At 43.5% G+C, this 222,582-nt stretch carries 222 protein-coding genes, 20 tRNA genes, 2 pseudogenes, 2 riboswitches and 3 other annotated features (1 of these 249 only partly in view); of the genes and pseudogenes, 48 read left to right on the top strand and 196 right to left on the bottom strand.

Annotated elements, in window-relative coordinates; translation table 11 throughout:
- Positions 1–245, bottom strand: partial view of a GntR family transcriptional regulator gene (locus tag ACYVRS_RS10950; protein ID WP_461198881.1) — the beginning only. 862 nt of this gene lie to the left of the window's left edge; 245 of the gene's 1,107 nt are visible here — the first part of the coding sequence; its start codon is at positions 243–245; its stop codon lies off the left edge, out of view.
- 163 nt (positions 246–408) lie between these two features.
- Here ACYVRS_RS10950 and ACYVRS_RS10955 point away from each other — a divergent pair, with 163 nt between their 5' ends.
- Both ACYVRS_RS10955 and ACYVRS_RS10960 read left to right on the top strand, forming a co-directional pair.
- Positions 409–1,239: a helix-turn-helix domain-containing protein gene (locus ACYVRS_RS10955; RefSeq protein WP_461198785.1), complete on the top strand. Its 831-nt coding sequence runs from the start codon at positions 409–411 to the stop codon at positions 1,237–1,239.
- Positions 1,240–1,346: 107 nt separating this feature from the next.
- Positions 1,347–2,456 (top strand): ABC transporter ATP-binding protein, encoded by a 1,110-nt coding sequence (locus tag ACYVRS_RS10960; protein ID WP_054115832.1) that lies wholly within the window; start codon positions 1,347–1,349, stop codon positions 2,454–2,456.
- A 328-nt stretch (positions 2,457–2,784) separates the two neighbouring features.
- Here the strand turns inward: ACYVRS_RS10960 and ACYVRS_RS10965 are convergent, their stop codons facing one another.
- Positions 2,785–4,857: a DNA topoisomerase III gene (locus tag ACYVRS_RS10965; protein WP_313510579.1), complete on the bottom strand. Its 2,073-nt coding sequence runs from the start codon at positions 4,855–4,857 to the stop codon at positions 2,785–2,787.
- Complete coding sequence (locus ACYVRS_RS10970; RefSeq protein WP_312499458.1) at positions 4,790–5,167, bottom strand: DUF1033 family protein; 378 nt, start codon at positions 5,165–5,167, stop codon at positions 4,790–4,792. The genes ACYVRS_RS10965 and ACYVRS_RS10970 overlap by 68 nt, the downstream gene beginning before the upstream one ends.
- Positions 5,168–5,478: 311 nt before the next feature.
- Between ACYVRS_RS10970 and ACYVRS_RS10975 the strand changes: the two genes are divergently transcribed.
- Positions 5,479–6,333 (top strand): AAA family ATPase, encoded by an 855-nt coding sequence (locus ACYVRS_RS10975; protein ID WP_054115829.1) that lies wholly within the window; start codon positions 5,479–5,481, stop codon positions 6,331–6,333.
- Between the two features lie 303 nt (positions 6,334–6,636).
- Here the strand turns inward: ACYVRS_RS10975 and ACYVRS_RS10980 are convergent.
- The 23 genes and pseudogenes from ACYVRS_RS10980 to ACYVRS_RS11090 all read right to left on the bottom strand — a co-directional run.
- Positions 6,637–7,168, bottom strand: a pseudogene (locus ACYVRS_RS10980) (PTS transporter subunit IIC); the annotation flags it as partial.
- A 182-nt stretch (positions 7,169–7,350) separates the two neighbouring features.
- A complete protein-coding gene (gene mnmA, locus ACYVRS_RS10985; RefSeq protein ID WP_461203367.1) occupies positions 7,351–8,469 on the bottom strand; it encodes a tRNA 2-thiouridine(34) synthase MnmA in 1,119 nt (372 codons plus the stop codon).
- A 223-nt stretch (positions 8,470–8,692) separates the two neighbouring features.
- Entirely contained in the window at positions 8,693–9,214 is a 522-nt protein-coding gene (locus ACYVRS_RS10990) for an Asp23/Gls24 family envelope stress response protein (RefSeq protein ID WP_054115827.1), read from the bottom strand.
- 50 nt (positions 9,215–9,264) lie between these two features.
- Positions 9,265–9,459 (bottom strand): DUF2273 domain-containing protein, encoded by a 195-nt coding sequence (locus tag ACYVRS_RS10995; RefSeq protein ID WP_054115826.1) that lies wholly within the window; start codon positions 9,457–9,459, stop codon positions 9,265–9,267.
- Between the two features lie 12 nt (positions 9,460–9,471).
- Entirely contained in the window at positions 9,472–10,035 is a 564-nt protein-coding gene (gene amaP / locus ACYVRS_RS11000; RefSeq protein WP_312499283.1) for an alkaline shock response membrane anchor protein AmaP, read from the bottom strand.
- A 206-nt stretch (positions 10,036–10,241) separates the two neighbouring features.
- Positions 10,242–10,847, bottom strand: coding sequence for a metallophosphoesterase (locus tag ACYVRS_RS11005; protein ID WP_312499281.1), 606 nt, complete (start codon positions 10,845–10,847; stop codon positions 10,242–10,244).
- A 13-nt stretch (positions 10,848–10,860) separates the two neighbouring features.
- On the bottom strand, positions 10,861–11,706 hold the full coding sequence (locus ACYVRS_RS11010) for an aldo/keto reductase (RefSeq protein WP_313537325.1): 846 nt from the start codon (positions 11,704–11,706) through the stop codon (positions 10,861–10,863).
- Between the two features lie 164 nt (positions 11,707–11,870).
- A complete protein-coding gene (locus ACYVRS_RS11015; RefSeq protein WP_054115822.1) occupies positions 11,871–12,212 on the bottom strand; it encodes a DUF1831 domain-containing protein in 342 nt (113 codons plus the stop codon).
- Positions 12,213–12,279: 67 nt separating this feature from the next.
- Entirely contained in the window at positions 12,280–13,419 is a 1,140-nt protein-coding gene (locus ACYVRS_RS11020) for a cysteine desulfurase family protein (protein ID WP_312499277.1), read from the bottom strand.
- A 151-nt stretch (positions 13,420–13,570) separates the two neighbouring features.
- The gene (gene manA / locus ACYVRS_RS11025) at positions 13,571–14,524 is read right to left on the bottom strand and encodes a mannose-6-phosphate isomerase, class I (protein WP_312499287.1); all 954 of its coding nucleotides are present in this window, start codon (positions 14,522–14,524) and stop codon (positions 13,571–13,573) included.
- Positions 14,525–14,569: 45 nt separating this feature from the next.
- The gene (locus ACYVRS_RS11030) at positions 14,570–15,574 is read right to left on the bottom strand and encodes a serine hydrolase domain-containing protein (RefSeq protein ID WP_461203368.1); all 1,005 of its coding nucleotides are present in this window, start codon (positions 15,572–15,574) and stop codon (positions 14,570–14,572) included.
- An 89-nt stretch (positions 15,575–15,663) separates the two neighbouring features.
- A complete protein-coding gene (locus ACYVRS_RS11035; protein WP_461203369.1) occupies positions 15,664–16,509 on the bottom strand; it encodes a VOC family protein in 846 nt (281 codons plus the stop codon).
- A 188-nt stretch (positions 16,510–16,697) separates the two neighbouring features.
- Complete coding sequence (gene argB / locus ACYVRS_RS11040) at positions 16,698–17,456, bottom strand: acetylglutamate kinase (protein ID WP_461203370.1); 759 nt, start codon at positions 17,454–17,456, stop codon at positions 16,698–16,700.
- A 33-nt stretch (positions 17,457–17,489) separates the two neighbouring features.
- Positions 17,490–18,680, bottom strand: a complete 1,191-nt coding sequence (argJ, locus tag ACYVRS_RS11045; protein WP_313537315.1) for a bifunctional glutamate N-acetyltransferase/amino-acid acetyltransferase ArgJ — start codon at positions 18,678–18,680, stop codon at positions 17,490–17,492.
- 53 nt (positions 18,681–18,733) lie between these two features.
- Positions 18,734–19,756, bottom strand: coding sequence for an N-acetyl-gamma-glutamyl-phosphate reductase (gene argC / locus ACYVRS_RS11050; RefSeq protein ID WP_461198773.1), 1,023 nt, complete (start codon positions 19,754–19,756; stop codon positions 18,734–18,736).
- Positions 19,757–19,910: 154 nt separating this feature from the next.
- Positions 19,911–21,050, bottom strand: coding sequence for an acetylornithine transaminase (gene argD, locus ACYVRS_RS11055; RefSeq protein WP_461203371.1), 1,140 nt, complete (start codon positions 21,048–21,050; stop codon positions 19,911–19,913).
- Positions 21,051–21,236: 186 nt separating this feature from the next.
- Positions 21,237–23,123, bottom strand: coding sequence for an ABC transporter ATP-binding protein (locus tag ACYVRS_RS11060; RefSeq protein WP_054115813.1), 1,887 nt, complete (start codon positions 23,121–23,123; stop codon positions 21,237–21,239).
- A complete protein-coding gene (locus ACYVRS_RS11065) occupies positions 23,120–24,847 on the bottom strand; it encodes an ABC transporter ATP-binding protein (RefSeq protein WP_312498348.1) in 1,728 nt (575 codons plus the stop codon). The genes ACYVRS_RS11060 and ACYVRS_RS11065 overlap by 4 nt, the downstream gene beginning before the upstream one ends.
- Positions 24,840–25,520 (bottom strand): TetR/AcrR family transcriptional regulator, encoded by a 681-nt coding sequence (locus tag ACYVRS_RS11070; RefSeq protein WP_054115811.1) that lies wholly within the window; start codon positions 25,518–25,520, stop codon positions 24,840–24,842. Before ACYVRS_RS11070 ends, ACYVRS_RS11065 begins: the two co-directional genes overlap by 8 nt.
- Before the next feature lie 272 nt (positions 25,521–25,792).
- Positions 25,793–26,800 (bottom strand): LPXTG cell wall anchor domain-containing protein, encoded by a 1,008-nt coding sequence (locus ACYVRS_RS11075; RefSeq protein ID WP_461203372.1) that lies wholly within the window; start codon positions 26,798–26,800, stop codon positions 25,793–25,795.
- Positions 26,801–26,923: 123 nt separating this feature from the next.
- Entirely contained in the window at positions 26,924–28,888 is a 1,965-nt protein-coding gene (locus ACYVRS_RS11080; RefSeq protein ID WP_461203373.1) for a glucose PTS transporter subunit IIA, read from the bottom strand.
- Entirely contained in the window at positions 28,888–29,796 is a 909-nt protein-coding gene (gene murQ / locus ACYVRS_RS11085; RefSeq protein ID WP_313538033.1) for an N-acetylmuramic acid 6-phosphate etherase, read from the bottom strand. Before murQ ends, ACYVRS_RS11080 begins: the two co-directional genes overlap by 1 nt.
- Entirely contained in the window at positions 29,789–30,853 is a 1,065-nt protein-coding gene (locus tag ACYVRS_RS11090) for a DUF871 domain-containing protein (RefSeq protein WP_461203374.1), read from the bottom strand. The genes murQ and ACYVRS_RS11090 overlap by 8 nt, the downstream gene beginning before the upstream one ends.
- A gap of 250 nt (positions 30,854–31,103) precedes the next feature.
- Between ACYVRS_RS11090 and def the strand changes: the two genes are divergently transcribed.
- Positions 31,104–31,667, top strand: a complete 564-nt coding sequence (def, locus tag ACYVRS_RS11095) for a peptide deformylase (protein ID WP_054115806.1) — start codon at positions 31,104–31,106, stop codon at positions 31,665–31,667.
- A 56-nt stretch (positions 31,668–31,723) separates the two neighbouring features.
- On the opposite strand, the gene ACYVRS_RS11100 is transcribed toward def, so the two are convergent.
- The 11 genes from ACYVRS_RS11100 to ACYVRS_RS11150 form a co-directional block, all read right to left on the bottom strand.
- Entirely contained in the window at positions 31,724–32,935 is a 1,212-nt protein-coding gene (locus ACYVRS_RS11100) for a M20 family metallopeptidase (RefSeq protein WP_312498359.1), read from the bottom strand.
- A gap of 52 nt (positions 32,936–32,987) precedes the next feature.
- Positions 32,988–33,830 carry a MetQ/NlpA family ABC transporter substrate-binding protein gene (locus ACYVRS_RS11105; protein WP_461203375.1) on the bottom strand — a complete coding sequence of 281 codons (843 nt, stop codon included), beginning with the start codon at positions 33,828–33,830 and terminating at the stop codon, positions 32,988–32,990.
- A 29-nt stretch (positions 33,831–33,859) separates the two neighbouring features.
- The gene (locus ACYVRS_RS11110; protein WP_461198767.1) at positions 33,860–34,540 is read right to left on the bottom strand and encodes a methionine ABC transporter permease; all 681 of its coding nucleotides are present in this window, start codon (positions 34,538–34,540) and stop codon (positions 33,860–33,862) included.
- Positions 34,541–35,617, bottom strand: coding sequence for a methionine ABC transporter ATP-binding protein (locus tag ACYVRS_RS11115; protein ID WP_313538039.1), 1,077 nt, complete (start codon positions 35,615–35,617; stop codon positions 34,541–34,543).
- A 352-nt stretch (positions 35,618–35,969) separates the two neighbouring features.
- Positions 35,970–36,206 (bottom strand) — a binding site (T-box leader).
- Between the two features lie 63 nt (positions 36,207–36,269).
- Complete coding sequence (locus ACYVRS_RS11120) at positions 36,270–36,773, bottom strand: cysteine hydrolase family protein (RefSeq protein ID WP_313538041.1); 504 nt, start codon at positions 36,771–36,773, stop codon at positions 36,270–36,272.
- 10 nt (positions 36,774–36,783) lie between these two features.
- On the bottom strand, positions 36,784–37,302 hold the full coding sequence (locus tag ACYVRS_RS11125; RefSeq protein ID WP_313538043.1) for a 3H domain-containing protein: 519 nt from the start codon (positions 37,300–37,302) through the stop codon (positions 36,784–36,786).
- 3 nt (positions 37,303–37,305) lie between these two features.
- Positions 37,306–38,151 carry a chorismate mutase gene (locus ACYVRS_RS11130; protein ID WP_313538045.1) on the bottom strand — a complete coding sequence of 282 codons (846 nt, stop codon included), beginning with the start codon at positions 38,149–38,151 and terminating at the stop codon, positions 37,306–37,308.
- A 58-nt stretch (positions 38,152–38,209) separates the two neighbouring features.
- Positions 38,210–38,896: an NAD-dependent protein deacylase gene (locus ACYVRS_RS11135; RefSeq protein WP_312498371.1), complete on the bottom strand. Its 687-nt coding sequence runs from the start codon at positions 38,894–38,896 to the stop codon at positions 38,210–38,212.
- A 215-nt stretch (positions 38,897–39,111) separates the two neighbouring features.
- Complete coding sequence (locus ACYVRS_RS11140; RefSeq protein ID WP_313538047.1) at positions 39,112–40,242, bottom strand: M20/M25/M40 family metallo-hydrolase; 1,131 nt, start codon at positions 40,240–40,242, stop codon at positions 39,112–39,114.
- Between the two features lie 36 nt (positions 40,243–40,278).
- Positions 40,279–40,731 carry a YjiG family protein gene (locus tag ACYVRS_RS11145; RefSeq protein WP_054115796.1) on the bottom strand — a complete coding sequence of 151 codons (453 nt, stop codon included), beginning with the start codon at positions 40,729–40,731 and terminating at the stop codon, positions 40,279–40,281.
- Complete coding sequence (locus ACYVRS_RS11150; RefSeq protein WP_461203376.1) at positions 40,728–41,393, bottom strand: nucleoside recognition domain-containing protein; 666 nt, start codon at positions 41,391–41,393, stop codon at positions 40,728–40,730. The genes ACYVRS_RS11145 and ACYVRS_RS11150 overlap by 4 nt, the downstream gene beginning before the upstream one ends.
- A 243-nt stretch (positions 41,394–41,636) precedes the next feature.
- On the opposite strand from ACYVRS_RS11150, the gene ACYVRS_RS11155 reads away from it, so the two are divergent.
- The 7 genes from ACYVRS_RS11155 (at position 41,637) to ACYVRS_RS11185 (ending at position 49,232) form a co-directional block, all read left to right on the top strand.
- Positions 41,637–41,939 carry a hypothetical protein gene (locus ACYVRS_RS11155; protein ID WP_054115795.1) on the top strand — a complete coding sequence of 101 codons (303 nt, stop codon included), beginning with the start codon at positions 41,637–41,639 and terminating at the stop codon, positions 41,937–41,939.
- 142 nt (positions 41,940–42,081) lie between these two features.
- Positions 42,082–42,254, top strand: a riboswitch (Lysine riboswitch).
- Between the two features lie 115 nt (positions 42,255–42,369).
- Complete coding sequence (locus ACYVRS_RS11160) at positions 42,370–43,959, top strand: ABC transporter permease subunit (protein ID WP_312542053.1); 1,590 nt, start codon at positions 42,370–42,372, stop codon at positions 43,957–43,959.
- 11 nt (positions 43,960–43,970) lie between these two features.
- Positions 43,971–44,705, top strand: coding sequence for an amino acid ABC transporter ATP-binding protein (locus tag ACYVRS_RS11165; RefSeq protein ID WP_312498376.1), 735 nt, complete (start codon positions 43,971–43,973; stop codon positions 44,703–44,705).
- Between the two features lie 204 nt (positions 44,706–44,909).
- A complete protein-coding gene (brnQ, locus tag ACYVRS_RS11170) occupies positions 44,910–46,259 on the top strand; it encodes a branched-chain amino acid transport system II carrier protein (RefSeq protein WP_313538050.1) in 1,350 nt (449 codons plus the stop codon).
- A gap of 122 nt (positions 46,260–46,381) precedes the next feature.
- The gene (locus ACYVRS_RS11175; RefSeq protein ID WP_313538052.1) at positions 46,382–47,887 is read left to right on the top strand and encodes a helix-turn-helix domain-containing protein; all 1,506 of its coding nucleotides are present in this window, start codon (positions 46,382–46,384) and stop codon (positions 47,885–47,887) included.
- Positions 47,888–48,042: 155 nt separating this feature from the next.
- On the top strand, positions 48,043–48,690 hold the full coding sequence (locus tag ACYVRS_RS11180) for a helix-turn-helix domain-containing protein (RefSeq protein WP_461203377.1): 648 nt from the start codon (positions 48,043–48,045) through the stop codon (positions 48,688–48,690).
- A 188-nt stretch (positions 48,691–48,878) separates the two neighbouring features.
- Positions 48,879–49,232 (top strand): iron chaperone, encoded by a 354-nt coding sequence (locus ACYVRS_RS11185; protein ID WP_313538054.1) that lies wholly within the window; start codon positions 48,879–48,881, stop codon positions 49,230–49,232.
- 20 nt (positions 49,233–49,252) lie between these two features.
- Here ACYVRS_RS11185 and ACYVRS_RS11190 read toward each other — a convergent pair whose 3' ends face one another.
- From ACYVRS_RS11190 to ACYVRS_RS11320, 27 genes are all read right to left on the bottom strand, one after another.
- Positions 49,253–49,645 carry a hypothetical protein gene (locus ACYVRS_RS11190; protein ID WP_054115789.1) on the bottom strand — a complete coding sequence of 131 codons (393 nt, stop codon included), beginning with the start codon at positions 49,643–49,645 and terminating at the stop codon, positions 49,253–49,255.
- 104 nt (positions 49,646–49,749) lie between these two features.
- Entirely contained in the window at positions 49,750–50,208 is a 459-nt protein-coding gene (locus ACYVRS_RS11195; RefSeq protein ID WP_054115788.1) for a low molecular weight protein-tyrosine-phosphatase, read from the bottom strand.
- A gap of 3 nt (positions 50,209–50,211) precedes the next feature.
- Complete coding sequence (locus ACYVRS_RS11200) at positions 50,212–50,781, bottom strand: TetR/AcrR family transcriptional regulator (RefSeq protein WP_312498383.1); 570 nt, start codon at positions 50,779–50,781, stop codon at positions 50,212–50,214.
- 135 nt (positions 50,782–50,916) lie between these two features.
- Positions 50,917–51,876 (bottom strand): LacI family DNA-binding transcriptional regulator, encoded by a 960-nt coding sequence (locus ACYVRS_RS11205; protein ID WP_312542048.1) that lies wholly within the window; start codon positions 51,874–51,876, stop codon positions 50,917–50,919.
- A gap of 12 nt (positions 51,877–51,888) precedes the next feature.
- The gene (locus ACYVRS_RS11210; RefSeq protein ID WP_461203431.1) at positions 51,889–55,179 is read right to left on the bottom strand and encodes a GH36-type glycosyl hydrolase domain-containing protein; all 3,291 of its coding nucleotides are present in this window, start codon (positions 55,177–55,179) and stop codon (positions 51,889–51,891) included.
- Between the two features lie 18 nt (positions 55,180–55,197).
- Positions 55,198–57,345 carry a beta-glucosidase BglX gene (gene bglX / locus ACYVRS_RS11215; protein ID WP_461203378.1) on the bottom strand — a complete coding sequence of 716 codons (2,148 nt, stop codon included), beginning with the start codon at positions 57,343–57,345 and terminating at the stop codon, positions 55,198–55,200.
- Positions 57,346–57,353: 8 nt separating this feature from the next.
- Complete coding sequence (locus tag ACYVRS_RS11220) at positions 57,354–58,124, bottom strand: endonuclease/exonuclease/phosphatase family protein (RefSeq protein ID WP_312499069.1); 771 nt, start codon at positions 58,122–58,124, stop codon at positions 57,354–57,356.
- Positions 58,125–58,131: 7 nt separating this feature from the next.
- The gene (locus tag ACYVRS_RS11225) at positions 58,132–59,052 is read right to left on the bottom strand and encodes an acetylxylan esterase (RefSeq protein WP_461203379.1); all 921 of its coding nucleotides are present in this window, start codon (positions 59,050–59,052) and stop codon (positions 58,132–58,134) included.
- Positions 59,033–59,644, bottom strand: a complete 612-nt coding sequence (locus ACYVRS_RS11230) for a DUF624 domain-containing protein (RefSeq protein ID WP_312499067.1) — start codon at positions 59,642–59,644, stop codon at positions 59,033–59,035. The genes ACYVRS_RS11225 and ACYVRS_RS11230 overlap by 20 nt, the downstream gene beginning before the upstream one ends.
- 98 nt (positions 59,645–59,742) lie before the next feature.
- The gene (locus ACYVRS_RS11235; RefSeq protein ID WP_054115781.1) at positions 59,743–61,344 is read right to left on the bottom strand and encodes a type 2 periplasmic-binding domain-containing protein; all 1,602 of its coding nucleotides are present in this window, start codon (positions 61,342–61,344) and stop codon (positions 59,743–59,745) included.
- A gap of 14 nt (positions 61,345–61,358) precedes the next feature.
- On the bottom strand, positions 61,359–62,240 hold the full coding sequence (locus tag ACYVRS_RS11240) for a carbohydrate ABC transporter permease (protein ID WP_461203380.1): 882 nt from the start codon (positions 62,238–62,240) through the stop codon (positions 61,359–61,361).
- Positions 62,241–62,251: 11 nt separating this feature from the next.
- Entirely contained in the window at positions 62,252–63,163 is a 912-nt protein-coding gene (locus tag ACYVRS_RS11245; RefSeq protein ID WP_054115977.1) for an ABC transporter permease, read from the bottom strand.
- Positions 63,164–63,519: 356 nt separating this feature from the next.
- On the bottom strand, positions 63,520–64,524 hold the full coding sequence (gene ruvB, locus ACYVRS_RS11250; protein WP_461203381.1) for a Holliday junction branch migration DNA helicase RuvB: 1,005 nt from the start codon (positions 64,522–64,524) through the stop codon (positions 63,520–63,522).
- Between the two features lie 12 nt (positions 64,525–64,536).
- The gene (gene ruvA / locus ACYVRS_RS11255; RefSeq protein ID WP_312499063.1) at positions 64,537–65,127 is read right to left on the bottom strand and encodes a Holliday junction branch migration protein RuvA; all 591 of its coding nucleotides are present in this window, start codon (positions 65,125–65,127) and stop codon (positions 64,537–64,539) included.
- Positions 65,128–65,222: 95 nt separating this feature from the next.
- The gene (gene msrB, locus ACYVRS_RS11260) at positions 65,223–65,660 is read right to left on the bottom strand and encodes a peptide-methionine (R)-S-oxide reductase MsrB (protein ID WP_054115976.1); all 438 of its coding nucleotides are present in this window, start codon (positions 65,658–65,660) and stop codon (positions 65,223–65,225) included.
- Positions 65,661–65,740: 80 nt separating this feature from the next.
- The gene (locus ACYVRS_RS11265; protein WP_313510545.1) at positions 65,741–66,301 is read right to left on the bottom strand and encodes a Maf family protein; all 561 of its coding nucleotides are present in this window, start codon (positions 66,299–66,301) and stop codon (positions 65,741–65,743) included.
- Positions 66,298–68,394 (bottom strand): DNA mismatch repair endonuclease MutL, encoded by a 2,097-nt coding sequence (gene mutL, locus ACYVRS_RS11270; RefSeq protein ID WP_461203382.1) that lies wholly within the window; start codon positions 68,392–68,394, stop codon positions 66,298–66,300. The genes ACYVRS_RS11265 and mutL overlap by 4 nt, the downstream gene beginning before the upstream one ends.
- A gap of 15 nt (positions 68,395–68,409) precedes the next feature.
- Entirely contained in the window at positions 68,410–70,962 is a 2,553-nt protein-coding gene (gene mutS, locus ACYVRS_RS11275; RefSeq protein WP_461203383.1) for a DNA mismatch repair protein MutS, read from the bottom strand.
- The gene (locus tag ACYVRS_RS11280; RefSeq protein ID WP_054115773.1) at positions 70,946–71,332 is read right to left on the bottom strand and encodes a YlbF family regulator; all 387 of its coding nucleotides are present in this window, start codon (positions 71,330–71,332) and stop codon (positions 70,946–70,948) included. The genes mutS and ACYVRS_RS11280 overlap by 17 nt, the downstream gene beginning before the upstream one ends.
- A 5-nt stretch (positions 71,333–71,337) precedes the next feature.
- Positions 71,338–72,135 carry a TIGR00282 family metallophosphoesterase gene (locus ACYVRS_RS11285; protein WP_313538075.1) on the bottom strand — a complete coding sequence of 266 codons (798 nt, stop codon included), beginning with the start codon at positions 72,133–72,135 and terminating at the stop codon, positions 71,338–71,340.
- Between the two features lie 164 nt (positions 72,136–72,299).
- Entirely contained in the window at positions 72,300–73,535 is a 1,236-nt protein-coding gene (pepT, locus tag ACYVRS_RS11290; protein WP_461203384.1) for a peptidase T, read from the bottom strand.
- Positions 73,536–73,582: 47 nt separating this feature from the next.
- Positions 73,583–74,005 (bottom strand): methylglyoxal synthase, encoded by a 423-nt coding sequence (locus ACYVRS_RS11295; RefSeq protein ID WP_461203385.1) that lies wholly within the window; start codon positions 74,003–74,005, stop codon positions 73,583–73,585.
- A gap of 104 nt (positions 74,006–74,109) precedes the next feature.
- On the bottom strand, positions 74,110–74,886 hold the full coding sequence (locus ACYVRS_RS11300; protein WP_312499742.1) for a Cof-type HAD-IIB family hydrolase: 777 nt from the start codon (positions 74,884–74,886) through the stop codon (positions 74,110–74,112).
- A gap of 226 nt (positions 74,887–75,112) precedes the next feature.
- Positions 75,113–75,979 carry a MetQ/NlpA family ABC transporter substrate-binding protein gene (locus ACYVRS_RS11305; RefSeq protein ID WP_313540611.1) on the bottom strand — a complete coding sequence of 289 codons (867 nt, stop codon included), beginning with the start codon at positions 75,977–75,979 and terminating at the stop codon, positions 75,113–75,115.
- 42 nt (positions 75,980–76,021) lie between these two features.
- Positions 76,022–76,792 (bottom strand): SDR family NAD(P)-dependent oxidoreductase, encoded by a 771-nt coding sequence (locus ACYVRS_RS11310; protein ID WP_313540613.1) that lies wholly within the window; start codon positions 76,790–76,792, stop codon positions 76,022–76,024.
- Between the two features lie 8 nt (positions 76,793–76,800).
- Positions 76,801–77,274, bottom strand: coding sequence for an S-ribosylhomocysteine lyase (locus tag ACYVRS_RS11315; protein ID WP_461198746.1), 474 nt, complete (start codon positions 77,272–77,274; stop codon positions 76,801–76,803).
- A 139-nt stretch (positions 77,275–77,413) separates the two neighbouring features.
- Positions 77,414–77,667: a binding site (T-box leader), on the bottom strand.
- An 88-nt stretch (positions 77,668–77,755) separates the two neighbouring features.
- Entirely contained in the window at positions 77,756–78,553 is a 798-nt protein-coding gene (locus ACYVRS_RS11320) for a formate/nitrite transporter family protein (RefSeq protein WP_430610855.1), read from the bottom strand.
- Positions 78,554–78,920: 367 nt separating this feature from the next.
- Here ACYVRS_RS11320 and rpsD point away from each other — a divergent pair, with 367 nt between their 5' ends.
- On the top strand, positions 78,921–79,532 hold the full coding sequence (rpsD, locus tag ACYVRS_RS11325; RefSeq protein WP_054115764.1) for a 30S ribosomal protein S4: 612 nt from the start codon (positions 78,921–78,923) through the stop codon (positions 79,530–79,532).
- Between the two features lie 78 nt (positions 79,533–79,610).
- On the opposite strand, the gene spx is transcribed toward rpsD, so the two are convergent.
- From spx to ACYVRS_RS11340, 3 genes are all read right to left on the bottom strand, one after another.
- On the bottom strand, positions 79,611–80,060 hold the full coding sequence (gene spx, locus ACYVRS_RS11330) for a transcriptional regulator Spx (protein WP_054115763.1): 450 nt from the start codon (positions 80,058–80,060) through the stop codon (positions 79,611–79,613).
- A gap of 18 nt (positions 80,061–80,078) precedes the next feature.
- Complete coding sequence (locus ACYVRS_RS11335) at positions 80,079–80,504, bottom strand: Asp23/Gls24 family envelope stress response protein (RefSeq protein WP_461203386.1); 426 nt, start codon at positions 80,502–80,504, stop codon at positions 80,079–80,081.
- 297 nt (positions 80,505–80,801) lie between these two features.
- Entirely contained in the window at positions 80,802–82,163 is a 1,362-nt protein-coding gene (locus ACYVRS_RS11340; protein ID WP_461203387.1) for a citrate/2-methylcitrate synthase, read from the bottom strand.
- 234 nt (positions 82,164–82,397) lie between these two features.
- Between ACYVRS_RS11340 and acnA the strand changes: the two genes are divergently transcribed.
- The 3 genes from acnA to ACYVRS_RS11355 all read left to right on the top strand — a co-directional run bounded on the left by acnA (position 82,398) and on the right by ACYVRS_RS11355 (position 87,039).
- Entirely contained in the window at positions 82,398–85,094 is a 2,697-nt protein-coding gene (acnA, locus tag ACYVRS_RS11345) for an aconitate hydratase AcnA (RefSeq protein WP_461203388.1), read from the top strand.
- Positions 85,087–86,334, top strand: coding sequence for an NADP-dependent isocitrate dehydrogenase (gene icd, locus ACYVRS_RS11350; RefSeq protein WP_313538563.1), 1,248 nt, complete (start codon positions 85,087–85,089; stop codon positions 86,332–86,334). The genes acnA and icd overlap by 8 nt, the downstream gene beginning before the upstream one ends.
- 165 nt (positions 86,335–86,499) lie before the next feature.
- Positions 86,500–87,039, top strand: a complete 540-nt coding sequence (locus tag ACYVRS_RS11355; protein ID WP_054115752.1) for a biotin transporter BioY — start codon at positions 86,500–86,502, stop codon at positions 87,037–87,039.
- 69 nt (positions 87,040–87,108) lie between these two features.
- On the opposite strand, the gene ACYVRS_RS11360 is transcribed toward ACYVRS_RS11355, so the two are convergent.
- From ACYVRS_RS11360 to ACYVRS_RS11380, 5 genes are read right to left on the bottom strand one after another with little or no spacing between them, the layout of a single operon-like run.
- Positions 87,109–87,858, bottom strand: a complete 750-nt coding sequence (locus ACYVRS_RS11360) for a 3-oxoacyl-ACP reductase (protein ID WP_313538566.1) — start codon at positions 87,856–87,858, stop codon at positions 87,109–87,111.
- A complete protein-coding gene (locus ACYVRS_RS11365) occupies positions 87,855–88,076 on the bottom strand; it encodes a DUF2829 domain-containing protein (protein ID WP_054115750.1) in 222 nt (73 codons plus the stop codon). Before ACYVRS_RS11365 ends, ACYVRS_RS11360 begins: the two co-directional genes overlap by 4 nt.
- A gap of 22 nt (positions 88,077–88,098) precedes the next feature.
- The gene (locus tag ACYVRS_RS11370) at positions 88,099–88,992 is read right to left on the bottom strand and encodes a metallophosphoesterase (RefSeq protein WP_313538568.1); all 894 of its coding nucleotides are present in this window, start codon (positions 88,990–88,992) and stop codon (positions 88,099–88,101) included.
- On the bottom strand, positions 88,980–89,369 hold the full coding sequence (locus tag ACYVRS_RS11375) for a hypothetical protein (RefSeq protein WP_312498686.1): 390 nt from the start codon (positions 89,367–89,369) through the stop codon (positions 88,980–88,982). Before ACYVRS_RS11375 ends, ACYVRS_RS11370 begins: the two co-directional genes overlap by 13 nt.
- 12 nt (positions 89,370–89,381) lie before the next feature.
- On the bottom strand, positions 89,382–89,951 hold the full coding sequence (locus ACYVRS_RS11380) for a GNAT family N-acetyltransferase (protein ID WP_313538570.1): 570 nt from the start codon (positions 89,949–89,951) through the stop codon (positions 89,382–89,384).
- 107 nt (positions 89,952–90,058) lie between these two features.
- On the opposite strand from ACYVRS_RS11380, the gene ACYVRS_RS11385 reads away from it, so the two are divergent.
- Both ACYVRS_RS11385 and ACYVRS_RS11390 read left to right on the top strand, forming a co-directional pair.
- Positions 90,059–90,505, top strand: a complete 447-nt coding sequence (locus tag ACYVRS_RS11385; RefSeq protein ID WP_313538572.1) for a YueI family protein — start codon at positions 90,059–90,061, stop codon at positions 90,503–90,505.
- Positions 90,506–90,516: 11 nt separating this feature from the next.
- A complete protein-coding gene (locus ACYVRS_RS11390; RefSeq protein WP_054115745.1) occupies positions 90,517–90,933 on the top strand; it encodes a hypothetical protein in 417 nt (138 codons plus the stop codon).
- 75 nt (positions 90,934–91,008) lie between these two features.
- Here the strand turns inward: ACYVRS_RS11390 and gshAB are convergent, their stop codons facing one another.
- Complete coding sequence (gshAB, locus tag ACYVRS_RS11395) at positions 91,009–93,279, bottom strand: bifunctional glutamate--cysteine ligase GshA/glutathione synthetase GshB (protein ID WP_461203389.1); 2,271 nt, start codon at positions 93,277–93,279, stop codon at positions 91,009–91,011.
- A gap of 244 nt (positions 93,280–93,523) precedes the next feature.
- On the opposite strand from gshAB, the gene ACYVRS_RS11400 reads away from it, so the two are divergent.
- The gene (locus tag ACYVRS_RS11400) at positions 93,524–93,892 is read left to right on the top strand and encodes a BlaI/MecI/CopY family transcriptional regulator (protein ID WP_054115744.1); all 369 of its coding nucleotides are present in this window, start codon (positions 93,524–93,526) and stop codon (positions 93,890–93,892) included.
- Between the two features lie 212 nt (positions 93,893–94,104).
- Here ACYVRS_RS11400 and ftsY read toward each other — a convergent pair whose 3' ends face one another.
- The 14 genes from ftsY to ACYVRS_RS11470 form a co-directional block, all read right to left on the bottom strand.
- On the bottom strand, positions 94,105–95,340 hold the full coding sequence (ftsY, locus tag ACYVRS_RS11405) for a signal recognition particle-docking protein FtsY (protein ID WP_461203390.1): 1,236 nt from the start codon (positions 95,338–95,340) through the stop codon (positions 94,105–94,107).
- A gap of 1 nt (position 95,341) precedes the next feature.
- Complete coding sequence (locus ACYVRS_RS11410) at positions 95,342–96,160, bottom strand: Cof-type HAD-IIB family hydrolase (protein WP_054115742.1); 819 nt, start codon at positions 96,158–96,160, stop codon at positions 95,342–95,344.
- Positions 96,161–96,173: 13 nt separating this feature from the next.
- Positions 96,174–99,752 carry a chromosome segregation protein SMC gene (gene smc, locus ACYVRS_RS11415; RefSeq protein ID WP_461198731.1) on the bottom strand — a complete coding sequence of 1,193 codons (3,579 nt, stop codon included), beginning with the start codon at positions 99,750–99,752 and terminating at the stop codon, positions 96,174–96,176.
- A gap of 15 nt (positions 99,753–99,767) precedes the next feature.
- A complete protein-coding gene (rnc, locus tag ACYVRS_RS11420) occupies positions 99,768–100,460 on the bottom strand; it encodes a ribonuclease III (RefSeq protein WP_054115740.1) in 693 nt (230 codons plus the stop codon).
- 202 nt (positions 100,461–100,662) lie between these two features.
- Positions 100,663–102,447, bottom strand: a complete 1,785-nt coding sequence (locus ACYVRS_RS11425) for an oligopeptide ABC transporter substrate-binding protein (RefSeq protein WP_461198730.1) — start codon at positions 102,445–102,447, stop codon at positions 100,663–100,665.
- Between the two features lie 17 nt (positions 102,448–102,464).
- The gene (locus ACYVRS_RS11430; protein WP_461198729.1) at positions 102,465–103,382 is read right to left on the bottom strand and encodes an ABC transporter permease; all 918 of its coding nucleotides are present in this window, start codon (positions 103,380–103,382) and stop codon (positions 102,465–102,467) included.
- Between the two features lie 15 nt (positions 103,383–103,397).
- A complete protein-coding gene (opp4B, locus tag ACYVRS_RS11435) occupies positions 103,398–104,354 on the bottom strand; it encodes an oligopeptide ABC transporter permease (protein WP_461198727.1) in 957 nt (318 codons plus the stop codon).
- A complete protein-coding gene (locus ACYVRS_RS11440; protein ID WP_054115727.1) occupies positions 104,354–105,298 on the bottom strand; it encodes an ABC transporter ATP-binding protein in 945 nt (314 codons plus the stop codon). Before ACYVRS_RS11440 ends, opp4B begins: the two co-directional genes overlap by 1 nt.
- Positions 105,299–106,306 (bottom strand): ABC transporter ATP-binding protein, encoded by a 1,008-nt coding sequence (locus ACYVRS_RS11445; protein WP_054115726.1) that lies wholly within the window; start codon positions 106,304–106,306, stop codon positions 105,299–105,301. It abuts the gene before it with no gap.
- 321 nt (positions 106,307–106,627) lie between these two features.
- Positions 106,628–106,870, bottom strand: coding sequence for an acyl carrier protein (gene acpP / locus ACYVRS_RS11450; protein WP_005227129.1), 243 nt, complete (start codon positions 106,868–106,870; stop codon positions 106,628–106,630).
- Positions 106,871–106,978: 108 nt separating this feature from the next.
- Entirely contained in the window at positions 106,979–107,998 is a 1,020-nt protein-coding gene (plsX, locus tag ACYVRS_RS11455; RefSeq protein ID WP_461198726.1) for a phosphate acyltransferase PlsX, read from the bottom strand.
- 46 nt (positions 107,999–108,044) lie between these two features.
- On the bottom strand, positions 108,045–110,075 hold the full coding sequence (gene recG / locus ACYVRS_RS11460) for an ATP-dependent DNA helicase RecG (RefSeq protein ID WP_313537620.1): 2,031 nt from the start codon (positions 110,073–110,075) through the stop codon (positions 108,045–108,047).
- 129 nt (positions 110,076–110,204) lie between these two features.
- The gene (locus tag ACYVRS_RS11465; protein WP_313537623.1) at positions 110,205–111,887 is read right to left on the bottom strand and encodes a DAK2 domain-containing protein; all 1,683 of its coding nucleotides are present in this window, start codon (positions 111,885–111,887) and stop codon (positions 110,205–110,207) included.
- Positions 111,888–111,933: 46 nt separating this feature from the next.
- Positions 111,934–112,296 carry an Asp23/Gls24 family envelope stress response protein gene (locus tag ACYVRS_RS11470; protein ID WP_054115722.1) on the bottom strand — a complete coding sequence of 121 codons (363 nt, stop codon included), beginning with the start codon at positions 112,294–112,296 and terminating at the stop codon, positions 111,934–111,936.
- 267 nt (positions 112,297–112,563) lie between these two features.
- Here ACYVRS_RS11470 and rpmB point away from each other — a divergent pair, with 267 nt between their 5' ends.
- On the top strand, positions 112,564–112,752 hold the full coding sequence (rpmB, locus tag ACYVRS_RS11475) for a 50S ribosomal protein L28 (protein ID WP_003128045.1): 189 nt from the start codon (positions 112,564–112,566) through the stop codon (positions 112,750–112,752).
- Positions 112,753–112,910: 158 nt separating this feature from the next.
- Positions 112,911–115,544 carry a YfhO family protein gene (locus ACYVRS_RS11480; protein WP_461198724.1) on the top strand — a complete coding sequence of 878 codons (2,634 nt, stop codon included), beginning with the start codon at positions 112,911–112,913 and terminating at the stop codon, positions 115,542–115,544.
- A gap of 51 nt (positions 115,545–115,595) precedes the next feature.
- Here ACYVRS_RS11480 and ACYVRS_RS11485 read toward each other — a convergent pair whose 3' ends face one another.
- Entirely contained in the window at positions 115,596–116,597 is a 1,002-nt protein-coding gene (locus tag ACYVRS_RS11485) for a helix-turn-helix domain-containing protein (RefSeq protein WP_461203391.1), read from the bottom strand.
- A 131-nt stretch (positions 116,598–116,728) separates the two neighbouring features.
- Here ACYVRS_RS11485 and ACYVRS_RS11490 point away from each other — a divergent pair, with 131 nt between their 5' ends.
- Complete coding sequence (locus ACYVRS_RS11490) at positions 116,729–117,982, top strand: MFS transporter (RefSeq protein WP_461198722.1); 1,254 nt, start codon at positions 116,729–116,731, stop codon at positions 117,980–117,982.
- 51 nt (positions 117,983–118,033) lie between these two features.
- Here the strand turns inward: ACYVRS_RS11490 and truA are convergent, their stop codons facing one another.
- The 35 genes from truA to thiD form a co-directional block, all read right to left on the bottom strand.
- A complete protein-coding gene (gene truA, locus ACYVRS_RS11495; protein WP_461203392.1) occupies positions 118,034–118,777 on the bottom strand; it encodes a tRNA pseudouridine(38-40) synthase TruA in 744 nt (247 codons plus the stop codon).
- 151 nt (positions 118,778–118,928) lie between these two features.
- The gene (locus tag ACYVRS_RS11500; RefSeq protein ID WP_054115717.1) at positions 118,929–119,726 is read right to left on the bottom strand and encodes an energy-coupling factor transporter transmembrane component T family protein; all 798 of its coding nucleotides are present in this window, start codon (positions 119,724–119,726) and stop codon (positions 118,929–118,931) included.
- Positions 119,716–120,582 (bottom strand): energy-coupling factor ABC transporter ATP-binding protein, encoded by an 867-nt coding sequence (locus ACYVRS_RS11505; protein ID WP_461198719.1) that lies wholly within the window; start codon positions 120,580–120,582, stop codon positions 119,716–119,718. The genes ACYVRS_RS11500 and ACYVRS_RS11505 overlap by 11 nt, the downstream gene beginning before the upstream one ends.
- On the bottom strand, positions 120,558–121,397 hold the full coding sequence (locus tag ACYVRS_RS11510) for an energy-coupling factor ABC transporter ATP-binding protein (RefSeq protein ID WP_312498078.1): 840 nt from the start codon (positions 121,395–121,397) through the stop codon (positions 120,558–120,560). The genes ACYVRS_RS11505 and ACYVRS_RS11510 overlap by 25 nt, the downstream gene beginning before the upstream one ends.
- Before the next feature lie 268 nt (positions 121,398–121,665).
- Positions 121,666–122,046, bottom strand: a complete 381-nt coding sequence (rplQ, locus tag ACYVRS_RS11515; protein ID WP_054115714.1) for a 50S ribosomal protein L17 — start codon at positions 122,044–122,046, stop codon at positions 121,666–121,668.
- Between the two features lie 71 nt (positions 122,047–122,117).
- Positions 122,118–123,056: a DNA-directed RNA polymerase subunit alpha gene (locus tag ACYVRS_RS11520; RefSeq protein ID WP_054115713.1), complete on the bottom strand. Its 939-nt coding sequence runs from the start codon at positions 123,054–123,056 to the stop codon at positions 122,118–122,120.
- 79 nt (positions 123,057–123,135) lie between these two features.
- Positions 123,136–123,525, bottom strand: coding sequence for a 30S ribosomal protein S11 (gene rpsK / locus ACYVRS_RS11525; RefSeq protein ID WP_054115712.1), 390 nt, complete (start codon positions 123,523–123,525; stop codon positions 123,136–123,138).
- 26 nt (positions 123,526–123,551) lie between these two features.
- Complete coding sequence (gene rpsM, locus ACYVRS_RS11530) at positions 123,552–123,917, bottom strand: 30S ribosomal protein S13 (RefSeq protein ID WP_054115711.1); 366 nt, start codon at positions 123,915–123,917, stop codon at positions 123,552–123,554.
- Positions 123,918–123,934: 17 nt separating this feature from the next.
- On the bottom strand, positions 123,935–124,051 hold the full coding sequence (gene rpmJ / locus ACYVRS_RS11535) for a 50S ribosomal protein L36 (protein ID WP_002288710.1): 117 nt from the start codon (positions 124,049–124,051) through the stop codon (positions 123,935–123,937).
- 32 nt (positions 124,052–124,083) lie between these two features.
- Complete coding sequence (gene infA / locus ACYVRS_RS11540) at positions 124,084–124,302, bottom strand: translation initiation factor IF-1 (protein ID WP_002288695.1); 219 nt, start codon at positions 124,300–124,302, stop codon at positions 124,084–124,086.
- A gap of 190 nt (positions 124,303–124,492) precedes the next feature.
- Positions 124,493–125,137 (bottom strand): adenylate kinase, encoded by a 645-nt coding sequence (locus ACYVRS_RS11545; RefSeq protein ID WP_054115710.1) that lies wholly within the window; start codon positions 125,135–125,137, stop codon positions 124,493–124,495.
- Positions 125,138–125,197: 60 nt separating this feature from the next.
- Entirely contained in the window at positions 125,198–126,493 is a 1,296-nt protein-coding gene (gene secY, locus ACYVRS_RS11550) for a preprotein translocase subunit SecY (protein WP_312498075.1), read from the bottom strand.
- A complete protein-coding gene (rplO, locus tag ACYVRS_RS11555; protein WP_003128016.1) occupies positions 126,493–126,933 on the bottom strand; it encodes a 50S ribosomal protein L15 in 441 nt (146 codons plus the stop codon). Before rplO ends, secY begins: the two co-directional genes overlap by 1 nt.
- Before the next feature lie 39 nt (positions 126,934–126,972).
- The gene (rpmD, locus tag ACYVRS_RS11560; protein WP_054115708.1) at positions 126,973–127,152 is read right to left on the bottom strand and encodes a 50S ribosomal protein L30; all 180 of its coding nucleotides are present in this window, start codon (positions 127,150–127,152) and stop codon (positions 126,973–126,975) included.
- A 13-nt stretch (positions 127,153–127,165) separates the two neighbouring features.
- Positions 127,166–127,666, bottom strand: a complete 501-nt coding sequence (gene rpsE / locus ACYVRS_RS11565) for a 30S ribosomal protein S5 (protein ID WP_003128014.1) — start codon at positions 127,664–127,666, stop codon at positions 127,166–127,168.
- 20 nt (positions 127,667–127,686) lie between these two features.
- Positions 127,687–128,043, bottom strand: coding sequence for a 50S ribosomal protein L18 (gene rplR, locus ACYVRS_RS11570; RefSeq protein WP_054115707.1), 357 nt, complete (start codon positions 128,041–128,043; stop codon positions 127,687–127,689).
- Between the two features lie 56 nt (positions 128,044–128,099).
- Positions 128,100–128,636, bottom strand: coding sequence for a 50S ribosomal protein L6 (rplF, locus tag ACYVRS_RS11575; RefSeq protein WP_054115706.1), 537 nt, complete (start codon positions 128,634–128,636; stop codon positions 128,100–128,102).
- Between the two features lie 31 nt (positions 128,637–128,667).
- Positions 128,668–129,066, bottom strand: a complete 399-nt coding sequence (gene rpsH, locus ACYVRS_RS11580) for a 30S ribosomal protein S8 (protein ID WP_005227093.1) — start codon at positions 129,064–129,066, stop codon at positions 128,668–128,670.
- A 32-nt stretch (positions 129,067–129,098) separates the two neighbouring features.
- Positions 129,099–129,284: a type Z 30S ribosomal protein S14 gene (locus ACYVRS_RS11585; protein WP_003128010.1), complete on the bottom strand. Its 186-nt coding sequence runs from the start codon at positions 129,282–129,284 to the stop codon at positions 129,099–129,101.
- An 18-nt stretch (positions 129,285–129,302) separates the two neighbouring features.
- A complete protein-coding gene (gene rplE, locus ACYVRS_RS11590) occupies positions 129,303–129,842 on the bottom strand; it encodes a 50S ribosomal protein L5 (protein WP_054115705.1) in 540 nt (179 codons plus the stop codon).
- A 27-nt stretch (positions 129,843–129,869) separates the two neighbouring features.
- Positions 129,870–130,181 carry a 50S ribosomal protein L24 gene (gene rplX, locus ACYVRS_RS11595; protein ID WP_054115704.1) on the bottom strand — a complete coding sequence of 104 codons (312 nt, stop codon included), beginning with the start codon at positions 130,179–130,181 and terminating at the stop codon, positions 129,870–129,872.
- Positions 130,182–130,216: 35 nt separating this feature from the next.
- Positions 130,217–130,585 (bottom strand): 50S ribosomal protein L14, encoded by a 369-nt coding sequence (rplN, locus tag ACYVRS_RS11600; RefSeq protein ID WP_003128006.1) that lies wholly within the window; start codon positions 130,583–130,585, stop codon positions 130,217–130,219.
- Between the two features lie 60 nt (positions 130,586–130,645).
- The gene (gene rpsQ / locus ACYVRS_RS11605) at positions 130,646–130,912 is read right to left on the bottom strand and encodes a 30S ribosomal protein S17 (protein WP_054115703.1); all 267 of its coding nucleotides are present in this window, start codon (positions 130,910–130,912) and stop codon (positions 130,646–130,648) included.
- 24 nt (positions 130,913–130,936) lie between these two features.
- Positions 130,937–131,125 carry a 50S ribosomal protein L29 gene (rpmC, locus tag ACYVRS_RS11610; RefSeq protein WP_002288664.1) on the bottom strand — a complete coding sequence of 63 codons (189 nt, stop codon included), beginning with the start codon at positions 131,123–131,125 and terminating at the stop codon, positions 130,937–130,939.
- Positions 131,115–131,549: a 50S ribosomal protein L16 gene (rplP, locus tag ACYVRS_RS11615; RefSeq protein ID WP_054115702.1), complete on the bottom strand. Its 435-nt coding sequence runs from the start codon at positions 131,547–131,549 to the stop codon at positions 131,115–131,117. The genes rpmC and rplP overlap by 11 nt, the downstream gene beginning before the upstream one ends.
- Before the next feature lie 2 nt (positions 131,550–131,551).
- Complete coding sequence (gene rpsC / locus ACYVRS_RS11620) at positions 131,552–132,208, bottom strand: 30S ribosomal protein S3 (RefSeq protein WP_054115701.1); 657 nt, start codon at positions 132,206–132,208, stop codon at positions 131,552–131,554.
- A 13-nt stretch (positions 132,209–132,221) separates the two neighbouring features.
- Positions 132,222–132,569 carry a 50S ribosomal protein L22 gene (gene rplV / locus ACYVRS_RS11625; RefSeq protein ID WP_003127973.1) on the bottom strand — a complete coding sequence of 116 codons (348 nt, stop codon included), beginning with the start codon at positions 132,567–132,569 and terminating at the stop codon, positions 132,222–132,224.
- Between the two features lie 23 nt (positions 132,570–132,592).
- Complete coding sequence (gene rpsS / locus ACYVRS_RS11630; RefSeq protein WP_054115700.1) at positions 132,593–132,871, bottom strand: 30S ribosomal protein S19; 279 nt, start codon at positions 132,869–132,871, stop codon at positions 132,593–132,595.
- A gap of 42 nt (positions 132,872–132,913) precedes the next feature.
- On the bottom strand, positions 132,914–133,744 hold the full coding sequence (rplB, locus tag ACYVRS_RS11635) for a 50S ribosomal protein L2 (protein WP_054115699.1): 831 nt from the start codon (positions 133,742–133,744) through the stop codon (positions 132,914–132,916).
- 39 nt (positions 133,745–133,783) lie between these two features.
- A complete protein-coding gene (locus tag ACYVRS_RS11640) occupies positions 133,784–134,077 on the bottom strand; it encodes a 50S ribosomal protein L23 (protein WP_312498070.1) in 294 nt (97 codons plus the stop codon).
- The gene (gene rplD, locus ACYVRS_RS11645; protein WP_054115697.1) at positions 134,077–134,700 is read right to left on the bottom strand and encodes a 50S ribosomal protein L4; all 624 of its coding nucleotides are present in this window, start codon (positions 134,698–134,700) and stop codon (positions 134,077–134,079) included. Before rplD ends, ACYVRS_RS11640 begins: the two co-directional genes overlap by 1 nt.
- 29 nt (positions 134,701–134,729) lie before the next feature.
- On the bottom strand, positions 134,730–135,359 hold the full coding sequence (gene rplC / locus ACYVRS_RS11650) for a 50S ribosomal protein L3 (protein ID WP_054115696.1): 630 nt from the start codon (positions 135,357–135,359) through the stop codon (positions 134,730–134,732).
- Positions 135,360–135,378: 19 nt separating this feature from the next.
- On the bottom strand, positions 135,379–135,687 hold the full coding sequence (gene rpsJ, locus ACYVRS_RS11655; protein ID WP_003127966.1) for a 30S ribosomal protein S10: 309 nt from the start codon (positions 135,685–135,687) through the stop codon (positions 135,379–135,381).
- Positions 135,688–135,986: 299 nt separating this feature from the next.
- Entirely contained in the window at positions 135,987–136,535 is a 549-nt protein-coding gene (locus ACYVRS_RS11660; RefSeq protein WP_313537648.1) for an ECF transporter S component, read from the bottom strand.
- Positions 136,528–137,349: a bifunctional hydroxymethylpyrimidine kinase/phosphomethylpyrimidine kinase gene (gene thiD, locus ACYVRS_RS11665; protein WP_461203393.1), complete on the bottom strand. Its 822-nt coding sequence runs from the start codon at positions 137,347–137,349 to the stop codon at positions 136,528–136,530. The genes ACYVRS_RS11660 and thiD overlap by 8 nt, the downstream gene beginning before the upstream one ends.
- 101 nt (positions 137,350–137,450) lie before the next feature.
- Here thiD and ACYVRS_RS11670 point away from each other — a divergent pair, with 101 nt between their 5' ends.
- The gene (locus tag ACYVRS_RS11670; protein WP_313537653.1) at positions 137,451–138,893 is read left to right on the top strand and encodes an aminotransferase-like domain-containing protein; all 1,443 of its coding nucleotides are present in this window, start codon (positions 137,451–137,453) and stop codon (positions 138,891–138,893) included.
- On the top strand, positions 138,877–139,602 hold the full coding sequence (locus ACYVRS_RS11675; RefSeq protein WP_461203394.1) for a nitroreductase family protein: 726 nt from the start codon (positions 138,877–138,879) through the stop codon (positions 139,600–139,602). Before ACYVRS_RS11670 ends, ACYVRS_RS11675 begins: the two co-directional genes overlap by 17 nt.
- A gap of 48 nt (positions 139,603–139,650) precedes the next feature.
- On the opposite strand, the gene tuf is transcribed toward ACYVRS_RS11675, so the two are convergent.
- The 4 genes from tuf to rpsL all read right to left on the bottom strand — a co-directional run bounded on the left by tuf (position 139,651) and on the right by rpsL (position 144,107).
- Entirely contained in the window at positions 139,651–140,838 is a 1,188-nt protein-coding gene (gene tuf, locus ACYVRS_RS11680; RefSeq protein ID WP_312499775.1) for an elongation factor Tu, read from the bottom strand.
- A gap of 147 nt (positions 140,839–140,985) precedes the next feature.
- Positions 140,986–143,070 carry an elongation factor G gene (gene fusA, locus ACYVRS_RS11685; RefSeq protein WP_313511174.1) on the bottom strand — a complete coding sequence of 695 codons (2,085 nt, stop codon included), beginning with the start codon at positions 143,068–143,070 and terminating at the stop codon, positions 140,986–140,988.
- Positions 143,071–143,152: 82 nt separating this feature from the next.
- Positions 143,153–143,623: a 30S ribosomal protein S7 gene (gene rpsG / locus ACYVRS_RS11690; RefSeq protein ID WP_003127957.1), complete on the bottom strand. Its 471-nt coding sequence runs from the start codon at positions 143,621–143,623 to the stop codon at positions 143,153–143,155.
- 70 nt (positions 143,624–143,693) lie between these two features.
- A complete protein-coding gene (gene rpsL / locus ACYVRS_RS11695; RefSeq protein WP_003127956.1) occupies positions 143,694–144,107 on the bottom strand; it encodes a 30S ribosomal protein S12 in 414 nt (137 codons plus the stop codon).
- Positions 144,108–144,435: 328 nt separating this feature from the next.
- On the opposite strand from rpsL, the gene rpiA reads away from it, so the two are divergent.
- The 4 genes from rpiA (at position 144,436) to ACYVRS_RS11715 (ending at position 147,430) form a co-directional block, all read left to right on the top strand.
- On the top strand, positions 144,436–145,113 hold the full coding sequence (rpiA, locus tag ACYVRS_RS11700) for a ribose-5-phosphate isomerase RpiA (protein ID WP_461203395.1): 678 nt from the start codon (positions 144,436–144,438) through the stop codon (positions 145,111–145,113).
- 123 nt (positions 145,114–145,236) lie between these two features.
- Entirely contained in the window at positions 145,237–145,815 is a 579-nt protein-coding gene (locus tag ACYVRS_RS11705) for a recombinase family protein (protein WP_313537660.1), read from the top strand.
- Between the two features lie 168 nt (positions 145,816–145,983).
- Positions 145,984–146,670: a 2,3-diphosphoglycerate-dependent phosphoglycerate mutase gene (gpmA, locus tag ACYVRS_RS11710; protein ID WP_054115687.1), complete on the top strand. Its 687-nt coding sequence runs from the start codon at positions 145,984–145,986 to the stop codon at positions 146,668–146,670.
- Between the two features lie 115 nt (positions 146,671–146,785).
- A complete protein-coding gene (locus tag ACYVRS_RS11715; protein WP_313537661.1) occupies positions 146,786–147,430 on the top strand; it encodes an SGNH/GDSL hydrolase family protein in 645 nt (214 codons plus the stop codon).
- Positions 147,431–147,463: 33 nt separating this feature from the next.
- On the opposite strand, the gene ACYVRS_RS11720 is transcribed toward ACYVRS_RS11715, so the two are convergent.
- From ACYVRS_RS11720 to ACYVRS_RS11780, 13 genes are all read right to left on the bottom strand, one after another.
- Entirely contained in the window at positions 147,464–148,651 is a 1,188-nt protein-coding gene (locus tag ACYVRS_RS11720) for an iron-containing alcohol dehydrogenase (RefSeq protein WP_313537664.1), read from the bottom strand.
- 108 nt (positions 148,652–148,759) lie between these two features.
- Complete coding sequence (deoD, locus tag ACYVRS_RS11725; RefSeq protein WP_312541995.1) at positions 148,760–149,464, bottom strand: purine-nucleoside phosphorylase; 705 nt, start codon at positions 149,462–149,464, stop codon at positions 148,760–148,762.
- A 27-nt stretch (positions 149,465–149,491) separates the two neighbouring features.
- Positions 149,492–150,310, bottom strand: coding sequence for a purine-nucleoside phosphorylase (locus ACYVRS_RS11730; RefSeq protein ID WP_312499443.1), 819 nt, complete (start codon positions 150,308–150,310; stop codon positions 149,492–149,494).
- A gap of 10 nt (positions 150,311–150,320) precedes the next feature.
- Positions 150,321–151,487, bottom strand: a complete 1,167-nt coding sequence (gene deoB, locus ACYVRS_RS11735; RefSeq protein WP_054115682.1) for a phosphopentomutase — start codon at positions 151,485–151,487, stop codon at positions 150,321–150,323.
- A gap of 170 nt (positions 151,488–151,657) precedes the next feature.
- Positions 151,658–152,611: an ABC transporter permease gene (locus tag ACYVRS_RS11740; RefSeq protein WP_054115681.1), complete on the bottom strand. Its 954-nt coding sequence runs from the start codon at positions 152,609–152,611 to the stop codon at positions 151,658–151,660.
- The gene (locus ACYVRS_RS11745; RefSeq protein WP_313537691.1) at positions 152,611–153,762 is read right to left on the bottom strand and encodes an ABC transporter permease; all 1,152 of its coding nucleotides are present in this window, start codon (positions 153,760–153,762) and stop codon (positions 152,611–152,613) included. Before ACYVRS_RS11745 ends, ACYVRS_RS11740 begins: the two co-directional genes overlap by 1 nt.
- The gene (locus tag ACYVRS_RS11750) at positions 153,755–155,296 is read right to left on the bottom strand and encodes an ABC transporter ATP-binding protein (RefSeq protein ID WP_396170035.1); all 1,542 of its coding nucleotides are present in this window, start codon (positions 155,294–155,296) and stop codon (positions 153,755–153,757) included. The genes ACYVRS_RS11745 and ACYVRS_RS11750 overlap by 8 nt, the downstream gene beginning before the upstream one ends.
- 211 nt (positions 155,297–155,507) lie before the next feature.
- The gene (locus ACYVRS_RS11755; protein ID WP_312499449.1) at positions 155,508–156,626 is read right to left on the bottom strand and encodes a BMP family lipoprotein; all 1,119 of its coding nucleotides are present in this window, start codon (positions 156,624–156,626) and stop codon (positions 155,508–155,510) included.
- Positions 156,627–156,689: 63 nt separating this feature from the next.
- The gene (locus tag ACYVRS_RS11760) at positions 156,690–157,088 is read right to left on the bottom strand and encodes a cytidine deaminase (protein ID WP_054115678.1); all 399 of its coding nucleotides are present in this window, start codon (positions 157,086–157,088) and stop codon (positions 156,690–156,692) included.
- Positions 157,089–157,134: 46 nt separating this feature from the next.
- Positions 157,135–157,797, bottom strand: coding sequence for a deoxyribose-phosphate aldolase (gene deoC, locus ACYVRS_RS11765; protein ID WP_313537674.1), 663 nt, complete (start codon positions 157,795–157,797; stop codon positions 157,135–157,137).
- A gap of 14 nt (positions 157,798–157,811) precedes the next feature.
- The gene (locus ACYVRS_RS11770) at positions 157,812–159,113 is read right to left on the bottom strand and encodes a pyrimidine-nucleoside phosphorylase (RefSeq protein ID WP_461203396.1); all 1,302 of its coding nucleotides are present in this window, start codon (positions 159,111–159,113) and stop codon (positions 157,812–157,814) included.
- Positions 159,114–159,236: 123 nt separating this feature from the next.
- Positions 159,237–160,256: a LacI family DNA-binding transcriptional regulator gene (locus tag ACYVRS_RS11775; RefSeq protein ID WP_054115675.1), complete on the bottom strand. Its 1,020-nt coding sequence runs from the start codon at positions 160,254–160,256 to the stop codon at positions 159,237–159,239.
- A gap of 145 nt (positions 160,257–160,401) precedes the next feature.
- Positions 160,402–161,007: a class I SAM-dependent methyltransferase gene (locus ACYVRS_RS11780; protein WP_313537695.1), complete on the bottom strand. Its 606-nt coding sequence runs from the start codon at positions 161,005–161,007 to the stop codon at positions 160,402–160,404.
- A 198-nt stretch (positions 161,008–161,205) separates the two neighbouring features.
- Here ACYVRS_RS11780 and coaA point away from each other — a divergent pair, with 198 nt between their 5' ends.
- Both coaA and guaA read left to right on the top strand, forming a co-directional pair.
- A complete protein-coding gene (gene coaA / locus ACYVRS_RS11785; protein WP_313537677.1) occupies positions 161,206–162,129 on the top strand; it encodes a type I pantothenate kinase in 924 nt (307 codons plus the stop codon).
- Between the two features lie 76 nt (positions 162,130–162,205).
- Positions 162,206–163,771: a glutamine-hydrolyzing GMP synthase gene (gene guaA / locus ACYVRS_RS11790; RefSeq protein ID WP_461203397.1), complete on the top strand. Its 1,566-nt coding sequence runs from the start codon at positions 162,206–162,208 to the stop codon at positions 163,769–163,771.
- A gap of 88 nt (positions 163,772–163,859) precedes the next feature.
- Here the strand turns inward: guaA and ACYVRS_RS11795 are convergent, their stop codons facing one another.
- Positions 163,860–165,017, bottom strand: a complete 1,158-nt coding sequence (locus tag ACYVRS_RS11795) for a spr1629 family repressor/antitoxin (RefSeq protein WP_461203398.1) — start codon at positions 165,015–165,017, stop codon at positions 163,860–163,862.
- Positions 165,018–165,387: 370 nt separating this feature from the next.
- Here ACYVRS_RS11795 and ACYVRS_RS11800 point away from each other — a divergent pair, with 370 nt between their 5' ends.
- Positions 165,388–166,077 (top strand): aspartate/glutamate racemase family protein, encoded by a 690-nt coding sequence (locus ACYVRS_RS11800; RefSeq protein ID WP_461203399.1) that lies wholly within the window; start codon positions 165,388–165,390, stop codon positions 166,075–166,077.
- A gap of 398 nt (positions 166,078–166,475) precedes the next feature.
- Here ACYVRS_RS11800 and ACYVRS_RS11805 read toward each other — a convergent pair whose 3' ends face one another.
- The 5 genes from ACYVRS_RS11805 to ACYVRS_RS11825 all read right to left on the bottom strand — a co-directional run bounded on the left by ACYVRS_RS11805 (position 166,476) and on the right by ACYVRS_RS11825 (position 170,921).
- Positions 166,476–166,856, bottom strand: coding sequence for a DUF7006 family protein (locus ACYVRS_RS11805; protein WP_312499797.1), 381 nt, complete (start codon positions 166,854–166,856; stop codon positions 166,476–166,478).
- Between the two features lie 634 nt (positions 166,857–167,490).
- A complete protein-coding gene (locus tag ACYVRS_RS11810; RefSeq protein ID WP_461203400.1) occupies positions 167,491–168,783 on the bottom strand; it encodes an MFS transporter in 1,293 nt (430 codons plus the stop codon).
- A 158-nt stretch (positions 168,784–168,941) separates the two neighbouring features.
- Complete coding sequence (locus ACYVRS_RS11815; RefSeq protein WP_461203401.1) at positions 168,942–169,562, bottom strand: NAD(P)H-binding protein; 621 nt, start codon at positions 169,560–169,562, stop codon at positions 168,942–168,944.
- Complete coding sequence (locus ACYVRS_RS11820; RefSeq protein WP_313539478.1) at positions 169,559–170,425, bottom strand: aldo/keto reductase; 867 nt, start codon at positions 170,423–170,425, stop codon at positions 169,559–169,561. Before ACYVRS_RS11820 ends, ACYVRS_RS11815 begins: the two co-directional genes overlap by 4 nt.
- A gap of 76 nt (positions 170,426–170,501) precedes the next feature.
- Positions 170,502–170,921 (bottom strand): MerR family transcriptional regulator, encoded by a 420-nt coding sequence (locus ACYVRS_RS11825; protein ID WP_313539480.1) that lies wholly within the window; start codon positions 170,919–170,921, stop codon positions 170,502–170,504.
- 227 nt (positions 170,922–171,148) lie between these two features.
- Between ACYVRS_RS11825 and ACYVRS_RS11830 the strand changes: the two genes are divergently transcribed.
- A complete protein-coding gene (locus tag ACYVRS_RS11830) occupies positions 171,149–171,799 on the top strand; it encodes an SDR family oxidoreductase (protein WP_313539482.1) in 651 nt (216 codons plus the stop codon).
- Between the two features lie 256 nt (positions 171,800–172,055).
- On the opposite strand, the gene ACYVRS_RS11835 is transcribed toward ACYVRS_RS11830, so the two are convergent.
- The 14 genes from ACYVRS_RS11835 to ACYVRS_RS11900 all read right to left on the bottom strand — a co-directional run bounded on the left by ACYVRS_RS11835 (position 172,056) and on the right by ACYVRS_RS11900 (position 184,647).
- Entirely contained in the window at positions 172,056–172,322 is a 267-nt protein-coding gene (locus tag ACYVRS_RS11835) for a helix-turn-helix domain-containing protein (protein ID WP_054115659.1), read from the bottom strand.
- Positions 172,300–172,668: a type II toxin-antitoxin system RelE/ParE family toxin gene (locus ACYVRS_RS11840; RefSeq protein ID WP_313539487.1), complete on the bottom strand. Its 369-nt coding sequence runs from the start codon at positions 172,666–172,668 to the stop codon at positions 172,300–172,302. The genes ACYVRS_RS11835 and ACYVRS_RS11840 overlap by 23 nt, the downstream gene beginning before the upstream one ends.
- 79 nt (positions 172,669–172,747) lie before the next feature.
- A complete protein-coding gene (locus ACYVRS_RS11845) occupies positions 172,748–173,347 on the bottom strand; it encodes an alpha/beta hydrolase (protein ID WP_461203402.1) in 600 nt (199 codons plus the stop codon).
- 17 nt (positions 173,348–173,364) lie between these two features.
- The gene (locus ACYVRS_RS11850; RefSeq protein WP_461203403.1) at positions 173,365–173,967 is read right to left on the bottom strand and encodes a flavin reductase family protein; all 603 of its coding nucleotides are present in this window, start codon (positions 173,965–173,967) and stop codon (positions 173,365–173,367) included.
- 20 nt (positions 173,968–173,987) lie between these two features.
- Positions 173,988–174,884: a VOC family protein gene (locus ACYVRS_RS11855; protein WP_461203404.1), complete on the bottom strand. Its 897-nt coding sequence runs from the start codon at positions 174,882–174,884 to the stop codon at positions 173,988–173,990.
- Positions 174,885–174,894: 10 nt separating this feature from the next.
- Positions 174,895–175,857 carry a ring-cleaving dioxygenase gene (locus ACYVRS_RS11860; RefSeq protein WP_461203405.1) on the bottom strand — a complete coding sequence of 321 codons (963 nt, stop codon included), beginning with the start codon at positions 175,855–175,857 and terminating at the stop codon, positions 174,895–174,897.
- Between the two features lie 15 nt (positions 175,858–175,872).
- Positions 175,873–176,295, bottom strand: coding sequence for a MarR family winged helix-turn-helix transcriptional regulator (locus ACYVRS_RS11865; protein WP_461203406.1), 423 nt, complete (start codon positions 176,293–176,295; stop codon positions 175,873–175,875).
- A gap of 138 nt (positions 176,296–176,433) precedes the next feature.
- Positions 176,434–177,528, bottom strand: a complete 1,095-nt coding sequence (locus ACYVRS_RS11870) for a bifunctional transcriptional activator/DNA repair enzyme AdaA (protein ID WP_461203407.1) — start codon at positions 177,526–177,528, stop codon at positions 176,434–176,436.
- Between the two features lie 176 nt (positions 177,529–177,704).
- Positions 177,705–178,220, bottom strand: coding sequence for a glycosyl-4,4'-diaponeurosporenoate acyltransferase CrtO family protein (locus ACYVRS_RS11875; RefSeq protein WP_461203408.1), 516 nt, complete (start codon positions 178,218–178,220; stop codon positions 177,705–177,707).
- 12 nt (positions 178,221–178,232) lie between these two features.
- Entirely contained in the window at positions 178,233–179,309 is a 1,077-nt protein-coding gene (locus ACYVRS_RS11880; RefSeq protein WP_461203409.1) for a glycosyltransferase family 2 protein, read from the bottom strand.
- 41 nt (positions 179,310–179,350) lie between these two features.
- Positions 179,351–180,835 (bottom strand): phytoene desaturase family protein, encoded by a 1,485-nt coding sequence (locus ACYVRS_RS11885; RefSeq protein ID WP_461203410.1) that lies wholly within the window; start codon positions 180,833–180,835, stop codon positions 179,351–179,353.
- Between the two features lie 246 nt (positions 180,836–181,081).
- Positions 181,082–181,798, bottom strand: a complete 717-nt coding sequence (budA, locus tag ACYVRS_RS11890) for an acetolactate decarboxylase (RefSeq protein ID WP_461203411.1) — start codon at positions 181,796–181,798, stop codon at positions 181,082–181,084.
- Positions 181,799–181,815: 17 nt separating this feature from the next.
- Positions 181,816–183,468 (bottom strand): acetolactate synthase AlsS, encoded by a 1,653-nt coding sequence (gene alsS / locus ACYVRS_RS11895; RefSeq protein WP_461203412.1) that lies wholly within the window; start codon positions 183,466–183,468, stop codon positions 181,816–181,818.
- 216 nt (positions 183,469–183,684) lie between these two features.
- Complete coding sequence (locus tag ACYVRS_RS11900; protein WP_312499223.1) at positions 183,685–184,647, bottom strand: alpha/beta hydrolase; 963 nt, start codon at positions 184,645–184,647, stop codon at positions 183,685–183,687.
- 206 nt (positions 184,648–184,853) lie between these two features.
- On the opposite strand from ACYVRS_RS11900, the gene ACYVRS_RS11905 reads away from it, so the two are divergent.
- The 5 genes from ACYVRS_RS11905 (at position 184,854) to ACYVRS_RS11925 (ending at position 188,745) form a co-directional block, all read left to right on the top strand.
- Complete coding sequence (locus ACYVRS_RS11905; protein WP_461203413.1) at positions 184,854–185,765, top strand: methyl-accepting chemotaxis protein; 912 nt, start codon at positions 184,854–184,856, stop codon at positions 185,763–185,765.
- A 375-nt stretch (positions 185,766–186,140) separates the two neighbouring features.
- A complete protein-coding gene (locus ACYVRS_RS11910) occupies positions 186,141–187,439 on the top strand; it encodes a PTS sugar transporter subunit IIC (protein ID WP_313540916.1) in 1,299 nt (432 codons plus the stop codon).
- Between the two features lie 106 nt (positions 187,440–187,545).
- Entirely contained in the window at positions 187,546–188,031 is a 486-nt protein-coding gene (locus tag ACYVRS_RS11915) for a GNAT family N-acetyltransferase (RefSeq protein WP_461203414.1), read from the top strand.
- A 115-nt stretch (positions 188,032–188,146) separates the two neighbouring features.
- The gene (locus ACYVRS_RS11920) at positions 188,147–188,506 is read left to right on the top strand and encodes a helix-turn-helix domain-containing protein (protein WP_461198688.1); all 360 of its coding nucleotides are present in this window, start codon (positions 188,147–188,149) and stop codon (positions 188,504–188,506) included.
- Positions 188,398–188,745, top strand: a complete 348-nt coding sequence (locus ACYVRS_RS11925; RefSeq protein ID WP_461198889.1) for a hypothetical protein — start codon at positions 188,398–188,400, stop codon at positions 188,743–188,745. The genes ACYVRS_RS11920 and ACYVRS_RS11925 overlap by 109 nt, the downstream gene beginning before the upstream one ends.
- 72 nt (positions 188,746–188,817) lie before the next feature.
- On the opposite strand, the gene ACYVRS_RS11930 is transcribed toward ACYVRS_RS11925, so the two are convergent.
- Positions 188,818–189,813, bottom strand: a complete 996-nt coding sequence (locus tag ACYVRS_RS11930; RefSeq protein WP_461203415.1) for a YeiH family protein — start codon at positions 189,811–189,813, stop codon at positions 188,818–188,820.
- A gap of 244 nt (positions 189,814–190,057) precedes the next feature.
- Between ACYVRS_RS11930 and uvrC the strand changes: the two genes are divergently transcribed.
- Entirely contained in the window at positions 190,058–191,830 is a 1,773-nt protein-coding gene (gene uvrC / locus ACYVRS_RS11935) for an excinuclease ABC subunit UvrC (RefSeq protein WP_461203416.1), read from the top strand.
- Positions 191,831–191,882: 52 nt separating this feature from the next.
- On the opposite strand, the gene ACYVRS_RS11940 is transcribed toward uvrC, so the two are convergent.
- On the bottom strand, positions 191,883–192,404 hold the full coding sequence (locus tag ACYVRS_RS11940) for an NADPH-dependent FMN reductase (protein ID WP_054115642.1): 522 nt from the start codon (positions 192,402–192,404) through the stop codon (positions 191,883–191,885).
- Positions 192,405–192,417: 13 nt separating this feature from the next.
- Entirely contained in the window at positions 192,418–193,035 is a 618-nt protein-coding gene (locus ACYVRS_RS11945; RefSeq protein ID WP_461203417.1) for an NADPH-dependent FMN reductase, read from the bottom strand.
- A 194-nt stretch (positions 193,036–193,229) separates the two neighbouring features.
- On the opposite strand from ACYVRS_RS11945, the gene ACYVRS_RS11950 reads away from it, so the two are divergent.
- Positions 193,230–193,994 carry a MarR family winged helix-turn-helix transcriptional regulator gene (locus ACYVRS_RS11950; protein WP_461203418.1) on the top strand — a complete coding sequence of 255 codons (765 nt, stop codon included), beginning with the start codon at positions 193,230–193,232 and terminating at the stop codon, positions 193,992–193,994.
- Between the two features lie 62 nt (positions 193,995–194,056).
- A complete protein-coding gene (locus ACYVRS_RS11955) occupies positions 194,057–195,820 on the top strand; it encodes an ABC transporter ATP-binding protein (protein ID WP_461203419.1) in 1,764 nt (587 codons plus the stop codon).
- Between the two features lie 124 nt (positions 195,821–195,944).
- On the opposite strand, the gene ACYVRS_RS11960 is transcribed toward ACYVRS_RS11955, so the two are convergent.
- On the bottom strand, positions 195,945–196,286 hold the full coding sequence (locus ACYVRS_RS11960) for a hypothetical protein (RefSeq protein WP_313538774.1): 342 nt from the start codon (positions 196,284–196,286) through the stop codon (positions 195,945–195,947).
- Positions 196,287–196,450: 164 nt separating this feature from the next.
- On the opposite strand from ACYVRS_RS11960, the gene ACYVRS_RS11965 reads away from it, so the two are divergent.
- From ACYVRS_RS11965 to ACYVRS_RS11975, 3 genes are read left to right on the top strand one after another with little or no spacing between them, the layout of a single operon-like run.
- A complete protein-coding gene (locus ACYVRS_RS11965; RefSeq protein WP_054115637.1) occupies positions 196,451–196,792 on the top strand; it encodes a helix-turn-helix domain-containing protein in 342 nt (113 codons plus the stop codon).
- The gene (locus ACYVRS_RS11970) at positions 196,785–197,249 is read left to right on the top strand and encodes an ImmA/IrrE family metallo-endopeptidase (RefSeq protein WP_054115636.1); all 465 of its coding nucleotides are present in this window, start codon (positions 196,785–196,787) and stop codon (positions 197,247–197,249) included. The genes ACYVRS_RS11965 and ACYVRS_RS11970 overlap by 8 nt, the downstream gene beginning before the upstream one ends.
- A 31-nt stretch (positions 197,250–197,280) precedes the next feature.
- On the top strand, positions 197,281–197,733 hold the full coding sequence (locus tag ACYVRS_RS11975) for a GNAT family N-acetyltransferase (RefSeq protein ID WP_313538773.1): 453 nt from the start codon (positions 197,281–197,283) through the stop codon (positions 197,731–197,733).
- A 128-nt stretch (positions 197,734–197,861) separates the two neighbouring features.
- Here ACYVRS_RS11975 and ACYVRS_RS11980 read toward each other — a convergent pair whose 3' ends face one another.
- The 5 genes from ACYVRS_RS11980 to ACYVRS_RS12000 form a co-directional block, all read right to left on the bottom strand.
- Entirely contained in the window at positions 197,862–198,806 is a 945-nt protein-coding gene (locus ACYVRS_RS11980) for a 3'-5' exoribonuclease YhaM family protein (protein WP_312498163.1), read from the bottom strand.
- Positions 198,803–201,487 (bottom strand): ATP-binding protein, encoded by a 2,685-nt coding sequence (locus tag ACYVRS_RS11985; RefSeq protein ID WP_461203420.1) that lies wholly within the window; start codon positions 201,485–201,487, stop codon positions 198,803–198,805. Before ACYVRS_RS11985 ends, ACYVRS_RS11980 begins: the two co-directional genes overlap by 4 nt.
- Positions 201,474–202,676 carry a metallophosphoesterase family protein gene (locus ACYVRS_RS11990; protein WP_461203421.1) on the bottom strand — a complete coding sequence of 401 codons (1,203 nt, stop codon included), beginning with the start codon at positions 202,674–202,676 and terminating at the stop codon, positions 201,474–201,476. The genes ACYVRS_RS11985 and ACYVRS_RS11990 overlap by 14 nt, the downstream gene beginning before the upstream one ends.
- A gap of 130 nt (positions 202,677–202,806) precedes the next feature.
- Complete coding sequence (locus ACYVRS_RS11995) at positions 202,807–203,148, bottom strand: YlbF/YmcA family competence regulator (RefSeq protein WP_054115630.1); 342 nt, start codon at positions 203,146–203,148, stop codon at positions 202,807–202,809.
- A 73-nt stretch (positions 203,149–203,221) separates the two neighbouring features.
- Complete coding sequence (locus tag ACYVRS_RS12000; RefSeq protein ID WP_461203422.1) at positions 203,222–205,384, bottom strand: PBP1A family penicillin-binding protein; 2,163 nt, start codon at positions 205,382–205,384, stop codon at positions 203,222–203,224.
- A gap of 191 nt (positions 205,385–205,575) precedes the next feature.
- Between ACYVRS_RS12000 and ACYVRS_RS12005 the strand changes: the two genes are divergently transcribed.
- Complete coding sequence (locus ACYVRS_RS12005; protein ID WP_461198680.1) at positions 205,576–206,430, top strand: RluA family pseudouridine synthase; 855 nt, start codon at positions 205,576–205,578, stop codon at positions 206,428–206,430.
- 35 nt (positions 206,431–206,465) lie between these two features.
- Here ACYVRS_RS12005 and ACYVRS_RS12010 read toward each other — a convergent pair whose 3' ends face one another.
- Complete coding sequence (locus ACYVRS_RS12010) at positions 206,466–207,194, bottom strand: pseudouridine synthase (protein WP_313538769.1); 729 nt, start codon at positions 207,192–207,194, stop codon at positions 206,466–206,468.
- Positions 207,195–207,270: 76 nt separating this feature from the next.
- Positions 207,271–208,917: a putative polysaccharide biosynthesis protein gene (locus ACYVRS_RS12015; protein WP_461203423.1), complete on the bottom strand. Its 1,647-nt coding sequence runs from the start codon at positions 208,915–208,917 to the stop codon at positions 207,271–207,273.
- 199 nt (positions 208,918–209,116) lie between these two features.
- Here ACYVRS_RS12015 and murE point away from each other — a divergent pair, with 199 nt between their 5' ends.
- A complete protein-coding gene (gene murE / locus ACYVRS_RS12020; protein WP_461203424.1) occupies positions 209,117–210,640 on the top strand; it encodes a UDP-N-acetylmuramyl-tripeptide synthetase in 1,524 nt (507 codons plus the stop codon).
- 85 nt (positions 210,641–210,725) lie between these two features.
- On the opposite strand, the gene ACYVRS_RS12025 is transcribed toward murE, so the two are convergent.
- Positions 210,726–211,025 (bottom strand): DUF5960 family protein, encoded by a 300-nt coding sequence (locus ACYVRS_RS12025; RefSeq protein ID WP_054115624.1) that lies wholly within the window; start codon positions 211,023–211,025, stop codon positions 210,726–210,728.
- Between the two features lie 217 nt (positions 211,026–211,242).
- Between ACYVRS_RS12025 and ACYVRS_RS12030 the strand changes: the two genes are divergently transcribed.
- Positions 211,243–211,470, top strand: coding sequence for a hypothetical protein (locus ACYVRS_RS12030; RefSeq protein WP_054115623.1), 228 nt, complete (start codon positions 211,243–211,245; stop codon positions 211,468–211,470).
- Between the two features lie 93 nt (positions 211,471–211,563).
- Here ACYVRS_RS12030 and leuS read toward each other — a convergent pair whose 3' ends face one another.
- A complete protein-coding gene (gene leuS / locus ACYVRS_RS12035; RefSeq protein WP_461203425.1) occupies positions 211,564–213,978 on the bottom strand; it encodes a leucine--tRNA ligase in 2,415 nt (804 codons plus the stop codon).
- A gap of 89 nt (positions 213,979–214,067) precedes the next feature.
- Positions 214,068–214,281, bottom strand: a binding site (T-box leader).
- A gap of 47 nt (positions 214,282–214,328) precedes the next feature.
- Positions 214,329–215,822: pseudogene (locus ACYVRS_RS12040) on the bottom strand (LysM peptidoglycan-binding domain-containing protein); the annotation flags it as partial.
- Positions 215,823–216,095: 273 nt separating this feature from the next.
- Here ACYVRS_RS12040 and ACYVRS_RS12045 point away from each other — a divergent pair.
- The 3 genes from ACYVRS_RS12045 to mnmM are packed head-to-tail and all read left to right on the top strand — an operon-like array spanning position 216,096 to position 218,295.
- Positions 216,096–216,746: a phosphatase PAP2 family protein gene (locus tag ACYVRS_RS12045; RefSeq protein ID WP_054115620.1), complete on the top strand. Its 651-nt coding sequence runs from the start codon at positions 216,096–216,098 to the stop codon at positions 216,744–216,746.
- 18 nt (positions 216,747–216,764) lie between these two features.
- Entirely contained in the window at positions 216,765–217,748 is a 984-nt protein-coding gene (mnmL, locus tag ACYVRS_RS12050; protein ID WP_313540784.1) for a tRNA modification radical SAM protein MnmL/YtqA, read from the top strand.
- On the top strand, positions 217,723–218,295 hold the full coding sequence (gene mnmM, locus ACYVRS_RS12055; protein ID WP_461198673.1) for a tRNA 5-(aminomethyl)-2-thiouridylate-methyltransferase MnmM: 573 nt from the start codon (positions 217,723–217,725) through the stop codon (positions 218,293–218,295). The genes mnmL and mnmM overlap by 26 nt, the downstream gene beginning before the upstream one ends.
- Positions 218,296–218,317: 22 nt before the next feature.
- Here mnmM and ACYVRS_RS12060 read toward each other — a convergent pair whose 3' ends face one another.
- The 22 genes from ACYVRS_RS12060 to ACYVRS_RS12165 all read right to left on the bottom strand — a co-directional run bounded on the left by ACYVRS_RS12060 (position 218,318) and on the right by ACYVRS_RS12165 (position 222,545).
- Positions 218,318–219,097, bottom strand: a complete 780-nt coding sequence (locus ACYVRS_RS12060; RefSeq protein ID WP_313540780.1) for an alpha/beta hydrolase — start codon at positions 219,095–219,097, stop codon at positions 218,318–218,320.
- Positions 219,098–219,248: 151 nt separating this feature from the next.
- Positions 219,249–220,433 (bottom strand): methionine adenosyltransferase, encoded by a 1,185-nt coding sequence (gene metK / locus ACYVRS_RS12065; RefSeq protein ID WP_461203426.1) that lies wholly within the window; start codon positions 220,431–220,433, stop codon positions 219,249–219,251.
- A riboswitch (SMK box riboswitch) is annotated at positions 220,431–220,512 on the bottom strand. Its footprint overlaps the gene before it by 3 nt.
- 92 nt (positions 220,513–220,604) lie before the next feature.
- Positions 220,605–220,676, bottom strand: a tRNA-Glu gene (locus ACYVRS_RS12070).
- Positions 220,677–220,688: 12 nt separating this feature from the next.
- A tRNA-Ile gene (locus tag ACYVRS_RS12075) sits at positions 220,689–220,762 on the bottom strand.
- 17 nt (positions 220,763–220,779) lie between these two features.
- Positions 220,780–220,850, bottom strand: a tRNA-Gly gene (locus ACYVRS_RS12080).
- A 7-nt stretch (positions 220,851–220,857) separates the two neighbouring features.
- Positions 220,858–220,930, bottom strand: a tRNA-Phe gene (locus tag ACYVRS_RS12085).
- A 5-nt stretch (positions 220,931–220,935) separates the two neighbouring features.
- A tRNA-Asp gene (locus ACYVRS_RS12090) sits at positions 220,936–221,009 on the bottom strand.
- A gap of 34 nt (positions 221,010–221,043) precedes the next feature.
- Positions 221,044–221,117: transfer RNA gene (locus ACYVRS_RS12095), tRNA-Met, on the bottom strand.
- 71 nt (positions 221,118–221,188) lie between these two features.
- Positions 221,189–221,278: transfer RNA gene (locus ACYVRS_RS12100), tRNA-Ser, on the bottom strand.
- A 10-nt stretch (positions 221,279–221,288) separates the two neighbouring features.
- Positions 221,289–221,360: transfer RNA gene (locus tag ACYVRS_RS12105), tRNA-Glu, on the bottom strand.
- Between the two features lie 12 nt (positions 221,361–221,372).
- Positions 221,373–221,460, bottom strand: a tRNA-Ser gene (locus ACYVRS_RS12110).
- A gap of 21 nt (positions 221,461–221,481) precedes the next feature.
- Positions 221,482–221,555 (bottom strand) — tRNA-Ile (locus ACYVRS_RS12115).
- 15 nt (positions 221,556–221,570) lie between these two features.
- A tRNA-Gly gene (locus ACYVRS_RS12120) sits at positions 221,571–221,641 on the bottom strand.
- Position 221,642: 1 nt separating this feature from the next.
- A tRNA-Asp gene (locus ACYVRS_RS12125) sits at positions 221,643–221,719 on the bottom strand.
- Between the two features lie 38 nt (positions 221,720–221,757).
- Positions 221,758–221,831 (bottom strand) — tRNA-Met (locus ACYVRS_RS12130).
- Positions 221,832–221,903: 72 nt separating this feature from the next.
- A tRNA-Ser gene (locus tag ACYVRS_RS12135) sits at positions 221,904–221,993 on the bottom strand.
- 27 nt (positions 221,994–222,020) lie between these two features.
- A tRNA-Ile gene (locus ACYVRS_RS12140) sits at positions 222,021–222,094 on the bottom strand.
- Between the two features lie 12 nt (positions 222,095–222,106).
- A tRNA-Met gene (locus ACYVRS_RS12145) sits at positions 222,107–222,180 on the bottom strand.
- Positions 222,181–222,204: 24 nt separating this feature from the next.
- Positions 222,205–222,277: transfer RNA gene (locus tag ACYVRS_RS12150), tRNA-Ala, on the bottom strand.
- A gap of 13 nt (positions 222,278–222,290) precedes the next feature.
- A tRNA-Pro gene (locus tag ACYVRS_RS12155) sits at positions 222,291–222,364 on the bottom strand.
- A 9-nt stretch (positions 222,365–222,373) separates the two neighbouring features.
- Positions 222,374–222,447: transfer RNA gene (locus ACYVRS_RS12160), tRNA-Arg, on the bottom strand.
- A gap of 12 nt (positions 222,448–222,459) precedes the next feature.
- Positions 222,460–222,545: transfer RNA gene (locus ACYVRS_RS12165), tRNA-Leu, on the bottom strand.
- Between the last annotated feature and the right edge of the window lie 37 nt (positions 222,546–222,582).

Consider the following 222,582-nt stretch of genomic DNA (forward strand, 5'->3'; position numbering starts at 1 on the left):
ATAGGTATTGATACATATGTACCCGATCCTCGTTCTTTTCGTAAATAGCCCTCATTGACCAACACAGCAATTGCTTGCCGCACGGTGTGGCGGCTAAATTGAAACGCTTCTTGCAATGCAGCTTCAGTAGGGATTGCATCCCCTTCTTGATACGTGCCCAATCGAATCTGCTCTCGTAAAATATCCGCAAGTTGTTCGTACTTATTTGCCATAAATATCACATCTTTCAAAAGTTGTCCGTACATATACGATAACAAGAAGGCGCTTTCTTGTCAACCTTTATTTCTATAAATAGTTGTAAACTCAAGGGAAGAACATGCTATACTAGAATCAAATTCTGTTGACTAAAGGAGGTTTTCCACTATCAATTCATTTCAAGAAATCAAACATCACTTTCCAGAAGCCACGTTGCATCCATCTGCATCCAATGATCAAGGGCTACTGTCTGTCCCGTTTGGACGACAATTTATCTGGATTCCCAAGGAAACATTAACCAAGAAAGAGTTGCTTTTGTTTCAGATGCGAGAAGGTGACCGCCAAAAAAATATCGACCATCAAGCACATCCATGGTACCCGATTTTATTTGACCATCAGCCTGTCTCTTCACCAAATATGTATCGTTTTATCCACGTTCATTTCACCAAAATCATAGATGGGCTGCAGTCGGAATGGCTGGCGGAGATTCAACAAATGTTGCCCGATGTTGTTGATTTGTTCTTTATTTATGATAACCAAGCGGTCATTGTCGAGGCCCATAGCGGGGAAAATCTGCGTGTTGAAGATTTGGATGGTTTATTTGTCGCCCTAGATATGGATTTCGATTGCTATTCTCAATTGTTTGTAGGTCCGTTCCATCGTTCGGAACATGATTTTACGCAATTATGGGAAGAAGAAGCTACTTTTTACTATGAAGTCTTACAATTGCGTAAACATCAAAAGAGTTTGGACTTACCGACTGGGTTGTCCACACTATTCATTTCTGGGGCGAAGCCTTATCTCGCTTTGCTTCGAACGCTTTATTTAGATTGGTTCGAAGAAGAAACAGAAACGATTATTCGTGCATTATGGCAACATCAAGGAAATGCCAGCTCGACCGCCAAAGCGCTGTTTATGCATCGGAACTCCTTGCTTTATAAAATCGACAAATTTCAAACAGCTACAAATTTGAATCTTAAAATCATGGACGACCTGCTACTAGGCTATTTTTTATGCCAAACTTTTTCTACACACACAGACTAAACAAGATGCACAAGAAAACGCTTTTTTCTTGTGCATCTTTACGTTGTCCAATCGAAGCGTTTTCATTTATGATAAGCATGTAAACTAAATCGAAAGAGGTAATCCGAATGGTAGAAATGGCCTTAAAGAATATTCACAAAAAATATGACAACAATGATACCTATTCTGTAACAGATTTTAACTTAGATATCGCGGATCGCGAATTTATCGTCTTTGTTGGACCTTCCGGTTGTGGTAAATCAACAACACTTCGAATGATCGCCGGATTAGAAGATATTTCTGAAGGTGAATTAAGCATCGGCGGCAAAGTCATGAATGATGTAGCGCCTAAAGACCGCGACATTGCCATGGTATTCCAGAACTACGCGTTGTATCCCCACATGACTGTATTCAACAATATGGCCTTCGGTTTGAAATTGCGTAAATATGACAAAGAAGAAATCAAAAAACGTGTTGAAAATGCTGCTGAGATCTTAGGTTTGACTGAATACTTAGACCGCAAACCAGCTGCCCTTTCAGGTGGACAACGTCAGCGGGTCGCACTAGGTCGTGCAATCGTCCGTGATGCAAAAGTCTTCTTGATGGATGAGCCTTTATCTAACTTGGATGCAAAACTGCGTGTAGCCATGCGTGCTGAAATCGCTAAACTGCACCAACGTTTAGAAACAACAACGATCTACGTAACCCATGACCAAACAGAAGCCATGACCATGGCTGACCGGATCGTTATCATGAAAGACGGTTTTATCCAACAAATTGGTTCACCAAAAGAAGTTTACAACACACCAAAAAATATGTTTGTAGCCGGCTTTATCGGTTCACCTGCCATGAACTTCTTCAATGTAACATTGAAAAACGGCGTGATCTCAGATGGCCAAAGCTTGAACTTGCGCATTCCTGAAGGGAAAAACAAAGTACTCGTTGAAAAAGGCTACGAAGGCAAAGAATTGGTATTTGGTATTCGTCCCGAAGATATCCATAGCGAGCAAATCGCATTAGAAACTTCTCCAGAAGCAACTGTTCGTGCCGAAGTCGTTGTATCAGAATTACTTGGTGCTGAAACAATGCTTTATACAAGGGTTGGTGCCACTGAATTTATTTCCAAAGTAGATGCCCGGGATTTCCATCGCCCAGGAGAAACAGTTGATTTGGCTTTCAATATCAACAAAGCACATTTCTTTGACAAAGATTCAGAAAATGTCATCACTTTACCTTAACCTGTAGTTACCGTGCACTGTTCTCGGATTTGCCCCCTAGGCAGTCGCATTTAACTAATATCCACTTTTATTCCTTATTTGTATCCCCCAAAAAGAGACAGTCTGATGGCTGTCTCTTTTTGGGCACTTGTTTGATCATCTGATTTGAATCGCGACTATCTAAACAAAACAGCTGTGTACTCAAAAGAATCTTTCCAGCATAATGGAAACAATATGTTTCGGTACAAACAATCACTGGCTCTTTTCAAATTGCGGTTGCCTCCGCTATAAGCAAAAAAAACCTCAAAAACATTGTTTTTGAGGTTTTTAATGCCTTATGCATGAATCGCTATTTTTTCTCCATTGCCGCTTTCAATGCGGCTGCCAATGGACTTTCTTGCGGCTCATCTTGGTTGATTTTATTCATCAAACGCCGTTCTTCATGTTTAGTTATTTTTTTGCTGCGCTCTTTTTTGTCTGCCATTTTCTCTGTTGTTCCATCAAACTTGCAACGGAAATAAGCGCCTTTTTGTCCATCAATGATTTCCATCTTACGATGGCATTGCGGACAACGATGATTCGATACTTTCGGATCTTTCCGGCGCCGGTATTTGCACGTACTGCTTGAACAAACATAAATTTTCCCGTCACGGGTACTCTTCTCCCGCAATGGTTCGCCACATTCTGGACATTTTTTTTGGGTCAGAGAAAAGTCTTGGTATTTGCTTTCACTTTGTTTGATTTCTTTGACCAATTGTTTGGTGTCCGCTTCAATTTGGGCAAGGAAGGTCTGGGCGGAGTAACTGCCTTTCGCAATCGCCTCTAATTCTTTCTCCCATTTTTCTGTTAGTTCAGGGGTCACCAATGAAGGATTGACCAAAATCAACAATTGTTTGCCTTTAGGTGATACTTGCAATCCACTTGGTGTCCGTTCCATCAATTCTGATTTGATCAATTTTTCAATGATCTCAGCTCTCGTAGCTGGTGTGCCTAAACTATGTTTCTCCATCTTGCCAAGCAGTGTACCTTCATTTAATGGTTTTGGCGGTGTCGTCAGTTCTTTTTGAATCGTAAATACTGGTTTGACGGCACTATCCTTTTGCCAAGTCATTGCTTGCGTTTCATCATCGCCTGTTGTTTTCCAACCAGCCTCTATGATCGTATTGTGGGTAAAGACAAATTTTTCCTGACCAAAAGAAACGGTCACTTTCTGTTGTTGTTTCTTGTGGGGTTTAGCGAAGAGCATCAAGAAACGTGCCACGATCATTTGATAGATCCGTTGCTCGTCGTTAGATAGCTTTTCATAGCGTGCACGTTGTTCTGTCGGCAATAATGCATGGTGATCACTGACTTTTTTGTCATTGAAAACCGCTTGCTGCTGGACAACTGCCCCATTCTTGATATACCCTTTGACTTCTGGTGCAAAATCCGCCACAGCTTGCAGCCGTTCTTTCATCGTCGCTTTCATATCATTGGTTAAATATTTTGAATCTGTCCGAGGATATGTCACGATTTTGTGAACTTCATATAAGCTTTGAACCAAAGATAAGGTCTTTTTCGCAGAAAAATCGAACCGTTGGTTGGCTTCTCTCTGGATTTCTGTCAAATCATAGGGTAATGGTGCAGACTCTGTTTTGATTTTTTCTTCGATGGCTGTCACGCGACCGTTCTGCTGACTCATCGATTTGACCAATGCTTCCGCATCCGTCCGTTCTTTCAGTTGATATGGATTTTTTAAGTGCAGTTTTGCTTTCGCATCTCCTGCAGTCAAGGCAATCACATGGTAGGTTTGCGGACGGAACCCTTCAATGATCATTTCTTGATCCCGCACCAAAGCTAAGGTCGGTGTCTGGACACGACCTGCACTCAAATTGTCTTGGTATTTGACTGTTAAGGCTCTTGTCACGTTTAGACCTATCAACCAGTCCGCTTTTGCCCGTGCAAGTGCCGAATGGTAAAGATTATCATAGTTTCGGGCTGGCTGCAGCTTGGCAAAACCATCTTTGATTGCTTTGGGTGTCTGGGAAGAGATCCATAACCGCTTAACTGGTTTATCAAAACGTACCCATTCAAGGATCCAACGTGCCACCAACTCGCCTTCTCGACCAGCATCGGTGGCGATAACGACTTCTGATACGTCTTTACGCTGTGCCAGCTGTTTGATCGCTTTTAATTGCTGACCTGTCTTCGGCAACGGTTTGATGCCGATATTTTTGGGAATCATTGGCAAAGTCTCCAGCTGCCAGTTGGCCCAGTCTTTATTTAAATCTTCAGGCATTTTCAAGCCCAATAAATGACCAAGGGCCCAAGTGACAATTACCTTGGGTCCTTCGTAATAGTTTTTATGTTTTTGCTCACAGCCCAATACTTTGCTGAGGTCTTTGGCAACGCTTGGCTTTTCCGCTAGAATTAGTTGTTTCATAAAAATCTTTCTCGCTTTCGTCGACGACTTGTTGATATTCTTTGAGTAGTGCTAACCCAATGTATTGTTGAAGGTAATCGTCGCATTCTTCGCACCAGCGCTCATCTTCTTCATTCCAAAAAGCCGTCATAAAGTTTGATTTTGCATTTATGTAAGAATAATCATTTCTAACTTCTTGCCATTTATTTTCATAAAATGACTTGGCTTCGCTAAAGGTTGCAAATGTGAACGCCTCTTGAATATCTGACTGCCATCCCTCAAAAAACCACCACGGCTCATTGTCACCATACATGACTACAACTTGATACATTCCATTGCTCCTCTCACGATTCCTTACTCATATTAGTCACTTTTACCTAAACTTGCAAGAAATAAGTTTCAACAATTAAGCACTCTTTAAAACATTTATAAAATCATCGTTTTTTTTAATATAAAATGATTCGCTTAAGATTACAGTTATTTTCTTTCCTCTATAGTCTAGCATAGAAGAAAACGAATGTGAATATAACAGAAAAAGAATAAAAAAAAACCAAACAAGATTTATTTTAACTTCGCAAAAATTTTTATCTATGATGGATATGCTACAATAAAGGCAACCACGAAACTGCCAGGAGGTGCTCCATGTATCTCGAACAAATCACTTTTCCCGATCAAGAAGCCGAGTTTGATTTTTTCCTTTCCATTCAACGGACTGTCTATGATTCTTACTACCCTTTTCAGATTCTCAGTGCCCGCCGTTTTCAGCAGATTGATTTTGAACCAATCACGATTTTATATGGTGGCAATGGTTCTGGAAAAACCACTGCATTGAACGTAATTGCCGAAAAGATCCACGCGCAGCGCTTTGCTGCTTATAATCGGTCGAATTTTTTCGAGGACTACTTATCCTACTGTTCTACTCGTAGCAACGACGAACCGCAAGAAAAAGTGCTTTTGACCAGCGATGACGTCTTTGACTTCATGCTGGATATTCGAAACTTAAATCAAGGGATCGATCATCGCCGAGAAGAAGTATTTCAAGAATACTACCAAGCAAAGTATGCGGACTTTCGTTTCACAGGTTTTGACGATTACCATGAATTGAAGAAAATCAATCTCGCACGATCCAACACACAGTCCAAATTCACCCGCAAGCACTTGATCGACAACGTCCGAGAATATTCCAATGGTGAAAGTGCCTTTCGCTTCTTTCAAGAAAAGATTCGTCCCAACAGCCTTTACTTATTAGATGAACCAGAAAATTCCCTTTCTGCTGAGCGTCAGCTGGAACTGGTGCAGTTACTAGAAGATTTTGTTCGCTATGAGCAGTGCCAATTCATTATTGCTACTCATAGTCCTTTCGTTTTATCTTTAAAGGAAGCCAAAATCTATGACTTGGATCAAACGCCCGTCGATGTGCGGAAGTGGACCCAGTTAGCCAGTGTCCAGCAGTATTACCGCTTTTTTCAAGCACACCAAGTCGAATTTGATGATTAATCATGACCAAAGCAAACCATTTTCCGTCAAAGATTTCTTTTGGCGGCTTTTTTTCCGCCGCACTCACACAAAGACCAAAATCAAATTGATCAGCGTAACAAAGATGGCGACAACTCCCGCAATTTTGCCCCACTTGACTTCTGCTTGATTATACTGATCGGAATGCCCCGCAATCTGAGAGGACAAAAAGTAGAACTTTTTAAAACAATCAAATACCCTGCTAAACCAAATAGTACGGCTAAGGCAAGATGATTGATTTGACTTGAAACGACCTGAGTTTGATGAAGCGCTCCCTTACAACACTAACGACAAAACAGCATTTCCCGGTAAGATGATGGCATAGCCAATAAAGACAGGTACCAACCAGATAGCAGTGACCCAAATCTCAGAGCGACCAGCTAATACGGGCCAATCTAACCCCATATAAACTTCCCGATCTTTGAAGCGATTTTTCATCATTTCCAACATTGCAGCAGCAAGTGGTGAAAGGGACTGCATAAACATTTTTGAGCTCGTTGGGAACAACGCCATTGCAGTCGCGATTTGAATAGCTAAATCCAATGGATCTAACACCCCATAAGCTGTGGCTAATCCCAATCCCAAGCCAATGAGAAAGCCATCACTGAATTTTCAGAGAAGATACCGATGTTCTTTTTTAGGGCTTTGGTATCGGCACGTCGATTAAATCATCCATAATCACATTGATCGGCAATAAAAGCACTGCTGAAATATTCATCAAGTAGGTCACTATTACTAGAGAAATATCTGTCAAATCCTCAATGTGGCGTTAGAACATATCCCCCATCTTGAATTCCAAGATAACCTGTACGATTGCTCCTTCACAAGTCGCTACATTTAGCGAAAAGATCCAACTTTTCAAGATCAAAGAATAAACGGCTACCTATTTTCTTGGTTCTCTTGATTACGCAAAACATTCGTTGGTACAAATAAAAAAAGCCCTAGCTAAGCGCAACTGATTGGTTCAGTGTTCTTAGCTAGGGCTGATTTTGTTAGAGGTTAAACGTATTGCAATTCTTTGGCTGCTTGATAAGCGGCATCGATCAATCCGCCGCCTAAACATTCCATGTCATCATAAAAGACAACTGCTTGTCCAGGCGTGATTGCCCGTACAGGTTCGTCAAAAACAACTTCTGCACGATCGCCATCTAATAAATGGACCGTCACCGGTACATCTTGTTGACGATAGCGGAATTTCGCTGTACATTTGAACGTCGTGCCACGATCTTCATCTGTTGTGAAGTGGATTTGACTGGCTTCTAACCGATCAGCATACAATGCTGGATGGTGGAAACCTTGACCAACATACAATGTGTTGGTGGCTAAATCTTTGCCAACCACAAACCATGGTTCTTGGGTCGCACCGCCGCCACCGATTCCTAGACCTTGTCTTTGACCGATCGTATAATACATCAAGCCATCATGTTGGCCCTTGACTTCACCGTCTAAGGTCACCATATTGCCTTTTTTTGCAGGCAAATAGTTGCTTAAAAATTGTTTGAAATTCTTTTCGCCAATAAAACACACGCCAGTTGAATCTTTCTTCTTGGCAGTAGCCAAACCAGCACGTTCCGCAATTGCGCGGACTTCTGATTTTTCCATGCCGCCTAAAGGAAACATGGTTTTGCTTAATTGTGCTTGTGACAATTGACTTAAGAAATACGTTTGATCTTTGTTATTGTCAACGCCCCGCAACATATGCGTTGCGCCATCTGCATCAACCGTTACTTGTGCGTAGTGTCCAGTCGCCACGTAATCTGCACCCAAATCCATTGCATAATCCAAAAAGGCTTTGAATTTGATTTCTTTGTTACACATCACATCTGGATTGGGAGTCCGTCCTGCGCGATATTCTGCTAAGAAGTATTCAAACACGCGGTCCCAATATTCTTTTTCGAAATTGACGGAATAGTAAGGAATCCCAATTTGGGCAGCGACTTTCGCGACATCCTTATAATCTTCTGTTGCGGTACAAACGCCATTTTCATCGGTATCGTCCCAGTTTTTCATAAAGATCCCGACAACATCATACCCTTGTTCTTTCAGCAAAAGTGCTGTTACCGACGAGTCCACCCCGCCGCTCATTCCAACCACCACTCGGGTGTTTGCGTTAGACATGATTGAATCACCATCATTTCAATTATAGATTCTGAAATCATCTACGATTTGAAGGTCGCAACTTTTCAGTATCTTGCATTATACATCAAAATACCAAAAACTTCACGATAAGTTCTTTGATCTTTTTGATTCTTTAATGAATCTCTTAAATACCTGTGTCCAAGAAGCGCGTTAAATAAAAAAAACGACCCGTCTTGCGACTGGTCGTTCACGCTTCATAAAATTATTGAACCCGTGGTTCGTTGTTTTCTTGTATTTTAGTCGTTGTTTTGTTGAAGGCACCTTTGGCTTTGCGTCCTTGTTTTGAAGCAAAGTCGCCAGTTGTTTCAGCAGCACTGCTGACTTTATCTTGCACTGTTTCGGAATCTTTTTCGAATTGTTCACGGGTTTTGACATCCGCAACATTCACATTCACTTCAATGACATCTAAGTTCGTCATTTTATTGACTTGTGTTGATACAACATCTTTGATTTGATCATAGATCGTTGTCATGTCACTGCCATATTCAGCAATGATATCTAAATCAACAGCTACTTGTTTTTTCCCAACTTCAACGTTGATACCAGAAGTGACATCATCGGTATTCACTAATTTGCCAGCGATATTTGAGAAGAAACCACCATCTACTGTTAATAGACCCTCTACAGATTCTAGTGCAATGCCTACGATTTTTTGAATCACTTTATCTTCGTAAGTTAATTCTCCTTTAACACCTGTTGTTGTTGGTTTTGTTTGGTTTTCCATCGTACATTCCTCCTAATATCTTCTTTAAATTAATACAATAGTACCAAATTTTAGCGTTGCGGTCTTTGAAATTGCTCAAAGAAACCGACTTCTTTTAGATAAAATCCCAGATATGTGCCTAGTGCAGTGAATATCAATAGCAACAAGGTCTTCAAAAAGCCGATCGTGATCAAGAGAATCGCTAGAATCAAACCCAACACTGCAAAAATAGTTGGAATTTTATAATGACTGAACCATTCATTCATCTCATTTTCCTCCTATACCACACGTGGTTGTTGATGCGGTGTGGGTTTTATTTCAGCATCCTTCAAGATGACCTCTGTCTGGATGTTGCTTTCAATACCAAATAGCTGTTGTAAATTCGCACTGATAGCGGTCACTAAACGTTCTTGTTTTTGTGGTATATCAGCTGTCTGCTTCATTTCACCATCTAATTTGACAGATACTTTGTTTTTAACAATATTGATTTTCGCAGATGGTTGATGAATGAACGCCGTTTCTTCTGCTTGTTGAACAATAAAATGTTCCAAAGCTTTCTTTTGGATCACCAATTGACCATTTTTGTGCTTGATGACTAAGCGGTCTGAACGTTTTGGAAAAAAGATGACCACGATAATCGCTAAGAGTGCGAAACAAGCAAAGCCTGCTGACAGCCAAAAGATGAACATCTCCATGGAAGCGCCGATCCAAGGATATTCCGCTAGCGGTATCAGATAAAAGGGCAATTGAACTGCTTGTTGTGTGGCAACCATACCAAAGAAAAAGAGTAGCAATAACAATAACAATCCGACAACAAGAATCACTTTAGAAATCTTACGCATTGGCAACCTCCTTTGCTTCTTGCTACTTAAAGCATACACATTTCTCAAACAATCATCAAATAATAACTCCTGAAATTGATTATTTTTTGAGATACAGCTTTTTTCTGCAATAAAGCAATTATTTTTCATTGTCCTTGCTGTCAAAGAGTTCTTTTCCTATTCATTCCACCAACATCTGCGCCAAAAACGCAAATAAATTGTTATTCTCAGCGAGAAAGTTTCTCTAGTTCTTCTTTTTTCCGCTGATACATTTCCGCAAGATCATTTTCAGAAATCGGCTGCCCGAATGGCCGTGGGTGTGTCAGAAACGCGCGTTCGGGTGCATCGACACCGACATTCAGATTTTCTGCGATCGGTACGCTATGATGATGGATATGGCCATGCAAGTTACGGCTGTTTTTGGTGATCCCCAGCAACATTGGATAATGAGTCAGCAAAAACTGCTGATGATCGAACTTGATCAATGCACCGACATCTTCAAATGCAAATTTGGCTTGTCCTGATAAACCAGGATCATTGTTTTTTAAATAACGAAAAAATACACGGGTATCATGATTGCCTTTGATAAACACAATCTTCCCTTGCAATTGTTTGAGTACAGATAACACCTCAGGAAATCCTTTTTCATAAGCGGGATGCATCGCAACATCTCCCAAATGATACACAGTATCTTGTTCCCTCACCACCTGGTTCCAACTTGCCACCATCACTTGGTGCATTTGCGTCACAGTTGCAAATGGCCGCGGGGCAAAATCATTGTTTCCCAATAGTGCTTCATGAAAAAAATGTGTATCAGCTATAAAAAAATTCATCTGGTCTCCCTTCTCATATGACTTCTAATGGCTGTTTTTTTGTTGGCGGCAAAAACCTTGCGTCAATTTGTTCAAGCTCTGCAGCAGAAAATCGAATCTGCTTCGCTTCGATGTTCTGGATCATATGTTGGGCATCACTGGTTTGGGGAATCGCTAATGTCTGACCATTGCGAATCGTCCACGCCAATAATAATTGAAAGACAGAAATCCCCTTTTGTTCCGCCATCGACTTTAACAATGGATCGTTGCGGAAGTGGTTGCCTCGACTGTCGCCTTGTGCAATGGGCGAATACGCAATCAGCGGAATATCTGCTTCTTGCAACCATGGTATCAAGTCATATTCGATCCCGCGGGCACCTAAATTATATAACACTTGATTGGCAGCACAATGTGATCCATCTGGTACTTGCATCAGTGCCTGCATCTGTGGGACATCAAAATTTGAGACCCCCCAATTGCGGATTTTTCCAGCCGCTTTGGCAGCCTCCATTGCCGCAACTGTTTCTGCTAGTGGAATATCTCCTGGCCAATGCAATAGATAGAGATCTACATAATCCGTTCCCAATCGTTCCAGTGAACGATCCAGCGCTTGCGGCAATTCGGTTGTTGATGCGTGCCAAGGGTAGACTTTAGAAATCAGATACAGGTCGCTGCGGGTATAACCTGCGATGGCTTTGCCAACCAATGTTTCGGCGGCTCCTTCGCCATACATTTCTGCTGTATCGATCACAATGAGTCCACCATCGATCCCCGCTTTTAACGCTTCGATCTCTGCTTGTTCTTTGACTGGCTCATCTCCCATATGCCAAGTGCCCATCCCAATTGTTTCTTGTATGATACTTGTTTGATCGTCCTTCATTTGTCACCCTTCTTTCCAATCAAATCTTTTTTAAACGTACGACAATTGCTGGCACGTTATCGGTAGGTCTAGTATAAAAAGAAAACGCAAAAGATACAAAAAAAGCGCATCGCGCCCCATTCCATAGAATGCAGACGCTGATGCCCTTCAAGCTCATCGATTGTTTACACTTTTTCAAACAAACCACGGCTGATAAAGCCGTCCATTAAAAAGTAAAATTTTTCTTGGAGCATTTTTTGTTTTGGATCTTTAAAAATATTGACAGCCTTTAGCCCATTGGCTGTGGTGATCGACATTTTAAATGTCTGAATGTCTTTGGCCACCGTAATTTTCAGTTTAAATCCTTCTTTGCTTTGGGGTGTTGCTTCTAATCCACGGATCAGTTGGAAATTCCCGCCATTTGTTTCAGTGAAACCATTATCTCGTAATGTATAGCGTTTTGCTTCTGGCGCCAATCGATAGACCACTTCAGCACCTAGGACGGTCGCTTGTGTTTCAAATGCCATTTTTCCACCTCATTTAACTCATTTCTTCTATTATAAATAGTTTTGAAAAAGAAAGCTAGCGGAACTCTTATTTTTTGGAATTCAGCACGGTTTCAGCCAAAAGCTGCGCGAATTGGCGAACTTCCACCATCGTATTGCCCAAGCCAAAACTAATACGGACAGACTCTCGAATAGCTGGATGTTCCTTGCCCAGCATCGCTTCCAGCACATGAGAAGGCTCAACGTTCCCCGCCGTGCAAGCACTCCCCGTCGATATGGCTGCACCTTTCAGATCCAGCTTCATCAAAAGCAAGTCGCTGCTGACACCGGGAAAACGCAAATTAAGAATATGCGGCAATTTGCTTTTGGCGTTACCATTTAACTGATAGGACACGCCGTGTTTTTGCAGCGTGTCTAGCAAAGCTTCAGCAAACTGTTGATAGTGGGCTGTATTTTCTTGTTGGACTTGCTCCGTCAGCAACGAGGCCGCTTTGGCCATGCCCATGATTCCCACAAGGTTTTCTGTGCCGGCCCGTCGTTTTTCTTCTTGCTCGCCACCATGCAGATACGAAGGCAAAGAGATTCCGTCGCGTTTATACAGAAAGCCAACCCCTTTGGGTCCATTGATTTTATGGGCGGATATACTCAGCAAATCAATGCCATTCTCAACTATATTCAACGGTATTTTTCCATATGCTTGTACCGCATCTGTATGAAAAACAGCCTGATGCGTCCGTAAGACTGCCCCAATCTCTGCCATCGGCAAAATATTGCCAGTTTCATTGTTGGCACTCATGATCGATACTAGAATCGTATCTGACCGTAAAGCAGCTTCTAGATCTGCCACCGCTAATTGACCTGTTTGATCGACTGGCAAATAGGTCACTTCAAAGCCAAGTGTTTCTAAGTAATGCATGCTTTGAATGACAGCCGGATGTTCGATTTGCGTTGTGATGATATGTTTACCGAGGTTTTGTTGACAGATAGCTGTCCCAATGATCGCTGTATTATCGCTTTCTGTCCCTCCACTGTTAAAAATAATCTCATGTTCTTTGACACCTAACTGCGCCGCAATGGTTTGTCGGGCAGTTTCTAATTTGGTATGGGCATCCCGACCATAATGATGGATACTTGATGGATTACCAAAAATCGTTGCCATCGTTTCACTCATCACTTGGATCACATCAGGATGGATCGGCGTTGTCGCCGCGTGGTCTAAATACACCATTTTATTCACCTTTCCTTCATATGTGCCATTATAGCAGAACTTACGTATGCGTCTAATACAAACCACTGCGAAAAAATCTGTCCTACACAACCATTGTGGTTAGGACAGATACATGCATGCTATTTAGGCAGACACAATCAACGTAGATTGCTTACTCTTTGCCAGGTTCAGAAGCGATGACTGTTAATTCTCCCACCAATTCCCATTTTTTGATTGGGTTTGGCAAGATACAGCTTGTACCCATTTTCAACTCATAGGAATGACCATCGATCACCAAATGACCATAGCCTTGAATCACTGTCATCAATGTGTAGGCAGCTTGTTGCTGCAAGTTCAATTTACCACGCACTTCCCATTCATAGACGTTGAAAAACGGCGTTTCTAAATAGGTCACCACAGCAGAATTCCCTTGTTTGACTTCCTTGATGGACAATTCAGGGGTCCGGGCAGGAACCGTCGTCACATCAATAGATTGCTGGATATGCAATTCCCGTGTTTGTCCTTGATCATCGGTGCGGTCATAATCATAGACGCGATACGTCGTATCAGAACTTTGTTGGGTTTCAAGAATCATGATTCCTTTGCCGATCGCATGGATCGTGCCGCTTGGCACGTAGAAGAAATCCCCTTTTTTGACTGGTACTTTGGTCAAGAGGTCATCCCATCGGCCGTCCTTGATCATTTCTGCTAATTCTTCCTTGCTTTGTGCATGATGCCCATAAATGATTTCGGCACCCGGCTCAGCATCGATAATATACCAGCATTCTGTTTTTCCTAACTCGCCTTCGTGGGTCAAACCATAGGTATCATCTGGATGGACTTGAACAGACAAGTCATCTTCAGCATCCAAAATTTTGATCAGTAAAGGAAAAACGTCCTTATCTGAATGGCCAAACAGCTCTTGATGGTCGCGCCACAAATCGACCAAAGTTTTTCCTTTAAACGGGCCGTTTTCAATGACACTGACACCATGCGGATGCGCACTGATCGCCCAATCTTCGCCGATTTTGTCATTTGGCAAGTCAAAACCAAAGACTGAATGCAGTCGGCTGCCGCCCCAAATTTTTTCTTGAAAAACTGGTTTCATAAATAATGGTTCCATAATTGATCCCCTCTCTCATTGTTCGTGGATATTATAACATGAAACGGGTTACGTTTGAGGTTCTTTTAGGTAAGAAGCAACGATTTCGTCGCGATGCGTGATGTATGCTGCCCGATGATCCTGAGGATGCACACGATTTGACAAAAAAATAAAGGCCTGCTGTTCCTTCAAATCAACCAACATAAACGTACCGGTATACCCTGTATGAAACAATTGCTGGGTTGGACCTATGAGATCCCAACCATAGGTACGCAATCGATCACCTGTTGTTTGCGGCTGTTTCAATGCCTCGATGATCCTCTTTGAGAAGAAAGGCGATTCGTGCGATGCCGCCTCAAATAACGTCTGGACAAAAGCTGTTACATCATCCACTGTGGAGAATAATCCTGCATTGCCTGCATGAGGGCCTAAAATACGTGCTTTTGGGTCATGAGTAACGCCTCTTAGCACTTGTCCATTGGCTTGTTGTTGGGTAGGGGCGATCATGGAGGACTGCGCTTTTGAAAATGGCGGAAACCCGCTATTTGTCATGCCTAATGGCACGAGTACTTGTGCGCAAAAAATCTCGGTCAATGGTTTTTGAAACAGTTTCTCCAAAAGAAAACCTAATAGGATAAATCCTGTATCTGTATAGTGCACCCTTTGTCCGGCGGAACCATCACTGGCAAGGGTAAGATACGCTGCCTTCAGTTCTTCTGCAGATAACTGATCTCGATGAGGGATCCACGTATGGATAGCTGCAGTATGGGTCAACAAATGTTTGATTTTTACGCTTGGGTCTTTATATTCCGGCAGCCAGTACTGTAATGAATCGTCCATATCAATCATGCCTTGATCCCAACATTTCAATAGCACAGTCGTTGTACAGATCACTTTTGTTAGCGATGCTGTGTCAAATACATGTGTCGCAGTCATTTTTTCTTCCGTCGGCAGCATGGATGCCTGCCCAAAAACATACGTCTCCTGTGTCCCTTTCCTAAGGAAGCGCACGACTGCCCCAGGATAGACTTGCGGCATGTTCTTTTCTATCAGTTCCAATGTGTTTGCGTACATCATATTCCTCACTTCACCCTATTTCTATGCGTCAGCCACCACTCATCAAAAAAAGATACTATCCACAGTGGAGAGTATCTTCAACTGATTTATTTAGACTGACATGGAACGACATCTTTTTGAACGATGAACCACCATTCAATCCCAATGGTATCATAGGTCGTTAGTAATGTTCGTTTCTTGTTGATGAAGAATGCTTGCTGTTCGTTCGTTAAATGTTTTTCTAATGTATCAAGATCTTCTTGACTGATCGAGATTTTCAGGAAGTCAAGGCCTAGTACTTCGTGGGTTGGTAAATCGATCGTACCGCCTTGTGCTTGCGTCAAACCAACTTGAAAATCGCCATCATTCAAAAGAAACGCGTCTTCTTCAGATTCTTGGGTCTTCAGTCCCAGCACATTTTCTAAAAAGGCTTGTGCCTTCGCTAAATCGCTGACATGTAAATATAGTTTGCCAAAACGGACAGCTGCTGAAAGCGCTGCTGGCTTTTTAGGTACTGCATTGATCAAGTCCACTTCGTTGATCGGTACGGATTCATTGCCTTGCGCGGTATAACGCACTTCGATCAAATTGCCTTCTGGATCTGCCACTGTGAAGCCTAATTGATCGGTTTCAAAACGTGTGTCTTCAAATGTCAACGCACGTTGTTGGACATTTTTGGCAATCGTTGCGGCTTCAGCTAAAGTTGCCGTCTCCAAGACAATGCGCTGCATTTTCTTGATTTCACCGGTATGGTCCGTTGCGCGTGGGCTTTCTTCCAGCCATAGGATCTCTTTGGTATCCCCTTTATACCCAAAGATCGCCAATTCATTTTCTTCCCTTTTCAGTTCGAACCCTACCACATCTCGATAAAACACGATGGCTTGATCCCGGTCTTTGACACGAATCGCAACTGTCAATAACTTGCTGCTGCGCCCCAATAAGAAATCTGTCATTTTTTCTCCCCCTACATACATTTGTACCCATTGTACTGATAAAAATGCATTCTAGCAAATGAAATCCATGTCAAAAATACATTTTTTTTTGCATGAAAGAGGAAAAACTACATAAATAACAACCACCAAACCAAAGATGATGGATTCCATCGCGTAGCTTTGCTTCATTGCTCCGCTTTTCTGATTGACTAAATCACAACAGCCACTCGGTCAGCACCTAAAATCTGCGTTCCACCATAGTTGATCTGGTTGGTGATAGAAACCGAAGAAACCCCTGCAAGTAAAGCTTTTTGTGCACTTAACACCTTAGGCAGCATGCCGCCAGTCACCACGTTATCTGCAATCAATGTTTGCATTTCTGACAATGAAATTTTTTCCAACCACTTGTCTTCCTTCTTGATCCCTGGCACATCTGTCAAAAGAAATAACTTCTCTGCTTGCAGACTTGCTGCTATTTGACAAGCAACTTCGTCTGCATTGATATTCAGCCATTGGCCTGATGCTGTGATTCCTAAAGGTGCAATAATGGGGATATGCTGTTTTTGTGTCAGCAATTGCAGAAATGCTGTGTTGATCTGCGCCACATGTCCGACAAAGCCTAATTGAGCTTCATCGATCACAGCGCCAGTAATCAGTTGATCACAGCCAGCATTGAGTCCGACTGCCTGCATGCCTGCTTTTTGGAAGCGTGTGGTGATCATCGGTTGAACTTGTCCTAAAAGAACCATGCGGGTCACTTCTAACGTTTGCGGATCAGTTACCCGTAAACCGTCTTTGATAGTGACTGGCAGCGCCATTTTTTCCATCATTTCTGAAATATAATGACCGCCGCCATGAACGATCACGATTTTTTTCCCAGCGGCTTGCCAATCACTGACTTGCTGAAAGAATGTCGGTGTCAGATTATCTGAAGCGACGCCGCCAATTTTGATTACGATCGTTTCCATACACAATGCTCCTTTTTATGTCCTTTTCTCTGATCAGGTGTGGTAAAGGGCGTTGATTTTGACATAATCATAGGTCAAATCACACCCCCATGCCATGCCTTGCCCTGAGCCTTCTGCCAATGCCACCTGAATCTCCACTTTGGATTGGGCTAACGCCTCCTGCATCATGTCTTCATCAAAATCAACAGGTTTTCCTGACTGGAAGACGACAGTACCAGCTAAGGAAATCGTTAATGCATTTGGATCGATTGGTTGTCCGCTGTAACCCACGGCACATAATATCCGACCCCAGTTGGGATCTTTGCCAAACAATGCGGTTTTGACCAGTGGCGAGCCAACGATCGTTTTACTGATCATCCGGGCTGCCTCATCTGTGACTGCCCCGATGGTGTTGGCTTCGATCAATTTGGTCGCCCCTTCACCATCTTGGGCAATTTCTTTGGCTAGTGCGGTCAACACAGCATGAAACATCTTTTTAAACAGGTCATAGTCGGCCGTATTTTCTTGGATCTCAGACGGCTGCGCCAGTCCATTGGCGAACACCAACACCATATCATTGGTAGAGGTATCTCCATCAACTGTAATTTGGTTAAAGGTGACCTCTGTCAGTTCTCGCAAAAGTTTTTGCAGCAATTCAGTTGAGATCGCTGCATCGGTGGTGACAAAAGCCAACATCGTGGCCATATTCGGATGAATCATTCCTGATCCTTTGGCACATCCCGCCATCGTCACGGTTTGGCCGCCAATCTGACTTTGGACCACGATACTTTTTTCTGTTAGATCCGTAGTAAGGATTGCCTTCTGGAATGCTTGCGGGTCACCTGCTTTTTTCAACTGAGAGATGCCAGTGGTAACTTTTGCCATCGGCATTTGTCGACCAATGATCCCTGTAGATGCGACAGCGATTTGATCTGGTGCCAGCCCGAGTGTATCGGCGGCAGCTATCGCCATGTGCTGTGCATCCTCATAGCCTTGTGCACCGGTACAAGCATTGGCATTGCCAGCATTGACGATCACCCCTTGCAGTTGACCTGATGCCATCTTTTCTTTGGTCACTTGGATCGGTGCTGCTTGCACCTGATTGGTCGTAAAAACAGCCGCCGCGTTGGCAGGTACTTCTGATACGATCCAGCCCAAATCAACTTTCGTTTTTTTCAATCCGCAATGGATCCCGTCAGCATAAAATCCTTTAGGTGACGCAATGGTTCCGGCAATGACTTCCATACTATTTTCCTCCTGCTTATCTCACACGCAATTTTTTCGTTTCTCTGATTTGTTTATGGGTAGACCGGCACTTGCAGCAAACCGGCTGTTTCGGAAAGGCCGGCCCAGCAATTAAAGTTTTGGATTGCTTGCCCTGCAGCACCTTTGCCTAAATTGTCGATGACCGCCACCACAGTCAAGATTTGTGTGTCTGGGTTCAAAGATAGGCCAATATCACAAAAATTAGTGGCGGTGACTTGTCGCAGCTCCGGCATCTTCCCCACCGGCTGTACTCTAACAAAAGCAGCATCTTCATAAGTAGCCAAAAATTGCTGATACAAGTCTGCTTCCGTGACCGCAACTTTGATTGGCGCGTACAGTGTCATGAAAATCCCTCGTTTCACAGGAATCAAGCTGGTTGAGAACTGAATATGCTGGATGGTTGGATCCCATTGCTGCAATTGCTGGACGATCTCTGGTATATGCTGATGCTGGTTCAATTTGTACATCGCCATGTTTTCTGAAGCATTGACATAATGGCTGCTATCAGTCAAAGACTTCCCCGCACCGGAAAGCCCTGATTTGCCGTCAAAAATCAACGTACCCGCTAGCCAACCTTGCTGAAGGATCGGTGCAGCCGCCAAAATCGCAGCCGTCGCATAGCAGCCTGGATTGGCAATCAGATGGCCATTGGCTGCGGTAAACTCTGGTACGACATATTCAGCTTGTGCCAACAATTCTGCATCAGCCGCTTCTTTCTGATACCATTTTTGATAGTCTAAAGGATTTTTTAAGCGCAGATCACCAGACAAATCGATAACAGGAAACCCATTCTTCGCAAAGTCAGCTGCCAACGTTCGACTAATACCTGCCGGCGTCGCAAAGAAGACCAACTCATTTGCTTGTTGAATGTACTGGGGATCATAAGGCAAAATCTCTTGATCCAAGAAACCAGTTAAATGAGGATACAATTTTTCTGCATGTTCATGCATCGAATGACTATGGATCGTTCCCACCTCCAACACGGGATGTTGTTGGATCAAACGAATCAACTCAACTCCGGTATATCCTGTAACACCAACGATTGCTGCCTTCAAACGCTTCTCCTCCTTGTGATAAATTACTTATGATTATAGGCAACTCACAATAAGATGTCAACGGTTATTTATAAAAATATTCAGAAAAAAGCAGAGAATATTCGTCATTGACGCAAATAGTTGTTTTTTTATACATTTATTTTCTGCATTGGACTTAGCCCAAAATGCTGCGAAGAATCGCAATACCTGCGGCTGTCTCTTCTTCGGTGATCGTTAAAGGCGGCAATAACCGTAAGACCTGTGTTCCTGCTTTCAGTGCCAACACATGTGCCTCTCTTAGTTGCTGCATGACTTGCTGCAACGTATCGGCATCTTTTAGAACCAAACCGATCATCAGTCCTGATCCTCGAACTGCTTGCACTGTGGGCAAATCTTTTAAGCCTGCCAATAATTGTGCGCTGCGCGCTTGAACATTACCCTGTAAAGAAGGCGCAGCAATTTGCTGACAAACAACGGCCGCAGCAGCCATCGCCAATTTATTGCCCCCAAATGTCGATCCGTGACTGCCTGGCCCAAAAGCCGATTTCAATGCTGCTTTTCCGACCAACGCCCCCACAGGGATGCCGTTGCCCAATCCTTTAGCCAGGGTAAACATATCTGGCTGAATATCATACTGTTCAAACGCATAAAAGGTGCCTGTACGCCCCATGCCAGTTTGAATCTCATCGATGATCAGCAGCGTACCATTTTCTTTACAGTGAGCAGCGACTGCCTTTACCCACTCTTTCTCAGCTGGGATCACGCCACCTTCTCCTTGGATCAATTCTAAGATCACTGCTGCCGTGTCTGCTGAGAGTGCTTGCGCCAAGGCTGCTTCATCGTTGTAAGTAAGATAGGTAAAGCCTGGTACCAAAGGGCCGAATCCATCTTGGATCGTTGCTTGACCAGTTGCGGACATGGCCCCAAATGTTCGGCCGTGGAAAGATTGCTGAAAACTGATGATTTGACTGCGTCCCGTCGCTTTACGTGCCAACTTTAAGGCAGCTTCGTTGGCTTCTGCGCCACTATTGCAAAAATAAACCGCATATTCTGAGGTGTGAGGTATCTGCTGCACCAATTGGGCAGCGACTGTTTCTTGCAATTGGCTCTCATACAAGTTGGGCATATGCCATAGTTTCTCGGCTTGTGCAAGCAATGCTTGCTGGACTTCTGGATGACCATAACCCAAATTGACTACACCGATGCCACTTGTCAAATCTAAGTATTCTTTGCCCTGCTGATCTTTCACATAGGCGCCTTGCCCCTCAACGATCTCAAAAGGGAGTTTATTATAGTTGGGAAATAAATGACTCATCCTATCACACACTTTCTTTTTTGTATTAATATACATAAAATAAGCGTAAATAGCAATAAATATTTATTTTTAGCGGAATTTATTCAAAAATAAACCGGGTATTAGATAAATATATACAAAAAAATCCAGCTAAATATTTCTTTAGCTGGATAATTTTCTATCGATTTATGTTGCTATGCTGAGTGCTTATGCAGCATCTTCTGAAAACTGACTGTTGTACAAGTCCGCATAGAAACCGTTTTGCGCCATCAATGAGTCATGGTTGCCAGTTTCAACGATGGATCCATGGTTCATCACAATGATATTATCTGCGTCACGAATCGTAGACAGACGGTGAGCCACTACGAAACTTGTCCGGTTTTCCAATAAACGACCCATGGCTTTTTGGATCAGAATTTCTGTCCGCGTATCAACACTCGATGTTGCTTCATCTAAAATCAAGACATCTGGATCCGCCAAGAATGCCCGAGCGATCGTGATCAATTGACGTTGACCTTGAGAAATATTGCTGGCTTCTTCATTCAAGACAGTATCATAACCTTCTGGCAACTTCCGAACAAAGTCGTCCACGTGGGCAGCTTTCGCTGCGGCAATCACTTGCTCTTTGGTTGCATGTTCATTGCCATAATGAATATTGTCATAAATCGATCCTGTAAACAACCACGTATCTTGCAAGACCATCGAGATATTGCTGCGCAATTCATCTCGTGTCAAATCACGGGTATCTTTGCCATCATAACGAATACTTCCGCCACTGACATCATAAAAGCGTTCAAGCAAGTTGATCAATGTGGTTTTACCCGCACCAGTTGGCCCAACGATGGCGACCATTTCTCCTGCTTTGACGTCTAAACTAAAGTCAGTCATCAATAGTTTTTCTGGACTGTATCCAAATTGAACATGATCGAAACGCACTTTATAATCCGTATTTTCAACTGGCAATCCAGAAGGTTCATCTGTCATTTCTGCCTCGTCTAATACTTCAAAGACCCGTTCAGCCGACGCAACTGTCGATTGGATCGTATTCAATAAACTAGCAATTTGTGTGATTGGTTGTGAAAACTGATTGGTATATTGTAAGAATGCTTGCACATCCCCTAGCGTCATATTCCCATTGGCTACTTTGATCCCACCAAGAACTGCCACAAAGACATACCCTAAGTTTTTGATGAAGTTCATCAAAGGCATAATGATGGCTGAGATAAACTGTGCCTTCCAGCCAGCAGCATACAAACGATCATTTTCTGCTTCAAACACGACTTGGTCAGCTGCTTCATGATTGAATGTTTTGACCACTGTATGACCGCCATAGGTTTCTTCTACTTGGTCATTCAGCAACCCTAAACTTTTTTGTTGTGCAGCAAAGAATTTTTGTGATTTTGGCGCCACGATCATGACAACGATCAGGCTTAGCGGTACCGTCGCCAATGCCACCAATGTCAGTTGCCAGCTGATAGTCAACATCATCCATAAAACACCAATGAAAGTCACGACACTGGTAATAAATTGAGTCAAATTTTGTTGTAGTGTGCTGGCGATATTATCCATATCATTGATCGCACGAGACATGATATCCCCATTGGAGTGAGTGTCATAATAAGAAATCGGCAATCGATTCATCTTTTCATCTAAGTCACGGCGCAATTCATAAACAGTGCGTTGAGACACACGGGTCATAATGAACTGTTGCATAAAGTTAAAGACCGCAGAGACCACGTACATGCCGATGGCAATCAAAATGATTTGACCGACTTTGTCAAAATCGATAGGAAATTCAGTCACAGTTTGACCTGCTTGTATTTGTTGCGCACCAATCATTACCCCTTTGAAGATTTCAGTGGTTGCTTCCCCCAAAATTTTTGGTGTTTGGATTTGGAAAATAACCGCTGCAATCGCTAAGACAAAGACAGCAATGATCGCTATTGACCGTTTTGACATATAGCCGAAGAGGCGTTTGACTGTACCCCAGAAATTTTTGGCTTTTGGTCCTTTGGCACCTATATTCCGGCCTGGGCCACCGCCCATAGGTCCACCGCGGTGTCCTTGGTTTGTATTGTTTTTGTTTTCACTCATGCAAGATCCTCCTCTCTCAATTGTGAAGAAACGATTTCTTGGTAGGTTTCATTTTCTGCTAACAGGGTTTCATGGTTGCCTTTACCCACCAATTGTCCTTCATCAAGAACGAGGATCGTATCGGCATCCATGACCGTGCTGACCCGTTGCGCGACAACCACCATGATACTATCTTGCATGTCACGTTTTAAAGCCGCACGCAGATTGGCATCGGTTTTAAAGTCTAACGCTGAGAAGGAATCATCAAAGACATAGACATCTGCTTGTTTGACTAATGCCCGGGCAATCGCTAACCGTTGTCGTTGCCCCCCAGAGAAGTTGCCGCCACCTTGTTCGACCCGACTTTCTAGTCCATCTTCAAGTTCTGATACAAAGTCTTTGGCTTGTGCGATCTCTAGCGCTTTCCATATTTCTTCTTCAGTGGCATCGGGTTTGCCATAAAGCATATTTTCTCTGATTGTACCTGAGAAAAGGACGGCTTTTTGCGGAACGAATCCCACAATTTCCCTTAAGTTATGTTGCGTTACTGCAGCAATGTTGGTGTCATTGATCTTGATTGCTCCACTTTCGACATCAAATAAACGAGGCAATAGATTGACCAACGTGGTTTTCCCAGACCCAGTGCCACCGATTATAGCGACAAAATCGCCAGATGCCGCTTGAAAGTCGATTGCTTCAAGGGCTGATTTTTCAGCACCAGGGTAACGGTAACTCACTTGATCAAATGCTAAAGTGGCAGCTTTGCCTTTTAGTGTTAATGTTTCTGGTGTCTGCGCATCTACAATTTCGTCTTCTTCATTCAATACTTCGTTGATCCGGTCTGCAGAGGCTTGCGCTCTTGGTACCATGACAAAAATCATGGATAACATCATGAAACTGATCAAAATTTGTGCTGCATACGTCATGAAGGCAATCAAATTCCCAACTTCTAACGTCATTTCTGCAATATAATGACCACCGAACCAAGTAATCGCAATGTTGGTTCCACTCATGATCAAGGTCATCAGCGGCATCATCAATGCCACGATCGTGTTCACTTTGATGGCTGTTTGGGTGTAATCTTTGTTGGCACCGTCGAAGCGATTGGCTTCATAGTCTGTTTTGTCAAAAGCGCGAATGACCCGGACACCAGTCAACCCTTCACGGAAAACCAAGTTCAGACGGTCGGTTTTCTTTTGCATGCTTTTGAACAGCGGCACAGCAAAATACATGATGCCGCCGACAAGAACCAGCATAATTGGAATGACCACCAAGAAAATCCGCGTCAATTGCGCATCTTTTTGGTAAGCTAAGAAGCTAGCACCGATAAGTGTGATTGGGGCATTGATCATCATACGCAAAAACATTTGTGTGACCATTTGGATTTGGTTGACGTCATTGGTCGTTCGCGTGATCAATGATGCCGTACCAAATTTATCAAAGGCTCGGGCAGAAAAATTTTCTACTTTTTGGTAAATATCCGAACGTAACTTTTGGCCTAATTTTTGGGATTCGCGGGTTGCGAAATAAGTGTTCCCTAATGCTGCTAAGATACTGATCATGGAAAAGCCGATCATATAAAACCCAGTTTTCCAAATATAGTCAATATCTCCGGTGGCGACCCCATTATTGATAATGTTGGAAGTCAATGTCGGCAAGTATAGATCCGCCACTACTTGGATCACCATAAACACGACTGCCATTATAATAGAAATGGACGATACGCGTTTGATCAATTTAGTCATGTGTTTCCCCTCTTTCTTTCTTTGCGCCTTCTCTTAACCAGCGAATTTTGCTATTGAAATCAGACATCGCCAATGATGGATCATAACTGTCGTCAGCTTGAATATGACGATATGCTTCGGTGATCGTAGAAAATACCGTATGCATCAATAATTGGATCAGCAATTTCAACTCATGATCGTCAGCAACCTTCAACAAGTCTTTGTCGATCTCAGCAAAAAACTCAGCTTCTTCTTTTTTCCGTGTTGCTTTGCGTTCTTCGTGATGGGCATGATGCATCTTTTTATGTATTTCTGGCATCACTTTATGGAAGGACCGGTAATCCATACTCAAGAACAAGTTGCGGTAAAAGTTGGCATTCTTTCCTTTTAAAACTTCCTCGATCATCCGAGAAAAATACCATTCAAATCCAGCAAACAAATCACCTTTTTCATGCTGGATCGATCGAATCAAATCCCTTTGACTATCGCTTTTTAATGTATGGAAATAGTAATAATACAAGTCTTCTTTATTTTCGAAATACTGGTAAAAACTGCCGCGAGGAATCTCCGCATCCTTGATGATCGTGGCGATGGAGGCATCTTTAAGGGGCAATCGGGAAAATTCTTTCTTGGCTGCATTCATTATGCGCTTTTGCTTTTCAGCTGGCAGATGAAAAAATGTTTCTGTTGGCAATCAAAAAATCTCCTTTCATGTTGGTTAAATAAATCACACTGTTCAAATATGACACATCGTCATATGACACTGTGTCATTATACACCCTCCACCACAGAAAGCAAGCAATTAAATTTGATTTTTTTATGAAGTTCTTTTTTATAACTTCATTATTAATGGGGGATAATTGAAATGAAAGGATATTTCATTTTCAAAAAACCTAAAAAAACTGTACAAGCATGCACGCCTGTACAGTATGGAAATCATACGTGATAGTTAGAAAAAAATAACAATCATTTCTTTTTTCTTCTCCAGATAATAATGCCTACGATTAGAATCAAAACCACACCCGCAATGCCTAATAATGGGCTTTTGGATTCGTTGGTTTTTGGCAACTGGTCATTGTCTTGCGCAGCGGTTTGTGTTGCTGAAGTGTCGCTTTGGTTCCCACTGCTTGCAACAGTTTCAACTGTAGTGTTCGTGGCTTGTTGACTGTCATCGGTTGTTTCAGTCGTTTCTGTTGGCAGATACATCGATTCGTTGACTGCATGAATGATCCAAGCGATCCTGCCTGGGAACAATGATTCACCATTTGTTTGGGCTTCAACGGTGTCCAGTTGTGTCAAGATAGATGCCAACCATTCGTCCGTCACAGATTGATTGAATGTCAGAAAAATTCCATTTGCTGGATATAAGGTTTTCAGGTAGGTTTGCAATTGATCAATATCAGGTATCATTGCAGAAAAGGTCGCATAACTGCTGGGATCAAATGCCAATTGCGGTTCGATCGCGGCCCATGACAATGTTTGATCAATAAATAAAGCCCGAACGATTTTTCCCAAAAAACCAATATCAAAGCCCATCGCATCACTAGAATAGCGCAAAGCCAGCTGATTCGCTTGGGCAAGTTGTTCGTCTGTCAGCTGATCTAGGTCCGATTTGGTCAAGGCAGTCACACTGCCTTCACTGATTCCTGTCTGCAGTCCTTGCCGCATGTCATTCGGTTGATCTTGTGCAGAAAAGTTCTGGATATCCGTTGACTCTCCGGTTTCTGATTGGATCGAATCGATCACATCCGCTGCGTCAATGGTTTCTGTCGTCGTATCAACCGTACTGCTTGTTGTCGTTGGATCCTCACTCGCTGATTGGCTCTCTTTTGTTGCTTCTGAACTAGATTCACTTGTCATTTCGAGACTCGAATCAAGGCTCTGAAATGTATCAACACTTGTCGATTCCTCTGCCAAAGTCGTCAACGGTGATAAGAAAAGGATAAAGCAACTTAGCCAAAAAACTTTTTTCATGATTCTTCTCCTCCAACTAGGTCCTATATTTGTAACAAAACTGTAACATAAGTCCAAATAATCAGCAATCGATTTACCTAAAACTTAAAAAATACCCCACCCTTTAAAAAAGATGGGGTATGATCATTTCACATTTAAAACCATTTCGCCAGCGTTCGTTTGCCCAGTTTTCAGCATACCTAATGTCGATACTGCATCCATATTGGTCACCAGTACCAGCATTTCAGCAGCTTTTTGATGAGCTTTCAATTGCGCCAAGTCTACTTGCGCCACTTGTGTGTCAGATGTAACTTCTTGTCCAACCTCAACGAACACATCAAAAGGCATTCCTTTCAGTTCTACTGTGTCGACACCCATATGCAAGAGTACCTCTAACCCAGAAGAAGTGGTAAAGCCAATCGCATGTTTTGTAGGAAAAACTGCGGTGACGGTTCCTGATACAGGTGCATAAACGGCCCCATTCTCCGGTAATACAAAGTAACCGTCTCCCATCATTTTTTGTCGAAAGACTGGATCACTTGATTCCGTCAATGCTTTCGTTTGACCATTTGCAACGGCATAGAACGTCGTTGTTGTGTCTTGTACGGACCGTTCATTTGTATTTTCTGCTGCTGTCGCTTGCGGTACAACAGTTTCTGTCCCTGCTTCTTTCACCGCTGCAAGCCGATCTTTGGGAATACCAAAGAAATAGGTCGCAACAAAACCACCTGCATAGCCTGCTAATAACCCAAAGATATACCCTAACCAATGGCCATTCGCAATCAATGGGATCAAGGCCATTCCGGATGGTCCAATGGCTGTAGCGCCAATATTAGAGAGGGCACCAATGACCGCACCACCTATCCCGCCACCTATACAAGCAGTGATAAAGGGCCGACCTAATGGCAATGTCACACCATAGATCAATGGTTCGCCAATCCCTAAAATACCAACCGGCAGCGCGCCTTTGATCATTTCTGTCAATTCTTTGTCTTTGCGCAGCCGCACCCATAATGCCAATGCAGCACCGACTTGACCGGCGCCTGCCATTGCAAGGATCGGCAGCAATTGCGTACTGCCAGTTGCTTCAATCATTTGAATATGGATAGGTGTCAGGATTTGATGCAGACCAAACATCACCATTGGTAGAAAGGCTGCGCCCAACACAAAGCCAGAAAATGCACCGCCAACATTCAAGACCCAGTTGATTGAGCCCACCAAGCTATCTGAGATTGCCCCTGCCAACGGCATGATCAAGAAAATTTCCGCTAACCCAATGATCAATAGACATAATGTCGGAGTCACAATGATATCAATTGCTTCAGGAATCACTTTGTGCAAAACAGCTTCTAGTTTTGCCAATAACCAGACCGCGAAAATCACCCCTAAGATCCCGCCTTGGTTGGCGACTAACGCTTCGCCAGTAAACAAGTTTTGGATCGGTGCATCTGGGTTCATCCCAGATAATAAGATCACAGAACCGATGACACCCCCTAATGTTGGGTTTGCTTTGAACACTTGTGCGGCATTGACCCCAGTGAAAATCGCTAGGTAAGTGAACATCCCATTTTTTAAGATATTCAGGATCATGACATAATAGTTCCACGTGTCCCCGTCTAATCTGCCCGCGGTGATCAAATTCGTTAAGACAGAAGCTATCCCTGCCACCAAACCCGCACCCACGAAGGCGGGAATCATCGGTACAAAAATATTTGAGATATCTTTCAACAATGATTTGAAGGGAGATTGTTTCTGTTTTGCCTTTTGCGCCGCCTTCATTTCAGCTGTCTTCGCACTTAAAGCGTCTTTGCCAGATAGCGTACTCTGCGGGATTTCTTGCCCAAGATCAACACCTGCTTGTGCCACCATCGCATTGGCCACTTTGTTGACTTTCCCAGGGCCGATAATCACTTGCAACTGTTCATCGTTGACTACACCCATGACACCTGGAATGTCTTTGAGACCTTGCTGATCCACCTTGTCATGATCGCGAACCGTCATGCGGACCCTAGTCATGCAGTGATTGACACTCTCTACATTGTCTATGCCACCAGAGGCAGCAAAGATTTTCGCTGCCAATTCTTCCACTGATAAAGCTTCTTTTGCCATTATCCTTCTCCCCCAATCGCCGCTTTAACAAAATCATGTCCGGCCGTTAGTTTATTTTGCGCTTCTTCCTTGTCACTATCAGTCAAGAGCATCACGATCGCCAGTTTGACATTTTGCTCAGCTGCTTCAAAAAACTTAGTAGCAGTCTGATAATCAGCTTCCGTAGCTTGCATGATAATGCGCTTGCTCCGCTCCACCAATTTATCATTGGTCGCTTTGACATCGACCATCAAATTATTATACACCTTGCCAATACCGACCATCGAAATCGTTGAGATCATATTCAAAATCAATTTCTGTGCTGTGCCTGATTTTAATCGCGTTGAACCTGTCAAAAACTCTGGCCCGCAATCCACTTCGATAGGCAAGCTTGCATGCGCCGAAATTTCCGCCTGCTTGTTGCAAGCAATCGTTGCTGTGGTGGCGCCGATTTGATTGGCATAGTCGAGCGCCCCAATCACGTAAGGTGTCCGGCCGCTGGCAGCAATCCCAACCACCATATCTTTATCTGATAGTGTCAAATCAAACAGATCTTGTTTCCCTAAGGTCATAGAATCTTCTGCCCCTTCGACTGCCACCGTCATGGCCTTTTCTCCGCCGGCAATCAATCCGACAACTAATTCTGGCGCTACACCAAAAGTCGGTACACATTCTGCAGCATCTAAAACGCCCAGACGACCGCTAGTGCCTGCCCCTAAGTAAATCAAGCGGCCACCTTTTTTTAGCGAGGCAATCGTCGCTTCAATGACCTTTTCGATACTTGGCAATTCTTTTTCTACTGCGGCGGCGACTTTCTGATCTTCTCGGTTCATCTTTTGACACGCTTCCGCAATCGTCATCTCATCTAAATTCGTTGTTTCATTGTTGCGTCTTTCTGTAGTCAAGTTGTCTAAATTGATTTTACTCATTGGAATCATCTCTTTCTATTTTGAATCGCATGCCTGCGCGTATATGTTGGATCAAAGGTAAATCTGCATCGATCACCTGTGCAGCTACATTGACCCGCGGATCCGATGGCAGTGGTTGTTTACATACTTGGATTTCTCCCATATATCGGGCATAGGCTTGATTATCGATCGTTACTGCCCCAATCGGTCGTTCTCGCGGGGCTTCTGTTTTGACTAAAGGAACTTCACCGAAACGAGCCTCGGCACTGCGCAAGACATCTCTCGCTTCATCTTGTCGATTTTGATGCACCCCCAGCACGTCATCTAGGTAAGCTGACCCGCACTCCTTGACTCTTAAGGGAACGACATCATATTGCGTATATTCATTGAACTGCTGGATACTTTGCTGCGTCAATCCTCCATCTCCGATATATATCGCATCCACCGTACCTGATTGCTGTAAGGCCAATGCAGCTGCAAATGGTGCCATGCCTCGATGTTCTTCTAATGTAGGTAAACCAGCATATAAAGGACCCCGCAATCGGTCATCCCCGGGCACAAAAGCTTGTACATAGAAGCCTTTGTCTTTCAACCAGCGATTTTTGTCTAGCACCCATTGTTCATCCAATCCTGTTTCCGGTCGCGGATAATAATTGTGCCAAGCTTCTAATTGCGTAAAGTCAGCGCCAAAGTCCTGCAGTTCTTGGACATCTTTTTCCGTCAACGTACTGGCATTCAATGCAATACGGAGGTGATGTGAAAATCGGGCGATTTGTTGATTGTCGATTGCGTAATCCATCCGCAACCCTGTAACACCTATAGCTGCCAATTCCTCCAAGCGATCGATAGAAAAGCCCGCATCAGTCAGCGCGTGACCCGAAATATCAACCATCAAAGACATATGATGGGTTTTGGCAAAGCCGCCAATTACCGCTAAACGCTCACGGTATTTGCTGCGATCATCTTCAGGAATATGCATCGATGTAAACATGCCTTTGAAAGAAATGGCCATTTCTTCCATTTGTGCCAGATCATCGGGTGTTAAATCTTGATTCATAAATACAGAAAAGCCAAACATCTTTTCTCCTCCTTGTTCAATATCTACAAGTGATACCGTTTTCTACAATTGCATTATAACTGACGGCGCTTTCTATTGCAACTATATTTCATAAAATATTTATTTAATTAGAAATATAGTTTCACATCATAAGAAATGTTTGCGCTGCTGAACATTCTTATGACGATAATTTAACAGTTGTGGTACACTTTATAAGGAATGAATATTTGATATTCGTATTTTTTACATAGTAGGAGGAGTCACATCATCAATGATTACAATGGATGATATCATTCGCGAAGGCAATCCGACTTTACGCGAAGTAGCCAAAGAAGTACCTTTTCCATTAAGCGATGAAGATATCGCATTAGGAAAAGACATGATGACATTTTTAGAGAACAGCCAAGATCCTGTCAAAGCAGAAGAACTTGAACTGCGAGGCGGCGTTGGGCTGGCTGCCCCACAGTTAGATATTTCAAAACGTATCACAGCAGTTTTGGTTCCTAGCAGTGATCCTGAGAACCCTGAGCCAGAGTTTAAAGATGTACTTTACAATCCTAAGATCTTGAGCCACTCGGTCCAAGAAGCTTGTTTAGGTGAAGGGGAAGGCTGTCTTTCAGTTGACCGCGAAGTGCCTGGCTATGTCGTGCGCCACGCACGCATCACCATTAGTTACTATGATATCAACGGTAAGAAGCAAAAAGTTCGCCTGAAGAACTATCCAGCCATTGTGATCCAACATGAAATCGATCATTTGAATGGCGTCATGTTCTACGATCATATCAACGAAAAGAATCCTTTCTCATTAAAAGAAGGTATCTTAGTGATTGATTAGCTGCAAGACAAAAAACCGCACCTTTGAGAAGGGTGCGGTTTTTTGTCTTGCTTATGTTAATTTCCTTTCGCTAAACGCACTTGATGGTCTGCTTTGATTTTGACCAATAATTCTGGCTGTTGGAATAAATCCAGTGCTGTCAGTGCCAACAATTCCGCGGCAATAGCAATCGATTGCAACCCTTTGTCGCTTTTGGCAGCTGCTTTGAATTCTTCTGAGTGGCCAGCAATATATGGGTCTGAGATCGAAACGGTGGGTTGGATCGTTGGGATCACTTGGCTGACATTGCCGACATCAGAAGAGCCTAAACTGGTTTTTGCTTCTGTGTCAATCTCATTTTCCGGTACTCCAGCGTCTGCGGCATGGGCAAAGAACAGCGCATCGAAGCTTGGGGTAACGATCACATCATCTACAGAATTTTGGAATAAGCCGAAATCATACGTTGCACCAGTAGCTAATGCTGCCCCTTTGACAATATTCTCAACTTTCTCATAGACGTCATTTAAGGTCGCACGGTTGCTGGCCCGCAAATAAAAGCGGCCCGCTGCATATTCAGGCACGACATTGGCTGCAACACCGCCATCGGTGATCACACCATGGATGTTGACATCCTTTGGCAAATGCAAGCGTAACCCATTGATTCCGTTGAAGACTTGGATCAGCGCTTCTAAAGCATTGATGCCTTTTTCTGGGGCTGCGGCGGCATGAGAAGCGCGGCCATAGAATTTGATATCAACAGGATCATTGGCTAAAGAAGCCGTTGTTGCGCCATAGCGGTGGGCGGGGTGTACGCACAATGCTGCATCTACATCATCAAAGAACCCTTCACGGACGAAGCTGCCTTTAGCTGAACCGTTCTCGCCACCTTCTTCACCTGGGGTACCATAGACGCGAATCTCGCCACCGATTTCAGCAACAAAAGATTGCAGTGCACTCGCCGCTAAGACAGAATACGTCCCGAATAAGTTATGACCGCACGCATGGCCGATACCAGGCAAGGCATCAAATTCAGCAAGAAACGCAATCACGGGGCCAGGTTTGCCGCTTTGATACCGCGCATCAAAACCTGTTCGATGGCCAGCGACATCTTTTTTGACATGGAAGCCTTCTTTTTCAAGTTGCGCGATCAAGGCATCTGATGAATAAAATTCATAGTTGCTGACTTCGGGATGGGCATGAATATCCAGCGCCAATGCTTGGTATTCAGGTAATCTTTCTTCAATAAATGCTTTGATGGTAGAATTTTTAGTTGTAGTTGCAGTCGTCATCTCTATTCTCTCCTCTACATGCTGATTGATTTTATTATAGTTTGTCAGTAGCCTATTTTGCACCAAACGTTTCCCATGCAGGAACACTTGACCCTTTCGATGTTTCTTCGATCACTTTCTTGGTTTCAACTGTTTGATAAGCGGCCACAACTTTTTGATAGATTTCGTTGTCTTCGTCTTCTTTGCGGGCAGCAATAATATTTACATAAGGACGAGCGGTTTCATCCACTGGTTCTAGGAAAATCGCGTCTTCTGTTGGTACAAAGCCCGCATCTACAGCCATTCCGCTATTGATCACAGAAATATCAACATCTGACAATGCTCTTGCGGTTTGCGCAGCATCTAATTCCGAAATATCCAATTGCAAGTCATTTTCAGTGATATCTGCCACTGTTGGTGTTTGTCCTGCGGCTTCATCGACTTTGATCAAACCTGCTGTTTGCAGCAGCAATAATGCCCGACCACCATTCGTGACATCATTAGGGATCGCAACTTTCGCCCCTTCCGCCAAATCTTTGACATCAGTGATTTTATCAGAGTAGATGCCTAAAGGCGCATTGACGGTATTCCCGATCGATACCAGATCAGTCCCAAACTCTTCGTTATAATTGTCTAAGAAAAACTGATGTTGGAACGCATTGATATCGATGGATCCATCCGCTAAAGCTTGATTCGGTTGGTTGTAATCCGAAAATTGGACATACTCTAAATTGATGCCTTCTTCTTTCAAGCGTTCTTTGACACTATCCCAAACGTCCGTATCCGCACCAATCAAGCCTAATTTAACAGTTACTTCTTCTTGTGAACTATCCGTTGAAGCGCTGCTGCTGTTACCGCACCCGCTAATCAATAATAATGCTGCCCCTAACACAACTGTTTGAATCCATTTTTTCATTTTTTATTCCTCCAAGTTTTCGCTATTTTTTAATGAGATACGCGTTTGACCAAAAGATTGCTGATAAATTGACTGATGAAGACCAAGACCAAGATAATCAATGTCGCCATAATGGTCACATCACTTTGGAATCGATTGTAGCCACGCGTGATGGCGAGATTGCCTAACCCGCCGGCACCCACAGCACCAGCCATTGCCGTCAAACCAATGACATTGATGATCGTCAGTGCAGAAACGCGAATGATGCCCGCCAATCCTTCTGGTAAATACACTCTAAATATAATGCCGATCGGACTCGTACCCATCGCTTCAGCTGCTTCAACAACGCCTGGATCGACTTCCAATAAAGAAATCTCGATCTGACGTGCAAAAAAGGGAATGATTCCAGCAATCAACGGCACTAACGCAGCTGTTTCACCTATCGTCGTCCCCACGATCAAACGGGTGAACGTACCCAATAATGCCAGTAATATGATAAATGGAATCGAACGTACGATGTTGATCACTTTATCCAAAAGTTCAAACAACCCACGATTTTCTAAAATACCGCCTGGTCTAGTCACCACTAAGACGATCCCCAATAAGATGCCCAGAATGCCGGCGATCAATGCTGTCCAAAACGTCATGTAGAGCGTCTGGATCGTGGCAGCGACAAACTCATCTGAAATGGCCACTACATTGGGAAAATATCGTTCAAATAAAGCCCCCATTTAAAACCCTCCCTCAATCACATTGTTTAATGGTTCTGCATGATTTTCTTTGATGATGTTGGTATACACACCATGTTCTTTCAAATAAGCCAATGCCCGTTTCCGTTGTTGATACTCTCCGGATAAGCTAACGATCAAACTGCCGATCGGCACCTCTTGTAAAATCTCGACGTTGCCATACAAGATATTGGTCGTCACTTTGTAACGGCTATACAGTTGCGCTATCAGCGGTTCGTTGGTCTGATCGCCAACATAAGAAAGCTCAACCAACCATTCATTTGGTGCCAACGCAGAAAATTTGGTGCTGCCTAAAATCGTTTCTAAGGCTTGATCAATATGTGTGGCTGTCCGAATAAAATCTTTGGTCAACGGTTTTTCCGGCTTGCTGAAGATTTGAATACTAGACCCTTGTTCGATGACCTCGCCATCTTCCATAACTGCGACTTTGTTGCAGATTTCTTTGACGACTTGCATTTCATGCGTGATGATCACGATCGTCAATCCTAACTTGCGATTCAGCTTTTTGAGCAAAGCTAAGATCTGCAAAGTGGTTTTGGGATCCAATGCGCTGGTAGCTTCATCACAGAGCAAAATCTGCGGATCGTTGGCTAATGCTCTCGCAATGGCGACCCGCTGTTTTTGCCCCCCAGATAATTGACTGGGAAACGCCTCGGCTTTTTCTTCCAACCCAACAAGCGCCAATAAATCTGTCACTTTTTGACGACGTTCCTGTTTGGATCTGCCCGCATATTTCAGGGAGAAATCCACGTTGTCAAAAACATTGCGACTGTTCATCAAGTTGAAGTGCTGAAAGATCATCCCGATCGTTTTTCTTTTCTCGCGTAAAGCTTTTGCCGACAATGCCGTCAAATCTGTGCCATCCACAACGACTTGCCCTTGCGTTGGGCGTTGCAAGAGATTGATCACCCGTACCAACGTACTTTTACCGGCCCCTGAATAACCAACAATGCCGTAGACATCTCCTTTATCGACTTCTAATGACACTTGTTTGACTGCTTGGATCGCAGTTTTTTTTGGTTGATTGAATGTGACTGATATATCTTTTAAAGAAATCATGTACTTCCTCCTTTATTTTCTTCAACTACGCAAAAAGCGTCCTCAAGCAAACCAATGATTGATTTGCTTGAGGACGCTTTTTGCGTGTTACCACCTCTGTTCAAGCCTTGCTCACACAAGACTCCTTTTCAAGTACCTACATACTCTAGCGAGATAACGGTCGCTGCCGTCGCTGCCTTGCAGGTATCTGCTCGGAACGAATCACTCCTTGGCCATTTTCTATCCGTGTTTTTTTGCTTCTTTTCAGCTGCCGAAGCTCTCTTTTGAAAAAAACTGCCGTATATACTTACCAATTCATCGTGTTTGATACTATTTTTATGTACAAAAAAATCCTTTTATCAGCCTAAGCTAATAAAAGGACGAAAGTTCGCGGTACCACCTTTTGTTCGGAAAGTTGCCTTTCCCTTGACCCAACATCTGTCTGCACAGAGATTGGCGCTCGCGGTATCGGTCGAGCAGTCCGTGATTGCCTACTTATCGACAATCAATCCTCCAAGGCCATTGTTCAACGCTTCTGACTTAACTCTTTCCACCAAACAGAGTCTCTCTTTAAAGTTTCGTCGTTTACTTTCCTTATCATCAGATCTATTTATTCTTGTTGTCATGTACTTTACTGGAAAATGCACTCCTTGTCAACACAAAAAATCATTTTTTATGGTTGCGGCAATATGCGGGCATAGCGTCCTTGCCAGATTCCTTCATACCAGTCGATGATTGCCGGTGCCGACAATCCATTGCTGGGATACGTACTCGTTGCATAGCTATACAGGCTGTTTTTATAACCCAAACCATGGGCAAACTTGATCGTTCCGTCCATACAATACTCTGTTTGCGCCCCTGCAAATTCAATCGACCCAACACCTAAATCAACCAAAATCGATTGTAGATTGGTTTGAAAAAAACTATTGGCATGTGTTTTCCGAACATATCTATCACTTTTTTCTTGATGCAGTTCAGGATACAATTGCCACGATGATTCTCCATAAATCAATGCCTCATCTTCGTGCTGTACAAATATAATGGGACGTGCAGCTGCCCGATACCTATCAATGCGCTGATTGGTAAAAGCAATCAGTTCTTCCAGATGATCAATCGTTGCGCCGTTTTCATTGCACACACCATTCTGCAGATCAATCACCAGTAATACATCTTCCATATGATCACTCCTAATTTTGATAGAGCATACCTTGTTCTGCCAATAATGCTTTGGCTTTGACCAAGTCCGCTGCATCTTGATAGCGCAGCGTATGCAGATGGATGCCATTGGTCAAGTCTGACAATAATCGCGCCTCAGCATGTTGACTCCTTGCCATAAAGTCCGCTACATCTTGCGCTGTTTGAATACGCAGACTCCCTGTCAATTCTCCATATATGTCGTGTTCTACCACCACATCTAACACTTCCAAGTGGCAAGCAACAAAAATATTCAGTTCCGCTTCTGTTTGTGCCGGTGTATGCTGAACGGCGATTTTGGTGACATTGCCCTCAGCAGCCATCAGTGCTTGCAGCCGATATCCTCTTGCAGTAGCGACGATTTCTTCTCCAGCCGCCCGCATCAAGGCAATATCCCCAACAATGATTTGTCGGCTCACACCTAGTGCATCTGCCAATTTGCTGGCACTGATTGCTTTATCTGCTGCTTGCAAAGCGGCTAAGATTTGGGTGCGTCTCGTTGTCCCATCCATTCCTTAATCCTCCAGTCGTTGATTTTGATACGCTCTTGAATGCGCCATGATCGATTCAAATGAAGCAACGATTGTTTCTTCAAAAGCTTTATTTGATACAGATTGACGGATATTGTCTAACACTTTGGCCTCACGATTTTCATCTAAGACCGGCATGTGGCTTGATTTTTTGACTTGGGCGATCTCATTGACCGTTGTCATGCGTTTTTCTAACAAGTGGGTGATCTGCCCATCGATTTGATCGATTTCTTCCCGTAAAGGCTGCAATGGATCTGCGGATTCTGCTTCATTCAAATCGATTGTTTTGATCACGCGGGCCGGATTGCCTGCGATCACCACATTGTCAGGAAATGATTTGGTGACAACACTTCCTGCCCCGACAACGACATTGTTGCCTAAGCGCACGCCAGGGACAATCGTTGCGGCCCCTCCGATCCAGACATTGTCGCCAATCACGATGGGTGCACCTAATTCAAGACCGCTATTGCGTTTGACCGGATGCAGTGGGTGGGTGGCAGTAAACAAACGGACATTGGGTGCCAACATACAATTATCGCCGATCGTGATTGGACAAACATCTAGCAAAATACAATCATAATTGGCATAAAAGTTTTTGCCAATAGAAATGTTATAGCCGTAATCGAAACGTACATTCGGTTCGATGTAAATCCGTCCGCTGACCGTACCAAAGGTTTCTTTCAATAGCTGTTCTTTGACTTTTTCATCGGTTTCTTGATTGATCAACGCCATTTGTTCCCGGGCATATTTTCGATCTGCAGTCAATTCTGGATCTGGTGCGAAATACAATTCACCAGCAATCATTTTTTCTTTTTCTGTCCGTTCTGTCATTGTTTTTCCTCCGTTATGTGCCGTATTCTTTTCATTAACGGCGCGTTATTCTTCATTTTTAAACTAATGCAAAGATGTCTTCGCCGCGCGCCAATACTTGCTCAGCTGCGATACCCGCAACTGGGGTTTGGTTGATCACCAACACTGACGGTGTTTGCTGGTACTGGATCAAACCGGCAAAGGGATACACTTGCAATGACGTACCTACGACAACCAGCAATTCGGCTTGCATTACAGCAGAAATCGCCGCTTCAATCTGAGCATCTGCGAACCCTTCTTCGTAAAGGACGATATCCGGGCGAATTTGCCCCCCGCACGCTAGATGATGCCAATCTGTCAAATAGGTTTCCCATGGAACAGTTTGGCCGCATTTCCGGCAATAACAATGGTAAAGACTGCCGTGAAAATCGATGCAATGATGGCTGCCAGCTTTTTTGTGGAGGCCATCAATGTTTTGCGATACCGTCCAGACAGGCCGTGACGTTTCAAGCGCTGCAATGGTTCGATGAATCACATTGGGCTTGGCATGAGGATGATACAAGTGTTGAACAAATTGATAAAAGGTATCCGGTTCATTGACCATACAGGTATGGCTCAATAAATACTCGGGTTGCTGAATCCCTTGATAAACCCCTTTTAACGAGCGATAATCAGGAATGCCAGAAGGCGTTGAAACCCCTGCACCAGTCAAAAAAGTACAGCTCTTGGCTTCTCGAATCAGTTTGGCAGCAGTTTGGCTATCCATGGTTTCCCTTCTTTCTTCCAATATTTTCAGGTTGGTTATGTATGGTATCTAGTATACCATTTTGCGCCGCATAATCACTAGCTTTTGCCAATTATCTAACGATGACTAGGACTGTATCCCGCAGTAGTTTTCCCTTACGATGCTGCACAAAAAAACGCCTCAGCAATCGACATTGCGGTCGTTGCTGAGGCGTAAAAAAATGTTTCGTACAACTATCAGATAGCAGTGTCGGTTTGGGCTGCTTCTTGGACAAGTGCAATCGTCATGGCCACCAATTGCTGCAATTCTTCGATTGGCATTTTTTCATTGACTGTGTGAATGTCTTCATAGCCGCAGGCAAGCACACCCATTTCAACACCTAAGCCATTGAAGATATTGGCATCGCTGCCGCCGCCAGCTGCAAATGATTGGTACGTCCGTCCTATTTTGGCAGCAGCAGCGGCGGCCATACGGACAGCTTTGCAGTCGTCAGAAAGTTGAATACTCGAAAAATTCACCTTGGCTTCTGCTTGGACTTTCCCACCCATGCTCGCAGCCGTTTCTTCCAAAATGGTCAACATCTCATCCACTTGGTGCGCCAATTTCTCTTGATCAAAAGAACGGACTTCTCCGATGATCTCTACATGATCTGCTACCACATTCGTCGGACCAGTAGCCATAAAGGTGCCGATGTTGGCGGTGGTTTCACCATCGATTCTTCCCAATGTCATTTTTGCCACCGCTTTAGCAGCTATTTCGATTGCTGATACACCTTTTTCCGGTGCGACACCGGCATGAGCTGTGATGCCATTCACCGTTGCTTTGATTTCTGCCGCGCCTGGTGCAGCGGTCTTCATCCCGCCAACAGCTCCGCCAGTATCTAATGCATAACCGATTTGCGCTCTGAGATGCGCTGGATCGATTGCTTTGGCCCCCAGCAAACCAACTTCTTCCCCAACGGTAAAGATTATTTGCAGATCCCCATGAGGGATCTTTTGTTCCTGAATCGTCCGTACTGTTTCTAAAATTGCGGCAACACCCGCTTTGTCGTCCGACCCAAGAATGGTTGCACCTTTTGACGAAATCACACCATCGATACATTGTGGTTGAATACTTTTTCCTGGGCTCACCGTGTCGATATGGGCATTCAGCAACAATGGTTCAGCATCGGGGATATTTCCCGGTAGAAAGGCCAGCAGATTGCCTGACCCTAACCCTGTGATTGGTTGACTATCATCTTCAAACACCTCGATCGCCAATTCTTTCAATGTGTGCAGCAGATAGTCGGCAACGTTTCTTTCTTGTCCTGATTCCGAATCGATTTGTACCAATGTGCAAAACGTGGTGAACAATCTTTCTTGATCCATGTCAAATCCTCCTTTTGTCTGGTCTATCACTAGATATTATACAAACAAGCGCATGGTCAGCATGGCCAACGCCGCGTTGATCAATGAAATCAAAAACATGTGGAGATTATACTTCGTTGGCAATGCTGCGGTACCTAGAATACGACCCAAATATTGGACTTGTGAGCCAATCAAATAGATCGCCGGCAACAAAATCGTCGCTTCCGCTCCCGTCAGTTCTCCGGCTGCAATCAGGCCAGCTGCAATCCCAACGCCGCCGCCCATGGACAACCAAGCACCCATCAAAACAGTTGCCGCCACCCCTGGTAAGCCAAATATCACCATCACAGGACGGAAAAGCTGCCCGATCAAAACCAATGCCCCAGTTAATTCCAGTACCTGAATCAACGCAAAAGCAAAAATAATATTCGGGATCGTCGAATGAACGGCAATCTGAAAACCATTCCGTGCGCCTTCGACAAATGCATCAATCACTGAACCTTTTTTCATATCTGCACCTCTCCTTCTGGCGATCCATTGATGGGAAATCTGTTCAGATACAAACGCATCAAATTAGCACCTAGAATTTTATAAAAGAAAATCACCAACAAAGGAACCAAAATCGGCACGTTCCCTAAAAAAGGAAACAGTGCTGCCCCACTTCCCAGAAAATTGGTCAGCGCGGCGCCAGCTGAAAACTGAAATGCGCAAAAAATGATTTTTTCCTTTGCATCTAAGCGATTCTCCTCAGATATTTGCTTCATCATCGAAGCACCCGCGTCGGCAGATTGCAGGCTTGCGACCAATGCAATCCCTGAAGAACCTGGGATACCTAACAATGGGCGTAACAAAGGACTCAATAAATGTTCTGCCGCATTCAATCCATCAAAGTGCTCCACGATTTTGATGATCCCAAGCGAGAACATGACTGCCGGTACCAACGATAAGGCAAAGAGAAAGCCATCTCGAACCCCCGTTCCATCGATGCCTCTGAATGAACTTGCAAGGACACCATCCCCTTCGCCTAAGTCCCCCAACACACCAAACTCACCGACAATATTGTTAAAATCCAACGCTTGTAGAGGACCTTCGCTTGCTGTAAAAAGTCCGGAAAAAAATAGAAAAATAAGAATGAGTGCTGCGTATCCTGTCCATCGTACTTTCGTTTCCAATTTGCGCCTCCAATAAATAACGTATTTTTATTCAATTGTTCAAAGTTATTTTAACATAATTGACCAATATATCAAAAATATTTTGGGGTGCTATTTTCATTCTTTCGTTTGACTGTTCGTTGCCATTGATTTTTTTATTGATCCGCTGCATGATGCAGTAAAACATTTTTCAAGTTGAATCTTTCATGACTTTTTTGCTAAAACATGGTAAACTATTCACGAATTAAAGTGAGGTGAAATACATTGGTAGCATTTCTTATTTATTGGGCAATGATCATCATTAGTTTTGGTTGGTTAGCAGTCAGCTTATACTTCTCTATTTTCTATTTGGCACGTAAAGAAAATGGAAATCTATGGGCCTTTGGTTTATTAAACGTCATTACAGCTATTATTCAAGCCATCGTGCTTGTGGTCTATCGTTCATTAGGCCAAGATTGGGGCGTCACACAATATTCAAGCTTGATTTACTTAGCGCTTGGTCTATTGTTGGGACTCACAGTGATCCAAGCTGTTTTGGGTCGTGAACCAAAAGCGAAAGTTGCATAATCGATGAATCGATACACACAAAGACGGCCCTACTTTCTGATTGAGAAAGATAATGGTCGTTTTTTTGTTAAAAAGAATTGACATTCGCTAGAAATTCTTCTAAACTCTGATAAGAATCAAATTAAATACGAGTCCCCTTTAACATTTAGGTAGAGGTCGCGAGGTTCATTAATCCTGCTGAGTGCAGCAACACGTTAACAGCAGAGCTAGGGAATATCGCCGAAACAAAGTTGGTTTTGCTAGAATCACTCTGTTGGGCCGCAAATGAATAATTTGCGGACTGTCTTAGCTTCGCTAAGTTGCGCTATGTTTTGTGAAAGGTTTGTCGACAAAAACCTGTCCACAGCCGTTTTCCAATCATGGAGTACGGCTGTTTTTTGTGCTTTTTCACCCATGCCTGCCTGTTTTGCTCGTGAAAGGAAAGAGAAAAATGAAAAAACATTATTGGATTTGGGCCTTATTCGCCCTCTGTTTGTCGTTCGGTCAATGGACTTCACCTGTGGCCGCGGATGAACAAACACCCCCTGATCAATTCCGGGTTGGCATGGAAGCTGGCTACGCCCCTTTCAACTGGACCCAAACGACGGATGCCAACGGTGCCGTACCTATCTCAGGAGAGGAAGGTTCAGCTTTTGCTGGCGGCTATGACGTCCAAATCGCCAAAAAGATCGCAGAGGGTCTAGGCAAAGAGTTGGTGATCGTCAAAACCCAATGGGATGGTTTGGCGCCAGCCTTGCAATCTGGAACGATCGATGCCGTGATCGCCGGGATGTCGCCCACAGCAGAACGTCGGGAACAAATCGACTTCACCGATCCTTACTATGAATCAGACCTAGTGGTCGTTGTACGTAAAGATGGTGACTTCGCAGATGCCAAAAGTTTGGCAGATTTATCTGGCGCGAAAATCACAGCGCAATTAAATACCTTCCATTATACCGTGATCGATCAGATCCCTGATGTCGACAAGGAACAAGCCATGCGTGATTTTTCTTCCATGCGGGTGGCATTGGCTTCTGGTATCATTGATGGGTATGTCAGTGAACGTCCAGAAGGTGTCACAGCTGTCGGTGCCAATCCAGATTTAGAGATGATCGAATTTGCAGATGGCGCAGGATTTGAAACCAATCCTGAAGACGTGCAAGTCGCTGTAGGTATGCGTAAAGGCGATAGCGACGTTGCCGCTGTCAATCAAATTTTAGCTGGTATCTCTCAAGAAGAACGGACCGATTTGATGGATCAAGCAATCATTCAACAACCAGCAGATGCCAGTGGCGAAACCGCTGATCAAGGACTGATCGCAGATTTCAAAAAAATCATTGATGATTATGGGCTGTTGTTCTTGCGCGGTGCCGGACTGACCTTGTTCATCGCCATCGTATCAACAGCCATTGGCTTGCTGATTGGTTTACTGGTCGGTGTCTTCCGTACATTGCCATTATCTGAAAACCCAGTCAGCCGTTTCTTCCAGCGTGTCGTCAATGGTTTATTGACGATTTATATCGAAGTCTTTCGCGGTACACCAATGATGGTGCAAGCGATGGTCATCTTCTATGGGACGGCATTGGCTTTCGGTGTATCGATGAATCGGACAATAGCAGCCTTATTGATCGTGTCGATCAATACTGGAGCCTATATGTCTGAAATTGTGCGCGGCGGGATCTTCGCCGTTGATGATGGCCAGTTTGAAGCGGCTCAAGCAATCGGAATGACCCACTGGCAAACCATGATCAAAGTCGTTTTACCGCAAGTCATGCGCAATATCTTGCCAGCGACAGGAAATGAAATCATCATCAATATCAAAGATACAGCTGTTTTGAGTGTCATTAGTGTAGCCGATCTGTTCTTCCAAGGAACCTCTGCTGCCGGAACGAACTTCCAATATTTCCAAACATTTGCGATCATCGGTGTCATCTATCTGGTCCTGACTGTCAGTGCGACACAGATTTTACGTTTTGTAGAGCGTAAAATGGATGGCCCTAGCGCTTATGTAAAATTGGAAGACATCAACCCAAATGAATAAGGAGGAAGAACATGTCAGCAATCATTGAAATCAACCGTTTGAAAAAAAGTTTTGGCGACAACGAAGTTCTAAAAGATATTAGTTTGTCTGTCAACAAAGGTGAAGTCGTGACGATCATTGGTTCTTCCGGCTCAGGAAAATCAACCTTGCTTCGCTGTATCAATTTATTAGAAAAGCCCACCAGTGGTGAAATTGTCTATCTCGGAGAAAATGTGTTGGAAAAAGGGTATGATCTGCCGAAATACCGCACCCATTTAGGGATGGTGTTCCAATCATTCAACCTATTCAATAATATGAATGTTTTAGAAAATTGTGTGACTGGTCAAATCACCGTCCTCAAACGTGACCGCAAAGAAGCCGAAGCGATTGCCAAAGAAAACCTTGAGAAAGTCGGCATGGCGCAATATAGCAACGCAAAACCTTCTCAACTGTCCGGCGGACAAAAACAACGGGTGGCCATTGCCAGAGCACTGTCGATGAATCCAGATGTCATGTTGTTTGATGAACCGACTTCAGCACTTGATCCCGAAATGGTCGGCGAAGTCTTGAAAACAATGAATACCTTGGCCCATACAGGACTGACGATGGTGATCGTGACCCACGAAATGGGCTTTGCCAAAGAGGTATCTGACCGTGTGATTTTCATGGATAAAGGGGTCATCGCAGAACAAGGCACACCAGAAGACATTTTTGTCCATCCGCAAGAACAACGTACCAAAGAGTTCCTTTCACGGGTACTTAATTAAAAGAGCAGCTTAAAGAACGCACACCGCTTGACTGGCCTTGTGATTGTATCCAACATGGGTTTTGAGCGGACACTGCGTTCTTTTTTTGTTTGCCGCTGTATAAAGCAAGCTGATTTTTAGGCATTTTTCACTAAAAACTATTGCATTTCATGTCATTTTTTGTTACTTTTTTTAAAACTATGGAATTATAGGAGTCTTTGATTTATGGAAAAGAAATTGCGTTTGAAAGATTATCTTTATGTTGGCTCAATGTTATTTGGGCTGTTTTTTGGTGCTGGAAATCTGATTTTCCCTGTTCATATGGGGCAAGAAGCTGGAGCAAATGTCGGATTGGCCAATCTCGGTTTTTTGGCCACCGGGATCGGATTACCTTTCTTAGGGGTCATCGCCATTGGACTTTCTCAAAGCAGCGGGGTCTTTGAATTGGCCGCCCGGGTCAATCGCCGGTATGCAATGATCTTCACCGTGTTGCTATATTTGGTGATCGGTCCATTTTTTGCATTGCCGCGTCTAGCCACCACTTCCTACGAGATTGGCTTAGCGCCTCATGTGTCTGACAGCCTGAACACACTGCTGCTCGCCTTATTTTCTTGTTTGTTTTTCGGCGCTGCTTGGTGGTTTTCACGTAAACCAAGCAAAATATTAGATTATGTCGGCAAGTTTTTGAACCCTCTGTTCTTGGTCTTGCTAGGGGTGCTGCTGTTGTTTGCTTTCTTGAATCCGCTGGGGGCAACCAGTGAGATTGCGGTGCAAGCCAATTATCAAAGTGATGCTTTCTTTACTGGGTTTACCAATGGATACAATACCCTGGACGCCCTCGCTTCTTTGGCATTCGGGATCATCATCGTCTCAACGATTCGCAATATGGGCATTGAAAAGCCTGCCACCGTCGCGAAAGATACCATTTTATCCGGATCAGTGAGTATCGTCTTGATGGGAATCATCTACACGCTGCTTTCATATATGGGGGCAATGAGTATCGGACAATTCCCTATCAGCGAAAACGGGGGGATCGCTTTAGCCCAGATCGCCAACCATTATCTCGGCACTTTAGGCAGCCTATTGTTGGCTTTGATCGTGATCTTAGCCTGTTTAAAAACAGCCATCGGCTTGATCACAGCATTCTCAGAAACCTTTGCCGGGCTGTTTCCCAATCAAAGCTACGCCTTCTTTATCGGATTGACGAGTATTTTGCCAGCGATCTTTGCCAATGTTGGCTTGACCAAAATCATTGAGTTTTCAACGCCTGTGTTGATGTTTATCTATCCCTTGGCGATCACATTGATCCTTTTGGCGATCATCAGCCCGTTGTTTGGTCATCGTGCCAGCGTGTATCGCATGACGACTTACTTCACACTGATCGCAGCGATCATCGACGGATTGAATGCTTGCCCAGCATTGATCAAAGACACTGCTTTCGTCCAAGCGATTCTGCGTTTCGCTGAAAACTATTTGCCATTTTTCCAAATTGGTATGGGTTGGGTCACTCCAGCAATCATCGGATTTATCATTGGTTTATGTTGGACATGGTTCAAAAAATACCCCGTCAAGTAAAAAATCAGCTAAAATATGCAAAAATATCCTACTTTTTCTTAAAAGGTAGGATACTTTTTTGCATAAAAGACTGACAGGTGGGAAAAAAAACGATACAATAGAGCCAATAAAGGAGGATACTTATGTTTTACGAAGAACTTATGATGGATCCGCAAACATTAATCAAATTTAAAATATTCCGGCGTATGCTGACTTTACAACACCCTAGCCACCCGATTGCCCAATTGGCGAAGGAAATGGAGTTGAGCTACCAACAAGCTTTCATCGAGTTGACTGAGATCGACCAAGATCTGAATGAGTTAACTCCAGATCACATGTCGATACTCGGCCGCGGTGGCAAACTGCAGCCCCAGAATATCGCGGTAACGATCGATGAGTATCGCTTCTATTTATTAAATAAAAGCGTGCCGTTTTTATACGTTCTTTATATGCTGAATGAAGAAGATCCTACGATCACTGATTTCTGCGAAAAATATGATGTCAGCCGCTCCACAGTTTCCCGAAAATTTGAAAAACTAAAAAATCATTTAAAACAATTCCAACTACGCTTTACCTATACCGAATCGAATTTGGTAGGGGATGAACGTTTGGTTCGTCTGTCATTGTTCAATATCATTTGGTTAGGTGTAAGAGGTATCGAATGGCCTTTTGCCCTTCCGGAAGCGGATGCCGAAGCGTTTGTGGATGAATTCAGTGAATATTTCCCAATGACGCATTCCTATTTGGGTCGTTTAGAATTAAAATATTTTGCTGCTTTGGTCTTATTGCGCATCAAAAAAGAAAATTATGCAAAATATGACAAACGCTATAACTTCTTGATGAAGAACAACCGCTATTTAGATTTCGACCGATTAAAAGCCTTTATCGGCGATCGTTTCGCGTTAACTGACAAACAACTTAAAGGCGAATCTGGATTTATTTATTTACTCGCGCAAATGTTTCCTTTCTATCTATCCACAGATGAGCCTGCTTTACAACAAACATTATACTTTTTTGCAGACAAGAAAAATCCTGTCTACCCATTAGTACAAGACTTATTAGCAGAGATGAAAGAAACTGTCTTTGCCTCTCAACCAAGCCTCTTGGATGAGCCATTGATCATCGGTAATCTGATCAACGTGACTTATGGCAATTATGTTTTCAGACAACCATTTCCAAATATCTATCGCTTGCTGAACCCGAGGATCAATCGTGGGGCTGCTGAAGCACAACTACAAGCCAAAATCAGCACTTTTTTGACCAACTATCGCGAAGATGCAACTGTTGATTATTTAAACGATGACAATCAAGAACAAATGGCGATCATGTATACCCATACGCTTCTGCCATTTTATGATCAAATTCGTTATGCTAATCACTTGTATGTGGGTATCGCGTTAGAAGATAACTTTTTATTGGTACAAGGCTTGTCGCAATTCTTGCACGACTTAACCTTTGTGGCTGCGGAACCTTATGACCAAAATCATCAAGCAAAATACGATGTTGTTGTCGGCTCAAGTCAATTATTGAAAAAATTGAACCCTGATACAGCAAGTTATTTATGGGATTATGCCTCTGATGATCGTCAGTATATCGATCTATATCGTTCATTGAAGAATCATTTCGATGAAAAAAATCTATCACTGTAACAGAACCGTCACAGGTTCTTAAGAACTTTCAAAGGGTTTTGTCACAAAATATTCATATTTAAGCCGTATACTTTATGTATACCAACAAACAACCCTAACTAACACTTTTTCATTTTTAACTCCTTCCCACCGGCCACCCACCGGTGGGTGTTTTTTTGTTTGAAACAGGATGTAAACAAGTATTGCAACGGATAGGTGCCCATTTGCAACAAAACTGCACTTGTGCGATACGACTATTTCTTTTATCATTGAAGGAAAAGCAACGGAGGTACGTCATGTTTTCTGAACGGCTAAAAGAACTGCGGAAAAAACAGGGACTTTCTCAATCAGTTCTTGCAGAATATCTCTCAATATCAAGGCAAGCTATCTCGCGCTATGAGAAAGGATCTGCGGAACCAGATCTAAAAAACTTGACACGTATTGCAAATTACTTCGACGTCTCTACAGACTATTTGTTGGGTAACGAAAATCAACCTGCTATAGTCCAAAGTTCTTTAGACCATATCTTTGTTACCAGTATCATCTCAGGGACTCTTTCAGCTTTCTACAAATTTACTTTGTCACCAGTTTTTGCAGCAAAAGCAGATGAACCTACCATTTTACTTTGCGGCATCGATAAACATACCTTTTGGGGCGAGCATTCGGTCCAACTAGCCTTTTATCCTTCCAAAGATGCTGCTGAAAAAGAAATAGAAGCTTTGTATCGTGCCATCTCTAACGGTCATCGAACCTATACACTGCAATTCTTCGTGCCTACAACCAATAAAGGGCGTTTTGGGATTAAAATACTGGATATCTCGTAAAAAAAATGATGATTCTTAAACACTTCCCAATCTTTTCTCCACAAAAAATTCACATTTTCTAGGTATATTATATACATACCAACAAACAACCCTAACTAACACTTTTCATTTTTACTCCTAGCCTGTCAGCCACCCACTGACAGGCTCCTTTTTTTGTCGTATACTTAAAATAAAAAAGAGGTACCGTTATGTCTACTGTAGATCAATATATCGCCAATGCCCCTACACAGCATCAGGCTGTTCTAATAAAAGTCCGACAAACGATTCTAGAGGCAGTGCCTCAAGCAATCGAGAAAATCAGCTATCAAATGCCTACTTACCATTACCATGAAAATCTTGTTCATTTCGCTTGTGCAAAAAAACATGTAGGTTTTTATCCTACACCTGATGCCATTCAGCATTTTTCAAAAGAGCTGGCACCTTATAAGACGAGCAAGGGTGCTGTTCAATTTCCTTTCGATCAAGAGATCCCTTATCCGTTGATCAAAGATATGGCAGCGTGGCGCCTCTCAGTGGTTCAATTGGCCCATGGGGAGAACTAAATACACAAAAGAAGAAGCGGTCATTCGTTGACCGCTTCTTCTTGCTTATCTATTCGTTTTTTCGCACTGGGCTTGGTGTTCAATGTACTGACCTTTAAAATTTGATGTAACGGAATGATCCGCAACTGCTGACGATTGTTTTGCAGCTTCAACACAACTTGTTCCTTCGCGACCGTCTTGCCTACGATCCATCCGGTAACGGTTTCAAATTCTCCTAATTTCTCTGCCTTGACTTGCAGCACCACCAGATACTTAGCAGTTGCTGCCTCTTGCAGCAGACGCCGTACTTCTCGTAATTTCTCTGTTTGGTTCTTCTTGTCTGCATCATCACTGAAAAACGTATCCAGTAAAGTGGTGGATGTCATCACAATGAGTTTACCTAATTTTTTGATAGGCGATGGTTTCTTTTCCATTGGACTTTCCTTTCTGCACGATACCGAGGCAAAAAGCCACACATACGTTCGCATCTCTTATCCTATTTTACCAAACTTACGCAAAAAAACAAGAGCGAACATCGCTATTTTTCTTCCCCGAATGCTGCGAACCAATAGGGCATGCCTAATTTGATCAAACGATAGGTTTCTTCAAAATCACCAGTATAATAAGGATCTGGAATCTCCGTCTCTTGCTGCTCAGGGACTACACTTAAATACGCATGAATCTTGTCTCTATATTGCTTTGGTGCTTGTTTTCGTAATGCTGCAACATTTTGGTCATCCATTCCGATGATCCAATCAAAGCGTTCAAAATCGGCCTCGGCCACCTGACGAGAAATCAACCCTTCACTGCTGAGGCCCTTTTGTGCCAACAAATGCCGCGTACCAGGATGGGCTGGGTTGCCCGCTTCCCACGAACTCGTTGCTGCAGAGTCCACTTGCCAGTCTAATCCTTGTGCTTTGATCTCTGCCTGGAATAAGGCTTCTGCCATTGGTGAGCGACAGATATTGCCTAAACAAACAAAAAGTATTTTGGTCATGGTTCACTGCTCCTCTTGTTCATAAATTTGGTAAGAAAAAAATTCAACATCTTTGGCTAAACGAAACAATTGCGTTGCAATTTCTAGCGGCGACTCTGGAAAATCATTCCGCAACCATGATTCTAGGATGCCGCCGCACCCATAGGAAAAGAAACGGCTATAAAAGCCAATATCTTTGGCCGTCAATTGCTGATCGGTGTCTACGCCTTGGAACAACCGTTGAAAAAGCGGTTCTGTGATCTCAAAAAAACTGCGCATCAAAATTTCTCGGTCATCGATCACTGATTTTCGATAAAAATCAGCAGAGGCTTTCATCGCTTTCAGCATACGCAATGCCGCCTCTTCCCAGTTATCCAAAGAAATATCTTCTGCGGTCAAAAAGACCAACGCATCATGATGATAGATCCACTGGATCAAGGCTTTTTTGTCTGGAAAATGATAGTAAAATGTTTGACGGTTGACATTGGCTGCCGCTGCAATCTCTTGGACGCTGATTTTATTGATTTCTTTGGTTTGGCAAAGTTGCACCAATGATTGGCCGATCATCGCTTTGGTTTGATTGCTTTCCCCCATTGTCCACCTCTTCTTGTATCTTGCTGTTTCTTCTATCATACCAAATTATGGGCAGAAATAGAATGGAAGTAAATAACTACTATGTACACAAAAAGACAGACCAAGCGGCCTGTCTTTTTGCTATCTCGCAGCCCATCAAATAAATGATTCACCATCCACATAGGTTGTGTAGATATGCTCATCCTCCACTGGATCCCCTTGGATCGCATGGATGATTTTTTCGGCAGCAACCATGCCCCACCGGTGTTTTGAGTAAGCGATCGTTGCTAAGCGCGGTTGGACAAATGCCCCCAGCTCCGTATTATCAAACCCGATGATTCGTATATCTTTCCCGATTTGATAGGCTGTCTCGCGGACATATTTATAGACCCCGATCGCCATTTCATCATTGAAAGCAAAGATATCGATCGGCCATTGCGTAGGATTGGCCAACAATTGTTTGGCTGCTTGATATCCTGAAGGTTCCGTAAAATCCCCAGGAATCACTTCGAATGGAATGCCAAAGCGCGTCAGCTCTTTGGTACTCGCTTCTAAACGTTCATAGCTGTCATACCCTGTTTCAGGTCCCGACAGCAAATAAACCTTTTCACTTTGTCCGGCAATCAACTGATCGATCGCCAAGGCAGCCCCGCCTTTGTTATCCAATAATACTTGATAAATATTGTCATGGGACATGACACGGTCTAAGACAACGATTTGATGGCCTCTTTGCGCATATTGCAAGATTTCCTCTTCAGGGAAAGTCCAATCCAAGATAATTGCGCCATCGATCATCCGTTCTGGAATGAATAAATGAGATTTTTTACCACTGCAAACGATCATTTCGTAGCCGAATAGTTCCAAGCCTTTCTTGATCCCATCAAGCAGTTCCCCGTAGAAACTACCGGCGTAGTCAGCCAAATAGACGCCAATGATATTGGTTTGTCGGCGTTTTAATGAGCGAGCCGCCATGTTCGGAACATAATTCAATTCCTTCGCGATCGCTTGGATGCGCGAACGGGTTTCCTCGGTTACTTTTGGACTGCCATTCAATGCATAGGATACGGTGGAAATGGAAACACCCGCTTGCTGGGCAATATCTTTGATTCCTACCATGGCTTCTCCTTTCTAACGATAAATATCGATTGTATTGTCGCTCTTGTTGAATAATTGGCAGATTTGTCCTTTTTCGAAACAGATTGCCCCTTGTCGATAACGGTTTTCGGCAAAGTGTAAAGGCATCTCTTGTCCATTGATAACGACTTTTGCCTCTGTCGCTTCATGAAAGACAATCTTGACTGGATGCGCATATATTTGATAGGTCAAAGTCAATCCATCAAGTTCAGCTGGCAACACTGGGTCCAACTCAAGATGATCCACATATTCACGAATCCCCAATACTTGACTGATCAATTGGTTGAGATAAATACCAGGTCCGCTGGAATAGATACGCCAGCCGCCTTTTACACCAACCGTTCCTTCTTTTAGTTTACCAAAATTCTCTTGTGCTTGATACCTTGTTTTGAAATCGCCATCAGAACTGCTAAAGTAGACATTCGCTTGCCGCAATTCGGCATTTGGCACGCGTTCTTTGATTTGGATCGGATTGATGACGCCTAATCCCTGCCACGTTTCTTGTTTATTGCCAAGTTTGGCCATTGCTTCTGTAAAACGGATGTGGGCATGAACATATTGCAAGCCAATCTCACGGCCGAAATTCGCTGCCTGTTCCGCTCGTTTGAAATTGGTACTGACGCCGCCTTGATACTGTGCTGGGCGATTCATCAGGCGGACGCCGTCTGGAAACTGCAAATGCGACTTGATGATCGCTAAGTGATGCTGAGCTTCCTCAGGTGACAATAGTTCCCCGATCATACTTTGCTGCATCGGCAACAAGCGGTATTGAATCCCCGTTTTTTTGTCCGTAGGATGAACCATCAGCTCCACATGGCTTTCATCTTCCATATAGACAAATCCTGGCAGCGTGCCGTCAGCCAGCATATAGGTTTCAAAATCCTTTTGCACACCAGCAGCCAGTGCTGAAAGATGTGCTGCGTATGCAGCGTCATAATCAGCCAGCTGCTGACCTAATTTTTTCAAGACTTCATAAGTCAGCGCGACGGTCCAGCTGCTGGCCATTTGTTTTTTCAATTTGCTGTTGTTCGGTTGCAAGGTATCATCCCAATCCCCATCGCCATAGCAAGACAAATAGGTACCAGGCAAGAAATTGGCCTCGATATAGGCAACTTCTTTTTTCAGATGGCTGAACAAACTTTCTGATGCGGTTTTTTCAAAGCTTTCTCGGTCAGTGTAAGCAATTTGTTTCTCCAAAATGGTATAATCTTTGGTCTTTTCTAAATAATCACTGACGACCTTCATTGGCCAAACGATGACATCGCCATGGCTTTCATCCGCTTTTTGTTTCTCATAACGATCAAACATAAACCATTGCGGCCAGTTGCCATCATCTTCAAATTGATTTTCAAACAAATGTTCTATGATCGAAGCAACCATTTCCGGACGATTCAAGGCCAAAAAGTATTCCGTCGGTCCTTGAGACACATCTCGCGTGCCCCAAGCAGCGCCGCCATATTGTTCCAAACCATGAGGAGATAAATAATGGACCAGCATATTGTGGGTATACCAACGGGCCAATAAGTTGAATGAGACAACATCTGCTTGGTCATGCTGCAATGAAAACTGGTGCAAGAGTGTATTGATAAAGTCCGTATACACTTGATCTTCTACTGCGTAGTCATTCACATTGGGCTGATAAGGTGCTTGGTCTAAAGTCCCTTGGATCACAAATGATACGTCTTTTTGCGCATCAAACTGCAACACTGTCAAGGCAGCTTCACCCTTGGTTCGGGACACATTGAATAAGGATTCATCTGTAACTGAAAAGGGTTGATCTGACGCTAAATAATACGTTAATGCTGGATATGCCTCGTGAATCGGTGAGTCTTGTGATCCTTTGATCGTCAGCAATTGATCCGATACATCAAGTGTGACCGTTGGCGCACTATCATCCACACCCATTACAAACTGATTGCTGATCGCCCAAGTATATGATCGTTGTTGTTCACTATGGATCGTGGTCGTCACCTGACGGCCCTCTAATTGCGTATAAGTAGTGACTTTAATGACATCATTTGCCAATTTATAGTACCAAGACGCTGCGTTCAAGCCCATCTCAAATGCAGAAGGCATCGTCAAGATCCGCCATTGGTCTGCTTCTTTCAGATAGATCCGCTGCCCTGATTGTTTGATCAGATTCAAGGCATTGCGGCTATTGCTCAACAACTTGTTCATGGATGTATTGCCCAAAACGATCTGGGAATTAAAGATTCCACTCATATAGACAGTCGTACTCATGATTGGTTGATCGACAGTCAGTGATTGCCCACTCAAAAGGATATGTCCATGACTGCGCTCCATCTCCGCTTCTTTATCCTTCAGTACCACATGATGGTAATTGTCAGTAAAGAAGGAGTACGTTTTGTCCCCCACTGTTTCAACTGCTTCTTGGTTGGGAAAACGCGCAGCGATCTCGGCTTCTGTAAATGTTTCGCCGACCACAACAGCCCCTAAATGTTTGCTAGGAACTTCTTGTCCGGTAAGGTCTTCAAATACCAATTGTGCGTATTGCGCCTCTATGTCAGCCACGGTAAATTGCGGTGCAGATACAGCGTCTGCTTGGGTTTCCTTGACAGCGGCATAAAAGACGACTTCTGTCGGTGTGTCGCTCAGTTCCAGCCATTGGCTTTGCAAGGCAATATAGGCAAATTCGTATTGATAGACTTCATTTGGCAATCTTTCTTGCTGCAACGCTTCTGGAAGATTGGTTGTTTTATAGCTACGGCCAAAAAACTGATAGCCATCGGTAGCATAGCCTTTCAGAGATTGGAAACTCCCTTGTTCAACCAGAGGGAAGCGACCACCTTGCGGTTGATTTTGTCGTGAAGAAACCGTGATCCTTCCTTCACTTTCTGTTACATGATGATCGATATACTGAGAAACATAGGCTTCATTCGATTGCACCGCACCTTTGGCGGCATTCCCTAAATCTTGTCCGTATACGATATCGGCTTTTCCACTGCCCTTCAAACGGACACGCCAAAACCAGACATTTTCTGCCAATTGAAAATCAACTTGATAGGTGATCGATTTGTACACACCAGACCACTGCAATTGATGTTCATTATAGGCAAACGTACTTTTCGCATTCGAGCCAATCAATGGGGTAAACGACACTTGTCCATCTTCTTTGATACGCAGATACAGTTGATTCAAGCTGCCATCTAATGGGTTCCCGTTTAATTGGTTGATCATTATATCATGGCTTTGGATCTCATATAAATCTCCTGTCGGTAAAAAGACAGCTGTCGTATCAGCATTGGCCACTTGAATTTTTTTCATCATAAAAACCATCCTATCTTAAACTAATCGCAGTGTTGTTTCCTGCAGGTCACGACTATTTGGTCCGACCATGATTTTGAATTCTCCAGTGTCACTTGCCCATTGCTGATTGCTGTGAACATACCGCAATTGGCTTTCATTGATTGTAAAGGTCACTTCTTTGGCTTCGCCTGCTGCCAAGACTACCTGTTGGAAGTCTTTCAACTCTTTCACTGGTCGAACGACTTCCCCGACCATATCACGCACATAGAGCTGAACCGTTTCGGTGACTGATTGTTTCCCTTCATTTTTGACGGTGATCGATACTGTCGCCGTTTGATGTGCATCGATTTGCGCTGTATCAATGTGCAAGTTGTCATAGGACACCGCACTGAAACTTAAACCGAACCCAAAAGGATATTTGGCATAATTCGATACATCCAAATATTTTGATACATATTTCTCTTCTGGTGCTTTTTCATAAGGTCGTCCTGTATTGTCTGTATTGTAGTAGATTGGCACTTGCCCAACCGTTTCTGGGAAAGACATACTCAAACGGCCACTAGGGTTATACTGTCCCCACAAGATTTCAGCCAGTGCACTTCCCCCTTCAGTCCCAGGAAACCATGCTTCAACAATCGCCTGTGCTTGATCAATCGCTTGCAGATCTAGAGGCCGGCCATTGAATAAGGTAACCACGATATTTTTGTTATGCTGAAGCAGCGTCTTGAATAATTGCTGTTGTGCTTCTGGCAAACGGATATCGCTGCGACTGGCAGCTTCTCCACTCATCCATTCTTGTTCACCTAAAGCAAAGACCACTTTATCAGCCTGTTTTACTAAATCAATGGCTTCTTGGATAGCTTCTTCACTTGGTTCGAAATAATCAAACGCTTCAGAACCAAAGATGATTTTTGCACCAATTGCTTCCGCGCCTTCTACCAGATTGACTACTTCTTCTTGTTTGCCTTGCCAAGACCATGCACCCAACAAATCTCTTGATTGGGCACCCGGGCCAACGATCGCTATTTTTTCCTGTTTCTTAAATGGCAAGATACCCTCATTCTTGAGGAGGACCATTGATTTTTTGGCAATATCTTTTGCGATCAGGCGATGATCATCAGAAAGGACTACCGCTGCCTCTTCTGCTTCATCCGCACCGCGATAAGGATTTTCAAACAATCCCAACTCATTTTTCAAGGTAAGGATGCGCAACACGGCTTCATCAAGCAACGCTTCATCGACAGTCCCTTCTTCAATCAGTTCTTGCAGATGGTCTGTATAGCAAGTAGTCATCATTTCAATATCCACACCTGCTTTGATGGCTAACTCAGCGGCTTGTTTTTCATTTTCAGCGGCACCGTGGGCAATAATTTCGATTATGGCGCCCCAGTCTGAGATAACGACACCTTCAAAGCCAAATTCTTTGCGCAATACATCTCTAAACAACCAACGATTGGCAGTGGCTGGAATACCATCCACTGTATTGAAGGAAGTCATCACTAATTTTGCCCCTGCATCAAGTGCGGCTTTATAGCCAGGCAAATAACTTTCCCGCAATTGCCGTTCTGACATATTGACTGTATTATAATCACGGCCGCCTATAGCAGCTCCGTATGCCGCAAAATGCTTCACGCACGCAGCCACACGATGGCGGTCATTGGTCAAGTCATCGCCTTGATACCCTTTAACAAATGCTTCGGCAAAGCGGCCATTTAAGTAGGCATCTTCTCCTGTTGATTCCATCACACGTCCCCAACGAGGGTCACGCACCAAATCCACCATTGGCGAAAAAGTCACATGTAAGCCTGAAACAGCTGCTTCTTTTGCTGAAACTTCTGCCATTTGCTCAGCCGCTTGGACATCCCAAGAGCTGCCCAAGGCAAGGGGAATCGGAAAAATCGTTCGAAATCCGTGAATGATATCGGCCATAAGGATCGTTGGGATATTCAAGCGATTATTCTTGATATAGTCATTCTGCACACGAATGGCTTCTCTGGCGCCAGAAACCCCTAATGTTGTTCCTGCATTATTGATATTCTCTTGCGTCAAACCTAAGTCGCTCATTGGGCCGGTTTTTTCCTCTGCTTTATCGGAATAGAATGCGGCTGCTAATTGTAAAAGCTGATCGATTTTTTCTTCGATTGTCATTTCTGAGAGTAATGCTGTCAGTTGTTGTTTTTCCATTTTTCCATTCACCCTTTTTCTTCTAATCGTATGTCTGCTTCTAACGGAAAGTGATCCGACGGAAAACGCCGGTCACAAGCATCGGTTAGGCAAGCGGTTTTTATTACTTCAAATCCCTTGGTGTAGATATAATCGATTTCTTCTAACGCTGCCCAAGGCATATCGTACGTAAAATTTTGGTAAGATCCTTTTGGTCCATAGTGAGGGTGCAAGCCGTTTTCTTTGGCATTCCTAAAAAACGCAGCTAAGTAATCATGAACAGCTTCCGTTCTTTCTGCATTCAAATCCCCCATCAGCAATACAGGATACGCACTGATTTTTTCCGCCAACCGGTTCAGGATCACTTTCATTCCTTCAAAACGAGCGGTTTCTGAAATATTATCCAAATGGGTCGAAATCACCAAAAATGGTGGCTGATCTTTCGGTGCTAAGATGGCCCAGACACATAATCTGCTATATGCTGCATCTGGATGGATACTTGGCTGATCTGGTGTCATGGATAACCAAAATGACCCTGAATCGACCAACGTATACATGCTGGGTTTGAAATATAAGCCAATCCCTTCACCTTGGCCATCACCCTCCCGCTCGGCAGTGATTCCTTGATATTGGGTCAGTTTTTTTAGATCCGCGATTTGCGTCGGACGTATTTCTTGTACCGCCAACAACGACCAATCATGATAGTTGATCAAGTCCAACACTTTGTCCGCCCGATAGCACCATTGCCAATCTTGGTCAAAATCCGTATCGACACGGAGATTATAAGTAGCTACTTTCATCTGTCTTTCATTCCTTCTGTTCATCTTTTGCCAATAATTTCTTGATTTGCTGCATCTCACGGCGAATCTGTTTGGCTTCTCCGCCGCCATGACCTTTATTCAAATAAATCATCAATTGCTTAGGTGCGAGAATCTTTTTATAGGAAACGAAGAAGTCTGTCATCGGGCAGATTGGATCTTTGCTGCCCACGGATGCAAAGACAGGACCAGTGATTTGGTGGGCCACATACTGCAAATCGTAATAGCCCATCACATCTTGGATCTGCGCAGCTTGTGTTGGGTGCTGTATGCAATAGTCTTGGACCACACTATAACTGCCGGTTTTTTGCACCATGCGATTCAAAATATTGGAATGGCTCGGTACATCCGCGAAGGTGGCAAAAATTGGACTTGCGGCCAATGCATTGACCCAGAGCGCCACTCCGCCGCCTTGGGAGCCTCCCCGCAAGATCACACGGTCTTGGTTGACTTCTGTCAATGCTTGAGCGACTTCTAGCGTTCGCAAACTATCTGCGATCAATCGCTTCATATAAAAATCTTCTTTCTTTAAGAGCCCTCTGCCAAAAGGCAGTTCATGCTGTGTTGTTTCATATGGCACATGGTCTTGCGTCTTTCCGCCTTGTCCGCGATTATCGATGACAAGACAGCCGCACCCGATCAACGGCCAATGGGCAAACTGAAAAGGTTCTTGCAAATAATTCATATACCCTAAAAATTCAATGACCAATGGACAGGCTTTCGTGGTTTGAGGCAGCAGCAAGAACCCATAGATTGTTTCGTTGCCCAAACTTTGAAAAGAAATCTGATAACAATCTATCCCATTCAACAAGGGAACTTTGCGTTCTTTTTTGAATGCGAGAGGAATGTCCCGCAGCTCTGCTTGCACTTGTGCCCAAAATCGGCTTCTTTTATTGGTTTCGCTTGTCATATACAGGCTCCTTCGCTAATACTTTGTTGAAAAAAAGGACTTGAAGGGATGCTGATCCTGAAATACCTAAACAAATAAATAAAAACAAATTGACTTTGCTGCAAAGAACAAATAACACGATCGGAATCACCAATAATATAATGGCGTTGGCGGTACTGCTTAATACTGCATATGCTGTTTCTTTCAGCGTTTCGTTTACGGATCGTTCGAATAGACTGAACAAGAGGATAAAGACCGTTAAAAACAACCCCGCCAAACTGACCAGAATCACCGACAAAACACCGAAGTAAGGCGTGATCGCCATCAAACTGTATATGATCAACGCTGCCGCAAGTACGTAGCCTAATACGATAGCTGTCAATTGAAACCCGCGGGTAAGATTGCCGCTAAACGCTTGTTGATACCTGCGCCACAATGGCAATTCCTTTTCATCCATCAACTGCCCCACCGTCTGATATAGCGCAATCAGGGCCGGCCCTGCAAAAATGATCGTCATTGCTGGCAGCATAAAGAGAAAACTAAGCATGATCATATCTGCTAAAAATGAAAATACGCGGTAATACCAGCCGTCAAAAGAAAATAATTGTTTCATGGTAAACCTCCAATCGTGGTTTGCTCCGCTTGCAATAACAAAAGAAAGGAAGGGAAAGGTCGGTTGTTGGCGTCGCTTTCCTCTTCCTTTCTATCGGTTTATTCTAGTTTTTCGCGGTTTTCAGCCATTTTTTCTGATTTGATGTCTTTGATTGCGTCCCAATTATTAGAATCTAGGAAACTTTCAAAGTCTGTCAATGTCGTGTCAAAGGCCGATTCATCTTTCGAACGAATCAATGAAATGATCGTGCTGTTGGTTTTGGTTTTGATCGCTGTATTTGAACGTGCTTCTGCAGTTCCCGCATCTGGGTCTGTGTTTTCAATGACAAAGTGCGGATATAGCTTGCCTTCGCCCCATTCTTGCATTTGTGTCAATGCATTCTCTGTTTTGACTTTCAAGGCATTGGCACGGTCATTATTGAAATAATTGAAACGACTGATACCATATTTTTTGTTGTATGCCTCATTGTCGCTTTGTTCCATTTCTTTGACTTCTGGCAAGTAATCAATCTTGCCTTCATCATTGTAGGCATAGGTCACATCTTCAACACCAAATTTAGTCAAAATTTGTCCTGGTTCATCGATCAAATACGTGAAGAGTTGGGTCACTTTAGCTGGATCAGCTGCATCTTTGGTGATGTAATTGATCAACCAGCCAGAAATCCCCGTTTGATTCAAGGTTGCTTCTCTGCCAGAGGTACTTGCAGGTCCATCGATCGCAATGTAACGTGTATCTGAATTGTTCATAAATTCAGTGAAATTGCCGCCTTGGCCGCTCGTTCCAGCTACTAAAATCGTTGCATAATCACCTTGTTTGACTTTTTCATCGTAGGTTGGGCCATCATCAGTAAAACTGTCATCACTGATATTGCCATCGCGATACACTTCATTGAACGCTTTTAACCATGTTACATATTCATCATCTAGATTACGGTCATAAAAATTGCCATCTTCATCTTCTAAAGGCACACCGAGGAAATCTTGCAGTTTATCAGAGAATGGTCCTGCTGTTTCGCCGATCGTAGTGAAGCCCATTGGCGTTAAATCAGGATATTTATCTGCGATTTCTTGCATGACTTTGACAAAGTTCTCTGGTGTGGATACATCAGGTTTGCCTAGCGCTTCATAGATGTCTTCACGAATCACAAAGTTATCGTTGACTGGAATATTGCCGCTTTCATAATCCGCTTCGGTATTAGAATAGTTCGGATAGCCGTAAGTTTTGCCATTGTCTAAAGAGAACCAATTGAAGGTATCTTCAGTAACGACATCTAACAAGTATGGGTCGTATTGTTCAGCTAAGTCGTTTAATGCATATGCCCAACTATCGGCCTTAACAGCTGCTTGACTGGTTTTGTCCATCAATGTCACGATATCTGGCATGTCTCCACTTGAAATCAACGCATTCAGTTTTGAATCATCCCCAGAAATAAATTCTATATCAATATTTAGATCCTTTTTGATTTGCGCAGTTGTGACATCCTCGCCAAACGGCAAACTTGTCCAATCTGAATTGATGTACCACGTAATTTTTGTTGTTTCTTCTTTCGTGTCTAATTTCCAAGCAGGTGTGCTTTCATCTAATTCATACCGATCTTTGATGGAAAAATCTGAACCACTCGCATCGTCTGAGCTGCCGCCACATGCTGCTAAGCTGAGCAATGCTGTTGTTGCCAATAAACCGCCTAATACTTTCTTCATGTCTATCCCTCTTTCTATTCTTTTACTGCACCGGCCATCATACCGCCGATAAAGTGTTTTTGAAGCAATGGATAAATAATTAAAATCGGCACAGTCGTGATCACGATCGTTGCCAATTGCACCCCACGGGTCGTTGCTTGGACAATAAAGTCTGTACTACCGCTTTCTGTCATCGAACTTAGATTAGATTGAACGATGATTTCATAGATTTTCATTTGCAATGGATAGAGATATTCTTTGGTGATATATAGTTTGGTCGTCATAAAGTCGTTCCATTGGCCTACCCCGTTAAACAAGATAATCGTTGCCAACGCCGGCTTCGTCAGTGGCAAGAAAATCTGGTAAAAGATTTTGAATTCACTAGCACCATCGATTTTCGCTGATTCTTCTAAAGAAGGTGGGATCTCACGGAAGAAGTTCATTAGAATCACCACATCATAGTAACTGAATAGGGCTGGAATAATGTACACCCAGAAAGAATCCAACAAACCGAGCGAGCGGATCAGCAAGTAAGTAGGGATCATTCCACCACTGAAATACATGGTGATCACGCCTAACGTGGTATAGATGTTGCGCCCAATCAAGCGAGATTTACTTAACCCATAAGCGACTACGGCACAAAACAATGTATGGGTTGCAGCACCGATCACTGTTTTTAAGACTGAGATCAAAAAGGCTCTTGGGATGCTGTCATCCGACAATACTTTACGATAATTTTCCCATGTGAACCCTTTAGGCCATAAAACTAAGCCATTCCCGGCTAAGCCTGAACCGGAAGATACCGAAGATATCAAAATATTCCAGACTGGCACAATGATCAGTAATGAAAACAGAATCAAAATCATTGTGTTAAAGAAATAAAACCAGCTGTTTTCTGTTTTTTTTCGTTTAATCATTTTTACGCCTCCTATAAGATGACTGAGTTGCCGTTATTCAATTTCCGTGTCACGCGGTCGGTGATCACTAGAAGAATCACTGAAATAATGGCTACGCCTAATCCGACTGCTGTTGCATAAGAGAAATCGCCTTGCGTCAGACCCATCTTATACACGAAGGAGTTGATGACTTCAGATTTGTTTTGGTTTTGAGAATTCATCAGAACCAATGTTTGATCTAAGTTCGAGCCTAAGATACCGCTCACATTCAAAATCAAGTTCAATGAAATGATCGGTGTCAGTAGTGGCAATGTGATCGAACGAATTTGCCGCAATTTGCTGGCACCATCGATTCTTGCCGCTTCATAAAACGTGGGGTCGATACGAGACATCCCTGCTAAGTAAAGAATCGTTCCCCAGCCAACTTCTTTCCATAAATCTGACAAAACAGCGATCCACCAATATTTATCGGGATCCAATAAATGGTTGACGCCTTTGTCCATCAAACCAACAGACATCAAGACTTGGTTAATAAATCCATTCGTAGATAACCATGAAATCATCATGCCCCCCAAAACGATCCATGAAAAGAAATGGGGAATGTATGAAACCGTTTGAATAATTTTCTTCAAGCGTCCATCTTGCATTTCAAAAATCATAATGGCTAAAATAATGGGGATCGCAAAGCCTAGTCCCAATTTCAGCATGCTGATAGCAAGGGTGTTGCGTACTGCTTCCCAGAAAAAACTATCACTCATGATGATGCGGAAATTATCTAACCCAACCCACGGTGCTGAAGAAATCGTATCAATAACTGTGTAATTTTTAAACGCGATGATAATGCCATAAATTGGAATATAATTAAACACGATCATAAAGGCCACACCTGGAAAAACCATCCAGTGCAATTGCCGCTGGCTATAAATCTTTTGCAATTTACTCATATCCATAATTCCTTTCTTTTGCCCTAAGAAATATCTGTCTATTTGGTGAAACGTTTCTACAAACAGAGTATAAGTGGTCACCAATCAAAATGCAAGCCTTTTCAATTATTTTTTTCAGATTTTTTTGTTTCTCGATTTATGCGTGTTTTTTTAATTCATGTAGCAATCATCACAATAAAAAAGCTGATATATCAGCTAAAAATAGAATGTTATGCCTCTATTTAACAAAAAGAATCACTTAATGCTTTATTTGTCACTGTTTTTTCAAAACCATTCGCTAGATAAATCTAAAAGAAACGTTTCACTAAACAAGAAAAAGCCACCATCGCTGGGGGCTTTTTTCTGACATCCAGTTGTTATCCTTCCAAAAATGGATAGCCAAAGTGGTCGTAGGCTAATTGTGTCGCGACGCGACCTCGCGGGGTCCGCTTGAGAAACCCTTTCTGTATCAAAAATGGTTCATACATATCTTCGACCGTTTCGGTCTCTTCACCAATATTGACGGCGATCGTACTTAGACCTACCGGTCCACCATGGTACAACTCGATCATCGTGCGAATCAGTTTTTGGTCGACATAATCTAACCCAGCATGATCTACAGCCAGCAATTGCAAGGCTTGATCAGCAATCCTTTGGTCAATCACGCCGTCTGCTTGAACTTGGGCATAATCACGTACACGCTTCAACAGACGATTGGCGATTCGCGGGGTGCCTCTAGAACGGCGGGCAATCTCGATCGCACCTTCCTCTACGATGGCAGTTTGGAAGATCGATGCGGTGCGCTGCACGATTTCTTTGAGGTCACCTTCTTCATAGTATTGCATATGAGAAATGATACCGAAGCGATCCCGCAATGGGGCAGATAACATGCCCGCACGGGTCGTTGCGCCTACTAAGGTAAAAGGTGGTAAGGGAAAATGAACCGGATGAGCGGTCGTTCCTTGACCAACCATGATATCGACATAAAAGTCTTCCATCGCCGAATACAGCATTTCCTCTGCCACACGGGGCAAGCGATGGATCTCATCGATAAACAAGACATCGCCTGGCTGCAATTCATTCAGAACAGCAATCAAATCCCCTGGTTTTTCGATTGCTGGACCACTAGTGGTCTTGATCTGCACGGCCATTTCATTGGCAATCACCATGGCCATCGTTGTCTTGCCTAATCCTGGCGGTCCATAAAGCAGGACATGATCTAGGGCTTCTTCGCGGTTTTTGGCAGCTTGGATATAAATGTTTAGTTCTTGTTTGACTTTATTTTGGCCAATATATTGCGCAAGGGATTGCGGGCGCAGCGATTTCTCGATGATTTCTTCTTGCTCATTGGATTCTGGTGAAACGATCCGTTCCTCTGTCACGCTGATCCCTCCCTATTTTTTCATCATCAAACGAAGTGCTTCACGCAAATATTCATCTGTGGATTTCGTTGTATTGGTTGCCAATTGTTTCTCGACTTTTTTGATTTCTTTGTCACTATACCCTAATGCCTTCAAAGCTTCTAAAGCTTCTTCAAGTGCTGTTGTTGCAACGGTCACTGGCAGAATAGCTGTTTCACCCACAAGTTCTGCTAATTTCCCTTTTAGATCCAGCACCATTTGCTGGGCTGTTTTTTTGCCGACACCAGGAAATTTGATCAGATAGGTGACATCTTCATTTTCGACTGCCGTGATCAAGCCGGCATGATCGTCATTGGCCATGATCGCCAATGCACTCTTGGGACCAATCCCAGACACACTGATCAGTTTAAGGAACAACTGCTTGCCTTCGATCGTAGAAAAGCCATAAAGACTATGGGCGTCTTCTCGAATGACTTGGTGCAGATAAATTTTGACTTCTTGGTTGAGTTTGCCGCTAAATGCATACGGATTTCCAAATGCAATCTGATAGCCGATGCCATAAGACTCGACCACGATATAGGCGGGGAAAATATCCGTTACTTTGCCGATAATATATTCGTACATGTGCTTTCCTTTCTGTACATACGTTCCCTTTATTGTAGCATAGACTGCGAGGCAAAAAAAGGACTGCCCGTAAAGACAGTCCTACAGCGATCTGATTATTCGACGACTGATTTATAGTCACCATAGCCTTTTTCATCCATTTCAGCTAGAGGAATGAATTTTAACGCTGCTGAATTGATGCAATAGCGCAAACCGCCTTTGTCTTGCGGTCCATCTGAAAAGACATGGCCCAGATGAGAATCTGCTTCTTTGCTGCGCACCTCTACCCGATGCATCCCATGGGAGAAATCAGCTTTTTCTTGAATATCTTGACGACTGATAGGTTTAGAAAAAGAGGGCCAGCCACAGCCTGCATCAAATTTATCCGTGGAGGCAAATAATGGATCGCCGCTGACGATATCCACGTAGATCCCTTTTTCGTAGAAGTCATCATACGTTCCCGTAAACGGTCGTTCTGTCGCATTTTCTTGTGTAACAGCATATTCGATCGGTGATAGGGTTTCTTTCAATGCTTCTTTATTTTCTTTTGTCATAGTGTCACCTGCTTTCAAATTTCGACGCTTCCTGTTGCATTTATTCTGCCTCTTTTGGACTGGATTGTAAACTGACTTGCTTAGAAGGGCGCAGAAAATGCAGTCAACATGCGGTGGACGGTATTGACAGGAAAACCAACGATGGCATAATAATCACCATTGATGGCTTCAACGAATACTTTTGCAGCCCCTTGAATACCATAAGCACCTGCCTTATCCGCATATTCTCCTAAATCAAGATAGCGGTGGATCATCTCATCTGTTAAAGGACTAAAGGTGACTTCAGCTGAAACGACTGCCTGACATTGCTGATCGCCTTTTTGCAAATAGACGGCTGTATGGACCCAATGCTTCTTGCCGCTCATCAAGCGCAACATGCGATAGGCATCTTGCCGATCGACGGGTTTACCTAATATTTCACCATTGATGGTGACCGTTGTATCGCTCGCAATCACTAAATCGTTAGGATGGTTTGGTAGGACCACAGCTGCTTTTTCAGCCGCCATCCGCGCAACGTAAGCAAGCGGTGCTTCTCCGATACGGACGCTTTCGTCGATATCAGCGGGTACAACAGTGAACGTTGGCACCAATTCCGCCAACAGTTCTTTTCTTCTAGGGGATTGTGAGGCTAAAATAATCATTCGATTGCACTCCTTGCGCCATGAGGATCTTGGATTCGTTTGAACATCCGCTCCATATCACTATTGGTAAAATGGATCAGCACAGGCCGTCCATGTGGACAATTGAAGGGATTTTCACATTGTGCCAAATCGATCAACAATTGCCGTGCTTGTGCTTCATTAAGATAATGATTGGCTTTGATCGACCGTTTGCAACTCATCATAATAGCAATCGCTTCGCGAAATTTTTTGACACTGACACTGCCAGTAGTCAATAGCATATCAATCATTTCCCGCACGATCGATTCTTCTTCCCCACTTGGATACCAAGTCGGATGTGCCCGCAAAATAAAACTATTGGCACCAAATGGTTCTAAATAAATCCCGACTTCCGCTAACTGCGGACTTTTTTCTTGAATTTGCAGGGCATCACTGTTGGGATAATCCAAAACGATCGGTACCAGCAACTCTTGCTGATCAGTAGTCACATCACCAATTTTTTCCCGAAAATATTCATATTTGATCCGTTCTTGCGCGGCATGTTGATCAATGATATACAGCCCTTGTTCACTTTGGGCAAATAAATAGGTGCCATGCATTTGGCCGAAATAAGCCAATTGCGGAAAACGCTCTTTGGTGGGGGATTCTTCCAATAAGCGGTCAACTGTTTTTAAGTAATTTTTGTCCCCACCATGTATTTCTGGATGCAAGTGAGACATTGTCTCTTGTTCAATAGCTGCTTCTTTTGGTGTCTCAGCAATTGGCATCTCATCCGCTTCGCTTCCATCAGGCTGCTTCGGAAACGCTTCTTCGATAAACGAGTGAATGGGTTTATTCGGTAAGGATGCCGCTAAATTTGTGAAAGCTTCAGGACTTTCCACGGGTCTTTCATTGGATCCATTCTCTGATTCTGGAAGTTTTCCACCTTCCTCCACAGGTTTTTCCACAGACTTATCCACAGTCTGTTGATAAGTCTGATTGGTTTCAAATTTGCCGGTTTGGCGATTAAAGTGCAAATCAGAAGAGCCTTGCGGGGTTTCTAATGCTAAGCCCATTTGTTCTGCTTTGGGCTGGTCTTTGACTTTCTTTTTGAAACGAAGATTATCGGCAGCATTCGGAATCAAATTGATTTCCCGCAACGCTTCATTGATTGCTGCACTGATCAGTTTCGTCAATTCCGTTTCTTTTGATAAGCGAACTTCTTGCTTGGTCGGATGAACATTGACATCTACAAGTAATGGGTCCATTTGGATCTCTAAGACCGCAAGTGGAAAGCGGCCAATCATCAATTTCGAGCCATAACCTGCAACAATGGCTTTATTCAAGGCAAAGTTGCGGATATAGCGGCCATTGATGATCGTGGATAAGTAATTCCTGCTGGCGCGGGTTACCTCTGGCAAGGAAACAAAACCCGTCACTTTAAAATCTAAATCCGATGTATCGATAGCGACCATTTTCTTGGCTGTCTCCACGCCATAAATACCAGCGATCGTTTGCTTCAACACCCCATTACCGGTGGTCCGCAGCATCGGGTTGCCTTCATGGATCAGTCGAAAGGCAATCTCTGGATGACTCAAAGCGATTCGATTAACGATATCCCCCACATTCGCCAACTCAGTTTGCAGCGTTTTGACATACTTCAAGCGAGCCGGTGTATTGTAAAAGAGATTTTCGACAGTGATTTTGGTTCCTTGCCTCAAATTGGCCGGTTTGTGTGCTTCAACCGCACCGCCTTTCAAACGGACATAGGTGCCTTGAGCTGCTTCATTGACAGCTGTTTCGATCGTTAAGACTGAAACAGAAGCGATACTTGGCAATGCTTCACCGCGAAAGCCCAGCGTACGGATGCGGAACAAGTCATCCCGATTATGGATTTTACTGGTGGCATGCCGTTTAAAAGCTGTCAACACATCTTCTTCAGCAATACCTTCGCCATTATCGATCACTTGGATCTTACGCAAGCCAGCTTCTTCAATAAAAATATCGATCTGTGTACTGCCGGCGTCGACAGCATTTTCAACTAATTCTTTGACCACAGAAGCCGGTCGTTCGACGACTTCTCCGGCAGCAATCTGGTTGGCAAGACGTTCAGACAATTCTTGGATCTTTCCCATCTGCTGACCTTCCTTCTAGATTCGTTTTTGCAATGCATACAACATATTCAAGGCGTCCATCGGTGTCATTTCTAATAAGTTTAATTTCTTCAGTTGATCGATGACCCCGATTTCTTCTGTTGAGATTTCACTAAATAAAGACAGTTGTTGATTTTCTTCGATTTGTGGTTTTGGTTGTACCGTTGGTTCATGTTCTTCTAATGCTTTCAAGATGGTGGCGGCTCTTTGGAGCAACGGGCTTGGCAGTCCTGCGATTTTGGCAACATGGATTCCATAGCTCTTGTCTGCGGGTCCCTCCATCATCTTGTGCAGGAACACAACTTCCCCTTCTTTTTCAACAGCACCTACATGGATGTTGCGTAGTTTGGCTAGTTCTTCATCCAACACGGTCAGCTCATGATAGTGGGTGGAGAATAGGGTCTTGGCCCGTACTTCTTTGTGGATATATTCAATGATTGCTTGCGCCAGAGCCATGCCGTCATATGTCGCAGTTCCTCTGCCTAGCTCATCAAACAAGATCAAGCTATTAGGTGTCGCATGACGGAGTGCTTGATTGGCTTCCATCATTTCCACCATGAAGGTACTTTGACCAGCAATCAAGTCATCACTGGCACCAATACGGGTAAAGATACGATCAAAAATCGGCATTTCTGCGGATTGCGCCGGAACGAAACAACCGATTTGCGCCATAATCACCAATAAGGCAAATTGACGCATATACGTACTCTTACCAGACATATTCGGCCCTGTGATCAGTAAGATTTCCGTATCCTCAGTCATCACAATACTGTTGGGAATATATTCTTGGTGGCCCAATACTTTTTCGACCACTGGATGTCGGCCATCAATGATCGATACGGCACGTTTTTGGGCAATCGTTGGCCGCACATACTGATACCGTTCTGAGATTGTCGCAAAGCTTTGCAACACATCCACTGCGCTGACTGCTTTGGCTAGTTTCTGCAACTGAGCAATCTTTGCTTTGACCGCTTCTCGAACCTCTAAAAACAAGCGATATTCTAAATCAACAGATTTTTCTTCAGCTTCTAAAATCAAGGTTTCCAACCGTTTCAATTCAGGGGAGATGAAACGTTCTGCATTGGCTAGGGTTTGTTTCCGTTCATAGCGAGAAGTATCCACATTGACCAAATTGGCTTTGGTGATCTCAATATAGTAACCAAATACACGGTTAAAGCCTACTTTCAATGTTTTGACACCAGTCGCTTGCCGCTCTTTGGCCTCCAGTTCGGCTAACCATTTTTTTCCATCCCGCATGGCTGTCCGATATTGATCCAATTGCGGATCAAAACCGTCTTTGATGATATTGCCTTCCGTGATCTGTAACGGTGCGTCTTCATCGATGGCCGCTTCGATCAGCGCAACTAGATCATCCATTGGATTTAGTTCCAACAATAGGTCGTTCCATTCGCCACGGTTGATGCCTTCCAGTAGATTGCCGATCAAGGGAACTTGCATCAAGGAAGATTTCAATTGCAATAAATCACGGCCATTGACATTGCCAAAAGCCACTCGGCCAACCAAACGTTCCATATCATAGACTTTTGTCAATGCTTCTTGCAGATCGCCTCGTTCAAAGAAACTATCCAGCAAAGATTGGACCATATCTTGACGGGCAGCGATTTTTTTCGGTTGGATCAATGGTCGATCCAACCATTGTTTCAATAGACGTCCACCCATCGCTGTTTTGGTTTCATCTAATAGCCACAATAAAGTGCCTTGTTTTTTCCCTGTACGAATCGACTGGCTTAATTCTAAATTAAATTTAGAATAATGATCCATTTTCAGGGCATGGTCTGGTTGATAAGCGACAGCTTGTTGAATATGGGCCAAACTGCGTTTTTGGGTGACTGAAAGATAGCTGAGTAATTTACCAGTCACTTCTTTGATCGTTGGCTCAGTCAGCTGGCTTGTCAAAAACTGAAATTCTGCATTGTCTTCATTCGTTTCTTGGTTAGAAAAAACCACTTCTAGACGGGTCGTCAATAAGGTTCTCAGTTCCTCAGAGATCTCACTGCACAAAACAACTTCCTTCGTTTGCAGCGCAGCAGCTTCATTGAGTACTGCTTCTTCATCTTCGATGACAGCTGCTTTCAATTCCCCTGTACTTAAATCAACATATGCAAAGCCAAATTGCTGATTTGCGTGCAAAACTGCCGTCAAAAAATTATTTTCTTTCGCCGTCAATCCCTTACTGTCCATGATCGTTCCTGGCGTGATCAACTGAACGACTTCACGTTTGACCATTCCTTTAGTGGTTTTAGGATCTTCTACTTGTTCGCAAATAGCGACTTTATACCCTTGCTCAATCAGGGTATCGATATAGTTGCTTGCTGCATGATACGGTACGCCGCACATTGGAATCGGATCTTCCGCATTTTTGTTGCGGCTGGTCAATGTCAGTTCTAAGATTTGCGCGGCTTTGATGGCATCTTCATTGAATAATTCATAGAAATCTCCTAAACGATAGAACAAAAAAGCATCTTGGTATTGGGCCTTGATGCTTAAATACTGTTCCATCATGGGAGTGTTTTTAGTCTTTTGAGGCATGTTGTTCCTCCTCCTGGATGGGTATATTCATTTGCTTTTGGATTTCATTGGTCACATAGTGCAATAATTCATCTGCTTCTTGTAATGCCTCCCGATAGGCAACCACGATCGGGTGGTGTTCATATTCATTTGTCAATGCTTCATATTTATTTTGCGCTGCTTGATACGCTTCAGGTTTATGGTAATACTCGTAGTGGACCATATCCTTTTGTGCCTGTTTGATTGCTTCCTCCAAAGATTGTAACTTGGGATTCGCTGCGGCCCGCTTTTGGATTGCTTGAAAATTCCGGACAACAGAATGATCTGCTAAAAGCTGTTTCAAACTGGCCACTTCACTGGCGATTTTTGGTTCTTTCTCTAGTTGATCCATCGTTCTTACTCCGTAAATGGGCGGTCTTCACTGATTTGGATTGGTTTGATTGATTTGGCTTTCCCAGATGTTTCGTCGATCTCGATCAGGCAGGCCGATAGGAGGCTGCGGCCTTTTTCGATGACTTCAAAACGTTGCGGCAAAGCGGTCAAAAATTTCTCGATCACTGGTTCGCGTTTCATACCCAAAATACCATCGTAGGGGCCTGTCATGCCAACATCAGATAAGTATGCCGTTCCTTGAGGCAAAACTCGCGCATCATTGGTCTGAACATGGGTATGGGTGCCGACAACAGCAGAAACACGGCCATCTAAATACCATCCCATTGCTTGCTTTTCACTCGTGGTTTCCCCATGGAAATCAACAAAAATAAAAGGGGTCCGTTTGCGTGCAACAGCCAGTAACTCTTCCATTTTGCGAAATGGGTCGTCTAGATCAACCATGAAGGAACGGGCTTGCATATTGATGACTGCCAATTCAATCGTATTGACTTTGACAAAAACCATCCCCACCCCCGGTGTCCCTTCTGGAAAATTAGCCGGTCTGATCATTTTTTTTGCATCGCCGATAAATTCAAAAATATCCCGATTGTCCCATGTATGATTGCCGAGTGTGACAACATCAACACCGTCTTGCAAAAATTTCTTATAGATTTTCCCTGTGATACCGCGACCAGCTGCCGCATTCTCGCCATTGGCGATCGTCACTTGCGGCCGATAGGCTTTCTTTAGTCTTGGCAAATACTCCGTGATCGTTTCTCTGCCTAATGAACCAACAACATCTCCAATAAATAATACCCGCACACGATTTCCTCTTCTCTTTTCACTTCTTTTCTATTATAAGGGTTTTGGTCAAGAAAAAAAAGGTGCATTCCTTGTTCAGATCTTGAATCACGCAGGCAAGATTCCCCATGTTTGGCAGCACAGCAAAAAAAACGCACCTTTTTCCAAAGTACGCGTTCTTGGCTTTAGTTCTGTGCATCCGCTTCAGTACCGACATGACGAACGATCGCCACGATCAAATCACGGGCTGTTTCCATCGCTTCGACTGTGATGAACTCATATTGTCCATGGAAGTTTTCCCCTCCGGTAAACAAGTTCGGTGTCGGGATGCCCTTATACGTGATTTTTGATCCGTCTGTGCCGCCACGAAAAGGTTCTTCAATTGGTGTGATCCCGATTGCTTTCATCGCTGCTCTAGCTGCTTCGATACTACGCGGGTCTTCTTTGATCAGGTCCCCCATGTTGTAATATTGATCATAAAGTGTGTAGGTGATCCGCTCTTGACCATACTGACTGTTCAACGCGGCAATGATCGCTACCATGTTTTCTTTACGCTGCTCAAACTGCTGATGGTCGTGGTCACGTATGATGTAGGATACTTCAGCTTGGCCAATATGCCCGCTCAAGTTGTGCAGCAGATAAAATCCTTGATAGTCTTTCGTCAACTCTGGCACCTCAGCTGCCGGCAAAGCAGCATCGATTTGATGGGCAATCTTCAAGGCATTGACCAAACGGCCATACGCCGTTCCCGGATGAACACTGGTGCCGTGGATGGTGATATCGATCCGCGCCGCATTGAAGGTCTCGAACTCCATATGTCCGATCCGACCGCTGTCCATTGTATAGGCAAAAGCAACTGGAAAATCTGCGGGATCAAAGCGATCTGCCCCAAGGCCGATCTCTTCATCTGGACCAAAAGCAACCCAGACATCCCCACGTTGTTGGGGATCTTGTTTTTGTAAGACGCGCACTGCATCAATGATCTCTGCGATTCCTGCCTTGTCATCCGCACCTAGTAATGTCGTGCCGTCAGTGGTGATCAATGTCTGACCAATGTAATCCGTCAAGTTAGGAAACTCAGCCACCCGCATCATCAATTGTTGTTCTTGATTGAGTACGACGTCTTGACCATCATAATTTTCGTGGATCTGGGGTTGGATATTTTCGGCTGCAAAATCCGCTGTATCGACATGGGCAATAAAGCCGATTGCTTCTTTTTCAGGATTCCCTGGCAAACGACCAATCACAAAACTATTTTTTTCGTGATAAACGACGTCTGACAGGTCCATTTCAGTTAGTTGGTCTTTCAACAACAAAGCAAGTTCGACTTGCCCTGGTGTTGTAGGAATCTGTTGGCTGGTTGCATCAGATCGGGTATTCATTTTGGCATAAGTGAGGAAATCCTTCAATATTTGTTTCATAGCGACACTTCTTTCTTGTTTATATCATTGTTATTTACTATATCATGTTAAAAAGACAAGGGACGATGATCGGTTTCATGGATCACCTCGCGAAAATCAGCAAAACCAGCAGCCAAACCTCTCAGCAAGATTTCTGCAGTACCCATATTGGTCGCGAGGGGAATCTCATAGACGTCTGACAATCGTATCAAAGCAGTGACATCTGGTTCATGGGGTTGCGCTGCCAAAGGATCCCGCAAAAAAATCACCATATCCAAATCATCTTGTGAAATCATCGCGCCGATTTGCTGATCTCCACCTAATGGGCCCGATTTATAGCAATGCACCGGCAGACCGGTTGCTTCTTGGATCCTCTTTCCTGTCGTCCCTGTTGCAAATAATTCATGTTGCACCAAAATCTCGCGATAGGCGGTCACCAGTTTGATCATGACCTCTTTCTTTCGATCATGGGCGATCAATGCAATTTTCATCTTGTCTTCCTCCTTTTTTCTCTATTGTACCAATCAACTAAGATATTGTATGAAAACCATAAAAAACATAGCGGCACGCAATTCAGCCCCGCTATGTTCGTCATTTAAATCAAATGCAGCTCTTTTAACGCCAACCAAATACCATCTTCATCATTGCTTGCAGTCACCATATCCGCCACTTGCTGGATCGCAGGTACAGCATTGCCCATGGCCACACCAATGCCAGCAGCTTCTAGCATTTCTCGGTCATTTTGGCCATCCCCAAAGCAGATCACATCAGCTTGCGAAATGCCTAATTGTTCTGCAACACACAAAATCGTTGCCGCTTTTGACCCTTCTTTAGGCACCACATCGACACTGTTTTCATGCCAACGAACAAAGCGTAGTTTGCTGTATTTGTCATCAAAATAATGCTCATATTCTTTTCCATAGAAAGCCAATGCTTGATAGACTTCTTTTTCTTCAGGAAAATCCATATCTAATTCTGGCAACTGTGCACCAAAGGAATGCATCGCAGCTTCCATCTTCTCAATATTTAAAGAAGAAGCTCGTTTGGCTGTATCCATCCCAACAAATGCGGTGTCTATCCCTAGGTCATGGGCTTCAGCCACAAAATTGTGCAATTGTTCCTCATCCAGCAAATGTTTGTACACTTGTTGATGGGCCAAAAAGGCTGCTGCTCCATTACAAAGGATATAGTTGTCAAAAGCAAGGGAACGAATCACGTCTTGTGCATGAAAACGACTGCGTCCAGTCGCCACTGTTACGAAGTGTCCCGCATCCCGCAAGCATTGCAATGCCTCGACTGTACTGTCTAAAGGCTGTTTGTTCGAGTCAAGCAGAGTTCCGTCAATATCAAAGGCAAAGAATTTCCGATTCATAAAAGGTTAAGGCTCTCTTTCTATAAGAAGTATCCATTTTTTAAGACGTACATCCTTGAACATTTTTTTCGTTCAAAGGAAATCTTACTTCCATTCTTACATAAAAATGCCGTCTTTTCAATGTTTCTGAGTCAATCCTTTCAACGAAAATCTTTTTCGTGTTTTCAAGCTGCGTAAACGAATCCTCCACTTTTCTCTCACATACCGCCCTCTACCTCGATGAAACTCATTGGACGTCTTGCCACAACGTAGTGATATCTTCCTGGACGTCCACTTTGGTTCCGCCAAAATTGTCTTCAATATAGTCCTTCACTTCATCACTATGATAAAGATCTGCCAATTTTTGCAATGCAGGGTCATCTGCGTTTTCTTCAGTGGTCACCAACACATTAATACTGGTTTTGGTATTTTGATCGATTTCTTCTTTATACAACGAATCCGTTAAGACATTCAACCCGCCCTCAAAAGCCACCGTATTACTGATCAATGCTAGATCGACATCTGGCAAGATTCTAGGTCCAGTCGTGTCATCAATCAGTTTGAAGGTCAAATCTTTTGGGTTGTCTACTATATCAGAAGGTGTCCCAGTTCCATTGTCAAAATCATCCGATAGCGTAATCAAGCCAGCTGCTTCTAATAAGCGCAACCCTCGTGCTGTATTCGCTGGATTATCTGCTAAAGCAACCACTGCTCCATCAGGAACATCCGCGATATCATCGATTGAATCGGAATAAATCCCCATTGGCTCCATATATGTCGTAGCGATGGGAACCAAATCTGTATCACTATCATGATTGAAGCTCAATAAATATCCTAGAGATTGAAACGCATTGACAGCTACTTCTCCCTCGACAGTGGCTGCATTCAACTGCGGACCGCTGTCAATTTCCTTGACTTCGATCGATAACCCTGCATCTTTGGTTTCATCAAGTCCAGCAATAAATGTCCAAATCTCGGCATCACTCCCGACAGAACCAATCACCACTTTTTCCGGCGCTGTTGAATCGCCACTCGCTGATGTATCAGCTTGTTGCCCACATCCCGCAAATACGAATGCCGAAAACAGTAAACTTACGCCCAAATATTTTTTCATCCTACATCCATCCTTTTTGTGTTTTAATTACCTATTATTCTATTAGTGCATCGTCATACCGCCAGTAACATTGATGGCTTGACCTGTCATATACGCTGCTAAGGGGCTTGCTAAGAATAAGACCACATTGGCCACATCTTGCGGCGTTCCTGTGCGGCCTAATGGCACTTGCGCTATATCTTCGGCAACGATATCTGCGACAGATAGTCCACGCAATCTTGCACCATCCACTCTTTCTCGCTGCTTCATCTTTGTTTCGATAATTCCAGGACAAACAGCATTCACCAGAATGTCGTCTGGGGCAACTTCTAATGCCAAATTTTTTGTTAACCCTATTAGGGCATGTTTTGAGGCTACATAGGCGCTCATGCCACGATACGGATTCTTCCCAGCCTGAGAAGCAAGCACGATCACTCGACCATGCTTTTGCCACCGCTTCATTTCTGCTGTGATTTTTCGCAATACGAGGTAGGCACCTCTCGTATTGACAGCAAAAACATGGTCGAAATCTGCTGTCTGACTTGTGAGAAATGGATCCATGATCGATAACCCAGCAACATGCACCAACACATCAGGAACCAACTGATGTATTTGGATCATTTCAACAAGCTGATCAATCGACGCTTCTTGTTGAATATCAACATGTATTTGATACGCACCATCTCCTGCTTGCGTCCAATCTTGTGTATATTGACGGTCTGCATCGATCACGATTGCCCCTTCAGACAAAAATGTTGTGCGGATCGCCGCACCAATCCCTTGTGCACCGCCAATCACCAATACGACCTTTTGCTGCAACTCAGAAAATACCATGTTCTCACCTACACAACGCGGCGGACAAAAGCATCACGACTAATTCCTTGATCCAACACTGATTTCGCCCATTCTTTCGCAGAAAACAAGGAGTGATCTTTATAATTCCCACAACTTTTGGCATCTGTCCCCTGAACATCAGACCATTCAATCTCATCAACGATTTGTGTCAAGGTATCTTTCAATGCTACGGCGACTTCTGCAGGCTCATATCTGTCCCATACGATCAAATGAAATCCAGTTCGGCAGCCAAATGGAGAAATATCGATGATTCCTTCCAATCGGTCTCTGAGCAACGCGGCCAGCAAATGTTCTAAAGTATGGATGGCGCCGGTAGGGATTTCTGCTTGATTGGGTTGGGCAAAGCGAAGATCATAATTGGTGATCGTATCGCCCTTCTTCCCAGTTTCCGTCGTGATGACGCGAACATAAGGTGCAATTACTTTATTGTGGTCAAGGGTAAAGCTTTCTACTTCTGCCATTTATTTTCCTACTTTCTATGATTGATTGTTTATCATTGCCGTAAAGGCATTGAAACCGAGAGAAATCACTTTCTACAATCAAGCTGTTTTTGGGTGCCCATTTTTTAGGGTAAAAAAAAATCCTTAAGAGAGTTATTCTCCTAAGGATGTAATCAACTTACATGGTACCACCTTTGTGCGCAAACTTCTTACGAAGCATGCCTCTGCTCCCATACGGCTTGCGCGATATAGGGATCCATGATAACGGGGACAGCCGTGTACCTCTAAAAATAAATTCTCGAAGTACCCACTCAAAAGCCATTTTCAGATTCATTTTCTTCCACCCATTTTCAGCATACAGGGCTCTCTGTCAGGAATATGACTAAATCTTACTTTCTTCATCAACGTGTTTGTTGCTTGATTTTTATCAAGAATAGCAGATGGGCAAATGGCTGTCAATCAAATTTTTCACAAAAAAAGAAGCATTGCTGCTTCTTTTTGATTAGTCTACATAAGTTGATTTAGAATTGTTCAACCAAGCATAGCCCAAGCCCATCACAAGTCCGCCACCGATATAATTACCGATAAAAGCAAAGACTAGGTTATGGATCACACTGCCGACAGTCATGCCAGCTAGGTGACCGCCTGAAGCCCAGAAAGCCAAAGTGAAGGCTGGGAAGTTGGCGATAACGTGTTCGAAGCCTAAGAAGGCAAAGATGAAAATGATGAAAATGATCGCTGCCACTTTACCAGCATCGTCTTTCATCCGCATGCTGACCAAAACAGCTGTATTCACGACAATATTGGCAAACATCGCTTCAACCAAAATTTGAAGTGTTGATTTATCCAATTTTGCAGTGATCGATGTCAACATGAAGTTATCTGCTGTCAAACCTTGGAAAGGACCTGTCAACGCAACGATCGAGCCGAAAATCACGCCACCGATCAAATTGAATAGGACACAGGTAAACAAAATCTTCAATGCCAAAGGAACGCTCAAACGTTTTCGATAGACCCCAACTGTCATATACAACATATTCGATGTACCAAGTTCCGCATTCATATACAAAATCATGACCAAAGACCAGCTGAACATAAAGGCATACAAAATTTTCCCAAGTCCATGGACCATGGATTCACCTTTCATGGCAATCGCAAAAGCAATTGCTGTACCAAGGGTCAAGAATAGGCAGGCCATCATTGCACGGACAGCGTAACGTAAATAACTACTTTTGATCAAATCGATTTTCTTTTCAATAGAGGAATCGATCTTCTCAAATAATGGGGATACTGGATTCATTTTTCTGCTCCTTTTTTGTTTATTATCTTTATTCGTTATAAATTGCACAATACTTCCATATTCTAATGACGAAACACTTTTTTGTAAAGGGATAATTGAAAATATAAGGAATTTATGAAAAATTTCATTCCCAGTTTTCATATAAGCAACCAGAAGTATATCTTGACTTATACAGCAATATTTCGTATACTATTCTTTGTGTAAAATAATGCAGCAGGGAAATAATAACTCGTCCCCAGTTCGTTGCCCGCAGGGTTCAATTGCGTAACCGCGGCTGCAAAGGTGAAGATTGAAGAATGAACTGTACGAATATGAATTTTTCAACGGATTATTTTACTCCAAACTAATTTATTGGAGGAACCAAATTATGTCACGTTATACTGGACCATCATGGAAAATCTCTCGTCGTTTAGGTATTTCATTATCAGAAACTGGAAAAGAATTGGCACGTCGCCCTTACGCTCCAGGTCAACACGGACCAAACAGCCGTGGAAAGAAATCTGAATACGGCATGCAATTAACTGAAAAACAAAAACTACGTCATATGTACGGCGTCAACGAACGTCAATTCCGTACATTGTTCGTTAAAGCTAGCAAAATCAAAGAAGGCAAACACGGTGTTAACTTCATGATCTTACTAGAACAACGCTTAGATAACGTTGTTTACCGTCTAGGTTTAGCAACTACACGTCGTCAAGCACGTCAATTGGTCAACCATGGCCACGTATTGGTAGACGGCAAACGTGTTGATATCCCTTCATACCATGTTGAAGTGGGTCAAGTGATCAGCGTTCGCGAAAAATCACAAAACATTTCTACAATCAAAGAAGCTGTTGAAGCAACAGCTGGCCGTTCTTCATTTGTCAGCTTTGACAGCGAAAAATTAGAAGGTTCATTGACTCGTTTACCTGAGCGCGATGAATTGACTGCAGAAGTTGACGAAGCATTGGTCGTTGAATTCTACAACCAAGTCCTTTAATTTTATCAAAGAACACGATCCGTTATCGGATCGTGTTTTTTTGTGTAAAAAAAGGAGAAGCACAATGCTTCTCCTTTTTCAGATAATATTCACAACAGATTTGCCTTCGGTCTTCTTTTGGCGGTAATTGAACATCAATAGTTCCCGCTGCCGTTTTTTAAAGATGATCTTTCGCAAATTTCGTGGTACAAACTTACGGATATCCTCTTCATTGTAGCCAACTTGCAGTTTATTTTGATCAATGATGATTGGGCGTTTTAATAAATTAGGGTAGGTTTCGATCAAGCTGAGGAGTTCTTCAAGTTTCAACTCATCCAAATCAATAGCCAATTTTTGATAGACTTTAGAACGGGTAGAAATAATATCTTCCGTACCATTTTTGGTCAAAGAAAGAATTTGTATTAATTCCTCACTATTTAATGGATCGCTAAACATGTTTCTTTCTTCAAAAGGCAACTCATTTTCGGTCAACCAAGCCCGCGCTTTGCGGCATGAAGTACAGCTTGGTGTTGTATATAGTGAGATCATTTGATCATTCTTCCTTTCTTACTGATTTTGATTTGTTTCTTGCTGTGAAGTGCCATCTTCCATCTTTTCAAAGGTTTCTTGCGTCACGACATCCGCAATACGAATATTGATTTCTTTGACAGTTAATGTGGTCAACCGGCTGACTTCTTGCAGCACGATTTCTTGAACCTGTCCAAATAATTTCGGCATATCTTTTCCATAAAGCACGACTACTTCTAAATCAACAGCGATTTCTTCTTTGCCAATCTCAACATTGATCCCAGAAGCGACTTGTTCCTGTTTTTCAAGGGCTTCTGTTTCGTCGGTAATGAATCGGCCATTCAAGCTGATCAACCCATCCACGGATGTCAATGCTGCAGCAATAATCGTTTCAATGACTTTCTCTTCAAAGGACAGTTCATTCGTTGGTTCTTGCTGATTTTCTGTTTGTTGATCGTATGTCATTTTTCACACTCCTTGGTTTGACGAATACAAATATGCCAACGCGCTCACCTGTTGCACAACTTTATTTCCTCAACTTTCAAACGCTAGGAAAATATCCTACCCTTTAAGCATAATTTTTTTTCGGTTTTTTTACAAAGAAAAACACTTGTTACCCGAAAAATAATCTATATTGAAACAAAATAGGTAGGTTAAAAAAACAGACCCCTCTATGCTTTACAGTACAAAAAAAGGCGTAGATTTCTCCACACCTTAAAAATTCTCATTTTTAGGATCATAGCCTAAGAATACTCCTGTTTTTTATCTTACATCCAAAGCAACGTACCCTCGATCCACCGATACCTCTTTATATGCCGGGCGCATGATCTTTTGTGCATTGACCAATTCTTCGATCCGATGGGCAGACCAGCCAACGATTCGGGCGATTGCAAACATCGGTGTATACAACTCCTCCGGCAAATCTAACATATTGTACACAAACCCACTGAAGAAATCGATATTGGCACTGACCCCTTTGTACATTTTGCGTTTTTCTTTGATGACTTCAGGCGCAATCCGTTCCACCATGGTGTACAGTTGATATTCTTCCCATGCCTGACTGCCTTTTTCTTGGGCCAATTTGGCGACATAGTTTTTGAAAATCGCTGCTCTTGGATCATTGTCACTGTATACGGCATGCCCCATGCCATAGATCAACCCTTTTTGGTCAAAGGCTTTCTTATCCAATACATTCTCCAAATACACGCGAATCGCTGATTCATCCAGAGTATCAGCAACTTGTTGTTTTAAATCTGCCATCATTTCTGTTACTTTGATATTCGCGCCACCATGCTTGGGACCTTTTAAGGAGCCTAGCGCTGCAGCAATCGTGGAATAAGTATCGGTGCCGCTGGAGGTGACGACTCGGGTCGTGAAGGTGGAATTATTCCCGCCGCCATGTTCCATGTGCAAGACCAATGCCATATCTAAGGTTTGTGCTTCTTGGAAAGAATATTCTTTGGTAGGGCGCAACATCGTCAAAATCGTTTCAGCAGTACTTAGATTCTCTGGCGGTCGGTGAATATACATACTTTCCCCTTGACTGTAATGATTATAGGCATGATAAGCATAGATGGCCAACAAGGGGAAGACACTGATCAACATCAAACTTTGTTCCAGCACATTTTCAATACTTATGTCATCTGACTTCGGATCATAACTTGCCAATGTCAGTATACTCCGAGATAAACTATTCATAAGATCAGAAGAAGATGCTTTCATAATGACATCCCGCACAAAATTTGTGGGCAATGTGCGTTTCTCTGCTAAAAGCACACGAAATTCGCCTAGTTCGTCTATGGTTGGCAATTCGCCAAAAAGTAATAAATATGCAATTTCCTCAAATCCGAATCGATCTTCATTGACAAAACCTGCAACCAACTCATTAATGTCAATCCCTCGATAACGCAACTCTCCACAAGCAGCGATTGGTTTTCCATCCACGATTTTCTCAGGATATATCGTGGATATCGTCGTCAATCCTGCTACAACACCAGTTCCATTAACATCTCTGAGTCCTCGTTTGACATCATATTCTGTATAAAGATTCACATCAATTTGATTGGTATCCTGACATCGTGATGCGAGAAATGATAGTTTCTTATCCATCTCTAATTTTCCCATAGCTATTTATCCTCCAATCCTATTCTTTATATTCAGATAAATTGTTATTTAATGCCTTGTTCAATCACCTATACAAGGTCCGGATTTTTTTGTTTGCTATTTTTCAAACTTTCACACATTATAGCACGATGATTTAAAAATGAAATATTTTTCATAATTTTAATTGATTTTTTAAATTAAAATCGTATAATTATTCCTAATAAGAACCAATATTTCGTTTTAAGGAGGATTCATATGAAGTGGCAAACCACATTAACGGTGGATGATACGGCATATACGTACATTGACCTCGTGAAGCTGACCGAACAATTTTCAGCGGATCTTCACCGATTGCCCTATGCGATCCGGGTTTTACTTGAAAGTGTTGCACGTCATCAAGACGATGAAATCACAGAGGCATATTTGCCTTTTCTCGCGCATTGGTCTCCTGCCCAACCTGAAGGCGTAGTGCCTTTTAAACCAGAACGTGTCGTGTTGCAAGATTTTACCGGTGTACCAGCAGTCGTTGATCTAGCGGCGATGAGAGATGCAATCGTTGCGTTAGGAGGCGATGCGGAGGCGATCAATCCAGAGATCCCTGTAACACTAGTCGTAGACCACTCTGTACAAGTTGATTGTGCCGGAACGTCTCAAGCGATTGCATTTAATACTGCCAGAGAGTTTGAGCGCAATCAGGAACGATATCAATTTTTAAAGTGGGCACAGCAATCTTTCGATAATTTTGAAGTAGTCCCGCCTGAAACTGGTATCATTCATCAAGTAAATATTGAATCGTTATCGGATGTGATTTTACAAAAGCAAATTGGTGCCAATACGTATCTATTCCCCGATACCTTGCAAGGAACCGATTCTCACACCACCATGATCAACGGATTAGGTGTACTGGGCTGGGGTGTTGGCGGGATCGAAGCAGAAGCGGCGATTTTAGGAGAGCCGTCATTCTCTCCTACGCCCGAAGTGATTGGTGTCCGTTTTATCAATGAAATGCCCGCTGGCACAACAGCCACTGACTTGGCATTAAAAGTGACTGAAGTGTTGCGGTTAGAAAAAGTTGTGGGTAAATTTGTTGAATATTTCGGTCCTGGCTACAGCAACTTATCTCTTGCCGATCGGGCGACCTTGGCGAACATGGCGCCAGAATATGGTGCAACGTGCGGCTTTTGTCCAATCGATCAAGAAACACTGAATTACTTAGCCACTACTGGACGACCATCTACATTGATCACTATGGTGGAAGCCTATGCGAAAGCCAATCATCTTTTTTATGATGCACAGCAAGACCCGGAATATACGAAGGTGATCCTTATCGATTTGGCGGAGATCCAACCAGCCTTAGCCGGGCCTAAAAGACCTCAAGACCGGATTTTACTTCCGGAGGTCGGTACGGACTTTGAACGCTCCGTCACCGCGGACGTTGGGCCGAAAGGCTTTGGCTTAACCCATGAGGAATGGAAAAAAGAAGCCCTTGTTGTGTGGCCAGAAACCACTGAACAGTTGACCACCGGCGACCTGGTACTGGCAGCTATCACAAGTTGTACCAATACCAGTAACCCTTTTGTGATGCTCTCTGCCGGTTTGTTGGCAAAGAATGCCGTAGAAAAAGGACTAGTGGTGCCAAAGTATGTCAAAACCTCTTTAGCTCCAGGTTCGCAGATCGTAACGACCTATCTGCAAAACAGTGGCTTGATGCCTTATTTAGAAAAACTAGGTTTTTACTTGGTCGGCTACGGCTGTACGACGTGTATCGGTAATTCAGGGCCTTTAGAAACCCCTGTTGCTGAAGCCATTGAAGCAGAGAACTTATTGGTCGCTTCGGTCTTATCAGGAAATCGCAATTTTGAAGGGCGGATCCATCCGCAAATCAAAGCCAACTATTTGGCCTCACCCCCATTGGTTGTAGCCTATGCAATTGCTGGAACGATTCGTAAAGATTTGACCAAAGAACCTTTGGCGATCATCCACGGCCAACCGGTTTTTCTTGCTGATATTTGGCCGACAAATGAAGAAGTCAACGCGTATGTCCAAAAATACGTTGGTCCAGAAGCCTTCCAAGCTGCCTATGCCCATTTGTTCGATGCAAACGAGCGATGGAATGCGATTGAAACCACAGCCAGCGCGGTCTACGGATGGCAAGAAGAATCGACATACATCGCACATCCGCCTTACTTCAGTGGATTGCGAAAAGATTTGCCGCAACAAGGGGCGCTGAACGACCTGAAAGTTTTGGCGAAGCTAGGCGACTCAGTTACAACAGACCACATCTCACCTGCTGGAAGCATTGGGCTAGATTCCTCTGCTGGCAAATTTTTGACGGACAAAGCTGTGCCCTATCGAGATTTTAATTCCTTTGGTTCTCGTCGTGGCAACCATCATGTGATGATGCGGGGAACATTCGGCAATATTCGCTTGCAGAACCAATTGGTGCCTGGCAGTACGGGAAGCGTCACCCACTATTTCCCAACCGGAGAAACACGTTCGATCTTCGATGCTTCTATGGCCTATCAAGAAGCCGGGTCTAGCTGCATCATATTGGCCGGGAAAGATTATGGAATGGGTTCTTCACGAGATTGGGCAGCCAAAGGGACACAATTGCTTGGCGTCAAAGTCGTATTAGCAGAAAGTTTTGAACGGATCCATCGCAGCAACTTGGTAATGATGGGGGTCATTCCTTTAGAGTATTTAGCAGGAGAGACAGCCGAAACCATTGGTTTAGATGGCAGCGAGTCCTTCTTTGTCGCTTTGCCTGAAGAGCCGCAAGTGGGCCAAACCATTGATGTAACCGCCAAAGGACAAGATGGATCAGCAATCACGTTTCAAACACGCTTGCGTTTTGATGCCCCGGCAGACATCCGCTATTGGAAACATCAAGGCATTCTGCCGATGGTCATCCGTAAAAAAGTCACTGAAACAGGAGGTGCTGTTCATGTCTAATCAGTTCCAAGAACAAGGGATCGTGACGGTACCCTACATCGCAGGAGATGGGATCGGCCCAGAAATTTGGCAAGCTGCCCGACCGGTGATCGATGCTGCATTAACCAAAGCTTACGGTCACACAAAAGCGATTGAATGGCTAGAGATTCTTGCTGGTGAAGCTGCTTACACTCAGACCGGCACTTGGCTGCCTGAGGAAACGATCTCAGCGATCAAAACCCACAATCTAGCCTTGAAAGGCCCATTGACCACGCCCATCGGTGAAGGCTTCCGTTCATTGAACGTCACACTGCGGCAAACATTAGATTTGTATGCTTGTGTCCGGCCTGTTCGTTATTTTTCAGGGGTTCCTTCTCCATTAAAGGAACCCGAAAAAACCGATATGGTGATTTTCCGTGAAAACACAGAAGATGTCTACGCTGGGATCGAGTTTGCCGTGGATGATCCGCAAACCAAATCCTTGGTCGCACTATTGACAGATCAATTTAATGTCCATACGATTCGTTTTCCAAAAGATACAGCTATAGGCATCAAACCTATGTCTGTCTCTGGCAGCCAGCGGTTGGTCAAAGCTGCGATCGATTATGCATTGGCTCATGGTCGACAGACGGTTACGTTAGTCCATAAAGGCAATATCATGAAGTTTACCGAAGGCGGCTTCAAGAATTGGGGCTATCAATTGGCAGAAACCGACTATCCTGATCAATGTTTTACCATGGCACAGTTTCGTCGCTTAACCCAGTCTGATGGTGAAATTGCAGCACAAGAAGCACTCACACAAGCCAAAGCGGATGGCAAACTGATCATCAATGATGTGATTGCTGATAACTTTTTACAGCAAATCTTGCTTTATCCCGAAAAATATGACGTCATTGCCACTTGTAATTTAAATGGCGACTATATCTCAGATGCGCTAGCGGCACAAGTTGGCGGCATCGGTATCGCCCCTGGGGCGAATATCAATTACCAGACTGGGGCTGCAATTTTCGAAGCAACCCATGGCACAGCCCCTGATATTGCCGGATTAGGCAAAGCCAACCCTTGCTCGCTACTCTTATCCGCTTGTATGCTCTTGGAATACCTTGGGTGGCAAGAAGCAGCTGATTTGATCACTTTAGCGATCGAATCAGCCATTGCAGACCAGCAAGTTACAGCCGATTTTGCCGGTTTGCTTCCCGGAGCAACTTGCCTATCGACGCAAGAATTTGGCCAACGATTGATTGACACCCTTTCACGCTAAACACGAAAAAAGCCTTCTTTGCGGCATATATGCGCAAAGGAGGTCTCTTTTATTCCAACTATATTCGTGTACGCTAAAAAAGAAGCTTTACTTTTCGTTTACCATGTTTTATACTTTCGTTAACCAATATAACAAAATAAAAGTTAACGAAAAGAGAGGGATTCGATGCGTTTAACATTACGTCAACAAATACAAGCAGCACTTTTTGCCATTATTATTGCCGGTTTATCTCAATTGACCATTCCATTAGGATTGGTTCCTTTGACAGGACAGACGTTTGCAATTGGTTTAGCAGTGACTTTCTTAGGAACCCGCACTGGTACGATGGCGATCCTGATTTATCTTTTGCTAGGCTTGATTGGGTTACCTGTTTTTGCTGGATTCAGCAGTGGTATCGGGGTCTTGTTTGGGCCAACTGGCGGGTATCTTGTCGGTTTTATCTTCAATGGTCTGGTGACTGGTTCTCTCTTGTCATTCAAGTCCAACAATTATTGGTGGGCGATCATTGCGAATATCGCAGGGGCGCTGGCTACACTGGCTTTTGGTACAATATGGCTGAAATGGAGTACAGGGATGGATTGGTCCGCAGCCTTTAGCGGCGGCTTCGTCTTATTCATCCTGCCAGGGATCATCAAAGCTGTAGCAGCAGCTGTGTTAGGGATTTTCTTACGCAATAGACTGGCCCATAAATTAGCCCTTAGATAGGTAGAAACAACCCAACAGCTTCGACATGCTTCGTCGGAACTGTTGGGTTGTTTGACTATTTTTAGTCTGTTATTTCAATGTCCAGCCACCATCGATCGGTACAACAGCACCTTGCAGATAGCTTGCTTGTGGACTGGCAAGAAAGAGCGTCAATTCTGCCACTTCTTCAGGTGACGCCCAGCGTTTGACCGGCGTTTCATCTGCGACCCATTGCGCCATGGCACCATCTCCAGCAAAATCTGCTTGGTTCATCGGTGTTTTGATTGCGCCCGGTGCGATTGCTTTGACTGAGATGCCTTGATCGGCATGGTCCAACGCCAATTGTTTGGTGAAGCCAATGATGGCGTGTTTTGTTGCTGTGTATGCAATACCTCCGCCTCCTGCAACCATTCCCGCAATTGAAGCCATATTGATGATCGTTCCGCTTTTTTCTGCGATCATGCCCGGCAAAATCGCTTTGACTAGGTAAAACATGCTCGACAGATTTGTGTCTAACAACTCGTGCCACAAGGTATTCTCTGTATCTAGAATTGTTTTATAACCGTCTAATTTGCCAGCCGTATTCAACAAAATATTGATTGCACCAAATTGCTTTTTGCACAAAGCCACTGCGTCTTCACAAGTCTGTACGTTAGAGATATCACCAACATACCCTGTAAAGAGCGTTTGGTTGGTCAATTTTTCCGGAAAAGGCTGCTGATCCACACCAAAAACCCGTGCACCCTGTTTAAGAAATAACTGTGCTTGCGCCAAACCAATTCCTGATGCTGCGCCCGTCAGAAAGACGCTTGTTTCTTTCGTGATCCAATCATGACTCATTCAACGATTTTCCAATCATCTGCTAAGATATCACAAACTGTCGGCGCAAAACTCGAGAAGCCTTCATCTGCTGTTTTGATCAAAAAATAAGGGGTGACTGGGCTGCCATCATATACTTCATCCGCAACAAGGGTCACATACAATTCATACCCGCCCCATCCTTCCCGAATGATTTTTGCGCCTGCTTTTAGTTCCGGTAAAATTGCTTCAAATGTCATATTCTTTCCTGCTTTCTTCAAATTAATAATCAATATAGGTGATACCTTGTTCCAGTTCTTCAATCAAATGCGCTTGCTTGTACGCCGCGAAATCATCGTCATGCTGCCGCAGCAAACCGCGGATTTTTGTCGGTTGAAAAGAATCAGTCAATTGCCTTTCCTTGACAAAACGCCGCGTCATCTCCCATTCATAGTAATAGCCAAAAGGACGGCAATGGTACCAGGCACCTGCGATACATTTTGGTGCAAAACGGCGGTGGGTGTGGCCAAAAACAACGTCTTGGACTTGTGGGAAGTCAGCAAGCACTGCGCCAAAATCAGGAGAGCCCAAAAAAGCATTCAAATGATTCCAACGGGCATATTTCCCCGTTTGGCGTACAATAAACACCGATTGAGGGACAAAATGCGTAGATAAGATCACCTGCTTATCTGTTGGTATAGTTGTCAATACTTCTCGCAGCCGCTGATTGATCTCATGACTGATTGCCGGATCTGTTCCTTGTCGATGGATCATGCGGTCATACCAAAAGAGCTGCTTTAATCGTAGAATGTCTTTTTCATTTGTTAAATCAGAATACTGGTAATCGTACCAACCATTGACACCCAATAATACACAGGTGTCAGATAGTGGATAGGTATGAAAATTAAGAAAAGAGGGATGCGTGAATCCTTCAATTTCATCTTCCGCTAAATCAATCATTTCGTGATTGCCCCAGTGGAACGTCACCGATAGTCCTTGATGCTGAAAAAAATCGATCACAGATAATGCCCGCTCTTTTTTGTTCGCGATATCCCCTGCCAGATGCAGGTGATCGACTTGTTGTTGTTTCAAATGATCGGCTATCTGCTGAAAATGAACGGGTGTCAAATGATTGATATCCATGTGCAAGTCGCTGATGATGGCTAGTCTTCCCATGATGCTGATCCTTTTGCTGTGTGCTGTTCGACCCGCAACAACTGCACCCCTTCGGTCATTTGATCTGCTGTCGTCAACTGTAAGCCACCATGGGCAGCTGCAAGGGTCAGCTGTATTGGTTCAGGATATGCTTGATTGATTTCTTCCGTTGTCCAAATCACACCAATCATTGTTTGGCACTTCACTGTATAAGGCGATTGTTTGGACAACGGATAGCGCTCAGGGGCTACGATCAATCGCAGGTCCACCTCCACCGATGCGGTGGTCGTCGCAGGAAAAGGATCCCACCACTCCTCTCCAACAAAATACAAGCGGTCATTGACGTGCATCACTGCCTTGATTTTTTCAGCAGCCTGTTGTGCGATCTCTATCTCCATTGGCTCACTCCTTTACATCACGCGCTTCATCCATTCATCTTTGGTGATTCCTCGCATCACTTCATCCACTACTTGTCCGCGTACACTGCGGGCAGATGGAATCGTGGCTTCGATTTTCATACCCGTTTTTTCCATAACGCGTCCAGATTTTTGATTCCGTACATCATGCAAGGCATAAATGCGAACCAAATCCAATGTGTCAAACCCGAAGTGCAGCAATGTCATCACTGCTTCTGGCATCATTCCTTGCCCCCAAAACAGCCGGCTGAGGGTATAGCCGATTTCTGCTGTTTCTTTCGCAGAATCCACACGCAAGTCAATCGTGCCGATCATTTTCCCAGATGACTTGTCTTGAATGGCAAATTTACCTAAAGGATCAGCTATGAAATAGGTCGCAATACTCAATTTTGTCTCCTCTAATGATTGATGCTGTGGAAAAACGAATCTCGTTGTTTCCTCATCGCTGGCATATGCATACATGTCTGTTGCATCTGCCAATGTCACTGGGCGCAATAGCAAACGCGGTGTATCGATCATTTGATGCATGGCAAGCAATAGCTGATGTTTTTCTTTTTTTTCCATGACTTTCCCTACTTTCTTTCCCTGAAATTACGCATTGACATACAGGTTCTTATGCAGCTCGCGCGTATGGTATAATAGTCTTAAAGAAAACGCTTAAGGAGGCTATTATGGCAGATGAACTAGAAAAACGCCTGGATACAGGCATGTACGGAACACCTCGGATCAACCCTGATGAGCAGCGCAAATACTTAGGCACATTTCGTGAACGATGTTATCTAAGTATGACAGTAGCAGAAATGAAGAAGAAGGACAACCAAGACACGTTGATTTCTGCATTACCGCATTTTCAACAACAATTGGTCTTGCTGAATGGCAAGTTGCCGGAATCGATCCAAACCACTTATATCACCTTACTAACAAAACAGCAGATGGATTTTCGCGTGGTTTCTGATGCCCAAGATGCGGCACCTGATAGTATCGGTCTGCTGGTTACCGCCAAAGAAGCGGTCAATGAGACAGTCATCGATATTGAACAAAAATATCCGTCCGCACCTGTCGAACCAAAGACTGAGGAAAAACACAAAACATCATTTTGGCACAATATTTTTCACTAGGAGGAACTATCATGTCTACGAATGAACCTGCTTTTGGCGAATTGAAACAAGAATTATTGATTGTACTGGATCGTCATATCGATATACTTAAAACCGTGACTTCCATTGAGATCGACCATTTAGACGGCGTGCTTTTTATGATGCGCAGTCTTGGTTTTATGCTGGACCGGGCACCTAAAGTCCTGGCTTCGGACGATTTGACTGAGATGCATTTTATGATGTTCCAATATTACAGTTTGCTGTCAGAACTAAAATACAATCTGGTGCTGAATTTCCCTTACGCTTCGTTAGAAGATGTCCCTTTATTAACGATCATCGAGACTTTCCCTACGTCTTACGAAACCGCCATGAAGCAATGGTGGGAAAATCGAACCGGACTTGTTGTGGAAGAAACAAAACAAACTATTGAAATTACGGCTTTCCAATAACTATACAACAAAATGACCAGCTGATCACGCAACCGTTGCGATCGATCAGTTGGTCTTTTGTCAGTTCATGTTCATTTAATTTGAAGCATCAAATACTTCTGGAAACAACAACCGCAAAACAGACATTGTCAGGCGTTGGCCAGCTCCGCTATAAGGATATACATGCATATGCATCGCTGGATTGAAATTGGCTTCTATGATCCCATACGCACCTTCGCTGTCAGCGGGTTTTGTCTTATCAGGAATGATCAGATCGATGCCGCAAATCGCTGCCCCTAATGCTGCCACTGCCGCTGCGGCAATCGCTTTATAATCCTCATTGAAATCATCCGTGACATCGATCGAATCGCCGCCGGTACTGATATTTGAATTTTCCCGCAAGTAAACGATTTGTCCTTCTGGCGGAACGGAGCCTATCGTATAGCCTTGTTCTTTGAGCATCAGCTGTTCCAGATTGCCTAGCTGGATCCATTCCAGCGGTGACCGGTGATGTGAACCACGTAAGGGATCAAGATTTTTTTCTTTGACCAATGCTTCGATCGTTTGTCGGCCATCTCCCACGACATTTGCAGGGATCCGCAACAAAATCGCATCGACCCGTCCATCGATAACAAAGAAGCGGTACTCCGTTCCAGCCAAAAATGATTCAACCAAAATCGATTGATCTTCTGCAAAAGCAATCGCCACAGCTTCCTGATAGTCAGCCAAAGAAGCCCCTTCTTTGAAAATTGAAATACCCAGTCCATAATTGGTGGTTTTAGGCTTGACAACAAAGCCGCTTTTCGCAATATGCGGGTAGTAATCGATTGCCGCCGCAGCCGTTGCAAATTCAGCACCGCTAGGAACGTGAAAGCCATGTTCTGCCAATACTTTCTTCGTCACCGTCTTATTGGCCATGATCAATGGGACGATATATTGATCCTTGCTTGTCATATTGGCGTTTTTGACATACTCAATATGATCCCCTGCTTGCAAGTGCAAAAATTGATCTGTTTCATCTAAAACTGTTACTTTGATTCCTTTTTGGATCGCATCAAACATCAAAATTTGCGTAGATAATTCTAGCGTGCGATAACCAGCTAATTGATACGGTCTGGCCCATGCAGATTGATGATATGTCACACCTAGTTCTCTTGCGACTGCCGCTTGACCGGCGGATTGACTTGCTTGAAAGAGCTTGCCGGCAAAAGTCAACGCAGGATTTTCCAGCATATCGCCTAATTGCGCCAAATAAGGCACTTCTGGCAATTGCAATTCAGCCGCAAAGCTGTGTAACTCTGCGACTATTTCTTTCGCTTCTTGCAGATAAGCTGTTTGAGCCAATGGATGTTCCAGCGCAACAGTATCATTCATTCGATCCCCTATCTTGACCCATTCGTCTAGATCAGCGCCTTCATCTTTGGTGCTTAAAAATAACAAAAAGAAGTGTAAAAAACGCACTTGTTCTTTCGAGATACCATAGGCAGCGTAAGGATCGATGTCAATATTGCGTATCTCAATGTATCGGATGCCCGCTTCAGCAAGGTCTGCAACGCGACGGCCGCCCCTTAAACGAACCGGCGCATAGAATTCTTTCTCTTCCGAGAGTTTGCCGGTTTCCACAAGCGCAGCTATATCCCCAAGATAGTTTTCTAGGGACCCATAAGATACCGTCACATCCGGATGATTGGTGTAGCCATAACGGCTGTTTCTGATACTGCGAACAGGCTCTGTCGGCCGCTGCTCATCTGTGAAATAGTTGGCTTCCGAGGTGGGGGTTGCCCCAAAGAAATAGGTCAAAAACCAACGATAATGCAAATAATTGCGGGTAACCTTCAAATACAATGCTGTCTTGAAGGATTGATAGTCTACTGCCTGATCACTTGCTTCATACAACTGTTGGAGGAAACGATCCGCAAACTCAAAATTAAAATGGATACCGCTGACCATTTGCTTACGTTTGCCATAGGTCTTCGCCAAATAGCGGCGATACAAGACATCCTCAAACTGGTCTAATTTAGCAATCACGATGCCTGCTTCTGCTTGGGGCAAAGCTGGCGGCATGCTTAATGGCCATAACATTTCTTCTGGCGCCATTGACCGATAGGCCACATCGTGGATCGCACCTAAATAGCGAAACAATTCATCTACCGTATCTGCTACAGGTGTGATCAGTTCTAATTGATTTTCGGCAAAATCCGTTTGAATATAGGGATGAAAACTGCGATTGCCTAACACTGCAGGATGATCGGTACCAGAAAAATCTCCTGCCAGCGTAACCCGCTGCGCCTCCCGTTCGATTCCATAACGGCCTTTTAGTAAATAAGGGAAAAGTGCTTTTTGTTTTAAAATGTTTTTTATCATCATGTAGGTATCCTCTAAATTTCTACTTGTTTTTAGTTTGATCATTCATATTCTCTTCTATTATAGACAAAAAATATGAAAATTAAACAAATTTGTTCCTCTTTTTTACATTAACTGTTAACAAAATTACCAAGAATTTATAAAATACTTGAATAAATTTGATATTTACCTACAAAATAAAGTATACTGATTATATAACAGTAAATTATTATGTCTATATTACTCTTTTTGAAAGGAAGAATAGTGAATGAAACCACTTAATCTTACCAAACGCGAACGCCAGATCATGAATATTTTTTGGAATGCAGAAAAACCCCTTTCTGCAAACGACATTGCTGTCCAGCAGCAAGACCTCAGCAAGAATACGATTCAAGCTGTTGTACGCAAATTAAAAAATCATGATTTATTGAAAGTAGCCGATATCGGTTATAGCGGCACCGTGTTGACGCGCCTGTACGCGCCAAATGTGACGCAAGAAGATTTTCTTGCTGCCGAATTGTCTGACCAATCGTTACTAAACTTGATCACCAACTTTATTGAGACCAATAAAGAGATCGACACGTTGAACGAACTAGAGAAATTGATCAAAGACCGCCAAGGAGAACTAACAAAGTAAGCCACTTGCCCTTGTCGTTACTTGCAATCTAAGTTTGTGAAAGACTGCTTCCCGAAATACTCGGTCTGCGTACACTTGATTGTGAGGCATCTTTTGTCTTTGCTGGAAAGGGTCTTGGCCTATATGACAGCATCTCTTCAATTGACCATCACAGGTTTATTAACAATAAAAAAGAGCCATGTATTGGGAATATCCCGACACATGGCTCTTTTTTAGTCTTTGATCAATCCTTTGAATAGACCTACGACAAACTCATTTGGATCAAACGGCTCTAAATCATCAATGCCTTCTCCTAGACCGACCAATTTGACTGGCAAACGCAACTCATTGCGGATCGCCAATACGATTCCGCCCTTGGCTGTACCATCTAACTTGGTCAAAACAAGACCAGACACATCCGTTGTTTCTTTGAACTGTTTGGCTTGATTCATGGCGTTTTGACCGGTTGTCGCATCCAATACAAGTAAAACCTCGTGAGGCGCACTTGGATCGACTCGGTGGATGATCCGCTTGATTTTTTCCAATTCATTCATCAGATTGACTTTATTTTGCAATCGTCCCGCTGTATCTACAAGTAAGACATCAGCATTTTCCGCTTTGGCCCGCGCCATCGCATCATATACCACCGCTGCTGGATCTCCGCCAGCATTGCCGCGAACCACTTCAACGCCTGCCCGTTCACCCCAGACGACCAATTGATCAATGGCCCCTGCACGAAAGGTATCTGCTGCGGCCAATAAGACTTTCTTGCCCTCAGCCTTGAATTGATGGGCCAATTTCCCAATACTGGTGGTCTTGCCTACGCCATTGACACCCACGAATAAGATGACCGTCAAATCAGGCTGCATATTCAATGTATTGACTTCATCGACACCTGCTTCACCATAAAGATCCACCAGCTTCTCAATGATCACATTTTGCACTTCTGCCGTTTTTTTGACATTTCGCAGTTTGACTTCTTGTCTTAATGCGTCAGCGATTTTCATCGCTGCATCGAACCCGACATCGGCACCAATCAATGTTTCTTCCACTTCTTCAAAGAAATCTTCATCGACAGTCCGAAAATTGGCAAACAGTTCATTCATCCGTTGGCCAAACGTTTTGCGTGACTTACTCAACCCTTTGGTGTATTTATCTTGCACAGTTTCTTTTTCAATCGTTTCAGGAATCGTTTCAGGCGTTGGTGTAACAGACTGTTGGGTCGTTATCGGTGCCTCAGCTGGTGGTTGCACAGTTGGTACTTCTTCTGGCGAGTCCGCAAGTGCATCTGCTTGATTTTCTTCATCACCAAGAACCTCTTCATCGGAAACTGGTGAATCAGGGGCTGGTTCACTCGCTTCATGGCTAGATGGTGCTGTTTCATTATCAGGCACAACAGGCTCAGCTATTTCTTCTGTATCTTTTGATTCTCCAACCAACGCTTTTTTGATTTTATCAAAAAATCCCATATCAAGCACCTCCTGTTAAGACATATTTTTCGATCACTTGCGCGACACCGTCGGCTTCATTCGAGGCTGTCACAACATCTGCGGCATCTTTGATCATCGGTACCGCATTGTCCATTGCTACCCCAATGCCGGCATAACGAATCATTGGTAAATCATTTTCTTCATCGCCGATCGCCATGACCTCAGATTGATCAATCCCTAAGTCCTGAGCCAATAAACTGATACCATAAGCTTTCGTGATACCTTTTGGCATAAATTCCAGTAAGTTGTGGCGGCTTTTGATGATTTCGAACTTTTCACTAACTTCTGCTGGGATCGCAGGTATTTTAGGATCCAATACTTCTTGGTGATAGGCAATCACGGCCTTGTTGTATAATTTGGTTTCATCTAAAGCATCAATGGCAAATGGACGGCAATCCAACAACGGATTCAACGAGCCATAGATCGACAAATGCTCAGCTGAGGTAGGCAAACTCAAGACGATCTCTTCTGATACGATGTCTAAAGGCAAATTCAACCCTTCAGCCACAGCGATCAATTCATGAACGTCGGCCAACTGCATCGCCGCTTTTTCAATAATTTCACCCGTTTCATTTTTTTGCACCAGTCCGCCATTGAAAGTGATACTGTAATCTCCGGCATCTTTTAGTGACAATTCATCTAAATACGGTCTAATTGCCCGCAATGGACGTCCCGTACAAATAACGACTTTGACCCCTTGGGCTTTGGCACGGGCCAGCGCTTGTTTGTTGCGGCTCGTGACTTCTTTTTTACTGTTTAATAATGTTCCATCTAAATCAATGGCAATCAATTTAATCATCACTTCTACTCCTCTACTCTTGCGCGGCTGCGAAACGTCCACCTTCACGAACCTCTTCTAACCGTACCGAAACGGTTTTGGAGACACCAGATTCTTGCATAGTCACGCCATATAGTACATCAGCAGCTTCCATAGTCCCTTTACGGTGGGTCACCACGATAAACTGCGTATCATTTTGGAAGGCGCTGAGATAATGACCAAATCTAGACACGTTGGCTTCATCCAATGCAGCTTCTACTTCATCTAATACACAAAATGGTACAGGGCGCACTTGAATGATCGAAAACAAAAGTGCAATAGCGGTCAAAGCTCGTTCTCCCCCTGAAAGCAGACTTAAGTTTTGCAGTTTTTTTCCTGGTGGTTGGGCTTCGATCTCAATTCCTGTGTTCAACAAATCAGTAGGATCTGTCAACACAAGTTCTGCGTGACCGCCGCCAAACATATTGGGAAAAACTTGTTTGAATTGTAAACGAATGGCATCAAACACTTCGCCAAAACGGGTCTTGACTTCTTCATCCATTTCGGACATCGTATCAAAAAGCTGTGCTTTAGCGGTCAATAAATCATCACGCTGCCCAGTCAAGAATACATGACGCTGATTGACTTGCTCAAATTGCTCGATCGCATTTAGATTGACTGGCCCTATCTCATCGATGGCAGTTTTTAATGTTTGGATTTCTTCTTTGGCTGCAACAGCATCTGTGATTGCCGCGAAATCTTGTGATGCTTTCTCATACGTCATGTTGTATTCTTCTTGCAGGTACAACAAGCGATTATCCATCACTAATTCGCTGCGATTTTTTTCGATCTCAACCGCCGTTTTTTGTGACAACTGCTCTTTTTGTTCTAAATTGGCACTGCTTAATGCTTCGTCCAAGGTGCCAATCTTCAGTTGCAGCGCTTGTCGCTTGGTGCGGATCATCCCCAATTCTTCCGTTAAGGTATCCTTGGCGACCGCATATTCCTTGATTTGCTGCAAAAGGGCTTCTTCTGAGAATCCATGGTCACTGGCGTTGCTGGAGAGTGCTTGTATTTGCCGTGTCAAGACCCGTTGCCGATCTTCATTTTCGGCAATGGCTTGCGCGTTAGCGGCTATTTTTTGCTGTAAATGCGCAGTTTGCTCCTTCTGAACCGCAAAATCTGCCTGCAAACGTGCCACATCTTCTGACAATTGTTGTCGTTTTTCTTCAATCAAGTCTTCTTCAACATTCATTTGACGTATATCTTGATCGATTTTTGTCAATTGGGCAGTAATATGCTGCTGTTGTTCTTCTAAGTCTTGTTTCTTCTCCGCATACTCTTCGAAGAAGGCTTGTACTTCCCGATGTTCAAAAGCAAAGACTTGCTGTTCTTTTTGCAGGCGGTCAAGTTCTTGTTGCAGATGATCCAACCGATTTTGCAGTTCATGTGCCGTCATGCGGGCTTCTTCACCTTGGGTGCGCAACGTATCTAGGGCTGCGCGCGCTTCTTTAGCGGCTGCTTCAAAATGCTGCACTTGTTTTTCAGTCGTTTGCAGCCGTTCGTCTAATTGTGCTGCTTGCGCAGTCAGTTGCTGCAATTCATTGCTCTGACTGAATAAGCTGCCCGCGTTCTTTTTGGTTGCGCCACCGGTCATCGAACCTCCGGCATTCATGACATCACCTTCTAGCGAAACGATCCGATAGCTGTAATTCAGCGCCCGGGCCAACGCATTGGCACTTTGTAAGTCCTCAGCAATCAAAATGCTGCCTAAAAGATTGTCTGTGATTGTCTGAATCGATGCCGGCGACTCAACCAGCTCACTAGCAACACCGATAAATCCATTCACTTGCTGTGCTTGGTTACGGGCATATTCAGGCAAATGGCGGGCTTTGATGGTCGTCAACGGTAAGAATGTTGCACGGCCGCCACGATTTTCTTTCAAGTAAGTGATGGCATTGCGGGCATCGCGTTCATTTTCCACGATCACATGTTGTGCCGAAGCGCCCAGTGCTGTTTCGATCGCAACCGTATAGTCTTGAGGGACATCGATCAGCTCTGCTACGGCTCCGACGATTCCTTCCAAGTGCTGTTTATTCTTTAATACCAAACGAACCCCTTGATAAAAACCGCTGTAGTTTTCTTGGATGTCTTGCAAACTACGCTGCTTTGCGCGAACTTGCTGCACTTGATTCATCAATGCATACATTTTCTTCTGGGCTTCTTCAAAACGTGCTTGATTATGCTGGGCTTTTTCTTGTACTTGGATGTATTGATTGCGCTGCGCATCAAGTGCAGTCTTTGCGGTCGTCAGCTGTTCAGTCACCAACGCGGCTTCGGTTTCTTTTTCTTGCAGCGTTGTGTTCATTTCTGTTTGCCTTGTCAGAGCAGATTGATTTTTAGCCGTTTCTTGCTGATATTGGCGAGCCAAATATTTCAATTCATTGCCAACCGTTGCTTGCTCTTGCATGGCTTCCACATATTGACTGCGCAATTCTTCGATGATTTCTTTGGCAGAACGTTGATACTTTGCTTGGTCTTTGCGGGTTGCCGCAATTTGGGCTTCCACTTCTTGGATGCTGCGGTTCTTTTGCGAGAGCGCCGCAATCAGTTCGCTTTTTTCCTCGTTTAGGAGATCGCTTCTTTCTATGACTTCATCCAAATTCTCTTGATACTCTTCGGCGCTCTTTTGGGTATGTTTCGAGCGTTCATCCAACAGTTCTTTTTGCCCTTCTGCTTGTGTCAAGCCCTCTGTAGCCGTAAGAAGCTGTTGATTGATTTTTTCGAGGGTTTCATCGAAAGCAGTTCGTTGTTGACGCAACTCATGCAATGAAAGTTCCCCTTGGTTGATTCGGGTGGCAATTTGTTCAAGCTGCAGATTACATGCAGCCAACTCCGTTTTCGCCAATTCCCATGCTGCTTTGGCTTCGGCAATCTCCATCACCGTATAGGCCACATCGATCGTCGTCAGTTGTTCTTTCAATGCCAAAAACTTTTTGGCTGCTTCGCTTTGCGCCGCCAACGGCAACAGCTGATCTTCCAATTCATAGATGATATCTTGTAAGCGGCTCAGGTTATCTTCAGTTTCAAATAATTTCTGCTCTGCTTTTTTCTTACGCTGTTTATATTTCAAAACACCTGCCGCTTCTTCAAAAATGCCGCGACGGTCTTCTGGCTTGCTGCTGAATATGGCCTCCACTTTCCCCTGAGAAATAATGGAAAAGGATTCTTTCCCCAATCCAGAGTCCATAAACAATTCTTGGATATCCTTCAAGCGACAGGATTGTTTGTTCAAAAAGAAGTCACTTTCACCCGTCCGTCTTAACCGACGCGACACACTGATCTCATTGTAATCCAATGGTAAATAGTGATCGCTGTTGTCCAAAATAATGGTTACTTCAGCTATATTTAGTGCTTTGCGAGAATCTGAACCCGCGAAAATGACATCAGGCATTTTACCGCCTCGTAAATTCTTGGCAGATTGTTCTCCTAAAACCCACCGAATCGCTTCGGTAATGTTGCTCTTGCCGCTGCCGTTTGGTCCGACAACAGCAGTCACTCGGTGTTCAAAATCGATGACTGTGCGGTCGGCAAAGGATTTAAAGCCGGCAATCTCTATTCGTTTTAAATACACTCCGCCATTCCTCTCTTATTGTTCCAGGGATGCGAGCGCATTGGCTGCTGCATCTTGTTCTGATAATTTTTTTGATTTCCCTTGTCCTTTACCGATCAACGTATCATCACAATAGACTTCTGTCCAAAAAATTCGTTCATGGGCAGGACCTGCTTCCTTGATCAAACGATAATTGATTGCGACATCGCCGCCTTTTTGCAAGACTTCTTGCAACCGTGTTTTATGATCCATCTCATGGGAAAAAGCACCTGCTTTGACTTTCGGAAAGACAACTTGTGTCAAGAAGCCATCCACACTTTCTAGTCCTTGATCTAAATACAATGCGCCCAGAAAGGCTTCAAATAGATCGCATAACAAAGAAGGACGTTTGCGTCCGCCGGAATTCTCTTCCCCTTTGCCTAGTCGGATCGACGCATCAAACCGACAATCTTTGGCAAACATCGACAAGCTGTCTTCTCTAACGATCGCTGCTCTCAATTTTGTTAATTTGCCTTCAGGCAGATCTGGTAATTCCCGATACAAATAGCGCGAAACGATCAACTCTAAGACAGCATCACCTAAGAATTCCAACCGTTCATTGTCTGACAAGTGTAAGTTGCGGTGCTCATTCACATAAGATGAATGGGTAAAAGCTTGTTCTAATAAATCAACATCATGGAACACAATACCAAACTTTTCTTTCAGTTCTTTCGTTAGCTGTGTATTCATCTGCCACATTCCTTTATTCTTTAGTTGACACTTCCTTATTATACTGGTTTTTGCTGAATTATGAAATGTTTCATCTAAAAACTTGCCTTGTATGTAAGAAAAATTTATGCAGCTATTCTGATAATAAAGATCCTTGTCCGATAAAGGGTCAACTCCCACAAAAAAAGACGCCCCCAAAGGAACGTCTTTCATCCATCAAAGATTAGCGAGATTCTGCAGTAACAGAAACAGTTGCCCATGGGTTATGGTCAACATCGTATGCCCAATCAAAATCTTTCACACGGTCTGAAATAGGTAATACCTGATTACGATAAAGTGTTGGGATAACGAATGCTTCGTCAAACGCATATTCTTGCCATGCATCAAATGCTTCTTTGCGTTTTGCATCATCAAATGAATCCGTTGAATCGATTGCTTCTAATAGCTTCGTGTTTTCATCTGAAGAGAAACGTGTGTAGTTATATGCTGCTGTCGCACCATACAAACCTGAAGGTGATGGATCTGAACCTGTACCCCAAGCGCCTTGGTATACATCGATTTCAGGATCATCATTTTCTAATTTGTCATAGAATGCTTGGAAGTCAATCAAACGACCAGTTGTATATTGTACATCTAGTCCGATTTCATTCCATTGTTGGATGTAGTAATCAGCCAATGGTTGCGCTGTTTCGCCACCTGACATTGACGCAAAGTTGATCGTTAATTTTTCACCATCTTTGTCTTCACGCATGCCATCGCCATCCACATCTTTGTAGCCTGCATCATCAAGCAATTGGTTTGCTTTGTCGATGTTGTACGTATAGCCTTCGATCTCTGTATCATGCAATGTACCAAATACTGGTGGGATCAAAGTCGTTGCGTTTGTACGCAAACCGTTATAGAAACGGCTGCCGACTGCATCATTGTCTAATGCATAGCCCATTGCTTGACGCAATGATTTGTCTGCCATTTTTGCATCTGGATCTGTTACAACTTCATTAGCATCAGAATCCCATGTACCTAATTTGAAACCAATATAAGTATATGCTTGTTCTGGGCGGCCTAAGATTTGATAACCATCAGTGTCTTTATATGTTGGATACGTATCTGTTGGCATTGACAAAGCTAGATCATATTGTTTCGCATTCAAACCTTCTACGATTGACGCAGATGGAACTGCTTTAAATGATAACTTATCTAGTTTTGGTGCACCACCATAGTAATATTCGTTTGGTGTGTATTCTACTGATTCACCTGCAACGATATTAGACATTACATAAGGACCAAATACTACTGGTGTTTTACGAACGGGATCACTTGATTCCATATCTTTGATTGCAATGCCATCAAACGTATGTTTTGGTAGTGCAGAAGCCCACACACCGCCACCAGCTTGTAACATACCTGGATGTACTTGTTTGTATTCAATTGTTACGACTTTGTCGCTTTCTTTTGTGATACCTGAGATCGTATCAGATTTACCATCATGGTAATCTTCCATGCCGATGATGTTTGTGAAGTTGCTGTCATAACGCACACCTGTGTAGTCTTTGTTACCAATCACTTCATAAGAGAAAATCACGTCATCTGCGGTTACATCTTCACCGTCAGACCATTTTAGATTGTCACGCAATGTGATTGTTGCTGTATTGTTGTCTTGATCGATTTCTAAATTTGCTGCGCCGCCATCCACGATTTTGAAGTCAGCATCTGTTAAAAACAGACTTTCATTACTTGGAGACATGAACTGAGCATCATACGCATCTTGATAGAATTCTGTTTGGAACAATCCTTGAAACTGTGTATCCATTACCACTGCAACGTCAAGTGTACCGCCGTCCACTGCATCTGCATCATTTGTAACTGATGTTGGGAAGTTGCTCACATCTTCTGTTTCAGTAGCTGAGTTGCTGCCGTCAGATGAATCTGTTCCACCACTATTACTGCCACAAGCTGCCAATGCTAACACTGACAAAAGAGTGACCATACCAAAAATATTTTTCTTCATCCTGTATCCTCCTTAGTTTATCCTAACCGTTGACGCGCATCTGCTGAACGCTTGAATGCTTGACCAACGTAATTTATACTCAACATCAAAACCAAAATCAGAATTGACGCGGGTAACCAAATCCACTGTCTATTGACCAGCACATCACCACTGCTGGCATACCCAATCAATGTCCCTAAACTTGGTACATTCGTTGGTAGACCAAAACCTAAGAATGTTAGTGTCGTTTCAATACCGATATTGGCTGCAAAGTTCATTGTTAAGTTGGTGATGATCAATGAGCTCAAGTTGGGCATGATTTCCCGGAACATAATGACAAAGTCATTGGTTCCTAATGTTTTCGACGCACTAACATAATCTCTACGGCCTTCTGACAAGGTTTTGCTTCGGAAAAGCCTTGCTTTCCCAACCCAGTAAAAGGCACTCATGACCCATATAAAGGTCCAAACATCATAACGAGGAACGATCGACACGATAACGATAATGATCAACATGATTGGCAAGATCATCACGAAATCAACGATACGCATCAAAATATTGTCGATCATGCCGCCATAGTAACCAGAGATGATCCCTAGGCCAACCCCTACGATCGAGGTAATGATCGTAATGGAAAAACCAATCAAAATCGAATTACGGGCACCAATGATCAATTGTCCCCAAACATCACGGCCACCTTCATCCGCCCCTAAAAGGTAGGTGCCGCCGTTTGGCGAAACAGCGCCAGGCACTGCATACTTATCAAGGATACTTACACGCATCACTTGCGTTTGATCGATCATCGCCGAACCAATAAACACGAATAGTAAAACTGCGACTAAAAATACCAAAGAAAAAATGGCAATTCTGTCTTTTAGAAATTCGCGAAAAATCATTTTTAATCCCATAGGCGGGATACTTTCTTGTTTTAAATCTTTTTCTTTCTTTTCAGACATGCTTATCCCCTCCTATTACTGGATTCTGATTCTTGGATCGACAATACTCATAATGATATCAGATAACAACGTACCGATCAGTGTAGCCAACCCTAAGATCAACGTCAACGATGTAATCACGGCGTAATCCCGCTGTACGATACTATCAATAAACAACTTACCTACACCTGGATAGGCGAAGATTTTTTCGATAACCACAGATCCAGCAATCAATGAAGTGATCTCATAGCCCATTTGTGAAGCAATCGGTAATGAGGCATTTCGGAAGACGTGGCGTGAAAATACTTTATTCGTTGGCACCCCTTTTGAACGTGCTGTACGAACGAAATCCAGTGATTTAGAATCGATGACTTCACTGCGCAGATATTGAATCGTGACAGCAGTCCCCAATAAAGCTGAGGTGATCGATGGCAAAATCAAATGATACAATCGACTCCAGAATTCATCCATCCCGCTGACACCAGGCACGACAGAGCCGCTCGTAGGGAACCAGCCCAAACGATACCCAAAAATGAAGAGTGCCAACAAAGCAAAGATAAACAATGGAACCGCAAAACTAAAGAAGTTATAGACAACAACTGCTTTATCGATCAAAGAGTCTTGGTAGCGCCCTGCCAACATCCCTAATGGAATGGCAATCAGATAGGTCAGAATCACTGTCAGCAAAGATAACCACAGTGTATTGCTGATCCGGCCTGATAGTAAGGTAGCTACAGGTAATTTATAGATAAAACTTTGTCCAAAATCACCTTGAACGGCATTACCGATCCAACGGAAATATTGAGTATACCAAGGATCATTCAACCCAGCAGCTTCCCGCATTTTTTCAATTACAGATGGATCTTGGTTTGGGTTGATCAACCCGGTAAACGGATCCCCTGGCATTGCTTGTGCAATCAAGAAAATCAAAATACTCAAAATAATGACTTGAGGGATCATCAACAACAAACGACGTAGAATTGTTTTCCACATTATTCAGCACCCCCATTTTTCAATGCGACTTGATGTGATGCGGTAATTGTCCGCAAATCATACACCCGACCCGTTTCATCATAATAATCTTTTTGATGCGTCACGTAATCTAATTCTACACGACGGCGGTTTTCTTTATGGGCCTCACGATTTTTTACATCAATTTGAGGAATAGCTGATAATAAGCGCTTGGTATAGATATGGCGTGGATCTTGATAAATATCTTCTCTTGATCCGATCTCAACAAAACGGCCTTTGTACATGATCGCGATATTGTCACACATATGTTTGACGACACCTAAGTCATGAGAGATAAACAAGAAACTTAAGCCGAATTCTTGTTGGATGCGTTTCATAAAGTTCAATACTTGCGCTTGAACCGATAGATCCAATGCAGATACAGGTTCATCTGCTACGATCAATTTAGGATTCGAAGCAACTGCTCGGGCAACACCCAAACGTTGTCTTTGACCACCAGAGAATTCATGGGGATATTTGTACAAAGCATCCTCAGGCATACCCACGATGTCTAACAAGCGTTTGACGCGTTGTTTTTCTTCTTGATCACTTAGACGTTCAAAGTTTCGTAATGGTTCCGCAATGATATCGATGACCCGTTTTTTGGGATTCAAACTCGACATGGAATCTTGGAAGATCATTTGCACATCTTTATTGTAGTTCATTTTTTTGCGCGCCGCACGTTTCGTCACGTCTTGCCCTTCATAAATGATTTCTCCGCTAGTGACTTTCTCTAAACCGACAATTGCTTTACCAGTCGTCGATTTACCTGAACCTGATTCCCCTACTAAACCATAGGTCTTGCCTTTTTCGATCACAAAGTCAACGCCATCTACAGCATAGACAAAATCCGTGACGCGATTGAAGAACCCGCTGCGAATTGGATAGTGGACTTTCAGATCTTTGATTGTAATTAATTCTGTCATCTACACTTCTCCTTCTTCGTCTCTAAAATGGAAATGCTTGTAGCACGTGCAACGGACTAGATGATCCGGTGCAACTTCATGCAATACCGGATTTTCTTCATGGTCGCTTGCAGGGATCCAAGGAATCCGTGCAGCGAAACGACAGCCTGTACGAGGCATGTTTTTCAAAGAAGGCACAACGCCTTCAATCACATGCAACTCATCATTTTGAGAATTTTCTTGTGGGATCGAGTTTAATAATGATTGTGTGTAAGGGTGTTGCGGGTTAGAAAACAATTCTTCTGCAGTAGCCACTTCAACGAATTGTCCACCATACATCACGGCTACCCGATCAGCCATTTCAGCCACGACACCTAAGTCATGCGTGATCAAAATAATCCCAGTTTGCGTTTCTTCTTGCAGATCTTTCAGCAAATCCAAAATTTGTGCTTGAATCGTTACATCAAGCGCTGTAGTTGGTTCATCCGCAATGATGATCGGCGGTTTGCATGCAATCGCTATAGCAATGATGACACGTTGCCGCATCCCCCCAGATAACTCATGGGGATATTGACGACCCACCCGCGGTGGATTTGGGATCCCAACTTGTTCTAATAATTCCAATGCCCGAGCTTGACGCTGTTCAGCTGACATATCGGTATGGTAAGATAAACCTTCTTTGATTTGATCTTCAATACGCATCAATGGGTTCAATGCTGACAATGGATCTTGGAAGATCATCCCGATATCGTTGCCGCGGATTTTGTTGTACAGGGTTTCATTTAAATTTGATAAATTTAAATCTTTATATAAGATTTCCCCCGTGATCTTGGTGTTGTTAGGATCATGCAATCCCATAATAGTGGTTGCTAATGTACTTTTTCCGCAGCCAGATTCTCCAACGATCGCTAATATCTCATTGCGGTCTAAGGTGAAAGAAATACCATCTACTGCATCATAGTAATCATCTTTAATACGGAAACCTGTATGAAGGTTTTGAACATCTAGTAACTGATTATCTCTGGACAATCGAATACCCCTCTCTACTTTCTAAAATGACGTGCACGTGCTAATAAAAAACTAGGAATAAACGAATGAATTCCGAAAGCTTTCTTAACAATGTATAATATATTCTTAATAATTATATAGAAATGATTCTAATAATGCAAGCCCTACAAAAATAAAAACACTGAATTTTCAGAATACTTACAATAGTCTTACATCATTGCCATGTCAACTTTTCAATCTCATCAATCAAGTCGTGAAACACTATAATAAAGGCTCCCTTATTGAAGAAAAAAGGATAAAGAAAGAGCCAAGTCATCTAGGACTTAGCTCTTTTAAACTGTCTTAAGCAAGATGGCTTGAAATATAATCAACCGCTCCACCGACTGTTTCGATCTGCTCGGCATCTTCATCTGAAATTTCGGTACCAAATTCATCTTCTAGTTCTAGGACGAATTCCATCACACTGATCGAATCAGCGTTCAAGTCGTCTTTAATGCTCATTGTATCCGTCACGTTCTCGGCATCAATCTCAAAATGATTGGCGATCACGACTGCTACTTTCTTGAATACTTCATCTCGTGTCAACTGGCTTCACCTCCACGCGTTTGCACAAAACATAGAATGGCTAAGAAACATTGTACTGCTTTCCCATGCATTTGTCTAGGCTTTTTTTGCAATTTTGTTACAACGATGTCATTCCGATTGCGAAGCTGACGTTGCTGTGTTTGATTCATAATGCGCCACCAATTGCGCAACGACATCTGTTGCAAGCATCGCATGGATTTGTTTGATGGTATACGCAACCGCTTCTGGCCCCGTAGAGCCGTGGGTCTTGATGACTGGGGCCTTTAACCCAAAGAGAACAGCACCGCCATGTTTGGCGTAATCCATCTCATTTTTGACATTTCGCAAGGCATCTTTCAATAATACAGCACCTACCTTACCTTTGATGCCAGCATCCATGATCGAAGATTTCAATAAGCCCATCAAATTCAAGGCTGTGCCTTCAATTGATTTTAAGACTGCATTCCCAGTGAAGCCATCCGTCACAACAACATCTGCTGCGCCATTCAGTAACTCTCTCGCCTCAACGTTGCCAATAAAATGGATCGACGGTTCTGCAGAAAGCAATTCAAAAGCTTTCTTCGTTAATTCACTGCCTTTGGTTTCTTCTGTCCCATTATTTAAAAGGCCTACACGCGGGGTATTGATGCCGCGCACTTTTTGTGCATAGAAAGAACCTAACACTGCATAGTTAACCAAATGTTCTGGTTTGTTGTCTGCATTCGCACCTAGATCCAGCATATCAAACCCGGCATCTTTACCAATCACAGGCATCGTTGACATCAATCCAGGTCGATCGATCCCTTTGATACGTCCAACGATGAACAGACCTGCTGCTAACAGCGCGCCGGTGTTGCCGGCAGAAAAAATCGCATCTGCTCGTCCTTCTTTGACTGCTTGTGCTGCTAGTACCATTGAAGCTGTTTTTTTCCGTCGAATCGCTTTGACGGGTTCATCATCGCTATTGATTTTTTCATCGGTATGAATAATTGTGATCTGACTTTCATCTGTCACATATTTTCTGATCTCATTTTCTTTTCCATATAATTGAAACGCAATATCTGGAAAGTCTTTTTTTGCCAGCATGACACCTTCCACGATGGCTTTTGGGGCGTTATCTCCACCCATTGCATCGACGGCAATTCGCATGTCGTTGCCACTCCCTTCATTTTCTTCATTAGTATAGCATAATTTATCAATCAAAAAATTGTTTATCGGCTTTTTGTGCAGCCAAATATGCAGCTAACGGCTGATATTCTGGCAATACTTGCCAATTCTTTTTTTGCCAAAGCGCAGTGGCTTCTACTTGGGCGACTTCTAAAATATGGGCATCCGCCACCAGATCCGCTGCAGCAAATTCTGGCAATCCTGACTGACGGTTTCCGAAGACTTCTCCCGGACCACGCAATGCCAAATCTTTTTCACTGACGATAAAGCCATTGGCGGTTTCAGTCATGATCGTCATTCTGGCCACCCCTGTTTCATTCTTAGGATTGGCGATCAAAATACAATAAGAGGCATCTGCCCCACGACCAACGCGCCCCCGCAGTTGATGCAACTGTGCCAAACCAAACCGATCGGCATCAATGATCAGCATCACTGTCGCATTTGGTACATTGACACCGACTTCGATGACGGTCGTGGACACCAAAATCTGCGTCTCATTTTCTTTGAAAGCAGCCATGATTGCATCTTTTTCGTCATTTTTCATTTTGCCATGCAGCATTCCCACTTGATAGGTCGGTGCATAGTAACTTTGCAATTGTTCATAAATTTCTGTCGCATTTTTGACGTCCAGCATTTCAGATTCTTCAATCAGCGGACAAATCACATACATCTGATGTCCTGCGGAAAGTTCTCTTTGTGCCCATTCTAAGATAGCGTCAAATTGAGGTGGTCTGATCCAGCGGGTTTCGACGGGTATTCGTCCAGCGGGCATTTCATCAATGATCGAAACATCCATTTCACCATAGGCAGTGATCGCTAATGTCCGCGGAATTGGGGTAGCGGTCATAAATAAAACATCTGGCGCATAGCCTTTCTCTCGCAAAACTTTTCGTTGATTGACACCGAATCGATGCTGTTCGTCTGTGATCACTAAACCCAAATGAGCAAAGTCAACGCCTTCTTGGATCAGCGCATGAGTGCCAACAACGATATCGATCTCGCCGGCTGCTAACGCAGCAAGGATCGCCCGTCGTTCTTTGGTCTTAGTCGATCCTGTCAACAGTGCTGTCCGAACTTCTAACGGATCGAACAACTGATTGAGGCTCTCCAGATGCTGTTGCGCCAAAATCTCGGTTGGCACCATCAATGCCCCTTGAAATCCAGCAGTCATCGTGGCGTATAAGGCGATCGCAGCAACGACGGTTTTGCCACTTCCTACATCGCCTTGCAATAAGCGCTGCATATGTTGCGGACTCTTCAAATCATGGCAGATTTCATTGGTGACTCGTTTTTGGGCATTTGTTAGTTCGAAAGGCAACTGGCGGGTAAATGTTTTGAGCCGTTGGACATCATAATCGATGACTACCCCATTCTTTGCATCTTTCTCACTGCGTTTCAAGCCTTGGATCTGCATTTGAAATAAGAAGAATTCTTCAAAAATGACTCTGCGCTTGGCTTGATGGCTGTCTTGGGGCTGCTTAGGAAAATGCATGGCAAACATGGCAGCGTCGCGACGCATCAAACGATACTTATCGATCAAAGTTTGCGGCAAGATTTCCGGGATTTGGTCGCCAAAGTCCGTAAATGCTTGCTTGATCAGTTCGATCAAGACGCTTTGGCGCACCGATTTATTGACATGATAAATTGGTGCAAACTCTTCACTGCTTTTGCTGCCAATGATTTTCATGCCAGTCAGCGCTTTGCGTTTGGCATCCCATTTGCCATATACCGCAATCTCTTCCGATAATTCTACTTTGTCTTTTAGATAAGGTTGATTAAAAAAAGAAACATTGAAGACATCGTGGTCTTGCATCATACGAAATTGCAGACGGCTCTTCTTATAGCCAAATCGATTGACTACGGGCGGGGAAACGACAATGCCTTTGATCGTTACTTTTTCTTGATCTTGGATTTCTGCCAATTGTCGCTCTTGAATATCTTCATAGCGAAAAGGATAATATTTCAGCAAGTCTTCGATGGTTTCAATGCCTAGACTAGCAAGATCCTGGGCGCGCTTTTCACCGACACCTTTCAGCACGGTCAATGGCTGCTTTAACATACGATTCTCCTTTCATGTGTTGTTCGTTGCCTTCATAGAGCACTTCGCTGATCGCGATTGATGCAATGATACGAAAAAGCGAGGACAAAAATCGTTTGTTCGATTTTTGCCCCCGCCTGCCTATTTTGATTATTCTGCTGAGAAGAGATACGGATAGACTGGTTGATCTCCTTGATGGATTTCCACTTCGATCTCTGGGTGTAATGCTAGAATCGCTTCTTCGATTTTGTTTGCTTCTTTGGCTTTGCCTTCTTCACCGATCATGATCGTCACGATTTCTGTGTCTTCTGTGATCATTTTTTGCAATGTCGTCATCGAAGCAGAGAAACGATCTGGTACGGATACAACGATCTTTCCGTCCACCATGCCTAAGAAGTCGCCTTCTGTGATCTCAATACCATCAATAGATGTATTGCGAATCGCATGGGTCACAGACCCGCTGGCTACACTTGCCAAAACATCTGTCATGGCTTGTTTGTTTTCCTCAAGACTTGCTTGCTCGTGGAAGGCCAACATCGCTGTCATTCCTTGAGAAATCGTCCGCGTCTCAACAACTGCGACAGGTACATCTGCCACTTCAGCTGCTTGTTGCGCAGCCATAAAGATGTTTTTGTTGTTTGGCAAGACGATGACTTGGTCCGCGTTGACTTCTTTGACAGCAGATAAAATATCTTCTGTACTTGGATTCATCGTTTGACCGCCGCTGATCACATAGGCAGCACCTAAGCTTGTAAACAATTGTTTCAATCCTTCGCCAGCTGCGATCGCGATGATTGCATAAGGTGTCCGAGGACGTGGTGCAGGCGTTGTATCGTTCGTTTGGTGGTCATGTTCTAGAATCGTTTCGTGTTGCACACGCATATTGTCGACTTTGATTTTCACCAATGAACCGAATTTTTGACCATAGTTCATGACTTCACCTGGATGTTCAGTATGCACATGGACTTTGATGATTTCGTCATCATTGACCACTAGCAGAGAATCACCTAGTTCGTTCAAATAATTACGGAATGTATCGTAATCAAAATCGCTGTCCACCGTAGGCCCTTCACCGATTTTGACCATGATTTCAGTACAATAACCAAAGGTAATATCTTCAGTCGCCATATGTCCTTGGACACTGCGGTGATGTTCCGCATTGACCATCTCATCCATTGCTGCAGGTGTCGGTTCAAATACTTCATCCGCTTGATATTCGCCGCTCAAAGCATTTAGGAATCCTTCATAAATAAACAGCAGTCCTTGACCGCCACTATCTACGACCCCAACTTCTTTTAAGACCGGCAATAAATCTGGGGTTTTTGCCAAAGCGCGTTTGGCACCGTGAACAACAGCTTTCATCACTTCCACGCAGTCATCGCTGGTTTGAGCTTTCTTTTCACCATATTCAGCTGCGATGCGCGCAACTGTCAGAATCGTTCCTTCGACAGGTTTCATGACTGCTTTATAGGCAGTTTCAACGCCATGCGTAAAGGCTTGTGCCAATTCTGGTGCAGTGACTGTATCCACTGTCGGGATCGCTTTTGAAAAGCCGCGAAATAGCTGTGACAAAATCACGCCGGAGTTTCCCCGCGCGCCCATCAATAATCCTTTTGACAGTGTTGCTGCCAATTCGCCAACTTTTTCAGATGTTGCATCGGATACTGCTTTGGCACCGCTTGTCATTGATAGGTTCATATTGGTTCCTGTGTCGCCATCAGGAACAGGAAAAACATTTAATGAGTTGACAAACTCTGCATTTACTTGTAGACGAGATGCGCCGGCCTGCACCATTTCTTGAAACTGACTTGCGCTGATATTCGTTACCTTCACTTAGATAGTCCTCCTTAAAATCATCCGCCGTGAACGGATCCCTTGCCTAATCTGGCAGTACACGTACGCCTTGAACAAATACATTGACCGAATTCGCGGATACACCTAGCATGGTTTCTAAGTTGTATTTCACTTTTTCCTGTACGTTGCGGGAAACTTCGGAAATTTTGGTTCCATAGCTGACGATTGTGTATACATCCACTGCAATGCCGTTTTCTTCTTGACGGATCACAACACCACGAGCATAATTTTCTTTACGTAAAATTTCATTGATGTTATCTTTGATTTGTTTCTTGCTGGCCATCCCAACGATACCAAATACATCTGTTGCTGCACCACCGACGACTGTCGCGATGACTTCATTGCTGATTTCAATAATACCTGCTGAGGTTTGAATTTTAACAGCCATTATATAGCCTCCTTAAAGGGGAAATTCCCATCTTTCTACTTAACATATTTTATCATAGCTGTACTGCAAATAAAAGGATGTGACTTACGAAAAGGGGCGTTATAGCAGAACTTTATCTATTCTGACCTTGTTTAATTTACAATGTTTACTGTGAAAAGTCAATGTTTCCTGGAAATTACACTTGCATTTTTTAGCATTCTATGATAAATTCAGATGGTATGAGCTGAAATAGCGCTCCAACATCAAGGCAAAGGAGGAAATAACCACATGGCTAAAGTTTGTTACTTTACTGGACGTAAAACTACAAGTGGAAACAATCGTTCTCACGCAATGAATGCGACAAAACGTACTGTGAAACCTAACTTGCAAAAAGTTCGCGTTATGATTGACGGAAAACCTAAAAAAGTTTGGGTGTCAACTCGTGCTTTGAAATCTGGAAAAGTTGAGCGCGTGTAACCACACCTTTTCAGGCCGTTCTAAGGAACGGTCTTTTTTTGTGCATTTTTTCTTTGGATGCACTTATGTTTTCATTAAAGTAAGCAGGCGATTGTTTTTTTAATCTATTTACTTGTGTTAAACTAAGAAAAAACTTCATAAGAAATAGGTGACTATTCGTGCAAACTATCAAAGCTTTTGTTAAAGAACATCGCCGCTATATGCTGGCTAGTTTTTTCTTGCCCTTTTTGATCATGGCGCTGATTTATTTAACGATTGGCATATATCCTGGGAGCAGCCGCAGCGTATTGGCTAGTGATGCCTTTTCGCAATTTTCAAATTTCCATGCAAGCTTTCGCAATATGCTTTTAGGTAAACAAAGTATTTTTTATACGTGGAATGCCTCATTGGGTCTGAATTATTTGGCACTGATATCTTATTATTTGGGCGGGATCTTCACGCCGCTGGTCTTGTTCTTTCCAAACCAGTTGATGCCAGATGCGCTGTATTTCCTAACCTTGATCAAGATTGGCAGTGCCGGACTAGCATTTTGGTTTTATGCGAGTCAAACTTTCAAAGTGCAGCGTTGGCAGCATGTCACTTTGTCCGTATGTTATGCGTTGATGTCTTTCATAACAGCCCACTCTGAATTGATCATGTGGTTGGATGCGATGATCTATTTGCCACTGGTCATTTTGGGTATTGATCGATTGATCCAAAAACGCAAACCGCTCCTCTTATTTGTCAGTTATCTGCTGCTATTTTTGTCTAGTTTTTATATGGGGTTCATGATTGGTGTTTTTTCCGTCCTATACTGTCTTGTACAGTTGGGACGCAATTGGACCCAAGCCAAAGGAGCCGTGATTCCATATAGCCTGACAGCACTCCTAGCTGGTGGTGCCTCAATGATCATCGTCTTACCAGCCATTATGGATTTGCACTCTAATGGTGAGGCCTTGACCACTGTGACAAAATTTAAAACTGAAGCGACCGATGTCTTGGATATCGTGATGAAGAACATGGTTGGCGTCTATGATACAACCAAGTACGGATCGATTCCTTTTATCTACATTGGTTTAGTACCATTGTTGTTCTGTATATTGTATTTCGTTTCAAGAAAAGTACCATTGAAAGACAAATTGCTTTATGGATGCTTATTCGGCATTTTGATTGCCAGTTTTTATATCGTACCGTTGAATTTGTTTTGGCATGGGATGCATGCGCCTAATATGTTTCTTTTTCGTTATGCCTATCTCTTTTCATTCTTGGTGATCATGCTTGCCGGTTATGGCTGGGAACAGTTGCAGCAAAAAGACCGCGGTCTATTTGTCATTATTGGATTATCGACGATTGTTGTCTTCGCACTGTCCTATGCCTTAAAAGGTGCAGACAGTTACGACTATGTCACGATCACTTCGTTTGCATTGACGATCGTTTTTCTGATTCTCTATCTTCTGTGTATCAGCTTTGGACAAGTAGGCTTACTCTCTCAGAAAAGAGTGTCCCTGTTGATGCTGGTCTTCGTCTGCGGCGAAATGGCGGTCAATACCAGCGGCATGCTACGGGGGATTTTGGATGATTGGAATTATGCCTCTCGTAGTCTGTACACAGAACCCTATGATGATATCCGCACACTTGTTACCCAAGCGAATGAAGCCAACGACACTTTTTTCCGTCTTGAGAACTTAGATCCAGTTTCTTCAAATGATAGTATCAATTATGGCTACAGCGGCGTCAGCATGTTTTCTTCAATCAGGAACCGCAATTCTTCCAGTTATCTAGACCAACTTGGGTTTCGGTCCCGTGGAACCAACTTGAACATACGTTATTTGAACAATACGTTGCTGATGGATGCATTTACAGGAATCAAATATAATATTTCAAAACAAAACCTGACAAAATATGGCTTTGAGCGTGTGAGTGAATCAGGTGCCTACAAGTTGTATGAAAACAAGAACGCTTTACCACTGGCTTTCTTAGCTGATCCGACAATCAAGGATATTGAACAACCCGCAAATGATAATTTGACTAGTCAAACCAATTTGATCAACGGTTTGGCAAACGCCAATTATACGTATTTTTCCTTTCAGCCTATCACTGTGATCCATACAGAAAATACGGATATCTCAGATGATGGCATGTATACAAAATTGACTGAACAAACATTTAATGAAGCCAAAGAAGTGACTTGGCAAGTAGAAGTCCCTGCCCATACACAAGCCTATCTCAGTTTGTACCCAGCGAACTTTGGCGAACTCGACAGTTCATCTGCTACTGTTACCGTCAATGGGATCAAACGAGAAACGCAAATCAGTATCAATGGACAATACTATGATTTAGGTACCTTTGATGAAGCAACGACAGTACAATTTACTGCAAGTTTTTACGGTACAGATGAGATTTCATTCCAGAATCCGCAAGTCGTGACCTTGGATACCCAAGCATACCAATCAGCCATCAACGCCATCCAAGAACGCGGCGTTGAGATGACAGTTGGCAAGCGCAGTGCGGAAGCTGAGATCACCACGGATACAGAACAACAATTGGTGACAACGATTCCTTACGATAAGGGCTGGTCAGCGACTTTAGATGGTGAATCGGTACCAATCACAGCCTTCCAAGATGGCTTTATCAGTATGACGATCCCTAGTGGGACGCATCAGCTGAAACTGACCTATTTGCCGCAAGGATTCTTACCAGGTGTTTGCTTGTTCTTTGTCTGCATCGCGTTGTTCATCTTGTTTCTTTGGTTATACCCAAAGTACTTGTCTCGACGCGCGCAAGCTGTAGAAATAGATGACTCAGAAAAATAGATTGAAGCATAAAGAACCACGGGCATGTTTAGGACATACCCGTGGTTTTCTCTATCTAAACACCAAATATCTGTTTGGATCCAACGCATTTTTCTTTACACTCTTCAACATCATTTCCCACAGACTGACCTGCTTGGGTTGTTTCAAAATCCGAAAAACAGATAACCCTTGGTCAAACTTTTGTATCCCCTTTTCTATATCACCCAAAATATACCAATACCACCCTTGATAACAAAGCAAATTGGCGCTATTCAGCAGGTCCCCTTGATCGAATAAGATTTCTTCTGCCAAATCCAATGCTTCTTTGGCCCACTCAAAATGGCGAAAGTTGATAAACGTACTAAAAGTGCTGAACAGCAAATCTAATTGTACTTCTCGCATCACAGCTAACCCAGATTCTTTTTGGGTTCGAGAAATCGCCGTTTTTAACAGACGATGGGATGTATCAATTGGAAATAAGAACTGAAAATAGCGAAACAGCAACACCTCATAGACACCCCAATCATCGACTTTCAATAGATATGAAACGACAGGGCGGGTACGAATCCGATAGGTCTCAAAAAAGTGCTCCCTTTGCGTCTGCGCCTCTGTCTGGGTCTGCGCAACATTTGCCTCAAGATTGACTTTAAAAGTATGCTGGATAAAGTCAGCATATAATAAGATGAAGGTGCTGCCTTGCTTGTCAGCGATCCCTTTTTTTAGCGCTGTGATTTGTCGTATCCCCCGCTGCATGGATTCAGCGCTCGAGTAGGCATCTTTATTGATAGCAAGTACTTGATCTAATTGTTCTATGAATACACTTGTCAGGTACATCGGTGTATAAAGCACGTGTTCAAAGTGGGCTGTTCCTTGATCCAAGGCACGCAAATACAAAAATTCCTCGAAGGAAACATTGATTTTTCCCAATAAATGTTCTAAGCGATGCAAACTAATATTTGATGCGCCAGTTTCAAACTTGCTGATAAAGGAGCGGCTATTCAGGTCATCCGACAAGTGGGCCAGTGTAAATCCCCGCGCTTGGCGTAACTGCTTAAACAATTTTCCTTCTTCCATGAGAAACTCCTTTTCTAAAATAAATAGACGATGCAGCGAAGATCATTCCACTATAGTGGAATGATTTACCTTCCTAGTATAAAGGAATCTATACTAACTATACAACTACTAGAAAGTGATGTGATGAATCAATGCAAGTCTATCTGCACAACAAAGGCTATCGTGCCCTCGTCAACGCTGCCCTCTTAACCGGGATCGGCATGAGCTTATTCAATATCGTTTTTGTGATCTATGCCAGTACACTTCCTTTCAACACACTAGCGGTATCACTGGCCTCAATGGCGATGCTGGTGCCTAACTTACTACAAATCGTTACTGGTCATTTGGCGGATCGCACGCAACGGAAAGTACGCTGGATGATGACAAGTCGGCTGTTTCAAGGTGTGCTGTTTTTACTCTTGGCTTGGTTGATCCAGTTGCCCCCAAGTTTGATTACATTTTTGCTCCTTTTAGCAATCAATATTTTATCCGATTGTCTTGGCGCTTATAGCGGCGGATTACAATTGCCTTATGTCAGACGTTTAGTTCCTGCAGCAGCATTGGATCAAGCAATGGGCTTTCAAATGGCTTGTCAAACAACGATTCAGATTATTTTCCAAGGGATCGGTGCCTGGGCAATCGTGTTCATGGACCACCAATTTGCTTTATTCGGTGCGATCAACGCTTTGACTTTCTTCTTGGCTGCTATTGTCATTTTTCTGCATCGTCCCTGTTTCATCGATCATACACCATCGAGCCAGAATCACGGGCGTATTTTTGCAAATACAACAAGTGCCTTTCATTTGGTCACTGCTGGTCCTTTCCTAAGACAAGTATTGTTCTTCGCTTTGATGATCAACACATTAGCCGCCAGTACCTCCGGGCTGATGAATATTGATTTATTGACTGCTGCAAATCTTTGGTTTGCCTCATACGGCAATACAGTGGCGATGACGGGAATCGCCACATCGATTGGCATGATTGCCGGTGCTCTATTCACCAATGATTGGTTTTCTAAAATGGGGTTGATTCAATTGATTGGTTATACCTCCGTCATGATGGCACTGGCGGCATTGAATTTCTTAGTGATTGGCAACCGCTGGTGGATGATGATCTCGCTCTTTGTTGTCGGTTATTTGATTGGTAAAATCAATCCGCGCCTTTCGGCCTATATCATTAGGGAAATCGATGAAAAACAACTAGCCCTCGTTAGCGGCTTTATCTCGACAGTGGTTATGTTAGGCGGGCCAATCGGTCAACTTGTCCTCTTAGGCATAGCGAACCGTTCATTGATCCTTTGGAGCTGGCTCCTATATATTGTTTTATCCATGACTGTTGCTGCTTTCGCTTACTATGCAGCATATAAAGCAAAAAGACCTGCAGAACGATCAAAAGTTGACATGTAACGATCACAAAAAGCGGCCATCCTTCATTGAAAGATGGCCGCTTTGTTTATGCTAATATGATACTTTCCACAGATATAACCCTTCAGGATGCGCTGTAGGTCCGGCAGCATTGCGGTCTTTTTGGGCAATGATCTCTGGCAAGCTGTCTGGCGCCATACGTCCGTTCCCGATTTTCAGCAACGTCCCTACCATGATCCGAATCATTTTATAGAGAAAGCCATCTCCGCGAAATGTAAATATCAATTCATCCCCAGCAGCATTGACCGCCATTGTTGCTTCATAGATTGTACGCGTCTTATCTTCCACAGAACCGCCTGTTGCACAAAAGCTGGTAAAATCATGGGTGCCTAGCAAATCTGGCAAGGCACGTTGGATTTTTTCTACATCCAATGGGTAAGGAAAATAGCTTGCATAATGCCGCCGAAACGGGCTGCGGGGCTTACCAATGTCGACGCGAAATTGATACGTCTTTTCCTGTACTAAATAGCGGGCATGGAACTGGTCATCAACGATTTCCACTTCTTTGACTGCTATATCCTCTGGTGTTTGGGTATCTAAACCGAAGCGCATTTTTTCGAGGACCCTCGTTTGGGGAAAATCGAAATGAATGACTTGGCCTTCTGCATGGACCCCTGCATCAGTTCGCCCTGACCCATGGATTTGGATAGGGTGACCATTGTTCATGCGGGTCAATGTTTTTTCAATTTCTTCTTGCACTGTCCGTCCGTTCGGCTGTCTTTGAAAGCCTTGGAAGTTGGTGCCGTCGTACGCAATCGTTGCTTTGTATCGTACCATGTCATTCACCTATTTCATTAAAAATAAAGAACCGTTGCTTAGACAATGCGCAGCGCTGAGGTCCTCGCCCACCCTTCATTCAACATGAACGGTGCCAGCAATTCATCAGACTTGTGCTATATTGTCTTCAGCCACGGTCCTTTTTTTGTTTTTAGCCTCTTAAAAAAATCAGTGCTATCGTAAAGCACGCATAGACGACTACAACCCATGTATCTCGTTGATGCCAATGCAAGACACGATATTTCGTTCGGCCTTCGCCACCTTGATAGCCACGGGCTTCCATCGCTGTAGCCAAATCTTCTGCTCGATTGAAACTGCTGACAAACAAGGGAATCAACAAAGGAACGATGGCTTTCATTTTTTGCAATAGTCCGCCTTCACCGAAGTCGACACCTCGGGCTCGTTGTGCATTCATGATTTTCTCAGTTTCATCCATCAATGTCGGAACAAAGCGCAATGCAATCGACAACATGAGAGAAATCTCGTGTACAGGAAAGCGAACAGCTTTTAGCGGCCGCAAAATATACTCGATCGCATCCGACAATTCTAACGGCTGTGTGGTCAGTGTCAATAATGTCGACATAAAGATAATCAAGACAAATCGACAGAAGATAAAGACCCCGTTTTGCAACCCATACTCTGTGATATTGAAGATCCACCATGACCAATACACTGTCCCGCCTGTCGTAAACAAAATCTGCAATGCGACAGTGAATAAGATCAGCCATAATAAAGGCCGTACGCCTCGGGCAAAGAAGCCAAAATCAATTTTAGAGAGCACAATACAACATACGGTAAACACGGCTGCCAGTAAATAACTCTGCCAGTTGTTGGCCAGAAAAATAATCGCGATGAAGTAAAAGCTCGCAATCAATTTGACCCTTGGGTCCAAGCGATGAATCAGAGAGTCACCAGGAATGTAACGGCCAAATATCAATTTATTCATCATTGGCTGCAACCTCCTTTGCGACTAGGACATCCGCCAATTCGTCTGCAGTCAGCGGCAAGCCGTCGAAAGAAATACCCTTGGCTTGCAACCGCGCCGCAAACGCAGTCGCGGTTGGAACACCTAACTGCTTTTCTTCCAGCCACTTGATATCTTGAAAGACAACTGCTGGGGTACCTTCTTTCACGATATGTCCTTTTTCTAAAACATAGACGTAATCCGCGTAATTGGCTACATCATCCATCAAATGGGTCACCAAAATGATGGTCATATTCTTTTCATTGTGGAGCCGTTCAAACATCTCCATCATATCTTTGCGACCTTGCGGGTCTAGCCCTGCTGTAGGTTCATCCAGCACGAGCACCTCAGGTTCCATCGCTAGGACACCTGCAATGGCCACTCGACGCATTTGACCACCTGACAAGTCAAATGGAGAGCGATCAAGGTAGCTTTCATCTAGTCCAACCAATTGAATATATTCTTTGGCTAATCGTTGCGCTTCTTCTTCCGTCACGCCGAAGTTTTTAGGACCAAATGCAATATCTCGAGCAACGGTTTCCTCAAAAAGCTGCGACTCAGGAAATTGAAAAACGATACCCACTTTTTTACGCAGCGGTTTTAAGTTCTTGTTGTCAGTATCTGGCTTGATCACGCGCTCACCAATCGTTACTTGACCACTGGTTGGTTTTAACAAAGCATTCAGATGTTGCAGCAAGGTCGATTTGCCACTGCCTGTATGGCCGACCAACGCCGTGTATGAACCTTCCTTGATCGTTAGATCAATATCAAAAAGAACCCGTTGTTCGAAGGGTGAATGCGGCTGATATGTGAAGCCTACTTGTTCAAAATGGATGTCCATAACCAATCCACCATCCCTTCTTCAGTCAAATAGTCCTTAGGCACACGGATCCCCCGCTGTGCCAATGCTGCTTTTAATTTTTCAGGAAAAGGCAGATCCAGCCCTAAGCCAATCAACTCTGGCCCAGCTGAGAAGATTTCTGCTGGTGTTCCCTCGCGAACCAATTCCCCTTCTCGCATCACCAACACGCGATTGGCATTGGCTGCTTCATCAATATCGTGGGTGATGGATAGGACAGTCAAGTTGTTTTGCTCTTTGATCTTTTTGATGGTAGAGATCACTTCTTCTCTTCCTTCAGGATCCAACATACTGGTTGCTTCGTCCAAAATAATGATATCAGGACGCAGGGCCACGACTCCGGCAATCGCCACCCGCTGCTTTTGACCGCCAGATAAACGTGCTGGTTCTCGCGTAGAAAATTCACTCATCCGTACTTGTTCCAAAGCGTCTTTGACACGTACCAGCATCTCTTCTCTCGGTATACCTTGGTTTTCTAAACCAAAAGCAACATCATCTTCAACAGTTGAACCGACAAATTGATTATCTGGGTTTTGAAAGACCATACCGACCATTTTGCGTATTTGCCAGATATTGGCTTCATCCAAAGGCCTACCGCCTACAGAAACGGATCCTTCCTGGGGCAAAATCAAGCCATTGATCGTTTTCGCCAATGTAGATTTCCCAGAACCATTATGACCGATCAACGCCACCCATTCTCCTTGATTGATAGAAAATGATACTTTATTTAAAGCGGCACGGTCTTCTTCTTCATGATAACGCACAGTAATCTCTTTTAATTCGATGATTGGCTTCATAATAGACTCCTTCAAATGCGATTGATTCTTTCTAACACTACCAAAAAAGAGGGTGATTTTCAATCATTCTCATTGATTTGTAGACAGTTCTTTTTTCCACTTGCCATGACCTGTCAAGACAGGTAATCGAAAGTAAAAAAAAAGCACTTTATGATGAGTGCGTACACCTCGAAAAATCGAGGTGTATGCGCTGAGCTAGACTCGGAAAGGATCTTCCAACATCATAACACTCTTAATAAACATCTATAAAGTGATGATAAGTGTGATTTTAAACAAGTTCTAGGATAACCATTGGTGCAGAATCTCCGCGTCTTGGTTCTGTCTTCAAGATGCGTGTGTATCCGCCTTGGCGATCTGTGTAACGAGGAGCGATATCATTGAATAGTTTTTGCAAAGCAGATTCAATGACTACTTCTTCGTTTTCTTCACGAACGCTAGCAACTTCATTACGTACGAATGCGGCTGCTTGACGACGTGCATGCAAATCACCACGTTTACCTAAAGTGATCATTTTTTCTGCAGTTGAACGAACTTCTTTCGCACGCGCTTCAGTCGTAACGATACGTTCGTTAATGAATAAATCAGTTGTCAAATCACGCAACATCGCTTTACGTTGGCTAGATGTGCGTCCTAGTTTACGATAACTCACGTGGTTTCCCTCCTTCACTTTCGAAATGTTGTTTCGGTTAAACGAACCGAACTAACGCAGTCGAAAACGGTTTAATCGTCTTTACGTAATCCTAACCCTAAATCATGTAATTTCACTTTGACTTCTTCTAGAGATTTACGGCCTAAGTTTCTTACTTTGATCATTTCAGGTTCAGATTTGTTAGTCAATTCTTGTACAGTATTGATTCCTGCACGTTTTAGACAGTTATATGAACGAACAGATAAATCTAATTCTTCAATCGTCATTTCCAACATTTTTTCTTTTTGTGTTTCTTCTTTTTCTACCATGATTTCAGCGTTTTTCGCTTCATCTGTTAGGTTGACAAAGATGTCTAAATGTTCGGTCATGATTTTTGCAGAAAGACTCATTGCTTCTAATGGCTCAATAGAACCATCTGTCCAAATTTCCATCGTTAATTTGTCGAAATCATCACGACGGCCTACACGTGTGTTTTCTACTTGGTAGTTGACACGACGTACTGGTGTATAGATAGAATCAACAGGAAGAACACCGATCGGCATATCTTCTTTTTTGTTTTCGTCCGCTTGAACATAGCCGCGACCAGGTTTCACTGTTAAGCGAGCATGGAAGTTGGCACCTTCAGAAACGGTACAAATATACATATCTTTGTTAAGGATTTCTACATCGCTGTCAACGATAATATCGCCAGCAGTTACTGTAGCAGGTCCAGAAATATCGATTTCCAGGGTTTTTTCTTCATCCCCGTACATTTTCAATGCAAGACCTTTAATATTCAAGATGATTTGAGCAACGTCTTCCCGAACGCCCTTAACAGTAGAGAATTCGTGTAAAACTCCATCGATTTGAATATTGGTGATTGCCGCACCAGGTAAAGAAGATAATAAAATACGACGTAGGGAATTCCCTAGTGTAGTTCCGTAGCCTCTTTCTAGAGGTTCAACGATGAACTTGCCATAATCTTTGTCTTCATCAATCTTTGCGATTCTTGGTTTTTCGAATTCAATCATTCTTATCTTTTACCCCTTTCAAAACGAAAAGTGTCTTGTTCAATGACGTTTTTGTTACACTCAAAATGAGCAGCACTCATTAAACACGACGGCGTTTTGGAGGGCGGCATCCATTATGAGGGACTGGCGTCACGTCACGGATTGCACTCACTTCCAAACCTGCTGCTTGTAATGAACGAATTGCTGCTTCACGTCCAGAACCAGGTCCTTTAACTGTTACTTCTACAGTTCTTAATCCGTGTTCCATTGCTGCTTTGGTAGCTGTTTCTGCTGCCATTTGAGCGGCAAAAGGCGTAGATTTTTTGCTTCCTTTGAAACCTAATGAACCAGCTGATGACCATGCTAACGCATTACCATGAGTATCAGTGATCATAATGATTGTATTATTGAATGTTGAGTGAATATGTGCAATACCCGCTTCAATATTCTTTTTCACACGGCGTTTACGACTCACTTTTTTTGCTGCCATGAAGTTTAACCTCCTTCACTTAGAAATTATTTTTTCTTGCCTGCGACTGTTTTAGACGGGCCTTTACGAGTACGTGCATTGTTTTTCGTGTTTTGTCCACGAGTTGGCAATCCACGACGATGACGGATCCCACGGTATGAACCAATTTCCATCAAGCGTTTGATGTTCAAGTTCACTTCGCGACGTAAGTCACCTTCAACTTTTAATTTATCGATTTCCGCACGGATAGCGTCTGTTTGTTCATTCGTTAAGTCACGAACGCGAACTTCTTCAGAAACACCTGCGTCTGCTAAAATTTGTTTTGCAGTCGTGTTACCAATACCATAGATATAAGTAAGTGAAACGACCACACGTTTATCACGAGGAATATCTACTCCTGCAATACGAGCCATATTTGTTACACCTCCAATTATCCTTGACGTTGTTTATGTTTTGGATTTGCTGGGCAAATCACCATAACGCGTCCTTTACGACGAATTACTTTACAATGTTCGCACATTGGTTTTACTGATGGTCTTACTTTCATGATAATACCTCCTGTGGTTTTACGGAGTACAATTATTTAAAGCGATAAGTAATGCGGCCACGGTTCAGATCATACGGTGATAATTCCACCGTTACTTTATCTCCAGGTAATATACGAATGTAGTGCATCCGGATTTTACCAGAAACGGTCGCTAGAACTTGGTGTCCGTTTTCCAATTCTACTTTAAACATTGCATTCGGCAAAGTTTCGACGACTGTACCTTCGACTTCAATCATATCTTCTTTTGCCACGCACAGTACCTCCTTGTACTTGTGATTTTCACACGATAAAATGGCGGAAACGCGGTTCCCACCTGATATTCTCAAACTATGCTCCCACCCTACAAAAAAGGTAGAAGTCGGACTGATATATTCTACCATATCCTGTCAAAGGTTTCAAGAGAAAGTTTTAAGCTGCAAGTTGGTCTCGGGCAATCTATGATTAGTCAATGATGTGTTGCACATCTTCGAAGACAGCATCGATGTCGCGATCCCCATCAATTGATTGCAATAACCCTTGGTCTTTATAATAAGACAAGATTGGTTGACTGCTTTCAATATTGACAGCTAGACGATTTTTGACCGTCTCAGGCTTATCATCTTCACGTTGGTAGAAGTCATGACTTCCACAACGATCACAAGTTCCTTCCACTTTTGGCGGATTGAACAATTTATGATAAGTTGCCCCACAATTGCGGCACATGAAGCGGCCGGCTAAACGTTCTACAAGAACTTCTTCAGGAACATGGATATCAATCACTGCATCGATCTTTTTGTTGAGGTCTTTCAACATCTCGTCCAAGGCTTTGGCTTGATCCAATGTCCGAGGAAAGCCATCTAATAAGAAGCCTTTCTCCGTATCGGGCTCTGCCAAACGTTCTTTGACGATACCGTTGGTTACCTCATCAGGAACCAATGCACCTTGGTCCATGTATGATTTTGCTTTAAGGCCTAGTTCTGTTTCGTTCGCCATAGCAGCCCGAAACATATCGCCTGTTGAAATATGAGGAAGACCGTATTCAGCAACGATACGTTCTGCCTGAGTACCTTTTCCGGCACCAGGTAATCCCATTAAAATGAGGTTCATTCTAATTCCTCCTGTAAGTTTTTGAATAGTGTTGAGGAAATCCTCAACACCTCAATAACTTTAATTGATAAAACCAGTATATTTCCGTTTCAGCATAAGTCCTTCTAACTGCTTGGCAGTATCCAGAGCTACACCGATAATGATCAATAGACTCGTTCCACCTAACCCGATCGATTGCGGTAAATTCCAAACCATTTGTGCAATGATTGGCAGCAATGCAACCAAGCCTAAGAACACTGAACCGACAGTACTTAATCGCATCAATAAGCGTGATACATATTCTTCAGTTCCTTTACCAGGACGCACACTTGGAATATAACTTCCTTGTTTTTGCAAGTTTTCCGCTAATTTCTCAGGGTTCACTTGGACAAATGCGTAGAAGAATGTAAATGCAACGATCAAGACCGTATATACGATCGCACCCGGTACGGTGTTATAACTAAAAATCATTTGAACAACGTCATACCATGTTTCGCCTTTGTACGAACTGCCTAATGCTTGAATGATCGCATTTGGTGTCGTGATCAAAGAACTGGCAAAGATAACTGGGATAACACCCGCAGCATTTACTTTCAATGGAAGGTAACTGCTTGTTGGTGCGCCTGCTACTCGTTTGGTATATTGGATCGGAATCTTGCGTTCCGCTTGTTGAACATACGTTACAAATGTAATGACGATCAAAACAGCAACAACAAGAATCAGCATAAAGATGGCATTTAGCCAGATATCAGATTTTTCCACGTTAATGAAATAATCTTCAACCAACTCTTTGATGCTTGCCGGCAAGCGTGAAATGATCCCTGCGAAGATGATCATGGACACACCATTTCCAATACCACGTTCCGTGATTTGTTCGCCTAACCAAGTCACTAACATCGTGCCTGCAGTCAGAATCAAACCAATAACGATAAACGTAGCCACGTTGGGGTTGTTTACGAAGCCCAGTTGTGTGTAGTAGTTAAATCCAGCGGTCAATGTCATTGATTGGACAAACGCCAAAACCAATGTCAAATAACGGGTTGCTTGATTCAATTTCTTACGACCGACTTCCCCTTGCTTAGACCATTCAACAAATTTTGGTACGATATCCATCTGCAGCAACTGGATCACAATTGAAGCAGTGATGTAAGGTGAGACCCCCATCGAGAAAATCGAAAATTGTTGCATGGCACCACCACTGACCAGATTCAACATGTTTAAGAATGGTAAATCGGCAATAGTAGCCAAGCGGCTTGCGTCTACGCCTGGCACAGTAATATGTGTTCCCAGACGAAAGACAAACAAGATAAACACGGTGAACAAAATTCTTGATCTAATATCTTTTACTTTAAAGGCATCCCTCAATAGTTTGATCATTAGATCACCTCGATTGATCCACCAGCAGCAACGATTGCTTCCTCAGCTGCTTTTGAAAATTTCGCTGCTTTCACAGTCAATTTCTTCGTTAATTCTCCGTTAGCTAATACTTTGATTCCTGCTTTTTCGTCTTTGACGATTCCAGCTTCGTGTAAAGCAACAGGTGTTACTTCAGCACCGTCTTCAAAGCGGTTTAAGACATCAAGATTGATGACTGCATATTCTTTGCGGTTTACATTGGTAAAGCCACGTTTTGGTAAACGACGGAACAATGGTGTTTGTCCACCTTCGAATCCTAGACGTACTCCGCCGCCTGAACGAGCTTTTTGACCTTTTTGTCCACGTCCAGCTGTTTTACCGTTACCAGATGAAGTTCCTCGTCCAACACGGTTACGTACTTGGCGTGAGCCTTCTGATGGTTTTAATTCATGAAGTTTCATAGGTTTGGCACCTCCTTATCAAACTAGATCTGCTGATCCTTAGACTTCTTCAACGTCCACTAAATGAGAAACAGTGTTGACCATGCCTTTGATTGCATCGTTAGCAGGTTTTACAACTGTTGAGTTCATTTTCGTTAGACCTAACGCTTTTACAGTATCGCGTTGGTTTTGAGGACGTCCGATAATACTGCGTTTTAAAGTAATTTTCAATTCAGCCATTATGTTGTCCTCCTTAACCGATTAATTCTTCAACTGATTTGCCGCGAAGTGCTGCCACTTCTTCAGCGCGTTTTAATTGTTTCAAACCTTCAACTGTTGCGCGAACAACGTTGATTGGTGTGTTAGAACCTAAAGATTTAGATGTGATATCTGCTACCCCAGCTAATTCCAATACGGCACGAACTGGTCCACCAGCAGCGACCCCAGAACCTTCTACAGCAGGTTTCATTAGGATACGTCCGCCACCGAATACACCGATAACTTCGTGAGGGATTGTAGAACCAACCATTGGTACTTCAACCAAGTTTTTCTTCGCATCTTCGATTGCTTTACGGATTGCTTCTGGTACTTCTTGCGCTTTACCAGTACCGAAACCTACGTGTCCGTTTTTGTCACCGACAACGACTAAAGCAGCAAAGCGTAGACGACGTCCACCTTTAACAACTTTAGTAACACGGTTGATCGCAACAACGCGGTCTTCTAATTCCAAATGTTTTGGATCAATATAAACCATGAATGGTGTTCCTCCTTCTCTTAAAATTCTAGTCCATTTTCGCGCGCTGCTTCAGCTAAAGCTGCTACACGGCCATGGTAAAGGTATCCACCACGGTCAAAGACTACGACTTTAATACCTTTTGCTGCTGCACGTTCTGCGACTAATTTACCGACAGCTTGTGCTTGTTCAGTTTTGTTTGCACCTGAAACATCTTTGTCTAAGGCAGAGGCACTTGCTAGCGTCACACCCGCTACGTCATCAATTACTTGTGCGTAGATGTTTTTGTTCGAACGGAACACGTTTAAGCGTGGGCACTCAGCAGTACCAGAGATTTTGTTACGTACGCGACGATGTCTTTTTTGACGTGTCTTGTTTTTATCTGGTTTTGTAATCACAATTTGTCACCTCTTTATATTTGCTAGCCTAAGCTGCTAGCCGTAAAAGTTTACGACTATTTACCAGTTTTACCTTCTTTACGGCGTACAAATTCGCCAACATAACGAATTCCTTTGCCTTTGTAAGGTTCTGGAGGACGAACGCCACGGATATTGGCAGCCAATTCGCCGACAACTTCTTTATCGATTCCTTTGATGATAACAGAAGTGTTAGATGGCACTTCGATTTCAATGCCAGCTGGCGCGTCGATTTCAACTTGGTGAGAATAACCTACGCTCAATACAAGTTTTTTACCTTGTAATTGTGCACGGTACCCAACCCCGATCAATTCTAACGCTTTTTGGAAACCTTCAGAAACACCAACAACCATGTTGTTGAAGTTTGCACGGGTAGTTCCGTGGATAGTTTTCATTTCTTTACTATCGTTTGGACGAGTGAATGTTACTTCGCTTCCTTCGATATTCATTGTAATATCAGAAGAGAAAGTCCGTGTCAATTCACCTTTTGGTCCTTTAACTGTAATGTCGTTTCCAGCTTGTTTGACTTCAACACCTGCAGGAAGAACGACGATCTTATTACCGATACGACTCACTTAGAGGCACCTCCTTGTGTAATATTTTAAATTACCATACATAAGCGACTACTTCGCCGCCAACATTTTTTGCTCTCGCTTCTTTATCAGTGATTACACCGTCAGAAGTTGAGATAATTGCGATTCCTAGACCGTTCAATACTTTAGGTACTTCGTCAGCTTTGACATAAGCACGCAAGCCTGGTTTAGAGATACGCTTTAAGTTAGTGATAACACGTTCGCCGTTTTTGCCGTATTTAAGAAATACGCGGATCACGCCTTGTTTGTCATCTTCAATGTATTCAACATCGCGGACGAAACCTTCACGTTTCAAGATTTCAGCGATATCACGTTTGATTTTTGAAGCAGGTACTTCTAAGCTTTCGTGTTTAACCATGTTTGCGTTACGCACGCGCGTTAGAAAATCTGCGATTGGATCTGTCATGACCATGGGATAATTTACCTCCTTTATGCGAGTATAGTTTACCAGCTAGCTTTCTTCACGCCGGGAATTTGTCCTTTATAGGCAAGTTCGCGGAAGCAAATACGGCATAGATGAAATTTACGATAAACTGAATGTGGACGTCCGCAACGTTCGCAACGTGTGTATTCTTGAGTTGAGAATTTAGCAGGGCGTTTGTTTTTAGCAATCATTGATTTTTTAGCCACGTAGTTCGCCTCCTTTTTTTATTTTTGGAATGGCATGCCTAATTGTGTTAACAATTCACGAGATTCTTCATCTGTGTTTGCTGTTGTTACAATAACGATATCCATACCACGTACTTTGTCGATCAAATCGTAATCAACTTCAGGGAAGATCAATTGTTCTTTGATACCTAAAGTGTAGTTTCCGCGTCCGTCGAACGCTTTTTTGCTCACACCGTGGAAATCACGGACACGTGGCAATGAAACACTGACCAATTTGTCTAAGAATTCATACATTCTTTCGCCGCGCAATGTTACTTTCGCACCAATTGGCATACCTTCACGTAAACGGAAGCCAGCGATTGATTTTTTCGCTTTAGTGATCAATGGTTTTTGACCTGAGATCAATTGTAATTCTTCAACAGCTTTGTCTAAGTTTTTAGCGTTTGACACAGCGTCACCTACACCCATGTTGATAACGATTTTATCAACTTGTGGTGCTTGCATGATTGAGCTGTAGTTAAATTTGTCCATTAATGATGGGACAACTTCTTTTGAATATTTTTCTTTAAGGCGGTTCATCTGTTAGCCCCTCCTTCCTTCATCTGATTATTTATCAAGAACTTCGCCGGTTTTTTTAGAAACGCGGACTTTTTTGCCGTCAACTTCTTTGTAACCTACACGTGTTGCTTCACCGTTCGAAGGATCAACCACCATCACGTTTGAAACATGAATGGGTGCTTCCATTTCGACGATTCCGCCTTGAGGAGCAGTTTGAGAAGGTTTTTGGTGTTTTTTCACGACATTGATACCTTCGACAACGACTTTGTCTTTTTTAGGAAACGCTGCTAGCACAACGCCTTCTTTATTTTTGTCTTTACCAGTGATAACTTTTACTTTATCGCCTTTTTTAACAAACATGTTTGTTTCGCACCTCCTTTAGATAAGACTCACTATTACAATACTTCTGGTGCTAGGGAAACGATCTTCATGAAGTTGCCTTCACGCAATTCGCGGGCCACTGGGCCAAAGATACGAGTTCCACGAGGGCTCTTATCATCACGGATAATTACCGCAGCATTTTCATCAAATTTGATATAAGAACCGTCTGTACGACGTGCTCCTGATTTTGTACGAACGATAACGGCTTTAACGACGTCACCTTTTTTGACAACCCCGCCTGGCGTTGCTTGTTTGACCGTAGCAACGATCACATCACCAATATTGGCAGTTTTACGACCAGATCCGCCAAGGACTTTGATCGTTAGGATTTCACGGGCACCTGAGTTGTCCGCGACTCTTAATCGGCTTTCTGCTTGGATCACGATGTGTATCCTCCTTTCAGATTTTGCAATTCACAATCTATATAGGAAAATCTCGTGTGATTAGATAATCACTGCCTTTTCAACAATCTCTACTAGACGGAAACGTTTCGTAGCTGATAATGGACGAGTTTCCATAACTTTCACGATATCGCCAACTTTTGCTTCGTTGTTTTCATCGTGTGCTTTGTATTTCTTAGAATAGTTCAGACGTTTTCCGTAGATAGGGTGGTTTTTCTTTGTTTCAACAACAACAGTAATGGTTTTATCCATTTTGTCGGATACCACGCGACCTTGGTAAACTTTGCGTTGATTTCTTTCTTCAGTCATACGCTAAATGGCCTCCTTCCACTATTACTTAGCTTGTTCACGCAAAACAGTTTTGATGCGTGCAATCGATTTACGTACTTCTTTGATACGTGCAGTGTTTTCTAATTGACCTGTTGCTAATTGGAATCTAAGATTGAACAATTCTTCTTTCAATTGTTTTTCTTGATCTAGCATTTCGGCAGTGGTTAATTCTCTGATTTCTTTAACCTTCATTCGATTCACCACCCATTTCCTCACGTTTTACGATTTTCGTTTTCATAGGTAATTTGTGAGAAGCAAGACGTAACGCTTCACGCGCCACTTCTTCAGATACACCGGCAATTTCAAACATGATTTTTCCACGTTTAACTGGTGATACCCATCCTTCTGGAGCCCCTTTACCTTTACCCATACGAACGCCAATAGCTTTTGATGTATATGATTTGTGAGGGAAAATTTTGATCCATACTTTCCCGCCACGTTTCATATAACGAGTCATGGCGATACGAGATGCTTCAATTTGGCGGTTAGTGATCCAGTGAGATTCAACAGCTTGCAAGCCGTATTCACCGAAAGCCACTTCTTTGCCGCCTTTTGCTTCACCGCGCATTTTACCACGGAACTCACGACGGTGTTTTACACGTTTAGGTACTAACATGATTATTTCCCTCCTTTCTCAGTGTTTTTTTTAGTTGGAAGAACTTCTCCACGATAAATCCACACTTTAACTCCTAGTTTTCCGTATGTTGTATCTGCTTCTTCCCATGCGTAATCAATATCCGCACGTAATGTATGAAGTGGAACAGTTCCTTCTGAATAACCTTCTGAACGGGCGATATCGGCACCGTTTAGACGTCCAGAAACTTGTGTTTTGATTCCTTTAGCGCCAGAACGCATTGTGCGTTGGATCGCTTGTTTTTGGGCACGACGGAAAGCCACACGGTTTTCTAATTGACGTGCAATTCCTTCGCCCACTAATTTTGCATCTAAATCTGGTTTTTTGATTTCAACAATGTTGATGTGAACTCGTTTGCCAGTTAAGCTGTTCAATTCTTTTCTTAGGTTTTCGACTTCAGATCCGCCTTTACCGATAACCATACCTGGTTTCGCTGTGTGGATTGAAACGTTCACGCGGTTTGCTGCGCGTTCGATTTCAACTGTTGACACTGCGGCATCAGCAAGTTTAGATGCGATAAATTTACGGATTTTCAAATCTTCGTGTAGAAATTCAGCATACTCTTTTTCAGCATACCATTTAGCATCCCAGTCACGGATGATGCCTACGCGCATTCCAATTGGATGTACTTTTTGACCCACTGATTGTCCCTCCTTATTTTTCTGATACGACTACAGTAATATGACTTGTACGTTTGTTGATTGGTGATGCTGAACCTTTCGCACGTGGACGGAACCGTTTCATAGTTGGTCCTTCGTTAACGAATGCTTCAGAAACGATCAAGTTTTCAACATCTAAGTCAAAATTATTTTCTGCATTAGCGATAGCTGACATCAAGACTTTCTCGATGATTCCTGCAGCTTTATTTGGTGTGAACTTTAAGATCGCGATTGCTTCAGCAACGCTTTTCCCTCTGATTAAGTCAATAACTAGACGTGATTTGCGAGGAGAAACGCGGACTGTTTTAGCAGTTGCTTTCGCTGATGTAATTTGTTCTGCCATTTTTGGATATCCTCCCCTCAAAATTAGCGTCTTGTTTTCTTATCATCGGCAGCATGTCCGCGATAAGTTCTTGTTGGTGCAAATTCACCTAATTTGTGTCCTACCATGTCTTCTTGGATGTAAACTGGTACATGTTTCCGTCCATCATATACTGCAATAGTATATCCGATAAAATTCGGGAAAATTGTGGAACGACGTGACCAAGTTTTGATCACTTTTTTCTTTTCAGCGCCTTCTTGTGCTTCAACCTTTTTCATCAAATGATCATCGACGAAAGGTCCTTTTTTCAAACTACGACCCATGGTGTACCTCCTCTCAAAATATGTGACACACGGTCATAAATGTTACTTGGTTTTACGACGAACAATAAGTTTGTCAGATTTTGCTTTTTTATTACGAGTTTTGTACCCAAGAGCAGGTTGTCCCCAAGGAGAAACTGGTGCTTTACGTCCGATTGGTGCTTTGCCTTCACCACCACCGTGTGGGTGATCGTTAGGGTTCATTACGCTACCACGAACAGTTGGGCGTTTACGCATCCAACGAGAGCGTCCAGCTTTACCGATGTTGATCAATTCATGTTGTTCATTACCAACAGCACCGATCGTTGCACGGCAAGTAGCCAAGATCATACGTACCTCGCCTGAGTTCAAACGAATCAATACATATTTACCTTCTTTACCAAGTACTTGTGCACTTGTACCAGCTGAACGGATCAATTGTCCGCCTTTGCCAGGTTTCATTTCAATGTTGTGGATAACTGTACCAACTGGAATATTTTCAAGTGGTAATGCGTTCCCTACTTTGATATCTGCTTCTGGACCAGAAACGATCTTTGTGCCAACTTCTAATCCTTTAGGTGCTAAGATGTATGCTTTTACTCCATCCTCGTAATGTACTAACGCAATGTTAGCAGAACGGTTTGGATCATATTCAATCGTTTTAACTGTAGCAACGACATTGTCCTTGTTACGTTTGAAATCGATTATACGGTATTGACGTTTGTGACCGCCACCTTGATGACGAACCGTGATACGTCCGTTGTTGTTACGACCAGCATTGTTTTTCAAAGGAGCTAACAATGTTTTTTCTGGTGTTGAAGTTGTGATTTCAGCGAAATCAGAACTTGTCATATTACGACGGCCGTTCGTGGTAGGTTTGTACTTTTTAATCGCCACGTCTTTTTCCCTCCCATGTAAAATTTATACGTAGACTACTTATTCAGCAGCTTCGAAAATTGTAATTTCTTTTGAACCTTCAGTTAAAGTCACAACAGCTTTGCGACGTTTTTTTGTATACCCTGCATATTTACCCATGCGTTTGAATTTAGGACGAACGTTGATGATATTCACGTTAGCCACTTTCACACCGTCAAAGGCAGCTTCTACAGCTTGTTTTACTAAAGTTTTGTTTGCTTTTGTGTCCACTTCAAAAGTATATTTCTTGTCATCCATGGCAAGCATTGATTTTTCAGTGATCACTGGGCGTTTAATAACGTCTAGTAAGTTCATTATGCAAGCACCTCCTCGATCTGAGTAAGAGCAGTTTTCGTTACAAGTAATTTGTCACTTGAAACGATGTCAAGAACACTAATGTTGTCAGCAGTTACTACAGAAACTTTCGGCAAGTTGCGCGCTGATAAAGCGGCAAAGTCGTTTTCAGATTCAAGAACTACCAATACTTTAGAATCAATTGTCAAGTTAGCAAGAACTTGTTTGAATTCTTTTGTTTTAGGTGCATCAAAGCTTAATCCTTCGATTGCTACCAAGTTATTTGAAGCAACTTTTTCTGACAATACAGATTTCATTGCTAAGCGACGAACTTTTTTAGGAAGTTTGTAGCTGTATGAACGTGGTGTTGGTCCGAAGACTACGCCACCTCCACGCCATTGTGGTGAGCGGATCGAACCTTGACGGGCACGACCAGTTCCTTTTTGGCGCCATGGTTTACGGCCACCGCCTCGAACTGCACTGCGGTTTTTCACAGCGTGTGTTCCTTGTCTTAATGAAGCGCGTTGCATGATGATTGCATCGTAGACAACTGTTTCATTTGGTTCAATTCCGAAGATTTCTTCGTTCAATGTAATTTCGCCATTTTGGCTTCCATCTTGTTTGAATAATGCTACATTCGGCATTCCTTAGTTCCTCCTTTCTTCCTATCTGTTTATTTAGCTTTCACAGCTGATTTGATTGTAATCAATGATTTTTTCGCGCCAGGAACGTTTCCTTTGATCAGAATAACGTTGCGTTCTGCGTCCACACGTACGATTTCCAAGTTTTGGATCGTGATACGATCGCCACCCATACGGCCAGCAAGACGTTTGTTTTTGAAGACACGGTTTGGAGCTACTGGACCCATTGAACCAGGACGACGATGGTAACGAGAACCGTGAGACATTGGTCCGCGGCTTTGTCCGTGACGTTTGATAACGCCTTGGAATCCTTTACCTTTCGAAGTACCAGTTACATCAATGATGTCTCCCGCTTCAAAAATATCAACTTTGATTTCTGATCCTACTTCTAAGCCCTCAAGCTCTACATTCTTGAATTCGCGAATGAAGCGCTTAGGAGCCGTGTTTGCTTTCGCAACATGACCTTTCGCAGGTTTGTTAGACAAAACTTCACGTTTATCTTGATAGCCGACTTGAATTGCTTCGTAGCCGTCATTTTCGATTGTTTTCACTTGTAGTACTACGTTAGCAGTAGCTTCAACTACAGTTACTGGAATCAATTCGCCAGACTCAGTGAAGATTTGTGTCATTCCCACTTTTTTCCCTAAGATTCCTTTGGTCATGATTACACCTCCAATTTAATTATAGTTTGATTTCGATGTTTACACCGCTTGGCAAGTCTAGCTTCATTAAAGCATCAACTGTTTTTGGTGTTGGATTCACAATGTCGATTAGACGTTTGTGTGTACGCATTTCGAATTGTTCGCGTGAATCTTTGTATTTGTGTGTCGCACGGATGATCGTGTACAAGCTGCGTTCAGTTGGTAATGGAATTGGACCAGATACGCCAGCTCCAGTTCTTTTTGCAGTTTCTACGATTTTATCCGCTGATTGATCTAAAATACGATGTTCATACGCTTTTAAACGGATACGAATTTTTTGTTTTGCCATTGTTTTCCCTCCTTCGCCTATTTTGAAAAGTAGACATAGCTCCACGAAAATTTTCCGTCACGCTCGTCCATGGCAAAGCGTCCGGGCGTGTCGCAACCTCTCGTTTCGTAGCCGGCAGAAATTTCTTTGCTGCCAGTGTGACTTACGCATTTTACGTAAACAGCACCTTTATGATTATATTACGGATAAACATTGATTGCAAGCTTTTTTTATTGGAAATGCGCGATTCTTTTGCATTTCTTTCTGAAAACTTTCTTCAATTATACGAAATAAAAAAAGAAGCATTGTACACTTCTTTTTTATCCATTTATTCTACCGCGAAATGTACGATCCATCGCTGCTTTCAATGGGAAATAAAGTATGGCCACCAGCACGATCGTCACCGTCACATTGATCACCGTCGCCGGCAGTTTGACCAGCGCTGCCGCCCACGCATGTGAGAAGGCACTCCCCATATACCACAACATCACCGTGTTCTTGATTTGTGTCATCGCTAATTTGGCGATTCCTGTTGCCAGTCCAATAACGACCAATTGCCAGACACGATAGGGTTTCTTTTTAAATAGAAGAAAGGCACCGTACGCTGCTGCGCCTACAATAAAACTTTCCAGGATGAAATAGGGCGCTTCTGCGGCGTAGCCATTTAAGACATCAAAGATGGCAAAACCCAACCCACCTGCCAGCGATCCGTTGATATAGCCCAATAACAATACCGCCAGCAAAAGAACTGCATTCCCTAAGTGGACGAAGGCACCGGTCGGCAGTGGAATCTTAATCATTGTACCAATCACAGTCAACGCGGCAAAAAGAGCGACCAGTACCACCCGTTGAATCTTCCGATCATTCATGGTGCATCCTTCTTTCTGCTTCATTATACGCCCCATGCCATACATGTCCGACATACGAGTTGATTGATACTCCTTGTTCGATCGCAGCTGCCACGAAGGATTTCGCCACACGAACACTATCCAACACTGTCCATCCTTTGGCTAAACCGGCTGTCACACCTGCCGAAAAAGTACAACCCGCACCATGGTTAAAATCCGTATCGATACGAGGTCCCTCTAACACTGTGAACGTCGATCCATCGTACAAGACATCGATCGCTTGGCTGCTTTGTAAACGGTGACCACCTTTCACCACTACATTTTTTGCTCCTAGATGATGGATCTTCGCGGCAGCTGTTTTCATCTCTTCTATCGTCCTTAGATCCCCTAGCCCAGACAATATACCGGCCTCAACCAAATTCGGTGTAGCGACTTCGGCAAGCGGCAATAAATCCGCAATGATTGCCTCTACACTTTCTGGTTGCAAAATATGCGCGGTACCTTTACAAGCAATCACAGGATCGATGACAACCTGTTTGATCCCGCGCTCTTTGATTACACGCGCCGCCACTTTGATATTTTGTTCATTGCCTAGCATCCCGGTTTTCACTGCATCCATGGCTTCCCCGGCTAATGCTGAGATCAATTGTTTTTCAACCAAATCCGCTCCTATAGCTGTTACCTCGTGTTGCCAACCCGTCGTCGGATCCATCGTGACGATCGATGCCAACGAAGCAAATCCGAATGTGCCATACTCTTGAAATGTCTTCAAATCGGCTTCGATGCCCGCCCCACCTGTTGAGTCAGAGCCTGCAATCGTTAATACTTTTTCCATCTTCATGCCCCCTTTTTTCTTAGTATAGTCAATCTTCTCCTTGACGAAAAGAGCCATTTGGCTTATTTTAGAACCATCCAATTGATAAAAGGTGGGTTGTCATGGTACACAAAATCGATAAAGAGAGCAAGCAGCCTCTTTACCAACAAATCGTCGCTTATTTCATTGATCAAATCCAGAGTGGTCTTTATGGACCTGGAGATCGTCTACCGCCCGAGCGGGATCTAGCCGCTGATTTTTCTGTCAACCGTTCGACTGTCGTCAAAGCATTAGATGAACTCAAAAGCCTTGGCTGGATCTCAAGGAAACAAGGCAGCGGATCTAAGGTATTGGAAGGACGTTGGGGCAGCAGGCAAGCACCACTCTCTTATTTAAGAGCATCTTTAGATAGCCCTTATTTACAACAAGATCCCTTCGTCACAGAGATTCAGCAATTACGACAGGACACTGAGGCCCTTGATTTATACACTGGTGATCTCCCTCCTGACTTGATGCCTAACTTTACGTTCCCGGCATTTACTTGGGAAGAAATCCGCCAAGAAAGTCAGCACCTATCCGCATCTGGTTACCGCCCACTAGAAGAAACTTTATTGCGTCACTTGGTGGATTCCTTCGCTTTACCCACTAGTGGTCAAAAATTAGTGATTACCGCAGGATCCACACAAGGAATCACACTTTTGATGCAAGTATTGTTGCGTTCTGGGGATTGCATTGCCGCTGAAGACCCTTCTTTCTTATTTGCATTGCCGCTTTTTTCAACAATGGACGTTCAATTGGTAGGCATCAAGCAAGACGATGAAGGTATCTTGCCCCTGGCATTAGAACGTACGTTAAAGGAAAAGAAAATCAAGTTTCTCTACTTAAACCCAAGCTTTCAAAATCCAACTGGCCACACGATGGGCTTAAATAGGCGGAAAGCAATCATCGCCCTGTGTCAAAGATATCAAGTCCCAATCATCGAAGACGATGTCTTTGGGGAATTGTCTTTGTCAGAAACACCACCAAAATTAAAAACGTTAGCACCAGAAACAGTAATTTATCTAGGTTCTCTGTCAAAACTATTGGGCGCAACGATCAAAATTGGTTGGCTATTGGCACCTGAAGCATTGGCAGAACAGTTTGCTCAAGCAAAACGTCGTATGTCGATCGATACAACCATTTTCCCGCAAGTCTTAGCAAACAGCGCCTTGCAATCACCTGAATTTTTTTCCCAAAAACACCTATTGCTGCAAGAAATGGCGCACAGAAAAACAGCCCTCGAACAAATCCTATTGCCTTTTAAAGATGATTGGCAATGGCAGTCGATCAAAGGCGGACTTTATTTCTGGTTACAGTGGCGACACCCATCATTACACCGCAACGATTGGCAAGTATTGTTGCGCAATTCACTCTTAGGGGCCCCTGCTTTTTTGTTTAGCAACGAAACGAACGCAGTACGACTGAATTACACACGGTTATCTGAAAAAGACCTCTCGCTGTTTACAGAGCGGTTTCAAAAAGTCACTTCACAATTAAAGGAGCTATCATATGAACGAAACCATTGAACTTTTACAAAACCACAGAACCTATCGTCAATTCGATCCGCAACATCAACTGCCAAAGGAGCAATTACAAGCGATTCTAGAAGCTGCTCGCCAAGCCCCTAGCTGGATGAACGGCCAAGCTTACTCGATCATCGTGATTGATGATATGGCCATTCGTGAACAACTGGCGGCTTGGAATCCAGGAAATCCCCACATCGCTGCAAGCTCTGTTTTCTTGTTATTTCTAGCAGATCTACAAAGGACCAAGCAAGTCGCCGATGTCAAAGGCACGCCCTATTTGGTCGATGAAGGATATCAACCACTCCTGATTGCCACTACGGATGCAAGCATCGCGTTGCAAACAGCATCGATTGCTGCCGAATCTCTAGGCTTAGGGACTGTGATTTCCGGCAGCGTCAGAAAAGATAGTCAAAAGATTGCAAAACTCCTCGATTTGCCAGCGTATGTCTACCCTGTTGCTGGCTTGAGCATTGGAAAACCAATCGTCGACATGAAGGTCAAACCACGCATACCCGAAGCAGCGGTCATCCACTATAACAGCTATCAACCGTATCCATATGATTTGATTGCTGCCTACGACCAAACCATGACTGCATTCGGGGAAGCGAGAGAAACAAAGACTTGGTCTGATAAGTTCGCTGGGTTTTATAGTCATACGCCCGACCAAGGGTTCGATCATTTTTTGAAAGAGCAGCATTTAACAAAATAACGCAAAAAAGCAGAAGCGCATGCGCTTCTGCTTTTTGATTCAATCTAATTAAGCTTGGATTGAAGTTACAACGCCTGAACCAACAGTACGTCCGCCTTCACGAATTGAGAAACGAGTTCCGTCTTCGATAGCGATTGGGTGGATCAATTCAACGTCGATTGTTACGTTATCACCAGGCATAACCATTTCAGTGCCTTCTGGTAATTCAACAACACCAGTTACGTCAGTTGTACGGAAGTAGAACTGAGGACGGTAGTTAGTGAAGAATGGCGTATGACGGCCACCTTCTTCTTTTGTTAAAACGTAAACTTCAGCTTTAAATTTTGTATGAGGTGTGATTGTACCAGCTTTAGCTAATACTTGTCCACGTTGGATGTCTTCACGAGCAACACCACGTAGTAATGCACCAATGTTATCCCCTGCTTCAGCATAGTCTAACAATTTACGGAACATTTCAACACCAGTTACAGTTGTTTTCGCAGTTGCTTCAGCAATACCAACGATTTCAACTTCGTCACCAACGCGGACTTGTCCACGTTCAACACGGCCTGTAGCAACAGTACCACGTCCAGTGATTGAGAATACGTCTTCGACTGGCATCATGAATGGTTTGTCAGTGTCACGTTCTGGAGTTGGAACGTATTCGTCAACTGCAGCCATCAATTCTAAGATTTTTTCTTCGTATGAAGCTTCGCCTTCTAGAGCTTTCAAAGCTGAACCAGCGATTACAGGAACGTCGTCGCCTGGGAAGTCATATTCTGACAATAAGTCACGAACTTCCATTTCAACTAATTCAAGTAATTCTTCGTCATCGACCATATCCATTTTGTTTAAGAAAACAACGATGTATGGTACACCAACGTTACGAGATAACAAGATGTGTTCGCGTGTTTGAGGCATAGGACCATCAGCAGCAGATACTACTAAGATCGCGCCGTCCATTTGAGCAGCACCAGTAATCATGTTTTTAACGTAGTCCGCGTGTCCTGGGCAGTCAACGTGGGCATAGTGACGTGCTTCTGTTTCATACTCAACGTGAGCTGTAGAGATAGTGATTCCGCGTTCGCGTTCTTCTGGAGCGCCATCGATTTGGTCATAAGCAGATGCTTTTGCCAAGCCTTTTTTAGCTAATACAGTTGTGATTGCAGCTGTAAGTGTAGTTTTACCATGGTCAACGTGTCCGATCGTACCAATGTTAACGTGGGGTTTAGAACGGTCAAATTTTTCTTTTGCCATTTTAAAATGTTCCTCCTAAAAAAAAGATTATTTTTATATTTTGATAGGTAGGGAGCAAAAGCTCCCCATCCCTTATCATCGATAATATTGTACACGAAACTCTCCAAAAAATATAGCATTTTGATGAATTTCGTAGAGCTACATCAATTATTCAGCTTTGCCGCCGTTTTTCTTGATGATTTCTTCTTGAACAGATTTAGGTACATCTTCATAGTGATCAAATGTCATCATGAACGTACCGCGACCTTGTGTAGATGAACGTAATGTTGTAGCATAGCCAAACATTTCTGCCAATGGTACGATTGCATTCACGATTTGTGAATTACCATGTGCTTCCATTCCTTCTACACGTCCACGACGTGCTGTTACGTGACCCATTACATCACCTAAGTAATCTTCAGGGACAGTGATAACAACTTTCATCATTGGTTCAAGAATAACTGGTTTTGCTTTCTTAGCAGCAGCACGTAAAGCCATAGATGCTGCAACACGGAAGGCAGTTTCACTTGAATCGACATCATGGTATGAACCATCATAAAGTTTTGCTTTGATGTCTACTAATGGATAACCGGCTAAGACACCGTTCGCCATTGAGTCTTCAAGACCTTTTTCAACCGCTGGGATGTATTCACGTGGAACCACACCACCGACGATCGCGTTTTCGAATTCGAAGCCTTTACCTTCTTCGTTTGGTGTAAATTCGACCCATACGTGACCGTATTGACCTTTACCACCAGACTGACGTACAAATTTACCTTCCGCTTGTGTTGCTGCACGGAATGTTTCGCGATAAGAAACTTGAGGCGCACCTACGTTTGCTTCAACTTTAAATTCACGACGCATACGGTCAACTAAAACGTCCAAGTGAAGTTCTCCCATACCAGCGATAACAGTTTCGCCTGTTTCAGCGTTTGTTTCCACACGGAATGATGGATCTTCTTCAGCAAGTTTTTGTAAAGCAATACCCATTTTATCTTGGTCAGCTTTTGATTTAGGTTCAACAGCGACTTCGATAACTGGTTCTGGGAATTCGATTGATTCAAGGATAACTGGTGATTTTTCGTCACACAATGTATCCCCTGTTGTTGTATCTTTCAAACCAACTGCTGCCGCGATATCGCCTGAGTAAACCGTTTGGATCTCAGCACGTGTGTTGGCATGCATTTGCAGGATACGACCGATACGTTCGCGTTTGTCTTTTGATGCATTCAATACATATGATCCAGAGTTCAAGACACCTGAATATACACGGAAGAATGTCAAACGACCTACGAATGGGTCAGTCATTACTTTAAATGCTAATGAAGCAAAAGGTGCTTCATCGTCAGCTGGACGATCAGTTTCTTCGTCTGTTTTAGGATTGATCCCTTTGATCGCAGGCACATCAAGTGGTGATGGAAGATAGTCGATGACTGCATCCAACATCATTTGAACCCCTTTGTTTTTAAAGGCAGATCCGCAAAGTACAGGGAAAAAGTCAACTGTTAATGTTGCTTGACGGATACCAGCTTTCAATTCTGCTTCAGTGATTTCTTCACCGTCCAAGAATTTCATCATTAGTTCTTCGTCAGTATCAGCAACAGCTTCGATCAATTTTTCGCGCCATTCTTCAGCTAATTCGATATAATCTTCAGGAATTTCAGTCTCTTGGATTTCTGTTCCTAAATCATTTGTATACATTTCAGCTTTCATTTTAACTAAGTCGATGATACCGACAAAGTCATCTTCCGCACCAATTGGTAATTGGATTGGATGCGCATTTGCTTGCAAGCGATCATGTAAAGTTGATACAGAGTATAAGAAGTCTGCACCGATCTTATCCATTTTGTTACAGAATACAACACGTGGTACGCGGTAGTCTGTCGCTTGACGCCATACTGTTTCAGTTTGAGGTTCTACACCTGATTGTGAGTCCAAAACTGTTACAGCACCATCTAATACACGCAATGAACGTTGAACTTCAATGGTGAAATCCACGTGTCCTGGTGTGTCGATGATGTTTACACGGTTTTCTTTCCATTGCGCAGTTGTCGCAGCAGAAGTGATCGTGATTCCGCGTTCTTGTTCTTGTTCCATCCAGTCCATTTGAGAAGCACCTTCATGTGTTTCACCAATTTTATGGATTTTACCAGTGTAATAAAGGATACGTTCAGTTGTTGTTGTTTTACCAGCATCAACGTGGGCCATGATTCCGATATTACGAGTTTTTTCTAGCGAAAATTCTCTTGCCATTCTAGGTTGTTCCCCTCTCATTCATACTTAACTTGCGTTAAGGTCGTATCTCAGTACCTTCAAATAAAAAGCAGTGAGGATCTTACCAACGATAGTGAGCAAATGCGCGGTTGGCTTCCGCCATTTTGTGTGTGTCTTCGCGTTTTTTCACAGAAGCACCAGTGTTGTTCGCTGCATCCATGATTTCTTTCGCTAAACGTTCTTCCATTGTGTGTTCGCCACGCAAACGCGCGTAGTTAACCACCCAACGAAGACCTAAAGTCGTACGACGTTCTGGACGTACTTCTACAGGGACTTGGTAGTTAGAACCGCCGACACGACGTGCTTTAACTTCCAATACAGGCATAATGTTTTTCATTGCTTGTTCGAAAACTTCCAATGGATCATTACCTGTAGATTCTTTGATAATGCCAAAAGCATTATAGATAATATTTGCAGCAACACCGCGTTTACCATCAACCATTACACGGTTGATCAAACGAGTTACTAATTTTGAGTTATAAATAGGATCTGGTAAAACATCACGTTTTGCAACAGGACCTTTACGAGGCATCCGTAACTCCTCCTTCCGAAATATCAGTTCTGATTTAAATACGATTCATTTGATCGGTTTGTTTTAAAGATTAAGCTTTAGGACGTTTTGTTCCATATTTAGAACGAGATTGTTTACGGTCGTTAACGCCGGCTGTATCCAATGCACCACGAACGATATGGTAACGTACCCCTGGTAAGTCTTTTACACGTCCACCACGTAGCAATACCACGCTATGTTCTTGTAAGTTATGACCAATACCTGGAATATAAGCTGTCACTTCAATCAAGTTTGACAAACGAACACGCGCATATTTACGTAGAGCCGAGTTCGGTTTTTTCGGTGTCATTGTTCCCACACGAGTTGCTACCCCACGCTTTTGAGGTGAGTTAACATTCGTTTGAGCTTTCTTGAAACTGTTATATCCTTTGTTCAATGCTGGTGAATTTGATTTTTCAACCTTGGATTTACGAGGTTTACGTACTAATTGATTAATTGTAGGCATCCCTAGTTGTCCTCCTTCCTTGATTCGCTTTATAGTCCCACACATCCAGGTGGTTCTTTTTTTGCGATAAAAAATAATGCAGTTCCTGCATTCGTATCAAACTATGCTTTGATAGACAGTCAGCACGTCTCCAACGAGAGACCTGTAGATAAAGCACCTTTGATAGAATACCATGCTTCAACAGTGATGTCAACCTTTTGCCGGTGCTTCTTTTTAAGTTTTCTTGAAATGATCCAACAAAAAATTATTTCTATTCTGTCCTCCTTTTTCACCCATCTTCTATTATAATAGAAAGCAGTAAATGAATTTTTTTAAAGGCGGGGAATAGATGAACTTAAAAGAAATGGTCGGAATCGAAGCGGCGGGTCATGTGAAAGATGGCATGGTCGTCGGATTAGGGACTGGTTCTACAGCTTACTATATGATTGAAGAATTAGGCCGACGTGTAAAAGAAGAAAATTTATCGATCATTGGCGTACCTACTTCTTTTGCGTCAAAAAAACAAGCAGAATCATTAGGTATTCCGGTACGTACGATCGATGAAGTAGACGCGGTTGATTTGACGATTGACGGTGCCGATGAGATCAGCAGTGACTTTCACGGAATCAAAGGCGGCGGTGCTGCTTTGCTATTCGAAAAAATCGTTGCCACATATTCAAAGAAGATCCTGTGGATCGTTGATGAATCAAAAATGGTCGATACCCTAGGTGCTTTCCCACTACCGGTGGAAGTTATTCCTTACGGCAGCCAACAGGTTCTGCATCTTTTTGAAAAGAAAGGCTACCACCCTGTACTCCGTGTCAATGAAGACGGCGCACCAATCAAGACTGATTGCCACAACTATATCATTGACCTTCACTTGCAAACGATCGCAGATCCAGTGACTTTGGCTGCTGATTTGGACAAGACAGTGGGCGTGGTGGAACATGGGTTGTTTTTGAATACTGTCCATACAATTATTATTGGCCAACCCGCAGGACCGGCAACAAATCATGTACGTGAATAAAAATGGGTGAAAACCCCTTTTTTATTCAAAAAAAACCTTATGTTTTATTTTTTGTGCAAATTGACCTATCGTTTTCATGTGGTTTGTGCTATATTCAAATAAAAAAGAGAGGCAGGAGGAACTATGAAAGTCATTGGCTACGCCCGCACGACGATTACGGATGATCATACAAGTGAACAATTAAACAAGCTCAAACAATTCGGTTGCCATGAATTTTATCATGATACTTATTCAATCGAAGATGATGAACGCCATACGTTAGAATCAGTAGTTGCCCGCATGCAGCCTGGTGATATGCTTGTGGTTACTGAGCTGCACCGTATCGGTAAAACCACCAGACAATTGACTGAATTAACTGAATTATTGAAGAATAAGCAGATACACCTTGTGTCATTGCAAGAAGGCATCGATACTAGCCAATCGATGGGCTCTATTTATTTCAATTTAATGGAAGGGCTTGCGGTCATGGAACGGTCGTTGATTAAAGAACGGACATTGGTTGGCTTGAACAACGCCCGCAAAAAAGGCAAGATCGGTGGACGCCCAAAAATCGATCCCAAGACAGTCAAAAAAATTCGCCATTTATATTATGAGAAAAAAGAAACGATCCAATTTATTTCGACAAAATGCAATGTTTCTGTAGGTACATGTTATAAGTACATAAAACTACCAGAAGACGAATGGCAAAAATTATTATCTTGATATCACAGAGGCGCCTCCCCTGCAGCCTCTTTTTTTATTTTTTGTTTACTTAAGGATTTTCAGTTAGGTTTTCCGCTAAAATCATGGAAATTCTTTGAGAAAGAGTGTACAATAAACAGGGAATTGAAAATTTCAGAAAAATATCGACTATCTAAAGGAGAGTTTTACATGCCAAAATTAGTATTTTCTCGTCATGGACTAAGCGAATGGAACAAATTAAACCAGTTTACCGGTTGGGCTGATGTTGATCTAGCGCCAGAAGGTGTCGAAGAAGCAATCGAAGGCGGACGTAAAATCAAAGAAGCTGGCATCGAATTCGATGTAGCTTACACATCAGTATTAACTCGTGCCATCAAAACTTGTAACTATATTCTAGAATATTCTGATCAACTTTGGGTACCAACAATCAAATCTTGGCGCTTGAACGAACGTCATTATGGTAAATTACAAGGTTTAAATAAACAAGAAACTGCTGAAAAATACGGAGATGAACAAGTCCACATTTGGCGTCGTTCATACGATGTATTGCCTCCATTGATGGAAGCAACTGACGAAGGTTCTGCTGCAAACGATCGTCGTTATGCAACACTTGATCCTCGTGACGTACCTGGCGGTGAAAACTTGAAAGTCACATTAGAACGTGCTTTACCTTTCTGGCAAGACGAAATCGCGCCTGCTTTGAAAGATGATAAAACTGTTTTAGTCGCTGCACACGGCAACTCATTACGTGCCTTAGCAAAACATATCGAAGGCATTTCTGATGAAGACATCATGGATCTTGAGATCCCAACTGGTCAACCACTTGTTTATGAATTGAACGATGATTTAACAGTTGCGAAAAAATACTATTTATAATATTTCCATCACGACTGTTTCACTTTCTTAGTGAAACAGTTTTTTTTAGTTTCTTTTCTCCCCTGATTCCTCTATAATAAACACCAGATTGAAAGCGTATAAAAAAGGAGATTCTATGGAATTTTACCAAAAAGACACCTGGTTATTTTTAGGAGATAGCATCACCGATTGCGACCGAAACCGCCAAGACCCATACGACTTAGGTCATGGCTTTGCGCACATGACTGCTGATCAACTCAATCATATGTATCCAGACGGCGACTTCACTTTTTATAATCGCGGCATCGGCGGCAACCAATCCCATGATGTTTTGGCACGATTACAAGAAGATTGTCTTGATTTGAAACCTGATATTTTGGTCTTTTTGATTGGCATCAATGATACCTGGCATCATGTCGGCGCAGCAGATTTTGGTTTTGCTGATCGTGGACATCGATTCGAGGAAACCGTCAGACAGATACTGACAAAAGTCACTGCAAACGGGATGACCCGCATCTTATTATTAGAACCTTTTCTGCTTCCCTATCCAGTTGATCGCACGTCATGGCGTGTGGATTTAGACCCAAAGATCCACTGCATCCGACAACTAGCAGCAGAATTTGCGTGTCAATTGGTGCCTCTGGACGGTATGTTTGCTGAAGCAGCCGTTGCACAAGGACCACAAGCTTTGACAGGTGAAGATGGTGTTCATCCGACAACCGCAGGCCATCAACTGATCACCCAAGCATTGCTTGACCGTTTATCTTATACAGACAAATAGTAAAAACGCCATCCTTGCGGAATGGCGTTTTTTTTATAGATAATTTGATGGTGTTTGCGCATCCTGATAAATGGCGATAACATCGTCAACAGATAGCGGCACATACGCCTGTTTACTAATTGAACTAAAGGCAACTGCTTGTTTGGCCATTTCCTCAAAGTGTTGATCATCTTTGATCCCTACTTCTGGCAATGTCATCGGTATACCGCAAGAAGCAAAAAAGTCATAAAGTTTTTGGATGCCCATCCGTGCAGCCATTTCTGGGACTGACTCTTGTACATCAAAGACCTCTCGGGCAAAACGCGCCAATTTAGGTGCTGTTTCTTCATTTAAGACATGCAGCATCCAGCGTGGTGTCAAAATAGCCAAGCCAACCCCGTGGGTAATATCATAAAAAGCACTCAATTCATGTTCCATTGGATGACAAGACCATGCACCGCCTTTGCCACTGCCCGTCAATCCATTTAAAGCCAACGTACTTGCCCACATCAAATTGGCCCGTGCATCATAGTCATCTGGTGTGTCTAAAGCAATAGGCAAATTCTTGATAACAGCTTTCAGTAAGCCTTCTGCCACCCCATCTTGCACATCGGTCTGCGGTGTCGCACTAAAGTAATTCTCAATCAAATGACTCATGATATCCGCTGAACCTGCAGCCGTTTGGTAGCGACTGACACTGAACGTTGTCGTTGGGTCTAAGAAAGATACTTGTGGTAAAAAATGCGGGCCATGAACACCAAGCTTTTGTTTGGTTGTTAAATTAGAAATGACCGCGCCCCGGTTCATCTCACTTCCTGTAGCAGCCAGCGTCAAAATCGTCACTAATGGAATTGCTGGTCCTTGATAACTGCGATTCAATACAAGATCCCAAGGTGCCAACTCACTGCATGCTGCCCCAGCGATCACTTTGCTGCAATCGATGACCGATCCGCCACCGACAGCCAGAATCACATCAATGTGATTGTCTCGGCATAGTTGCGCGCCTTCACCCACGGTTTCGATTCTAGGATTTGGATCTACTCCAGATAATTCAGTTACTTTGTTATGATTGGCCGTCAATTGTGCCATGATCGTATCATAAAGACCATTCTTTTTGATACTTCCTCCCCCATACACCAATAGCACATTTTTCCCAAAAGTATTCAAAACATCTGGCAGCTCACCTAACCGTTCTTTGCCAAAACGGATATCTGTACTGACATGAAGCGTAAAATTGTTCATTTTGTCATCTCCTTTGCATTCATCTCTATTAAACCACTTTTTGTTGAAAGTGCAACTTTGACCAACCAAAAAAACCTGCCCTCATAGGCAGGTTTTCAGAAAGATAGATTAGCCAATCGCTGTTTCTAAGCCGACTCTGATCATATCGTTAAATGTTGTTTGGCGCTCTTCAGCGGTCGTTTCTTCTCCGGTGATGATATGGTCGCTCACCGTACAAATCGCTAAGGTTTGAACGTGGAATTTGGCACCTAAGTAATACAAAGCAGCTGCCTCCATCTCAACACCCATTACACCTAACTCTGCAAGTTGCAGCGTTTCAGTCATATCATCTTTGTAGAATGTATCTTCGGATAAGATATTCCCCACATGGGTAGTAAAACCAGACGCCGTTGCTGTTTCATATGCTTTACGCAATAGATCAAAATCAGCGATTGGTGGGAAATGGAAACTTTGGAAGTTTTTCGCTACCATAGATGAACTTGTTGCTGCCGCCTGGGCAATCACCAAATCTCTGACGTGGACATCTTTTGAGATTGCCCCGCACGTGCCGACACGAATCAGTTTTTTGACACCATATGAGTTGATCAGTTCATGGGCATAAATGGTAGCAGACGGCATCCCCATACCTGTTCCCTGTACAGAAACCCGCTCTCCTTTGTAGGTACCTGTATAGCCTAACATTCCTCGAACATTGTTATAACAAACCGGGTCTTCCAAAAAAGTCTCCGCAATATATTTTGCCCGCAACGGGTCGCCTGGCAATAAGATTTTATCTGCAATCTCACCAGCTTTGGCTTCGATATGAACACTCATTTTTTTCTCTCCTTCACTTTCACTTCTTTATAAAACAGCTAGCGTTTCTTTGATCAGCGCTTTAAATTCAGCTTTGACACGTTCAGTGGTTTCCACGACTTCTTCATGGTTTAGGCTGGCTTGCATGCCCGCCGCAAGATTCGTAATACAAGAAACACCTAGCACTTTCAACCCACTATGAACAGCCACGATCACTTCAGGGACTGTCGACATCCCTACCGCATCTGCACCGATCGTCCGAGCAAAACGAATCTCTGCAGGCGTTTCATATGTTGGACCCGAGAAGCCCATATAGACGCCTTCTTTTAGGTGTAATCCTTTCGCTGCGCCAACTTCTTTGGCAGCATTGCGGTAATCAACATGATACGCTTGACTCATATCTGGGAAACGCGGGCCCATGACTTCATCGTTTGTCCCAATTAATGGATTGGCACCCATGAAGTTGATTTGATCGGTGATCAACATTAAGTCTCCCGGTTGGAAGGATTCATTGACCCCACCACAGGCATTGGTCACAACGAGGGAATGGGCATGTAGTGCAGCCATCACACGGACTGGATATGTCACAGTTTGCATAGAATGACCTTCATAGTAATGGAAGCGTCCTTGCATCGCCAAGACTTTCTTGCCCGCCAATGTACCATACACCAATTGTCCGGCATGACCCACTACTGTCGATACTGGGAAATGTGGGATATCGTTGTAAGGCAAGATGATTGGGTTGTCGATCTCATCTGCTAATTCGCCCAGTCCTGAACCCAAAATCAAGCCAAACTCAACTTCGCCGACCCCGCTGTCCTTAATAAATGTGGTTGTTTCTTGTAATTTTTCTTGCAATGTTGTCATATCTTCACCTCTAATTTAAATGATTTAAAAAGCTTTCGCCATTTTCTGTTGCTTGAACCCCGAAGTTTTCGGCGATCGTTGCAGAAATATCTGCATAATGACCTTGCGGCAAAGCCCCTTGATTCTTGAATTGCTTGCTATAAGCCAACAATGGGACATATTCTCTTGTGTGGTCTGTTCCTGGGAAAGTGGGGTCATTTCCATGATCCGCTGTAATCAAGAGCAAGTCATCTTCCCCCATTGCATCCAAGATTTCTGGAATGCGCAAGTCAAAGTCTTCAATGGCATGGGCATAACCAACAACATCACGACGATGGCCATATAAAGCATCGAAATCAACCAAGTTGGTGAAACTCAAACCAGTAAAGTCTTGTTTCATCACATTTAGCAGTTGGTCAACACCATCCATATTACTCTTCGTCCGAACAGAATCAGTTATCCCTTGTCCATTGAAGATATCATTGATTTTCCCAACAGCAATGACAGCTTTACCGGCATCTTTCAATGAATCTAAAACCGTATTGCCAAAAGGATCCAATGCATAATCATGACGGTTGCTGGTCCGTGTGAAGTTACCAGGCTCTCCTAGATATGGACGGGCGATGATTCGTCCAATCATATATGGTTCATCTTTGGTGATATCCCGGACATATTGACAGATGCGGTAGAGTTCTTCTAAAGGAATAATCTCTTCGTGGGCTGCAATTTGCAGCACTGGATCTGCTGACGTATAGACAATCAAATCACCCGTCTTCATTTGATGTTCACCAAAATCATCAATGACTGCAGTACCAGAGTAAGGCAAGTTACACACCACTTTACGGCCAGAAAATTCTTCGATTTGTTTTAATAACGCATCTGGGAATCCTTCTGGAAAAACACGGAAAGGCTTTTGGATATTCAGCCCCATGATTTCCCAATGTCCAGTCATGGTATCCTTCCCAACAGAGATTTCTTCTAATTTTGTCGCATATCCTTGATGATCTGCCACATGTTTGACACCCTCCAACGGTCGGATCGTGCCCAATCCAAGTTGTTCTAAATGGGGAATCGTCAATCCTGCTTCTTTCGCAATGTGCCCCAACGTATCTGACCCAGTATCACCAAAATCCGCAGCATCCGGTGCTTCTCCGATTCCGACTGAGTCCATGACAATCAAGTGTATTCGTTTAAACATACCTATTCCCTACTTTCTTTTAATGTTTTCCTTATTATCATACTAAATTCAAGCAAAAAATGCTGAATTGCTTATTCTTTGAATGGTACCGATGTCTACAACAACATAGAAAAAGGGCAGGACATAGCAACACATTCATGTCCCATTGCCCCACCCTTTCATACTGAAAATTATTTAGATTTAATGTAATTCTTCCCATTTGCTTTCGGACCAGCTGCTTTTCCAAGGAAAAGAACCAAAACGATGATCGTCAATGCATACGGTGCCGCTTGCAGATAAACTGCTGGGATAGAAGAAATTACTGGCAACTGTCCACCAACGATACTGATGTTTTGCGCGAAACCAAAGAAAATCGCCGCACCCATCGCACCTAGTGGATTCCATTTACCAAAGATCATGGCCGCCATCGAGATGAAACCTTGACCAGCAATTGTCGTGACTGCAAAACGTCCAGAAATTGATTGGGCAAACAATGCGCCACCCATACCGCCAAGAAAACCGGAAATCAATACACCTGAATAGCGCATCACATACACATTGATACCCAAAGTATCTGCCGCTTGCGGGTGTTCTCCGACAGAGCGCAGCCGCAACCCAAAGCGTGTTTTAAAAATAACGAACCACGCAATGATCGAGATCAAGATGGCAAAATAAGCTGGCAAAAATGTTTGGTTAAAGAAGATTGGGCCAATGATTGGAATATCTTTCAAAACTGGAAAGTTGAAGTAGCCCAATGTACGTTGGATGTTATCCGTTTGGCCTTTGTTATAAATCGCTTTGACCAAGAAGACAGCCAATGCTGGCGCCATCAGATTCATCACTGTACCACTGATAATATGGTCCGCCCGAAAATTGATCGTTGCCACTGCATGAAGCAGTGAGAAGACCATTCCGACCAAACCGCCGACGAGCATACCCAACCATGGTGTCCATGCCCCAAACTGTGACGCAAACTCAAGATTGAAAACAATCGAACTGAAGGCACCCATCACCATGATTCCTTCAAGCCCAACGTTCACGATCCCACTTCTTTCAGAGAAGACTCCGCCTAGTGCGGTCAGAATCAAAGGAGATGCATAAATCAATGTTTGTGTAACGATGGAAGAAATTAAACTAATATTCATTAGATGGTCCCCCCTTCCTGATCTTGATTGTTTGGTTTTGCTTCAATCTCTTGTACGATCGCTGCTTCTTTCTTGCCGTCGAAGATTTTCGCTAACAAGAAGCGAATCACGAAGCTAATGGCAACAAAGAAAATAATGATGGCAATATTCACGTCCACCAATTCAGATGGAATTCCTGCAAACTGCATACCTTGCCCACCTAGTTTCAAAATACTGAACAGGAGCGCCGACAATAAAATACCTACAGACGAGCCGCTACCAAGTAACGATACTGCCATGCCGTCAAACCCGATACTCAAAGAAGAACCTTGAACAAAGAAGTTTTCGAAGGTACCTAACCCTTGAACGACACCACCAAGACCAGCCAAGGTACCCGAAATGATCATTGAAATAATGATCGTCCGTTTACTGCTCATCCCAGCATATTCAGATGCGGTTGGATTCATCCCAACTGCACGGATTTCATAACCTAGCGTCGTTTTCTTCATTAAGAACCATACCAAAACCAAGAAAATCAATGCCAAGAAAATCCCTAAGTTCAAGCGAGAGTTATTGGTCAAATTTGCCAAGAAAGGTGTTTGTAAGGAGGCATTGTCACCAATCATTTTGGTAACACCTTTCGTAGTGATCATGGATTCATTCATCACATTGTTCACCAAATGATTCCCAGTATACAATAAAATATAGTTCATCATGATGGTTACGATCACTTCACTCGTACCAAAGAAGGCCCGTAAGAATCCCGGAATAGCCGCAGCAATGGCGCCGCATAACGCACCAACAATGATTGCCAAAGGCAAGACAACGAGTCTTGGTGCATCTGGCATGGCCAAAGCAACCCAAATACTTGCGACCCAGCCAGCTAACGCTTGACCAGAAAGCCCGATATTGAAGAACCCAGCTGAATTTGCTACAGCAAAGCCTAGTGCTGTGAAAATCAACGGCCCAGCCGTTACAAAAATCTCACCGATATTGCGGGCATTGATGCCGCCAGTTTGCGCATTGACAAACACGGTTTTAAACATTTGCTGATAGCCCAAAATTGGACTGTACCCAAAGGCAGCCATGATAATGCCGCCTAGAATAAACCCAAGGAGTACCGCAATGATCGGTACTAGAATATTACGTAATTGTGTCTTGCGATTATTCAACAGAACCACCTACTTCCTCCATCTGCAACTCGCGTCTAGCTTCTTCTAATGAATAGCCAGCCATCAACAAGCCCAATTCTTTCTCTGATGTTTCTTTCGGATCAACAACACCGACGATCTCACCAGCATGGATTACAGCAATTCGGTCTGATACATTCAAAATCTCATCTAGTTCAAAGCTGATAAGCAAGACAGCTTTTAGTTTATCACGCTGTTCAATCAAGCGTTTGTGGATAAACTCGATCGCCCCAACGTCCAATCCACGAGTTGGATTGGCCACGATCAACAGATCTGGATCCCGGCTGATTTCTCTCGCAATGATCGCTTTTTGTTGATTTCCGCCTGATAATGCCTTTGCAGGAACGATTTCATTGACCGTCCGCACGTCAAATTCTTGAATCAAGTCTCGAGCAAATTCATTGATCTCGCCATAATCGAGCACGCCGTAATTACTCAACGGTTTTTGGTAATACGTTTGCAAGGCGATATTTTCAGATAGCATCATATCTAAGACCAAGCCATATTTATGGCGATCTTCTGGCACATGCCCTACGCCAGCTTCCGTTACTTTACGTGGCTTGAAGTTGGTAATGTCATCTCCATTCAATAACACTTTGCCGCTTTCCGCTTTTCTTAGTCCTGTAATAGCTTGAAGCAATTCCGATTGCCCATTGCCATCGATCCCAGCAATGCCCAAAACTTCACCGGCCCGTACTTCTAAACTCAAGTTCTTCACAGCTTCGATACCGCGATTTTCCTTGACCACCAAGTTTTCAACCGATAGCACTACTTCTTTTGGTGTCGCTGCTTTTTTCGGTGTCTTGAAAGAAACAGAACGACCAACCATCATATCTGCCAATTGTTGTGAATTGACATCTTTTACGTTGACGGTACCGATACATTTTCCACGTCGAATGACGGTACAACGATCCGCTACGGCTTTGATCTCATCTAATTTATGGGTGATCAAAATAATCGATTTGCCTTCTCGTACAAGACCCCGCATGATCGTGATCAACTCTTCGATTTCTTGCGGTGTCAGTACAGCCGTTGGTTCATCGAAGATCAACACATCCGCACCACGATACAAGGTTTTTAAAATTTCGACCCGTTGCTCCATACCAACAGAGATATCTCTGACATAGGCATCTGGATCAACTGAAAGGCCATATTGTTCGGATACTTTCTTGATTTCCGTCCGCGCCTTTTTGCGGTCTATAAAGCCAAGGCGATTGGGTTCGCTGCCCAAGATGATGTTTTCAGTCACAGTGAAGGCATCGACCAGCATGAAATGCTGATGGACCATCCCGATCCCTAATTTATTGGCAGCAGTCGGACTGGTAACGGCTACTTTTTGCCCATTCATCCAGATTTCGCCAGAGGTTGGTTCCAATAACCCTGACAACATGTTCATTAAGGTTGACTTGCCCGCTCCATTTTCCCCAAGCAGTGCATGGATCTCTCCTGGTCTTACTTGCAAGTTGACATCGTCATTGGCTTTGAATGTGCCAAACTCTTTGGTGATATGACGCATTTCTACAACATATTTTTCCTCAGCCAAATTTCTCACATCCTTACTTTCTCATTCGCTATACTATCGACAATCTATGGTCTAAAATAATGGCTATTGCTTTGGAAGATTACTATCCTCATGAAAACCTAAAGCTTTCATCAATACAGTAAACATCTATCAAAGAATGATTTTGCCCCATGAATGGGGCAAAACCATCACAGAATGACAAGGATTAGTCTTCTGGTGTTTCTGGAACTTCCACTTTACCGTCGATCACATCTTGTTTTGCTGTTTCGATTGCTGCTTTGGCATCGTCTGAAAGGTAACCTTCAGTAATGTCCACGCCGCCATCTTTCAAGCCGTAAACGATATGTTCGCCGCCAGGAAAGTTATCTTCTAATGCACGTGTTGAGATATCTTGTACTGCTGCGCCAACACCTTTTAATGTTGAAGCCAATGTGAAGTTATCGTCAGTACCATCAGCTGAAGTAAATGCACCTTCATCTTGTTGATCGCTATCTACACCGATAACCCAAACTTTTTTGTCTTCAAGATCCGCATCGCTCAATTGTTCGTTGATTGCTTTCGCTTCTTGGAAGACACCAGCACCAGTACCGCCTGAAGCGTGGAAGATCACATCCGCGCCACCTTGATACATTGAAGCAGCTAACGCTTTACCTTTGGCAGGATCGCCGAATGATGCTGCATATTCAGTTACAACTTCGATATCTTTGCCTAATGCTTCTGCCGCATCAGCCACACCAGTTTCGAAACCTGCTTGGAAACGGTCGATGACGACGCCTTCTTCACCACCGATGAAGCCGACTTTGTTTGTTTTTGTTGTATAAGCAGCTGCAAAACCTGCAAGGTATGCTGCTTCGTTGTCTTTAAACGTTGCTGAAACGACATTGTCTTTGCCTTCGATGACATCATCAATGATCCCGAATTGTGTATCAGGGTTTTGGTCAGCTGCTGCTGAGATCGCATCTTTCAATAGATACCCTACACCAAAGATTGTTTTGAAACCATTTTGAACGGCGCCACTTACGTTAGTTGTATATTCAGACGCTTCATTTGATTGCACATAGTCATAACCGCCAACACCACGAGCGATACTATGTTCTTCACCCCATGCTTCCAATCCTTCCCAAGCTGATTGGTTGAATGAACGGTCATCCACACCACCGATATCGGTTACGATCGCAACACTGTGTGCTGCATCAGTTGATCCTTCTGCTGCACTGCCGCCAGTTGAATCAGTTGAACCTGAGTTGCCGCTGCCGCAAGCACCTAGTAATGTTAAACCAGCTACTGCAACAATCCCTAAACTAAATAATTTTGCTTTTTTCATTGCTGTAAAGCCCCCTAAAATATAGTTTTTTATCAACAGCCGCATCGACTGAATGAACATGGTTTATAAATCTTTATTGGTAAAGTAATATGGCAATAACTCGCCAACCGTTGTTTCTTTGGTCACACCATTGTCACCGACCAAGGTAACAGGCATCGTTGGCTGACAAAACTCAACCATCACTTGGCGACAAGCGCCGCAAGGTGAGATTGGATCAGGTGTGTGGCCAGCCACAACTAAATGATCAAAGTCCTTTTCGCCCTCAGAAATAGCTTTAAAAAATGCAGTCCGTTCGGCACAGTTGGTTAACCCGAAAGATGCGTTTTCGATATTGATTCCTTGATAAACAGTCCCGCTTTTCCCTACCAAACAAGCACCTACTGGAAACTTAGAATAAGGCACATACGCTTTGTCTAAAGCAGCTACGGCTGTTTCGATCCATTCTTTTTTCGCTGTTGTCATGATAATCCTCGTTCTTTGCGTATTTTTCTTTTAGAAAAAGTGCTGATCAATAGCCGCCGCCAGTTGAGCCTGTGACAATGGCCACACTTGCGCTTGTTCCTAGACGGTTTGCACCAGCTTCAACCATTGCTGTAGCTTCTGCTTCATTATGGATTCCGCCCGAAGCTTTGACACCCATTTCAGGGCCGACTGTTTCACGCATCAAGCGTACATCTTCGATCACTGCGCCGCCCGTTGAGAAACCAGTAGATGTTTTGACAAAATCTGCCCCCGCCGCTTTGGCTAATTCACAAGCTTTGACAATTTCTTCATTGTCTAATAAAGCTGTTTCGATGATGACTTTGACGAGCGCTTTGTCCTTCGCTGCGGCAACTACAGCTTCGATATCTGCTTGGACTTTCTTATATTGCTTCGATTTCAATGCACCAATGTTGATCACCATATCGACTTCATCTGCCCCATTATTGATGGCATCTGTCGTTTCGTATGCTTTGACTTCCGATGTATTGGCACCTAAAGGAAAGCCGATCACTGTACAAACAGCTGTAGGTTCGCCTTGTAATTGTTCTGCTGCAAAAGCAACCCAAGTTGGATTGATACAAACAGAGTAGAAGTGATAGGTCTTCGCCTCTTCAATAATGCGCAAAACATCCTCTTCGCTGGCGTCCGCTTTTAGTATTGTGTGGTCGATCATTCGATTCAATTCCATGGTTTATTCGCTCCTTATTCTGTAATCACGTCGTGGATCATTGGCGGTTCAGCGCCTTCATCCCCAATTTCAATGTTTGCTTCGATCAATGCAATGACTTCATCAATGGCTTCGGTATTGCTGTAGATAGTCAGAAGGGATTCTCCTTCAGACACTGCTTCCCCGACTTTTTTGTGGAGCTTGATCCCTACTGCATGATCGATATCTTCTTCTTTTGTTTTACGTCCAGCCCCTAACATCATGGCTGCGATCCCTAATTCATTGGCCACAAGTTTCGTTACGACGCCGTTGGTTTTGGCTGGCAGTTCAACTTCATACTGCGCAGTCAAAATGTTGCTTGGTTCGTCGATCACTGAGGCATCGCCCCCTTGATTAACGATCATTTCTCGAAACTTAGACAATGCTTTGCCGGAATGGAGCGCTTCGGACAACATTTGACGGGCTTCATCTATCGAGTCAGCTTTCTTAGCCAAAACGACCATTTGACTGCCTAACACATAGCACATCTCAGTTAAATCTTCCGGTCCGTTTCCTTGTAAGGTTTCGATGGCTTCCACTACTTCTAGACTATTGCCGATTGCTTCACCTAACGGTTGGGACATGTCTGAAATGACTGCCATCGTTTGTCGATTGGCTAATTTGCCGATACGGACCATTGTTTTGGCCAAACGTTTGGCATCATCAATATTTTTCATAAAGGCGCCGTCACCGGTCGTAACATCTAAGACGATCGCATCAGCACCTGCCGCGATTTTCTTGCTCATGATCGAACTCGCAATCAATGGAATCGAGCTGACTGTTGCTGTCACGTCTCGCAAGGCATACAATTTCTTATCTGCTGGTGCCAGATCTCCGGATTGGCCAATGACCGCCATTTTGCTTTCATTGACTAAGCGAATAAATTCTTCTTCCGGAATTTCGATTTTAAAACCTGGGATTGCTTCTAATTTGTCTAACGTACCACCTGTATAGCCTAAGCCGCGACCAGACATCTTTGCTACTGGTACACCAACACTTGCAACTAAAGGCGCTAAGATCAAAGTGGTCGTATCTCCCACACCACCGGTTGAATGTTTGTCTACTTTGATTCCTTCTATCGAAGAAAGGTCGATCACTTCGCCAGAATTGGCCATCGCCAACGTCAAATTTGTGATCTCCTCATCTGTCATATCTACATAGTAAATAGCCATCAACAAGGCGCTCATTTGATAATCTGGGATACTTCCTTCAGTATACGCAGTTACAATGTAGTCAATTTCTTCCTTCGTTAATGACTTGCCGTCACGTTTCTTTTCAATTAAATCCACCATTCGCATCGAAATGACCCTCGCTTCCTCTAACATTATACAATAATTTTCTCTCTGGTAAACCACTTTAGTAAAACGGTTTACCGAATACAAGAAAACGATGAAAACACTTACAAGAAGAAATATACCGCATTATTCCTTGCTTGTCAATGTCTTCACGCTCTCACGAATAATTAATTTTGTATCAAAAATCTTATTTGGAATACGACGCGTTGGAAACTCGATCGCATCGACTAAAAACTTGGCTGCGGTAAAGCCAATCTCGAACGTTGGCTGCATCACCGTCGTCAATGGCGGCGTGATATATTCAGATAACTTCAACGCATCAAAACCGATGACTGAGATGTCTTCTGGTACTTTTTTGCCTGTTTCATAAATTGCTTGATAACAACCAATCGCCATCGCATCGTTGCCACAGAAAAAAGCGGTGATTTCTTTATACTTCAGCAACGCTTTCGTCGCTTCATAGCCGCCCGATACGGTCAGTTCTTCACTCTCTACATATCTTCCCTTAAATGGAATCTGATGATCTTTTAACGCATGACGATAACCGTTGAAACGTTCTTCTAATTGATAGTAGCCAGTGCTTTCCTTCAGCATACCAATATTGCGATGGCCATTCTTGATCAAATAACTGACCGCTTGATAGGCCCCTTCATACTCCTTGACGATCAAACGGCCATTGTCCCGCTGATTGATGCCACGGTCGACAAGAATGATCGGACGATCGGCAAAGAAGCCACTTTTCAATGAATATTCTTCTGGCAGTAAATGTGGCGTTGCCAACAAAATCCCGTCGACTGAACGATGAGACAACTCATTCAAATATTGGATCTCCTTTTCTTGGCTATGGCGAGAATTGCATAACACCAGCATGTATCCTAGGGGATTAAAGTAGCTTTCCGCCCCTTCAATGATTTTAGAAAAAAAGAAATCCGTCACATCAGGCACGATCATACCGATCGTCTTGGAATGGCGGTTGATTAGATTTGAAGCAAAAAAATCTGGCTTATAATGGTATTTGTTGACAATATCTAATACCCGTTTGCGGGTCTCTTCACTAAACCGGCTGCCTTTGTTGTTTAAGATCTGAGACACCGTCGTGACAGACACACCTGCCATTTCAGCAATCTGCTTGATGGTCATTTTCATACTTCTCACCTCTCTTGCCTAAAGTGTAGCAAATTTTGAACCAAAAAAATAGCACCCTTTCTCAGCCGACGATACTTTCTTTTTTCGCTGACACTAAAATGTCAGCAATTTCGGGGTGGCCGACGATAAAAAAGTATCAAGGAGGCTAGGCCTCTTTGATACTTTGAATGATGTAATAGCCTTTGTCCTTCTTGATGATCTCTGCATTCCCGAAGGTTTCTTGCATTTTCTTTTGGGCACTAGGTGCGCCTTGTTTCTTTTGGATCACGATCGTCAGCGTCCCATCGATTTTCAGCAACGGATAGGCCCCTGTCAAAATTTCATGTACGACATCTTTACCCGCACGGATCGGCGGATTGCTAAGGATCGCTGCATATGCTTTTTGGTGCAACGTTTCATAGATATTCGATTGATGGATATCGACTTGTTCGATGCCGTTTCGTTGGGCGTTTCCCACAGCCAACTCCACCGCTCGTTGGTTGATATCGATCATCTCCACAGGTCTTTGGCTAGCATACGCTAATGACAAACCGACCGGACCGTAGCCGCAGCCAACGTCTAGCAACGCCCCTTCTGGTAACTGTGCCCACTCAAAAGCATCGATCAACACACGGGAACCATAATCGACTGTATCCCGAGAAAACACCCCGCTGTCTGTCACAAACTGAAACATTTTGCCCTTTAGTTCAAAGGACCACTGTTCAAATTGATGGGCTGTATCGGGATTTTCTGTATAATAATGATTACTCATCGTCATTTCCTTTCTTTCTAGACAACTATTGCTGCTTTTTTGCAATCTTAACAGAGATTTTAGGTCTTTTCTAGTGGAAGCTGTCTTTTCTATGGTAAACTATTTTCGAGCAGAAGCAAGCCGCCGCCTGAATAAGACAGCCGATTGCCGATGACCGGTTTGACTTCATTGAACCGTGCTGTAAAGAAGGAGCCTATTATGCAAGAAACTATGAATTTTTACCAAATTCCTCGTGAGCAATGGCAAGGTTTTTATACCAACGGCATGATGCCATTTACCCAAGAAGAATTAGACAATATCAAAAGTTTGAACGACCGGATCTCCGTTCAAGATGTAGAAGATGTGTATGTGCCACTCTGTCATTTGATCCATTTGTATATGAAAGAATTCGAATCATTGACCCTCAGCAAAGGACTTTTCTTGCACCGTTATGTCAAAATGCCGCCGTTTATCATCGGCATTGCTGGAAGTGTCGCCGTGGGCAAAAGCACCACCGCGCGATTGGTCCAAAACTTATTAGGACGCCTCTTCCCTAGACGCAATGTCCAGCTGATCACCACTGACGGATTCTTATACCCGAATGAAGTATTGGAAGCACGTGGCAGCTTAGACCGTAAAGGCTTCCCTGAGAGTTATGATATGGAAGCTTTGATCAATTTCTTGAATGCTGTAAAGTCTGGCGAACCAGATATCAAGATTCCTATGTATTCACATGAAGTCTACAATATCGTCCCCGATGCCTACGAAATGATCAGCCAACCAGATATTTTGATCGTGGAAGGGATCAACACGTTGCAATTGCCTGCTAATCAACAAATCTATATCAGTGATTTCTTTGATTTCTCGATTTTTGTGGACGCACAACCTGAACTAATCGAAAAATGGTACCTAGAACGCTTCGAGTCGTTGTTGGACACAGCTTTCCAAGATCCGAGCAATTATTATTACCAATATGCCATCGGTGACCGGAAAGAAGCGATCAAAATGGCAAAAGAAGTATGGAAAAATGTGAATTTAAAGAATTTACACGAGTATATCTTGCCTACACGCAGCAGAGCCGATATAATTCTTCATAAAACCAAGCACCATTTGATCGATGAAGTGTTCTTACGCAAGTATTGATCCCTTCCATTATGTTATGCTGTTGAAAGGACCATTCCTTTTTCAATAAAAATTAAAAGAATTGAGGTAATTTATTGTGACAAACGTTGACAACTTGCCAAACGTCGAAAAAATTATCGTACTCGATTACGGTAGTCAGTACAACCAGCTGATTACGCGCCGAATCCGCGAGTTCGGTGTTTTCTCTGAATTATTGAGCCACCGCATTACCGCTGAAGAAGTTAGGGCCATGAATCCAAAAGGGATCATTCTTTCTGGTGGACCAAATAGCGTCTATGACGAAAACTCTTTCGGTATCGATGAGAAAATTTTTGAACTAGGCATCCCAGTTCTGGGTATCTGTTACGGTATGCAGTTGATTACTTATAAACTAGGCGGCAAAGTAGAGCCCGCAAAAAACCGTGAATATGGCAAAGCAGAATTAGAAGTCTTGTCTTCGGATGCAGCTTTGTTCCAAAACACACCAGACAAACAAACGGTTTGGATGAGTCATGGCGATTTAGTGACAGCCGCACCTGCTGGATTTGACGTAGTCGCGACAAGCAAGGACTGCCCAATCGCATCGATCCAAGATGCAGCCCGCAAAATGTACGGCATCCAATTCCACGCAGAAGTGCGCCATTCTGAATACGGCAATGATTTGCTGCGCCATTTCGCGATCGATGTCTGCGGATGTACTGGCGATTGGACCATGGATAACTTTATCGATATGGAAGTAGCCAAAATCCGTGAACAAGTCGGTGACAAAAAAGTCTTGCTTGGCCTTTCCGGCGGTGTGGATTCTTCTGTTGTCGGTGTCCTTTTACAAAAAGCGATCGGCGACCAATTGACCTGTATCTTTGTGGATCATGGTTTATTGCGTAAAGATGAAGGCGAACAAGTGATGGAAAGTTTAGGCGGTAAATTTGGTCTGAACATCATCAAAGTTGACGCCAAAGAACGTTTCATGTCTAAATTGGCCGGCGTTTCTGATCCTGAACAAAAACGTAAAATCATCGGGAATGAATTTGTCTATGTCTTTGATGACGAAGCAACAAAATTGGCCGGTGAAGAAGGCGTGTCATTCTTAGCGCAAGGTACCCTTTATACCGACGTGATCGAATCAGGCACTGAAACAGCACAAACCATCAAATCGCATCATAACGTGGGTGGTTTACCTGAAGACATGCAATTCAAATTGATCGAGCCATTAAACACATTATTCAAAGATGAAGTCCGTGAATTAGGGACCCAACTTGGCATGCCTGACAGCATCGTTTGGCGCCAACCTTTCCCTGGTCCTGGTTTAGGTATTCGTGTCTTAGGTGAATTAACCGAAGAAAAACTGACAGTCGTCCGTGATTCTGATGCGATCTTAAGAGAAGAAATCGCCAATGCTGGTTTAGACCGCGACATCTGGCAATATTTCACTGTCTTGCCTGGCATCCGCTCTGTTGGTGTGATGGGTGACGGCCGGACTTACGATTATACTGTCGGTATCCGTGCAGTAACCTCTATCGATGGCATGACTGCTGACTTTGCCCGAATCCCTTGGGATGTCTTGCAAAAAATCAGCGTGCGGATCGTGAACGAAGTCGCTCACGTAAATCGGATCGTGTATGATATTACGAGTAAACCACCTGCTACTGTGGAGTGGGAATAATCGAACGAAAAAGCTTGAGAACACTGACCAATCAGTGTTCCCAAGCTTTTTTAAACCACTAATTCTGCCATAGCTCTCCATAACCATCTCAAAACTCAACCCTCAACACATTATTCAAATCGGTAAATTTATCTTGCTCCTCAAATGGCGCAAAAAAAGCAGGTTCAATCGAAAACATTTCTTCCAGAAGTTGTCTTTGGCATTTAAACTCATTTTCTATTCTCTGCAAGTCAGTTAATTTATTCGTTAAAATCAAATTGAAGATACTCCTGATTTTCCCTGGACGTTTTAGCGTGATTTCTTTGTCCAAAGGTTCCTCTTGTCTGTAATCTCTGAGTGCAATTTGACGATAAAAATAACTGTGTTGCTTTGGAGTGAGGAAACCTAGTTTATAGGCTCTCATTTCCAGCGCCTGAATTGAAACATTGTACTTTAATTTCAATGGTGCATAGCTATCAGGATTTGATATTTTTTTCAATTGTTTATATTCCGATTGTATTATTTCGTTGGGCAGTAAAAAGCATGAAGCAAAATAATCAGCTTCTCTTTCTTTCAATTGTCTTTCTGTCTTATCCAACACCCCAAAATCAACATGCGCAAGCAATAGCAAATGACCTAATTCGTGCGCTAAATCGAAATTTCGTCTTACTGCCGACTTCTTTATGCCAAGCACGATAATAGGTATGTCTTCTGTAGACCATGCACTATAGGCATCTGCTTTTCCGCCTATATTCTTTTCTAAGACATAAATACCTGATTTTTCTAAGGACAATAAAAGATTGCTATTGTCCTGATAAATACCCAAGAACCTTCTTGCCTGCTCTGCAGCGGCTTCAATTTTCGCATTGAGTCCTCCATCATTGAGCCATTTGAAGCTTTCTTTTCTAAGCGCTAATAAAGTGTTAGGGGGAACATTTACAAATGATTCAAGATAGTTGATCATTTTGGCAGCGATATTTAAGTAAACAACTTCACTATTGATTTTCTTTCTCGAAGATACATCTGCTTTTCGATAGGCAACATTTGTTTCAAAGAAAGTTTGCTCCACAATAAATTCTTCAAAGAAGAAATCTGATCGTACTTGTAATATATCTTTCATTTTAAGAATATTTTCAAAGGACGGTTCTATCATCTGCTTTTCAAATTGCCAAATAGATTGTTCTGACACATTGAGCTTTTCACCAAGTTCTTTGCGTGAGAGTCCTTGCAACATTCTAACAACTTGCAGATTTTTACCATGGAACATGTTTATTCTCTCCTTTTCACTACGATGAGAACTAGTTAGCTACTTCTTTTTTCTCTTTAGGTACTGTGATCTCATACTCTTCAGACTGAATGATTTCTTCTTTCTCACCTACAACTATTGAATACTCTTCCTCCTCCATCATAATAGATGAGGTTTAAATAAACTACGACAAAAATCATCTTTTTTTAAAAGTAAACCTGCATCTATATATTCAACCCCTCCCCCACACCGCCCCCTTCTAAAAAATCAAACAGATCTTCGCAAATTTTTCGTGGTATCATAAGCATAGTTCTCAAATAAGATATAATTGCGCACATATCTTATCTATACAATACACACAACATCTAAACAAAAAACAAAGGAGGCGCCCATGAAAACCATCGGACTATTAGGCGGTATGAGTTGGGAAAGTACCATCACCTATTGTCAACAGATCAACAAACAGATCAATGAAGCACTTGGTGGTCTGCATTCTGCCCAGATTCTATTGGCGAGTGTAGATTTTGAGGCAATCGAAGCCTGTCAGAAGAACAATGAATGGGAAAAGAGCGGTGAGATCCTGGCTGGCTATGCCCAATCCTTGGAACGAGCTGGCGCTGACTTTTTGCTGATTTGTACCAACACGATGCACAAAGTAGCCCCTCAGATCCAGCAAGCGATTTCGATTCCTATCATTCATATTGCCGATGCGACTGTCACAAATCTGCAGGCGAAACAGATCAAGAAAGTCGCGTTGCTAGGAACAACCTATACCATGACGCAAGATTTTTACAAACAACGGGTGATCGATCAAGGCATCGACGTGCTGATTCCAGATGAGGCAGCGATCTCTGAACTCAATCGCATCATCTTTGATGAGTTGTGTCATGGTGTCATCAAAGAAACATCGAAAGCCACATTTCTCCGCGCGATTCGAGATTTACAGAAACGCGGCGCTGAAGGCGTGATTTTAGGCTGTACGGAAATTGGCCTGCTGATTGAACAACCTGATGTCGATCTGCCAGTCTTCGATACGACACTGATCCATGCTAAGGCGGCGGTTGAACTGGCATTGTCCTGACTATCCTTATAAAAAAGCGCCAAATGATTTTGATTTCCAAGAGATGCCTTATCTTTTCTTTCCACAAAAAGTACCTCAACACATCATTGGACACATGATGTGTTGAGGTGCTTTCCTATCTGAAAAAATATTATAGCTCTCCTAAAAACTGTCCCAGTTTGGGACGGATTTAATGCAAAAGCGATGACCCATCTCTACAAATAGTAAAGAATCTCGATTAAGGATTAGACAACATATGTAATAGAGGCAAACGGTGTCTACGCAACATCATTTTTGCCTATATGCGATTTGCCAAGAAAACTTGCAAAAAGCCGACTGAACATCGGCTTCCTGCACATTCTTCGCCTGTTCAGTTTTGTCATAAACATAAACGATACGGCCAGATCTGGAGATACCATCTATCGATCTTCACTTAAATAGATCAGGCCCCATGGAGGTGGTGTGCTCATATTGTAGCCGGATAATTCCCTATAATAGCATTTTTTGTCTGTTTCAACCATTTCGATAAATGCTTCTTCCTCAAATGATTCTATAAAATCTTCTTTGCTTTGGTCAAGACATTCCACAATAATCTGCAGTTGTGCGTCAATTGCCAAAAGTTTGGACATCTTTTCAAACAAAGAGAGTTCTTCTTGTTGATAGTGGGTCATAAACTGTGCAGATAACGTTTGGTAAAACATATAAATTTTAGGGTACTTACTAGAACATCGACTTTTTTTGATGATTTCGTCAAAATAATATAAATATTCTTTAGGTGTATCAATTTGATTGACATTCATAGTTTTTAGACCCTCCTTTCATTATTCTATACTGCTTAATCCTTACCTAGTGCCAATTCATTTTTGTCTTAAAGCCATCAAGGATACGACCGACTACTCTTTATGTAGATCTGTGGCACATACTCTTAAAGAACCAGCGCACCCTAATCAACAACGTTACCAGAGTTTTTCCAAAAGAATATGCGCCATTTCTTTCGATCTGTTTATCCACCCCTTTACTCCATCTGTCTCAAAACCCTTCGTTTTCAAAAAATAAAATAACTGAATGTTGTTTAAAAAAAGCAACTGTAATCTAATCGTGTTTGTAAATAAATCTTTGAAAAATAAGACCTTATTTATTCATCCTCATTAACGAAGGTTTTTTAGAATAACGTGTTTGAACTATAATTATGATCAAACTTTGTTACAAATCAAACAATATAGCATATGATAAAAAATTAAAAATCAATAATTTCACTATTTAGTGAAAATATTGATAAGACGTTTATCTCAATTCATTCAAATAATATCTGTTATCTATCGAAATGCCTCCATTTCCGGTTTTGGAACCAAAAAAGCACCGGCTTCTTACTATTCATAGAAGAAGCTGGTGTTTAAATTGCCTATACTAAGCAAAAGATTTCTTACTATTATCTTACTCATTGACCAATATCCCAACGACAATACATGCGATTACAGTAAATCCAACCAGCCACCACATCTCTTGATGAAATACTTGTGTGGTGGTTACGATGATCGAAAGCCCGATCGGCCCGCCGATTTGGTGCATCATATTGGTGACGCCACTGGCGATACCCGCCATTTCATCTGAAGCTTCATGGACACCAGCTGCGGTTACTGGCGCCAAAATCAACCCTTGACCGATACCTAAAATGAGCATTGGCAAGAAAATTGCCAGCCAGTACCCTTTTGTAGTGTCGGTCAATGCCAGTGCAGCAAGGCCAGCTGCCAAAATCACTTCTCCCAGCAGCAAGACTCTATAATTGCCAAATTTTGCCGTCACTCGCGGCAGCTGCAACGCTACAATGAAATTGACGATCGTTAATGGCAAAAAGGCCAACCCTGATTCGAAGGCGCTAAAGCCGTACTGACTTTGCATCATTTGTGGCAGGAAAAACCATAAGGGCAGCATTGCCATCATGAACAACAATCGTGTGAAATAGGCGCCTAAGCGGATCTTGTTTTTAAACAGGACCAAGGGCAAGATGGGTGATGCACAGCGAGATTCCCAATAGAGAAAGAGCACCAGCAAGACAATGCCTAGACTGAAGATCCACCACATTGATTCAGTGAGGCCATAAATGATGCCCACCAAACTGAATACCGATAAGATACTGCCTAAATAATCGATTTTTCCCGTTTTGACAGGGGTTGCGTGAATGTATTTCATTGTCAGCAAGATCAATAGGAGGGTGAATGGCACATTGATCAAGAAACCAGCGCGCCAGGAAATCAAACTAGTCAAGCCACCTCCTACCAGCAAGCCTACACTTGCGCCAATCCCTGCGGTCGCACCGTAGTAAGCGATGGCTTTTTGCCGCATGGTGCCTTGATACGCATCCATGATCAAAGCCAATGTCGTTGGTGCAATGATCGAACTACCGATCCCTTGCAAAGCCCGCATGAAAATCATGGTTGTCGCATCTTGCGCACTGCCGATCAGAAAAGAACTGATGGCGAAGATGGTCAAGCCAATCAAAAAGATTCGCTTTCTACCGAGCAAGTCAGATAACCGGCCACTCAGTAATAAAAAGCCGCCAAATGTTAGGGTGTAGGCACTTGATACCCACGAAAGAGCGGTAGCGGTTAAATGTAAACTTTGTCCGATCTCGATCGAACTTGTAAAAATAATGGAATTGTCCATCAAAATCAAAAAATAAGCCAATAATGTAATTGGCAGGATGATACCAAATCGTTGTTTGTTCAATTGATTCCCTTCTTATCCTATCTCGATGGTGTCTAACCATCCTCGATTGTTTGTGTTGCTGTCAGCTCGTATGCTTATTTTCTGTATCAATTTAAAATAGGAGGCCATGAAGCGGCCCCCTATACAGGATCGTTTAGCGCGTATCAGGAGCTAGATCTTCAATAAAAATCAGGTTTCGTTTTATATTCTGAGCCGGGTTCCCATAAACCAATACTGGCACGGTGGTCTTCCCGCTTGCCAGTGAGGGTGTCCAAGACAAATTGTGCGATCGCTTTTCTGGTCACATGTGCGCCCAGAAAAGGGGCACCTTTGGGACTAGCAACATAATCCTTGCGCTGGCCATTATACAACCAGGTCATTCGCAAATAGACATAATCAAGATCACTTGCTTCGAGGGCTTCGATGCCGCGACCTTTGGCCACAGCTCCGCCCATCATGCGGGTATTCCATGCAGCAAAGGGTTCTGCTACTTCACCGTAGACACTTAAAACCCCTGCTTGAATGATTCGCCGAATGCCCGTTTGGTGCATCGCAGTGATCACCAATTCTGTGATTGCTTTGTCATCAAAATTCATATAGACGATGTCTTGGCCTTGCATCGCTTCTACCAAGTCTGACAGTTGGTCGGCTTGGCCCGTGATTTTCCGTAAACCATCATAAGGCAGCGTATCAGCATGACGACCAAATAGTGTCACAGTGATAGCTGGTTGTGCCTGCAATAGCGGAATCAAATAACGAGGGATTTGGCCACCCGCACCAATGATCAATACACGGGTCATTTTTCTGTATCCAGCATACGATTCATGAACCATTCGACTTGTTGTGGTGCATCGTGGTCGAAGAAAGCCGATTCCTGTTTGTCCAATGCCGTGATTTTCGCGATGTCTTCTTCTGTTAAGGCAAAATCAAAGATATCAATATTTTCGGCCATGCGTGCAGGACGGACGGATTTTGCCAACACGACAATCCCTCTTTGTATCAGCCAACGCAAGACAACTTGTCCTGCCGTCTTGCCATATTGCGCGCCGATTTCTGTCAATACGGGGTCTTGGAACAATCCATGACGGCCTTCCGCAAAAGGCGCCCAGGCTTCGATCTGCACGCCATATTTGTCGTGCCATACTTGGTCTTCTTCCCGTTGATACCATGGATTGACTTCGATTTGATTGATTTGCGGTTTGACCTCGGTCAGTCCAACAAATTCAATCATTTTGGCAGATTTGAAATTGGAGATGCCAATTGATTGGACTTTGCCCGCTTTTTGGGCCGCCGCCAATGCGCGCCAAGCACCATAAACATCACCATAAGGTTGATGGATCAAGTAGAGATCCAAGTAAGTCAACTGCATCACTGCTAAAGAATGGTCGATCGTTGCTGCTGCTTTGTCCTCAGGTGTTTGCAAAATGAACAGTTTCGATGTGACAAACAAATCTTCTCTGGTCACGATCTCTTCTTTGATGGCCCGAGCGATGCCTTCGCCGGTTTCTTTCTCATTGCCATAAACAGCTGCTGTATCAATCAAGCGATACCCTGCTTTGATTGCTTCGTATACTGCTTCGGCTGTTTCTTCCAAAGGTATTTGGTATACGCCAAACCCTAATTGCGGCATTTCTACACCGTTATTCAATGTCATTGTATGCATCGTATATCCTCCTTTATTCTTCAGTACAGTCACTACTCTAAACCTTGAAGTCCACTACAACGCAAGGGAAATCTCTTTATTTTTTTCGTTCCCATAATTTTTCTACTTTATCTGGTCTTCTCTCGCCGGCTTTGAATTTCGCAATATGGTCATCATAGGTATCGATTTTGTATACCAACAACTCTTTGACTTCCTGCATGTCTGCCAATTTTTTGTCCAACTCATCCAATTGATCATAAAGAATCTGCTTTTGGGCAGCCTCCACGTTTTGGGTTTCTCGCAACTGTGCCAATTGGGCAAACTCGATCAATGATTCTACAGATAAGCCTGCATTACGCAGATTTTTGGCCAAATAGATCCAATTCAAATCATTTGTGTTGTATTCCCGATACCCGCTGCTGTTGCGATGCACCGGTGGAATCACCCCCACACGTTCATAATAGCGGAGCGTGTCTGTACTCAAGGCAAACATTTCTGCAGCTTTTTTGATATTCATCTTCTCGACCTCCTCTATGGTCTTTATCATAAACCTTGGTGTGTACGCCAAGGCAAGCAAAAGACGACAAATCATAAAAAATAAACTTGCTATCGCTCATATATGCAGCAATCCACATCATTTGTCAGCCTTCTTTCTGCGTGCTATGCTTGACATGGTTCCTTTAAACGGACAGATTCGTACGAGACGGATCAAGCAACAGACAGAAAAGATAAAGGAGAATGGATATGAAGATTTTATTTATTGGTGCTTATGGAAAAGTTGGACAACACTTTGCAGACCTAGTCAGCGACCATGCTGCTATCAGCGAGAAAGCATTGATCAGAAATCCTGACCAAGTCGCTTTCTTTGAAGAACGAAACATTGAAACCGTCCTATTAGACATTGCTACCAGTTCGATCGATGAGATTGCCCAAGCCGCAGCAGGTGTTGACGCGATCATCTTTAGCGCTGGTGCGGGAGGAAAAGGATTGGAAAAAACATTTGCTGTCGATTTAGATGGTGCAGTCAAAGCAATGGAAGCTGCAAAAAAAGCCGACGTTTCACGCTTTGTCATGGTCAGCACGTTCCGCGCGGATCGAGAAGAACTGCTGAAAGAAAACAGCTTGCGCTCTTATACGATTGCCAAATTTTATGCGGATGAATGGCTGCGGAATCGGACAGATCTGGATTGGACGATCGTTCACCCTGGTGGGTTAACCGATGAACCTGGCACAGGGAAAGTGACCGTTGGCAAGCGCAATGCCTATGGGCCAATCTCACGAGCAGATGTCGCAGCAACCCTAGTGGCCGTTTTAGAAAATAAGGATACGATAGGCAAAGAATTTGAAGTGATCAATGGTGAGACTGGGATCGTAGAGGCAATTGGGTCTTTGTAGCACATCATTTGCTTGCGGATATTTGATAAGGTCACACGAATACAAAAATCAATGCACACTTCCTGCTAGGTAAGATTCCTTATCTAACAGGGCGTGTGCATTGATTTTGATCTATTTAGTTTCTATTACTGGTTAAGGGGATACATCTTACATCTTATATTTTTACCTTTTCTCGCTTTTCAAGTACGAATAAATTTATTTTCATTTTATCAATTTTTTAAGAAAAGTTTGTTTAAAGAAGTGGTTGCCAAGTTCGTTAAGCAAATTCTACTACTAGTTTTTTGCCTAACGCTCTAGCAATATCATCCAGTTTATCAAATGAAACGTTATCTCCTCTTTCGATTCTAGCGATTGTAGCTTGCGTTGTATGTGCTCTTTGTGCAAGCTCGGCTTGCGTGAGCCCTGCCTCTTCGCGGGCATGATAGAGAGCGACTGCCGTACTAAGTTTTCTTCCTTCTCGATCATATGCTTCTAAAAATTCACTATCTTTCTTCTTTTCTTCAATCACATCTTTGATCAGCATGAGCAAACCACTCCTCTCTCAGTTCTTTTGCATGATTTAATTCATTTATTGGCGTTTTTTCGGCTTTCTTGGTGAAGCCATGGGTGATTACATATCTTCCATGTATCACATGAAAATATATCGCTCTTTGTATATTCGATCCTACCTTACTTCTCAACTCATATAAATTGGTGTCTAATTTCTTCACCCATTTCAAACGTTGCGCTACAAGCATACCATTTCTTTCTGTTTCTTCAATCGTACGCAAAAGTTTTGCACTATCTTTTTTGGGTAATGTTTCTAACCATTCTAGAAATTCGTCATGACCGTTAGGCCGCTTATACGTCTCAAATGATATTTTATTCATACTCAATTATATCATATATTTTTATTTTTATCCAATTCAGCATATAATGTGTTACTTTAGCAAGTCCTTAGCTTTCATTTCACCTAAATTTCGCCAACCATGCTTTCGATTCTGCCACTTCTTGATACGTCAACTGATGACTCGGTGTCCAACTATCTGTGACTGTTGCTTGGCGATCTGTGAAAAGTTTTCTGACATAGGCGGCATCTGTCGCTGACACGATGGGATCATGGGAGCCAAAACTCATAAAGACGCGCGTCTGAGCGATACCCCCAGCTGGTAGGTCTTTGACAGGGTACATTGCATGATACAATATGGCTTTGTTAAAGACGGAAGGCTGGGTCAGCAAGAGCCGGATGGCGATGTTGGCGCCATTCGAGTAGCCAACAAGCACCACTTTATCCATAGCAAAGTCGTAGGTTGCTGCCGCATCTTGGATCGAGGCGGCCAATGCATCCCCCCGTTGTGCCAGATCTGCTTCATCATAGATACCTTCTGCCAATCGTTTGAAGTAACGGCGCAGACCGTTCTCCAGCACGTCCCCTCGAAAACTGAGGAGAGATGCTTCTGGAGAAAGCGTGCGACCAACGTCCAGCAGCGAATGTTCGTCACCGCCTGTGCCATGTAACAACACCAGCACCGGTGCCTCTGGTTGTCCTGCTTGGTATAGGGCGTGCATCATTTGTCCTCCTTTATTCACTCCGGTCGTTTGATATCGAACATTTCGCCAATCGTGGCGTATGTATTGCCGGCCAAGCGACTGACCGCCTGTAAGCCGGAGGGATCGATTTTCCCTTCTTGATAAATACTTTCATCAATTTGATAGGCCGTTACTTGAAACAACAATAAATCAACTTGACTGCCTGCCTCAATGGGCACATGCTGATACAACTTGGTCTCAAAACGTACTTTCGCTTCCTTTAAACCAGGAACCGCAATCGTTGCGGAGGGAACTGTCGTAAAATCGGCAACTGTCAATTCGCTCTCACCAGCTGGTAGTTGCGCGGCAGTTTGATTGGCGGCGGCTACATTATCTTGATCCAAAATGTGTATGACCGCTTCTTTGGTCGCTAGGACATTCCGCGCCGTATCTTTGGCTGCGCCCTCTTTGCGCTGGACTGCAATCGATACGATGGCAGGGTCAGAACTGACGATCGTAAAGAAACTGAAAGGCGCGATATTGAGGACACCGGATTCAGACAGTGTCGTCACAATGGCTACCGGTCTTGGAATCACAGAGCCAATCAACAGCTTATAATTTTCTTTTTGGGTCAACGTCGCTGGGTCTATTTGTCGCATATCTGCTCCTTTCTGCTGCATCAATCGATGTGCAGCTGTGGTAAATGGGCCATAATATCGTTGCGCTGTGCCTCAAACTGCGGCGGCAACATCAATTTTTCTCCAACTGAAGCCAGCGGTTCATCCACCAAGAATCCTGGTGCCTCTGTGGCTATCTCAAAAATGATCGATCCTCGTTCTTGGAAATAAACAGCGTGAAAGTAGTTGCGGTCTTTGACCTCTGTCACCCCATATTGTTCTCCGTGCAGATACGTTTGCCATTCTTTTTGGGCAGCATCAGTTGGTACTGACCAGGCAATATGATGCACAGTGCCGACACCCCAACGCCCTGCTGGCATGGCCTGGTGCGGCACAACGATCTCATGTTGCCATTTGCCCACGGTTTGGAAGTGACTGCTGGTATCTGTTTCCTTGATCAGTTGAAGGCCTAGATCTTGCGTTAAGGTTTGACTCGTGGCTGCTGGTTGTGCCGATAACAGCACCGCCCCATGAAAGCCCAAAATAGCAGGTGTGTCTGCTGATTCTTCGGCTTCGACCAACGCCAAAGCCAAATCATGGGTGTCTGCGAGTACCAATGTTTTTTGATTGAATAGGGTACTTTCTTGTACCTGAATCCCCGCGGTGGTCAACTTTTCTTGCCAATAGTCACTTGTACCTTTCGGAATACGAAAAGCAATGCGCCCGACTTGACCACTGCCCACACGCCCTGCATGCGCATTAGCCCATGGGAAAAAGGTGATGATCGTGCCGTTGTCGATTGCCTGATTGCTGTAATATAAATGGTAGGTGTAGGGATCATCAAAATTGACGGTCTGTTTCACCAAGCGCAAGCCTAATACGTCACGGTAAAAGGCGACATTGGCTTGTGGATCGCCAACGATCGCAGATATATGATGGATATGATCGATTGGTTGCATGGGCGGCTCCTTACTGCCGTACTGTATTGAAAGGTGTGATCACGCCTTCGATATAGTCGCGTTTATTTTCTAAAAATGGGGCTAAAGATAGTTTCTCACCAAGCGTTTCATACGGTTCATCCCCCATGAAACCTGGTTCATCCGTGGCAAGTTCAAAGAGAATATGACCGATACGGACATACAGTGACTCAAAGTAATAACGATCGACATAGCCTGAATTGCTTAATCCTAGATTGTCAAAAACTTCTTGCCAGACTGCCAAAGAGGCCCGATCTGCTAAACGAAAAGCGACATGATGCACTTCACCATCCCCTTGCTGCGCTTGCGGACTTGTCGCATCTTCGATCAAGACGATTTGCCCACCGTTGCCGCCTTCCCCCACGGACAACAATGCCTGGTTGGCTTCTTGGGCAATGGTTTGAAAGCCAAAGACATTTTCCAACAGGCCTTTAAAATCTGTGAAGTACGATACTGTGATTTCTACTGGACCTAATCCATAGATAGCAAATTCTAGTGGCACTGGGCCTTTCTTCCATGGTGTACCTGCAGCGACACCGTGGTTCTCTTCATCAGAGATCAATTGGTACGCTTGCTGGTCAAAGTCCCAAAAGCGCAAGACTTTTGTGCCAAAAACCGTCGTTACTGCTTCATGTTTGACTGAGAAGGTATCCAGTCGTTGGGCATAATAGTCTAATGCTGCATCAGAAGGGACACGAAAACTGGTTCTTGTGATTGCATTGGTTCCTTTACTGCCTCTTGACGTCTGTGGAAAATCAAAAAAAGTCATCGTCGTTCCCGGTGTACCAATGTCATCCGCGAAGTAAGTATGATATGTATAGATATCGTCTTGGTTGACGGTCTTTTTGACCAAGCGCATCCCTAGAATATCCGTAAAAAAGTGATAGTTCCGTTCAACGTCACTGGTCATTGCAGTGACATGGTGTACTCCTAATAATTGGTCTTGTGTTCTCATGATAGCTCCCCTTTTCTATGGTTGTTTGATTTTTCGTAAGGTCGATTTTAATGTCGTCAATTCTTCCGTACTGATAGCGTCAAATAGCTGTTCGATCTGCTGCACGTGAGAAGGAAAAATTGCATCCATCAACGTTTTTCCCGATTCGGTCAAAGAAACCAAACTGATGCGTTGGTCGTGTGGGCTGTGTTGTCTTTGCACATGGCCTTTTTTCTCTAACTGATCAATGACATAGGTCGTTGTACTGCTGGCAATCAAAATTTTCTCTTTAATAGCCTGAGTCGCTTGGGTGCCTCGATGATACAACAGTTCCATCACTGAAAATTCGGTGATATTCAATCCATAACAGCGGACATCTGCTTTGGCCATTTGTGCTAATTGATTGGCTGTTCGAAGCAATCCGATATAGGCAGTTAATGCTGCTTCTTGATGGGTCATATCATTCACCTCATTTATTTCGAATTCGAGATAATCTTAACTTACTTTTTGTAAGTTGTAAACGAATATGCTTATACGGAATTAGCAAAATACGCATACCAGCGACCAACGTGCTGTGTATGCGTATAGAAATCAGGATCAACGGGCCGAGGCAATTGGTACGGTGCTTGGTTCTGACAGTGACTGGGCCATTTTTTGCTCCAGTGCCAGTAGCCATTTTTTGCGTTCTAGTCCGCCGCCATAGCCGCCAAGGGTGCCATCGCTATTGATGACACGGTGACAAGGAATCAAAATCGACAGCTGATTCTTGCCGTTGGCATTCGCCACAGCGCGGCTGGCTTTGTCATTGCCAATGGCTTGTGCCAATTGTTTATAGGAATACGTTTCTCCAGTGTTGATCTGCAGCAGTTGCTGCCAGACTTGTTGTTGAAAAGGCGAACCGACCATCGCCAATGGAACGGTAAAGATCATCCGCTGTCCATTAAAATATTCACTGAGCTCTTGTGTCAACAGTTGGATAATCTCCGTCTGTTGCGGGATGATGACTGCATTCAAGCGTTTGCGCAGCATCATGATTTCTGTTTCCAATCCTCGCCGATCAACAAATTCCAGCAAATACAGCTGTTCATGGTCACTGATCGCAAGCATCGCCCCTAATTTGGTTTCAAGCCATGTAGAATACAGGACGCGCTTTTCTTTGCTATTGGAAGGCAACTCCCCCATGATTCTGGCAAAAGCATCCCGAAACCCATTGCCTGAATCAAAGCCCGCCTCCAATTGGGCATCGATGATGGGTTCGCCCTGACGGATATGTTTGAAAGCTAGGCCCAGTCTGCGGGCGCGGGAATATTCAATGAAAGTCATACCAAAATATTTTTTGAATTGTCGGCGGACAGTATTCGGGTGGATCGCCAAGGAATCAAAGTCTTTATCCGTCCATTTCCTTTCTGGATTGGCTTCTACAGCATCCACTAGTCGTTGGACATCTGGCGACAGATAACTTGGCGCACTCAGGGGCTTGCATCGCTTGCACGGACGATAAGAAGCCAACAAGGCCTCCTGGGCATCGCCGAAAAATTCGCAATTCTTTTTTAATGGTTTTTTGGCGGGACAGGTGGGGCGGCAAAAAACACCGGTCGTCTTGACGCCTACATAAAAAATACCTTCATACTGCGAATTCTTTTCTACCAGCATCTCATAATAATGGTCGATCTGGGTCAATTCTGTGATCATGTTGATTCCTCCCCTAAGTAGGTTCTGAGCTGCTGCCCAAAAGCTGTAGTCATAGTTGTCACCCTTTCTTCTGTGTATCTGTACTGTACACGAAAGAGACATCGGCTATCCCACCAAAATTAACACCTATTTTTTTAATTCCCATCGGCACCTGCAAAGAAACAAGCGCCCTCTTGTCAATTCTCTTGAAGAGATGCCCTTGTTTGCATCGCCGATGATCTGTGATAGAGCCTTCGCACACGTGGTCGGTTGTAGCGCTGGATCAAAATAAACGGCAGGTTGACAAGGAGTGCATAGACACAATTGAGCAGTGCTGCCCACAGTGGGTTCCATAAGAAAAACACCCCTGCGGCAAAGAGCAGCAACCAGTGTGTCAGTTCCGCACGACAAGTTTCTAACATGAACTGATAAAGATACGCACCCTCTTTTCTCTTTGTCATACGCGACTTATCAAATCCGCGGCTGTCGATTTGCGTCCCTTCCGGCAGGCGGTCTTTCCATCGTGCGACGCGGAAATATGTTTGCCAAAACTTCCCTTCTTTTTCAAAAGAGAATGAACGAAACCATGCCGCATGTGCCGCGAAAAAAGCCAACGGCACTTGACGTATTCCCCAAGAAATCCCGAGATGCAAACAACCCCATGCCAAAATATCTACTAGCAACAGCATAATAGGGTGCGTGATGATCAACATCTGATTTCCCTCCTAAAGATGGATTTTGCGGTCTTTCCAGACAACTGATTTTCGAATATAAGTCTGGATCGCCGACCAGGCAAATAAACAAAGAAAAAAACAGAAATAGCCTGGAAACAAGATGAGCAGGTCCCTACGAAAAGTCCCCACGCGTTTGGCAAAATAGACGTTTTGTCCATAAAAGACTGCGTAACAGACAGCTGCAATGGGCCATGAGTAGAGCAGGCCAACACAGGGAATCGTGCTATTGCCGATGAGCCAAAGAATGATCCCCACCATCAGTCCCGGATTCGTGACTTGAGCAGCTGTGGCGAAGTCTTTGGTCCATCCTTGGATCAATTGTTTGAATCCTTTGGGATACATGCGAAAAGCCAGCAGCCCACGGCCCCCATACAAATGGATTGGCCGTTGCGCAGCCATAAATCGCTTGGCCAAGGCGATATCGTCTAAAATCCCTAGTGCCATATCCTGATGGCCAGCTACTTCTTGATATGCCTGTTTCGTACACAGAAGACATGGACCAAACGCACCACCTGCTTTGACTGATTCACCAAAGACAGAAAATCTGTTCAAGCCAGCCATGAGGACAACGTTAAAGACATAAGAGAGTTGCTCATAGACTTTTGGCACGTGATGATAAGGCTGAACACTCATGAGTCCTTGGTTGCCTTTGTTCTGAAAAGCGGCCACGATCTGGGAAATGCCTCCCGTTGTCAAAAACGCTGTATCGGCATCAAGAAACAACAGCAATGTGCCAGTTGCCGCTTGTGCCCCTTGCCAACATGCGGCAGCTTTGCCGGGCTGATCGGTTTTTGTCGCCAATACGGTTGCCCCGAAGCGCTGTGCCACAGCCTGAGTTTGATCTGTCGATCCATCATCGATCACTAACACTTCATGGATGTCGATCTGTTGGGCTTGCAGCGATCGAAACAACTGGGGCAAGTTAGCCGCTTCGTTTCGGGCAGGAATAATGATCGATAGACGATCAGGCATGTCCGCCGTTGTGTCTTTGGGTACGTACCCACGTCGGCCAAACACCAGCCAGCCACTGAACCAGGCCAACAACCAACCTACAAGCCAGAGATACATCTTGATCAGCCTCCTTTTTCAAATTGTCTATACACCACTAATTAACGTTTGCGCTGGGTGATCATTCGGCTCACTTGCTGTCCGCTCAATGTCACCATCGGCATCCCCGCGCCAGGATTGACTGTGCCGCCGACAAAGTACAGGTTATCGTATTTCTCGCTGTGCTTCGGATGCTTGAAGCCATGGTTTTGTTTCCGATCAGAAACAGTACCATAAATTGCACCACGATGAGAGGCATATTGGGCTTCGATATCTGCTGGTGTCCATCGATCTTCAAAGACGATATTTTTTTGCAGATCCGTCAGACCCATCCGTTCCAACTTCTCTAGAATGCGCGTGCGAAAAGCAGCATATTCTGCTTCAGTGAATGGAGAATCTTGCAAGTAGGGAATATGGGGCAAGATTTTTAGATTTTCATGTCCAGGAATCGTTTGACTAGGGTCTGTCTTATTGACATTCACTAAGTAAATCGTTGGATCGTCTGGCAATCGATGGTCATGGAAATTTTGGTCAAAATTCGTTTGTGCTGCTTCCGAAAAGAAAAAGTTATGATGCGCCAGCTGCGGATATTCTCCTTTGACCCCTAGATGCAAGACAAAGCCAGAGCTGGCGGGTTCGAATTTCTGCTGCACTTTTGCAGAGATTTCCTCGGATAACAATTGCTGATACGCTGGAATGACCTCCATATTTGACACAAAAATGTCTGCCATCAATCGTCGGCCATCCGCCAAATACGCCGCTGTTACTTGTTGATCTTGGGTGTCTAATTTTGTGACTTTCTGACCGGTGATAAAAGTAACGCCAATTTCTTTGGCCAATTGTACGATGCCTTGCGCAAGCTGCTGCATGCCGCCAGGTACATACCATATCCCTTGGGCATGCTGCATGTAACTCATCATATTCAAAACTGCTGGGGCGTCATAAGGCGAAGACCCCACATATTTACTAAAATACCCTAGCATATCCCGCATATGAGGATTGCTGACCCGTTTGTCGATTGCCTCTTGCATCGTGGAAAAATAATCGAAGCCTTTCAATGCACGCACGATGCCATGATGCCGCAAGACATCTTTTGTCTGATCAAAACCTTCCGCGAAATAGCCTTCTTCCGTCAAATCGTAAATTCCCTTGGCATAGGCCAAAAACGTGCGGTATTCTTCCATGTCTTTGGCATTTAAATCAGGATTTTCTTGCGCCATGCGCGACAGGTCGCCATATAGATCGATCTTGCTGCCGTCGGGGAAAAAGGAGCGCCATTCGAGGGGCAGACGGCGAATCGGTACATAATCTTTCATTTGCCGCTGACTCTTCGTGAACAATCTGTCGAATATCTGGGGCATCGTCAAAATAGACGGACCCAAATCAAAGCCAAAATCTGCTGTCTTCAAATGATTCAGTTTTCCGCCTAAATGGTGATTTTTTTCCACTACGGTGACTTGATAGCCTGCTTGCGTCAAAGAAACTGCTGCGGACAACCCGCCCAGGCCACCACCGATCACTAAAATAGTTGTTTTTTTGTCTGCCATCATTTGCCTCTTTCTGCCTACGTGCCTTTATTAGGCATCTTACTTTATTCTTCCACACCACACATAGGCCGTGGATGCGTCTTGTTTATCTGTCATAGTATCGTTCATTCATTCTACCACGGCGATAAGAATCCATGATGCAGCACGCTTTGGCCAGAAGAAAAAAGGACACCCGTTAGTTCACTGGGTGTCCTTGCGTTTACCTATTTCGTTGTATAGAACAAAGCAGACACCAAAGAGGCCGCCTTATTCCGCTAATTGGATATCTTTCGCAATACCCGCCACATCGATTTCTCGTTGCAAAAAGTCGGCATCATCGATGGGAAAGTGTTGGCGAAACTCTGCCAGTTCCATCAACTCGATTTCACCGGCAGCCAAGTCAAAATCTAGGACATGGCCTGCAAACTGATGATCATCACTTAAAAAATGCCAGTGAAAACCAGCCGCTGCAGCACCATGAAATAATTGGGGTGTAAAAAAGCCCACAATGGTTCCCGCTACATCAGTCCTTTGGAATTCTGGTTGATTGTCGATGATCTCAACAAATTTCGGGTAGGGCTTGGTTTGTTTCGGTGCCACCCGCACATGGATGTTAGAGAAGACCCCGCGCATTTTGACAGCCGTAAATAAATTGGGACTCACCTGTGCCAGAATATGTTCTTTGACCCCATCACTATTTGTTTCAGTATGGATCGCCACCTGTTTATTGGGGGCAAATGTGGTCACTGCGGCATACGGTGTTTTTTCGGCACCTGTCAATTGACGCACGTCGCCGGTTTGATCCACATGGTAAATCTGACCGTCTAAGATGATCACTTCGCCATCTGAACCAGCTAACGTGCCAATCCCAGTATCGCCGTCATCCAATAAGCGGCCAATCTGCTCCGTCCCTTCCATCAGATCTTGCATCAACCCGCCTAATGTCCCATGTTGGTAAAGATAGCTTTTGCTTTGTACCTTCAAGATGATTCCTCCTGTTTTTAATAAAATTGATCTGGCAAAATCGTTTTGCCCAATGCCGCATTATCGGAATAATCGACAGGAATATCAATGATGACCGGTCCATCTGTCGCCAGTCCTTCTTCGATCGCAGCAATTAATTCTTGTTTCGTGGTTGCTCGCAGCCCTTTGGCACCAAATGCTTCCGCATATTTGACAAAGTCTACCGGCCCGAAATCTACGCCTGATGCACGGTCATATTTCATTTCTTCTTGGAATTTGACCATGTTATACGTCCCATCGTTCCAAATCAAATGGATGATCGATTGCTTCAAACGAACGGCTGTTTCCAACTCTTGTGCCGAAAACAAGAACCCACCATCACCAGAAATCGAGATCACTTGTGTATTTGGTCGAACCAAGGCTGCTGAAATGGCCCATGGCAATGCAACACCTAACGTTTGCATACCGTTACTGAACAATAAGTGTCGTGGTTCATAACTGCGAAAATGGCGGGCCATCCATATATAATGGCTGCCGACATCAACGGTGACTGTCATATCATCAGTGACTTCTTGTTGTAACACATCAATGATTTCTAAAGGATGCACGGTTTGTGCTTGCCCTTCTTTGATTGGTGGTTGTTGTTTGAGTTTCTCTTGCAACGCCTGCAAATACGTCCGCGCATCCTCTGACAATTGATCCCCTGTCATGGTTTGTGCAAGTTGTTCACTGATTTTAGCGATACTACCAATCAATTCAACTTCTGGTTGCATAAAAGGATCGATCTCCATAGGCACTTCATCGATCACGATCACACGGGCATCTTTTTCGGCATTCCAATTACGGGCCTCATATTCGATAGGATCGTAGCCCACAGCAATCACCAAATCACTGCGCTTCAACAACATATCTCCTGGTTGATTGCGGAATAGTCCAACCCGTCCAAAGAAATGGGCTTCTAATTCCCGCGAGATAATGCCTGCACCTTGAAATGTTTCGACAACTGGTAAACCTGTTTTCGCCACTAAATGGCGAATCGCTTGCGTTTCTTTGATACCACTTGCTCGCATACCTAGCAATAAAACAGGTAATTTGGCTTCATGGATTCGTTCTGCCAACATCTCAATATCGGCTTGATCCGCTGGACCTAGTTTCGGCGCAGACAAAGGTTCGATCGCTGCACCTTCGGCAAAGCCATCGGTCACATCTTGTGGGATCGACAAAAAGCTGGCACCTTTTTTGGCTGTCTTTGCAATACGAAATGCATTCGCAATGCTTTCTGATAATGTTTCTGGATCTTGGACCTCACTGCTGAACTTGGTTATTGGTGCAAAGAGTGCGGCATTGTTCATGCTTTGATGGGTCAATTTAGATAGATCAGAACGCTTGACCTGACCCGCAATTGCCAATACAGGATCCCCCTCTGCTGTTGCAGTGACCAGTCCAGTCGCCAAATTGCTGGCACCCGGTCCGCTCGTTGCAATCACCACACCTGGCTCCCCTGTCAGACGGCCAATGGCTTGCGCCATGAAAGCAGCATTTTGTTCATGTCTTGCCAAAATCAATTCTGGCCCATGATCCGCCAATACATCGAAGACACCATCGATTTTTGCACCAGGGATCCCAAAAATATAAGGGACATGATGGTTTTCCAAACTTTCAACAATTAATTCTGATCCTTTTTTACTCACTGTATTACCTCTTTTCGATAACTGTATTACTCACAAATAAAATAATAGCACTTTTTATTTATTTATCAACAAAAAACAACTATTTAAAACTGTATTAAAAAAGTGAGCGTTTTATCGATAACGGTTCCATACTTGCTAGACTAAGCATCTGTTTGCCACCCATAAGACAAAAAAAATCGCCGATGATCGACGATTTTTTTCTATATCAGGATTGAATTATTTGGCCTCTGGATGATTTTTTTGATTGATCCATGTAGTGGCTAGATCCATCGCACCACGCGCTGCATTGGTTTGATCTAACGCATGGACCATCACGAAATCATGAATGATTCCTTGCATCCGCACTTGTGTTACTTCCACACCAGCCTCTCGTAAATGTTGGGCATACGCTTCGCCTTCATCTCTCAACACATCGGCTTCGCCTGTAATGATCAACGCAGGCGGCAGATCAGTGAGGGCTTCAGTAGTGGCTCGTAAGGGTGAAGCTGTCACTTCATTGCGGGCCGCCTCGTCTGTCGTATACTGATCCCAGAACCACTGCATCCCTTCTTTGGTCAAATAATAGCCTTCGCCAAATTCTTGATACGAAGGTGTATCAAAGTTGGCATCTGTGACAGGGTAGAATAAGAGTTGCTGGGCAATCGGAATCCCACCTCTAGATTTTGTCAAAAGCGCCATCACGGTTGCCATGTTCCCACCTACTGAGTCCCCCGCCACGGTCAAACGACTCAAGTCAATGCCTTTTGTTTCAACGAAACCTGGCAGCTGTTGCAAGACAGCATAATTCTGTTCGATCGCTGTGGGATATTTGGCTTCAGGGGAACGACTATACTCTGGAAAAATCACCAAAGAATTAGTCCGCACAGCCAGTTCTCGGATCAATTTATCATGGGTCTTCGCACTGCCAAAGACCCAACCTGCCCCATGGAGATAATAGATGACAGGCAAAATAGCATGGTTGCCTTCAGGACGGACAAAGCGGACATTGATCGTGCCCCATTCGCCGGTATCCACTTGTTGATCTTCGACTACCGCAGCATATGTCTCTACTGGGGTTTCTTGGACTTTTTCCAACAAGGCCCGGCCTTCTTCAGGGGGTAATTCATAGATCCGGGGATGGGCTGCATTTTCCTCACTAAAATCGATAGCTGCTTGTTCTAATGAAATTCTGTCTGTCATAAGATACGCTCCTTCTTTTTTTATTCTATTATTAGCCTATCATCTGTGCGTCTAGAATCAAAACAACTTGCTTTTAGTCAAGATTTTCGAACTTTTTATTAAAAAGCAAAATATTTTTCAAGAAACCTCTTAAATGACATCTGTTCTCAACCGATAATTGGAGGACGCGTGAAGGAAGACTTCCCAAATAGAAAGGTGAAACCTCGATGAATTTTACATTAGCAGGAAATCAGAACGACCATTTACTTAAGGCCATATTTAAAGAACTCGCAGTGATTGTCTTTGATACCAACAAACAAGTGGTTTTTGCCAATGAGATCATGGCCGACGTACTCGGCTATTCCACAGAGGAGATCATTGGCCTGCCACACAAGATTTTTTGTGAAGATGCATATGCCAATAGTCAAGCCTACCAGGACTTTTGGTTTCAGCTTCTCGATACCAAAAAAAATTTCCAAGACAAGATCATCCGCCGAAACAAGCAAGGGGAAACATTGATTTTAGAAGGTGTCTATTTCCCAGTTCTCGATGAAAACCAGGAAGTGATCCACGTGGTCAAGATTGCTTTTGATATTACCCAACGGGAAACGACTTTGGCCGTAACTGTCAAAAAAGTCCAAGAAAGTGCGGCTGTATTGAACCGTTTATCTGATACGGGTCACCAGCAAGTGAATCTGCTATCAGCAAACCTCACGCAAGTCAACGCGCTGTCCGATCAAAGTCAACAGACAACCCAAAATCTAGAAACAGAGATCCAAGAAGTCACACATGTCTTGCAAGACATCAACCGCATTGCTCAACAAACCAAACTGCTTTCCTTTAATGCGGCCATCGAAACCGCACGAATCGGCGAACAAGCGGCTGGCTTTCGGGTGGTAACCGATGAAATGCAAAAATTGGCAGAACAAACCAAACAACTGACCCAGTCGATCGAGTCAGCATTACATGCAATCAACGCTGAAGCGGGTTTGGTTTTGGCCAGCTCAGAAGCCACAAAAGAAACGTTGCATGCTTCACAACAACACTTGTTGGATGTCTTGAAGTCATATAATCAGTTGCAGGAAACTGCCGGACTGCTGAAGGACGAAGCACGTTTTTTGATGAAGGAAAGTGAGTAAATAGCGGCAAAAAATAATTAAATAACTTGCCACTCGCCTTTTGACCTTTCTATTGTCGCATTTTGGAAGAAAATATTATTTGTTTTTTTATCATCAAACAAATACTTTTCTTCCATTTTTTATTGGATAAAAAACGTACACACTGGAACCGTTTCCCTAGCGAACATTGCTCTATCAACTTTTTGATATAAATGGAGTATATTTCAACAACAAGTGCCGCTCGTCGCAAGTATACCATTAGATCATACAGGCTTAAAAACATTATAATAACAGCGTTTGACAGACAAAAAAAGCTTTACCTTTTGATATGTTTCGATGTATAATCAGTTCATTGATAGCGCTATCAATATTTTATAAATGGGAGAAGGATGCAATATGGAAGAAAGTACATTTTTAGATCGTTTCGGCGACAAATTGATGCCCGTCGCAATGAAATTGAATGAAAATCGTTATTTAGCGGCCATCCGCGACGGTTTTTTTGCCTCCATGTCAATTATCATTGTAGGTTCGATGTTTTTGATTTTTCCAAACTTTCCTTATCAAGGCTTTATTGATTTTATGAATGGTATTTTCGGCGATACTTGGGTTGAGTTTTGTAATCGTGCTTACGATATGTCTGTGAATATCATGTCGATTTATGTGGTCATCGGTATTGCAAGAAGCTTAGGCAATCGTTACAAAATCGATTCAATGTCTAGTATTATCCCTGCTTTAATGTCTTATTTCTTACTTACACCTACATTGACAGGTGCAGATAGTGCTATTGGATTACCTATCGCAAGCTTCGGCGCCGCTGGTCTGTTCTTAGGGATGATTTCCGCAATTTTAGCGATTGAAATTTCAAACTTTGTGTTGAAACGCGGTTGGAAAGTCAAAATGCCGGATAGTGTACCTGACAATGTTTCTCGTTCGTTTGAATCGTTGATTCCAGTTGCATTTATCTTTTTCATTTATTTATTTATCTTCTTTGGTTTCAAAATGACTAGCTATGGCAGTGCACAAGCTTTTATTTTTGAAATCTTACAAAAACCATTAACATCGCTAGGGGCGTCCTTGCCTGCTACGATTTTGGTCCAAGTATTAGCAACTTTGTTGTTCTCTTTTGGTTTGCATGGTCCAAATATCGTGGGTTCTGTGATGACACCGATTTGGACCGCACTAACTGTTGAGAATTCTGAAGCATACAAATTAGGTCAAACGATTCCAAATATCGTCAATGCGCAGTTTGATGCCAACTATGTAAAACTAGGCGGTTGCGGTACAACGATTGGCTTGGTTATCTTGTTTCTATTCTTCGCTCGCTCTCAGCAATACAAGGCCTTAGGTAAATTGGCAATTGGTCCTTCTCTATTCAATATCAACGAACCGCTGATTTTTGGGGCGCCTATTGTCTTGAACCCAATATTGATGATTCCATTCATTATTTCGCCATTGATTTTCGCTTCATTAAGCTACTTGGTAACTTACATTGGATTGGTACCAGCAGCCAACGGGGTCAATATCCCTTGGACGATGCCGCCAATTCTTTCTGGCCTATTCATTAGTGGCTGGCGGGGCGCTGTGTGGCAAGCAGTAGAAATCGTTCTTTCTGTCGCATGGTATTATCCTTTCTTCAGAATCGTGGATAAGCAAGCCCATAAAGTTGAACTTGGACAAGCAACAACAGTCGTATAAAACTTTTCAAAAAACTCTTACGTCGGTGGGCGAAAGAGTTTTTTTATTCCCTAGCGATTGCTTGTGATACACTGTAACTAACCTATTTTACAGGAGGAAAACAACAATGCAGCCGACGATACGTTTGATTGACACCAACGACGATCCATTTTTAGCCGCGATCATTCGCCAAAATTTGGCAGATCACCAGTTGGACCTGCCTGGAACAGCTTATTTTGATCCTGAACTAGATCATTTAAGTACATTCTATGCACAACCGATGGCCAATTACTTCACCATCACGGATGCAGCGTTTGGTGTGCTAGGCGGCGGTGGTTATGCGCCTTATGACCAAACCAAAAAAATCGCTGAGTTGCAAAAATTTTATCTCAGTCCTGCAGTAAAAGGATTGGGGCTCAGCTATTCTTTGCTGCAAACCATCGAAGCAAGTGCTCAAGAATTGGGGTATCAACAACTGTATCTTGAAACCCATCATCTACTTTCGGTTGCCCTCCACGTGTATCAAAAGGCGGGATATCTAGAGATTGATGGACCTTTACAGCACACGCAGCATACAACGATGGATCGTTTCTTTGTGAAACATCTCCAGTAAATGGATGTCTCATGATCAACTATTGATACATCAACATTTCAACGAATCGTTGTCTCCGTATTCCTATTATCAACGCTTCGTTTCTTGTTTGATCAACTAATTGGGGGATATACTCATGTTAGAAATAGGCAGCACATTGAAGCACTTGAGGCAACAAAAAAAGTGGACGCAAAAAGAAGTCGCAAAGCGCATACATGTTACGCCCCAAACAGTTTCAAAGTGGGAAAACAATAAAAGTTATCCTGATTTGGATTATTTGGTACAGCTGAGTGCGTTATTCAATGTGTCCACAGATACTTTATTGGGTACAGCCAAACCTGCTTTTTTGGTTCGTCTTTTTCTAAAAAAAAGCGAGGAGTGTTCCCCATGTCAGAAGAAGTTATTCTTTCTCATCAAGAAACAAAGCAAGTGTATATTTTTAGCATCAGCAACTGGATCAGCGATGGTGAATTTCAGACACAGCGTTTACAGATGAAATTACAAAAACAACTAACCAACATCGGCTATTCAGTGGACGTCCATATGTATAGTGCATCAAAAATCGAGACACTGGCGCCAAAAGCGGATATCATTCTTTTAACACCAGAATATAGTTTTGCATTAACGCAGTTGCAACAAGCATTTCCCTCGAAGCCTATTGTTACTGTAAATAAACAAGACTATGGTTTACTAAATATGTCTTCGATTGTCGCATCCTTGAACAAGTTTCTCTAAATACGATTAAAAACAGTTTGCTGAGACTCTGTAAGTAAGAGTGAATGCAAACTGTTTTTTCCTTGCTTATTTCTACATTCCTAACAGCCAAATCAACAATACTGCTGCGCCTGTCTGCACTGCGCCTACCGATAAACCGTAATACAAAAAACGCGGTCCTTCATTCAAAAATTTCCTGAAATCTAGCCGTAAGCCAATCGCTGCCAGCGCTGTTGTTTCAAACCAGCCGCTGACAAATTGTGCAGTCTGACTTAGCCAATTGGGTAGCTCGGTAAAGCTGTTCAAGATACAAATACCCAGAAAACCTAAGACATACCATGGAATCGGCAAGGTTTTCTTACTGGTGCCTTGCGACGTGCTCTTCGCCATTTTTTTAAAGAGCAGAACGACAAGTGTCAGCAAGATGATGCGGGTGATCTTAAAGAGCATGGCATACTTGACCACGTCACCATCCAACAAGCTTGCGCCCGCCACGACCTGTCCGACCGATTGCAAGGTCCCGCCAAGCAAGGCACTTTTCGCCAATAGATCTTCTCCGTAGAGAGCTAGTCCGAGAAATGGCAAGGTCAACATCATGACCGTTCCCAGTAAGTTCACCAGGGTAATGATCTGGCCTTTTTCTTCGTCATCTGCATTGATCGCAGGTGCAATAGCACCAATCGCTGATGACCCGCAAACCGCATTTCCCCCAGCCATCATCATGGCCATCGTTTGACTAAAGCCCAATTTTTTCCCGATCAATATTGCTGACGTGATCACGATACTCATCATCAATAGGATAAAGACAAACCCTTTTAACCCCATTTCACTGATCGTTTGAAAGGTTACTGTAAACCCTAATAAGACCACCGAATATTCCAATAAGCGGCTTTCTGCAAATTTGGTTCCTTGTTGATAGACAGATTGTTTGAAATACGTATTTCCTAGAATAATGCCTAACAAAATCGCAATCGTTGCGCCGCCAATCTGCGGTACCCATTCTGCAGCGAATTTAGCCACCGCTGCCACGAACACTGCCAACAAAAGCCCTGGCAGCCATCCTTTTTTTCCAACCCAACTCAATGACATCCATCCTTCCATTTAGCATTTATTATACACGATACCAGCCAAAATGGACGGACGAAATCAATCGTTAATTTTTTATTACAGATCACAGAATTCTGGTTGCTGTATGAAGCAATTCATTGTTTCTAAAGAAAATTGTGCTACAATGAAGAGTGCATAAACGGGCTCTTACGTTCCCCTTACTTGTGACGTGATTGTCCGGAGTGAAGTGATTCCCTGATTGCTATATAGAAGAAAGGACGTCCACATGAACGAGCAAATCAAAAACAAATTGGCCTTGCTGCCGGATCAACCTGGCTGTTATTTGATGAAAGACAAAAACGGCACGATCATCTATGTCGGGAAAGCCAAAATACTAAAGAATCGTGTACGTTCCTACTTTACTGGCAGTCACGATACCAAAACAGAACGATTGGTAAAAGAAATCAATGATTTCGAGTATGTTGTCACTGAGTCCAACACCGAAGCGTTGTTGCTTGAAATCAATTTGATCCAAAAAAACAAACCCAAATACAACATTATGTTGAAGGATGATAAATCCTATCCCTTCATTAAGGTCACAAAAGAACGCTACCCACGGTTGATCATTACCCGAAAAGTTCTAAAAGATGGTGCGTTGTACTTTGGTCCTTATCCCGATGCACGGGCAGCCAATGAAACAAAAAAAGTCTTAGATCGATTGTTTCCTTTGCGAAAATGCGGTCCTTCTCAAAAAAGACCTTGCCTGTACTATCATTTGGGCCAGTGTGTCTGTCCTTATGTCCATGATACGGATCCTAAGGAATATCAGAAAATCGTTGATCAAGTCAAACATTTCTTCCATGGCGGTCATGTCGATATTTTGAAAGACCTGCAAGAAAAAATGGCCGCCGCGATAGACACCTTGTCTTTCGAGCGGGCAGCTGAATTACGGGATCAGATCCAAGCTATCGATACCGTAATGACCCGCCAAAAAATGACATTGACCGATCTAATGGACCGCGATGTCTTCGGGTACAGTGTGGACAAGGGGTGGATGTGTGTCCAAGTCTTCTTTATTCGCCAAGGAAAACTGATTGAACGGGAAGTGTCATTGTTTCCCTTTTATAATGAAGCTGAAGAAGACTTCTTGACTTTTGTCGGGCAATTTTATCAAAAAAACGAACATTTTATCCCGAAAGAAGTCTTCGTTCCGCAGCATATAGAAGCTGAACCCTTAGAAGCCTTATTAGCAACCAAAGTACTACAGCCCCAACGTGGCGACAAGAAGAAACTCGTGGATTTAGCTACCAAAAACGCCCACATCGCTTTGGCACAAAAATTTGCGCTGATCGAACGGACCGAAGAACGGACGATCGGGGCTGTCGACCGGCTAGGAGAGGCAATGGGGATTCCAGCACCTTATCGGATCGAAGCCTTCGATAATTCTCATATCATGGGAACAGATCCGGTTTCAGCCATGGTGGTCTTTGTTGATGGCAAACCATTTAAAGATGACTACCGCAAATATAAGATCCGAACGGCGCAAGGCGGCGATGATTATGGCTCTATGCAAGAAGTCATCTACCGTCGCTACTCGCGGGTCTTGAAAGAAAGCCTGCCCTTCCCAGATTTGATCGTGATCGATGGCGGGAAAGCGCAAGTCGGGGCCGCTCAAGAAGTTCTGCATGATCAACTCGGCATCGACATCCCTGTAGCTGGATTGGTCAAAAACAACAAACATAAAACCAGCGAGTTGATTTTTGGCGAATTTTTGGATCCTATCCATTTAGAACGAAATTCCGTTGAATTCTTTTTGCTGCAACGCATCCAAGATGAAGTCCATCGCTTTGCGATTACTTTCCATCGCCAATTGCGCAGTAAAAACAGCTTTTCTTCTAAATTAGATGAAATTCCAGGCCTAGGGCCAAAACGGAAGCAGCAACTGATGAAGACGTTCAAATCACTGAAAAATATTCAAGCAGCGTCTGTTGCAGATATTCAAGCAGCCGGGATTCCTCAAGCTGTGGCTGAAACAGTTTTAGCCAAATTGAACACATAAAAGAAAAGACCTTATCCGTTTTATAATGGATAAGGTCTTTTGATTCAGATGCTTAGCGAATCGTTGCAAAGGCTTTTGACCATGCGGTCAATTCATCTAGCATATCATTCACACCAGCTTGCATATGTTCACCAGGTTTGAAGACGGTGAACTGATCAAAATCGGTAAATAAATTGAATGCTGGATTGGTACGCACCGTTGCGACTTTTTGTTCTGCTAAAACGGTACGTAATTGTTCTGCTGCGCGGATCCCGCCGCCAGAACCGTAACTCACGATCCCCGCTGCTTTATCGAACCATTCTTCTCTCGCACTGTCGACGGCATTTTTCAATGAAGCCGCAAAACCATGATTGTATTCTTGAACGATGAAGATATAGCCGTCAAGGGCTGCAATTTTGTCATTCCAAGCGGTATTTGGTGCATCTGTGCCCATAAATGGCAGGTTAAAATCCTTCACATCTACGATTTCAAAGCTGTGTTGTGTTCTTTGCGCAGCGATAGATTGAATATATTCCCCTACTTGCGGACTCACGCGTCCTTCTCTTGTGCTGCCTAAAATAATGCCGAATTTCATGTTTGTTTCCTCCTTATCCTTCTGCACGATCTGCAAATACATCTGCCCAATCAAGCAATTCCGTTAACATATCATTCACGCCAGCAGTCATATGCGGCCCTGGCTTAAAGTCTGCAAAATTTTCAAAATCAGTGAATAAATTGAATGCCGGATTGGTACGCACTGTTGCGACTTTTTGTTCTGCTAGGATCAATCGTACTTGTTCAGCGGCGCGAATGCCGCCCGCAGAGCCATAACTTACGATCCCAGCTGCTTTGTTGAACCATTCTTCCCTCGCACTATCCAGCGCATTTTTTAGCGCAGCGGATAACCCGTGATTATATTCTTGTACAATAAAGATATAGCCATCCATGGCTGCGATTTTGTCATTCCACGCCTGATTCGGTGTTCCTGTGCCCATAAATGGCAGATCGTAGGCTTTGATATCGATTATTTCATATGTGCGGTCACTATGGGTCTTTGCTGTTTCTAAGATATAATCAGCGACTTGTGGACTCACACGACCTTCTCTTGTACTGCCAACGATAATACCAATATGCTGGGCTTTCTTCTTTTCCTTTGTCACAAAAATTTCTTTCATCACTTCTTTTTCAATCACTTGCGGTTCTTTCCTGCCAAATCCAAATACCATCGTGTTTACTCCTTTTTTATCATTTCTTTAACAATGTGCTCAGTCTACCAACTTACTTTTTGTAAGTCAATCATTTTGCTTACTTTTTGTTAGAAATTTTTTTAAATTTATTATTGACATTCGTTCGGTACCGAACTATACTGAACACACAACATCGTTAGGTACCGAACGATAAATAAAAAGGAGTGTTTTCAATGTCTAAAACAACCGATGATTTGATGAAACAATTACGCTTTATCAGTGAAGCAAGCAATGCCTTTATGAGCCAACGCAAACAACGTCTAACCGGCCAACAGCGGGTATTGGCGATTTTGAAATTAGAAGAAGGATTGGTACAAAACCATTTAGCAGAAGTCTTGGATCTACGCCCTAGTTCTTTGGCAGAATTGCTGAAAAAAATGGAAAACAATGGGGAGATCCTGCGTAAAGAAGACCCAGAAGACAAACGGAGCAAACGGATTTTTCTTACAGATGCCGGCCGTGAGAAGGCGGACGCGCTGACTGCCCAAAAAGAAGCAACTTCTAGTGAAACCTTCTTTAGCGGCTTACAAGAAGAAGAACAAGCCACTTTTGCAGCATTACTTGAAAAAATTGCTGCCGGTTGGGAGAACGATTTTCAAGAACAAGCGGAACGCTTTGTAGATCCTATGGACCGTTTCCAAGCGATGCAAGGGATGCGAGAAGCCATGATGGATCAATGGGGCGGCAACTGGCAAGAGATGAGTAATGAAGAACGCCGAGCCATGAAAAAGCAAATGAAAGAAGCCATGCGTCAAATGCCATTTCGCGGTCGTCCGGGTATGCATGGTGGCCATCCTTTTGGCGGACGCAATCAAGACTGTCGTCAAGGATGGGGCCAACACCCTTTCTTTAACGGTCAAGACTTCAATGGTTCTGACAAAACAAAGCAAAACCGTGATACAGATCATACACCTCAAGATGAATGGCAAGATTTTTAATTGCACCAAGTGAAGGAAGGAAGACTTTTGGCGTTTGACGTCAAAAGGAAAGGAAGAAAAACATGCAACAAGAAGCAAGATTGACAACATTACCACAAGCGAATGGTTCATTTAAAATGAAAGACTTTATCCGATTGATCGTTAGTGTGAATCCAAAAAAATCCCTTTTCATTCTAGGGATGGTGCTGAGCCTGATCACAAGCGGTGCTAGTTTGATCGTCCCACAATTGACAAAAGGTTTGGTGGATAACAGCGGGACTGCCACTTTTGATCGTCACATGTTGATTGTATTGATTCTGGCATTTGCCCTCCAATTAGGTTTAGGCACATTAGGCGGCTTCCTCCTACGTTACGTGGGAGAAAGCGCCGTGCAAACCTTACGAGAACGATTATGGACACATCTGCTCCACTTACCTGTTGGGTATTTTGATGCCCATAAATCTGGGGAGAGCAGTTCTCGCTTGGTCAACGATACAACTGTCATCAAAGAATTGGTCACCTCTCAGTTTCCAAGTTTTGTGACCGGATCGATCCAATTGATTGGCTCCATGGCGATCTTATTTTGGATGGACTGGAAAATGGCTGCGATCATGTTCAGCGCGGTTCCTTTGATTGCCTTGATCATGCTGCCGATTGGCAAGATCATGTCCAAGTTAGGCCGTCAGCTTCAAGCAGCCACGGCTGATTTCAATGCTGACGCTAGTGAGAAGCTGGGTGAAATCCGTTTGATCAAATCCAGCAATGGCGAAAAAAGCGAACAAGCAAACGGTCACCGCTTCATCAGCAACATCTTCACCCTTGGTGTCAAAGATGCCAAAGTGGAAGCTGTTTTACAACCAGTCATGATGACCGCGATGTTAGGTCTATTTGTTGGTATTCTAGGGTATGGCGCAGTGCGGGTACAAACTGGAACATTAACAAGTGGCGCATTGGTGGCATTCTTGCTTTACCTGTTCAACATTATTGCCCCTGTCACAACTTTTGCGCTGTTTTTTTCACAATTCCAAAAAGCGATGGGTGCTACAGAACGTATCCAAGAGATTTTAAATACCGCCATCGAACCTATCCATGGTCAAGAAAAAGCCCTAGTAGAAGGTGCCACTTTATCCGTACAGCATCTCAACTTCAGTTATGATTCAACCAGACCGATTTTGACCGACATTTCCTTCGAGGCGAAACCCAATAGCGTGATTGCTTTTGCTGGTCCTAGCGGTGGCGGAAAATCAACGATTTTCGCTTTACTTGAACGCTTTTATGAACCAACTAGCGGAGAAATCAAGATTGGTGATCAAGCCATCACCACGGTCAACTTACAAGACTGGCGCAGCCAAATTGGCTATGTGTCACAAGACAGTGCAGTATTTGCAGGCACGATTCGCGACAACCTGCAATATGGCTTGCAACGAACATTAACTGACGACGAACTATGGCAAGGGTTGTCTTTGGCTTATGCCGATCAATTTGTGCATGATTTCCCTCAACAACTCGATACGGAAATTGGGGAGCGGGGCGTCAAACTATCCGGTGGCCAAAAACAACGTATTGCCATTGCTCGTGCCTTTTTAAGAGACCCGAAAATTTTGATGTTAGATGAAGCAACAGCTAGTCTTGACTCGCAATCTGAAGAAAAAGTCCAACGGGCCCTTGACCATCTGATGACTGGACGAACGACTTTAGTGATTGCCCATCGCTTGTCAACCATCGTTGATGCAGATCAAATCTATTTTATCGAAAATGGCCGTGTGACCGGACAAGGGCGTCATCGAGAACTTATTGATGCACACCCTCTTTATGCCACCTATGTCAACGAGCAGATGGTCCAATAATCCCTCTTCTATCCATTGGATACCACTGCTGCCACCTATTGCGCGATCCTCGCGATTGGCACTTGCAAAGATGTACGTCGTCTTTTGCAACTGCCGACCGGGAGGATCACGCTTTTTTTATACTTTATCCGCTAGATGTACCTTTCTCTTGCTTTTGCAACTGCTGCATCAAACGCTGGTTCTCTAATTTCAAAAAATCTCTTTCACTACTTGTCTCTGCCAATTTGCTTTGGTAGACAGCTAAATGCTGCTGGTATTGTTGGTCTAGTCGTTGATTTTCTGCTTCTGTATGTGCCAATTTGACGGTCAATTCTTGATTCATTGTTTCATATTTATGATATAACTTTTGGGCATTGTCGATGTTGGTTTGTTCCAGCGAAGCTTTACTTGATACCTTGGCCGCAAAGAATGTCACCAGACCAGTGATAAGTGCTGGGATTATGACCGTGTAAACGGATGCTTCCATATCCTTTCTACCCCCTTCGATACAAAACGTATCTTTATAAAGGTAGTATAAAAGATACGAATCGTATCGTCAACAGATATAGATATTTTATGTATCTTTTTATATCGAATAGATACATTTTATATCGAATGTGGTATACTAACAAAAAAAGGAGGCGTTAACGTATGTTAGGGGCACGTCTTAAGACATTGCGCTTGCGGTCTAATCAAACGCAACAACAGATTGCAGCACAATTAGGCATTAGTCGCGGTGCCTATTCCCATTTTGAAAATGATCGAAATGAACCTGATGGCACGACGATCGTGAAATTAGCCGAGATTTTCCACGTATCGACTGATTTTCTTTTGGGCCGACCTGATCAGCAGTTCCAGCCGCAATCTGTTAAAGCACAAACAGTGGCTGCCCATATCGATGAAGATGTGACAGATGAACAAATGGATGATATCGTCAGTTATATCGAATTTATCAAACAACGCCACAGCAAAAGGAATGATGTGCATGGATAAAGTGGAAGAACTGATGGCCGCTTATCCAGATTTGGCTTTTGTCTTTGACAAAAATATGCCTGCTGGACAACAAGGGTTGTACATTGACCACCACGTTTATCTCAATCCTGACCAGTCACAAGAAGAGCTGTTACAGACACTGGGAGAAGAAATTGGCCATTATTTGACCAGCGCCGGCGACATTACCGCACAAGATACCAATGAAAAGCGAAAGCAAGAACACAAAGCCCGCGCCATTGGGTCGGCCATTGTTGTTTCTCCTTATGATATCATTCGCTGTTTCGAAGAAGGTTGCACAACATTAATGGACTGCGCTGCTTTTTTAGCAGTGCCGCCACAAACCCTAAAAGACGCAATCACATACTATGCCCGCCGTTTTGATGGCATCAAAACAGAAGACAATTATACGTTGTTTTTCCATATTGATGGAACAATCGAAGTGGTCAAGACATTTTGATTCTTGATATGATTTTGGAGGGAGTTCTGCTATGAATACTCTGCGATTTAGCGAACAATCGCCTGTAACCCCAGATGCCCAACTATTATTGGGCGAGTTGTCCGCCATTTTGACCAGCGTCACGGGGAACAATGGTCAGCGTCACTTTCTTCCAAATACGATGTCTGAACCTGGAAGTTACTTTGTCGTCGCTTATCGGCAGCAGCTTCCTGCAGCTTGTGGTTCATTGCAACGTAGAGATGCAGACACTGCCGAACTGAAAAGAATTTATACCCGTCCCAATAAAACCGGAGACGGCAGTCAGCTCTTACAGCATCTTGAAGGGGTGGCCAGACAGAATGGCTATTTGAGGTTGGTGTGCGAAACACGTACGATCAATACTGCTGCAGTGGCTTTCTATTTGAAGAATCACTATCATCGCATCGAAAACTATGGTCCCTACCAAGGGCGTTCTGAAGCAATCTGTTTCGAAAAAATGCTTTGAAGATACCAGTCTGCTATGTAGTCATTTCACACAAAAAAACCTCTGATAGCGGCACAAGAGATGGACTTTCCCTTTCTTGCGGCTGTTTCAGAGGTTTTTGTCATGTTGTCTTAGGTTGGTGCGCGCGTTCAGACGTTTTTCGGTACATAGAAACTACGGTTGTCCATCCCAAAAATGCGGTCACTGTATTCTCCAGGCTCCGTTAGGCGGATCGAGGTCAACATCATTTGCATCGACGCATCTAGGTTATCGATTTGATGCAAAATTTCTGCCTCCATGATGCGTGGCCGGACAGGTGAGCCATATTCTAATAAGCCATGGTGGGCTAAGACCATATGCCGCAATACAACGATGTCTTCTTGTTTGTCGTCAAATTTCAATGCGATACAGGCTTGTGTGATCTCTTCATCCACTAGGACTAAGTGACCAACTAGATTGCCGGCCAAGGTATATTCCGTCGTCATTGGTCCAGTGAGTTCGATGACTTTCCCTAGATCATGTAAGATGATCCCAGCATATAACAACGACGCATTCAACTCAGGATATTCTTTGACGATGGCTTTGCCTAAGCGCAACATGGTCGTTGTGTGGTAAGCCAAACCGCTGGCAAAGGCATGATGATTGCGTTTTGCTGCCGGAAACTCAAAGAATTCTTTTTTGTATTTATTCAACAAAAAGCGTACGATACGGTTCCAATGGGGATTGATGATCTCAAACAGTGTTTGATTGATCTCTTCCTCCATATCCTCTTTTTTCATAGGGGCTTTTTCCATATATTGGCTTGGATCTTGACCTTCTTCGGGTTTTGCCAGTCGCAAATGGATGATTTTGACTTGCGGATTCCCTTGATAAACTTCTCGTTTGCCATCTAACATCACCACACGCCCGGGTTCAAAGCGGGCAATCTCTTCTTCTGAAGCATCCCAAAACTTGCCATCGATCGTTCCTGAGGTATCTTGAAAGGTAAAAGCAATGAATTTTTTCCCATTCTTTGCGATTCGTACATCAGCATTCTTGATCAATAAAAATAGTTGGAAGGTTTCATCCACGGTTAACTCTTTAATTTTTTTCATTGGGTTATTTGGCGATCAACCAAATATTCACATCCTTTGCTAAGGTCATAGACTGGCTGTTGATACTTCTGATAATAGCTTACCATTTCTTGGTCAGAAGACAAACAAATTACTTGATATCTTTGGCCAAATTCTGTCAACAAGCGGACCAAACTTTCTTTACGGGCACTGTCATAGTGCAACCAGCCATCATCGATAATGATTGGACTGATCGGCTGATTTTTTTGTAATGATAGATACCCAAAGCGAATAGCCATAATCAATTGATCCTTGGTACCAGTCGACAGATCTATGATTGAGTAGGTGTCACTTTGACTGGCAACAGTCAATAAACCTTCCTCAAAGAGGATTTGCTGGTATTGTCCATTGGTCAATTGGGCGAAGTACGTTGAAGCTGCCGTCAGCAATTGCGGCAATTGCTGTTCTGATAGTTCAGTGGTGATATCTCGCAAAATGGCCGCTGCCAATTGCCGACTTCCCCACGTCACAGCCAGCTCTTGGATCGCGGACCGCAGTTCGCTTTCTTCCTGATACAGCTGGTTCAATGTACCATTTCTTTGACTGGCAGCGACTTCCAGTTCTAATTTCTGTCTGTCTTCTGTCAGTGCACGTATATCTTCTTGGACGCGTACCTGGCTCCTCTTCAACCGTTCTTTTTCCTGTATCAAAGCAGCTTCATCGACTGCCTCTGGGAAAATCGGTGTCAGCATCGCCTGCAGTTCGGCTGCCCGTCGGTTGGTGCGCTGCGCACTCTCCCATTGTTTGAGCCATAAGCTGATCTCAGCGGGCTGCTCTAGTCCTTGCTGCTGCAAGAGTTCTTTCGCATCAGCCACGATGTCTTCTCGCTCTTTGCGTAAACGGGTCAATTGTTGTGCCAATAATGTACTGGGTTGCTGCAGGCGGGTCAACTTGATTGCTTGCATATCTTTAGCAAAAGCTGCCAAAACTGTCAATTTATCCGTGATCGATTTATTTTGCAGCGGCAGCCAATCTGTATACGGTTGAAACAATACGTCAAAAGGCGCCAGCGCCTCGCTTACTGTTTGCCGTACTTGACTCGCCTCAGCTTCTTCTTCTAAATAATGTTGATAGGCTGCGACATCTGCTTCATACGCGTCCAAATAATCGGACCATTCTTCATGCGGCAACTGTCCGAAAAAAGGCAATAACCCTTGGGTTTTGCGTTGGATCGACTGTTGCTGTTGTTGGGATTCTTGTCGCAGTTCAGCCTGCTCTTCTTCGATCAAATCCAATTGCAGCAACGCTGCCTGCCATTCTTGTTTGTTCTGTGGTTGATTTTTAGGCCTTTTTTGGCTGAGAACCAACCCGCTTATGAGGAGGATCGCTCCTGCACCGCTGATCACCCACTGCCAAGGACCAGTAAAGAAGCCTAGGACAACCAGTATAAGTCCGATGGCCATCAATAACCGCAAACCAGTGTGCTTTTTCTGTGTACCGCCTAATGCAGGTTGTTGGTGTTCCAATCGAGAAACTGTTGCTTCAAGGGGTCTGGCTTTTTCGGCTAACCATTGTTGACGGCGCTCGATTTCACCCGCTCGCGCTTTCAATTGATCTAATGACTGCAACGCTTCACGGATCGGTGCGGTCAAAAAAGGGGGGGATTCACTGCGCCATTGCCTTTTGGTCACGAGTTGATTCAATTGCTGGATGGCATGGGAACGCTTAGTATCTGCTGCTGCCTGACGGTCAGCTAAACGCGCAATCTCTACTTGCTGCTGCAAGAGATGATCAATAGGTTGCTCATGATCCAGATAAAAGAAATATTTATCTGATCCTTGCCCTTGTTCCAGTTGATCCAATTCTGCTTCTTTCTTACGTAATTCTTCTGTGATTTGCTGATAGGTCTGGTAGAACGACTTGATAGCCTGCGCCTGCTCGGGATCTGCAACAGGTACATCTGCAATCTGCTGCCACTCTTCATACAGTGCCCAATGGCTGATTCGTTGCTGATTCTCTTGGTATGCATCATTCAACGATTGACTGCGGGCTTGCAGGGAATCGATATCAGATTGGATGAACGCAATTTGCTGATATTGGTGTTGCAAATGTGCTTCTTCACTTTCTTTATCTGCGATTTTCTGCTGCAACTTTCCTAATTGTTTCAATGCTTGATTCAACGGCAGTTTTTGGCCACGGGGTTTGTACAGTTGCTGATTGCTGGTCCCTAAGCGCGCAACTTGCTGCAGCATATTTTGACTGCCTGTGATCCCCAACGATATCAATGACTGATGGAGCTCTTCTTCCCCCAGCTTATCGATTTGGTTCAACTGCTCTTGCTGAAAGGTGAAGACATCAAAAAACAAGGCGCGATTCAATGGCTGCACATGCTGTTCAAGCCACGCTTCATCGGTTATTTGTCCATTGACATACACTTTCCCTCGTCCGCGATCAATTTGCCGATACCGTTCTATGACGATCTCACCATAAGGTTCGATCTCCAACCACAATTTCCCACCATACGCGGCGCCATTGCGCGGCGTGTAATCTTTCTTCTTGGCTATTTTTTTGGGGAATCCAAATAGCATCGCCGCTATAAACTGATACAGTGTTGATTTTCCAATTTCATTTTCCCCAAAAAGCAATTGGTTGCCACGGTCAAAATGGAACTGTTGTTCATGGTATTTGCCAAAACCGGTGATTTCCGCTTTAAGAATGATCATAACTGTCACCTGCCCAATCAAAGGTTTGTTGTAACAAGGCAGCTGTTTGTGCCAAGACATCCGCTTTGAAGGAATCTTGGTCGATGCCTCGTTGGATCATCGGATGTTGCAGCAACTCTGCCAGTCCTTCCGCAAAGATGTCTGGGTCTTGATATAGCTTGAGGCTTTGTGCCAGATAGGCTTCGGAGATTGCCAACGTATATTTTTCAGCAGCAGTTTGTGAAGCGGTTATACCATAGATGACTTGCAGCGGCTCCAGCTGTGCCAAGCGTTCATTCAAATAGGAAATCCATTCATTTTTTTCCGCATCACGCAGCCAGTCTGAGGGCAGCTGTTGATCATCCTCAATCACCAAATGCAACAGTCTTCCTCTTTGGCTTTGCACTTGTTGCAGGATTCTCGGCAATACCTCATTGGCTTCTTTGATGCCAGACAAAGATATATGCGCTGTTTCCCAAAACAACTCGGCCACCGATAGTTGTTGGATCTTGCCGCCTTGCGGGGTCAAATCAGCAAGCACGACGCCTGAAGCAGTTTCTTTTTTGGTCTTGCCTTGCGGCGTACCAGGATAAATGATTGGTGGTTGTTCGGAGAGTATTTTAGGAACATGGATATGTCCTAACGCCCAGTAATCATAGCCTTTATGTTTCATCTCGCTGACAGAAAACGGCGCATATCGAGTGCCTGTTTGATCGCCATGATACATCCCGATATGATAATCCACTGCTTTTCTTGCTGGGAAAGTAGGAACTTTGTCCATTTCGATCCATGGATGCTGATAACTGAACCCACTGATTGCATAACTTTCTCCGTGTTTTGTGACCCCTTCGATCGTTTTTACAGTTTCTGATTCAAACAAGTGTACGTTCTCAGGAAAGGAAAACCAGTACCGTTGCGGATCATAATAATCGTGGTTGCCGAATAGCATATAAACCGGAATCTCAGCCGCCGCCAAACGGTTGATTTCGGTAAAAAAATCATGTTGTACTTTCAAACTAGGCCGTGCTTGATGAAAGGTGTCACCTACGAATAAGACGAAATCCACTTCCTCCGTCAATGCCACATTTGTCAAATGATGCAGGACCTTTTGATTGATGGCTGGGAGTTGTGCTTTCACTTTTTCAGATAACAAATGAAGGCCTTCAAATGACCGATCGATATGTAAGTCAGCACTATGTAAAAATCGCATATTGACTCCTCCTTAGTGCCTCTATCATAACATTTCTTTGGTATTTCGTCAGTAAAATACGAAAATTTGTTCCCATAAAAAAAGCAGATCTGAAATGATTCAAATCTGCTTCACTGATACGATTCAGGTTTTATGCTTCGTATAGATCCCGGACAGGGCCCATAATGATCCGATTCAAGTCATTGGCAACTAAGCTGAAGGCTTGTTCTTTTTGCATCAAGTCAGAAACGATCTCATCTTCTTGAATTTTTTGCGACAAGCTTTGGGCTTGTTGTGCTTCTTCTTCTGACATTTCCTCGCCAGCCATCATTTTTTGTTGCAACGTTTGTTGTAGTGTTTGAAATTCTTTGAATAAGGCATACGCTTCTTCATTGGCTTTCAAGCGGTCAAATGAGCCTCTTAAATCTTGAAATTGCGCTGATTCTCGCAACTCGCGTTCTAATTGATTTGCTGTATCATATATATTTGCCATCATATCTCCGTCCTTTCTCTTTTCTTTAGTATACCATTGTTGCCCCATTCATGCCTAGCGCTTGCATGGCTGTTTAATTGCCATTGATTGAGTTCCACAGACCACCGAACAACTCTTTGGTCCCTTCTTTGATCTTGCTGCCAAATTCTTTCATGCCTTCTTTGGCACTCTCGGCAAATTCATCCACCGATTGCTGCCAGTTGTTGGTGCTACTATTATCATCCGTCTGCGTATCAGGTACTTCGTCTGCAGCCATCAATTGACCACCTGTTACGTAAGCATCGGCAACTTGGAAGGCGGTGCCTTGTGTATATGGCAATATATTTTCAGCCTCTGCTTTAAAGACCTTCCCTACTACTTGCCCACTGGTTCCGGTCAAATAGTGTTCCGCGCTGGATTGCTCAAAACCTAACCAAGTCGAGATCACTACATCAGGGGTATAGCCCATGATCCATTGGTCATTGACCTTAGAAGCATCGAAATTGGTTTCAGTCGTACCAGTTTTCCCAGCGATCGTGAAGCCATACGGACTTGCGCTGACCCCTGTTCCATTCGAGTACGTGCCCAGCATCATACTGGTCATTTTGTCTGCTGTATCTTGAGAAATGATGCGTTTGCCTTGTGCTGTCGTGTTATCCACGATAACGGCCCCAGTCGAGTCAACGATTTTCGTGATCAAATGAGGCTGATAGTAATAACCGCCATTGGCAAAAACAGCGTATGCTGCAGCCATCGTCATTGGTGATTCGCCTTTTTCTAAACCACCTAAAGCCAAGCCCCAGTATTTGTCTGAGTCCGTTAGAGACAAGCCGAAGTCTTGGGCCTCGTTGTAGCCCCGGTCCAGTCCGATCTCATGCAGCAACCAGACAGCAGGTAAATTCAAACTTTGCGCCAAAGCTTGATACATCGCCACTTCACCAGAATAGGTGCCATCAAAGTTCTGCGCGTCATAAAAATCTAATGGTTGATCTTCCAGAATACTGTCCGGTTCATAACCTGCTTCTAAAGCCGGTGCATAGACACTGATCGGCTTGATGGTCGATCCGGGCGAGCGTTTCATTTGCGTCGCAAAATTGAACCCGCGAAAGACATGTTCGCCCCGACGCCCCACCAAGGCCTGTACGCCGCCAGTATTCGGATCTAATGCAACTGATCCAGATTGGACCATGGTGCCGTCTGCAGCATTTTCAGGGAACAATGCATCATTTTTGTAGGTGGCTTCCATTTGCGCCTGATAATTTTGATCCAATGCCGTGTAAATTTTGTACCCTCGGTTCATGACATCATCCGCATCTAAACCATACGATTCTGCTTCATCGATGACTGCGTCAAAATAATAAGGATATTTGTAACCTGACTCGGAATTTCCATAGCCATCATAAAGGAGATCTGCTAAAGCAACTTGTGCTTGCTGATCAGCCGTACTTTGATCCAATACCCCATTGTCTACCATCAAACCCAATACCGTATCGCGGCGATTGGTGGCATTTTCTAGATGATCGATAGGATTATAGATCGAAGGCCCCTTCAGCATCCCTACTAATGTAGCTGCCTCTCCTATCGACAATTCAGAGGCATTGACGCCAAAGTATTTCAGCGCAGCATCTTGAATCCCCCATACCCCATTCCCAAAATAGGAACTATTGAGGTACATTTCTAAAATGTCATCTTTAGAATATTTTTTTTCGATCTCGATTGCCAAGAAAAGCTCTTTGGCTTTCCGGCTAAACGTCTGGTCGAGGGATAGATACGCATTTTTCGCTAATTGCTGGGTGATCGTACTTCCCCCGCCGCCTTCTGTACTGCGATTGATCACCACGCGCACCGCAGCTCGGGCAATCCCTTTGATATCAAATCCATGATGACTGTAAAAATTCCGGTCTTCCGTTGAAATCAAGGCATCGATCACGTCTGACGAGATACTGTCTAATGCCACGTAAGTTCCTTTTTGAGAATATAATTGGCCTGCTTCATCGCCATTGGCATCATAAATGATGGTCGATTCTTTCAAGCCTGATTCCAATTCGCTGACTTTGGTGTTTTTGGCAATATAAAATAAATAGCCGCTCATCACTAAAAGTGCAACTAAACTAAGTAAAATAAAAATCTTATTGACGTGATATTTTTTCCATATGCGCTTGCGCCATTGGTGAAATTGTTGAAGATAGGGTTTGATCCAGCGCCAAAAGGTCAGCCAGCCGGTTTTTATTTTCTGAAGGATGGACTTCCACTCCATTGCTTCACGCTCCTTTTATCAAAGTGTAGCATATAGATGCCGGTTTGTTATACGGCTTCAGTCGGAAATTTAGGGTAAGAAACCTCTACTAGTGTAGCACTGAAAGCTCTTTTTTTTCTATATTTTTTCATAAGAAAAGCTTAAAAATGCTATAATAACAACAAACAATTAGAAATGAGGTCCACCTTTACATGGAATACACAATGATTCTGCCTGCAGATCAATCCGAAATGACCCTAAGGGAATTACTTGAACATGAGTGGCTAGTGCCTCGAAAAGTCCGGCATTTCTTGCGTACCCGCAAAGAGGTGCAGATCAATGACCAACCGGCGCTGTTCCATCAAATCGTCACAGCCGGCGACAAAGTCACACTCGTGATCGAAGACAGTGATTATAGCTATCAGCCCGTGTTGCCAGGTGACCCCAACCAAGTCGACGTGTGCTATGAAGACCAGCATCTGATCATCGTCAACAAGCCCGTCGGTATCAAAACCCATCCCAACCAACCTGATGAGCAAGATACACTTCTGAACCACGTCGCCGCTTATTTGAGGCCAGAGCAGACACAGCCTTACGTGGTCCATCGCTTAGATAAAGAAACAAGCGGTGTTGTGTTATTTGCCAAAAATCCATTTGTCTTACCGATCCTTGGCCGTATGTTAGAACAAAAACAATTATATCGCCGGTATCAAGCGATTGTTTGGGGAACGATCAAAAAAGACCAAACCATCGATAAAAAAATTGGTCGCGACCGCCATGATCGCCGCAAACGGATCATTGATCCCCGCAACGGAAAGTCTGCTGTTACCCATGTCACCATCGCCAAAAACGATAGCGAAACGACCAATGTTTACTGCGTACTTGATACAGGCCGTACCCACCAAATCCGGGTGCACTTAGCAAGTATTGGTCATCCAATCGTGGGAGATCCTTTGTATCAGCAACGTGCAGCACCTCGATTGATGCTGCATGGACGTGAGCTGCATCTAGTCCATCCATTCACCAAAGAACGTTTGGTAGCTATTGCGGATCCCGGACTGTGGTAAAAAAAGCCTGCACCGTCATTGTGCAGGCTTTTTGCCTATGCTTTGTTCTTTGGCTGCGCCAGTATACGCAGCTCATCAGCTGTCAAACTACGGTAGCTGCCAAGGGCTAGATCTGCCGGCAACGCTAAGCCGCCCATACGAATCCTTTTGAGATAACGCACTTCTTTCCCTACAGCTTGAACCATCCGCTTCACTTGATGAAATTTCCCTTCATGCAAAATCAATCGGATCTCACTGGTTTGTTCAGCGTCATCTACCTTTGTGATCGTCAATTGGGCTGGCAAAGTCCGCTCGCCGTCTAATTCGAGCCCTTGTTCAAATACCGCTTGATCCTCACTGGTCATGATGCCATCTACGCGCGCATAGTATTCTTTTTCGACATGCTTTTTTGGTGATAGCAGTTGATGGGCTAACGCACCGTCATTGGTGATCAGAAGAAACCCTTCCGTGTCTTTATCCAGACGACCGACGGGAAATAAATCGTCGCGGAAATCTTCTTCAGAAAACAAATCCAATACCGTCTCTTCATAAGAATCAACCGTCGCCGAAATGACCCCTGCTGGTTTATGAAGCAAGTAATAATACCAACGCTGATACTGGATCGGTTCTTGATCGAAACAGACTTGATCAGATTGTTCATTGACCTGCGTTTTATCGCTTTTGATCACCTGGTCATTGACAGTGACTCGGCCTTTTTTGATATAGCCTTTGACTTCTTTACGGGAACCATAACCCATATCAGCCAAAAATTTATCTAATCGCATCCTTGACACTTCCTTTTCTCATCAATAAAGCAGCCACCCCGCACAAACATATGAGCCGGTGGCTGCTGACGTGTAATTATTTGATACGTAACTTGCGACGCAAGCGAATCATTGATGACCCAAGTAATTTTTCGGCAAGGCGTAGCTTCAAAGCGATATAGACATATACACCCCCGCCTACTGCCGCAACAAGCATACTCAAAATAAATGATTGAACCTTGCTTTCTGAACTTAAGACCAACCCAAACAATTGGCGGGCCATTAGTGCCGCAATGACCATGATCAATGTCAGTACTGCAATCAGCAAGGTGCGCCTTAAGGTCAATGTTACGTTGAAGTGACCTTTGCGGGCCATTTTTCGCACATTCAGCCAACAAGTGATCGCTAGGGCAATCGATGTTGACACTAATGGGCCATAGACTTGGAAAATCCGGATGGCTGGATATTGTAAGAGCAGCTTCACCACCAAGCCAATAAAGAAATAGACCACAGCTTCTTTATTATGGTACATCCCCTGCAGCATACTGGAACTCAGCATAAACAAGCCCAATACCAATCCAGACAAACATGCAGCAACCAGCACACTGGAGCCTAAGTTATCTGGTCGGTAAAACAACGTGTACAACGGATAGGCCAAAACAACCATCCCAAACGTTGCCGGAAACATCACAAATGAATACAATTGCAAGTTGTTGCTGATTAGCTTCGCCAGATTTTTGTGGTCTTTTTTCGCCACAGCTTCACTGATCAAAGGCAAACCTGTCGATGCCATTGATGTCGCCAAACCAATCACGACCATCGTTAATTTATCTGGATTGCTGCCGAAAATAGCCATCAATTCAAGCAACTGATCATTAGAAAACTCTGTAAAGCCCTTCATGATCCGAACAAAGGTATATTGATCCACTAATTTGAAAATCGTGATCCCGGAACCAACGATAATGAAAGGGATCGCTTCTCTGATCGTCGACAGCATCAATTCTTTGGTCTGGATCTCGGTTTCTTCTTTGCTCATATCGATCAGCACGTCCATCCGAACCCGCTGTTTTTGGTAATAATACCCCAAAACGACGACACTGGCTAACACACCAATAAAAGCAGCAAATGTCGATTGTGTCACGGCTGCTGTATAATCACCTTCGATCACGCGCATAATAATAAAGGTCGCCAACAACATATAGAACACCCGCGCGATCTGCTCGATGATCTGTGAAATCGCAAAAGGCTTCATGTCTTGATTGCCTTGGAAATAGCCGCGCATGACACTCATACAAGGAAAGACTAGCAGCGCCACACTCAATGAGCGCATGGTGGGAATCAATTCTGGTCCACCGCCAGAGGCTGTGGCTAACCACGGCGCAGCCAAATACATGATCCCTGCTGTCATTACCCCAAAACCAGCCATCAATTGGAGCGCTCTCAGAAAGAGACGCTGACTGGTGCGGTACTCTTGTCGTGAATTATAATAGGCAATCTGCTTCGCGATCGCTGCTGGAATGCCGGCGGTTGAAATCATTAAAAATAAGGCGTAGACATTATAGCCCATCCCAAAAAGTGCATTTGCTTTATCTCCATTGGCACCCATCCAATAGTACCAAGGTAAAATATAAATGGCCCCTAACAGTCGTGAGCCAATATTGCCCATCGTCATCCAAGCTGAACCTTGGGCCATTTTTTCTTGTGTGGTCAACTCTTTTGAAACCGATCGCGTGTCTTTATCCATCGCCATTCTCTCCAACTTTCTACAAACATATCCCTTTCATTTTAATTCGAAAAGCAAGGAGTCGCAATCTATTTTTGCAACATCTTAAAGTTTCTTCAAAATATGTTCGGATTCACAAAAACTTTCCTTCAAGAAACCGAGGTATTTCAGTGTTATGCTATAATAAGAGAAATGTTTAGCAGAATGAAGGAGAACTTGTATGCATAACGCAACCATGACCGTTCAACAAATCCGAACTATTTTGTTGCAAAATAACCTTTTAAAAGAATTGATCACACCACTAGAATGGGCTTATACCATTCCTAAAGAAATGATGGAATTGTCTTTTACGTCAGTCCATTATGACTCACGCCTAGCTACCAAAGACACGCTCTTTTTTTGCAAAGGGGCTGCCTTTGAGCAGCGGTACTTAGAAACAGCCATTCAACAAGGTGCAACGTGTTATATTGCCGAACAGCCTTATGAAGCAGTGGCTGCCTTCGGGATCATCGTCACTGATATTCGAGAAGCAATGGCTGTCATTGCCCCCGTATTTTATGGCAACCCTCAAAATCAACTGGTGACGATTGGCATCACAGGGACAAAAGGCAAAACCAGCTGTGCCTATTTTGCCCGCGCGATCTTGGCCAAATCCACCAATGATAAAGTCGCTTTTTTCTCATCAGAAGAAAATTCAGTGGATGGCCGTTCGTTTCGCAGCGCTGTTTTGACCACACCAGAAACATTGGATCTTTATGCCATGATGGCAGAAGCTGTCGACAATGGCATGAGCCATCTTGTGATGGAAGTTTCCTCTCAAGCGTATAAAACCAAGCGCGTAGCTGGACTCACATTTGATATAGGTGTTTTCTTGAATATTTCCCCTGATCATATCGGTCCTGTCGAGCATCCCACCTTTGACGATTATTTGTATTGCAAACGGCAATTGATCCGCAATAGCCGCCAAATGATCTTGAACCGTCAAAGTGATCATTATCCATTGTTGCGAGAAACATGCGAAGTCCATCAAGTACCCTTTATTACATATGGTCGTGCTGAAGCCGATTATATCGTCCAAGACGGGGTCGATCTGAAATCATTCACCATTGCTGCTTCATCAGATGTTTTACAAGTCGCGGGGCTGTATCAGCTTGGCTTGTTGGGTTCTTTCAATCACGAAAATGCAACAGCAGCGATTTTGGCAGCTTGCCTTGCAGGCGGACATGCAAGTGATGCCCGAGAAGAATTGCCTAAAGTAGTCATTCCTGGCCGAATGGTGGTTTTGGAAAAAAATAATGGTGCGGTGCTTATCGTGGATTACGCCCATAATTATTTAAGTTTTCAATCCTTGAGTCAACTGGCGCGACAATTACGGCCAACTGGCAAACTAATCTTCGTGACTGGCAGTGCTGGAGGTAAAGCTGAATCTCGTCGCAGTGATATGGGGCGTGCATTATCCGAATACGCAGACAAAGTCTATCTGACCAGTGATGATCCTAATTTTGAAGATCCACAGGCAATTGCGGCCGAGATTGCAGCGGCGATCACTACTGATCGCTTAGCTGTTGTCTACCAAATGGACCGAGAAGCCGCTGTGACTGCTGCTATTGCCGAGGCGCAAAAGGAAGACATCGTGATTCTCGCCGGTAAAGGAACAGAAACCTTCCTTAAAGTCAACGGCCAAAAAGAACCCTATCCAGGTGATCTCATACTTGCGCAACGCTTTGCTGCAAACACACAGTAAAATCGACATAAATGAAAAAGACAGCACATCCATTGACGAGGGCTAACATGCACCCGCAAGGATTCGCTGTCTTTTTTTCAATTATTTATGGCTGTTCATCTTCATGGGTTTCGTAGACATAGGGCGCGCCATCGTAGCGAAACTCTGTCGAAATGGCAGCATCCAGATCTTCGGTAAACATTAATTTACTGAATGGAAATAAAAAGGGTTGTCCTTCTTTGGCTGCTTCTGCAGGTAAACGATAAAATAATTGTTCTTCCGCCAATTGCTGATTCAGCTGCGCCAGTACATCCGTCGACACTGTGTCTTCATCAAATGGTTCTTTGGCGATTCGTGCGTAATCCTCAAAAAAAGCCGTTTGGCCTTCAAATGCTTGATAGTCCATCTAAATCCCTCTTTCTTTATTCTCTGATTTTATTATACGGGAGTGCGCGCGGAACAGCGAATAATATGATTGCTGATTGGGCATAGGCAAAGTTGTCGTGGTTTTGTGTCAAAATGATTGCAGTGATATTACGAATCAATGATTTGACAAATTCTTATTGAAGACCCTTGCAACTTTTGTATAATAATACGTAGAGAATATAAAAGGGGCAGACGGCATGAACAACGTTAAGAAAAAAATCTTCTACGGCACCAGCGCGACACTCGGCTTTATCGCAATGATTGCTTTGACAACACAATTTGTCATTTCTAATCATTTACTTGGGGGAAATGACTCTTCAGAAATTTTCACCCGTGCAACATATCCCAACGGATTATTGTTGGTGATTTTGATCCCGCTTATCGCTACTGCCATTTTGTTTTACGGCATTATTCGAAAAAAGTGAGCAATCGACACCCTTTAGCGGTGTCTTTTTTGTATCCTCGTTCAACTAAAAACAAAAAAAGGAAAGCAGTCGACTCACTGCTTTCCTTTTTACTTAGTTTGCGACGATATTGACCAATTTATTCGGTACAACAATGACTTTACGAATCGTCTTCTCTTGAAGTTGTTCTTGAACAAGGGCATTTTCTTTGGCTAATGTTTCAAGTGTGTCTTTATCTGCATCGGCTGGTACTTTTGCCTTCGCACGCACTTTGCCGTTCACTTGGAAGACAACTTCGATTTCATCTTCGATCAAAGCTGATTCGTCATAGGTCGGCCATGACACATAAGAAATTCCTCCTTCATTGCCTAGAATCGCCCACAACTCTTCACCAATATGTGGAACGATCGGTGCCAACAATTGGACGAAACCTTCCACATATTCATAAGGCAAAGCATCCACTTTATAGGCTTCATTCACAAAGACCATCAATTGCGAAATGGCTGTATTAAAGTGCAGCTGTTCGAAATCTTCCGTGACTTTTTTAATGGTTTGATAATACACCTTCGTCAAGCTGCCATCATTGAAGGTGGTGATTCGGTCACGCATCTTCCCTTCTTCATCAACGATCAAGCGCCATACACGATCCAAGAATTTACGGCTGCCTTCCAGTCCGTTTTCATTCCACGCAATCGATGCATCCAATGGTCCCATGAACATTTCGTATAAACGCAAAGTATCTGCTCCGTATTGATCGACCACATCATCTGGATTGACGACATTGCCACGAGATTTAGACATTTTTTCATTATTTTCCCCAAGAATCATTCCTTGGTTGAATAATTTTTCAAATGGTTCTTTCGTTGGTACGACACCAATATCGTACAAGAATTTATGCCAGAAACGGGCATAAAGCAAATGCAGCACAGCATGTTCTGCTCCGCCGATATATATATCAACTGGCATCCAACGTTTCAATTTGTCGTAATCCGCCAAAGCTGTTTTGTTATGCGGATCGATGAAACGTAAGAAATACCACGAACTTCCTGCCCATTGCGGCATTGTGTTGGTTTCGCGACGGCCTTTTTTGCCAGTTTCAGGATCGATGACATTGACCCAATCTGTCACATTGGCTAATGGAGATTCTCCTGTGCCACTCGGTTTGATATTGTCTGTGATTGGCAAGCGCAGCGGTAGTTGTTCTTCGCTTAATGCCGTAGTTGTGCCATCTTCCCAATGGATGATCGGAATTGGCTCACCCCAATACCGTTGGCGAGAGAATAACCAATCCCGCAGACGGTAGCTGATTTCTTTCTTGCCGACTTTATTTTCTTCCAGCCATGCGACCATCTTGTCGATCGCTGTTTCTTTGTCTAGGCCATCTAGAAAATCAGAGTTGATATGAAGCCCATCTTCTGTGTAGGCCGATTCCGTCACATCACCACCTGCAAGTACTGGTACGATGTCTAAACCAAATGCTTTGGCAAAATCGTGATCTCGCTCATCGTGGGCAGGTACTGCCATGATTGCGCCTGTTCCATAAGAGGCCAAGACATAGTCTGCGATCCAGATAGGGATTTCTTTGCCATTGACCGGATTGATGGCATAGGCACCCGTAAAGATACCGGTTTTCTCTTTGGATAGGTCCGTCCGATTCAAGTCCGATTTTTTGGCTGCTTCCGCCACATAGGCTGCTACATCCGCTTGTTGATCGGCGCTTGTGATCTCCTCGACTAAAGGATGTTCGGGTGCCAATACTGCATATGTTGCACCAAACAATGTATCTGGTCGTGTAGTAAAGACGGTGAAGTCTTTGTCTGAATGGGCAACTTTGAAGGTTACATTCGCCCCAATCGAACGACCGATCCAGTTGCGTTGCATTTCTTTGATGCTCTCTGGCCAGTCAACATCTTCTAAATCATCCAATAGACGGTCTGCATAAGCAGTGATTTTGAGCATCCATTGTCGCATCGGTTTGCGGATGACATCATACCCGCCACGTTCGCTTTTGCCATCAATGACTTCCTCATTGGCGATCACAGTCCCTAATTCTGGCACCCAGTTGACTGGGACTTCTGCTTCATAGGCCAATCCTTTTTCATACAATTTCGTGAAGATCCATTGGGTCCATTTATAATATTCTGGATCTGTTGTATTGATCTCACGGTTCCAGTCGTAACTAAAGCCCAATGAATTGATTTGGCGACGAAATGTTTCAATATTTTTTTTGGTGAATTCGGCTGGATCGTTCCCAGTATCTAATGCATATTGTTCTGCTGGCAGACCAAATGCATCCCACCCCATTGGATGTAAGACATTATAGCCTTGGCTACGTTTAAAACGACTTAAAATATCAGTCGCAGTATACCCTTCTGGATGTCCAACATGTAATCCTTGCCCAGATGGATAAGGAAACATATCTAATGCATAAAATTTGGGTTTGTCTGGCGCATCATGGGTATTGAATTCATTTTTCTTTGCCCAATATTTTTGCCATTTTTTTTCAATTTCTTTGTGATTGTAATTCACGACGGACGCCTCCTATAAAATTGGTGTTTTGTTTGCTGTTTTGCAAACAAAACTGATAAAAAAAAATCCTATAAAAATCAATTTGATTTTTATAGGACGTTATCAACGTGGTACCACCTAAGTTTATCTGTTCCGCAAAGAAACAGACCTCGATGTTGTAACGGCCATCGCCGTATCTGCTTAGTCATTGTTCAGTCAGATATCACTTGAAGGCGAGTTCGAAAGGTGTGCTATGCATTCTCACCAACCATGCACTCTCTGAAGCTCCAACGCTTTTCTACTATTCCTTCTCAAATGTGAAAAGATTCATTGCATTTATCCTATCAAAAATCCATCGGAATAGCAATCTATTTTACCCTTACGCTTTGACCAGGATAAATAAAATTATTTTGGATATTGTTCCATTGAATAAATTGATCGGTAGAAATCCCAAATTGGTTTGCGATCCCCCAGACAGAATCCCCAGAAGCAACTGTATAGGTACCTGCTGAAGAGGTCGTGCTTGTCGTACTAGAAGACGCGCTTGTTGTCGTACTTCCTGAGATCGATAATTGCTGGCCTGGATAAACAAAATCATTTTTGATATTGTTCGCGCTGCGTAATTGATCCATGGAGATATTGTTTTTATTTGCGATCGACCAAACAGAATCACCAGCTGCCACTGTATACGTGCCATTTGATGTAGTCGTCGTTGTGCGCGCAGTGCTGGTTGTATTGGTGGTGCTTGTCGTTGTCGAACTACCTGAGACCGATAATGTTTGGCCTGGGTAAATAAAATCATTTTCGATGTTGTTCAAACTACGCAATTTGTCCATGGAAATCCCATATTTATTGGCGACTGACCAAACGGAATCCCCTGATACCACCGTATACGTTGAACTGCTCGCCGTACTAGATGCCGTCGAGGTCGCATTTTTATTGACCAGTGATACCGATGTACTGGTCGTTGCCGAGTTTGTCGTCGATCCAGATACAGCTAACGTTTGTCCTGGATAGATAAAGTCATTTTTGATATTGTTGGCGCTGCGCAATTGATCCATGGAGATACCATGTTTGTTTGCAACAGACCAAACGGAATCCCCTGATACCACCGTATACGTTGAACTGCTGCTTGTTGTGGTGCTCACTGAAGAGGCACTTGTACTCGTACTGCTGCTGACAGTTGCCCCACCACCAGCATTTCCTGAAGCAGGCGTATCATACTTGGTCAAGCCATATTGTTGGATCACCGCATTCAAGGAAGACGCATAGTTTGGTGCAGTCGCATAGCGTCCCGTCAACCATGCCGTTGCATCTAGATACGAGCTTGTATTGCTTTTCCAAGCACCTGAATAATAGCTATTGCCGCGAATCACACTGGCATTGTCTTGAAATGACTGTGTGTATGAAGGATATTGTCTGAATGGCTCACTCATAGTGACCCATTGCCCATTCAAATACTCTAACGTACTCATATAGACGGTTTGACCATTGTATGAACCTTTGACACCAAATAGGTTATAATTTGGCGCTTTAGATAGACTGCTTCTTCCCCATCCACTCTCAAGGATCGCTTGTGCGATCATAACCGATGCATAAAGGTCGTTGGCTTGTGCGACTGGTTGTGCATAAGTCGCGATCTCAGTAATAAAAGCGGATGTGTTCGGCGCAGCAAAATTGCTGGTAGAAACTTGTGCCACTGACGTTTCTACTGCTTCTGCTTCAACAGCAGGCATCAGAGGAGTAACAACAGAGAGCGCAGTTAACGTGGTACCTAAAACAGCTGCACTTTTTCTCATGATTTGATACAATTCACCCGATTGTTCTCTTTGCCGTTGTACTTTCTGTGTCTGACTTGTTTCCATGACCCTAAATCCTCCGTTTTTTCTTATATTGAACGTAGATTAAGTATACAGTTTCTTAAGATTTTATAAAAGATATTTGGGCGTTTTTTATAAACTGTAAACTCTCTGTAATCAAACCAACATTTAGTGAAATATGCACATCGTTAAAAGAACATGTGTAATCATCCGGATTTCTGACATATAATCATGAAAATCATCGGCTTCTCTAAGTAATTAATGCTATAATTGCAGGTATGTATTGTCAAATCTGATGTAGAAGCGAGGCATTGATTGATGCAAAAAAAATTATATTATCAATACGCGGGCAGCTGTTTCTTATTGCTCTTTGTTTTTTTAGGATACATCGTAAAATTTTATCCAAGTTGGCTGAACCCTTTTGACGAGTCGCTGACACGGGTGATCCGCAGTGGCTATCCTTTGATGACTCCTTTTTTCTTATGGGTCACAAAATTTGCGAACCCAGTGACGATCATTCTTTTATTCTTAGTGGTCCTAGTTGTCTTTTTGATCAACAAATACTATGCGGAAGCATTGTGGCTCAGTCTAGGGACGATTGGGATCGCCGGACTTTTTAATCCGTTGATCAAACTGGTCTTCTTGCGTGAAAGACCGACATTAGAGCATCTGGTCGTTGAAACAAGTTCAAGTTTTCCTAGTGGCCATTCCACTGGCAGTATGGTTTTTTATGGGACCCTGCTATTACTGGTCCCGATTCTGTTCAAGCAGCCTTTTTGGCAATGGTGTCTGCGCATCTTGCTTGGTTTGTTGATTCTCTTGATAGGTATCAGTAGAATCTATGTTGGTGTGCACTTTCCTAGTGACGTGCTTGGCGGTTTTTGTGTTGGCTTGTCATGGCTGCTCCTGACGTATCCTTATTATTTACAGAAACGCTTTGTCTGGCGTTTTACCCGAAAACAACTATAGAAGAGAAGGCGAATGTCAATGGATTCATTTCCCTATGCAGAGGACAAGAATAAACGATATCATTCTTGGAATTATGCTTTGCGCCAGCAATTTGGCGAAAAAATTTTTAAAGTGCCTATCGATGCGGGCTTTGACTGCCCCAACCGTGATGGGACAGTTGCGAAAGGTGGATGTACTTTTTGCAGTGTCTCTGGATCTGGCGATATGATCATCGCCCCTGAAGCACCATTACCCGAACAATTTCATCAAGAAATCCATATGATGCACAAAAAATGGCCCCATGTCGATCAATACATCGTATATTTTCAAAATTTCACGAATACCCATGCACCTGTTTCAGTCATTCGCGCGCGCTTTGAACAAGTATTGACGATGCCTGGCGTTGTAGGCATCTCGATTGGTACCCGTCCTGATTGTTTGCCCGATGATGTGGTGGACTATTTGGCCGAATTGAACCAGCGTTATTATCTTTGGGTCGAATTGGGTTTGCAAACGACTTTTGAAGCTACGAGCGAAGCCATCAATCGTGCCCATGACTATCAAACCTACCTAGATGGTGTAGCAAAACTGAGAAAACATCAGATTCGGGTCTGTACGCATTTGATCAATGGATTACCTGGCGAAACGATCGAAATGATGCAAGAAAACGTCCGGCGAACGATCCAAGATTCAGACATTCAAGGGATCAAATTGCACTTATTGCATTTGATGCGTAATACGCGGATGTTGCGGGATTATCATGAAGGCCGATTGCAGCTCATGGATCGAAAAAGTTATGTTTCCTTGATCTGCGATCAATTAGAAATGATTCCGCCTGAAATCATCATCCATCGTTTGACAGGAGATGCCCCATGGGATGCCTTGATTGGTCCTATGTGGAGCTTAAAAAAATGGGAAGTGCTTAATGAAATCGATCGCGAAATGCAGCGCAGAGATTCTTACCAAGGGAAATTCTCAGTGAGAGAGGGGACTGTTCATGCTGCCAACAGCCATGCACTATAGTCATACCTTATTAAAAGAAGTTGTTCAGCCGGGGCACACTGTCGTTGATGCCACTATGGGCAATGGTTTTGATACCGAACTATTGGCAGCTCTGGTTGGGGACAAAGGACAGGTATTCGCCTTCGATGTGCAAGAACAAGCGCTGGAAGTCACGAAAAATCGTTTAGCAGAGAAACACCTTCTTGCTCAAGCAACCTTGATTCACCGCGGGCATGAGCACTTAGGCGACTATGTCACTGAACCAGTTCAGGCAGCCATCTTCAATCTTGGCTATCTTCCAAGAGGAAATAAGGACATTATTACAATGCCAGAAACGACGCAACAGGCATTAAATGCATTATTGCCTCTTTTGGCGCCTAAAGGCAGGATCGTGATTGTCTGCTACTATGGGCATCAAGGTGGAGAAGCTGAACTGGACACTGTGCATCGATTTTGTGCAGGATTGCCGCAAGAGTCCTATAATGTTCTATCCTATCAATTTATCAACCAGCGCAATCAGCCCCCTATCCTCTATTGTATTGAGCGCAAAAAACAGCACTTACCTTAATGTGACGGTAAGTGCTGTTTTGTTATGCTTCATGAAGCCAGGCAAGGACTCTTTGAATCCATTGATCCCAAAACTGCCAATCATGGACACCAATCCCCGATTCAAATGTCACTGGAATTTGGTGTTTGGCTAATTTTTCCGCTGCATATTCGCTGGCAGGAAACAGTTGATCTTCTGTTCCGCAGCTGATATAAAAGCGTGGTGCTGTCTTTGGATCAAGTGTATCGATCAAATGAATCAGATCATTCTCTGATCCTTTGAAGGCACTTAAAGGACCAAATATTCCTTCCCAATAGGCTTGTCCGCGCACTTGCAGTAAATTCTCCATACTCTCTGCCATCGCCAATGCACCCGAAAGTGAGGCAACAGCCGCAAATCTTTCTGGTTGCCGCAAACCTAATTTCATCGCACCATAGCCACCCATTGATAAGCCGGCAGCATAGGTGTGTTCTCTTGCTGTCGTCAATTGTGGAAAGAGTTCTTGAACGATCTTCGGTAGTTCTTCAGAAATAAAGGTCCAATACTTCATTTCATACGTTGTATCCGTATACCAGCCTAAATCAGTTGAAGGCATGATAACTGCCAATTGATAAGCTGCTACATAACGTTCGATCGCTGTTCTTCTTTGCCACACACTATGGTTGCCTCCCATGCCGTGCAGCAAATATAGCACTGGGATTTCAGTCCCTTTATTTGTTGTTGCGGTGCCGATCTTTTTTTCCGTTTCCTGAGGAAGAATGACATCGACCATTACTTCCATCTCCAATATATTGGAGTAAATATTCGCTTGTAAAAAAGCCATGTGATCACCTGCGATTCTTTTTTTATATTGTAACAGATTCTTTTCTGATTGTCCGTGTAAAAAGTAACGGAAGGCACACCCTCAGCATGATAAGCCCTTTACAGCACAAGAAAAAAGCTCAATCGAATATGATCGATCGAGCTTTCGGCATTTACGCTTTCACGCTTTGTTGTAAGGCTGTAACTTTATCTGTCCGTTCCCATGGCAGGTCAATATCTGTCCGGCCAAAATGTCCATAAGCAGCAGTTTGACGGTAAATTGGACGGCGCAAATCTAACATGTCGATAATGCCAGCTGGTCGTAAGTCAAAATTTTCACGAATGGCGCGAATCAAGCGTTCGTTGCTAACAGTGCCAGTACCGAATGTATTGACACTGATCGATACGGGTTGTGCCACACCGATAGCATACGCCAATTGAACTTCAGCTTTTTGCGCCAGTTTAGCCGCTACGATATTTTTGGCGATATAACGAGCTGCATAACTCGCTGAACGGTCAACCTTGGTGGCATCTTTCCCAGAAAAAGCACCCCCACCATGACGTGCATACCCACCATACGTATCTACGATGATTTTTCTTCCCGTCAGGCCGGCATCACCTTGCGGCCCACCGATCACAAAACGGCCAGTTGGATTGATATAATATTTTGTCTGCGCATCTAAAAGATCTGCAGGTATCACTTCTTTGATCACTTGTTCGATCACATCGTGACGAATCGTTTCATTGTCTGCTGCATCATCATGTTGTGTACTGATCACGACGGTATCGACCCGTTGCGGCTGATCGTTGTCATCATACTCCACTGTGACTTGTGATTTGGCATCAGGACGCAAGTAAGGCAATGCATCTGATTTACGCAACTCAGCTAAGCGTCGCACCAAACGATGGCTCAACGCGATTGGCAATGGCATCAATTCAGGTGTTTCGTCAATAGCAAATCCAAACATCAGGCCTTGGTCGCCAGCGCCGATATCTTCTTTATCGGTTTCTTCGCGAATTTCTAAAGCCGCATCTACACCTTGCGCAATATCTGGCGATTGTTCATCGATTGCCACTAATACGGCAACAGTGTCACCATCAAATCCGAACTTTGCACGTGTATACCCAATTTCCTTTATGGTTTGTCGAACGATCTTTTGAATATCGACATATGCTGTTGTAGAAATCTCACCAAAAACCAAAACCAATCCTGTCGTTACAGACGTTTCGCATGCTACTCGGGCCATTGGATCCTTGGCTAATAAAGCGTCCAAAATCGCATCACTGATTTGATCAGCAACTTTGTCTGGATGTCCTTCAGAAACGGATTCTGAAGTGAATAAGTGTTTCTCTGTCATTTTTTATATTCCCCCTAAATATGATTCGGTTACAAGGCATCTTCGCAGCTGCGAATCCTTTCGGGAACTTGCAACGAACTGATTATATCAGACTTTAGCGGTTTTGACTTTAAAAAACCTAAAAAAGGTGTTTTTTGGCAATAAAAAAAAGCACTCACAAGAATGCTTACATGATCCGTACGGGAATCGAACCCGTGTTACCGCCGTGAAAGGGCGGTGTCTTAACCGCTTGACCAACGGACCAAATGAAGATAATGGGCCTAAATGGACTCGAACCATCGACCTCACGCTTATCAGGCGTGCGCTCTAACCAGCTGAGCTATAGGCCCTTAATAAAAAATGCTAAAGCGGGTGACGAGAATCGAACTCGCGACAACAGCTTGGAAGGCTGTAGTTTTACCACTAAACTACACCCGCATTTCTATGGCGCGGGACAGAATCGAACTGCCGACACATGGAGCTTCAATCCATTGCTCTACCAACTGAGCTACCGAGCCAAAAACGGTCTGGACGGGACTCGAACCCGCGACCTCCTGCGTGACAGGCAGGCATTCTAACCAACTGAACTACCAAACCGAAACATTTCTGTTTGTTTGCTTTAAAAAAGCAATTGCGGGAGCAGGATTTGAACCTACGACCTTCGGGTTATGAGCCCGACGAGCTACCAGACTGCTCCATCCCGCGATAATAAGTTGAAGGAGAGGAAATCATCATTTCCAATATCAACCAAATAACAATAGATAAATATGTAAAAAAGGAGGATAAGGGATTCGAACCCTTGCACGGTTTTACCCGCCTGACGGTTTTCAAGACCGTTCCCTTCAGCCGGACTTGGGTAATCCTCCAAAAGTACAATGATCCGTACGGGAATCGAACCCGTGTTACCGCCGTGAAAGGGCGGTGTCTTAACCGCTTGACCAACGGACCAATAAAAAAGAACGGAGAAGGAGGGATTTGAACCCTCGCGCCAGTTTCCCGACCTACACCCTTAGCAGGGGCGCCTCTTCAGCCACTTGAGTACTTCCCCAAATGTATATATACATTTATATGGGCCTAAATGGACTCGAACCATCGACCTCACGCTTATCAGGCGTGCGCTCTAACCAGCTGAGCTATAGGCCCCTAAAATAAAAGCTAAGCGGGTGACGAGAATCGAACTCGCGATAACAGCTTGGAAGGCTGTAGTTTTACCACTAAACTACACCCGCATGGCGGTCTGGACGGGACTCGAACCCGCGACCTCCTGCGTGACAGGCAGGCATTCTAACCAACTGAACTACCAAACCATATTAGCTTTTATAACGCTTTTGATGAACAAAAGCAATTGCGGGAGCAGGATTTGAACCTACGACCTTCGGGTTATGAGCCCGACGAGCTACCAGACTGCTCCATCCCGCGATAATAAGTTGTCCTTCAGGAAACGTCGTTTCCTTAAACAACCAAGTAAACAATAGATTAAAACTGAAGCAAAGGAGGATAAGGGATTCGAACCCTTGCACGGTTTTACCCGCCTGACGGTTTTCAAGACCGTTCCCTTCAGCCGGACTTGGGTAATCCTCCAAAAGTAAAAATGATAGAATGCCTTGATGGACCTTGTAGGACTCGAACCTACGACCGGACGGTTATGAGCCGTCTGCTCTAACCAACTGAGCTAAAGGTCCAGGCTCTAAAAATCGCGGCGGAGGGGATCGAACCCCCGACCTCCCGGGTATGAACCGGACGCTCTAGCCAGCTGAGCTACACCGCGAAAAAATCATTTATTCAAATGATATGGAGCCTAGCGGGATCGAACCGCTGACCTCCTGCGTGCAAAGCAGGCGCTCTCCCAGCTGAGCTAAGGCCCCTTTTGTAAATTTATCGGGAAGACAGGATTCGAACCTGCGACCCCTTGGTCCCAAACCAAGTGCTCTACCAAGCTGAGCTACTTCCCGTAAAACAAGCGCGCCCAAGAGGAGTCGAACCCCTAACCTTTTGATCCGTAGTCAAACACTCTATCCAATTGAGCTATGGGCGCATCATATAAAAATGCCGAGGACCGGAATCGAACCGGTACGGTGATCACTCACCGCAGGATTTTAAGTCCTGTGCGTCTGCCAGTTCCGCCACCCCGGCTTTATTGCGTTGGCAAAAGCGGAAAACGGGGTTCGAA

The organism is Enterococcus salsurae (assembly GCF_054784955.1).

Bases quoted from the DNA above. Each gene is read 5' to 3' on its own strand.
- ACYVRS_RS10960 (WP_054115832.1), top strand. From the start codon at position 1,347: ATGGTAGAAATGGCCTTAAAGAATATTCACAAAAAATATGACAACAAT.
- ACYVRS_RS10965 (WP_313510579.1), bottom strand. From the start codon at position 4,857: ATGAAACAACTAATTCTAGCGGAAAAGCCAAGCGTTGCCAAAGACCTC.
- ACYVRS_RS10970 (WP_312499458.1), bottom strand. From the start codon at position 5,167: ATGTATCAAGTTGTAGTCATGTATGGTGACAATGAGCCGTGGTGGTTT.
- ACYVRS_RS10975 (WP_054115829.1), top strand. From the start codon at position 5,479: ATGTATCTCGAACAAATCACTTTTCCCGATCAAGAAGCCGAGTTTGAT.
- mnmA (WP_461203367.1), bottom strand. From the start codon at position 8,469: ATGTCTAACGCAAACACCCGAGTGGTGGTTGGAATGAGCGGCGGGGTG.
- ACYVRS_RS10990 (WP_054115827.1), bottom strand. From the start codon at position 9,214: ATGGAAAACCAAACAAAACCAACAACAACAGGTGTTAAAGGAGAATTA.
- ACYVRS_RS10995 (WP_054115826.1), bottom strand. From the start codon at position 9,459: ATGAATGAATGGTTCAGTCATTATAAAATTCCAACTATTTTTGCAGTG.
- amaP (WP_312499283.1), bottom strand. From the start codon at position 10,035: ATGCGTAAGATTTCTAAAGTGATTCTTGTTGTCGGATTGTTATTGTTA.
- ACYVRS_RS11005 (WP_312499281.1), bottom strand. From the start codon at position 10,847: ATGAATTTTTTTATAGCTGATACACATTTTTTTCATGAAGCACTATTG.
- ACYVRS_RS11010 (WP_313537325.1), bottom strand. From the start codon at position 11,706: ATGAAGGACGATCAAACAAGTATCATACAAGAAACAATTGGGATGGGC.
- ACYVRS_RS11015 (WP_054115822.1), bottom strand. From the start codon at position 12,212: ATGGCATTTGAAACACAAGCGACCGTCCTAGGTGCTGAAGTGGTCTAT.
- ACYVRS_RS11020 (WP_312499277.1), bottom strand. From the start codon at position 13,419: ATGGTGTATTTAGACCACGCGGCGACAACGCCGATCCATCCTGATGTG.
- ACYVRS_RS11030 (WP_461203368.1), bottom strand. From the start codon at position 15,574: ATGTACGCAAACACATTGGAACTGATAGAAAAGAACATGCCGCAAGTC.
- ACYVRS_RS11035 (WP_461203369.1), bottom strand. From the start codon at position 16,509: ATGACAGATTTCTTATTGGGGCGCAGCAGCAAGTTATTGACAGTTGCG.
- argB (WP_461203370.1), bottom strand. From the start codon at position 17,456: ATGGAAACGATCGTAATCAAAATTGGCGGCGTCGCTTCAGATAATCTG.
- argJ (WP_313537315.1), bottom strand. From the start codon at position 18,680: ATGGAAGTCATTGCCGGAACCATTGCGTCACCTAAAGGATTTTATGCT.
- argD (WP_461203371.1), bottom strand. From the start codon at position 21,050: ATGAGTCATTTATTTCCCAACTATAATAAACTCCCTTTTGAGATCGTT.
- ACYVRS_RS11060 (WP_054115813.1), bottom strand. From the start codon at position 23,123: ATGAGTGAAAACAAAAACAATACAAACCAAGGACACCGCGGTGGACCT.
- ACYVRS_RS11065 (WP_312498348.1), bottom strand. From the start codon at position 24,847: ATGACTAAATTGATCAAACGCGTATCGTCCATTTCTATTATAATGGCA.
- ACYVRS_RS11075 (WP_461203372.1), bottom strand. From the start codon at position 26,800: ATGAAAAAAGTTTTTTGGCTAAGTTGCTTTATCCTTTTCTTATCACCG.
- ACYVRS_RS11080 (WP_461203373.1), bottom strand. From the start codon at position 28,888: ATGGCAAAAGAAGCTTTATCAGTGGAAGAATTGGCAGCGAAAATCTTT.
- murQ (WP_313538033.1), bottom strand. From the start codon at position 29,796: ATGAGTAAAATCAATTTAGACAACTTGACTACAGAAAGACGCAACAAT.
- ACYVRS_RS11090 (WP_461203374.1), bottom strand. From the start codon at position 30,853: ATGTTTGGCTTTTCTGTATTTATGAATCAAGATTTAACACCCGATGAT.
- def (WP_054115806.1), top strand. From the start codon at position 31,104: ATGATTACAATGGATGATATCATTCGCGAAGGCAATCCGACTTTACGC.
- ACYVRS_RS11100 (WP_312498359.1), bottom strand. From the start codon at position 32,935: ATGACGACTGCAACTACAACTAAAAATTCTACCATCAAAGCATTTATT.
- ACYVRS_RS11105 (WP_461203375.1), bottom strand. From the start codon at position 33,830: ATGAAAAAATGGATTCAAACAGTTGTGTTAGGGGCAGCATTATTATTG.
- ACYVRS_RS11110 (WP_461198767.1), bottom strand. From the start codon at position 34,540: ATGGGGGCTTTATTTGAACGATATTTTCCCAATGTAGTGGCCATTTCA.
- ACYVRS_RS11115 (WP_313538039.1), bottom strand. From the start codon at position 35,617: ATGATTTCTTTAAAAGATATATCAGTCACATTCAATCAACCAAAAAAA.
- ACYVRS_RS11120 (WP_313538041.1), bottom strand. From the start codon at position 36,773: ATGGAAGATGTATTACTGGTGATTGATCTGCAGAATGGTGTGTGCAAT.
- ACYVRS_RS11125 (WP_313538043.1), bottom strand. From the start codon at position 37,302: ATGGATGGGACAACGAGACGCACCCAAATCTTAGCCGCTTTGCAAGCA.
- ACYVRS_RS11130 (WP_313538045.1), bottom strand. From the start codon at position 38,151: ATGACAGAACGGACAGAAAAAGAAAAAATGATTGCTGGTGAATTGTAT.
- ACYVRS_RS11135 (WP_312498371.1), bottom strand. From the start codon at position 38,896: ATGGATAGCCAAACTGCTGCCAAACTGATTCGAGAAGCCAAGAGCTGT.
- ACYVRS_RS11140 (WP_313538047.1), bottom strand. From the start codon at position 40,242: ATGGATCAAGAAAGATTGTTCACCACGTTTTGCACATTGGTACAAATC.
- ACYVRS_RS11145 (WP_054115796.1), bottom strand. From the start codon at position 40,731: ATGAAAAAAGGTTCAGTGATTGATGCATTTGTCGAAGGCGCACGGAAT.
- ACYVRS_RS11160 (WP_312542053.1), top strand. From the start codon at position 42,370: ATGAAAAAACATTATTGGATTTGGGCCTTATTCGCCCTCTGTTTGTCG.
- ACYVRS_RS11165 (WP_312498376.1), top strand. From the start codon at position 43,971: ATGTCAGCAATCATTGAAATCAACCGTTTGAAAAAAAGTTTTGGCGAC.
- brnQ (WP_313538050.1), top strand. From the start codon at position 44,910: ATGGAAAAGAAATTGCGTTTGAAAGATTATCTTTATGTTGGCTCAATG.
- ACYVRS_RS11175 (WP_313538052.1), top strand. From the start codon at position 46,382: ATGTTTTACGAAGAACTTATGATGGATCCGCAAACATTAATCAAATTT.
- ACYVRS_RS11185 (WP_313538054.1), top strand. From the start codon at position 48,879: ATGTCTACTGTAGATCAATATATCGCCAATGCCCCTACACAGCATCAG.
- ACYVRS_RS11190 (WP_054115789.1), bottom strand. From the start codon at position 49,645: ATGGAAAAGAAACCATCGCCTATCAAAAAATTAGGTAAACTCATTGTG.
- ACYVRS_RS11195 (WP_054115788.1), bottom strand. From the start codon at position 50,208: ATGACCAAAATACTTTTTGTTTGTTTAGGCAATATCTGTCGCTCACCA.
- ACYVRS_RS11200 (WP_312498383.1), bottom strand. From the start codon at position 50,781: ATGGGGGAAAGCAATCAAACCAAAGCGATGATCGGCCAATCATTGGTG.
- ACYVRS_RS11205 (WP_312542048.1), bottom strand. From the start codon at position 51,876: ATGGTAGGAATCAAAGATATTGCCCAGCAAGCGGGTGTTTCCATTTCC.
- ACYVRS_RS11210 (WP_461203431.1), bottom strand. From the start codon at position 55,179: ATGAAAAAAATTCAAGTGGCCAATGCTGATACGACAGCTGTCTTTTTA.
- bglX (WP_461203378.1), bottom strand. From the start codon at position 57,345: ATGGAAAAACAACAACTGACAGCATTACTCTCAGAAATGACAATCGAA.
- ACYVRS_RS11220 (WP_312499069.1), bottom strand. From the start codon at position 58,124: ATGAAAGTAGCTACTTATAATCTCCGTGTCGATACGGATTTTGACCAA.
- ACYVRS_RS11225 (WP_461203379.1), bottom strand. From the start codon at position 59,052: ATGACAAGCGAAACCAATAAAAGAAGCCGATTTTGGGCACAAGTGCAA.
- ACYVRS_RS11230 (WP_312499067.1), bottom strand. From the start codon at position 59,644: ATGAAACAATTATTTTCTTTTGACGGCTGGTATTACCGCGTATTTTCA.
- ACYVRS_RS11235 (WP_054115781.1), bottom strand. From the start codon at position 61,344: ATGAAGAAAGTATTAGGCGGTTTATTGGCAACAACAGCATTGCTCAGC.
- ACYVRS_RS11240 (WP_461203380.1), bottom strand. From the start codon at position 62,240: ATGATTAAACGAAAAAAAACAGAAAACAGCTGGTTTTATTTCTTTAAC.
- ACYVRS_RS11245 (WP_054115977.1), bottom strand. From the start codon at position 63,163: ATGAGTAAATTGCAAAAGATTTATAGCCAGCGGCAATTGCACTGGATG.
- ruvA (WP_312499063.1), bottom strand. From the start codon at position 65,127: ATGTACGAATATATTATCGGCAAAGTAACGGATATTTTCCCCGCCTAT.
- msrB (WP_054115976.1), bottom strand. From the start codon at position 65,660: ATGACAAAAGAAAATAAAGAAGCATTGAAAGAAACCCTATCACCGATC.
- ACYVRS_RS11265 (WP_313510545.1), bottom strand. From the start codon at position 66,301: ATGATTATTTTAGCCTCACAATCCCCTAGAAGAAAAGAACTGTTGGCG.
- mutL (WP_461203382.1), bottom strand. From the start codon at position 68,394: ATGGGAAAGATCCAAGAATTGTCTGAACGTCTTGCCAACCAGATTGCT.
- mutS (WP_461203383.1), bottom strand. From the start codon at position 70,962: ATGCCTCAAAAGACTAAAAACACTCCCATGATGGAACAGTATTTAAGC.
- ACYVRS_RS11280 (WP_054115773.1), bottom strand. From the start codon at position 71,332: ATGGATCAACTAGAGAAAGAACCAAAAATCGCCAGTGAAGTGGCCAGT.
- pepT (WP_461203384.1), bottom strand. From the start codon at position 73,535: ATGAAACAAATATTGAAGGATTTCCTCACTTATGCCAAAATGAATACC.
- ACYVRS_RS11295 (WP_461203385.1), bottom strand. From the start codon at position 74,005: ATGAAAATTGCATTGATCGCCCATGATCGAAAGAAAGAGGTCATGATC.
- ACYVRS_RS11300 (WP_312499742.1), bottom strand. From the start codon at position 74,886: ATGAATCGGAAATTCTTTGCCTTTGATATTGACGGAACTCTGCTTGAC.
- ACYVRS_RS11305 (WP_313540611.1), bottom strand. From the start codon at position 75,979: ATGAAAAAATATTTGGGCGTAAGTTTACTGTTTTCGGCATTCGTATTT.
- ACYVRS_RS11310 (WP_313540613.1), bottom strand. From the start codon at position 76,792: ATGGTATTTTCTGAGTTGCAGCAAAAGGTCGTATTGGTGATTGGCGGT.
- ACYVRS_RS11315 (WP_461198746.1), bottom strand. From the start codon at position 77,274: ATGGCAGAAGTAGAAAGCTTTACCCTTGACCACAATAAAGTAATTGCA.
- ACYVRS_RS11320 (WP_430610855.1), bottom strand. From the start codon at position 78,553: ATGAATCCAGTATCCCCATTATTTGAGAAGATCGATTCCTCTATTGAA.
- rpsD (WP_054115764.1), top strand. From the start codon at position 78,921: ATGTCACGTTATACTGGACCATCATGGAAAATCTCTCGTCGTTTAGGT.
- spx (WP_054115763.1), bottom strand. From the start codon at position 80,060: ATGATCTCACTATATACAACACCAAGCTGTACTTCATGCCGCAAAGCG.
- ACYVRS_RS11335 (WP_461203386.1), bottom strand. From the start codon at position 80,504: ATGACATACGATCAACAAACAGAAAATCAGCAAGAACCAACGAATGAA.
- ACYVRS_RS11340 (WP_461203387.1), bottom strand. From the start codon at position 82,163: ATGGGAAAATTAGAGATGGATAAGAAACTATCATTTCTCGCATCACGA.
- acnA (WP_461203388.1), top strand. From the start codon at position 82,398: ATGAAGTGGCAAACCACATTAACGGTGGATGATACGGCATATACGTAC.
- icd (WP_313538563.1), top strand. From the start codon at position 85,087: ATGTCTAATCAGTTCCAAGAACAAGGGATCGTGACGGTACCCTACATC.
- ACYVRS_RS11355 (WP_054115752.1), top strand. From the start codon at position 86,500: ATGCGTTTAACATTACGTCAACAAATACAAGCAGCACTTTTTGCCATT.
- ACYVRS_RS11360 (WP_313538566.1), bottom strand. From the start codon at position 87,858: ATGAGTCATGATTGGATCACGAAAGAAACAAGCGTCTTTCTGACGGGC.
- ACYVRS_RS11365 (WP_054115750.1), bottom strand. From the start codon at position 88,076: ATGACATTTGAAGCAATTTTACCGGAACTAAAAGCAGGCGCAAAAATC.
- ACYVRS_RS11370 (WP_313538568.1), bottom strand. From the start codon at position 88,992: ATGGGAAGACTAGCCATCATCAGCGACTTGCACATGGATATCAATCAT.
- ACYVRS_RS11375 (WP_312498686.1), bottom strand. From the start codon at position 89,369: ATGGAGATAGAGATCGCACAACAGGCTGCTGAAAAAATCAAGGCAGTG.
- ACYVRS_RS11380 (WP_313538570.1), bottom strand. From the start codon at position 89,951: ATGGAAAAAAAAGAAAAACATCAGCTATTGCTTGCCATGCATCAAATG.
- ACYVRS_RS11385 (WP_313538572.1), top strand. From the start codon at position 90,059: ATGGCAGATGAACTAGAAAAACGCCTGGATACAGGCATGTACGGAACA.
- ACYVRS_RS11390 (WP_054115745.1), top strand. From the start codon at position 90,517: ATGTCTACGAATGAACCTGCTTTTGGCGAATTGAAACAAGAATTATTG.
- gshAB (WP_461203389.1), bottom strand. From the start codon at position 93,279: ATGATGATAAAAAACATTTTAAAACAAAAAGCACTTTTCCCTTATTTA.
- ACYVRS_RS11400 (WP_054115744.1), top strand. From the start codon at position 93,524: ATGAAACCACTTAATCTTACCAAACGCGAACGCCAGATCATGAATATT.
- ftsY (WP_461203390.1), bottom strand. From the start codon at position 95,340: ATGGGATTTTTTGATAAAATCAAAAAAGCGTTGGTTGGAGAATCAAAA.
- ACYVRS_RS11410 (WP_054115742.1), bottom strand. From the start codon at position 96,160: ATGATTAAATTGATTGCCATTGATTTAGATGGAACATTATTAAACAGT.
- rnc (WP_054115740.1), bottom strand. From the start codon at position 100,460: ATGAATACACAGCTAACGAAAGAACTGAAAGAAAAGTTTGGTATTGTG.
- ACYVRS_RS11425 (WP_461198730.1), bottom strand. From the start codon at position 102,447: ATGAAGAAAAATATTTTTGGTATGGTCACTCTTTTGTCAGTGTTAGCA.
- ACYVRS_RS11430 (WP_461198729.1), bottom strand. From the start codon at position 103,382: ATGTCTGAAAAGAAAGAAAAAGATTTAAAACAAGAAAGTATCCCGCCT.
- opp4B (WP_461198727.1), bottom strand. From the start codon at position 104,354: ATGTGGAAAACAATTCTACGTCGTTTGTTGTTGATGATCCCTCAAGTC.
- ACYVRS_RS11440 (WP_054115727.1), bottom strand. From the start codon at position 105,298: ATGACAGAATTAATTACAATCAAAGATCTGAAAGTCCACTATCCAATT.
- plsX (WP_461198726.1), bottom strand. From the start codon at position 107,998: ATGCGAATTGCCGTCGATGCAATGGGTGGAGATAACGCCCCAAAAGCC.
- recG (WP_313537620.1), bottom strand. From the start codon at position 110,075: ATGTTAAAGCAGCCATTGACCGTGCTGAAAGGTGTCGGTGAAAAGCGC.
- ACYVRS_RS11470 (WP_054115722.1), bottom strand. From the start codon at position 112,296: ATGGCTGTTAAAATTCAAACCTCAGCAGGTATTATTGAAATCAGCAAT.
- rpmB (WP_003128045.1), top strand. From the start codon at position 112,564: ATGGCTAAAGTTTGTTACTTTACTGGACGTAAAACTACAAGTGGAAAC.
- ACYVRS_RS11485 (WP_461203391.1), bottom strand. From the start codon at position 116,597: ATGGAAGAAGGAAAATTGTTTAAGCAGTTACGCCAAGCGCGGGGATTT.
- ACYVRS_RS11490 (WP_461198722.1), top strand. From the start codon at position 116,729: ATGCAAGTCTATCTGCACAACAAAGGCTATCGTGCCCTCGTCAACGCT.
- truA (WP_461203392.1), bottom strand. From the start codon at position 118,777: ATGGTACGATACAAAGCAACGATTGCGTACGACGGCACCAACTTCCAA.
- ACYVRS_RS11500 (WP_054115717.1), bottom strand. From the start codon at position 119,726: ATGATGAATAAATTGATATTTGGCCGTTACATTCCTGGTGACTCTCTG.
- ACYVRS_RS11505 (WP_461198719.1), bottom strand. From the start codon at position 120,582: ATGGACATCCATTTTGAACAAGTAGGCTTCACATATCAGCCGCATTCA.
- ACYVRS_RS11510 (WP_312498078.1), bottom strand. From the start codon at position 121,397: ATGAAGCCAATCATCGAATTAAAAGAGATTACTGTGCGTTATCATGAA.
- ACYVRS_RS11520 (WP_054115713.1), bottom strand. From the start codon at position 123,056: ATGATTGAATTCGAAAAACCAAGAATCGCAAAGATTGATGAAGACAAA.
- rpsK (WP_054115712.1), bottom strand. From the start codon at position 123,525: ATGGCAGCAAAAAAAGTGAGTCGTAAACGCCGTGTGAAAAAGAATATT.
- rpsM (WP_054115711.1), bottom strand. From the start codon at position 123,917: ATGGCTCGTATTGCAGGAGTAGATATTCCTCGTGATAAACGTGTGGTC.
- rpmJ (WP_002288710.1), bottom strand. From the start codon at position 124,051: ATGAAAGTAAGACCATCAGTAAAACCAATGTGCGAACATTGTAAAGTA.
- ACYVRS_RS11545 (WP_054115710.1), bottom strand. From the start codon at position 125,137: ATGAACCTCATTTTAATGGGATTACCTGGTGCCGGAAAAGGTACTCAG.
- secY (WP_312498075.1), bottom strand. From the start codon at position 126,493: ATGATCAAACTATTGAGGGATGCCTTTAAAGTAAAAGATATTAGATCA.
- rplO (WP_003128016.1), bottom strand. From the start codon at position 126,933: ATGAAACTTCATGAATTAAAACCATCAGAAGGCTCACGCCAAGTACGT.
- rpmD (WP_054115708.1), bottom strand. From the start codon at position 127,152: ATGGCTGAATTGAAAATTACTTTAAAACGCAGTATTATCGGACGTCCT.
- rpsE (WP_003128014.1), bottom strand. From the start codon at position 127,666: ATGGTTTATATTGATCCAAAACATTTGGAATTAGAAGACCGCGTTGTT.
- rpsH (WP_005227093.1), bottom strand. From the start codon at position 129,066: ATGGTCATGACAGATCCAATCGCAGATTTTCTAACGCGCGTGCGTAAC.
- rplE (WP_054115705.1), bottom strand. From the start codon at position 129,842: ATGAACCGCCTTAAAGAAAAATATTCAAAAGAAGTTGTCCCATCATTA.
- rplX (WP_054115704.1), bottom strand. From the start codon at position 130,181: ATGTTTGTTAAAAAAGGCGATAAAGTAAAAGTTATCACTGGTAAAGAC.
- rpsQ (WP_054115703.1), bottom strand. From the start codon at position 130,912: ATGACTGAAGAAAGAAATCAACGCAAAGTTTACCAAGGTCGCGTGGTA.
- rpmC (WP_002288664.1), bottom strand. From the start codon at position 131,125: ATGAAGGTTAAAGAAATCAGAGAATTAACCACTGCCGAAATGCTAGAT.
- rplP (WP_054115702.1), bottom strand. From the start codon at position 131,549: ATGTTAGTACCTAAACGTGTAAAACACCGTCGTGAGTTCCGTGGTAAA.
- rplV (WP_003127973.1), bottom strand. From the start codon at position 132,569: ATGGCAGAACAAATTACATCAGCGAAAGCAACTGCTAAAACAGTCCGC.
- rpsS (WP_054115700.1), bottom strand. From the start codon at position 132,871: ATGGGTCGTAGTTTGAAAAAAGGACCTTTCGTCGATGATCATTTGATG.
- ACYVRS_RS11640 (WP_312498070.1), bottom strand. From the start codon at position 134,077: ATGAACTTACTAGACGTTATTAAACGCCCAGTGATCACTGAAAAATCA.
- rplD (WP_054115697.1), bottom strand. From the start codon at position 134,700: ATGCCGAATGTAGCATTATTCAAACAAGATGGAAGCCAAAATGGCGAA.
- rplC (WP_054115696.1), bottom strand. From the start codon at position 135,359: ATGACCAAAGGAATCTTAGGGAAAAAAGTGGGAATGACACAAATCTTC.
- rpsJ (WP_003127966.1), bottom strand. From the start codon at position 135,687: ATGGCAAAACAAAAAATTCGTATCCGTTTAAAAGCGTATGAACATCGT.
- ACYVRS_RS11660 (WP_313537648.1), bottom strand. From the start codon at position 136,535: ATGAATGATCGGAAGATTCAACGGGTGGTACTGGTCGCTCTTTTTGCC.
- thiD (WP_461203393.1), bottom strand. From the start codon at position 137,349: ATGGAAAAAGTATTAACGATTGCAGGCTCTGACTCAACAGGTGGGGCG.
- ACYVRS_RS11670 (WP_313537653.1), top strand. From the start codon at position 137,451: ATGGTACACAAAATCGATAAAGAGAGCAAGCAGCCTCTTTACCAACAA.
- ACYVRS_RS11675 (WP_461203394.1), top strand. From the start codon at position 138,877: ATGAACGAAACCATTGAACTTTTACAAAACCACAGAACCTATCGTCAA.
- tuf (WP_312499775.1), bottom strand. From the start codon at position 140,838: ATGGCAAAAGAAAAATTTGACCGTTCTAAACCCCACGTTAACATTGGT.
- fusA (WP_313511174.1), bottom strand. From the start codon at position 143,070: ATGGCAAGAGAATTTTCGCTAGAAAAAACTCGTAATATCGGAATCATG.
- rpsG (WP_003127957.1), bottom strand. From the start codon at position 143,623: ATGCCTCGTAAAGGTCCTGTTGCAAAACGTGATGTTTTACCAGATCCT.
- rpsL (WP_003127956.1), bottom strand. From the start codon at position 144,107: ATGCCTACAATTAATCAATTAGTACGTAAACCTCGTAAATCCAAGGTT.
- rpiA (WP_461203395.1), top strand. From the start codon at position 144,436: ATGAACTTAAAAGAAATGGTCGGAATCGAAGCGGCGGGTCATGTGAAA.
- ACYVRS_RS11705 (WP_313537660.1), top strand. From the start codon at position 145,237: ATGAAAGTCATTGGCTACGCCCGCACGACGATTACGGATGATCATACA.
- gpmA (WP_054115687.1), top strand. From the start codon at position 145,984: ATGCCAAAATTAGTATTTTCTCGTCATGGACTAAGCGAATGGAACAAA.
- ACYVRS_RS11715 (WP_313537661.1), top strand. From the start codon at position 146,786: ATGGAATTTTACCAAAAAGACACCTGGTTATTTTTAGGAGATAGCATC.
- ACYVRS_RS11720 (WP_313537664.1), bottom strand. From the start codon at position 148,651: ATGAACAATTTTACGCTTCATGTCAGTACAGATATCCGTTTTGGCAAA.
- deoD (WP_312541995.1), bottom strand. From the start codon at position 149,464: ATGAGTGTTCATATCGAAGCCAAAGCTGGTGAGATTGCAGATAAAATC.
- ACYVRS_RS11730 (WP_312499443.1), bottom strand. From the start codon at position 150,310: ATGACAACATTGCAAGAAAAATTACAAGAAACAACCACATTTATTAAG.
- deoB (WP_054115682.1), bottom strand. From the start codon at position 151,487: ATGTTTAAACGAATACACTTGATTGTCATGGACTCAGTCGGAATCGGA.
- ACYVRS_RS11740 (WP_054115681.1), bottom strand. From the start codon at position 152,611: ATGAATATTAGTTTAATTTCTTCCATCGTTACACAAACATTGATTTAT.
- ACYVRS_RS11750 (WP_396170035.1), bottom strand. From the start codon at position 155,296: ATGCGTCATATCACCAAAGAGTTTGGCACATTCAAAGCCAATGACGAT.
- ACYVRS_RS11755 (WP_312499449.1), bottom strand. From the start codon at position 156,626: ATGAAAAAAGCAAAATTATTTAGTTTAGGGATTGTTGCAGTAGCTGGT.
- ACYVRS_RS11760 (WP_054115678.1), bottom strand. From the start codon at position 157,088: ATGACAACAGCGAAAAAAGAATGGATCGAAACAGCCGTAGCTGCTTTA.
- deoC (WP_313537674.1), bottom strand. From the start codon at position 157,797: ATGGAATTGAATCGAATGATCGACCACACAATACTAAAAGCGGACGCC.
- ACYVRS_RS11770 (WP_461203396.1), bottom strand. From the start codon at position 159,113: ATGCGAATGGTGGATTTAATTGAAAAGAAACGTGACGGCAAGTCATTA.
- ACYVRS_RS11775 (WP_054115675.1), bottom strand. From the start codon at position 160,256: ATGAAAATGACCATCAAGCAGATTGCTGAAATGGCAGGTGTGTCTGTC.
- ACYVRS_RS11780 (WP_313537695.1), bottom strand. From the start codon at position 161,007: ATGAGTAATCATTATTATACAGAAAATCCCGATACAGCCCATCAATTT.
- coaA (WP_313537677.1), top strand. From the start codon at position 161,206: ATGCAAGAAACTATGAATTTTTACCAAATTCCTCGTGAGCAATGGCAA.
- ACYVRS_RS11795 (WP_461203398.1), bottom strand. From the start codon at position 165,017: ATGTTCCATGGTAAAAATCTGCAAGTTGTTAGAATGTTGCAAGGACTC.
- ACYVRS_RS11800 (WP_461203399.1), top strand. From the start codon at position 165,388: ATGAAAACCATCGGACTATTAGGCGGTATGAGTTGGGAAAGTACCATC.
- ACYVRS_RS11805 (WP_312499797.1), bottom strand. From the start codon at position 166,856: ATGAATGTCAATCAAATTGATACACCTAAAGAATATTTATATTATTTT.
- ACYVRS_RS11815 (WP_461203401.1), bottom strand. From the start codon at position 169,562: ATGACCCGTGTATTGATCATTGGTGCGGGTGGCCAAATCCCTCGTTAT.
- ACYVRS_RS11820 (WP_313539478.1), bottom strand. From the start codon at position 170,425: ATGCATACAATGACATTGAATAACGGTGTAGAAATGCCGCAATTAGGG.
- ACYVRS_RS11825 (WP_313539480.1), bottom strand. From the start codon at position 170,921: ATGAATATCAAAAAAGCTGCAGAAATGTTTGCCTTGAGTACAGACACG.
- ACYVRS_RS11830 (WP_313539482.1), top strand. From the start codon at position 171,149: ATGAAGATTTTATTTATTGGTGCTTATGGAAAAGTTGGACAACACTTT.
- ACYVRS_RS11835 (WP_054115659.1), bottom strand. From the start codon at position 172,322: ATGCTGATCAAAGATGTGATTGAAGAAAAGAAGAAAGATAGTGAATTT.
- ACYVRS_RS11840 (WP_313539487.1), bottom strand. From the start codon at position 172,668: ATGAATAAAATATCATTTGAGACGTATAAGCGGCCTAACGGTCATGAC.
- ACYVRS_RS11845 (WP_461203402.1), bottom strand. From the start codon at position 173,347: ATGCACGCCCTATACCAAGCAGGACAACCAGAGGCACCGGTGCTGGTG.
- ACYVRS_RS11850 (WP_461203403.1), bottom strand. From the start codon at position 173,967: ATGCGACAAATAGACCCAGCGACGTTGACCCAAAAAGAAAATTATAAG.
- ACYVRS_RS11855 (WP_461203404.1), bottom strand. From the start codon at position 174,884: ATGCAACCAATCGATCATATCCATCATATATCTGCGATCGTTGGCGAT.
- ACYVRS_RS11860 (WP_461203405.1), bottom strand. From the start codon at position 175,857: ATGAGAACACAAGACCAATTATTAGGAGTACACCATGTCACTGCAATG.
- ACYVRS_RS11865 (WP_461203406.1), bottom strand. From the start codon at position 176,295: ATGACCCATCAAGAAGCAGCATTAACTGCCTATATCGGATTGCTTCGA.
- ACYVRS_RS11870 (WP_461203407.1), bottom strand. From the start codon at position 177,528: ATGATCACAGAATTGACCCAGATCGACCATTATTATGAGATGCTGGTA.
- ACYVRS_RS11875 (WP_461203408.1), bottom strand. From the start codon at position 178,220: ATGTTGATCATCACGCACCCTATTATGCTGTTGCTAGTAGATATTTTG.
- ACYVRS_RS11880 (WP_461203409.1), bottom strand. From the start codon at position 179,309: ATGTATCTCTGGCTTGTAGGTTGGTTGTTGGCCTGGTTCAGTGGCTGG.
- ACYVRS_RS11885 (WP_461203410.1), bottom strand. From the start codon at position 180,835: ATGGCAGACAAAAAAACAACTATTTTAGTGATCGGTGGTGGCCTGGGC.
- ACYVRS_RS11900 (WP_312499223.1), bottom strand. From the start codon at position 184,647: ATGACAGACAGAATTTCATTAGAACAAGCAGCTATCGATTTTAGTGAG.
- ACYVRS_RS11905 (WP_461203413.1), top strand. From the start codon at position 184,854: ATGAATTTTACATTAGCAGGAAATCAGAACGACCATTTACTTAAGGCC.
- ACYVRS_RS11910 (WP_313540916.1), top strand. From the start codon at position 186,141: ATGGAAGAAAGTACATTTTTAGATCGTTTCGGCGACAAATTGATGCCC.
- ACYVRS_RS11915 (WP_461203414.1), top strand. From the start codon at position 187,546: ATGCAGCCGACGATACGTTTGATTGACACCAACGACGATCCATTTTTA.
- ACYVRS_RS11920 (WP_461198688.1), top strand. From the start codon at position 188,147: ATGTTAGAAATAGGCAGCACATTGAAGCACTTGAGGCAACAAAAAAAG.
- ACYVRS_RS11925 (WP_461198889.1), top strand. From the start codon at position 188,398: ATGTCAGAAGAAGTTATTCTTTCTCATCAAGAAACAAAGCAAGTGTAT.
- ACYVRS_RS11930 (WP_461203415.1), bottom strand. From the start codon at position 189,813: ATGTCATTGAGTTGGGTTGGAAAAAAAGGATGGCTGCCAGGGCTTTTG.
- uvrC (WP_461203416.1), top strand. From the start codon at position 190,058: ATGAACGAGCAAATCAAAAACAAATTGGCCTTGCTGCCGGATCAACCT.
- ACYVRS_RS11940 (WP_054115642.1), bottom strand. From the start codon at position 192,404: ATGAAATTCGGCATTATTTTAGGCAGCACAAGAGAAGGACGCGTGAGT.
- ACYVRS_RS11945 (WP_461203417.1), bottom strand. From the start codon at position 193,035: ATGGTATTTGGATTTGGCAGGAAAGAACCGCAAGTGATTGAAAAAGAA.
- ACYVRS_RS11950 (WP_461203418.1), top strand. From the start codon at position 193,230: ATGTCTAAAACAACCGATGATTTGATGAAACAATTACGCTTTATCAGT.
- ACYVRS_RS11955 (WP_461203419.1), top strand. From the start codon at position 194,057: ATGCAACAAGAAGCAAGATTGACAACATTACCACAAGCGAATGGTTCA.
- ACYVRS_RS11960 (WP_313538774.1), bottom strand. From the start codon at position 196,286: ATGGAAGCATCCGTTTACACGGTCATAATCCCAGCACTTATCACTGGT.
- ACYVRS_RS11965 (WP_054115637.1), top strand. From the start codon at position 196,451: ATGTTAGGGGCACGTCTTAAGACATTGCGCTTGCGGTCTAATCAAACG.
- ACYVRS_RS11970 (WP_054115636.1), top strand. From the start codon at position 196,785: ATGGATAAAGTGGAAGAACTGATGGCCGCTTATCCAGATTTGGCTTTT.
- ACYVRS_RS11975 (WP_313538773.1), top strand. From the start codon at position 197,281: ATGAATACTCTGCGATTTAGCGAACAATCGCCTGTAACCCCAGATGCC.
- ACYVRS_RS11980 (WP_312498163.1), bottom strand. From the start codon at position 198,806: ATGAAAAAAATTAAAGAGTTAACCGTGGATGAAACCTTCCAACTATTT.
- ACYVRS_RS11985 (WP_461203420.1), bottom strand. From the start codon at position 201,487: ATGATCATTCTTAAAGCGGAAATCACCGGTTTTGGCAAATACCATGAA.
- ACYVRS_RS11990 (WP_461203421.1), bottom strand. From the start codon at position 202,676: ATGCGATTTTTACATAGTGCTGACTTACATATCGATCGGTCATTTGAA.
- ACYVRS_RS11995 (WP_054115630.1), bottom strand. From the start codon at position 203,148: ATGGCAAATATATATGATACAGCAAATCAATTAGAACGCGAGTTGCGA.
- ACYVRS_RS12000 (WP_461203422.1), bottom strand. From the start codon at position 205,384: ATGGAGTGGAAGTCCATCCTTCAGAAAATAAAAACCGGCTGGCTGACC.
- ACYVRS_RS12005 (WP_461198680.1), top strand. From the start codon at position 205,576: ATGGAATACACAATGATTCTGCCTGCAGATCAATCCGAAATGACCCTA.
- ACYVRS_RS12010 (WP_313538769.1), bottom strand. From the start codon at position 207,194: ATGCGATTAGATAAATTTTTGGCTGATATGGGTTATGGTTCCCGTAAA.
- ACYVRS_RS12015 (WP_461203423.1), bottom strand. From the start codon at position 208,917: ATGGATAAAGACACGCGATCGGTTTCAAAAGAGTTGACCACACAAGAA.
- murE (WP_461203424.1), top strand. From the start codon at position 209,117: ATGCATAACGCAACCATGACCGTTCAACAAATCCGAACTATTTTGTTG.
- ACYVRS_RS12025 (WP_054115624.1), bottom strand. From the start codon at position 211,025: ATGGACTATCAAGCATTTGAAGGCCAAACGGCTTTTTTTGAGGATTAC.
- ACYVRS_RS12030 (WP_054115623.1), top strand. From the start codon at position 211,243: ATGAACAACGTTAAGAAAAAAATCTTCTACGGCACCAGCGCGACACTC.
- ACYVRS_RS12045 (WP_054115620.1), top strand. From the start codon at position 216,096: ATGCAAAAAAAATTATATTATCAATACGCGGGCAGCTGTTTCTTATTG.
- mnmL (WP_313540784.1), top strand. From the start codon at position 216,765: ATGGATTCATTTCCCTATGCAGAGGACAAGAATAAACGATATCATTCT.
- mnmM (WP_461198673.1), top strand. From the start codon at position 217,723: ATGCTGCCAACAGCCATGCACTATAGTCATACCTTATTAAAAGAAGTT.
- ACYVRS_RS12060 (WP_313540780.1), bottom strand. From the start codon at position 219,097: ATGGCTTTTTTACAAGCGAATATTTACTCCAATATATTGGAGATGGAA.
- metK (WP_461203426.1), bottom strand. From the start codon at position 220,433: ATGACAGAGAAACACTTATTCACTTCAGAATCCGTTTCTGAAGGACAT.